Here is a 228,205-nt window from a genome sequence, read left to right as displayed (position 1 = left end):
ATTTCAAGAATTCCCATTTCGGCAGGATTTCGCCGACGAAACCGGTCATCGGCGGCACCACGAAAATAGAGATGGCAATGGCCGGCAGCGCCATCAGGACGATGACCAGCTTCAAAAAGATTGTTTCCCGTTTCATCAAAAACACCTCACTCGTTTGTTATTACATTGAATTTAGCATATTATTTATCGTAAATCAATAAATAAATGTCGTTTAGCGTAATTTGTTAGCCGAAATTTTAGTTTCTCTCTCCATCCCTGCCCGCTTGATCCCGCGAATGGAAACCTTTACGCGAAGGAAGCGGTCTAGATTAGCAAGAAGAACGTGAAGAATCGGGGTGCGAGATGAAACGATTGGCAATTTGCCTGATGCTGCTCATTTGTTTGGCCGGCTGCATCGGAGAGAACTACGATTTTACGCCGCCAGGCATCACTCTTTCTAGCAGTGCGCCTGTCGAATGGGATAAACTCGCGGAAGCGAACATCGATTGGCTGGGGCCGGAAAATAAACGGATCGATAAAGAAGTGGAGGACTTCTCGGCGTTTGCCGCTAAGCAGCCGGAAATGCGCTTTGCGGCGGGCGAAACGGTGGATCTGCTCTTTGATCACGGCGATTTTGATTTTCAAAGTTTAAGTGTCCGTTTGTGGCATGGCGGCGAAGAAACAGCGGTTGAAGTCGAAGATCTGGCATTTACTTTGCCTGATACAACGGGCGATTACTTAATCGAAGTGAACCTCCGGACCGACCGCGGAAGCGCGCAGTATGCCGGGAAACTGTCGATTTATGACTAACATCCAAAAAGAAACGCCTGACAGCAATGTGTCAGGCGTTTTCATACAAATTTTATTTTCACTCGAATCACTCTTCCGGGAAATCCAAAATCTTAATCGTCTTGAATCCCAGTATAATTTTAAAGTTAAGGCCCCAGTTGGCGGTGATGATTTCCAGGTCGGCATCTGTGACAGCAAACTGGAGGACGATGTCGTTCTCGTAGTCAATGACGACATAGGCATTGGCGTTTGAAAAAATCTTATAGGATTTGTGTGCAATGAATGTCCAGCCGTGCTTTAAACCATGGCTCTTGTTTCCCATCCCGTCACCCCTTTTCGTTTGTTATGGAATATGGAAACATTTTTGTCCAGCTAAAAAATCAAATTGAAATCGCAGCTGTTTTATATGCATCATCAATCAATGCAAAGATATAGGCAGAATTCATGGATTTTGCAGCTACTTCTTTGCTGATTCCTTTTGCTCCATTTTTTCGGATTTCATAATAATCGAAGATCGATTCAAAATCACCGAAAGTAATACGTCTTTCATTCTTCAGACTTACACTCGGCGTATTTGTTTTGGCATTAGCGACTATAATGTAATCAGCATTTCTTGATACAGAAAACCATTTAGGTATTCGTTTATTTTGCGGCGTTGTAGGGATTTCAAATGACCTGCTGTTTGCCTTCGTTAAAATGTACTGCCAAGTCTCACTCGGATTCATCTATGAAACCCCTCCTATGTTTCAGAATAATCTTATTATAATTGAAAACATTAGAAGATGTAAGAGCGCTTTCATTTGTCCAGATTCAAAAACAGACAGCATGGATACACTGTCTGTTGTCAAAGATTCTATTTCTTACGGCAAGATTGCAAACGAACGCACCGGAAAGCCGGAAGCTTTGTCTGCTTTCGGGACGATATTGAAAATTACGGCCCCTTTCGCCGGCAGCTGGTCGAGATTCGCGAGCAGCTCGACTTGATACGTGTCTTGGTCAAGTACATAATATTCTCCGAGTAAAGCACCGTTTTTGCGATAGTCGATGGCGGAGTCAGTGTCGAAGGTTTCATGGCCGACTGCCCGTACGCCCCGTTGTTCAAAAAGGAATTTCAATGCGTCAACGGACCAGCCGGGTGCATGGCTATTGCCTTCTTCGTCTTTATTGTCGAAGGCTTCCTTGTCCGGCCAGCGTTTGCTCCAATCCGTGCGCAGCGCGACGAACGTGTCGGCTTCGATTTTGCCGTGTTCGGCTTCGAACGCTTCAATGCCATCAACCCCTAACGTATAGTCAGGGTCTGCTTCTGCTTCTTTCGATTTGTCGATGACGACGAGTGGAAGAACGAGTTCCTTCAGCCCCAGTTCGTGAAGATAGCGGGCATCGCGGACAAAATGGATTGGTGCATCAAGATGCGTTCCGTATTGCCCGGGAAATGTAAAGCGCTGGGCAAAGAAGCCGTCGTCGTGATTGAAAAGCGTATCGAATTTTGCATCTTCAAATGCTGAGAAATGTGGCGAGTCGGGTCCGAACGCGTGAGTCAAGTCGACCCAGGTCTTCTGTTTCAGCAAATTGATGGCTTCGATCGTTTCGAGTGTTTTGATGGGCATGGTAGATTCCTCCTTGGGGTTTGTGGATAGAGGGCAACTAAAAACCCTCTTCCTGGATTAAGAAGAGGGTTTGGCAGATGAAGGTCAAAGTTCTCTTCTTATCTTCAAGCTTGAACGCTTTTGGAATTAGCACAGTACTTTGCAGTCTGTTGCTGAGGCTTCATAGGGCCAAATCCCTCCACCTCTCTTGATAAGAAAGTATATTCAATTAGTTATCCATAATCCTACAATCGGCCAAGTGAAAAGTCAATCTATTTCGAATTCTTTTTAAGCGCGAATCCATTTCCAGATTTCGCCCGGTGTTGCGTTCTTGCCGTACATGAGAATTCCGGTCTTGAAAACTTTTCCGGCAAGCTTCATGAAGACCCAGACACTGATGGCAAGAATGGCGACAGCGATGCCGATTTCCACCCATGGCCATTCTTCAAGGAGCGATAGGCGCAAGATCAAGACTCCCGGTGATGTGAACGGGATGTAGCTTCCGAGCTGTGCCCAGAATCCGCTCGGGTCGCTGAATACCGGACCGATGAACAGGAACGGACTGAACGGCAGCATCATGACAAGGCCCTGGAAGTTTCCGGCGGTCGAGATGTCGGCCATGGTGGCGCCGATGCCGACAAACAGTGCAGCATACAAGAGATAGCCGAGCACTGCAATCAACAGCAAGACGGCCAGTTCCGGCACGAGCAAGTATTCCATGATTGGCATATCAATTTTCCACAGCAGCACCGGCAGGATGATCGTGATATAGACGATCAGCTGGATAATGCCGAGGACGAAATAGCCAATGATCTTGCCTTGCATCAAATCAGCCGGCGTCAAAGACGACAAGATGATTTCGGCGATTTTGTCTTTCTTCTCCTGAGACGCGCTTTGGAAAATCGCCATACCCGTGAAGACGATCGACAGCATGACGACAGCGGCGAAAGCGCCTGGAATGATTCGTTCGAGCATCCCTTCGCTGAACAGTCCGCCTTCTTCCGCTTCAACGGAAGCGTCTTCAAAGACGATGCCCTGCGCGACCATTCCCGCTTCTTCCGGCGTCAATCCAAGCTGTTCGATCTGCATCATCTGCAGCGGACCGCTCAGCACTTGGACTTCCTCCATGAAACCGGAATCGGTCTCTTCGTTTGTATAGACCGTGACTTTGCCGTTTTCAACCGACTGTTCGTTGATAAAGACGTATGCGGCATCTTCTTCTTCTGCTTCAAGCGCCGCTTCCGCTTCCGATTCGGCGATTTGCGTTTCTTCCAGCTGCCATTCGGTTGAAGCTGCAGCGGCTTCCAATTGTTCGTAGACTCCAAGCTCGTCGTTGACGTAGACTTTCGTTGCGGCCGGTTCGTCGTCTGAACGGAACAGGTCCGGCAGCAAGAAGAAGGCCAGGAAAATGATTGGTGTCAGAAACAAGCCGATGATGAACGATTTGCTTTTCATATTGCGTTTGATTTCCCATTTGGCGACTTTCATCGTGTTACGCATGTGCTTCACCCGCTTCCTTCAAAAGATTCTTGTCAGTGGCGATGTCGATGAAGATTTCGTGCAGCGAGATGCGGTCGATCGACAGTTCTTGGATGTCTAGTTCCGCCGGCAGATTCTTCAGCCAGACGGCCGGCTGTACATTCCGTGACAGATACAGCACCGCGATTTCCCCGTTCTGTTCGACCCGCTCCACTTCCGGCAAGCCTTCGAGCAGGCTCCGGCTGTTCACGCCGTTGATCGTGCATTTGAAATTGGCGTATTCCCTTTTCACTTCGCTGAGCGTCCCGTAGATTACTTTCGTTCCACGATGGATTAAAAACAGACGGTCAGCCATTTCTTCGACCAGATTCATCTGGTGCGAAGACAAGAGAATTGCTGTGCCTCCTTCAGCGAGCGAGCGAATCTCTTCCTTGAACAGCTCCTGGCTGACCGGGTCAAGCCCTGAAAACGGCTCATCGAGGATCAGAAGCTCCGGTTCATGGAGAATCGATGCGATAAACTGCACTTTCTGGCCCATCCCTTTTGACAGTTCTTCCACGGCGACTTTGTCTTTTCCTTCAAGCCCGAACTTTTTTAAATACTCGAGTGCGCGTTCTTTTGCGCGGTTTTTCGGATAGTCTTTCAACTCTGCGAGATACAGGAGGATGTCCATGACGTTGACGTTTTTATAAAGACCGCGCTCTTCCGGCAAATAGCCGATTTTATTGCGCGGGATTTCTTTATTTTTGCTGTTGTGGAATGTGATTGACCCCGCGTCCGGGTACATGATGCCCATGATGTTGCGGATCGTCGTCGATTTGCCGGCCCCGTTCGGTCCGAGCAGCGCCATGATTTCCCCTTTTTTCACTTCAAATGAGATGTTTCGGATGATCTGTTTGTCTTTGAATGATTTGCCTAAACCTTCTACGGCGAGCATCGTCTCCATGTTCTTCATCCTTTCGGGATTGTTATTTCAGCAGCAGGCTGATGATGTCTTCCAATTCCAGTGCTTGGTCATCGAGGACCTGTATGTTTTGCGCCACGATAAACTGTTCTGTTGCGTCAGGGTTCTCGCTGATCAGCTGGCGCCCATCACGGGAAAGTTCTCCCGGCACCGCTCCATCCGGCATTTCCGTGAGCCAGTAGCGGCGGTAGCTCGCAACCAGTCGGTCTTTTTCATACAGGCCGACGCCTTGTCCGTCTTGCATGAGAAACAGGTAATCTGCGAGTTTCCGCAAATCGTCCGCCTGATGCGTCGTCAAGACGACGGCACGGTCTTCCGGCTCCATCCAATCGACCAGCAAATCCATGAACTGCTTTTTTGACGGGATGTCGAGCGATGCGGTCGGCTCGTCTAAGATCAAAATATCCGTTTTGCGCGGCAAAGCGAGTGCTAAGCTGAGCTTCTGCTGCATGCCGGGCGATAATTTGCCGAAGCGCTTATCGAGCGGGATATCAAAGAGCCGGATGATGTGTTCAAAAAGCTTGTCGTCCCATTTCAAATACAGCGGTGCAATCAGGTTTTTCAATTCATTTCCGGTATAGGCGTTCCAGCCGACCTGTTTTTGCGGCTGAAACGTGATGTGCCGTTTCCAGCTTTCGTCTCCGCCGTCAACCGGTTTGCCGAGGATGCGAATTGCTCCTCCGTCCATGCTGGCGAGGTTCATTAGCAGCTTCAGCAATGTGCTTTTGCCGGAGCCGTTGTTCCCGACGAGTGCTGTGATGGTGCCCGCTTCGATTTCAAGGTTTACCGGACCCAGCTGAAAATCGTCCACTTTCTTTCTGGCGTCTTTTATTTCGATCCATGCTGGCATCTGTCATTCCCCTTTTCCGAGTTTTTCCAGAATCTCTTCAAAAACCGCTTTGATTTCACCGGCCGTGTAATCGTAGTCCATGGCATTTTGGATGGCCCGCTCGAATTCCGCCCGGACCGAAGCCGTCATCGTTTCTTCTTTCACGGTTCCTTGGATTTCTTTTACGAACGTCCCTTTGCCGTGGGCTGTTTCGATAAAGCCCTGCGCTTCCAAGTCCTGATAGGCGCGGCGTATCGTGATGACGCTGATTTCCAGGTCTTTCGACAGCGCCCGGATCGAAGGAAGCGGCGTTCCGGCAGCGAGATGGCCGCCTGCAATCAAGGCTTTCAGCTGCTTTTCAATTTGATGGTAAATGGGTTCACGAGAATCTTTGGATAAACGTATCGGCAGCAAACTCCAGTCCCCCTCTCACAGGTAATCCGTTTTCTTGATCATTTTCCGCATATCCGCCTGCCAGTATTTCCAGCCGGCGACACTCAAGGCAATCGCTGCAATTACGGATAGCCATGTCCAGTCCGTTGCCAGTGTCATGGTCCAGCTCACAAAGCCGTTGCCCGCGAACCAGTAAATCAGTCCGTAGACAGCTGAGATGCCGGCAATCATGTAAATGAACGACTTTACGATTGCGCGTGTTTTAAAATTGCCGCCTGCTTCACTTGCGGCCATGATGAAGCCGACCGCAATCGACAGCGCGAACCAGATCAGCACGAAAGCGATATAAGTGACCGGTGTCATCAGGTTCCTGAAATTCTCCGACATCAGCGGCAAACTGATCAGCAAAAGCAGCTGAAACGGAAACGAACAAACGGCATGGACGACAAATCGGCTTTTGATGATGACATCTTTTGGGATGGGAAGCTGCTGCAGCATGACGATCGACGGCGCTGTCCATAAATCCCCGTCCAGCTTCTGCATCTGGAATTCCTTGCTCTTCATCCAAGCTGGGAACAGGAAGAAAATCACCAAGAACAAGAGATCAAAAAACTGAAACTCACCATCTAGGTAAAGGTCAAACGTTGCCATGACGATCAGCGCCATGGCGATATAGAAAACAAAAATCGTGATCAAACTTTTCATCGAGGCTTTCAGTTCAAAAGCTGCCAGCCGAGAAGCCTGTTTCCATTCACTCATTTATAAACACTCCTTTTTAACTGTTATACTGTTTATACTCATATACACAGTAACAAATCTTTTTGGGAACTGTCAACAGATTGTATAAAATAGTTTGAAAACTTATTAGGTACCATAAAACCCTCCAGAAATGAGACTTTTTCCTGGAGGCTTCGTTTATTCAACTATGGAAAGCTGCGATATTGTTTGTAAAATATCCACCCGCCTCCAAAAAGAAGTTTCGTATGCATACTTACTCTTCTTGTATAATTTGCTAATATGCTAAAAGAATAAAATAAATTTCCAAAAACACGACTTTTGATTTTTGATTGCGTCTAACAAGTAGAAAGATAAATTAGGGGGCGAGATTCCTTGGCCAACGAAAGAAAAGTCGAAATCACTGAGTGGTATCAACAGCACGCTGACTCGGTCTTCAGGTATATCTTACTGATGGTCCGCGATCATCAACAAGCGGAAGATTTAACACAAGAAACGTTTATCAAAGCATTCCGGTCTTATGACAGCTTTGAACGAAAAGCAAAACCGAAAACCTGGCTTTTTCGGATTGCACATAATGTCACTATTGATTTTATTCGAAAGCAAAAGCCTTTGGAGCTCTTAAAAGAGCTCGTGCTGCTCGGGAAAAACGCGAACTCGGCACCTGAAGGCATCGTAGAGATCAAGGAGAATTCCACCGAACTTTATGATGCCTTAGGCCAGCTGAAAGCCCCGTACCGGGAAGTCATTGTCTTGAGGAAAATAAGGGAGTTCAATATCCAGGAGACTGGCGAAATTTTAAATTGGTCAGAGAGCAAAGTAAAAAACACGCTTTCCCGTGCCCTTTCCGCATTGGAAAAACAGTTGAACAAGGAGGGAATCATCCATGAAAAAAACTGATGGGACTCAAACTGCATTAGACAATCAGTTGAAACAATTGGATCAGGATATCATTTGGAGCCAGAACCAAAAAACAAGACTGCACTCCCAAATTTTATCGAACCTGGATAAGCAGGAATCTAGAATCCGATTATTCAATGGCTTGAAATTCACCTCCAGTCTCGTACTGTGCTCGATTCTTTTAGTAGCCGGAATTCTTTTCCTTTCGCAAAGCATTCTTCAAGAAGATAGCGGAGGCACGACGGGAAATAATGCGGAGGAAGAACCAGCCTTATCAGGAAGTGAAGCGGTAGACGCCGAAACGAGCAAAGAAACCATTCAAGCCGTTATTGAAAAAGAATTCAGCGGGCCAGACGAGGCATACATTGCCTTATCAGAAGCTGCTATGGAAGCTCAAAGTAATGCCACAACTCAAGAAGAGTTCGATGCGCTCCAGGAAACACCGGTATGGAAAAATTATATGGACTATATGACGGAGACGTATGCCTCTTATTTCACAGAAAATGGCTTTGATAAATTTTTAAATGCCACGCCTGCTTTTATGTACAGTGGTTTTGATGGCAACTACGACCTAACAGCTTCGGAGATTAAAATCAGCCAGAACGAACACAATCTGAAAATGTATCAATTCACTTTCCAAGTGGACTACAAAAACGCCAATGGCGAAGTGCAACCGTATTCGTTCGAGGGTGAAGCCCTCGCCTCTGAAGAAGGAAAAATTGAAAAGCTGCAATTTCTAGATAGGGATGGCTTGCTTACAGCCATAAACGAAGATATTTATTGAATGAACATCCTCTTTATGTTCACAAAAAATGCACAAAGGGAAAAATTGCCCTTTGTGCATTTTCGTGATATAACTTTAACGTAACTTTTAAAGAGGTGACGAAATGGCAGAAAGCAGTTTGCGCGATAAAAAGAAAATAGCGACGCGGAAAGCATTGGCTGAAGCAGCCTTTACCCTCGCAATCGAGCGCGGAGTCGATGGTTTTGTAGTGGAAGACATTGTTTCGAAGGCCGGCTATTCCCGCCGGACATTCGCCAATTACTTTTCCTGCAAAGAAGAAGCGATTGCGAATTCCTTGAGCCTGGATGATTACTTTCAGCCGGAAGGCCCGTTCGAATTTTCTCCGAAGGACCATACGCCCTTGGGCACCATTGAGATTTTCATCCGGCGCAGTTTCACGATCAACAAACTGAAGCGGTTGAATCAGCTGATTTCCCTGTCACAGACCCATCCGGCGCTCCGGCTCTATGTGACCGGCGCATTAAAGGAAATGCAGGATTTTGCCGTCAGCGGCATCAGCGAGGAATACGGCAGCGATTACCCGGAGGAATATTACCCCATCCTGATAGGCGCTGTGTTTGGCGCACTCTTGCCCGTTCTCGATGAGAGATTCGATGTAAATCTGCCGGATGGCGAAGAACAAAGCGAAACCAGCAATGAGTTCAATGACTACATGGATACCGTCTTTACTCATTTGCGAAAAGGATTCAATTGAACTAACCAAACCAAGAAAGAACGGAGTTGCACACGTGTCGAGATTTTTTTACAGCATCGGAAAAACAGCTTACAGCAAGCCTTGGCTTTTCATTGCTGGCTGGCTGCTCATTTTAGGAATCATCATCACCGCCATCGTAACGAATGGCGTGAGCACAAGCAGTGAAACTAGAATTGACGGGACCGCCGCACAGGACGTGCTGGACGAGCTCGCAGAAGAATACCCGGCAGCCTCAGGCGGCCAGGGCAGCTACCTTTTTGAAGTGCCTGAAGGACAGGCCATCGACGACCCTGCAAACGCACAGGCGCTGGCCATGGCGGTCAACGAAATTTACGGATTGGACCATGTCGTGAATCCGATGGAGATGCTTCAGGACCCGGAAGCCATGGCGCAGATGCAGGAATTGCAGGGCATGTTGAGTCAGCTGCAGACGCCTGAAGCCGCTCACCGTCCCCTCGTCATCCAGGATATGCCGGTTCCCGGTGTCCAGATTTCCGAGGACGGAACCATTGCGTTATTCCAGTTCCAACTGACGAAAACCGTGGAAGATTTAAGCGAAGCGGAACGCGAAGAGCTGGGTGATGCAGCGGATATCGCTGAAGAAGGCTCTTCCATCACGGTCATCCCGACCGGAACGCTGCAAGGGGTCGATATTCCGATCGGCGGCACGCACGAAATCATCGGCTTGGCAATCGCCGGCATCATTCTTGTTGTCACACTCGGCTCATTGATCGCTGCCGGTTTGCCGCTCGTCGTCGCTTTGATCGGGGTCGGCGTCGGTGTCGGCGGCACGTTCGCATTGTCGAATCTGTTCGAGATCAACAGTTTGACTCCGGTACTGGCCCTTATGATCGGGTTAGCCGTCGGAATCGACTATGCCTTGTTCATCGTTAACCGCCAGCGCAATCTGATCATGTCGAAGAACCTAACCGCAAAAGAAGCAGCGGCACGGGCAACCGGTACAGCAGGCAGCGCAGTCTTCTTTGCCGGCCTGACGGTCATCATCGCGCTCAGCGGATTATTGGTCATCGGAATCGGCTTCCTAAGCAGCATGGCGCTTGTCGCTGCACTGACCGTTTTGATCGACGTACTTGTCGCTTTGACGCTCCTTCCGGCATTGCTCGGATTGATCGGCGAACGAATCGTTTCGAAGAAAACAAGAAACAAACAACAGACAGCAGCCTCTTCCAAACCAAGCTTTGCGCAAGGATGGATCACCGGCCTTCTGAAAGCTAAATGGGTAGCGGTTTTGCTGGTCATTGCAGTTCTTGGAACGCTCGCGGTTCCGGTTGCACAGATGAACCTGGGCATGCCGTCCGGCGCCAGCTCCAACAAAGATACGCCGGCGAGACAAAGCTATGACATTATTTCAGACAGCTTCGGAGAAGGCTTTAACGGACCGCTCCTCGTCGTTGCCAAAGATAAAGACGCAAATCCGGTGGATCCGCAGGAATATTTCCAGCTGCTGTCCAACATTTCACAGCAGGAAGCCATAGCGGAAGTCTCCCCGGGCGGATTTAGCGAAGACGGCACCATTGCCATCATCTCCATCATTCCGAAAAACGGTCCGACGGATGAAGCAACCAAAGAATTGGTTGAAGACCTGCGGACAGATGCAGCGACTACTGAAAACACGAACACGGAAATCGGCGTGACCGGATTGACGGCCATCAATATCGACATTTCCGAGAAACTGGCCGAAGTGTTCCCGATCTATATTGCGATCATCGTCGTCTTGTCCCTCGTGATCTTGCTTGTCGTCTTCCGCTCGATCCTTATCCCGATCAAAGCGACAGCAGGCTTCCTGCTCAGCATCATGGCGACATTCGGTGCAACGACTGCCGTGTTCCAGTGGGGCTGGCTCGGTTCCATATTCGGAATCGATACGGGCGGCCCGCTCTTGAGCTTTATCCCGATTATGGTGACAGGCATTCTGTACGGCCTCGCCATGGACTATCAAGTATTCCTTGTCTCTTCCATGCGTGAAGCTTATATCCATGGCGAAAAAGGCAACCACGCCATCGTCAACGGCTACAAGACCGCAAGCAAAGTGGTCGTGGCTGCGGCCTTGATCATGGTTTCGGTGTTCTCCGGCTTCATTTTCACGGACGACATCATGATCAAACAGATCGGCTTCGCCTTGGCCTTCGGCATTCTGGTCGATGCCTTCCTGATTCGGATGATTTTCGTGCCGGCTGTCATGTCGATGTTCGGCGACAAAATCTGGTGGCTGCCGAAATGGCTTGATAAGATTTTGCCGGACCTGGATATTGAAGGAGAAAAACTGCTCCAGGAACTGGAACAGGAAGAAAAAGCGAAAACGAATACCGTTCAAGAAAATCTCCTATAAAGAACTTTCAAGCTGCCGGAAAATTTCCCGGCAGTTTTTTTGGCAGCGGCCGTCCGTTTAACTTTTTGGGGAGGGTGGTATGGTTAAAAATGTAATACATATTCTAAAAATGGAAAAAATATGACGGAATAAGGGGTGCACGAATGAAAAAGTTTAAAGGGGCAATCGGGCTGCTGGCCTTAACGCTGTTCTTAGCTGCATGCGGCGGAGAAGAGGCATCGACCCGGACATTTGAAATGGAGAATAACGGCATCGTAACGACGATGGTCTACACCACAGAAGGCGACAAAGTGACAAAGCAATCGACGGAAAACCTGATTCAGTATGATTTAGCCGGAATCGAATCGAAAGATCAGGCACGGGAGCTGTTTGATCCGTTGATCGGGGAATTCCAAGGCATCGAAGGCATCACGCATCAAATGGAATATGAGGAAGATCAGGCAGTGGAAACAATGGAAATCGATTATGAAACAGTCGATTTTGACGAAATCGAAAATTTGCCGGGGATGTCTTTCAGCGATGACCCGAAAGACAACGGCGTCAGCATGGAAAAATCCCTTGAAATCCTGGAAAGCCAAGGCTTTAAAGAAGTGGAATAACAAACTGGACTCGGCAAACAAAATAGGAAGAGCAAAAGCAGTGTTTGGGCTTTTTCTCTTCCTATTTTTCAGTTCTGCTAAATCGGTCTCCCGAACCAGCCTGATCCTACTTTTCCCAAATCAAGTCAGCGCGCTTTAGAACGGACTCCCATGAATCTTCGCCTTCTGTTATATCTTCTATGTCGTAATGAGCGTAATAAACTGCATCAACTTTTTCGCTTTCGACAATGTTAAAAGTGTATCCATTTTCGTTAGACGTTTTCTCGGTGTTGATCAAGTTGCGGCTTGGTCCGTCCACCATGGTTTTCGTATAGTAGATAAAGCTGACATTTTTGCTTTCCCCGTCCACTTCAAGGAGCATTGGGTGGGTTTCATAAACTGTCGCATAGCTCTTGCCGTAGTAACGGGCAACCAATTCGCCGCCTTCGCCTTCGATTTGAACGAGATCCCCCGAATACGGAATGACGCTTTCATAATACAACGCGTATGAAAATACCCCTGCTAAGAGAATGGCGGTAGTTAACACGGAAGCCAGGGAAATCATCCATTTTTTATTGCGCCATTTTCTGTGGATGGTTTGGAGCGGTGCAGCATTGTTTTCCGCTGGCAGGATCAGGTCGCGCTTCATCGACTCAAGTTCCTGTTGGCAGCTTAGGCAATGCTGCAAATGGTCTTCCACCATTTCTTTTGTATCCGGGCCGATTACCTCGTCGACATAGAGAGGCAGTATATCTTGGATGATTGTGCATTTAACTTCTTTCACGGTCCATCTCCTCCATGTATTTTCTAATTTGTTTTCGGGCTCTGTGAAAAGTCACGCGCGCCCAGCCTGCACTTTTCCCAAATAGAATTCCGATTTTCTCAAATGGCAGTTCGCCGAACGTCCGCAAGGAAAACACTTCTTTGTACGGCTCTTCCATCGTGTGAAGAAATTGATGGACGATAAACGCATCGTCCTTATCCATTAAGTGCTTCACTATGTGAATTCCTGTGCTTGGTTCTTCGATTCCTTCTAAGTCGGTTTGCCTTTTCTGGTTTTTGTAATGCGAAAAGTATGTATTTTTAGCAATAGCAAAAAGCCATGCCCGAATATCCTGGGATCCATCAAACCGTTCAATAGTCTTTAAGGTCTTAAAAAAAGTCTCTTGCGTCATTTCTTCCGCCACTTTTTCATTGCGGCTGAATGATCGGATGTACAAAAAAACTTCTTTAAAATAGCGGCGATAGATTTCCTCAAAGTCCATCCCCTTTTCACCTCCTCGTTTATACAACTCCCGAATCCGGATTTTGTTACAACTTTTTTATCTTTTTTTGAATCGCTTCATTTCGGTGGAATAAAAGAATCCGCAAAAAAAAGAGTCGGCCCTTATGAGCGACTCCTTTCTTCTTTGCGTTTTTTCCTATGTACATACCGCCAACTGTAATAGATCACCCAACCAAGCAAAACAATGAATGCGCCAAAATATTGGTATCGGTAGTCCATATACCAGACGACCAAAAGAGCTGCAATTATGCACGGCAGCATGATATAGCACCATGCCCGAAATTCGATGTTCCGGAAACTCATTTCAAATCGTTCACCCATCTTGTTCACCCCGCTTTGATGAAAAACGCCTAACCATCGAAACAGTTAGGCGTTTGTTTATTTATCCTGATTTGCTTCTTCGGTGTCCCGGACGTTCTTCTGCACCGTGACGACTGCGAATAAACTCAAGACGAACGAAATGCCGTAAAAGCCTTTTTCGCTCAAAATGATGCTTCCCGCATTGAACAGGCCGATTGCCATGAGGGCAATTGCGGCAATCAGCGCAAACCAGCTGATGCCATAATACAGGTTCGTGACCCGGATGCCTTCATCACGGTCCCGGACCGCCTTCTGGAGCGATACGGCCGAATAGAGCCCGAGGATCAATAACGCAATGTAATAGCCTTTTTCGTTCAGCTCCATCGAGGCATTGTATAAGCCAATCAAATACGAGGACGCACCGATCAGCAAAGCCCCCCACGCAGCCCCTTTAAAAGCGCCTGTCGGTTCGCCGAGGCGGCGCGGCTCTCTTGGCTTTTCTCTTACTAACTCTTCTTCTTTATCCCCTAGCATGTCCAGAACCCCTTTCGTTTGCAGCAGATTGGTTGTGATATTGGAAAAATCCAGCAATCTATTTTCTCTTCTACCATTTTCTCCCCTGTGAATAGCTCCATTTTATCACAGTTAGACAATTCAAATAACTATCCATTCAAGAATATTTTCGTCAGCGTCTGCTCATTCGCTCTTCCGGTTTTCCGTGCGCAAATCCTGTTGCAGCAGCTTCAAAAGCACAAGTGCAGATACCGGGATCAAGAAATCCCGGCTGCTTGCAGAACTCGGAAACCAGTAATGGTCGAACACAATAGTGCCGGTTAACATCAGGAGAAAGAGCACACTGACGGTCGTGAACGCAGGCTTGCTAATCGATATGTGCTTCTTCCGCAACTCGGCAATGAGGTACACAACCATGAAAGCGACCATCAGCAAACGTGTGGCTATTAGAAAATCATAGCCCCAGTAGAACGTAGCGAGCAAAAACACAAGAACCGCGACATTCAATAAAATCGAAAAAGCGTTTTGTATCATGGAACTCCCCTTTTCTCGCTTCTCTTTCTTTTATTATAGAGTATTTTACAGAATTCTCCTTTTTATTTCTTACAAAAAAAAGAAGGAAAGCCAAGCTTTCCTCCTCGCATCCAAATCGATTGAATTTACGTCGTCTTATCCAATTCTTTCGCTTTTTTGTGGTATTTCGAATATACCAGGATAAACGCGATGCCCCAACCTAGCAGCAGCCAGGGCATGCCGAATCTCATCAAGGCAAAAGGCGTTTCGAAAAGAAAAGCGGACAGAAATTCGCTTCCTTCCTTCTCCCATAGCCCCGGAGTCAAATAGGCGCCTTTTAAACTCTTCGAATAGGAGCCATTGTTCAAAACCGAAAAGGCGATGACCAAGAGAACGAAGCCAATCGAACCGTAATACTCGAGCAGCCGGCGCAGATATGCTTTTTGCGATGTGTGGTCTGAAAACAGTTCGTCTCTTCCATCAGCCGGTTTGAGCCAGTAGTGCAGCCAGTTGCCGCCGAGGTGCTGCCAGCCGTAGTCTTCATACAACTCGATGTAGCGTTTTTTAGCATCGCTTGTCCGAAACGTCGGGTAGTCAATGCGGATGACTTGTTCTGCAGAAGCCGTTTTTTCGAAATCGTAGATTCCCCAGGCGCTGACGTGCTTGCACAACCATCCTTTTTTCACCATGCCGTTCAACCAATCTTCTTCTTTTTGAATATCCATGAATAATTTAAACTTTTTCATGATGCGGTCTCCCTTCATAAAGAGAAAGAATATGCTGCAGCCGTGCTTGTTCAATCGCCAAAATCTCCATGCCTTCATCCGTAATCCGGTAGACTTTTCGTCTCGAGTCTTCCCCAGGCAAAAGTTCGATCAATTGGTATTTCAACAGATTTTCAATTGCCCCGTACAACGTGCCAGCCGCAATTCGGACCTGCCCATTGCTCATCTCTTCCACTTCTTGCATAATGGCATATCCGTGAAGGGGTTCTCTGACGGCCAATAAAATATAATGCATCGTTTCCGTTAACGGAAGCAGTTTATGCCTTTTCATTTTCCCATCTCCTATACAGTTTAACTATATAGTTTCATTATATACAGTTAAACTATATAGGTCAACTGTATATAAAAAAGACCCTCAAAAAGAGGGCCTTCTGCAAGTGAAAATCTTTTATTTTTCCCGCGGCAAACTGAAAAATCCATGCATTTCACTGTATTGATGCGCAATGCGGCCGAGCGGCTTCAATTTGTCGAGGTCGACTTTGTAATTGCCGAGGTAGTATTCGTCCTTGATGTGATAGTGGACAACTTTCCCGAGGATGAGATGGTCGCTGCCGAGTTCGATGATGCGGTCGAGTTCCAGCTCGAACGAAATCGGCGCTTCCCCGACACGCGGAACGGAAACCGACGTGCTCGCAACCGGCGTCACGCCAGCCGCTGCAAACTCATCCACATCCTTCGGAAAGTTTTTGGCGCTTTCGTGCATTTCATTGGCGAGGTCCATATTGACGAGGTTGATGACGTATTGCTTTTGCTGCCGGATATTCTCAAGCGTATCTTTGACCGTGCCCAGGCGTTCGCCAACTCCCGGCCCGATGGAGATGCACAGCATCGGCGGATTTCTTGAGGCCACGGTAAAGAAGCTGAACGGTGCGAGGTTCAGCTCCCCTTCTGCATCCATACTGGAAACCCAGGCAATCGGCCGCGGAACGACCGAACCTGACATCAGTTTATAGGCTTGCTGCGTATCAATTTTTCGTAAGTCGACATCCATTTGAATTCCTCCCAGACCAATCTTTCGTTGCAATCAATTATCTAGCCGCATTTCTTTTTTAACAATGGACATGGCGGTTATTAATAACGCTACCACTACTGCCAGCATTCCTGCAAGAAACAGCCAGCCGAATGTAAAAGTCCCTGTTTTATCAACGATATAGCCAAATAGTGGCGGTCCGACGATGACGCCCCATGAGCCGAGTGTCAGACTGAAGCCGCTCGCAATTCCCGCGCGCTCGATCGGCACCAGTTCTGTCGCCGCGTTCATCCAGATGCCATTAAAGCCGGAAATGCAGAAACCGAACAGAATTGTAATCGGCACCATCACCCAAAACGGGGTGCCGACTGGAAGCTGGCTGATTGCGATGGACAGGAGTATCGATATAGCGGCGATAATGACCAAGACGATGATTCGCTTCCCTTTAAAAAGATTATCACTGATCATTCCCCAAGCAACCCGGCCAAACGACCCGCTGACTTCTGAAATGACCAGCAGCATTCCCGCAAGGACCAGCGAAATTCCGATATGTTCATAAGCGAACAAGACAATATATGTGTTTAAAATGAGCTGGCTGCCGCTTAATCCCATTGCTGCAATGCTGACGAGCAGAAGCGGCTTCTCTTTGAACATTTGAAGGATTGAAGCAAATAGCCTTGCCGGCTTCTCACTAGTTACCCCATTTTTTTCAGGAGGATCGTGATAGAAACGGTAGGCAAGCAGTCCAGTGAAGATCAATAATCCACAGGCCATGAGTAAAACTGGCCGCCAGCCCCAAGCAACCGCTGCTGGCAACATCAGTAGCGCTGCAAGTGCCGAGCCAAGGGTGACGCCCATCTGTTTAATCCCCATCGCTGTTCCCCGCTTTTCTGAAAACCAGTGAAGAATGCCTTTATTCGATGTCGGATGCATCGTTCCATAGCCCATTCCGCCGAGCACCACCATGAACAGTACAATCGCATACAGTGAAGTAACTGTCATCAGGATAAAAGATAAGCCGAGGCACAGAGACAAAAGAAAGAGCAGCTTTTTTGAACCGATCCGGTCGACGATAAAGCCGGCCGGAATCGATACGAAAGACTGCCCTAAAAATAATGCTGCCGGAAGCATGCCAATCTGCGCTTTTGTTAAACTCAGGTCTTCTCCGATCAGCACTCCGAGCGGCGCAAGGCTTCTGCCGACGAAAGCCACCATGATTTGGGCAATCAGCAGCCAGGTCAGCATGCGCCACGGGTTGATATTCACTATTGAGTTATTTTGTAAAATGGTTTTATCCATGTAAGTTCATCTCTTTTACTGACATAAAGCAAGGGGCTGCCCTGTTTTATGCCAAGTCGATTTTCTTCAGTTCTTCTTTTTCCTCTTCTGTCGCTTCAACTGTCACTAGGTACGAACCAGCGACTGCAATCAAGAAGTTCGCAGCAAGCCCGATGACGCCGCCATGGATGCCAAATACCGTTTTATGTCCGGTCCAAGTCAGGACGCCCGCAATCACTGCCCCTGCAAGCATTCCCCAGAACACCGGCTGCGCAGCCATGCGTTTCCAGTAAAGCCCTAAGACAAATGCCGGGAATACTTGAACGAGCAATTCGAATTTCAGGACAAAAATTTCATACAGGGTCGCCGGCGGATACCAGGCAATCCATAAAAGCACACCGACAGCAAGGACGCCGGTCACTTTTCCGACCATCACTTTTTTGCGCTCCGGGGCGTTCGGATTGATGAAGCGGCTGTAGATATCATTGGAAACAATCGATGAAAAGCTCAGCAGCACAGAATCGGCTGTTGATACAATAGCGGCAACAATTGCCCCGAAGAAGATGATCATCACCCAATAGAAGAAGCCGTTGATGCCGGCAATTTCATTGGCCATCAGCCCGACTAATTGTTCCGATCCCGCTTCGTTCAAATTCGGAATCAGTGCAATCCCTAAAATCCCGATGACAAATACCAAGCCTGTCGTAATCGGCGGCATCCAAGCCATGCGTGAGAATGAACGCTTCAATGTACGCTCACTTTCTGCCGCGAAGATCCGCTGGACTGCATGCGGATAAATGGCAGCGCCAAATCCGACCAGGAGAATCATACTTAGCCAGTTGACGGAAGTCATCATTTCCGGCACGCCGAGCTTCGCCGGTTCCGTATTCGCTATAAATTCCGTGGCGGAAGTGAAGTTCCCTCCGACAAGGTAGAGCGCACCCCCGAGGAACACCACAATCCCGACCATCAGCACCAAACCTTGCATGACATCTGTGAAAGCAACCGCTTTCATGCCGCCGAGCCATTCATAGATCAGCATGACAAGGACGAAAGCAATAACAGCCACTTGATAAGGAATCGTGCCTCCAGTTAAACTTGAAGCCGCTTGGCCAATGGCCACCAGCTGTTCAAGCAAGTAGTTGCCAAGCCCCCATAGCATCAGCAGAACTGCCAGAATCGTTACCGCTTTCGATTTGAAACGGTAAGTGATCCAGTCAGCCGGTGTAATGAAGTTGAGTTTTTTCGATACGACATAAAGCCGCGGTGCAAACAATAAATAAACACCGATAATAATCGTCATAAACGTAATGGACTGCAGCCAGGCAAAACCGGTGCGATAAGCCGTTGGCGCATAGCCGATAATTGTATTTCCGCTATATTGCGTCGCATACAAAGTGAAGAACAATGCAACAAACCCAAGATTTTTCCCAGCCAGGTAATAATTGCTCATGCTGTCATGAAGCGTCTTATCGCCTCGGCCGGAGAAATACCCGATGACCAGCATAATGACGGCATAGGCAGATAAAATCAAAACTCCATCTATGCCCGCAAAGGTTAAATCAGTCATTCAGCTTCCCCCCTTTTCTCTGCCTCTTCGGCGTCTTCCACAATATTCCACTGCTTCAGTGTCGCCCAGCTCAAGTAGCCGCATAAAAGCAGTGAAAATCCAATAATGATCCATGCCCAGTACGGAATCCCCAAAATCAGGGGTTCATACGATCCAGCCGGCATATACCAAGGGACATTGCCCAGCACGATCAAGACCAATACAATCCAGATCCATTTTTTGCGGATCGGCTCTTTGATTGATTTATTGTCCATATAAAAGCTCCTTTTTGTAAATGCTGTTATTTTTGCTGCTCAGTAGACCGGCCGCTTGTCACCTTGAATAATAAATTTTATGAGTGCGTTCAAAATCAGCGATTTGGGTTTCAAATTGGATAGTCGCTGAGATTTCGTCCAAACCTTTCAGTAGCATTTCACGCCTGTATTCATCCACTTCGAATTCTCTCTCATAGCCTTGGCTGTCCATGATCCGCTGCTGCTCCAGATTTATGGTCAGCTGATAGCCTGGATCTTCAGCCGTCTTGCTGAAAAGCTCTTCTACCTCTTCTGCTGGCAGCTGCAGCGGAAGAATCCCATTCTTAAAGCAATTGTTATAGAAGATATCTGCAAATGACGGCGCAATGATCACCCGAAAACCAAAATCCTCGATCGCCCACGGAGCATGTTCACGGGAAGAACCGCAGCCGAAATTTTCACGCGTCAAGAGAACACTCGCGTTACGATAGGGTTCCTGGTTCAATAGAAACTCCGGATTTTCCTGTTCTTCACTCGTGTAGCGCCAGTCATAAAACAGGAACTCTCCATAGCCGCTCCTTTCAATGCGCTTCAGGAATTGCTTCGGAATGATGGCATCGGTGTCAATATTGGCACGGTCAAGCGGAGCCACTATGCCTTGATGGGTTTTAAAAGCTTCCATAGGTTACACACCCTCCCCGATTTTGATCGGCCATTGCCGGACGTCCACAAAACGGCCTTCGATGGCCGCAGCTGCCGCCATGGACGGACTGACCAAATGCGATTTTGAATCTCTTCCCTGCCGCCCTTCGAAATTACGGTTCGATGTCGACGCGATGCGGTCGCCGGGCTTTGCAATATCCGGATTCATCCCAAGGCACATGCTGCACCCTGCTTCGCGCCATTCAAATCCAGCATCGGTAAAGATTTTCGCGAGCCCTTCCGATTCCGCCTGCTGCTTCACAGACTGGGAACCCGGAACCACCAGCGCTCGAACCCCGTCTGCCACTTGATAGCCGTTCACGACTTTCGCCGCTTCTCTGAGATCCTGGATTCGGCCATTCGTACAGGAGCCGATAAAGACCGTATTGATTTCGATGTCTTTGATCGCCGTTCCTGGAGCCAGGTCCATATAAGCAAGGGCGCTTTCCACCATTCGGCGCTTTTCTTCCGGCACTTCCTCCGGCCCTGGAACCGCGGCGTTCACGCTTGCTACTAGCCCTGGATTGGTTCCCCAAGTGACTTGCGGCTCAATCACCGAACAATCAAAGTCGACGATCCGGTCAAACTGAGCATCTTTATCGCTCTTAAGTTCTCTCCAGTCTTCCAGTGCCTCCTGCCATTCTTCGCCTCTAGGCGCGTATTCTTTCCCTTCCAAATACTTGAAAGTCGTTTCGTCCGGTGCTATCAGCCCGGCTCTGGCCCCAATTTCAATGGACATATTGCAGACCGTCATCCGTTCTTCCATCGTTAAGTTGCGAATCGCTTCTCCCCGATATTCCAGCACATAGCCCGTAGCAAAATCATGTCCGTACTGTCCAATTAATGCGAGGATCAAATCTTTCGCTGTCACCCCGATCGGCAGTTCTCCGTTAAAATTGACCGCCATTGTCTTCGATTTGTATTGCTTCAACGTCTGGGTCGCAAGCACATGCTCGACTTCGCTCGTGCCGATGCCAAAAGCAAGCGTTCCGAAAGCCCCGTGGGTCGCCGTATGGCTGTCTCCGCAGACTATGGTCTGGCCCGGCTGCGTCAAGCCCAACTCCGGTGCGATGATATGGACAATCCCTTGTTTTGTGCTAAAGAGATCGAAAAGTTCGATGCCGAAAACCTGGCAGTTTTTCCGCAAGGCTTCCACTTGCTTTGCGGCAATTTCATCTTCAAACGGAAGGCTGCGGTCTGTTGTTGGAATTGCATGGTCCATTGTTGCCAGCGTCCGGTCGGGCCGGCGCACTTGGCGGTTTGCGAGCCGCAAGCCATCAAAGGCCTGCGGCGATGTCACTTCATGAATCAGGTGAAGATCGATGTAAATGATGTCCGGCTGATCTTCCTGCTCCACTACAATATGGCGGTCCCAAATTTTCTCATAAAGCGTTTTGCCCATAACGGCTCCCTTCTTTCACTTAAATGATTTGGTTATCCCTTAATTCTTTCAATTTATCTTCATCGAAATTCAGGAGTTTTCCGTAAACGGCTGCATTGTCTTTGCCAATGGTTTCTGCCCCGACATGCTGGACTTTCCCCGGCGTCCGGCTGAGCTTCGGAACGACGCCCGGCATTGGGAATTCACCGAGAACCGGGTGCTCTGTTTTGATGATCATGTCCCGTGCTGCATAATGCGGATCTTCGACGATGTCTTTAGCCGAATAAATGCGGCCAGATGGCACACCTTTTTCACTAAGCAGTTCAAGCACCTCTGCGGTATCCTGCGTCTTCGTCCAATCTTCGATCAATTGATCCAATTCCGTCATGTGTTCGCTTCGCGCGTGATGCGTGCGGTAGCGCGGGTCTTCGAATAGCTCCGGACGCCCCATCGCTTCACATAGACGTTTGAAGACGCCGTCTGCATTGGCCCCGATGACGATATACGTTCCTTCTTTCGTCAAATAAATATTCGAAGGGGCAACGCCTGGCAAGATATTGCCCATGCGTTCACGCACATAGCCGGCTAAAAGATAATCCGGCACCGTACTTTCCATAACCGAGAAAACCGATTCGTAAATGGCTGTGTCAACCATTTGCCCTTTTCCGGAGAAATGGCGCTCATTCAATGCGGTCAGCGTTCCGATCGTCGCAAACAGCGCAGCAAGTGTATCACCGATTGATACACCGATTCGCGAAGGCGCACGGTCTGGGAAGCCCGTCACGTGGCGTATGCCGCCCATCGCTTCCCCGACGCTCCCGAATCCTGCCCGTTTGCGGTATGGACCCGTTTGGCCATAGCCGGAAGTTCTGGTCATAATAATTTTCGGATTGATTTCGGATAGTGTTTCATAGGAAAGATTCCACTTTTCCATCGTTCCTGGCCGGAAATTTTCGATGATGATATCTGCTTCCTTGACCAATTCCTTAAAAATCTCCTGCCCTTCTTCTGTCCGGAGATTCAACGTCACAGATTTCTTGTTGCGGGATTGAATCGGCCACCATAGCCCTTCCCCATCTTTTTGCTGGCCCCATTGCCTCATTGGGTCCGCTTTGTCCGGTGCTTCAATCTTAATAATTTCAGCACCGAAATCGCCGAGCATCCGGCCGGTGAAAGGTCCGGCCAGCAGCGTCCCTAGCTCAAGGACGCGAATCCCTTCTAATGGTGTTCTTTCCTGCTTTTCATCCAAAGTGGCGGTTCCCAGATTCGCATTTTCATACACGGCTTCTTCGTTTTCAATTTTCATTTATTGCACCTCCAGGTTTAGTTCAATAAGTGGAAACGCTTTCTCAATTATTTAGAAAGCAGAACATTTTTTTAATTGCCTGTCTCTTCTATAAATCGAAGACCCTTGAAATTTAATTTTTCAAACAATTAGCAATTGATAAAAAAATATCACACTGTATACAATGAGTCAACACGTTTTCTAATATTTATTAAGAATTCCTCTAATTCCATTGAATTTATAACCAATTTTTAAAATTTAAAATAATTCATTTGATTTAAAATATCCTATTGTATACAATAAATTCGAGGTGAAGGAATTATGAATCCATATAACGCCATCAAAAATGCCATTATTATTGGCGAATATGAGCCTGGAACACGCTTGACGGAAGAAGCTTTAGCCGAATCGCTTCAAGTAAGCCGCACCCCGATCCGTGATGCCATCAAACAATTGGAATCCGACGGCCTGATCATCCCCTATAAACGAAGAGGCTATATCGTCAAGGAATTTTCTATTAAGGATATTCGTCAAATCTATAATCTCCGCGCATTGCTCGAAAGCCACGGGGCCAGCGAAGCTGCACTGAACCGCACCGATGAGGAACTTGAACGGATGCGCGAAAAAAATACAGCTTATGAACAAGCCATCACCAAACTTGAGCGATCCGATATTGAAACCATTAAGAATATCCAGCAAGCGAATCAGGATTTCCATGAAGAAATCTTCAAAGCTGCCAAAAATGAACACTTGAGAGCCCATATTGCCAAGCTTGTCGTGGTGCCTATTATTTTCCGTTCATTTTATTGGTATAACGAACGGCAATTACTGCGTTCACTGGAAGTCCATAAAACGATTCTAAAAGCCATTGAAAACCAGGAGCCGGAACGGGCAAAAATCGCGATGCAGGAACATATTTACCAGGGACGCGATGACGTTCTCATCCAATTGAACAAACCGCAAATCCATCTATGGAAAGGGGAAGCAATAAATGATTGAAATCTGTGAAGTCGGGCCCCGTGATGGCCTGCAAAATGAAAAAAAGCCGATCAGCACCGACCAGAAAGTGGAAATGATTACGCGCCTCATTGATGCGGGCATCAAGAAAATCGAAGCCGTATCTTTTGTAAATCCGAAAGTCGTCCCGCAAATGGCCGATGCGGAGGAAGTGATGAAACGGGTTCCTCGTGTAGATGGCGTGAAGTATGCAGGCTTGATCCTCAATTATTCCGGTATGGAACGGGCAATGAAAACCGATGTAGACATCTTTCATATCGTCACCACTACGAGCGACGCGTTCAATTTGAAGAACGCCCGAAAAACCGTCGATCAAAATGTCGCCGAGCATATTACAGTGATCCAGGAAGCAGTCGCTGCGAAAAAGCCTGTCACCGGTGTTCTCGGAACAGCATTTGGCTGCCCCTATTCAGGAGAAGTGCCAGTCGACCGTGTACTCGAAATTTCTGAAGCCTTCGTGAAAGCTGGCGCTTCCGAAATTGTTCTGGCGGATACGACAGGGCTTGCCAATCCCGTTCAGGTCGCAGAAGTCGTCAATCGCTTCCAACGCCATTACGGAGACGACATCAAACTCGGCCTCCATTTCCATAACACAAGAGGGCTCGGGCTCGCAAATGTCCTAGCAGGCTACCAGGCTGGAATCCGCCGCTTCGACTCCTCTATCGCGGGGCTCGGTGGCTGTCCTTTCGCTCCGAAAGCGGTCGGGAACGTTTGTACGGAAGACATGGTCAATATGTTTGCCGGCATGGGTGTTGAAACCGGTACAGACCTTCAAAAATTGGTTGAAACCGCACTTTGGATGGAAGAACAGATGGAAAAACGATTGGATGGCATGGTGATGAAAGTCTAGCCATTATTTACATGCATTAAAAAAGCCAGCTGCAAGAGGATTTGATCCCTGCAGCTGGCTTTTCACTTTAATTTTAAGTCTTCAACTCTTTCATCACATTCTCCGGAACTTCTCCTGTTACACCCGCTACTAAATTCTCTGCCGCTTTCATGACCATCGCTTCACGGGTTTTAGCTGTCGCTGAGCCGATATGTGGAAGTGCAGTGACTTGTTTCATTTTCAGTAATGGGTTATCCAGATCGACCGGTTCTTTTTCAAAGACATCGAGCGCTGCTCCTGCAATCTCACCGGACTTCAACGCTTCGATCAAAGCGGACTCATCGACCACTGCCCCTCTTGCCGCATTGATCAAGTAAGCGGAAGATTTCATGCGCCGGAATTGGTCCCGGCTTAGCATGTGGCGGGTCGAATCGGTGAGCGGAACGATCAAGACGACAAAATCGGATTTCGAAAGCAGTTCGTCTAGCCCACTGTATCGCATGCCATATTTTTCGTCGAGGTCAGGCTTTGGCGTTGTCGCGTGGTAAAGGACGTTCATCTCAAAGCCGAAGACTGCTCGCCGTGCGATCTTTTCGCCAATGCGCCCCATCCCGACAATACCCAGCGTTGCATGGTGCACATCCGTGCCGAAAAGCTCCTCCGCTTTTGTGTCTTTATTCCACTGCCCTTGTTTTACGTAGTTATTCAACTCCGGCACTCTTCTCGCGGCAGACAAGATCAGCGCGAAAACCAAATCAGCCACGGTTTCATCCAAAACAAATGGCGTATGGGTGCCGATGACGCCAAATTCTTTCATGGCATCCAGATCAAATGAGTCGTAGCCGACCGCCGTGTTGCTGATAACTTTCAAATTTGGCAGCTGCGAAAGAAAGTCCCGCGTCACAGCGGCGTTCTGCACAAGCATTCCGTCTACCTTCTTTGCTTCCTCGAGCAGAATATGGTTCGGAATCTTCTCAGGATTCTTCCAGATTTTATAGTCGCAATGCTTCGCTATGTAAGCTTCCACTTCCGGCGGAACAGGTCTCGCAATAAAAACTTTCGGCTTCATTCGGCTTCCTCCTCTCTAAATCCCAGTGCAAGACTCACCATAACGGCTCGTCTTTGCTGGTCAACTCCATCTTAAATGGGTAAAACACCAGCGTTGCCGCAAATAGAACAGCTGCCAGCATGATATACACCGGAATGCTTAAATCAAAAAACAAATTGCTGAAAATCAGGATCAGTAAAGGCGGGATGCTGTATGCGCTCGATTGCTTCCGGCTCTTGGACGTCACATACTGGATTTCGCCGCAATGAGGACATTCCATTCCTTTATTGAGTTTGATGTATTTCTGGAAGGCGTTCTTCCAACTCCATTGCTGTCCGCAATTTTGGCATGTCGGCACGGTCTTCCCCTCCTCTGTTCTGAAATTCTTCTTCATTTTATATACGGTTCACCCAAAAAGAAGTTTCTAGTTTTTAAAACGGAATGTCGTGTTCGCCTCAAACGCCTCGCCCGCATCTAGCAAAATCGCTTCCGGATTCCCCGGTGCAATTTGCGTTTCCAGGCAAATGCCGAGATGCCGTTCGGACTTGCGTTCTTTCAGTTGGATGCCGCCGTCCAGATTATTGCCCGAGAAGAAAATCACTGCCGGCCGGTCGGTTTCCACTTCCATGATCCGCCCGCTTTCGGGATCTTCGAGTTTCATTTTCGACAGGCCTGCCCCGTTCAATAAAAACGGATGATCGTAGCCCCCGCCGACCATTTCGATTTGCGGATGCGTCGACGAAATGCCCTCAGCTATCGTCCGTCCTGTCCGAAAATCAAATACTGAATCCTCTACATTAAGCGCATTCCCTGTAGGAATAAGGGAAGAATCCAGTTCAGCAAATTGCTCACTCTTCATCGTCAGCACATGATCTAAAGCATTCCGCTTCAATCCGCCGCTTAAATTAAAATACGAATGGTTCGTTAAATTGACCGCTGTCTTTTTGTCAGACACTGCCCGGTAGCGGATCGCCAATTCGCTGTTTTCGTTCACGGCATAGATCACTTCGGCTTCAAGCCGGCCCGGAAAGCCCTGTTCGCCGTCTTCACTGGTATAGGTAAAAATAACACGCGCTTCGCTGTCGTCGACTTCTGCCCGGCCTTCCCAAACCTTCCGGTGAAATCCTTCGGGGCCTCCGTGAAGCGTATTGCCTCCGTCATTTTCCGGCAGTTTAAAGGATTCGCCGTCGATTAGAAGCTCCGCATGCTGGATGCGTCCCGCTACCCGCCCCACGATAACGCCAAGAAAAGCCGGGTCATTTATGTATTCTTCCAGCGTTTCGTAGCCCAATACCACATTTTCTATAGTGCCGAACTGATCCGGCACCCGGATTTCCTGAATTGCGCAGCCCCATTCGAGGAACGTCGCTTCCATGCCCTTTGAATTGCTGACAGTAAATGACTTCACCGTTTTTCCGCCGACCGTGCCAATTGCTTTCTCTTCCACTTTCATTTTCCATTCCCCCTGGATGTCTATTTCTTTCATTCTTTCATTTTCTTCCTTGGGTTACAACCGCGGGCAGGATTCTTTTGCCTGAAAGTTGAAAATAATAGGGAGATTCGATACGATGTAAAGAAATGGGAGGTCCTTCCGATGAATTTTGATCAACGTTCTGTCTTTATCGATGCCGATTTGGATACCGTCTGGAAAGCCTTGACGATTGATGGAAGCTTTTCCACTTGGTACGCACCCGGTTCTGAATGGACAATTCCACGCTTAGAAGCCGGGGAAAAAGCCGTTTTCACCTTAATGCCGAATGAACACAACCAATTGGAGGAAGGCGAACACGTCGAAATGATCTTCACGATTGAAGAAGTCATTCCGAACAGCCGCTTCTCCTATTCTTCTGACATGGACGGGCTGAAATTCGTCTTTGATCTTTCGCCCGAAGAAGACGGGACGCGCGTCCACATCAATATGGACGGATTCGAACTGAGCCTCGCGAACCTTAAAGCGTTTGCGGAAGGCCGGGAATTGCCGAACCGTTAATAAACAGAGTTGTCTCAAAAGCAGTTTGGGACAACTCTTTTTGTTTTGTTGGCTAAATGGGCTCGGTTGAAATTTCATTCCATTAACTGATTATTGAAACTTTTTTCCAATTCATCCGTATACTAACTATTAACTGAACTGAACAAACGTTAAATACATGAAGGAGGAGATGAATATGCATTGGATGATGTGGTTATTTTGGGGATCTCTAGCGGCAATCTTCTTAGTGGCTTTTCTCGTGGATAAAGTGACACGCGGGAAATACACTCCGTATAAATCGGAGAATACACTAAACCAGAATTCGGCAGAGGCTGAGGCACGACGGCATGCTGGACGAGGCGACAATCAAGGCCCGTTTTAACCGAAAAATGAGCTTGGAAACTTTCCCCCAAGCTCATTTTGATGTCCGTTTTTATTTAATCGCCATTACTTCTTTATAAAAGAACCCGTTTCAGCCGGCAGGAATTCACGGTCCCACGGATACCACAACCATTGCTTGCCTTCTTTATAAATATGAAACTTTCTCGCGATATCCTCGCCATTATGTAAAACAGCTGCATAAATTTCAGGATCTGGCGGATTTCTGATCAGCTCCGGATCTTGCGGGGCGTGTTCACCTTTAAGTATCTTCAAAAACTCTTGTACATCTTGCTCGTCTTCCAGCATGTTGAGCAGCTCCGGCGAACTGAAATTATCATAGAGAAACAGATCGTAAATCTCGATTTTTGCTATTTCCTCCAGTTTGAGGTCTTTGAAATGCTGCGGGTAGCCCCCGCTTTTTGCCTCATTCACGTAGAGGCTGTACCCATTGATTTCTGCAGGGTCTTTCGCTGCTAACAAATCCGGCAGCCCTTCCACGTAATAGAGTTCAGTGCCCGGCTCCCAGAAAGCTGCATCTCCATTTTTCAGTTTATATGAAGTGGAATTGATATTGTCACTGACGTTGAATGCTACTTCACCTGCTTTTTCGCCAATCTTTTCCGGATCAGCCAGAACAGCAGAGTCTAACGCTATGTAATAGTTCCCGTCCCATTGGATGAAATCAACCCAATCCAAGATCGCTTCCGGTCCTTCTTCCTGAATTTGCGGCTTGGCATTTACAGCATCCTCTTGCATCTCTTCTGAAGAAGCAACTGGGGATTCGTTAGCGCCGCATGCCGCAAGACATACGACCAGTATAATCAGTAAAATGATCTTTTTCATACTTCCCCCTCACATTCCGCTGTTCTTATTAGACGCACCAACAACAAGCCGGTTACAGTTAACCCGATTCTTTCTTCCTGGGCGCCTGCACGAGCAAAATGACGCCAACTCCGAATAAAGCAAACAAGACGCGCCAATACCCATTCGAAAAATCGATCTCCAATAAGAATGTCAAGGCGAAATACAGAAAAAAAATCATAGTGTACCGGTAAATCATCTTTCATCCTCCTTGCTGCCGAGCAATTTCGCTATTTGAAAAAGTATCCAATGAGGCGCGGAATGAATTGGAAAAAACCAGCCAAGGAAAAAGCGGTTTCCGCCTTATCGAAAGTGTCGAATTCCTGTTTGTTCTTTTCGAATACAGCAGGATGGACCGTATCTCCTTGAATCGGTTCAATCCCACCTTTGAAGCGGATATTCAGCGAGCTGCTCTGTTCCATTTCTGGTGAATCCATCACTTGAAAGTGGATATGCGCTTCCGACGAATTCCCGGAATTGCCGCATAGCCCAAGCAGTTGGCCTTGTTCTACGGAATCCCCACTCTTCACTCGAATCGTTTCTTTCTTAAAATGCGCCAGCAAACTGTATTCGCCCTGTCCATGCTCCAGAACGATAAAATTGCCTGCAGGATCTGACTCATTCATTTCGCCAAGTGGATTGTCCCGAATTCCATCAACCACTTCGATGACTTTCCCACCCGCAGGGGCCACTACTTTTTTGCTGAAAGCGTAATAGTCTTCATTGCGCAACCCTTGGTTTCGGTAGGTCTGTCCAGCTTTCATAACGACCAAATCATAAGCGTAGCGCTGCTGCTCGTACGCGTAATGGTAATTGATGAACTCGTTTTTTCCGCCCCAAAACACAAACCAGTCATCCGCAATCGGCATGATGAATTCTGTCTTGGTAACTTGGTTGTCGCTTTTCGGATACGTTACGTAAGGCTTTATGTACATTCCTTGAATCTCGTTGCCGTCAAAAGAAACATTGATCGCTTTTTCTTTTCGGTCATCCAGCCAGATATACTGCTTAAATCCGGGCATGGTGGTCTCAAAGGCCAAATGATAGCCTTTCACGCCTCTATTGAATGACTTCGCCAATTCGATAAAATCCCGAAGGGCAATCGTCTCCCTAAACTCCTTGATGCACTGGCGGTAAATCGCAGTAAAATCTTCCGCTAAAAAATGTTCTCCAAATTCTTCGGGTTTGAATCCGTTCTTTCTGCCCCTGCCCATAAACACCATCCGCTCCTTTCACCGAATAACTGAACTTAAACTGACTGTTCTTTTATATACGGTTAAAGCTGCCAAAAAGTTTCCATCAATTGTAAATAAACACAAAAAAACGATTTAATTTGAATGGAACTTCTTCTATCCAATAAAGTCTAAGGAATAATCAACTTTTTACGAAAGGAGCATCCCATTGAATCTTTTATTAATCGTCTTTTCTTTTATGAGTTCAATGTTCGTGTCGGGGCTGATGATCCGCAAGCAGCAGCGAAAAATAAGAATCATCGTTTCAGCGCTTCTCATCAATACAGTCATTATCGGCGGAACTGTTTCACTCATTTATAGCTTGGACCATGAAATGCAGTCTTTCGGCGTCGGCCTCGAAAAAGCCTTTATGCCATTGATAGCGATCCCTGTCCTGACATGGCTGAATGCTGTCTTACTTCCATTTGTCCCAATTAAAATTTCACCTGAAAATCGCTGAAATGATAAAACCCGCAAGCATTCCAAAAGCGAAGATGATGAGTAATTTTGTTTTTTTATTCATGTTCTTCTCCTTTCACCAATGCTTTTCTTTTATTTCGATTCGGCTTCTTCAATAACTGACGTATCGCTTTGCCGAGATTCTCCATGGCCAGGTCCAAATAAATTTAAAATCACCACTCCCGCGAGAATTAGCAGAATGCCGGCTATACTCGCCCCGTTAATCTTTTCTTTCCAGATCAATACGGAGATAATCGTGGTGGCGACCATGCCGAGACCCGACCAGATGGCGTAAGCCGCATTCAAGGGAATGACTTTCAATGCCAACGATAAAAAGAAAAATGAAGCGGCGAAAGCAAACAGCAAGCCGATGGTCGGAAAAATTTTGGTAAAGCCTTCCGACGCCTTCAACAAGGACGACCCAATCAACTCCCCGACAATCGCAAGCCCAAGAAACAGATAATGCATTTCTTCCCCTCCCTTCAGGCCGTCGTTTTCAGTTTCCGGTTCTTTTTGCTGTTGATGAGAATTAAAATGAAGCATAATATGGCTGCCATTACAGTTAAGAAAGAGCCTTTTTGATAGATATCATAAATAAATACCGTTAAAAATAAGGCTGAAATCCATAGATGGTAAAAATAATACTTGCTCATTTCTTCCACTCCCTTGGCAGATTAATAAAAGGCTGCTTTTGAACAAACCTCTGCTATCAATTCCTCAATCGTTCCAATGACTTTAAAAACTTCCGGCAAATGATAGAACGTGCTGGTGAGCGCCAAGTCATTCACCGTTTCGTCAGGTGAATACAGAAAAACTTGCTTGCCCGTCCCTAAAGCGATGCCCATCTCCACATGGCTTCCTTTTCCGGCTGGCAGCATGATAATCACTACATCCGATTCCATCACTGCTTGTTTTTCACTCTCGCCAATCGTTTCAAGTTCCGCAATGGATGTGGCAGCGCCATGGGTCCAATCATAGGTAAGGACGAATCCATTGCTTATCAGCCGCTCAGCTGCCATTCTTACAGTCTCGATATTCCGAAAGCTCGACGCGATATAGAATTTCATACGACGCTGCTCTTTTTTATTTCCCAGGAAATCATTTCACCTGTTTTCTTTGTTTGGCGCATGCCCGCTTTTTCCAGCACTCGGATGGAACCGATGCTATCCTTTTCTGTTTCGGCGAGTACTTTCTCTACTTTTCCGGTTTCAAAAGCCCACTCGATAAGACCTTTCACCGTTTCGGTCGCGTAGCCTTTATTCCAATAGCGTTCAAGCAGACCGTAGCCGATTTCAATTTCCTGATTGGCATTCGGCTTTCCTTTGAAGCCGGCATCGCCGATCACCTGCCCCGTCATTTTATCGATAACGAGCCAATGGCCCCAAGCCAAAAGCTCAGGATCTTCTTCCAATGCTTTCAAATAGACCATGATTTCAGGACCGTTTTCATAATATTGTTCTTCCAGCATTTGAAGGTGTTCCTTTTTGCATGGAATAATGTCCAGTCGCTGTGTTTCGATTTTCATTCTTTTAGCCCCTTCTTGTTGAAAAATCAGCAGTAGCCTAAATTTCTCTTTCCTTTCTTTTATTCTAACTTGAATATGTGGAAATAAATAGAATGTTTAGATATAGTTATGGAAAAGCTATGCGAAACTCTTCAAAGAGTGAATTTGTGAAGGAGAAAAAATTGATAATAAGCCTACTCGAATTTTCTCGAATAGGCTTTTTCAATATCAATTCACATCTTCTATCGTCAGTTCTTGTTCTGGCGAAATACTCACGTATTCGTATATGTCTTCTCCGTCCACCACATTGCGATAACCTACTTCAGCTGTGTGGTAATTGATGGACTCGCCGTTTAGCTCTTGTTGGATTGTTTTGCTTTGCTGCAGCATTTGATCTTTCGTCAATTCGCCTTTATCAATTTCCAGCATGATCAGCATCGGCTTTGGCGTTTCGAGCTCCGGTGTCCATTTGTCGGCTCCGTCGTGATAAACTTCTACATCTGTAGATACACTTTCAACTTCTGGAACTTTTTTCTGGAGAAGCGTCAGAATGTGCTCCTCTGCCTGTGCATTTAACTTGCTTGATGCCTCTTTATCGATCTTGGAAAAATGGATGGTATCTCCCAGGATTTCGTACGGCTCCATAGCGGAAACATAGATTTTATAAGTGGTTTCAACCGCGGCGGAATCCTGCTCGACTACTGTAAAGCGGAACGTAGCATCGCTCCAGCCATAGTCTGCCGACTGCCTGATCTTATAGTCCATATCCGGATAGTTTTCTTCCAAATACGCTTCCAAGCTTTCCTTCGCCTTGTTTTTTTCGATGGGATTTCCGCTCATCTGAATGTAAGCAAAAATCACGGCGCCAATCAATAAAACCGCAATTCCACCGTATAGTAGTTTCTTTTTCATAATCAATGCTCCTCTCTTATTTTAAGGATGCAAAAGCCGATGGCGATTCCGATAAACGTAAACACGAGATGGACAGCTAAAGAAAACAGCGATAATTGCAGAGCTTCCGAAAAGCTCTCCGCATAAAATTCGCCGAACCAGTCCGTCATGTAAAGCAAGCAATTCCAAATGAAATTCGGGACGCCTGCAAGCAAAACGGCAACAAGCACCGAACGATAAAATAGGTAAGTCACCGCTCCTAAAATGGCATAAGTCAGGATAAAAGTTTTGTTGTCATTTATGATGGTCGTGCTCATCGCAAGTATAAAGGCGATGGCCACGAAGAAAATTTGGATCGTTGTTAAACGCACGGTTATTTTACGGATCATTTTCTTTGAAGAAGCCCCCGGTTTTACGTGTGCAGGCAACGGAATTTGCGACTGCTCCGCAATTCGGCGGCATTCTTCACAGCTTTGCAAATGCTCTTCCACAAATTTTTTCGTTTCCTCTTGAAGCAATTCCTCTTCGTATAAAGGCAGCAAATCCTGTACGATTGCACAATCTTTGTTCATAAAGTCACCTCCATCATTTTTTGAATCCTCAATTTCAACCGGTGAAAAGTAACGCGTGCGTAGTTTTCGGATTTGCCGATCAGCACGCCAATTTCTGCAAAGCTCAATTCTCCGTATATCCGCAGAAGTAAAATTTCCCTCGCCGCATCATCGAGTTTCGAGATATGATGCAGCAGCATTTTTGCATCTTCATTGATTTCCGTTAACTCTTCGACCGAGTGGATGTCTGCTTCCGGAATCGCTGCTAGCTTTTCCATCAAATTTTGCTGATATTTGTTTTTGCGGTAAAACTTTTTCAAGAGGTTGTTCGCAATGGCGAACATCCATGTCGACAAAGTGGACTCGCCATTGAATGACGCAATATTTTTGCACGCCTCGTAAAACGTATCGTGGCAGAGATCCTGTGAGGTTGCCCGATTGCCTGTTTTGGCGTAAAAGAATGCATAGATTTTCGGTTGGATTTCTTCATACTCCTTTTCAAGCTGGTTCATGGCGGTCCTCACTTTCCCTGTTCTTAGTATTAATACCTTGGCCTTCTACTTCGTTACAATTATTTTAAAATTAATTTTCCTTCTATCATTTCAACGATTTCTCTAGAATAAAGTTTTAAAAATGTTTTGTATACCCTAGCCCAAAAAGAAAAGGAGTAATCCCAAATCACTCTTGGGATTACTCCTTTTCTCTAATTCCTTTGATGGTCCAGATCTTACATTTCTAAATCTAAGAAAGCATATGGCAATAACTCTTTTAGCTTTAATTCCAATATTTCTTTCTTCTCATTCGTTAAATAAACCGGCATTTCAGGCGAGAAGAACTCCGCCATAACCTGTCTGCAGATGCTGCAAGGCGGAAGGTAGTCTTCCGTGTTCCCCGCTACTGCAATCGCTTCGAAATCACCTTTTTTGTATCCTTGGGCTACAGCTGTGAAGATGGCCGTCCGTTCCGCACAGTTCGTGGCGCCTAGTGAAACATTTTCTACGTTTACCCCGTTGATTACCGTGCCGTCTTTCATCAACAAAGCAGCGCCTACCGGGAATTTCGAGTAGGGAATATATGCTCTTTCTTTCATGCTGCGTGCGCTTTCCATCAATTGTTCTTTATTCATGGTCTCCATCCTTTTCACTAGAAGAATGAACTTTTCACAGTTCCCTTGATGCCAGCATTTAGCTGGCAGGACTATTGATTTTACAGTCTATTGGGAAAATAGTCAATTGCGTATTCAGGCACTCTAAGTGCTATTTTGCACCTAGTTCAAGTCTTACTTGGCATAAAAGCTATCTTTCCTTTTTTAAGGAAGATAGCTTTTATGTTTATTTAATACCGATAACTAAATTGTCGTGATCAGCTTCAACCACTTCTAATGTAGTCTAACTAAGTTGATCGATTTCTCGGATTCTTACAATGTTCTTCTGAAGAGCCAGTTAAAGGAAGTGGTACATTCTGCATAAGCAGCAACCTTTCCGATTTACTGTTTTTCCAAACAACGATAAATGGTGGCTCGGGAAACATTCCATTTTTCAGCCACATCTTTGATTGGTGTTTTTTTGCTTGAGATTTTCAAACAAGCAGAGATTTTCCAAGAGGATTTCAAATCATTCGAAATCCCGAAACGCGTCAAGCATGATTGGGACATTTTCCTCCAGGAGGAATGCCTTGATATGTGGAATCAGCTAATCAATCCCCCTTAGTTGATGCTTACACTTTACAGCGCCATCCTACATTGATGGTGCTTTTCCTTTTGGAAATATCAATATCAGTTTCTCACAGAGCGTTATAAAGTACATAAAAGAAAAGGCCTTATTTGTCTATTTTTTTATTCATAAACACGGTTTAAATAAAATAATCCTCTATTATTAATAAAAAAAGGGCTTGTAACATGACTGAACCGCACCCCAAATGGTAGACACTTAAAAAAGTGACCCATTTGGGGTGCGGTTCATTTATCCCTTCCCCCTTCTCCTTCATTCTTTAAATCACTAGAGTATTGTATAAAGAACTGTATTTGCTAAAGTAATCATCGTTAATAGAATTGTATTCAGAAATGCCCCAACATAGACATTTCCAGTTTTTCTGAAAAAGCAACGATTGTAAACTGCTGCTACCAAAAGGATCGGCACAAGACCGATTACAATAATCGATGATAATGACTCTGCAGGATAGCCGCCCGTCCCTGTAATGAACAACAAGCCATAATGATAGATCAAATATAGGATCAATCCACCGATAAAGTGGAGAATGGATATGCCATAACCTTTCCATCCATCATAAAAACTGCTGGCTGTATTGACATTGACTGATATTCCGATGATGAAATAGTAGATGAAGAATAATGGCGCATAGCGTAAAAGAGCCCATACATGCTGTTCTTCAAATGTTTTTACTGCTACGGTCCATAGACGGAAATCGACTTGGAAAATTGCATCCACTAAATAGAGGACAGCATATCCGATAATGACAGCAAGTATAGCGGTAACAAAAGTTGAGATGATCGTTTTGATGTTAGCACGTAATCCATAATTCGCGAAACGTGCTCCTTCTGCTTTTTTCGAAACAAAGTGATAACCAACCAAAATCATCAGCGTCACTATCGCAACATTGATAGCCCAGAAGAGAATTGGATTGACAGTAGCTCCGCCAAACCATTCGGTAGTCGCAAAAAATCGTTCCTGCTGACGGAGGAAAATATATTGTACGATGCTTAAGCCAAGAATTAACCCCGAGCCCATTTTTACTGACTTGGCGGAATTTTTTACAAAGCTGAACAATAATATCAGCCCAGATAATCCAATGGCGGTCATGCTGATTTGACGCAGCAAGGTCATCCCTGTTTCATTAGCGCTGTATAATGCCGTAAAGAAAAGGGCCGGATAAAGCGCTCCCACAATAAGCAGTATATAACCAGCAAGTTTCGCACCATCTGATTTTGGTGCAGAAAGCGCCGCCGGACGCTCTGTGTAAACCCAATTGAAGAATGGAAGTTTCGTCAACAAGCTGATAACTGGAATGAAAAGGAGGAAGAAACCTATCAAAGCTATAAATGAAAACCATTCTTTCCACATCCATGTTTGTCCATCTTCACCGATTTCCACTAAATTACCGTAATCCGAAAAAGCTGTGTCATAGAAGTCGATTGCATATTCAGTAGACTGCTGTGAAAAATGGTTCCATGGATGTGTTTCGTTAGGCTGGTAAATAATCCGTTGACCGCCATCCACTTCATAAAATTCACCCGCTTGCGCTGATTCCAATCCGCCTAAAAACCCAAGGCCTTCGGCTGTACTGACGTAGTCTTTCTTAACGACAGGCTGACCCGCCGCAGCCGCTTCTGCATTAAAGAAAAATTCATCGTAAACTCCAGCAATTTTCCCTGAAGGACGCGGCCCATAGGAAGCGTTGATTTGTTCGTCTGTATAGCCAAGTGTTTTCAACCACTGATAATCAGAACCCATCGTCAAGGAACTTTGAATTTTACGGATACCTGATTCCTGGAAATCAACCTCATCCAACATCACTGCGTGCGTTGAAGAGAAGCCACCCATGGAGTGCCCGGAAACAGCGATAATCCCATTTCCTTCGCCATCTTTCAATACATAATCCTGTTCATACATGTATTGGACCGCATCATACATAGCTTGCGGCCAGAAGGAGAAGAACGGAATCGGTTTCTCCATCGTTCCAGTAGAATGTCCATGATCATACATATCCAGCGCCAGGACTACATAACCCCGCTTAGATATTTCGATGGCTTGGGCATCCTGCATTTCACCAGAGTTCAAATACCCGTGCGTGGCGATGATTGTCGGCCTTGCCTCTTCGTCTGCTCCTTCTGGCTTATAAAGCAAACCCGACAGCTCTCCCCGCTCAGTGTCAAAATAAATACGGGACACATCTACATCCCCGCCGGCACTGTTAAAGCTAGCAGCAACTGCACTGCCGATACCAATAAGTAATAGTGCGACAATCAATAAAATTAATGGTCTTTTTACATTTTTCATGATGATCCCCCTTGTTTCACAAAGTTATTACTTGTAACTCAATGTAATTTTGATATCTGAACTCTCCCTCGACTCCTCCTATTCTCATACTCATCACACACAAAAAGACACATCAAATACCTTCGGGGCTTGCCCAAAGTACTCAATGTGTCTCTTAATCTCGTCACGAGCTGTTAACTTATACCTAGTATAATAGTTTATGAAAACGCTGTCAATTCAATCGCATTAATTTTTCTAATTAATATAAATTCGTTTCTTATTCCTAACGGTCTTTTCATAATTTTACATTAGATGCAATTACAGCATAAGCCCCGGATTTGATAGCCATATGCCCTTTTGTTCGGTCAAGCCTCCGGTTATTACTGGTATCCCAGTGGCATTTTGAATCTCTTTAATAATACTTGGAATTATGCCTGGAAGTATTTCAGTAAATTCCGGTTGGATTTCCCGATATATCCATATTATGGGCGAGTGCATGACAATCCAGAGCAAACCATCTGTGACTCCCTATAATGCTTCATTTTTTTGCAGATGCAATGACATTTGCCCGCGTGGAAATAACTCCGTCGACTTTTACATTATTAAGCAAGTACCCTAAACCAAACTCATCGATTTTAAGACCTTGTAATAAAATCGACATGCATTAGCGTTTCTTTGCCATGCTTCTTAGCAAATGTAACTGTACTTTCCACTTGGGAGAGGCGCGTCTCTAAAAAGATAATTCTTTCATGATCAGTTTTTAATACCTTCACCACATCCTTCAGATTCCGGATTGCCGGGACGCCTTGGCTGCACATATTTCTCCTCCGCTCTGTTCACTCACATTTACTTTTCTATATAAGTTGAACAAATGTTTATTGGACTCGCACAACTTAAAACACTATAAGGAGCAAGAAATGAAAAACAGTAAAAATTGGTATAAGACTTTAACAGCCTCTATGATCGCAGTCGAGAAGGTGGTGCGCCCCAAAATCAGATTAGAACTCTAACTTTCGGGGTGCACTACCGGTCTCCTTTTTTCTATTTCATATTCTTAGATCTTCTTCGTCCCAGGGGAAAAATGGCGATAAGAATTTATCCAATCCGGGATATTCCAAGCAGTAAACAAGCGATTCAAAGCCAAAAATGGCAATCACCCTACTTTCTGGATGCGTCTAACCCCAATGACTTGAATACAGAAAAAATAAACGATTTCTATTCTTGCAATCCTTATTCTTTTCCTTCAATTGAGTGTTCGCTAAACCAAGTAATGAAGTAATCCAAACAACTTAGGACATCATCTCTGTTGAGGGGCTTCTGGAAAAGAAACACCGCTTCAATTTCCCGGAAATACGCTTCATTCGGAAAATAATGCTGAAGAATTTGGAGATTTTCACGGATATCGGTGGACCAGCTTTCATCTCTCACCGCTACATAGCAATAAGCCCCTCGGACAATCCGTTTTAAAATGGACTGCAGCTTATACGCATCGGCCTCTTTCGTCAAAATCGCCTTTCGATAGCCGGCCAGTGTCTCCATTAGATCTTGGTTCATGGCCTGACAGATTCGAATATCGGGTTTCATTCGGGGCCATTTCACGGATAGATCCTCTCCATAAATGCAGCTGCAGACGTGCTTCAACCAAAATCCCCAATAAAATTGGTTCTCTTGTTTTAGGACTTCGGCTACGACTCCCATATCATAATCTACTTTTGGTACAAGCGGATTCAAGTGAACAAGCGCCGCTGTCTCACGATCTAAAAGGGCCTTTTCTTGCGGGAGCAGCGGGGATGTCAATAGGACTGATAAATCAATATCTGAAGTTCCTTGAACCGCCTCTCCTCTTCCTACACTGCCGTAGATATAGACGCTATGTACCTTAGCTCCTGCGCATCTTTTTAACATCTCAAGAATCTGATTCAGCAGTTCCCGATATACCGGATGGATTTTCTGTGTTGATGTTTGATTTAAGATATATCCAGCCGGATCAACGCCTATTCGTGTTGGAAATTGCATACTACCTCTTCCTTCCTATCCATAAAAATTGAAACTATTCTTTCCCCATGTCTGGCCCAACCTATTAAAGAATACTAAGTAGATGGGAAAATCCGATTAGCTTTCTCAAAAATACTCAATCCATATCAATACATATTTGTGAGCGTACGGTACTTTAGTGGCGGCTTGATACTTCAAACGAATTTCTATTTGTTTTGCAGTCAGGTACCTGTCCTGTCCCAAAAACCAATAGCCCCTTTTGGACAGCTTATAATAATACTTCCGGTTGTAATGATCTACTTCAATTTTGGTTCTTTTTACAAGGTCTGCTTCCCACCACTCCGAGAACCTTTTACTAATTGAACTTGCGGTGCGCTGGTGTGAATAAAAGACTTCAAAAAACAAATGCATATTTCCTGCTGAAAGAATCGTTACTGCTGTAATTCCCGAAAAGAGGCTTCATCAAAATTGCGGAAGGATCATTTTATTACCGGCAGTGACAAAGCGTACTAATTTGATAGCACCTAAAATGTATTCTGAAAATAATTAGCAATAATAGCTTATCTTTTTACCTCTTCATTTAATGGACCTATCCGGTTTCTTTTCGAATACATTTTTCCCTTCGGCAAATCCTTCTGGACACCAATTTTCTTCATCGATTTCCTCTTTTTCAAATTCTTTATGAAGAAAGGCAATTGCTTCTTCCCATCGATTCAAAATTTTAAAAGGGTATGGGGGCTGTCCTTCATCATTCCAAACTGCCCATCGTCGATCCGGAAGTTCAGTTGCTGACCACCAGCCATCGTCTCCACAAGAAAAAATCGCGAATGTGGCCGCTTCCGCTTCTTTCCAATCCGCATAGCCAAGCTTTTTGGCAAATCGGTCATAATCTTTCCAAAAAAAATCGCGAAGTTGTTTTCTAATCATCAAATCCCCCCTCATTCCCGATTAGACCTCCAAATTCCGAAAAAAAGTTTTATTCTAACTTTTTAACCAAAAAAGGGAATTTTTGATATAATGGATTTCGATCAACTGAAGCGGAGGCTGCCTATGGAATTTACCAACTCAATCGACCCATTTCTCTTTCAACTTGTCCTTCTTCCCATTGTCTTGATTGGCATCGGCATCGCCGTGTCTCTTATCACCGGAAAGATTTTTATTGGCCCATTGGTGACACTGCTATTGAATCTGGCCTATGAAACCTGGTATTTCAGCAGCTATGGCTTTGGTGGAGGCATCTACTATTCCCCTTGGAATCTGATACTGCCTGCAGTCTCGCTGGTTTTTTGCTGGATTGTGGTGTCTGCCAGAAAACAAATTATAAACGTAAGACAGGCGGATGTATAACAGCCGCCTGTTTTTTATGCTAAAAAAGCCACCCTCCGGCAGTTTCTCATTTATTTTCTTTCTTTCATCACGCATACTAGGAAAGAAATGAATAGTTAAAGGGGAAAATTAATGAATTCGACCATCCATTTACTTGCACCAAGCACATTGGCGCTGGATCATTATTATAAAGTTTATCCAACCAAATCTTCTCTTGTTTTCGCAAAAGTCGGCGGCCAGTTTTATGATAAAGCAAGCGACGATAATCTGCCGCTCGTTGTGGGCCTCGCCTTTATGGCTTTTCGAAAGCACATTTTAACCAAACGCATCGAGAAACGGGAAGCTGCCGTCGATCGCCAAATGAGCGAGAATCCGCAAAGCCTGCTTGCGAAAAAAAACAATTTCGAATTCCATTCTACAGCCATCCGTAAAGCAGAAATGAAAACCAAATCCACTTTCCATACGGCCGGAACGGCTACCGGAACCCTTCGCTTCTATTTGAACGACGGCAGCGAAAAAAAGTTCACGATCCCTTCTTTTGTCCCGACTGAAAAGATTGTCGAATTTTTTGAAGAGCAGCAGATTCAGCTCGATCTGATCACCCAATAAAAAAAGAAATCGGCTTTAAGCTGATTTCTTTTTTTATTTTTGCTTTGGATGCTTCAACAAAAAACGCGGCGGCGGTCCAAAACCTTGTTCAGCTTCGAAATAAGCCAACTCCCCGGGAATGCAGGAAATAATGGATGGCATGCCAAAACCGACAGCCTGTTCTATGGCTTCGAGAAGTGGCATCTCTTTTCCGTCAATTTTTTCATTATAGGAGAGGGAATAGACGGCCTTTTCGGCTCCTTCAGCTTTTAGCAGCCTATAAATGGATTCCGGATCTGAATTAGGAGGCGGTATTTCAATCATATACTTCCTCTTTAACATCCGCTCATATTGATGGCAAAGACGATTTAAAGCCTGGTCCCGCTTCTTCGGAGAAAATAATTCATGCAGCACCCTTTCTTGCACATCTTTTTCGAAAAATGCTTTGACGATTTCTTCTTCCCGCTCTTTTCTCACCTGCTCACCTCATTTATTTTTCTCCAAATCCTTCATATGGTTCACTTACGACCACTTTTCCATTTTCCGGGTTCACCAGTAAATAAATTTGTTCGCCGGCTGGCGATTGCCCCGTGAAAAAGTAGGCACTATCCGCCTCAAAAGGATTCCAGGAGTTAGCCAGAAGAGTAGGCACAGTCGTCGCCTCTACTTGCCCCAGTTGATAGCGCCCTGCCGCCTTATGCTGAGCCTCCTGTTGCGTGAGTGCTGGAAGCGCCAAGTAAATGGCCAGAACCAGTATGAGCAGGAAAGCAGAATACGCCACATATCGTTTTTGGGGTATCAGGTACTTAAAAATGAGAATGTGCAAGACAATCAGCGTAACTGGCAGACTCAGATTCATGACGTTACTGTAGAGTTGGTCGTTTAGAAGGATTAACACTATGAGAAGCCCCCCTGATAAGAGTGCGCCTCCTTTATAGCTTCCTAACCCTTTCTTTGCTTCGTCCTTTTTCCTATCCATCTTTTCACTCCTGCTTTGCGGACTTCTTTTTAAATAAGAGATATGCCGAATTCTTCAATTAAATCTTTAAACGCGGGGCGAGAGTTTCCATCGCGTCCAACGACCGCTTCTGCAGTCACAAGTGAGTTCAAGACGGCTTCTTCCACCGCTTCGCCTACTGCCCGAAAAGCGATGTCCATTTCTTCTTCGTGGATTTGTTTGACATCTAAAAGCTGTGCAGGCTTGTCATGCGGAATCTTGGCCGCTGTAGAAAAGCCGAGAGCGATTTCGCCGCTGCCGTTCGTAATGATCGAACCGGTTCTCGATAAGCCGGCCACTGAGCGCTTGAGAATCCGGTTTAATTGCCGCTCGGATACCGGAAGATCCGTTGCCACAATAATCATGACCGAGCCTTTGTCTTCTTCTTTATGGGAATCCGACATCGCTTGTTTCAATTCTTCGCCGACCGCTTTGCCTTTGACCAGCAAGTCGCTTAACATGCCGAAATTCGACAGCACTAAAACACCGATTGTATATTCTCCGCTCTCCATTTCCATGATGCGGGAAGCCGTACCAATGCCGCCTTTGAGCGAGTAGCAAAGCATTCCTCTTCCTGCTCCAACCGCGCCTTCTTCAAATTCGATGCTTGCATTTTCCAGTGCTTCGCGCACATGTTCCGGTTTTACGTGCTTCGCCCGGATGTCATTTAAGAACATGTCGTTGCATTCCCCGATGACCGGATTGACCGTGCCCGTTGTCCGGCCAATTTCCGGATTTTGCTCCATCATGTAATCGATCAGTGTATCTGCTGCCGTCCCGATGCCCAGTGTATTCGTCAACAAAATCGGCGTTTCCAAAGTTCCAAGTTCCGCCATCTGGATTGTCCCCATCGTTTTCCCGAACCCGTTGATAACATGGCTTGAAGCAACTAATTTTTCTTTAAAGAGATTTCCTGGATGCGGCAATATCGCGGTCACCCCTGTCTGCATATTGCCGCCGCTGAGTGTCACATGTCCTACAGACACGCCTTCGACATCGGTAATTGCATTGCGCGCTCCGGTCTTCAGCCGGCCAACTTCCACACCGTAATCACGTATTCTTTTTTGATTAAACATCGCTTCTCCCCCTGCACATTTATTTCATTTTTCTTATAGAAGCCTTCCATAGTACCCGATAAAATTCCTGCTATGTTACACAAAACAATGGGCTTTCATCAATTCTACCATTTCCACCTTGTTGAATAGACAAAATAAAAGCAGGCCTATTCCGAAGAACAGGCCCACTCGTAGCTAACTAATAATCTAGTTATTACTCAAAAAGTCAAGAAGCGCTCGATTGAATTCTTCCGCATGCGTTGCGTTGAACCCGTGCGGTGCGCCTTCCACAATTACGAGATGGCTGTTTGCGATGCGTTCATGCGCTTTTTGTCCGCTTACTTCGAGCGGCACGATGGCATCCGAATCGCCGTGAAGAATTAAGGTCGGTACATCAAATTTCTCGAGATCTTGCCGGAAGTCGGTTTTGCTGAACGCAGCGATGCAGTCCAGTGTACCTTTCGGTGAAGCAAAAGCGGCGATGTCGCGGTTGTAGATCCGGAATTCTTCGCTGACTAAATCGCTTTTTTCTCCTGCAGTAAAGAAGTTCTTTGAAAAGTCATTAAGGAAAGCGAGCCGGTCGGCCTTGACTCCGTCCTCCAAGCCTTTAATCGCTTCATCGTCAAAGCCGCCGTCCGGGTTTTCATCTGTTTTATAAAGATACGGCGGCACTGCCCCTGCCAATACAGCGCCTGAAATGCGTCCCGTTCCATATGTGCCAATATAGCGCGCCACTTCCCCGCCGCCCATCGAAAATCCAACCAAGGTTGCATCTTCGAGGTCCAAATGCTCCAAAACTTCATTCAAGTCGGCTGCAAATGTATCATAGTCATAGCCGCTCCAAGGCTGTGAAGATTGCCCGAACCCGCGCCGATCGTATGTAATAACCCGGTAGCCTGCTTCCACTAATGCCGGCACTTGCTTCTCCCACGATCTACCGCTAAGCGGCCAGCCATGAATCAGGACGACTGGTTTTCCTGAACCTACATCTTCCACATGAAGTTCAATTGGCGCACCGTTTTCTGTTCCTACTGTCACCTTGCTCATTTGCCATTCCTCCAATTCATGAAATGCTTTCAGCGTGTATCTCCTATTCCCTTTTTGCAGTTATCTACTCCTCTTTCCTTGCTCTGCGAAAAATTTCTTGCTGTCCAACAAAGACGCTTTCCCGGTTTTATAAAGCGCCTCATTTTATTGGCCAGCGACACAATTTTTAAGCATGGCTGTTTTTCACCCTTAAATAAGCGGCGTAGAAATAACCGCCGTAGATGGATCGCCACCAGCAGCGAGCCTATCAGGATGCTTTGGAGATCGATGCTCAATAATTCCTTAAGCCCCATGATTCCCACGATGGAATGGACAATGGCTAAGCTCATTGGGAGCATAAGGTAAACAAAGGTTTGCTTCCAGATGGCGCCGTCGATCATTTCTTTTGTAACGCCGATTTTCTTTAAAGACTTATACCGTTCCAGGCTGTCGCTGGCGTCCGATAACTGCTGCAGACGACTAAAATTAAATAAAACAACAAAAATGGCATTTTATCGCTGATGTATTCTTTTAGGCTCATGGCAGGATGTATCCGAGTCAGCGTCTTGTTTCAATGTTCTTTTGTAAGCCCAGTTTTTCCGGAGTCCTGTGACATTCAGGGATAAATTATTATCGTCAATAAACGCATTCGAGTTCCACATAAAATCTATAAGGTCATTTATCGATACGATTTTGCCTTTGTTTTTATACAGATAGGAAAGAATCTTCAATTCGTTTTTCGTCAGTTCAGCCGTTTCTCCATCATAGTAATTATTCCATTAGCTAAATTGAGTTTTCGGTGCTTGTAAACAAGAATATCCCTGGCTGCTGTTCCTTGGATTCTTTTAGAATGTTTTCAATTCTCACGAGCAATATTTGCATGTTATTGACTTGGCCACGAAATCATCGGCGCCTAAATTCATGCTCATCAATTCATACATCTCGCTGTCGCGGCTTGTCACCACGATAATCGGAACAGCGAATTGTTTCCGTGTCTTCGATGATTACTATTTTCGCCCTGGGTTCACTTCTTTGTTCTAACTCTTTTAACACTTGTAGTATGTCCATAATTTTATAACAAACGGCCTTTTCCAATAAAAGAATTTTATGAGTGGAAAAGAAATCTCTATTGTAGACGAAAAACTTATCGGATGGAAAACAAAGAGTCGAAAACAAAAAAGGAAAGTGAATCGCTGACTTATACACATATGCGAACTATTGGACGTGTGTGTCCAGAATCGGGATTGTCAAAAGCTTATTATCGAGACGAATTTCATCAGATCATAGATTTTGACTCGCAGAGAGATTTCGTTGTCTGGATTTGGGAGAACAATTTTACGAAGATGAACCCGTATGAGATTCTAGCCTTATTATGGACAGGACAAAATGCAGATATCAGTGCGAATTTAAAATACGGGGAAATTTTAAGGAGTATTAAAAAACATTCGGATTTTGCATGTGTAATCACAGTCTCCATAGGATTATTTTGTACAGCTGAAGACAATCGATAAGTGGCTAATCTTAGGCCAAAGGCTATGTTCAAACCGATGCAGTCGGTCTGGGGCCAACCGAATCGACAATTAGTTGGATAAATTATTATGAAAGAATAAATAAAAGCTAATTTCATTACTTGTCCTCGTTTTTTCGGTTTAGAGCCTTGAGATATTGTAAACTGAACACTTCAGAAACTTGCTGAAAGCGTTCCTTTGAACGCAGCCTCATCTATAATTACCGTAATATTCGCATGCTTTTTTAAGATAGATGCCGGTAAATCTTCAGAAACTTCTTCCTCCAATAATTTTGCTACTGCGTCTGCTTTTGCCTCACCTGAGATGAGTAAAAGGATTTCCTTACTATCCATTATTGTTTGGATTCCCATGGAAATTGCTTGTTTCGGCACTTCATCAACGGATTTGAAAAAGCGTGAATTCGCTTGAATAGTGGAATCGGCTAAATCAACTACATGGGTCCTACTGGAGAAAGATGCCCCCGGTTCGTTGAAACCGATATGCCCATTTTCTCCAATTCCCAAAACTTGAATATCAATGCCTCCCGCTCGTTCAATTGCCCTTTCATACTTCAGGCATTCGCTTTTCAGATCTACAGCAGTACCGCTTGGAATATGGACACGTTCCATTGCGATATCAATATGGCGAAGCAGCTTTTCATTCATAAAATAGCAATAGCTATTTGGATCATCTTTTTTCAATCCCGTGTATTCATCCAAATTAAATGTAGTCACATTTTTAAATGAAACCTTGCCTTTATTATACTCTTGGATAAAACCTTGATAAATCCCTTCAGGTGTGGAACCAGTTGCCAAGCCAAGAACGGGGTTTTCCTGCATATTCATTCGATCCATGATAAGCTCCAGGGCCTTTGCATTCATCTCATCATAGTTTTTTAACTTTAATAAATTTCATTATGCCTTCTCCTACTAACAAATCGGCTAAATCAGTCGGATTTTTATTTTATCTATTTTTATTTACTTCGCCAAATTCATTTGTGCCAAAGCTTCGTTTTAAAAGCTTGCCTCCAAATTTTTTTACTGGCTACTGACATTTATTATTCCGGTCATTTCTTCATCAGGGCAGCGTTCTCGAAGCGATGGCTCCATATAATCCTGCTTTGTTCCCCAAACTGGATTTCACGATCTTGACATCTGAAAAGCTTTCGATTATTAATCCATGTACTTTATCTGAGACTTTCCTGACAGCTAAATCTTGTTCCATGATTCCTCCGCCAATAATGACAGCTTCAGGATTGAAAATATGGATTAGATTGACAATCCCTAATGCCACCTCTTTTGTCCATGAATCGAATACTTCTATTAGGCGCTGATTTTTATTGTGAATTTTTTCAAATAAAATTCTCCCATCGGAACATTCAGGATCAACTTTTTCAGCTTCTTTTATTAATGCCGTTGTTGAGGCATAACATTCATAACAGCCTGCATTGCCGCACTTGCACGAAATGCCGTCAGGATGGATGATCATATGCCCAAATTCACCTGCTATGCCGTTGGTTCCACGATTTAACTTTGCGTCATAAACAATTCCGCCGCCGATGCCTGTTCCAAAAGTCAGGAAAATAAAATTGCTGTAAATCGTTCCACTGCCAAAGTAACTTTCGCCTAATGCAGCAGCATTCACGTCATTTTCTACAGTCACTGGAACATGGAATTTCCCTTCCAAAATGTCTTTGATCCTTGTACCTGTATAGTTGGGGATATTATCATTCGCATAAATAATACAGCCTGTTTCACTATCCACTTGACCAGCGGTACTAATACAAATTGCATCGATGCCGGAATACATAGCTATCACGTCTTCTACTTTCTTGAGAATCGCTTGCCCTCCATTTTGACTTTCAGAATCCATCTCTTGGAATGTTTCGAAATGACCTAGTTCATCTGAAATACAATATTTGATTTTAGTACCGCCAATATCTGCCGCAAATATTTTCATAATGCCTCCTAAGGGCTTTCGTAAATTAGAAAATTATTCATCAAGTGCGTTTATTAAAGTACTCAAGAAAGCCTCTTCTGTTTTTGAGCGGAAAAGTTCTTCTAATATTTCTTCATCACTTAAAATACTGGCCAATTCAGACATTACCAAAAGATGCGCCTTAGAATCGGTTGCAGAAAAGGTGATGATTAATTTAATCGGATCGAAGTTTTCTGAACCAAACTCAATAGGCGGATTAAGCGTTGTAAAGCTCATTCCCAATTTAGTGGCTCCGTTTTCAGGTCTTGTATGAGCCAGGGCAATGTGATTTCCCAGCACAAAGTAAGGTCCTGTTTCTTTCACAACATCTATCATAGACTCGACATACCGCTGTTCAATCGCACCTTTTTCCAACAGCCTTCTTGAGGACTTTCGAATAGCATCCTCCCAGTCGTTTGTTTGGAGTCCAAGTTCTATATCTTCTGTATTTACAAGTTCTTCTAACATGCTGCCCTCTCCTTTGTCTTTTTTACTTAAAGTCAGATGCAAGTTTTGCGATATTTACTTCGGACAAAGAATTCACTTTATCCTCATAATTTTCATGCTTGCTGTGTTTTGTGACATCATTCGGCACAACGATCACTTTGACTCCTGCTCTATTGGCAGCCAATACGCCATTTTGAGAATCTTCGATTATGATCGCTTCTTCTTTTTCTATTTCCAAATTTTCTATGGCCTTTAAAAATAAATCTGGATACGGCTTTATTCTTTCTACATCATCAGCCGTCACGATAAAATCAAAATAATCAATCAAGCCGAATCTGGTTAAATGCTTAACCGGCTTTGCTCTCACAGCAGATGTTGCCAATGATAATTTCAATCCTGCGTCCTTTACCGATTTGATGAAATCAACCACACCCTCTTTTGGAGGGAGCTGGTCGCTTAGGTCGATGAACTTCTGAGTAGTATCCACCAAAAATTTCTCTCTATCTATAATAAAGTTGTTTTTTTGTTCTAATGCTTGAAACAATTTTTCATAATTGGCTCCCACACAAAGAAGGAACTCTTCCATGACTAAGTTGTAGTTTAAGTTTTTTTCCAGCCAATCGACATAGATATCGAACCAAACCAGCTCCGAATCTATAACGACCCCATCAAAATCCAAAATAACAGCTTTTAGCATATAGTTTCTCCTTCTTTTCTATACGTGATTTCATACAATTGAAGAATAGGCAAAGAATGAAATCAGACTTGCTTCATTCTTTGCCATGATAAGTTCCTCACTGTTTAAGAAATTGTCGCTCCTTCACGGGCTTCTTTCACTTCATTGACCAATTTATTATATTGCGGCGCATTGAGATAATCTTCAATGGCGATATGATGAACATCCGGCTGTTTTTCTTTTACGCGATCCATGAGCGATTGATGTGTAATAATGACATCGCACTCTGTCGGCAAGTTACTGACCGAAATATGGGAAACATCGACATCTTCCAGTCCTGCTTTCTTCATCTTCTTCTGTAGAATACTGGCTCCCATAACGCTCGATCCTAAACCGGCATCACATGCATAAGCGATTTTACGGACATTTGCAAAATTGAATGCTGTTGGATTTGCGGCAGGTTCATTTGCATTTTCGCTGCTACCGAAGACTGAAGAAACACGGCTTTTCTTGCCTTTATATTGCTCCATTTTAGTAGCAGCGTTACTTAGATCTTCTTCACCGGCCTCCACTTTTCTGACGAAGGGAATGGCTGTAACAAAAGTGACTAGACATGCTGCCAGAATCCCTCCGTAAATTGCAATATGATCCCCCAACGAGGCCATAATGGAAATCGCAATGATACTGCCAGGCGAGGCAATGCCTACTAATCCGACATCAAATAGCGTGAATACAAATGTGCCTGTCATACCGCCCAAGATTAATGGGAGAATTAATATAGGTTTCATTAAAACAAAAGGGAAATAGATTTCGTGGATTCCTCCAAAGAAGTGAATAACACTGGCACCGTAGGCGGTTCCCTTTGTATTGCCTCTTCCAAAAAACATATAAGCGAGTAAAATACCCAAACCTGGTCCTGGATTGGACTCTAATAGAAACAGTATAGATTTGCCAAGATCAGAAACTTGGGAAATTCCTAGAGGGGTTAAGATACCCTGTCCAATTGCATTATTAAGGAATAGTATTTTTGCTGGTTCTATGAATATAGCTGTTAATGGCAATAGGCTATACTCCATCAAAAAGCTAACACCACTTGCTAGAACAGTTGTTAAAGATTCGATTGCAGGTACTAAAGCTAAATATCCGACAAGCGCTAATCCAGCTCCTAAAATACCTGAAGAAAAGTTATTGATCAACAGCTCAAATCCAGTCGGTATTTTATGTTCAATCAACTCATCGAATTTTTTCAAGATCCATGCAGCTAACGGAGCTAGAATCATCGCGCCGAGAAACATGGTAACGTCACTGCCAATAATTAAACCGATTGTAGCCACTGAGGCTATTACGGAACCTCTGTACCCGTATACCATATTACCGCCAGCAAATGCTATCAACAGCGGCAAAAGATAAGTTAACATAGGACCGATAAAGCTCATTAGCAATTCATTTCCAAAAGCTACACCTAATGCGGTAATAATACCCCAAGCCATAAAAGCTCCTAAGTTTGGAAGAACCATATTACTTAATTTAGCACCGAAACTTTGAGACTTTGCTCTAAATGACATTGCCAACCCCCCTTTGTTTTTCGCCAGTTTTTACATCCCTACTTCTTTTCCTTCAGCAAGTGAACGTTCGATTGCATCTACTACACGCAGCGAATCAAGAGATTCTTTAGGCGTGATAATCGATTTTGTGCCATGGATGATGTTGTTAATGAAAGCCATCAACTCTTCCGCTAAATCGCCGGCAACTTCGCCATTTGTATAATACCAGTGTCTTGTATCTGGATATTGAATTCTTTTATCCGATATAAAACGGACTCCGTTATCGCTAGACTCTACGTAAGCAACGCCTTTTGTTCCAACAAGCTCTAACTTGTCATCAATACTTGTCGGCGAATTTTCTGGTAAAACCCAGCATGCTTCTAAACAAGCTATTGCACCATTTTCATAGGTCACAATTGCATAAATAACATCCTGCATTCCATGTTCTTTTAATAGAACACTTCTGCCTTTGGCAAAGACTTTTACAGGGTTGCAGCCCATATACCAGTTAATATAATCAATATCATGAATCATCACGTGCATACTCAAATCAGAAGCGCCAATATATCGCTTTGGACCTGTAATCGGACTATTTCTTCTGCAATACAAATGGATGATGTCGCCTAATTCACCGGAATCAAGTGCCTGTTTGACCATGTTGTATCTCGGATCAAAGCGCAGCAAAAAGCCCGTTGTAAAAACCTTTTCATAGTCCTTCGTTATTTCATACATAGCTTGGCCATCTTCCAGAGTTTTAGCCAATGGTTTTTCCAATAAAATATGCTTATTGTTTGCAACTGCGACCTCTACAGCTTCTCTGTGGATATTATCAGGCAGCACGATGCTTACCGCATCGATGTCAGGATTTGCAAGCATTTCTTTATAATCTTTATAAGCGACAACATCGAATTGCTGCTCGGCTTCTTTTCTTCGGTCATCGTTGTATTCACAAACAGCTACTAATTCTACCAACGGTAATTTTTTATAAATTTCGGCATGGTGAGTTCCCATTTGCCCCATTCCAATTACTCCTACTCGAATCGTCATCGTCATCATCCTTTTCTTTTTTGTGTACTGATTTCAGCTTGTATCTACGAATCAATTATTTATATAATCAGTAAATCTCTTAGTTATAATTTGCGGCCGGGTGATAGCGCTTCCAACGACGACTGAGTGAGCACCCAAATCCAAACACCTTTTGGCTTTTTCCGAAGTATCTACATTTCCTTCTGCTATCACAGGTATTTTTAAAGCTTCTACTATTTCTTTCAGAATTTGGTAATCCTCTTGATCGATTTTCTGACCATCCGTTTGCTCTGTATAGCCTATGAGTGTTGTAGAAACGCAGTCAAATCCTAATTTCTCTGCTTGCACCGCTTCCTCAAATGTTGCCACGTCCGCCATTAAAAGCTTGGTTGGGACTTTCCTTCTGACTTTTTCAACAAACTCTTCTAAAGTTTCATTGTTCGGCCTTTTTCGGCTAGTGGCATCTATAGCAATCATTTCACAATCTGTTGTTGCTAATTCTTCAATTTCTTTCATTGTGGCTGTTATAAAAATGGAAGAATCAGCATAATCTTTCTTGACAATTCCTATCACTGGCAGATTTGTATTTTTTCTAATTTCATTTATATCAGCCGCACTGTTTGCCCTGATTCCAATAGCTCCGCCTTCCATTGCAGCTCTGGCCATCCGTCCCATTATAAAAGAGCTATGCAGCGGTTCATCTTCAAGGGCTTGACACGAAACAACGAGTCCGCCTTGAATTTTCTCTAATATCAATTCCTTGACCTCCTTTTTCGGCAACTATGCTTATAGCTTATTAAAATCAAAATGGAGTTTAACTTCAATAAATTAATAAATATATGGAGATATGCTCCACAATCATATATTAGCATTTATTTTTGAAAATTCAACAAATTATTTAAAAAAGTTTCTTATTTTATTTGCCCTGAATGATAAAAAGCAATGAAGAATTACTCCATTGCTTTGTTTAAAATAGATTTTGCTATTTTTTGTTTTAATTCTATCGATAATTCTTCGTTTTTCAAGGCATATCCTGTGGTCAATATATCGATAATCAGCAATTGGGAAATTTTTGCTGACAGTGAGCCTCCTTCTATTAAGGACTCCTTGACTGCTGTGCTGAGAACGATATCAGATAATTGAGCGATAGGAGATAGCACATAGTTTGTAATAGCTATAATAGCAGCCCCGCTCTCTTTCGCTATTGACATCGATTCATGCATATCCCGAGTTCTTCCAGAAAGGCTCAGTGCAATTAAGACATCTTTATTTGTCAACGTGGAAGACTCCATGTTTTGGAAATGGGGATCAATAACCGCCTTAGCGCTTTTACCGACCCTTAAAAAGCTTGCTTGGGCTTCTTGAGCTGCCAGTCCGCTGGCTCCGACGCCATAAATTAAAACTTTATTCGCTTGTTCGATTACCTTAATCGCTTGATCCAATGATTCTTCTTCAATTAAAGAAATCGTCTTTTCTACAGCTTGGTTAAAGTTATTTTTAATGCTATCGATGTAAGAACCCGAAGTAGAAGACTGAATCGTTAAGTCCTCCGTAGCAATTTGCAGCTTCAAATCCTGAAAACCATCAAACCCGATTTTTTTACAGAAACGAATAACTGTGGCATCGCCAACTTTCACTTCCTGCGTTACTTCTTGAAGCGACTGATAAATGATTTCTTTTCCCACTTTTTTAATGTAATCTGCAATGTTTTTCTCTGATTTCGTTAAGTCTGAGTAACACGATTCAATGATGTTTAAATATTTCATTTTTAGCCTCCAAAAATAGCATGTTTCTTAAAATATTTATTAATTTATATTTTGTAAATACAATGGGCAGTTTCAGAATAAGCGGATCTTTTATTTTTCTTCTTTATGATACTGCATTATAAATGACTTACTATAAAAAAACGAACAGTTATTTTATCAGATAAATGAAACCGTTCGTAAAATGGCCATCTCTCGAAATAAAAAAAGAGCATGATTTCTCAATTTTCTTCTCTCATCCATTACTGAATCACTTTATACCAAATCTCCACTTGCTCACGGGTTTCGATGGCCCGGATTTTTTCTAATTGGATTTCCAGTTCTTCCAGCTCCTCGAATAGACGGAGCCCTTTCCCAAGAAGAATCGGGGCAATCGCCATCTGCAGCTCTTCCACGAGCCCGGCTCTTAATGCTTGCCGGAAAACATCCGCTCCGAGAATCAGCACGTCTTTTTCTCCCGCCGCTTCTTTTGCCTGCTGGACTGCGCTTTCAACGCCGTCGGTGACAAACGTGATGGTCAACCGGTCGTTTTCATTCGGATGCGTTTCCGGCGGGTGATGGGTCACCACAAATAGCGGGACTTGGAATTCGTAATCCACTGCGTAGGAATCGGCGTCTGCCAAGTCAAATGTGCGGCGGCCGAGGATTACGGCACCGGTTCTTGCCATCATGTTATTGATCTCCTCGTTCGGCTCAAAACTCGCATACAGCTTGCCCATCTCCCCGTCTCGGTCGTTCACAAACCCATCGAGCGACATGATCATGCCAAAACAGACTTTCGCCATCTTCTTTCCTCCTATTCTCTTTTAAATTTTCTGCCATCCAGATAGCAGCCATGATTTTTGTCTTGCTGTTACATTCATTGTGAATCAGGAATTATCCTCCTAGTTCCTCTTGTTAAATAAATTCCGTGAGAATTTTCTTTCTTTTCTTTTTTATTCCGTTACAATAGAGATTTTATAAGGCAGATTAGGATGAATCACTTAAATGGAGTTGAGGGCGATGAAAGTCATTAAAGGCAAATACAGCGATGCAAAAGTTTTCACAAATAATATTGATGAAGTCACGGTTGCTCAAATAGAAGGATTTTTAAACGAAGAACTTACGCATGAAGCAAATGTACGCATTATGCCAGATTGCCATGCAGGAAAAGGCGCGGTTATCGGCACTACCATGAAAGTGACTGACCGTGTCGTTCCTAATTTGGTGGGCGTGGACATTGGGTGTGGAATGCTGTGTGTGGAAGTTAAAAAGACCGATGTGGATTTTGCGAAACTGGATGCAGCGGTGCAGACGCTTGTCCCTTCCGGCCAATCGATTCGCCAAACCGCTCATGAATATATCCGCCACATCGACCTTGATCAAGTACTGGCGAATTTTTCAAAAGAAACAGCCGCTCTTTCGCTCGGTACGCTTGGCGGAGGCAATCATTTCGTTGAAATGAACCAAACGGAAGACGGCCGCCTGTTTATGGTCATTCATAGCGGAAGCCGCCACTTAGGCGTGCGAGTTGCGAATTATCATCAGAAAAAGGCGATTGAAAGCTTAATCAGTGATAAAGAAGGGCTCAATGAAATGATCGCCCAACTGAAAGCCGAGGGGCGCGAGCGGGAAATCCAAGCGGCGATGAAATCCTATAAATCAGCGAAGCCGGCCATTCCGAATGATCTTGCTTACTTGCAAGATTCCCTGATGGAAGATTACTTCAACGATTTAAAAATTGCGCAGAATTACGCAAAATGGAACCGCGCTGCGATGATGCAGGTATTGATGGAAGCGATGAACTTTGACGAAGTCGGCCGCATCGACACGGTCCATAATTACATTGACCTGGACCATATGATTTTGCGAAAAGGCGCCATTTCCGCAAGAAAGGATGAACTTGTGCTGATTCCGATCAATATGCGCGACGGCTCCCTTCTGGCAAAAGGCAAAGGCAACGACGACTGGAACCAATCCGGCCCGCACGGTGCAGGACGCATCCTATCCCGCACTAAAGCGAAAGCCCTTCTGAATTTGGACGATTTCACGGATACGATGAAAAGTGTCTATACGACGAGTGTGAACCAGGACACTATCGATGAGTCGCCATTTGCTTATAAACCGATGGATGAAATTATCCAAAACACGAAAGAAACCATTGAAATCCAGTCCATTCTAAAACCGCTCTATAATTTTAAGGCTGCGGAATTCCAAGGCTGGCGACGAAAATGAAAAAAGAACGGCTGAAAGGAGGGATCCTTTTAGCCGTTCTTTTTAGGGAATGCGTTTATTTTTGTAAATACCGGGCTTCATTGATAAGGACTCACTGTGACGCCCAAAGCTGATGCCCGCACTATCGGCATGTCTTCTAAAGTCTGCAAGTTCTCTTTCGTTCCCGTTACGACTGCACCGATAACCTTTACATCTGTTGATGTTAAACGTTCATCGTCTCCTTTCAATAAGTCATGGATTCGCTTGTATTCGCTAAAGTATTTGCCATTTTCCAGCGTCATCCCGTCGTGAATCCTATTCACGAACCCTTCTTCGCTTGTCAGCTGTTCTTCTTCGGCGAAGATTTCTTCATCAAATTGAAATTCTTCGATACCGTACACATGATTCGAGAGTTCAGGAAAATTAACGAATTCTCCTTCGAATTTTTGATTCATCCGCTCCAGGTCATCCGGAGAATACGTGTCGATCCAATACCATTTCAATGTGACTTCTTCCGGCAAACTTTCCCGGATTTGTTCGGGCGTATAGGCTTGGTCAAAAGACAAAGCGAGTTCAGCTATCGTTTCTTCCGGGAAATTTCCGAATTCGCCTAGCCCATCTGCGAGTCCGGCGTATTCCACTTCCGGATGATAAAAACCGAGCACGCGCTGCTTCGTTTTCCGGTCGTAAAACTTCATTTGATCAGTTGCTTCATCGACAATTTGAATATAGGAATGGTCGCCGGAAAACCCGCTAACGCCGCCAAAAAGGCTGTAGGTTATCGTCTCCTCGCTCCAATCTACCGGAATCCCTTCGATCACTTTATAGCGTTCAAACCTTAAAAAGCTTTCAAACAAACCATTACTCTGCTGCTGCGGACCCATTTCCTCGATATTCGGATCGGTAATCTGGCTAAACAATTCAATGTCCCGCAATGCTTTTGCTTCCTGCCAGCGCATAATTGACAGCCAACCAATTCCAGCAGCGATAGTGAATAATCCGAGAACAAAAACTGAAATGACGGCATTCCGAAAAATTGTTTTTCTTTTGGCTTTGTTAATGATCTTTCCAAATGAGTCATCAGTTGAATGCTGATTGAAAAGCTGATCCAGTTCTTTTTCTTTATGAGAATCTTTCATGCCTTGCCATCTCCTTTTCGTATTGTTCTTTGAATGCTCTTCTCGCTCGGAACAGGTAAGTTTTGAGCGTTCCTACATTCAAGTCCAGCATTTCAGAAATCTCAGCATAGCTTAAGTCCATTTCATATTTCATTAGCAGTAATTGCTTCTGGAGAGGAGGCAATTGATCAAGCACCTGCTCAATTTCACTTCTCATCTCTCCTTGCCGGACAAAATCTTCCGGCAAAAACGAGTCATCGACAAATTCAAGGTTATCAAAAGTTGTATGTATTTCTTTTTTCTGTTTCCGGCACAAATCGTAGTAATGATTGACGGCTACCCGGAACAGCCAGCTATAGGCTTTTGCCTCATCAACTGAATCGATGTACAGCATCAGCCGGTACACCGCTTCCTGCACAGTGTCTTCCGCATCGCTTTTGCTCGCGCCGATCTTCATCAAATACTTAAAGATGATGTCTGTTTTTCCATGCAATGCCGCCATCAACTCTTCCCGAGGATTCAATTGCTCCCCTCCTTCCGCTTATAAGACCCTTTCATTTGTAAAAAGTTAACAGCGTTTCTGAAATTATTTTTTCTATCCATTTGAAGGCATAGAAAAAGGAGAAGCGAAGCTGCGAGACTTCGGCTCTCCCTATCGGTTTTACTTTTGGAATAAAAGATAACAGGAAATTGTAGAGTCTTTTCTACTTTACCATTCGATTTATAATGGTTCATCTGCCTTTTTTTAGAAAAACTGAAACTTTATTGGCAATTAATATGTATAATAAAGAAGGAAGGAGATGAGCGGTTATGAACAGCCTTGCAGAAGCTAACATCAATTACGGAGATTGGCTTTTTACTTTCTTCGTCTTATTCGGAATCATCGGGTTGATTCGGCTGATTCTATTAGTGGTCAAATCTCGAAAAAAATCGACGCGATAGCTTTTGCGCCTACTTTTTCCGTGGCTTATCTTCTATTCTTCTACAACCACTTCCAAAGCCAGGATATACGGGAATTCAGTAGTGGTGTCCACAGGCACGACCTTGAGCTGGTCGCCTTCTTCCAGTTCTTCGTACGAACTGATTTTTCCGCTGAACTCAGTAATATCGGTAAGATGGACCTCCACTTTTTCCGATTTCTCTTCATCTGTCGTCACGGTGAAACTTGTATCTCCTTTTCCCGCCACAATTCCCTCATAGTTTCCACAAGCTGCAAGTCCCAAAGCTAAAAAAGCCACAACTGCGATACTGGCTACCTTCTTCGTCCTCTTCATGATCTCCCGCCTCTCTTTTTCGGCTTTTCTTAAACACCTCTCTCACATTTTCCTTCTTTTATCCAGCTCCAAATTTTACCACCGACTATAAGAAGAATTCCATCCAATTTCATAAAGGAAATCTTCGAATGGCGGGAGCTTTTTCTTTACTTGCCGGTACGGCATAAGAATGTCTTTCCTAAATTGCTGAAATAGGGTCGGGTCCATCTCCGGGAAATCTTGTTCCAATCCAAGTTTGCTTCTTCCATCAATGGCACTAAGAGCAGCCACAGCATAAACCGTCATGACCGGAAATTCCTGCTCGAGAGCAGTGTAATTTGAATAAAAAGCAGCGATATAGCCATTGAGTTCGAAATAGGGCTTATCCGGACGAAATCCTCCGGTGTATTTCCGCTCGTGCTGCGGCATAAAAGAAGTGGCACTTCCGGTCTCCCAAATGCCAGCCATCATGGAGAATGCCGCAAATGCTGCACGCCGGGTTTGATCATCCGAATCGGCAAAATGCAGATCATAGCGATGAAATTCGAATGTCCAAGCTCCATGGAAATACGTGGGTTCAAAAACCTTCAGAACACCCTCCACTTTTTCTATAAGTGATTTCTCCTTTTCTGAAGCTTTGATTTCGTCACCAAAAGGTCCCTTAAGGCTTCCCATAATATCCTGTGTATCCAAATTGCTGCCAAGATAACTGATTGCCCGTTGATTCAAGAGAATTTCCGGTTTCCTCGTTGAGCTTAGGAGCGCCTCGACCATCCAACGCATCGCTTCTTCTGAGTCCCCAAAATCATATTGAGTGAATGCATAGTGAATTTTAAGAAGGCTGTCATCTTGTACTTTAGACATGCCCGACATTAAAATGTGTTCGGCTTCTTCAAGACACCCTTGTAACCGGTAAAGAGAACCGACCTGTCCATATGCATTCACCGCTTGGGGTTCTGGCAGTCCGAGTTTTAGCGCTAGTTTATAGGAAGAAATCGCTTCATCGTCTTTCGCCAGGATGTCGCAGCTCCAGGCATACTCATAGCGCAGCAATACATTTTCCGGATCCACGGATATCATTTCTTCAAGAATGTGGTGGGATTCGAACAGCTTGCCCTCTCTTCGCAAATTTAAAGCGTGATTCAGAGAATTTTCCATTTCGCTCATTCCCTCTTTTGGTTTTCTTTCTTATAAGCATTGAAAAGGCAAGCGTTTCATTATTCTGGAAATAAATCCAGAATAGTCAAACTTCTTATAGTATTTCCCTCTCGTTGCGATAGAATTAGCTTAGGAGGTGGCGGATGAAGAAATTTTTGCTTTCTGTTTTAGGCGGGCTCTTAATAGGCGGCGTGCTGTCTTTCTTTTTGTGGGATTACAGCGCCCCAACGTTTGAAGTGATTAATGACAATGGAGAAAACTATTCCATCACAGAAATGGATTTTGATTTTGTGTTTAATGCGTCTTTACTGATTCTCGCTTTTTCAGTTCTTCTTTACGTGATCTGGATCCTTGTCGATAAAAAGAAAGACGAGAAATTTTTAGCGGAGTATGAGCGGGATAAAAAATCCGGTCATTAGATGCATAAGGAGGGATTTTGATGGAGCTTTTGGTTTTAGCCGTCTATATCGCTTTGTTGAGCTTTGCAGTAAAACTATTTGCTGGGAACAAATCGCATAGGTGGATTCATGCTGGCTATCTCACGGCATTTTTACTGCCGATTCCTGTCTGGTTCCTTTTTATGAACATTGCGGCAAGCGTGACGGGCGGCGGGATTAGTGCAAGCATAGGCGGTTTCGTGCATGCCGCAGCTACGGTAATTACAGGCTTTGTCTTTTTGTATATTGGCTATACTTCTAAAAAAGTTCAACACACATGACATGAACTATGCAGCCTCATTTTTGAAGTTCTTCCATAAATAACAGAAGTATAAAGCCTCCTACTGTTACAAATCCGAAAATCAGCCAGATCAGCAGGAGTCCGGATACACCCAGAAATATTTTTTCAAACCATTTGCTATTTAACCCTTTCATCTTCCCACCTCGCTTCACCGGAATTCTTATTCATTAATGAAACGAAGAAAACCGATAAAAGTTACAGCCAAAACAAAAAGCCGCCATAGGCAGCTTTTATTTTTTATTGAGTTTATTCAATTCGTCTTCAAGCCCGTTCAAGTCCGTAAATTCGATGATGCTGATCTTTCCGCGCTGCGGCAAACTCGCTTTTCCTCGGTAATTGAAGACGGAAGATTGTTTGTTCGGATTTGTGTAAGTCACTTGGAAAGTGAAGTTATACGATTTGGTTCTTTTCATATTCTGTTTGATTTTGATATTAGACACTTTTAAACTGAAATCGCCTGGATACATGCTTGCCATGAACGCATCTCCTGTATAAGTGAACACATCATAGCCTTTTTGAGTGAAATGCGGCGCGTACGTTTTTTCCGTATAAGCCAATAAATTCAAGTTGGTTGGTGATTTCAGATATTCCTGGTACTGCTCTTCCGTCAACTCTTTCGAAAGTTCTTTCATCGCTGCATTCCACAGTTCGCGGTACTTTTTGTCCGGTCCGTTGAATTCTTTTTCGATGACCGTTTGAATGGCTGTCCGGTTATCGAGCTTCACTTCCGCCGCTTCCACATTTTCTGTAAACCCCTTCGGCAAGCCTCCCAACATCAATAGGCATGCCGCCACCAGCAGCATCACGTTTCTTGCTTTTTTCAAAAACCCCTTTTTCTTTCTCTCCATCTTTCTTCCTCCTCATTCACTCTTTTCTTTCAAAAGAGCTGTTACCCGAATAGACGGATGACTTGGAAAAAAGAATCGTTTTTTTAAACCTTTTTATTTTATTTCAAGAAACGGTCGAGGAATGCGAAAACGGCATCCAGGTTGTCGTCCGATTGGAACGGTTCGCCGCCATGGACGGCATCTTCAAACAGGTTGAACTCCACTTTGTCTTCCCCTATCGTCTTCGTCAGTTCTTCTGCAAAATCAATGGATTGCTGGACAGGCACGTTCGGATCCGCTGAACCGTGCTGAATCAGGAAAGCCGGATCGTTTTCTGTAATGTATGTTTCGGGATTCGCTTTTTCAGCCGCTTCCGCTTTGTCAGCAAGGCTGCCGCCTAAAAATTTGCTTTCAGGCGAATCTGCGGCGCTGCGATCGCCGATTTTCGGTGCAATTCCCGATTCTTCGAACTGCTCATCAATCTTGAGGAAGTCGATTTGCCCGTACCAATCCACCACAGCCTGCACGTCCGAAGAGTAGCTGGCGTTTGCTGTGTTTTTGCTTTCCAATGTATCGTCATCGCCGCTGGTTCCGGCAAGCGCTGCTAAATGGCCGCCCGCACTGCTGCCCCATACCGCAATTTTGTCAGGATTTAAATTATATTCTTCCGCATTTGCTTTTACATAACGGATCGCTGCTTTTACGTCGCTGATGGCTGCCGGGAATAAGGCTTCGCCTGATAAGCGGTAATTGACTGCTGCCACCGCATACCCGCGATCCACGCCCTCCAGCATCGGTTCCATGTCTTTTCCGGTTTTATCGCCTTCCATGAATCCGCCGCCGTGAATGGCTACGATTACTGGGAACGGCCCTTCCCCTTCATTTGGCAAATAAAGATCGAGCTTCTGCGTTTCCCATGGGCCGCCGTAGGCTACATCCAAATGGGTATTTTCAACGAACGAAGCATCAAGGGCTTCATTGGAAGTTTCACTGGCTTCTACTGCCACATCGTCCACCGGATCCGGCGAACATCCGGCAAGAAGCGCAGCGAGAGAAAGGGACAATAAGGCTGTGGCTGATATTTTCACGAATAAAACACTCCTTTTGTTTTGTCAGTTCTTCTATGAACCGAGCATAACAAAACAATGTGGCACAAAAATGGCAGAAAAACGATACAAAACGCACGTTTTTCTGCCGATTGCTTTTATGCTCTTTTTAACGTGATCGTAAAAGTGGTGCCGGAACCGGGCTTGCTGTCCACTTTGATTTTTTCGCCCAGCTGTTCCATGATTTCTTGTGCGATGGCAAGGCCAAGGCCGCTGCCGACGCTTGTATGGGACAAATCTTCTTTATTGAAGCGCCCAAAAATTTGCGGAAGGATCTCTTTTGAGATGCCAGGCCCGTTATCCGATACGATAATCTCCGCTTTTCTCCCGGTTGTTTTCGCATCGATGGTCACTTGGCCATGGGCCGGCGTGAATTTGAACGCATTGTCCAATAGAATCATCAGCACCTGGACAATCCGGTCTTTATTGGAATACACAGCGGGCAGGTTTTGGGCTGCTTCGGTAATCCGGAACCGCAGTTCCATATCGTCTGCTAATATTTCAAAAGGTTCGGCAGCTTCCTGGAGCACTTCGTTGGCATCTACCACCGATTTTGTGAAAGCCGCCCGTTTATGCTGGAGCCTCGAAAGTTCCAGTAAATCCGCGATGAGCTTTTCGAGGCGCGCGCTTTCCCTCAAAATGATGCTGTAGTACTGGTCCACTTTCTGCGGGTCCGTCACGACATGATCGGCTAACGTTTCCGTCAGCGCTTTGATGGAAGCAAGCGGCGTTTTCAGCTCATGGCTGATGTTCGCTACATAGTCTTTGCGCATTTGCTCCAATTCGTTTTTCTGCCGGATGAATGTCCAAAGGAAGGCCAGAATGATGATTGTCCCAACTGCCAAGGTTACGAAGAAAACCAAATAGAACCCGTTTAGCGCCGCCTGGTAGGCACGGGCTTCCTTCAACAGATAAATGCCTCCGGTTACTTCACCGCCTTCGGCAAGCGGCTGCCCAATGATGATCGCTTGTGAAGAAAAGCCCGGCACTTCCCGAATCTCCGTTTCCGTTTTCCCGCTGATGACTTTTGGCAAATGTGAAATGAGTTTGTCGTTCACTTGTTCGTCTTCAGCTGCCGGCGGAACCGATCCATCCTTGTAAACATCGATTTCCTTGCCGTAAACGTCATAGGCTTTGATAAGAAAATCATCGGTCCTGCTGATTTTTTCGCCTTTCACTACTTCTTCCCCGACCAGGGAAAGCGACGGCTGAAGTTCTTTAAATTTGGATTCGATGAAATAATGCTTGATCGCGAAAGCACCGAGCAATTGGCCCGAGATGAAAATGGCTAAGATGACAAAGGCGATCCACAGGTTACTGGAAAATAATCGTTTCATAAATTCGCCTCGAATTTATAGCCGACCCCGTAAATCGATTTAATGGAAAAGTCCGGGGAAACGGCCGCAACTTTTTGGCGGATGCGCTTGATCATCGTATCGACGGTGCGGGTATCGCCCAAGTAATCATAGCCCCATACTTTATACAACAGCTCTTCCCGGTTCACGACCGTTCCGGCATTTCGGAGCAGAAACGCCAATAATTCTGTTTCTTTGGCGGTCAATTCCACTAGCTTCCCATTCACGCGCACCTCGTAGCCTTCCACATCGATTGAAAGATTGCCGCCCGTTAAACGCTGCGAACTTTCTTTTTTCGGCTGCACCCGCTTTAGAATGGTTTTGATGCGCACCACCACTTCCCGAGGCGAAAAAGGTTTGGTGATGTAATCATCAGCCCCGATTTCCAGCCCAATAATCCGGTCGATTTCCTCACTTCGCGCACTCAGCATCAGAATCGGAATGTCGCTCGTCTTACGGATTTCCTTGCATACCTCCGTACCGAAAATTCCCGGCATCATAATGTCCAGCACCACTAAGTCAAACGGATTTTCCGCTAAGAGCTGAAGTGCCTGTTCCCCGTCATATGCAGAAACACTGTCCATTCCTTCGGCCTGCAGATAAGCATTGAGGCTCTCATGGACAGCAATATTATCATCACAAACCAATACCGTTATGCGTCGATCCATCCGGATACCTCCTTCATTCACTAACCTTGCTTTCCTAAAAATAAATTTAAACTGTTAGCTTCTATGTTTCCATATAATCAACTATAAATCAATCTTGTCACTTTTTTGTGATTATTGGCGTTTGGAGCAAAGAAAAAAGGAACTTCGAGGGGAAGTTCCTTTCCTATTGCAGTTGAAGCCCGATACCTCCTATTCTTCAATCCATATACCGATGTTCCCGTAGACTGTTCAAGCTCTCAATTTGCTGGAGCAGCCCTTTGCCGATATTGGTTTCCCGAACCACTTTACGTTCCAGTTCCTCATCGACCAGCCGTTTGACGGACAGGACGTCTGTTTCGTTGGATAGCACTTCTTCTTTTGAATTGAATAATTGATGGGCGACGAGCTGCATGCCGTAGGAATTATAGAGCAGCGTATAGCCTGCAATCCCCGTCGTGGACTGGTAGGCTTTCGAAAATCCGCCGTCGATGACCAGCATCTTGCCGTTCGCTTTGACCGGATTTTCTCCGTCCCGCTCTTTTACCGGGGTATGGCCGTTGATGATGCGCCCCTGATCCGGATTCAGATCAAATTCCTCCAGCATGCGGCGGCACACGTCTTCGTCTTCACGCAGGTAGTAATACGGATTCTTCCGTTCTTTATGCGTCTCTTTGTCTTTGATGAAATACCGTTCGAACGTCGTCATTTCACGTTTTCCAAACAGCGAAGAATTTTCGCCTGTCCACAAATACCAAATCATGTCGGTCGCAAAATCATCCGTTTCCTCCGGGTGGGCAAATGCTTGGCGCATATAGCGTTCAAATACGTCCAATAGCTCACGCCCCGCATAGGTCTTGCCTTCGATTTCCATCGCTTTCATGCTGCCGTCTTCATCCAGCGGAATGCATCCGTGGATCAGCAGGTTGCCGTTGTATTTCAAATACAGGCTGCCTTTTTTCATGAGGAATTTCATGTGCCGGGCCAATTTTTCCGACTGTTGGATCGAAAACAGCAGCTTGTCGATTACTTGCTGCTCTTCTTCCAGCAATTCATCCGGTTTGTCCGGATTGATGGTGGCAAAGCACGTATTTTCAAGCGGATAGGTTTTGCCGTGGATCGTCGCTTCGTTTTTCTCATAGTCCACTTTTTCCAATAGCAGGCGGTCTTCCATGTGGAAGCACGGGCGGCGCTTGATGATCGGCCCTTCCAATTTAAACTGGATGATGGAAATTGCTTGGTGGATTTTCGTAATCTGCAGCTGTTCCTGCTCGGTCAAATTCTCGCCAGCAATGCGCTTCGGCCGGAAGACGGGATTGTCCTCATAGTATTTCTCTGCCAAATTCAAAAGCGGCCGCAAATTGATGCCGTAAACGTCTTCAATGATGTCCAAGTTGTTGTAGCGTGCACAGATGCGGATGATATTCGCCAGGCAGACTTTCGATCCGGCAAAAGCGCCGATCCATAATGCATCGTGATTTCCCCACTGAATGTCCACCGAATGGTAGTCGATGAGCGTATCCATGATTTTATGCGGATCCGGCCCCCGGTCATAGATGTCACCGACCACATGAAGGTGATCCACTACGAGCCGCTGGGTCGTATAGGCAAGGCCGATAATGAGTTTATCCGCCTGGCCGAGTGTGATGATGCGCTCTAAAATCTTATCGTAGTAATCTTTTTTATTTTTGAATTCATCGGTTTTATATAATAGTTCTTCAATAATGTAAACAAATTGCTTCGGCAAGGCTTTGCGGATTTTGGAACGGGTATACTTCGAGGAGGCATAGGAAATAAGTTTTAGCATCCGTTCAATGACTTCAATGTACCAGTCCTGCAATTCCTGTTTGCTGCTGAAGCCGCTCTTGATCAATTGCAGCTTCTCTTCCGGATAATAGACCAAAGTCGCAAACTCATTCAGCTCTTTTTCCTGCATTTCGTTTTTGAAAAGGTCGCGGATTTTTACTTTCACGTTGCCGGAACCATTGCGCAATACGTGCTGAAATGCCTGGTATTCGCCGTGCAAGTCGCTGACGAAATGTTCCGTTCCTTTTGGCAAATCAAGTATGGCTTCAAGATTGATGATTTCGGTGACGACTTTTTCTTCCGTGTCGTATTTTTGCGCCAGCAAATCCAAATACTTTAAATTTAACATCAGGACTCCCCCTTCAATTTTCGTTCTGGTAAAGCTTAGCCGATCAGCAGAAATTTTTTCTGTACCTCTATTTTAGCAGATATGGAACTATCTTTAGTATAAGTGATTGGTTAAATGGAAAGTATTGTTTTTATTGTGTGTACAATTAAAAATATTTTGGTTCGCTGTTTCAATACTATCTTCTTTTTCGGCTATCCAGTAGAATAGTCACAATGGGAATTATATCCTTTTTATTTCAAATAATTAGAAAAGAATCGGTGCAGTTTTTGGGCCGGTCATGTAAAATAAAGAAAGTTTAGAGATTACAAATTTTCGGCTATAAACATCCATGTTAGAGCGAGCGAACCAGGAAGTTCTTTAATGAAGGGAGGGAGGGTTAATGCATATGAAGGATTTATCAATGAAATTGGGGCAGGACATTTTGGCTTCCACCGCACTTTTTGACGTCGTTAAAGACCCGGTATTCTTAATGGAAGAAGACAACGGTTCTTTTCGCTACCTCTATGTCAATCCCTCCGCTTTAGCCATTATGCCAACTCAGGACCTCATTGGAAAACGTCTTGAAGACGTTTTGGATGCAGAGCTATGCCAAATGATCATCAGCCATCACTATGAAGCCATTGCTGCCCGTGAATCTGTGGAGTTTCTCGAAAAAGCGGATACAAAAAAAGGCGTATTTTTCGGTGAAACCGTGCTGAATCCCATCTTTTCTGAAGATGGCCAGTGCCGCCACATCATCTCCATCATTCGGAACGTTACAGAACGCGAGTATAAAAAACAGGACCTTCAAGCGACTCAAAAGCAGATTGAAATCGAACGGAAAAGGCTCGATTCCATCGTTGAAAATAATGCGAATGCCGTCTTCGAATTTGATGAGCAGAAAAAGTTCCTGCGCATCAATAAGAAAGTCACCGAAGTGACTGGACTGACAGAAGAAGAGCTGATCGGTCAATCCGTTGTTTCCATGGTGGTGGAATCCTGCCTGGAAGATACGCTCCGCCACTTTGATGCCGCTCTTCAAGGGCATGCCTTTGACTTCGAAACAGCCATTTACAACAAAGGCGGGGACATCGTTAATTTTTACGTGAATACAATCCCGATTGTAGTCGACGAGGAAGTGATCGGGGTCTATATCATCGCCAAAGATGTGACGGAACAAAAGAAAGTGGTTAACTTGCTGCAGGAAAGTGAGCAGCGCTACAAATCTTTGTACGCCAATCATCCGCACGGCATTTTTACTTTTGACCGCCACGGTTTGATTGAAAGCATAAATGCCGGCGCTGAAACGATTACCGGCTATTCGATTGATGAGTTGAAAGCCGGCTGCTTTGAAACCGCTCTCCTGCCTAAAGAAATGGATAAAGTCAAACGATTTTTCTATAAAACCGTTAAGACAAATAAACCCCAGCGCTATGAACTGAGTTTCCTCCATAAAGATGGACAGATTATTGATTTACAGGCCATGAACATTCCGATCATCGTAGACGGAAAATTGGTGGGAATCCACGGAATTGCAACGGATATCACAGAAGTCAAACATGCTTATAACGCATTGAATGAAACAAAAGAAAATCTTGAAGTCTTCTGGAACAATTCAGCAGACCCTATTTTCTTTATTGACACGAAAGGCGATATTGTCAGGGTCAATCCGGCCTTTGAAAAAACATTCGGCTTTACCGAGGAAGAAATGCTGAGCGGAAAAGCCACCATCATTCCTCCCCATATGCTCGAAGACCAGCTGGCCATTGTCGAAAGGATTTCTCAAGGGGAAACGGTGAATTCCCACGATACCATCCGCATCACAAAATCGGGGAAATCATTGAATATCATTTCTTCGTATTCACCTGTCCGCAATGCAGAAAAGGAAATTGTGGGTGCTACCATTATTTATAAAAATGTAACCGAACTGAAAAAAGCAGAGATTGAACTTCAAAAAAGCCAGAAAAAATACAAACTGATTACGGAAAGCACGTTCGATATCATCACGCTGGTCGACCTTTCAGGGCAGATCGAATATGTATCGCCTGCCTACGAGCGGGTATCCGGCTTTGATAACGATTCGTTTATCGGCAAATCCTTTACAACAAATGTACATCCGGACGACCAGTCACTGCTGCTCAGTACGGTGAACTCCGTCATTAAAGGCGGCAAACCGGCAACAATCGAAGTCCGGTTCCTCAATCAGGAAGGCCATTACATCTGGATGGAGGTTTCGCCCACCCCTGTCATTGAAGACGGCAAAGTGAAGAAATTCTTCACGATTGCCCGTGACATTACAGAGCGCCGGAAACTTCAGGATAAAATTGCGAAAATGGCGTTTTACGACCATTTGACCGCGATCCCGAACCGGAGAACATTCGACGACCAGTTGGAAAAAGCGCTTCTGGAAGCCAAGCAATCCGGCAAAAAAGCGGCCATTATGTTGCTGGATGGGCGCAAGTTCAAAGAAATCAATGACCGCTATGGACACGATGCCGGAGACGCCGTCATTATCGAAATGGCCATGCGCCTGCAAAATGCGATGGGTCCCGGCCAGACAGCTGCACGGCTCGGCGGAGATGAAATGGGCGTCATCCTTCCGGCGATCGATTCAGAGAAGACCGCTGAAGAAATGGCCCAACGGATTCTCCAATCTTTTGAAGCTCCACTCAGCTATAATGGCGTTGATATTCAAATTGGCGCGGGGATTGGCATCGCCATCTACCCAGACAACGCTGTGACTGAAAAACAGCTGATCAAGCGCGCTGACATGGCTTTGTATGAAGCAAAGAAATCAGATCGCAACGAGCACCGTTTCTATCAGTAATGGCACTCTCCTCCATAAATAAAGAAGCCCGTGAAAACAGAATTTTCACGGGCTTTTCGCCGGCTGTCAATAGCAAGGAAAATTTCTTTCTCTATCTGCTTTTAGCAATGCAATATCATTTGAATTTTCACTGGCCTTGAAAATAAGCAGGCTGGGCAAGGCACTCCCTCTTCTTTTTCAAAATTAAAACGAAAGTTAGAGATAAATACAATTGTGTCATTGCTGTATCATTTTCGGTTTTCACCGGCCTAAAGAAAAAAAAGGTGTTATACTTAACGCAATAGCAATAACTTTGGATTCTTCAGACTTTTCTTAGTCACTTTCCGATGTGAAAGGAGAATGGCTAATGAAAAAAGAAAGCATCCGCTCTCTTTTGGAAACGATTTGCGAATATAATAATGTGCGCATCATCCAAACGTTTACAAAAGAAAACGTCGACCAAATTCTTGTAAAATGCGTACCGAATACGCAAGTACTGGAACTGACTTACTTGCATACTGGAACCGTTGAGCAATATCAATCGGTGACAGAAGCAGCAGAAGTGATCCATCAAGCGCTTTACTCTCATGCAACGGCTTAATCAATCGTTTAGACGATCTCATAGAACCGGAAAACCCGTGCCGAAAGCCAGCACGGGTTTTTATTTGGATAAAACCAAACGATTCGGTCTTTGAAAATAATTGGCCTTCATGATTACTATCCAAACGAAAAGGGAAAACGATAAAAGAAGGCAGATACATAGAGAGGATTTGAATACGATGCCTACACGAGATGAAAATCATGAAATGAAACTGAGCCAGGCAATTGATGCCCTTGAACCGGATCAGGCGCAAGATGTACGCACTAAAATCATTGATACAAGCCTGTATTCGGTTTTTCTGTTGTCATCGAGCGATTCGATGAATGAGGCCTGCCAAGTGCTCCTGGTTGAACATGTTCCGGCAAAAGAACCGAAAGCTTTTGTCCTGCCTTTGGAGATCAAAACCTCCGCTACAAAAACCGAAATCCTGAAAAAAGCTGCTGCCGTAGTGGAACTGCATTTTACAGAACCCCACCATGCGGTCTAGCCTCTTTTAGCATATGCAAAAGCCGAAAGCATTTTAGGTGCTTTCGGCTTTTTTCGCAAAGAATTTAGTTTTTGCCCAATCTCACCCGCTGCAGGCGCAGTGAGTTCAGGACGACGGATACGGAGCTGAAAGCCATGGCGGCGCCCGCTACCCAAGGAGCCAGCAAGCCGATCGCAGCAATCGGAATTCCGACCGTATTGTAGGCAAATGCCCAAAATAGGTTCTGTTTAATATTGCGCATCGTCTTCCGGCTCATCAGAACCGCTTCAGCAATGCTGTTCAAATCGCCGCGGATCAAGGTGATATCGGCTGCTTCCATTGCTACGTCCGTGCCGGTGCCGATGGCCATCCCGATATCGGCTGTCGCAAGTGCCGGCGCATCATTGATGCCATCGCCGACCATTGCCACTTTCTTGCCTTGGAGCTGCAGTTTTTTCACTTCATCTGCTTTCCCTTCCGGCAGCACTTCTGCAATCACCGCATCCACACCGACTTGTTTGCCGATTGCCTGCGCCGTCCGTTCGTTGTCGCCAGTCATCATGATGACGTGGATGCCCATTTCCTGAAGGCGCTTGATGGCCCCTTCGGATGTGTCTTTAATGGTGTCGGCTACCGCAACCACCCCTGCATACTCGCCGTTAATGGCTGCAAGCATGGCAGTCTTGCCGCCGCTTTCCAAACTTTCCATTTGCGGCATTACCGCTGATACGTCTATGCCGTATTGCTCCATCAATTTCCGGGTGCCGACGAGAACGCCTTGGCCCGAAACCGTTGCTTGGATCCCGTAGCCTGGCACCGCTTCAAAATATTGCACATGGCCAAGTTCAATGCCTTTTTCCTGGATTCCTTGAACAATGGCTTGTGCCAGCGGATGCTCGGATTGTTTTTCTGCTGCCCCAATGAGTGAAAGGAATTTTTCTTCTTTCTGCCCATCAGCAAGCAAAACATCCGTCAATTCCGGTTTCCCGTGCGTGACTGTGCCGGTTTTATCGACGACGACCGTATCAATGCTTTGTGTCTGTTCCAAATGTTCGCCGCCTTTGAAAAGGATGCCCATTTCCGCTGACCGGCCAGATCCTGCCATAATCGAAGTCGGCGTTGCAAGGCCGAGTGCACATGGACAAGCGATTACGAGCACCGCAATCAACACTTCAAGCGCCGGCGTAAAATTGCCAGGCTCTACCCAGACAAACCAGACAAGGAAAGTCAGAACCGCAATGCCGACGACGATCGGCACGAAGATGCCGGAAATTTTATCCGCCAACCGCTGGATCGGCGCTTTCGTTCCTTGTGCATCTTCCACCACTTTAATGATCTGCGCGAGCGCTGTATCGCGTCCGACTTTCGTCGCTTTCATCTTAATGGATCCGTTGCTGTTGATCGTGGAACCGTATAAAGCGTCGCCTGCCGCTTTATCGACCGGCAGGCTTTCCCCTGTCAGCATGGATTCATCCACTGCAGTCGACCCTTCCAGCACTTCTCCGTCCACCGGAATTTTCTCGCCCGGCTTGACGAAAATCGTATCGCCGATGATGACTTCCTCCAACAAAACTTCCCGCTCTTCTCCGTCCCGCAGAACAATCGCCGTTTTTGCCTGAAGCCCCATCAGTTTCTTGATGGCTTCAGACGAGCGGCCTTTCGCTTTTGCTTCGAAGAGTTTCCCAAGGATAATCAATGTAATCAAAACCGCACTGGTCTCAAAATACAATTGCGGACCATGATGCGTTCCAGACATGGCAATTGCCTGATACACTGAATAGAAATAGGCAGCTGACGTCCCGAGCACGACCAATACGTCCATATTGGCACTGCCATTGCGCAAAGCTTTGTAGGCTCCCACGTAAAACTGTTTCCCGATAATAAACTGCACCGGCGTCGCCAGCATCATTTGCACCCACGGGTCCATGAGAATTTCCGGAACATAAAGAAACGAGGTAAATGAAAAATGTCCGACCATTGTCCACAACAGCGGCAACGATAAAAGCGCCGAGATGATAAATTTCCGCTTCTGGTCCTGGATGGCTTTCTCGCGGTAGTCAATTTGTTCTTCGTCTTCCTGTTTTTGATGTGCGCCGTATCCTAATTTCTCTACTTTTTTGATGATGTCGCCAATTGCCAGCTCCGACGGATTGAATTCAATCGTCGCTCTTTCAAGCGCTAAGTTGACGTTGGCTGACGCCACGCCATCGAGTCGGCTGATGCCCTTTTCGATGCGGGTGGCACACGCCGCACACGTCATGCCAGTAATGTCAAATTCCGCTTTTTGTTTCACAACGCCATAGCCGAGCGCATCAATTTTCTTTTCGAAATCCGCTTCACTGAGCTTGGATGGATCGTATTGGATGGACGATTTTTCAAGCGCCAAATTGACATTGGCTTTTTCAACGCCATCCATTCGGCTAATGCCTTTTTCGATGCGGGTGGCGCAAGCCGCACACGTCATGCCGGTGATTTGAAAATTCGCTTGCTTTAATTCTGCAGCCATTGCTATTCCTCCTCCCTTTATACTGCCTGGGGGTATATTTTATTTAAAAACAAAGAGTGCTGAAAAGCACTCTTATACGACGTCATATCCTTGGTCTTCGATTGTTTCCTGGATTTTATCCAATGAAGTTTGGCTGTTGTCAAATGCCACGGCCACTTCCCCTTTTTCAAGATCCACTTTGACAGATGAGACGCCTTGCAGCTCTCCTACACTTGATTCCACTGCATTCACACAATGTGCACAAGACATGCCTTCAACTTTTAATGTTTCATTCATTCGAGATTCCTCCTAGTGGTTGATTTCCTTTAACTTATCATACCCCTAAAGGGTATACAATAATTTTGCTTTGATTATTTCGTCATCGTCTTCATAACATCCATCAATTCATTGATCGCTTCTTCGCCTTTGTTTTCTTTGATGGCTTTCGAGACGCAATGGTGCGTATGGTCTTCGAGCAGCGCAAGCGACACTTTATTCATCGCAGACTGAATGGCGCTTACTTGGTGAAGAATGTCTACGCAGTAGCGGTCGTTTTCCACCATTTGATGGACGCCCCGTACTTGCCCTTCGATCCGCTTCAGCCGGTTCAAGAGCTGCTGCTTGTTTGGCTGGACTGTCGATTTGATTGTTTCTTCCATATCATGGACCTCCCGATTCTTAATACCCTATACCCGTATTATATCGCGAACTCATAAAAATGTCCAAAGAGCGGATTGTTGCCTTCAATACGCCGATGCGCACTGCCTTTCGCTGGTTCATGGCATCACGTTACGGAAGAGTTCGCTTTCCTTTGCCATTCTTTTCTGCCTCTCATTAAGGCATTCAGCCTTTCTGCTCCCAAAAACATTGCCCCGATCAAGAGTGTCACGAACATCGGGAAAATGCCAAGAGTCGTATAAGCTGCGAGTGCCCCGAGCAATGGCGGGATAAACGTGCTGCCCGTATAAGCGAAAGCCAGTTGATACCCCATAATCGACTGGGCATGTTCTTTGCCGAAACGGGCAGGCGTTTCATGCAGCATGCACGGAAAGATCGGCGCGAGTCCTAAACCGACCAGGATGAATCCGGCAAGCGAAATTCCAATCGGCAAAGGCAGTACGAGCAGAACCGCACCGGTTAGCGCGAGTAGTTGGCCCGTGCGGATTAACATCCGGTTATTGATTCGGAACGTCACAAATCCGGTGATGAATCGCCCGATCGTGATTCCGCCAAAGTAAAACGAAACCCAGCGTGCTGCTGTGTCGACTTCAAGCCCTTTCATCTCTACAAGGAAACTGCCGCCCCATAATCCCATCGTAGCTTCAGCACCGCAATAAAATAAAAAGACCGCCAAAGCGAATTTCACACCTTTGATCCGGAGCGGTTTCGTCTCTCTAAGCTGCTTATTCTCTTCAGGCAAGAGGCTTTCTTTCGGCTGTTCCTGCAGAACCGGCTTGGATTTTTCATTTTTCTTCCACAAAGGAAGGGCAAAAAAGAGCACTGCCACTAGGGCAAATTGAATGCAGGCAATGATCAAATACCCGTTTCGCCATGAACGTTCGCTTGCTAATGAAAAAGCGAGGATAACCGGTCCTAGCGTAGCGCCGACTCCCCAGAAACTGTGAAGCCAGCTCATGTGGTGCGCTTTGTAGTTTTCCGCTACGTAATGGTTCAATCCGGCATCAATCGATCCGGCTCCTAAGCCAAGCGGAATGGCAAAAAGGAATAGCCAGAAAAGCGACGGCGAAAAAGAAAAGCCGAGCAGTGCAGCGGCTGTCATCAAACAGCTGGCGAATGCCACTTTTCCAGTGCCGAAGCGTTTCAGCAGCTTCCCGCTCAGTAAGCTTGAAAGAATGGTGCCCCCAGCAATGACCATAAACAAAAAGCCGGCAGTTTCAAGCGGTGCGCCCAATGCAGGCTGCATAGCGGGCCACGCCGCTCCAAGAAGCGAATCCGGCAGGCCCAGACTGATAAATGCTAAATAGATGATGATCAGAAATAATACAGCCACAGGCAGTCCCTCCATTTATAAATCGTTTAGTGTTAGTTGAGCATTAAGCGAAGCCCGAGACTTTCCAGTCCGTGCAAATAATCCTGTTTCCAGTCACTGCTTACAAGCACCGGCAAATGTTCGGGAGGGATAAACTGCGAACTGGCTTGGGCCACTTCTTTTAATTCGCCTTGTTCGATGTCCTCTTTGCTGAAAATTACTTGATGGGGATTCAGGATAGCCGAAAGCGAAGCCACTATGCGTCCCAGTGCATCCTTCCGGCTCTTTTGCTGTAAAGCCTGCCAGAAGTTCGCCTGGTCATATTGCGGAATCAGCGAAATTTCTCCTGAAAAAGATGTACTCCCTCTTATCACATCGCCATTCACTATTATTCCGGCGCCCGGTCCATTCTGCCCCAAATAAATGTAAACAAGCGATTGCGCGGCGCTCATCTTTTCGCGGTGGTGATAGCCAAGCACAGCAGCATTCATGTCATTTTCTATTGCTGCCGGCATGGAAAAGCGCGCTTCAAGATGCGTTTTCAAATCGATATTCTGCAGCTGGCCGTAATCTGGTATGTAAATGATCCGCCCATTATTGACCGCTCCCGGGACGCCTATCGAAAGAGCGCAGATTTTCGGGTGTTTTTCTAAACAAGCGCCGATCACCGCTTCCAATAATTCCAGGTTGTCCCCCGCAAGCACACTCGCTTCGGTTCCCTGCTCTTTCACGTCCCCGGCACAATTAAATACGGCGTAGTGTGTCGCGGACTTTTCCAAGAAAACGGCAAGCCCCAGACTGTATTCCGGATTGTAAGCATAGCGTTTTGCTCTTCTCCCGCCGCTTGAATCATCCAAGCCCACTTCAACTACTTCGCCGTCTTTTTCCATATGCCCGATGAATTTACTGATGGTTGGAAAACTGATATCCAATGTTTCGCTCAGCTCTGCCTTCGTAGCGCTGCCAAGTCCCAGCAGAACCGAACGAATGCTGCGGGAAATCGCCTGCTTCATGGATTTAGGCGTCGTTCTCATGTTTTCCACTTGATTCACCTCTATTCCAATTACTTATTAAACTTCTTTAATAAGTTTTTCATTACTTTATCATGGGGTTGAAAAGAAAACAATGGCTTTCTGGTCCGTTCTACATTCATTTCACTGGAAATTTTCTTCGAATAAATGAAAGTTATACGACAAAAAGCGAAAAGGATGGAAATTCAGCATCGGCTAGGTTAAAGTAATCTTCGGAGCTATAAGAGGAGATATTGTAAATAATGAAAAAGCAATCACAGAAAAATTTATGGGCGCAAGTCGTGAAAACCGGAATCATCAAATCGAATCTGATTCCTATGGTGGCAGGACTGATGCTCGCTTTATACACATACGAGTACCGCTTTATCGATCATATCGGCGACATTGTTCTGGCTTTCATCGGAACGGCCCTTATCATCGGTGCCTCTGGTTCATTCAATAATATATACGACCGGGATATCGACGCTGTGATGGCCCGCACAAAAGGGCGTCCGACCGTAACCGGATCCATTTCCATTAAGAAAGTTGCCATCGTCGCCAGCCTGTTGCTTGCAATCGGTTTGACGCTATTGTCTTTCACTTCTCCATTAGCCGCATTTCTAGGCTTTTTAGGGGTGTTTTTCTATGTCGTCCCTTATACGATGTGGACTAAGCGCCATACGATCTGGAATACAGAAGTAGGAAGCATTTCCGGAGCCATGCCCCCTTTGATCGGCTGGGCAGCTGTCGCACCGGACATTTGGCACCCGGCTTGCTGGGCCTTATTTTTGATCATGGTTATCTGGCAAATGCCGCATTTCTATGCGATCGCCATCCGTAAGCATGATGACTACGCGGCGGCAAAAATTCCTATGCTGCCTGTGGCAAAAGGGGCAAAACGCACTTTCCTTCAGAGCAATATCTATTTGGTGCTGTTGGTGCTGTCGAGCTTCCTGTTCCTGCCGCTAAGCCTGGGACTGACCTTGGTTTCCTTGCTGCTGGGCTTAATCTGGCTGGGCCTCAGCCTGTTCGGCTCACGAAAAATGAAAGTGAAGGATTGGGCAAACAAGATGTTCCTGTTCTCCCTCATCCATATGATGGTCATTTTCTCTACCGTCATCATCTACGCTTCCATCGGGCTGGTTCTGGCTTCTCTTTCTTAATTAAACCAATTCAATCATTGTAAAAGCAGGGATTCCAGGGAAAGCTGGATCTCTGCTTTTTTTGCAGCAAGCGATTCTTCTATTCTTTGTGAAAGGGGTCTGGCATTTGGGGAGGCATTGGAGGCTCGGCCATTTTTCAGCCGTCGGATGCTGTTTTGTTTTTGGCAAAACTGCTTTCGTTGCCAAGCAATAGTTTCCGATTTCCAGCATTCATCCGGGCACTGGCTAAAATAACCCTGTTCCGCTAAGCTTCAGCCATGTCTCGACAATGTAGCGATGGGCGGATTCGCTGTCTTTGAATTTCTTTTCATCGTAGATATGGCCCCGCTCCCTGAAGAACGTCACCCATTCCCCGTCTTCTTCATAGAAATGAAACCCTTCATTTCGATCCTCTTTGCCCGTCCCTTCATTGTGCGGAAGGCCATGGACCGCTGTATAAGCCAATACCTCCTCTTTACTGACGGTAAAAACTTCAGAATAGCTGTGGTCGTACATATTTTTCACCCCGAGCGTCTCACAGGCAAAGTGGAATGCATTTCCGTAAAGCAAAATTTTGATTTGTGTTTTTTTATCAACCAATCGATTTCAACTCCCACTCATTTATTTCTCCATCTTCCGTAACTTCCGCACTTTCCCCTGAAAAATGCTTCATTCAGAGATAGCCCTCCAATTCCTTTTGCTGGCGCAGATGATGCCGGGAATGCATTTCCACTAAGGCGTACCATTCCTTCGCATTCAGCCAGCCAAATCCGCCATGCGCCACTTTGAGGTTCGGATGAATGGAGTTCACTTTCGGTTCCCAACTTGCCAATCTTTCTGCCAACGCGTCCAGCCTGCTTTCCAGTTCGCCCTTCGTATCAGTATTATTGGGCGGAGCATTCATTTCATCCGGCAGCCTGATTTTTACCGGGGGAAATCCGCCTGCTATAAAAAGCCGTTCTCCTGCTGCTGTTTTTCCGAGCGGCTGTTCTTCCTTTAAACCGGCACACACTTCTACATTATCCAAATATTCATGCGCCACTAAAATGATATGATCGTACATCTGGCCGAGAGACCATACCCCCTCTCTCGGAATGTATTTCAGCTGTTCCGATGAATACTTGGAAAGATCTTTTTGAAAGTCCTGGATTAATTTTATTCCGCTCATATTCTTCCTCCCCTTCACGTTTCCGCTCATAAACTTTTAGCAACTCTTTAGAGAAAATATTACCGGCAAGAAAACTGCATTTTATTCTCATAATAACGAAATTTTCTATTTTATTCTTAAAATATAGCACGTTAAATTCATCTGAAAATGAGGAATGAAAAATGCCAATGCTCAATCATGTCATCTGCGAAAAAAGGACGTATCAAAAAGATTTGATTTCCCACCAGCACGAGTATGGACAATTTCTTTTCCCTTTGCACGGGTCTGTGGAAATTAAAGTGAAGGAGCAGGAAATAAAGGTGGATTCCACCCAGATTCTTTACCTCCCGCCTAAACTGGAACACCATTACCGTTCTAAGGAAAGAAATGAATTTTTGATTTTGGATGTCCCGCTCCAATATTTGCCTGAGCTCGGCAGCAAAGTGGACATCGCCTTCGATTCCCAATGGTCTGCCATCCGGCATCTATTGCTGGAGGAACTCCATTCTCCCTTCTCCAGCTCCTCTTTAATGGAGTTGACCCGGTACATCATCAGTAAACTGCCAAAGCCCATCCCGCCTTCCATCGATTACATCCATCAACACTTTAAGGAACCGATCGGACTGGAAACGTTGGCAGCTATTGAGCATTATCATCCTGTCTATTACTCGGCCTGGTTTAAAAAACAAACCGGGAAAAGCTTAACCCGCTATATTTCCGATCTGCGTTTAACGGAAGCCTAAAATCTTCTCGCGGTTTCCGTTTGGCCGATTACGAAAATTAGCGAAGAATTGGGATTTGAGAATTCCTCCTCTTTTACCAGGTGGTTCGGAAACCATGAAGGAATTTCGCCTCTTCATTACAGAATCCTTCAAAAAAGATAAGAAAAGCTTAAATTCGGCAAAGAAAACTTCAAGTAAGTTTTCTAGAATGGGTTTACGCATTCTTTTTGATGTTTTTACAACGGCGAAAAGGGATGTGCACGAAAATAGGCGAAAGGTTGTTTTATATGATGCACATTGAAGACTTTCTTAGGTTGGATATACAGGTAGGCACGGTCATTGCAGCCAACCCTTTTCCAGAAGCGCGAAAACCTGCCGTCAAATTGGAAATCGATTTTGGCGAAGAACTCGGCATTAAGCATTCTTCCGCACAAATCACCCGTCGCTATACAGCAGAAGGTCTTCTCGGACGGCAGGTTGTCGGCGTCGTGAATTTGCCGCCAAGGCGAATAGCGGGTTTTAAATCTGAAGTTTTGGTAATCGGCGGCGTTCCTGAAGAAGGAGATGTAGTTCTTTTGAAGCCGGACGAATGGGTGCCAAACGGTTCGCGCATTTTCTAACAAAACCTCTTGCTGCAACGCTCCATTTTTGCATGAAAAAAGCGCAAGCCAAGGATGGCTTTGCGCTTTTTTGATTTGCCTTCTTACTGAAGTTTTTGAAATCCATTAACGATTTCCAGCATCTCGCTGGAATCGATTGTCCGGAAATCCAAACAGACCTTTTCGTCTTCAATCCGGGCAATGATGGGCGGATGGCAGTTCCGCAGTTTCTTGGAAAGCTGCTGGGCGGAGTAGTGTTCATGCGATATTGCCGCAATGCAAGTCGGCAATTCCACGCCCGGCATCGTGCCTCCGCCTATTTGCGAAGCACTTTCTTTGATGTCGATTTGGAAGGTATCTGCCTGGAGCGCCATTTCAGCCGCAAAATCTTCGGTTTGCTTCTGGATTTCCTCGTAAGGTTTCATGATGTCCCGTACGGTCGGAAGCTCCAAGGTCTTTCCTTCTCCGGAAAGATAGGATTTTAATGTTTCTTCCAAAGCGGCAAAAGACATTTTATCCACTCTTAATACGCGAGCCAACTGGTGTTTTTTGAGTCGATCGATCAATTCCTTTTTCCCGGCAATGATGCCTGCCTGCGGGCCTCCAAGCAGTTTGTCTCCGCTGAAGGACACGAGGTCTACCCCCGTTTCGATCACTTCTTTGACAAGCGGCTCGTCGCCGATGCCATGCTTTTTAAAGTCGTACAAAGCGCCGCTTCCCAGGTCTTCATAGAACACTAACCCTTCGTTGTTGTTTTTTAGTTCAACGAGGTTCTGTGTGTCTACGCTTTCCGTAAAACCGATCATTTTGAAATTGCTTGTGTGGACTTTCATGATCATGGCGGTTTCTTCTGATAAGGCGGTTTCGTAATCGGCAAGATGGGTTTTATTCGTCGTGCCGACTTCTACCAGATGCGCGCCGCTTTCTTCCATAATGGCAGATACACGGAAAGAACCGCCGATTTCGACCAATTGCCCCCGGGACACAATCACTTCACGGTTTTTCGCCAGCGCAGACAACACCAAGAACACTGCCGCAGCGTTATTGTTCACGACCATTGCTGCTTCTGCTCCGGTCACTTCCTTTATCAATTCTTCAATCAGTTCGTGGCGGGACCCGCGCTTGCCGTCTGCGACCCGGTATTCCAAATTCGAATAATGCCTGGCCGTTCTTGCCACATGCTCCACTGCCCGTTCACTCAATTTCGAACGCCCCAAGTTGGTATGGAGGACTGTGCCGGTGCCGTTAATGACGCGCATGAGCCGGTCTTCATTCCACTTGGCCGCCTTTTTCTGGGCGTTCGCAAAAATCATTTCCGGAAAATCCGGATTTTCCGGCTCATACGGCAATTTTCCGTACAGAAGCCGTTCACGAAGTGCATGGATTTCCTGTTGGATGAATTTTGTCGCCTGCCCTGCAGTCAATTGCTGTTCGTCCACCAGTGCTATGAACCGTGCGTCTTTCTGCAATTCATGGACGGGCGGAATTTCGCGAAGATAATCTCTCATCCTATTTCCCCATTTCCCATTACTTTTTTAGATTTCAGTCCATTTTCTCTCTTCGTCTGTTCGGACTGTTAGCTTCAATCGGTCCAGCAATTCCAAGAATGGAATCAAATATTTTCTTGAAACCCCAAGGACATCTTTCGCTTCTTTTAACGTAAAGGCTTGGCCTGTTGCTGCTTTCAGTTCAGCTGCCGATTGATCCAAAGCTGTATGGTGGATCAAAACATCTTCGGTCAGCCGATGAGCTTGCCCTGTCTCTAAAAGGTAGAATGTCAGATCCAGCAACTCTTGTTTTGGTATCGGAGTGCCCGTAGTGTAGCTGTCCCATTTGCCTGTCTGAAGCCCGTCTTTTTGAAGGGCTGCAACGATTTGTTCCATCCGCGCCTTCCATTGTTTTGGCAGGTGCGGCTCAAAAGAACCGAGCGCGATAAATTGATCCGCTTTTTTCAGCCCGCCATCTTTCGCTGCTTGATCCAATGTGTATTCGATGAACGGCTTTGGATAAACAGCGCTGAATCCCTGAATCAGCTCGGCTTTCCCTGGGCCTGGCCTCATCGGAAATGCTTCATGGAATGCAGTCAGCCGCTCTTTTAATTCATCGGTTAGTTTGCTGAAAGAGTTAAGCAAGCTATAGCGTTGACCGGCAATTTCAAGGAGGATCCCTTTGCTTAATGCTTCTCCTATCGCCTCTTTTAAAGCCGCCTCATCCAACGAAGTGTGTTGGATCAGCTCTTTGAAATCAAGAACGATGTATTTTTGAAGTATATCCGCCAACAGGTCTACCGGTGTGCCTTCTTTTATCTTCTCCAGCTTGGCGACGGTTTCTGCACCAAAGCGGTATTTCCCGCCTTTTGGCTGGATCACCCAGCCGCCGCCAAGCGTTTCCACAGGTGTCGGCCTGCGGAGAATCAACCGGTCGCCCCGGCGCACGACAATTTCTTCATCGAGCCGGATTTGGCACAGCACTTCCTTTTTGCTCGCTGCTAACTCGTTGCGGTCAAAAAACACGATCCTGCCCATTACTTCCGATGTGCCGGTGTGGATTTTGACCGGAGCCCGCTGCTTCAAAGGAATGAAGGGACGATCGACAAGTTTCAAGGCAATATCTATCGTATCCGTCACAAGAAAATGATCGGACGTTACAAGGACATCTCCCCGGGAGATTTCTTCCCTTTCAATCCCCCCCAGATTGATGGCAGTCCGCTGGCCAGCCCGAGCCGCTTCCTGTTCTTCATTATGAACTTGAATTTGCCGCGCTTTCACGCTCAGGCCTTTCGGCAAGACCGTCAATTGGCTTCCTTTTTGGACGGCCCCTTCGTAAATTGTCCCCCTCACTACCGTTCCTTGGCCCTGAACCGAAAAAACCTGATCAACGGGCAAGCGAAAAGATCCATAGGCGTCGCGAAGCGCCACTTGTTTGAGCTGCTGGGAAATGGCGGTTTTCAATTCTTCAATGCCTTTCCCGGACAAGCTGTCCACCAAAATATACGGCGCTTCTTCAAAGATGGTGCCCACCAATCGGTCCCGGATGTCCTCTTCGACAAGTTCGAGCATCTCTCCATCGACCCGGTCGATTTTCGAAATCGCTACGATGCAGCGCTTGATGCCGAGGAATTGAAGAATTTCAAGATGCTCTTCCGTTTGCGGCATTACGCCTTCATCGGCTGCCACAACGAGAACGACCAAGTCGATGCCTGCGACACCTGCAATCATTTGACGGATGAATTTTTCATGCCCCGGCACATCGACTATCGAAACATGGGTGCCGTCTTCTGTTTTTAATGGTGCATATCCAGGCTCAATGGAAATGCCTCGCTCTTTTTCTTCTTTCAGCCGGTCCGTGTCGATGTTCGTCAAAGCTTTCGTCAAAGCCGTCTTCCCGTGGTCGATATGTCCGGCCATTCCAATCGTATAATACGTTTCCGCCATTGCCTTCACACACTTTCTTTGAGTGATTCGTATCTTTACTTTAAGCTTTGGCGGGTGCGTATTCAAGAAAAGGAATTTTTCCAGAAAACAGCTTTGTTGCACTCCTTATTTTTTCGGTATAAACTGAAACAGGTTCATCTATGGGGTTGGATGGGTGACTGGTGTCTTCCTGGGTCTTCAAAACCCTGAGGGGCCTGCGTGCCAGGCTCGGTGGGTTCGATTCCCACACAATCCCGCCATACATAATTGAGGAAAATCGCCGTTTGGCGGTTTTTTATTTTTGTACTGAATTTGCCTGGGCCTCTTCAAACTTTTCCTTTTCAGTGCAGTAAAGCATTAAAAGTGACAAATTAGCATGAATTCATGATAATTGATAGAGGAATTTCTATTCTGTATTTCCTCAACCATACTCAAAATCGAGTAGATGAAGGACTGAAAAGCATGAAAATTATTTTGGCTGCACCTAATTTTCCTCAGCCCCGCGGAAATACGGTAACCGTACAGCGAATTTCCGATAACCTGCAAAAGCTGGGGGTTGAAACCACGATCCTCTCGACAACCGGCGATGCTGCTGCAAAGCCGTTGCCGGAAGCTGATCTAGTGCACGGCTTCCATGCCTACCAGTTTTATCAGTTTATGAAGAAACTGGCTGTCCCGCCTGAAAAGTATGTGGTCACATTGACCGGAACTGACCTAAACCTCGACTTATTCGACAAGGACAAACGGAAGGATGTCCTCTCTTCTTTAAGAGGCGCATCAGCTGTCCATGTTTTTGATGAGCAGGCGAAGGGCATACTAGTAGAAGAATTGCCGGAAATCGCCGGGAAGATTTCGGTCATCGCACAAGGCAACAGCGTTTTTTCTGAAATGGATGCTCCTGCATTGAAAGAACCGGATACGTTCCTTTTCATTCTGCCGGCAGGCATCCGCAAAGTGAAAAATGTGCCGGAAGCGATTGAAATGCTGGCCGGACTCCACAAAGTGAAACCGGAGCTTCGGCTGTGGATTGTGGGCCCGGTCCTGGAAGAAAGCGAAGGCGAAATGGTGTTGCGGCTGGTGCAAAAATACAGGGACTGGGTTTCTTATCTTGGCCAGCTCCCTCACTCTTCCATGGGGTCTCTTTACGGCCAGGCAGATGTCCTGCTCAACACTTCCCTTGCCGAAGGCCAACCTGCCGCAATTCTGGAAGCGATGGGATATGGATGTGCTGTATTGGTTTCCGATGTCCAAGGCAATAATGGCATTGTGTCTCATATGGAAACGGGTTTGCTTTACAAGAGCCCATCGGAATTTATGGACTATGCGGAGCTCTTGATGGAAAATAGCGGACTGAGGCGGAAAGTCGGGATGAATGCCAAAAAGCGGATTGCGGAAAAGCATTCTGGCCAGAACGAGGCAGAAAAGTTCCTCGAAATCTACAACAATCTTTTAAACTGACTTATCAAAGGAGAGAAAACAAATGGCTGAAAAAGAAAACGTGCGTTTAACGACTTTATCAACTAAAGGCGGCTGAGGCTGCAAAATTGGTCCTGAGGACCTGGCGCAGGTTCTGCGCCATTTACCGAGAAATGTGCAAGACCCGAATCTGCTTGTCGGCTTGGATACAGCTGATGATGCAGGTGTCTACAAAATCAATGACGAAGTCGCACTTGTGCAGACTTTGGACTTTTTCACACCGATTGTCGACGATCCTTACATGTTCGGGCAAATCGGTGCCGCAAACTCCTTGAGCGACGTTTATGCCATGGGAGGCAAACCGCTGACGGTCATGAATATCGTGGCTTTCCCGATCAATACATTGGATAAAAGCATCTTGGCGGATATTTTAGCCGGGGCTTCCGATAAAGTGAAAGAATCCGGCGCGACCTTGGTCGGCGGGCATTCCATTGACGATAAGGAACCGAAGTTCGGCCTTTCCGTCACCGGGACCATCCATCCGGACCGCATCCGTTCGAATGCGGGCGCCAAACCGGGCGACCGGCTGATTTTGACGAAACCGATCGGCGTCGGCATCTTAACGACCGCCATTAAACAGGACATTCTGGAAAAAGAAGACCTGGACGAAGTCATGAACGTTATGGCCATGTTGAACAAAGACGCCGCAGAAGCGATGGAAAACTACGACGTCAACGCTTGTACGGACATCACCGGCTTCGGCCTCCTTGGGCATACGATGGAAATCGCAAAAGGCGGAAACGTCGGCGTCACCATTTCCAATAAGGATGTTCCCGTGCTTTCCAAAGCAAGAGAGCTTGCTGAGAAGCATGTGATTCCGGGCGGCACTTACAAGAACCATAGCTGGTTGGCAGAAGACATCGACTACAGCAGTGAAATCAGCAAACTCGATCAGTTGATCCTGTGCGACGCTGTAACATCCGGCGGACTTCTGATTTCTGTCCCTGCCGACCAAGCGGATGCGCTGCAGCGCGACTTGCTGGCACGCAATGTCCAATCTTCGATTGTCGGGGAAGTGACAAGCGAGAATGCCGGACGGATCCGCGTCATTTGATCTTTGAAATTGAATCGGCAACCGAACAGTTAAACCGCAAGGGCTCTCGATGAGCCCTTGTTTTCCAATTTAATGGAACCATACTAAAAACGAGGTGTGCAAGTTGAAAAAGTGGAATTTATTGGCATTCGCATTGGTCTTGGCATTGATTTTGTCAGCCTGCGGCAATGCTTCAGAAGAAGAAAACTCAGATTCAGGCAGCAAAGAAGAAGCGAAAGACGCCTTCACGATCGGCGTTATTCCGGTTCAAACAGAAGGTGAAATGGATACGGCGATGAAAAAGCTTCAAAAGCTCCTCAGCGAAGAGCTTGACCGCGAAGTTTCCGTTGAAGTCTACCCAGACTATAACGGCGTAGTAGAAGCCATGAATTACGATCAGATCGATATGGCTTATTTAGGGCCTTTAACTTACGTCATTGCGGAAGCGAACAGCAACGCCAAAGCGATCATTACCCAGTTGATCGACGGCGTCCCTTATTACCATTCTTATATCGTGACCCATAAAGACAGCCCGTTGACTTCCATGGAAGATTTGGTGGCAAGTGCCGGGGAAACGAATTTTGCATTCGGTGACCCGAACTCTACATCAGGCGCTTTGATCCCGATGATTGAATTGCAGGAGCAAGGCATCTACAAATCAGAAGATGACAATAAATTTGCATCGGTCCGCTTTACAGGTTCACACGATGCGACGGCTTTAGCGGTCCAGAACAAACAAGTGGATGCAGCAGCGATTGACAGCGCCATTTACGATCAGCTGGTGGAATCCGGCAAAGTGGACGGCGAACAGTTTAAAACCATCTGGCAGTCGGAAGAATTGTTCCAATACCCTTGGGCAGTCCTTGAAAGCACAGACGATGAAACGATCAAAACTTTACAGGAAACGTTCTTAGCGATCGAAGATCCTGAAATTTTAGGGGCTTTCGGAGCGAGCGGATTTACTGAAGCATCAAACGAAGATTATGAAAGCATTAAACAAGCAGCAATCCAGCAAGGAATCATTAAAGAATAGAGTTGATCCGGGTGTGGTTTAAAAAAAGCAATTTCCTTACATTAGCTATACTGATCTTACTGGTTTTCTTCAGCATGCGGCTGACGGAATTCGATCTGTCGAAATTCAAGGATTTCCGCAATATGATCGATTTCCTGTCGCAATGGTTCCCGATGGACTTCTCGCTGCTGCCGAATATGGTGCAGGATACGCTTGAAACTTTGGCGATGGCGTTTCTCGGGAGCGTCTTCGGCTTGATCATTGCCTTGCCGATCAGCTTCTTGGCTGCGCGCAATACATCGCCTTCGCCGATTCTTTTCCAATTTTCGCGGATTGCGCTGAGCTTTGTGCGCTCGATTCCGGAAATTGTATTCGGATTGATCTTGCTGACCACTTTAGGCCTTGGACCCTTCCCTGCCGTAATCGCGATTATGTTCCACAACATCGGCGTGTTTGGCAAACTGATTTCGGAATTGATCGAAGCGGCAGATCCCGGTCCGCAAGAAGCGATGAAAGCCGTCGGATCGAAAACTTGGGTAGCCAACCTTTTCAGCATTTTGCCGCAGATTTGGCCGAATGTGCTGTCTCAATTTTTCTATCGCTTCGAAGTGGCCATCCGCACTTCCCTGATTCTCGGGTTTATTGGCGGCGGCGGAATCGGGCAGCGGCTGTTCAATGATTTCAAGACCTTCCAATACTCTTCCGTCTCACTCGATGTATTGATCATCATGATCATGGTCATCATCATTGACTTTTTGGCCAGCTACATTCGGAAGCGGATCATATGAAGGAGGCAGGATCATGATTGAAATAAGGAATTTATCGGTGCTTTATGCCGGGAATACAGAAGAGTCGCTTTCGGACGTGAATCTTTCGCTTCAAAAAGGAGATTTTATCTGTGTTCTCGGAAAAAGCGGCGCGGGAAAATCGACTTTTATCCGCTGCATTAATGGCTTGCAAAAGCCTACCGGAGGAGAAATCCTTCTGGATGGAAAAACCATCACTCATGCCAAAGAAGAAGAACTGCGGAAAATACGCCGGGAAATGGGCATGATTTTTCAGCATTTCAATTTGATTCCCCGTTTGAGCGTGCTGCAAAATGTCATGACGGGGACATTCGGCTACCGCAATTCTTTTAAAAATCTTTTCGGCATGTTTACGGCAGAGGAACTGAAGCAGGCCAACAGCGTCATCGCCGAAGTTGGACTGGCTGAAATGGCCAATCGCCGGATTGAGAATTTAAGCGGCGGCCAAAAACAGCGTGTCGGCATTGCGCGGGCACTTGTCCAGCAGCCGCGTGTTTTGCTCGGCGACGAACCGGTCGCAAGCTTGGACCCTGGCACGTCTGACCGCATCTTTACGCTCTTGAAAGAAATGCACGAACGCCTTGGGCTGCTGACCATTATCAACGTCCATGACATCGAACTGGCGAAGCGCTATGCGACGCGTATTGTGGCATTAAAGGACGGAAAAGTGATTTTTGACGGGCTTCCGAAAGACTTCAAGGAATCCGAGTATCAGGAAACGTACGAATCCCAATCAGCCGATGCATACTTTGGCGCTGAAATCTGACATCAAAAGGAGTTTTTTCGATGATTAAAAGCCCTTGAGCAGTAGATTACACCAGAGTCGTGTACGGCTCTTCCAACCCTGAAATTGTGACCAGCCTAAAGCCTGATCCAGCTGTAAAATCGGTCGCCCTTACGTTTGATGACGGCCCAAGCCGGGTGCTGCCCGAAATTCTGGATATCCTGAAACAGGAGGATGTGCCCGCTTCGTTCTTTTGGCAGACGCGCCTCCTCCACCCGGAACGCCCTTGGAAAAGAGTTTTGGATGAAGGCCATTTAATTGGAACCCATACGGTTAAACATAAAAACCTGACGGCTCTTTCCTACGAGGAACAGTATCGGGATATCCAAAACAGCACGTTAAAGATCCGCGAAATCACCGGGGCAGAACCTGTTTATTTCCGTCCTCCTTTTGGCCAATTCAATGACGGCACCTTGAAGGCTGCACGGGAATTGAATTTAAAAACCGTCATGTGGCGGGTGGCCTCTATGGACTGGGAGCTTCAAAAGAACCCGGAAGATCTTGTGCCGACCGTTGTCGACAATTTAGAGGACGGCGCAATCATTTTGCTCCATGAACTTCAGCACACCGCTAAGATGCTGCCGGAGTTAATCCGGGCGATACGCGAGCAAGGCTATACGTTCAAATTGCTGGATGCCTAATAGATTTATCCAACCAAAAAAGGCCTGGAACTTTGTCATTTTTCAAAGTTCCAGGCCCTTTTATTTCTCCATTTCCAAAATAGCCGCTACAATCGCGTCCACATGAATATCCGTCGTGTTCAACTGATGCATATTTGTATCTTCCGGCTTGATGATCATCGGCAATTCGGTGCAGCCGAGAATAATCCCTTCGATTCCATCGCGCTCCTCCATCTTGGCAACAATGTCCAGGAACCGTTCTTTTGTATCCGGCTCAACGATGCCTTTCTCCAATTCCTTAACGATTTTCTCATGGATGTATTGCTGCTCTTCTTCATTCGGCATCTGCAATTGGATGCTGCTCTCTTCAAATGGCCGGACGAAAAAATTATTTTCCATCGTGAACTTCGTTCCAAGCAGCCCGACATTTTTAATATTGAGCTGGCGCGTTTTTTCTGCCGTTTCTTCCACAATGCTGATCAGCGGAATCTTCACTTTCGATTGCACTTGATCAAACACAATATGCGGCGTATTGGCTGCAAGAACCGCAAAGTCTGCACCCGCTCTTTCTACTTGATGGATGGCAGCCGCTAAGTAATCGGTCAATTCTTCCGTCCTGCCATTTTCCAGCAGCTCGAAAATCTTATACATATTAATGCTGTTAATCAGAAATTCCGGGAGATTTTCCGAATCACCGGATTTCTCCTGGAATTTCGAAATAATCGCCTGATAATATTCAACAGTTGACTCGGGGCCAGTGCCGCCGATCAATCCTAATGTCTTCATCCAATTCACTCCTTCTCTCGTCTAAAACCCACTCTCTTGGTGTATACCCTTTTGCCGGCATAAAAATAGGGGAAGAATAGTAAAATTCTCCCCCTCCTTCTTATTTTGCTTCTTTAAATCCTTCTTCGTCGGTTTCCTGCGCAAACGGCAATTGGTCCGTACAGGCCTCGAGAATAAGGGCAAGATGCTGTTGGCAATCTGCTTTCAAATGGGTTATTCCAGACTTTCGGCTGTTCCGCTCTGCCTGAATCAAAGCCCTTGCGGCTGCAGGGAGACTCCCTTTTCTCAGCTCGAAGCCTTCGTGGTGCCTGTCATCAAGGTGAAGATGCAGCAGGCATTCACTTTGCTGTTCTTCCCACGAAACTTGATAATGTTTGGATAAAAAGAGAAGGCGGATTGATTTATCGAAAAAAAGATTCTGCGAAGATAAGACCCGTGCCATCTCTAAAAGGATGGCATTCGTTCCAGCATTTTCTGCAGAATCGATCGTGCTGCTGGCTTGGATAAAATCCGCGGAAACCGGATTTCTGATTTCAGCTGTCAGCGTCGGAACTTCCCTCCAGCCTGTTTCAACTTCGGTCATCAGCCAACAGCAAGGCTCTCCTGCCGCTTGGGACCAGCTATTCTTCAGCTTGTCCCCTTCGTTTTCATTCATCAATAAAACCGGGATGCTTGAAAAATAATGAGGGGCACTATTGGCATTGTCTTCTGCGCCATCTACAGACAGCGCTTTCCGAACCGTTTCGCTTTCAATGAAAATTACCGCTTTGGCTCCTGCTTTTTCAGCCATTCGGACTGCTCCCGGGGAAACTGTCCCTTCTGTCAAAACGATTTCTTTGGAAGCCGCTGTATTTTCATCCAGCCGTTTTACATAGCGAAGCTTTCCATTCAACCCGATTTCTCCAGTAGAAGTGGACATCGCATGTGTTGAACACTGGAATTCTTCACCTTGCAAGGACAAACGGGCATGGATCGGCAAACTGACAAAGCTGTCATGAAAACTCAACTTTGTTTCTACTCCTAGAATCTCCAGCACTTCCTTGGCATATTGGAAGCTCCGAAGCTCCTCTTTCGCGACAGGAAAACCCGTTTCTTTGATAAACTGGCTCTTAAACGATTGCAGTTGGCGTTCAGAAACCGCTTCCAATACTTCCTTTTTTATCCGCTCCATGTCCATTCCCCTTTCCCATGAAATCGTTGTAAACATAAAACAGTACGCTTTATTGTAAATATTTTGAAATGCTTTTTCTGGATGGAATATTTTTAAGTATAAATGGAATTTTACTAAAATACAATAAAATTTAGAATATTTAGATTATAGTTGTTGTAGCGATCATCAAAAAGACAGATAGCGCTGCCTGCCATCCGCCTTTTGGTTTTATTTATGTGAACGGTTTGATCCATTATGTGCAAATTCACTGCTGCAGCCTTTCCATTCGTTTACTCCCAGCGTACACAACACAATTGCCACGCTGAATTTTCTTCATAGCGAAGCAGCGTTTGGCGCAAAGTTTTCAAGTTTTTCTCCTGCGGCATGAACGACAATAATCCCATGGCGATTTTTTCACATGATTACTTGTACTTATCCAGCATTTGATCATCCTGGATTCATCGATTTTATCTGCCGTCAATTCATATAGATTTGCCCGTCCAACTGCTCGATAATTTCCAAAGCTGCCGCCAGCCGCTCCGCGAAAAATTCAGGCGGCTCTTTTGATTTCATATAAACGCAGACAATGTTCGGATTGGCCACCAATCGCTGCCGGTAATTTGTCGGCAACGCAATCGGATAGTTTCTTAATCGGTTCAAAAAAGCAGGATATTCTTCCGGCAAAAGATAGATTTCCGCTTTATTGTCAGCGGAGCCGTCTGCATCCAAATGATCAAATGAGATATCAAGATCCAAGGTGCAATAGAAACGGGAATCGTTTGAGCGTATTTCCAATGTCCGCTGCTTCTTGATGATGCATTCCCCACCCATCCATTCGATTTCTGCATCCATCACCATTCCAACTTTTTCGCCTACTTGCTCCAACCGGTCCATGTAGATCATCTCCTAAGGGTTTTTTCAAAGCCTTTTTCCATGGCCACTGCCTGCTGATCGAATAAAAGACACAAAAAAACGCCGTAAAGAATCCTCGAGAATTCTTCGCGGCGTTGTTTACAGCTCTATTGTCTGTTACATCCTGCCTTATTATTAAACTGTTTTATAAAAAAGAGGGTATTCGTTTTATTCCCATTATTCGTTTTCTGTAAACACTTTTTAATCGACCATTCGCTTTTTATAAACGACGGCCGTCAAAACGGCTGCTGCTGCTGTCCAGACCAAAATGATGCCAAATTGCGCTGCCGTCTCACTGAAGCCTGCACCATTTTCCACTTTCGTTGCAATTTCAATCAACTGCACACTCGGCAAATATTCCACCACGCCCAAGACAGGGTACTTCTCTGCCAAAGGCAATAAAAAGGAACCGAACGAGAAAATTCCGAGAACCGGCAAGATGATGACTGAGGCTTCCATCACGGATTTTGCCCATAAGCCAAGCAGTGTGCCTAGCGCGATGTAGAAAAACGATGACAAGACAATCGCAAGCGACACAATCAGCAGGTTCTCCGGCTGATATTCGGAAAATAAGGCGCCCACTGCTATAACCAAGATCGTCAGGACAAACGTCAGCAAGCTTTTGCCGCTGAGGATTTCTGCCGTGCTTGCCGGCGACAGCATTAAGCCGCGAAGCGTATTCTGTTCTTTTTCCTCGGCGATCAGGCAGCACTGGACAAAAGTTGCGACCATGGCAAACGTCAAGTTAATGATCATATAATGCGCATCAAGCGTATCGATGCCCATGCGCCCATAAAGTGCCGCTACAAATAATGGCATAAAGAGGACGACCGAAACCGCTAGATTCCGAGAAAAATCTTTAAAATCCTTTTGGAAAATTGCATTTACCCGTTTGATTGATTGGTTCATGCTAATACCCTCCCTGTCGCTTTTACAAAAATATCGCCGAGTGTCGGTTCGTTGGAATGGATGGTGGCGACTTTGCCGTTTTTCATGTATTCATACAAAACCTTCGCATCTTCCGTACCTGTAGACAGCACCACTTTTTCTTCATTTTTCAATTCGACTGTCATCGTGCCGTCCGCATAGCGCTTCTTCAGCTGATCCGGTGTATCCATCAACTGGATTTTCCCTTTGTTCAGGAAAGCCACCCGGTCGCATAAAGTATCCGCTTCTTCCATATCATGCGTAGTCAGGAAAATCGTCGTCCCTTTTTCATTCAGGGCCCGGAGCCCTTTGTAGATATGGCGGGTATTGACCGGGTCAAGCGCTGAAGTCGGTTCGTCCAAAAACAGCAGCTCCGGTGCATGGAGCAGTGTACGAGCCAAAAGCACACGCTGCGTCATCCCTTTCGATAAAGCGGAAACTTTTTTCTTCCGGTCTTCCTGCAGGTTGACCGATTCCAGCACCTCATCGATCTTGCTGAGGGGCATGCCGTACAGTTCACAGTATAATTTCAAGTTTTCGTATACCGTCATTCTTTTATACAAGCCGCTGTTGTCGGTAAGGACACCGAAGCGCTGGCGATATTCCGGCTTCTTCAATTTGGAGATGGATTCTCCAAAGACTGTCGCGCTCCCTGCAGTCGGCTCCAACTGGCCGGTAAGGATTTTGATCGTTGTGGTCTTCCCGGATCCGCTTGGTCCGAGGAAACCGAAGATCTCTCCCCGTTTTACCGCAAAACTCAAATCCTCAATTGCCGGCTGGTTGGCAAAGATTTTGGCCATCGTGTTCACTTCAATGATATTTTCCATTCGTCATTCCTCCTGAATCGGTTTCGGCTTCTGCCTGTTGCTGATTTCAGATTAAAGGGAAAAGACAGATGGCACATCATATTTAGGGTGAAAGGAGTGATTTTCGGGGTGAATGGAGCCTATTTCATGCCCAATATTCCCTTTAACTCGGTCATTTTGCTTTTTGACAAAGGAATCGATGACTTTTTTGCATCTTCTAAAACAAGGCTATAGCTGTTTCGCGTCCAAGTAATCACTTCCCGCACCTTTTGAAGATTCACAATATAGGAACGATGGCAGCGGAAAAACCCATATGGCAATAAACGCTGTTCAAGTTCGCTCAATGTAAAATAGCTGGGGAATGCTTCCCCTTTAACGTATAAAAAGGACTGCCCTTCGGAACTTTCGATGTAATCGATTTCGGGCGGATCAAACAAAACAATCTTTTCATTCACTTTGGTCGGGATCTTTTCAAAACGAATTGGCTGCATGCTCTCTATTGCCGCCGATTCTTCCGCTTCTTCTGCAGCTTCCGGCTCTTCCTCTAAGGTTTGGATTTGATAAAGGCCATTTTCATCAAGCCGATATACGCGATCTGCTGCAGTTACAGCGTTTTCCAGGTTTCCCGATAAGATAAAAACAGACTTCCCCGCTGCCCGAAGTTCATTTAACAGCGAAAGGAAAATCCGCTTTGATTCCATATCCAGGTTTTGGTCCGGCTCTTCCATCACCCAAACGTCAGGGTTCTGGAAATACAGCGCGGCCAATTGAATGCGCCGCTGCTCAGAAGGGGTCAATTTTTCAAGTTTTGTTTTTTTCTTCGGCTCCAGCTGGACTTTCCGAAGGACCTCGTCCACTTTATCCGAGGAACTATGAAGGTTTTTATAAAAGCGCAAGGCTTCTAACACCGTCAGTCTTTTGTATACGCCATCGTTTAAGAATAGAAATCCCATTTTCACGGATTTTCGGCCTAACGCCTGTCCTGCCAACTCAATTTTCCCTTGGGAGAGCGAACTCCTCTCTAAAAGCAATTCCATCAGCTGGGATCGAATGTTCACATTCGAATATATTGCCAAAACTTCCCCTGCAGCTAAGGACAAATTGAATGCAGGAAATACCAATGCATCGTTTTTATGCTTCGCCGCCTCAATAAATGCCAGTGCCATGTGATGACCTCTTCTCTTGCTTGTATTTTCTCAATAATAAAATTATAGCAAAATTTTTCCTGTTGAAGAATCGGCTATTCGATTCACCGCAACAATAAAAAAGCTGCAGAATTTCGCTTCTGCAGCTTTTTTCGATCAATTATTGAATGATTTTCGTTTTAAGCCATCCGCGCACACTATTGATAAACCAGATGGCATCACATTCTGCCAGGTCGTTTTTATGAATCTCTTTTTCTTCGATTTTGCCGGTGTCGAGAAGAAATTGCCGATACGTGCCCACCAACAAACCATTTTCAACCGGCGGCGTATACAGGCGGCCATTCATCTCCACGACAAGATTGCCAATGGCAAACTCCGTCAGCTGTCCCTGTTCATTCCATAAAAGGACGGTAAAGACGCCCTCTACCTCGGATTCGTGCTGTTCATAAATTTCCCGGTGCGTTGTTTTATGAAAAAGGAAAGGGTTTTGGCTATTTACCGGTTCGAGGGCCAATTGACAGAGAACCGGCTCCTTTATCGGCGTGATTTTCTGCGCCTCTACTGCTATTTCCCCCGTCTTGCTTAGCAGCAGCCTTACTTTATAGACACCTTTCGGATGCGCTTTGGCGCATTCTTTCAACTGCTTGCGAAGCTTTTTTTCATTTCCCGGGAAATAAAAATACGCGGCAGAATTCTTCATCCGTTCCATATGGTAGTCGATCAAAGGGTATTTTCCATCTTCCAGCCTCAACGATTCGAGCAGTTGAAACTCTGGGCGCCTGGCTGTCAGCACTTCTGCTTTCGCGTACAATTCCTGATATTCGCCTTCCGACGTCGAATCCCAGGTAATTCCGCCTCCGACACCGTAGCGCGCCGTCTCTTTCTCCGCATCGATGACGACCGTGCGGATCGGCACATTGAAGATCGCCTCTTTTTCAGGCGTGATGAATCCGATGGCTCCGCAGTACACATCCCGGGCAGTTTGTTCAAGCGCTGCAATGTATTCCATCGTACTGACTTTTGGCGCCCCGGTGATCGATCCGCAAGGAAACAAAGCGGTAAACCAATCAAAGACGGCCAGGGAATCCTGCAGCTCTGCTTTAACGGTCGAAGTTAACTGGTGCACCGTCGGGTATGTCTCCACTTTATAAAGATCCGATACGTGGACCGTTCCTTTTTTCGCCAACCGGCTCATATCATTTCGCAGCAAATCAACGATCATTAAATTTTCCGCCTGCTCTTTTTCGGAAGCCAGCAATTCATCCGCTTTTGCCTTATCCTCCGCTAGGGTGCGCCCTCTTTTCGCAGTGCCTTTCATCGGTTTTGCCTCGATGGTCCCGTCTTTTATACGGAAAAACAATTCGGGCGATGCCGACAGGATCCGATGCTTCCCTAAATCCAGATAAGCGGCGTAATCTGCCTGCTGATTGCGGGCCAATTGGCGGTAAAAAGAACGGTCGCTCCCCGTAAAATCGGCATGCAGCCGTTCGGTGTAATTGACTTGATACGTATGCCCTTCTTCAATGGCCGTTTTAATCCGGCTGATGCCTTCTTTATAAAGGCTTTTCGAGCTGGCCATTTTCCAATCGGATACGCTGTATTCTTCTTCCTGAAATTCGGCCTGCTGCGCATGGACTTGATCAAAGATCCCAAACCAGGCCAGAGGCATTTCAGCCGACTTATTCACTTTCATTGCCGAGTTGAATGCAGGTGCTGCTTCATAAGACAAATAGCCTGCCGCGTAAAATCCTTTTTGGAGGGCAGTCTCAATCTTCTCCATCATCAAAGGAATTTCTTCCAAACGTTCTGTCTGTAAAATTTCGACCGGATCCGTAAAAACCTTCGGTTCAATCTTTCCTTCGCTGTTGCGAAATTCAAAAAGCAAATATGGATTCATCCGCTGACTCTCCCTGCCGGTCTTTTTTCCAAGCGACTCCCTGTTCATAACAGTTCTTCAGCATCTGAAAGCCTTCCAAGGTTTTCACGGATTCCGGGTGGAACTGGATGCCGGTAATTGGCAGCGAACGGTGGCGTATACCCATCACGACCCCATCTTCTGTCTTAGCTGTCACTTCCAGGCATTCCGGCAAACTCGCCGCATCTGCCACAAGCGAGTGGTAGCGCGCCACACTTGTCGGCGAAGCAACCCCTGCAAACACTCCTGTTTCGTTATGGTTTATAAGGGAGACCTTTCCGTGCATCGGCTGCTGCCCTTTTACGACCGTCCCTCCAAAATATTCAATGATGGTTTGATGGCCCAGGCAGACGCCAAGAATGGGAACTTCCATGCTTAGCTCGGAGAGGACTTCCCCTGTTGCGCCCGTCTGTTTTGGACGCCCCGGCCCTGGAGAAAGCACAATTAGATCAGGCGCCAGTTTTATTATTTCAGCTGCTGTTATTTGTTCGTTTTGAAATACCAAAAGCGCGGCATCGAATTGTTCCAGATAATGGACTAAGTTGTACGTAAAGGAGTCATGGTTATCGATGACAATGATCATGGCTTACCTCTTTCTAAGAATCGTTGATAGCTTCATTATACGGGCAGTTTGAGAAGGAGAGCGAGTTTTAAAGCTTGCCCGTTTTAACGATGGAAAACGGAATAATTTTTTCTCAACCGGATATAATACGCCCACATCCGGTAAATGAAGCTAAGGAATAAGACAAAGGCAATGGCCGGGAGCAGCCCGAACAAAGAAAGCGCGGCGCCTTCGTTGATGAACTCCTGAAATTCCCGATTGGCGTTCACTGCATAGATGAACAGCAGCGGCAAAAACAGCACCGTGTAAAGGCCGGCCATTCGGCGCGCCCGTTTTAAATGGCTGCTTCCTTCCGAATAAATCCGGGGTTTTTCTTCGCCTTCTTTATATTCGCGGCACCAAATCACCCATTTTTCCATTGCCGACCAGGATTCAAAAATTTTCAGCCATCCGGCGTCTTCATAAATCGAGAAATAACTGCTTTCAACCGTGCTCATGTATTCAGCGTGATAGCTCATGCGCCGGGGTTCACCTTTTACAAAATAAAACACGGTCCCAATCGTCCCGACGTGATGCAGCTGATAGCCTTGCTGCTCCATCTTTTCGAGCCAGCTTTCCAAGCGGTCAGGAGCATACATCCAGCCAAGCTTGACCTTTTTCACAAAGCGGCCAGAGGATTCCGGGATTTCCAGAGTTGGCTGGCTGCTCTTCCATTTTGCAGCAGCTATCCCGGATTCTTTTTGCAGCATCGCCTGATTGGATTTTTTAATTTTAACAATCGAGTAGATGGCCAGGCCGATGGCTCCAAGTGTCAGCGCCAGAAACAGATAGGTAATCGCCCATAGCGGACTTGGTTCCACTGCGACAGTTCCGTCTTGCAGCCAGGAGGAAACAAGCGACGACAAGTTCGCCAGCAGCACACCCAGCAAATAAAAAAGAAGGCCAAAGAAAACAAAGGAAACATTCCGGTTATGGGTGATGACGCCTTGGCGGACTGGCACTGCTTTGATTTCATTTGCCGAATTGCTGTTTTGAAGGATCTGCCATTTGCCGCTTGCCGCGGCAATCGTCCAGCCGTTTTCTATGAAACGGGAAGCAAGGACCGGCCCCTGATTTCGATCAAAGCTGATCTGGTATGAAAGGTTCTGCGGTGCGGCCTGCTCAAAATAGAAAGTCCGTGATGCTCTGTTTAATTTTTTCAGAATGTATCCTTGCTCAGCCATTTCTTGCAGCCAATCCTCTGTTTGTTCAACGTCATAGCTCCAAAACGGTTTTATTATTTTTTTCATAAAAAGTCCCCCTCGTATTTCACGGCATTCTGATGAAGTTCCTTCAGCCTGCCGATTTCTGCAAGGATTAATTGTTTGCCAAGATCCGTCATTTCATAAAGTGTTTTTCGTTCTTCGTCGGCAAATACCGTAATGACACCGTCTTTCTGCATCTTCGTCAATGTGCCGTAGACAGTTCCTGAACCTAGATGCAGCCGGGTGCCTGAAATCTCTTCGACATGCTTGACGATGCCGTAGCCATGCCGCGGCTCTGTCAGCGACAACAGGATGTAAAACGCCGTTTCTGTCATCGGGATGTATTTTTTCATAACTTTATCCGCATTCATTAAAATTCCTTCTTTCCAGACTATGTCACACCATGACTATATCACGTCGTGACATATTAGACAATAAAACTTCAAATAAAAAAGCCGACTGCTCTTGGCAATCGGCTTATTCCATCAAACTGGACAGTCCCTTTTCTTTTTTCATGACGAGAAATCCGCTCCAGGCAAAAACAGCGGAAGCAATATAAAAAATGCTCGAGATGGTGAAAAAGTCTACCAGATAGCCTGTTCCGATCACAGCCGCTGCCGCAGCAATGGAGGTCCAGATATGGTATTTGCCAATTTCTTTCCCTGCGGTCTCTTTACTGACACGCCTTGCGAGCACCGTTTTCTCGGAATTTCGTTGCACGGCTCCAAAGATGCCCATCATTACTTGAAGAATATAGACATGCCAGATTTCATTGGCCAGCGGGAAAAACAACAGCGTCAGCGCCATCCCCCACGAATAAACGCCAAGCAGCCACTTATCGCCCACTTTGTCTGCCAGTTTACCGATAAACGGATAACAAATCGCAGCCGTCAATGCAAACAGCCCATACGCCCAGCCAAACTGTGAATACGAATTTCCGACGTTGTTGATCATTAAAATATAAAAAGGGAAAATCATGGTCGAAGCCATGCCAATTGCGCCTTGGTAGACGATAAATCGTTGGTAGTTCATTGCTTGTACTCCTCATAGAAAAGGTTCATAAACCGCTCTTCCGGATCGTATTTTCTTTTCAGCTCAAAAAATTCTTTCGTTCTTGGATAAGCTTCCGCCATCTGTTCTTTCGTTGGATAACCATAATACGGCAAGTAGTAGCTTCCTTCATGATCGAGTGTGACATCAATCATGTTGCGGATGACTCTCCCAGTATCTTCAATGCTTTCGCTGTCGGTTCCCTGATTGATTAACAGGACAAGAGAAAACATATCTTGTTTCGCATAGGACAGCACAGCTTTCTCATTTTCCTCGACGTAGCGGATCGTGATGTTCAATAAATTAAACGATTCTTCCTTGGCTAAAGTTTTTCTTAGATCGTCGATATAGGCTTCAAAATTGTCCACCGGGACAAAATATTCTTGCAGCACTTCCGTATTTTTCGGATGGCTGTACTCCATAAATTCGGAATCGGAGCGCATGACATTATTCCGTGAAATCTTTTTCCCGTTCACTGATTTAGCATAGGTTTTCTGTGTTTTCCAGAATGCTTCTTTCCCTTCATCATTCAATCGGGCAAGCCCTAAAAAGAATTTCGGCACGGCAATCAATGTCTCTTCTTTCAGTTTCTCAGGCTCTCGCAAAAGGTCCTGCTCTGCCGCTTCGCTGTAATTCATCACATACATTTCTTCCAGGAACGATTCCGGCGAAATGGAAATGCGCGCCAAGTGCATTTTCACGTTTTCATCTTTAATTTTTTCTTTGAAGTACTCGCTGTACTCCTTGTAAGAAAGCTGTTCTGATTCGATTTGATAAAGCGCATCGTCCGTCAGCTTTAACGTTACGTCCAATATGACCCCCATCAAGCCGTAGCCGCCGACTGCCGCTTTGAACATCTCCGCATTTTGGTCTTCACTGATTTCCAGGATATCGCCATTTGCATCGAGGAGGCGCATGGATTCGATCGTATCAATCAGCCCATGATTTCGTATATCAAGGCCATGGGCATTCACGCTGATGGAGCCGCCAACCGTGAAAATATTTTGCGATTGGCTGACTTTCAAGGCTAAACCGTATGGATGGATCCGTTCCTGAATATCCGCCCAGGTAGCCCCGCTTTGGACCGTGATGGTTTTCTGTTCTTCGTCGAAATCCAATATTTGATTATACGGTTTCATATCCAAAAGGATGCCGTCAGGATATTCTGTATGTCCGCCCTGGCTATGCTGCATGCCGGCAATCGAGATCGCGTCGCCGGCAGCGTCCGCATCCCATACAATTTGCTGGATGGCAGAAAAGCTGTCTCCCGCTTTTATGGCTTTCATTTTTACAGGCAACAGCCGGCTGCGGTCTTCTACAACCGGACCAGCCGATTGTTCCGTAAAATAATAGAGCGATGCTGCGAAAAGAAGAACGTATGCAATAAGCATCAAATAGCGTTTCATAAAGTTTTACATCGACTCCTTCATAAATCCTTATCCTTTATTTTACACGAACCGGCTTGAATGGATGGCGAATATTGGATATTTCCCCTAAATAAAACCACCAAGAAAAATTCCTTGGTGGTTTCGGCTACATCGGTTTTAGTTCACTTTTACTTTTTCGCTCAGGCTATCCCAGATTCCCCATAAATACATGATGCCAAGCGCACGGTCGTATAGCCCGTAGCCCGGACGGCATACTTCGTCCCAAATGTGGCGGCCATGGTCAGGCCGTGTATAGCCGGTAAATCCAATTTCATGGAAGGCTTTGACAATGCCCACAATGTCTACGGATCCATCGCTCGCTTTATGGGAGGATTCGATAAAATCTCCGTTGCTGAAATGCTTTAGGTTCCGGATGTGCGCAAAAGGAATTCGTTCGCCGAATTCTTTAACGATGCTGATCAAATCGTTTTCCGGATTGGCACCGAGTGAGCCGCTGCAAAACGTCAAGCCGTTTGACGGACTGTCCACCAGATTCAGGAACCGTCTAATATTGTCCTGATTTGTGATGATTCTCGGCAAGCCGAAAATCGGCCAAGGCGGATCATCCGGATGAATGGCCATTTTGATGCCATTCTCTTCGGCTACCGGAATGACCTGCTCCAGGAAATAGTGAAGATTGTCCCATAGCTTTTCTTCTGAAACGTTCTGATAGGCTTCAAACAACTCCGCCAATTGCCCAAGGCGTTCCGGTTCCCAACCGGGCAATGAAAATTCATCATTGGAAAGAAAATTTGCCACCAGCTCTTCCGGCTTCATGGCATCGATTTTGGCTTTCTCGTAGAACAAAGCCGTTGAACCGTCTCCGACTTCTCCGAATAGATCCGTGCGGATCCAGTCAAAAACCGGCATGAAGTTATAGCAAATAACCTTTACGCCGACAGAAGCCAAATCTTTAATTGTCGCCTTGTAATTTTCAATATACTGCTCCCGCGAAGGCAGCCCAAGCTTAATATCTTCATGGATATTGACGCTTTCCACTACATCTATATTGAATCCGTAATTGTCAGCTTCAGTTTTCACCGCCTGAATCTTATCCAGCGGCCACTTGTCGCCCGGCGCCTGGTCATGCAGTGCCCAGACGATGCCTGTCACACCCGGTATCTGTTTAATATTCGAAAGCGGAATGTGATCGTCGTTTTCTCCAAACCATCTAAATACCATTTGCATGTCTATCACCCAATCATCCTAGGACTCTATTGCTAAATACGCTTCGATATTGCCGTAGCAAATATCTTTTATAATGATCTCCAAAATGTCGAAATCCGCAGGATATTCCCCGTTTTCAACCCATTTCCCAACGATGTTGCAAAGAATTCTTCTGAAATACTCATGTCTTGTGTAGGACAAGAAGCTTCGCGAATCCGTCAGCATGCCCACGAAGCGGGCAAGCAAGCCATGATTCGCCAAAATTTTGATCTGTTCTTCCATGCCGTCGCGCTGGTCATTGAACCACCAAGCCGTACCGAATTGAATTTTGCCCGGAATCTCTTCCTGGAAATTGCCGATCATGGAAGCGATCATATGGTTATCCCGCGGATTGAGATTGTAAATAACCGTCTTCGGCAATACCCCTTCATAATCCAATGCATCCAGCAAATTCGATAAATCTTCCGCATAAGTAAAATCATGAATCGAATCAAAGCCGGTATTCGGCCCGACGGCCTCTAATTTCTTCCGGTTATTGCTTCTAAGCGCCCCGATATGCAATTGCATCGCCCAGCTGTGCTGCGCATACATTTTGCCTAGGGCTTTCATAACGGCTGTTTTGTATTTGACGATTTCCTCATTTTCCAAAGGGGAGCCCGCCAAAGCTTTTGCAAAAATGCGTTCCACTTCTGCTTCGCTTGCTTCCAGATAAAAGTTCGAGTCCAATCCATGGTCGGACAGGCGGCAGCCTGCCTCATGAAAATACCGGACCCGTGCTTCCAATCCTTCGACTAAGCCTGCGAAGGTTTTTGCTTCTGAGCCTGTAATCTTTTCCAGGTTGGAAATCCATTCCTTGAATGCAGGGCTTTCGATTGTCAAGGCGCCGTCCGGCCGGAATGTCGGCAACACATGGACATCAAACGATGCGTCTTCTTTGATTTGCTTATGGTAAGCCAAGTCGTCCAAAGGGTCGTCTGTCGTACACAAGCCTTTTACATTCGACCGCTTGATCAATTGCTGCGCGGTAAACGCTTCTGTCTGAAGCAGCGCGTTGCCTTCTTCCCAGATTTCATCAGCCGTCTTCGGGCTGAGCGGTTTGTGAATGCCGAAATATCGCTTCAACTCTAAATGCGTCCAGTGATAAAGCGGGTTTCCCAATGTGAAAGGAACGGTTTCCGCCCATTTCTGGAATTTCTCCCGGTCATCAGCTTCCCCGGTCACCCATTCTTCCGGTACGCCGTTGCTGCGCAAAGCGCGCCATTTGTAATGGTCGCCGTCCAGCCAAATTTCCGCTAGATTGGCGAAAGTTTTATTTTCTGCGATTTCCTTGGCAGTCAAATGGCAATGATAGTCAAAAATCGGCATGTCTTTTGCAAAATCATGATACAAAGTTTTTGCCGTTTCGGTTTCCAATAGAAAATCCTCGTCCATAAATGCTTTCATACAAACCCTCCTCCAGCGGACAACGGATCAGTCTGTCAATAATCCGCCGTTCACTTCGATGATTTCCCCGGTTATATAGCCTGCGATGTCAGAAGCCAGGTAAACGGCTGTGCCAGCGATTTCTTCCGGCGTGCCTTCTCTTCCAAGCGGCACTTGGTTCGCCATCGCCGTTCTCATTTCCACCGTGGAATAGCGGTCGTGGAACGGCGTCGTAATGATTCCCGGCGCTATTCCGTTCACCCGGATACGGTCTCCAGCCAGTTCTTTTGCAAGCCCTCTTGTAAATGTGCTGACCGCTCCTTTAGCAGCAGCATAAGCCACTGCGCCTCCACCGCCGCCGTTTCGTGCAGCAATTGACGTCATGTTAATGATATTGCCTTGCCCGCTCTTCTTCATAAGCGGCAAGACCGCTTGCGTCACATGGAATACGGAAGTGAAATTAATGTTAATGATTTTTTCCAATGCTTCGATTTCCAGGTCTTCAATTTTGGCACGCTTGACCATCGTGCCGGCGTTATTGACGAGGATGTCGATTCGGCCGAATTTGGTTTTGATGTCTTCAACCATTTCATCCACTTGTTTGCGGTCCGTCACGTCGCCGATAACCAAATGAGCTTTCGCGCCTTTATCCTGGACATTTTTCAATGTGATTTCAGCTTCTGCCGCGTTGGAATTTCCGTGAACGACGACAGCTGCTCCGCATTCTGCAAACTTCTCAGCAATCGCTCTTCCGATTCCCGTACTGCTGCCGGTAACCCAAACCACTTTTCCTTCAAAAGAAAACATAAAGCTCGACCTCCAGTTGTTTTAATTGCCTCACATTAATAAATCAGGAATGAATGTCACAATTTCCGGTACGAATACCAGGATCAGAACCAATACGACTACGCCTCCAATAAACGGAAGAGCTTCTTTGATGTATTCTTCAATCGGCACTTTCATAATGGAAGTTGTCGTATACATCGTGACCCCGACCGGCGGCGTCATGCCCCCGAATGTAACGATTGTCATCATCAAAATACCAAAGTGGACTGGGTCTACCCCTACTTGAGTGACAATCGGCAGGAAAATCGGTGTTAATAGTAAAACCAATACGGTAGATTCAATGAACATCCCTGCGATGACCAGGAACAGCAAGATCAACAGCAGCATCAATGTGCCATTGCTCGTAATGCCGATCAGGAAGTCTGCGGCATTTTGCGGCAGACGGTCATATGTAATCAAGAAACCTAAAATAGATGATGTGGAAATGATCAAAAGAATGGATGCATTATCGGTAACCGACTGCTCAATGGATTCGATAAAGTTCTTCCAGTTCAATTCTTTATAAACGAAGAAGCCGATTACAAGGGCATAGACCACTGCAAAAGCTCCTGCTTCTGAAGCGGTGAATATGCCGAAACGAATTCCCACGACTAAAATGACCGGGAATAATAATGCCCAAATACTGTCTTTGAACGAAACAGCTACTTCTTTGAATGTAGCTCGTTTGATATTTTCATCTTGATCATATCCGCGTTTTTTCGCGACAAGGTATGAAACCAGCATCAATACGATCATCATGAGAATACCGGGAATGATTCCCGCTAAAAAGAGCTTGCCGATAGACACTTGGCCAACGTATCCGTATAGGATCAAACCGATACTCGGCGGGATTGTTGCTGTGATCAATGAGCTGATGGCAATAACGGCAGCCGAATAACCGCCTGAATAGCCTCTTGCTACCATTTGATGGCCCAGAATCCGGCTTTGCATCGCGGCATCCGCGTTGGCCGATCCTGAAACACCGCCCATGATCGTACTAAGGACGATGGAAACGTGCGCCAGGCTTCCGACTAAATGTCCAGTTAACGCATTGGAAAAGCGAATCAGCCGTTTTGTGATTCCAGAAGAGTTCATCAAGTTTCCGGCTAAAATGAAGAAAGGCACCGCCAGCAATGGAAATGACTGCGTCCCCGCTACCATTCGCTGTGTTGTAATTTCAACCGGCAAATTCGGTTCCAAGATAAAGAATGACAAACTTGCAATACCGATGGCAAAAGCCACAGGCATATTCAAAAAGAGCAAAACGAAAAATATAACAGCGACAAGTAACATGGTTTCCACCTCTTATTCTGAATGACTGTAAAAATTGAACGAAAGAAATCGCTCTTTGCTTTAGGCTTTTCCCGAAGAAAAGCCATCGGCCGAATTGAATTCGGCCAATAACTTCAAAGCAGTTTAGCGGACTATCCGTAACGTTTATTCAATTTATACAGATGTTGTTTTTAAAACGTTGATTTTCTGTGCCACTTTAAAAATCAGGGTGATCAACATTAAGATGCTTCCAATCGGCACAGCCATTGTGATAAACGAATAACTTAGTGGAAGGTTACTGATTAAGCGCACTGAGTTTTCGATGCTTAACTGGATTCCAAAATTGATCAGGAAAACCAGGAAGGCCATAATCAATACGTTAATAATGATTTCTAGCACAGCCTTTGTTTTCGGCTTCAGTTTTTTCACGAAAAAATCCACTCCAATGTGGCGGTCTTCCCGGAGACAGCGATTGGCACCTAAAAAAATGACCCAAACAAATAAGAATTGAGCAAACTCCACAGACCATGAGAGGGGGAATCCCACCCATCTCATGATTGAGGCGATAAAGACAAACGCTACAACACCGATCATCAATAAATTAGTAATAAAATTCTCGAATTTTGCATAGCCGCCAGCTACTTTTTTTATCATTTTCATCACTCACTTATTTTCCTAGGATTTTATTGATTTCTTCACGAAGTTCTGTGTATCCGTCGAATTTTTCATAAACTGTGTTGGTTGCTTCCTTAAATGGCTCGATGTCCACTTCATTGACTTCTACGCCTGCGTCAATCATCTTCTGCTCGAATTCATCAAGCATGCCGATCGTATTTTCTGAAGCTTCTTCTCCCGCTTTGAACGATTCTTCAATGACGATGTCCTGATATTCTTCCGGCAGGCCATTCATCCAGTCAGCTCCAGCTACAATGCCCGTCAACAATTGGAAGTGGCTCGTTTTCGTGATGTATTTAACGACTTCTTGAAGATTCGCCCCATAAGTGGCCGGATGCTGCGCTTCCGCTCCATCAATAACTCCTTGTTGGATCCCCGGATAAACTTCTGAGAAGGCCATGCCTGAAGGGCTTGCTCCCATTGCAGAAATGGTTTCTGTCCAGATTTCCGCTCCCGGTGTACGCAATTTCAAGCCTTTAAGATCTGCCGGCTTTTCAATTTTCTTATTCGTCAACAGGTGGCGGTCGCCTTGGTACCAGTTGAACGAAAGCACTTTCAGGTTATGGTTTTGTGCAAGTTCTTCTTCCCAGCCTTTGAATAGATCCGATTGGACAATTTTGCTCGCTTCATCGTAGCTGTCCGCTACGTAAGGAGCAGCCAAAATACCCATTTCAGGCTCCATTTCAGCAAGACGCCCAGCATCTACGATAACTGCCACGTTCGTGCCCACTTTTGCTTGTTCCAGGATATCTTTGTCATCTCCAAGCGAACCGTTGCCGAAAATTTCGATATTCACTTTATCGTCCGTCTTCTCAGCTACGCTATCTTTCCACTCCACCAATCCTTCATAAATCGGATCTGTTTCAGCTAAAGCGGTTCCGACTTTCAGTGTATAGACTTTGTCGTCCCCTTCGGCAGCGCTTTCACCGCCGCAAGCCCCTAGTAATAAAGCTGAAGAAATCATTAATGCTGACATAATACTGCGTTTTTTCATCCGTAAATCCCCCTTGGTTTTATTGGATAGCAAAATTTTTAAATCCATCCATTTAAAGCGCTTACATTTGGTCCCAAAAGCTTATTGCTTAAAATATTGCTGGTATTCGCTTTTCAGTTTTTCCTGCTCGAAAAGAAGCTTTTTCAAATGTTCCTCCATGGCTTTTTCTCCCAGGTCGGCATTTTTCTCTTTAATGGCAGTAAAGATCTTTTCATGCTGCGATAGAATCAATTCCCAATTATAGTTGGCTGCCAGGCTCAACATCCGAATCCGGTTCAAGTGGGCGTTCATCTGTTGGATCAAGGCCCAAATCCGCTCTTTTCCGCTTCCTTCGGCAATGATTTTATGAAATTCTTCATCCAGTTCAAAAAGCCGGGTAAAGTTTTTTTCAGCCACGCATTTCTTTTGCAATTGCAGGTTGGCTTCCAAGTCCTTCAACTTTTCTTCCGGGAAATCTTCACAGGCCACTCGTACAGTAGCTCTTTCCAAATGTTCTCTAATAAAGCGTGCTTCTTCGACATGATATAAATCGATTAAGGCGATTTTCGTGCCGCGCTGCGGGAAAACTTCCAATAATTCTTCCTGCGCTAATTTAACAAATGCTTCCCGAACTGGCGTCCTGCTAACTTGCAGCAAATCCGAAATTTCTTTTTCCGAAATTTGTTGGCCAGGTTCGATAGCCAGTGAAATGATATTTTCTCTCAATATTTCATAAACGTAGTCTTTAGTAGAAAAACTTTTGATTTTCTTAGTTGAATCGATATTCAGCACTTAATCCCTCCTTTGCTTGAAACCCATATTACCACATTAGCATACTTGTATGGTAGTATTTTTTTAAATTATTTTTCAATTCTGTCTCAATGACTTTTCCGATAATTTCACTTGGATTAACTAAAAACAGACCCCTTAAATGTAAGGGGTCTGTTTTCATACTACATTCTCATGTATTACCTGTTTTTAATTCTATGTGCTTTTTTAATGCACTTTCAATGAATTTTTCACAGCGGATTTTATCTATTTTTTGGGGCTGCAATTCGATTTTTAAAGTAGCTGCTAACGTGGTGTGGACAAACAGCATGTCCCGAAACCGGTTTACTGCTCCGCAGAATTCCGCAAAAAAACTGTCGCCGGTTCCGAACACTGCGGTTACGAGATTCTTTCGCTCCTGGTTTTCAAGAGCGTCGAACAAGCTGTAAAGCTCTTTTGGAACCTCGCCGTTTCCCCATGTATAGGTGCCTACCAGAACGATGTCAAAACGTGAAAGTTCCGTTAAGACGAAATCTTTTGCTGGCCACAACTCGAGTTCGAGTTCTTTGGCTTGAAAGACTTCCCCGATCATCTCTGCAACAGCTTTCGTATTGCCCGTCACTGATGCATAGACGACGGCGATTTTCGGCTTATAATTCGTCGAATCCATTGGACTGGGACACTTTCGAATAGGTCCGGGATTTCTGTTCGAAAAAGTCGGATTTCGTATCATTCATCATGTCGTCGCCAAATACTTGTATCCACGGCATCGGATTGCTGCGTTCTTCGTAAAGATTGTCGAGCCCTAGCTGTCGCAGGCGCTTGTTCGCCAAATATTCCACATAGCCCTCAAACTCCTGAAGGTCGAGCCCTTCAATGCCTTCCAAAATATAGTGAGCCCATTCCTTTTCCAGCTGAACCGCTTTGTCGATTGCTTCATAGACATAAGCAATATTTTCATCTGTGTTCAATTCCGGATTTTCCGTCAATAGGATGCGAATGAATTGGGCGATGAAATATGCGTGCTGCATTTCATCGCGCTGGATGTAGCTGATCATCGTACTGGTCTTCAGCATTTTCTGCTGGCGCGCCAAATGATAGAAGAAAGCAAAGCCGGCGTAGAAATAGATCCCTTCCAAGTTGATGGAGTTGACGCTTAGCTTGAAGAGGTTCTGGGCAGTCGGATTTTGCCGGAATTCCTCGTAAGCATCTAAGATCAGCTCGTTGCGCTTACGGACAATCGGATCGCTTTTGGCTTGATCGAAGCGTCCATTTTGTTCGCTCACTGCCACCAATGAGCTGAGGATATAGGAATATGATTCCGTATGGACTGCTTCCTGTTGGGCAATAACAGCGAATATCGCTTTAAAGCTCGAGTCGGTCACATAGTCCATCACTTGGCTCATCGTTGGCGTCTGCAGGCTGTCGAGCGATGCTAATTGGGTATTCAACCGCAAGAATACATCCTGTTCGGTTGCAGTTAAGCTATCCCATTGTTTGATGTCATCCTGCATATTGATTTCCTGGGCTTTCCAGAAATTCGACAACAGCGTCTGGTAAAGATCATACATTTGCGGGTAGGCAATGTCGTTCCAATTCAATAAACCGGAAGATTGGCCGTTCAGGATGCCTGTCGATTTATTCGGATGTTCCGGATTAAGCAGCTTAATTTTGGATAAAGGTGCATGTATGGACATATTCGTTCCTCCTTAGCTTTGGCAAGCTTCACATTCTTCAATTTCCGCCTGTGATGTGCTGCGTACATAATAAGTCGTTTTTAACCCCTGTGCCCAAGCTTCGACATGCATTTCCAGCAAATCTTTTGCTTTGATCGTATGCGGAACATACAAATTGAAACTGATGCCTTGGTCGATATGGCGCTGGCGTGCCGCGTTCTGGCGGATGCTCCATTTCTGGTCCAGGACATGGCGGGCACGGCGGTAGTAATCGTACGTATTGTGGTTCAAGTCAGGTGCTGTCACTTTGAATTTGAAGTTTTTCTTTTCCTCTGCATACTCGACTGCGTACAATGGATCGATGCCGTCCGTTGAACCGCCGATTTTTGCTGTTGACGAGTTCGGCGCGACTGCCATCATCCAGCCGTTGCGAACGCCGTTCTCAGTGATTTCTTTTTGCAGACCGGTCCAGCGGCCGCTTGTGTATTGTTTGCGTTTAAAATACTCCCCTGTCTGCCATTCCGAGCCGCTGAACTCGCGGTAAGCCCCTTTTTCCTTGGCAAGTTCCATAGAAGAGCGGATCGTATGGTAGGCAATTTCTTCATATAACTTATCAGCGAACTTTACAGCTTCTTCTGATTCCCAGTGGATGCCTTCAAGTGCGAGCAAATGGTGCCATCCGAAAGTTCCTAATCCAACAGCCCGGAATTTTTTATTCGTCGCATCCGCCTGCCCGACAGAAATCGTATTCAAGTCGATGACATTATCGAGCATGCGCATCTGAATCGGAATGAGACGCTCCAGCACTTCCGCTTTCACGGCGCGCGGCAAGTTGATCGACGACAAGTTGCAGACCACGAAATCGCCTGGCTTGCGGATCATGACCAGGTTGCCGTCTTCGTCGGTATACTCTTTCGTAATGGTGGTTGCCGACATGTTTTGCGCAATTTCTGTACATAAATTGCTGCAGTAAATCGATGTGCGCCCTTTTCCGCGCAAATGCTTATTCGGATTTTGCCGGTTCACTTCGTCGCGGTAGAACATATACGGTGTGCCGGTTTCGAGCTGCGATACCATAATGCGCGCCATGATATCCATCGCCCGGTAAGTTTTTCGCGGCAATAGCGGATTCGCTGCCGCTTCCTCGTATTTTTCCGTAAAATGCTTTACATCGATTTCATCATAGAAATCCTCAAGTCCAAGTGCCGTCCCGTGTTCATCTTTCCAGCCCATAACGCTTTTAACTTGATGCGGACAGAAGGTATGCCATTCGCCAATGCTCCGGCCGTTGTCATCTTTTTCATTCAACTTTTCCATAAATAGATCCGGTATCGAAACTCCCGTGAAAATGTCATGCGCTTTTCGGCGCTCATCCCCGTTGTTCGTTTTCAAATCCAAAAAGCCGTTCATAATATCTTTATGGAAAACATCGAGATACACTGCGACTGCTCCTTGGCGCTGGCCAAGCTGGTCCACGCTGACCGCCGTGTCATTGAGCAGGCGGATCCACGGAATGACCCCGGATGAATTGCCTTTGAATTTTTTGATGTCAGAGCCAAGCGCACGGACTTTGCCGTAGTAAATGCCGATGCCGCCCCCGTCTTTGCTCAGGCGGGCAATATCCCAGTTATTTAAGTAAATGCCATCGAGCGAATCGTCCACCGTGTCGATAAAGCAGGAAGACAGCTGCCCGAAGCTCTTGCCGGCATTGGACAAGGTCGGTGTTGCCACTGTCATATAAAGGTTGCTCATCGCCCAATAAGCTTCTTTTACCAGATCTAGCCGTTTTTCCTGCGGTTCATTTTGCATCAAAGTCATCGCGATGACCAAGAAGCGCTCCTGCGGCAATTCGTGGATATTTCCTTCATAATCCTTCGCCACATAGCGGTCTGCCAATAAAAACAGGCCGATATAATTGAACAGCAAGTCCCGCTCAGCATCGATTTCCTTGCCCAGCTCCTTGATTTCTTCCTCGGAATAACTTTCCATCAAGTCGCTCGAATAGATGCCGACTTCACTTAAATTCTTCACCAACTTATAAAAGTCGCCGTATTTATCTTGTGCCGGATAGTTCCGGTTCTTTGCAGCTTTTTCATACAATTCTTCTAAATACAGTTCAGCCGCTACAAATGTCCAATCCGGTTCTGCCATGGAAATCCGGTTGAGTGCATATATAAGCGATTGTTCGGCTTTCGCTTCATGTCCAAGTGTTTCCAGTTTCGCGAGAAGAGGTGCAACATCCAAGTTATAAATTTTTTCCGCCCGGCGGATGGCTTTTTCAACTGTGTCTTTTTCCGAATAAACGATGGGATTCATCTCAAACCAGCTCCTTTGCAAATTCATTGATTTTCATGCGCTGCTGCTTCCGATCTTGTGCGCTTTTGAATAATTGTTTTTCTTTTTCGCTCTCCGGCACCACTGCCGGCACCGGCGTCGGTTTGCCTTTCTCATCGACAGCCACCATCGTCAAAATCGCAGTTGTCGTCAAGGTTTTTTCAGTTGTTTCAATGTTTTGGCATTCCGCTTTTACGTAAACTTCCATAGATGTGCGGCCCGTGGAAATCACCACGCCTTCCAAATGCAGCACATTTCCGACTGTAGCGGAGGATAAAAAGTTCACTGTATCGATCGAAGCGGTCACTACTGCTCTCCCGCTATGTTTCATAGCGGTAATTGCCGCAATTTCATCAATATAGGCAAGTACCGTTCCGCCGAATATCGTCCCCATATGGTTCGTGTCGGGCGGCAGCACGAGCCTTGTTTGCACTGTCCGTGAAATGCTTGCTGAAATTCGTTTCTCCATTGCAGCTCAATCCTCCATTACTTATTTGGAATACAAAAAAACCGCCTTCTCTGAGAGAAGACGGGTATATGAACGCAAATAATCCAACGGAAACAGCAGAAATCCACTGTTTTTTGCAGAGTACCTTCGTTATACCTCCCAGCTCCCGGAGAAGATCTAAACTTATAACGAGGCAGGTCTCCTGGCTTGTGCTTCTTCCTACACTATGGCCTTCCCATCCATTGGACAGTGGTGTTCCATAGTTCGTCAGCACTTACAGTTGCGGGTACAGCTCCGGTTTTCACGGATTCCCTATTGAGCCTTTTCAGGCACCATCGTTATCGGCGACACTATATATAGTGTTTCTACATATTATAAAACACTAATTATTGTATTTAATTACTATAATCCAGCTTCATGGATTTTACAAGCACTTACAGGTAAATAACGAAAATCAAGGCCGCAAGTACGATTCGGTAAATTGCAAATGGCACCAATTTGATTTTATCAATCAATTTCAAGAAGAATTTAACAACCACTAAAGCGACCACAAAAGCACTGATAAATCCGACCACAAAGAACGGAAGCGCGTCTACGGTAATGTACTGCCAGTTTTTCAGCAATGACAAGCCGCTTGCCCCGAGCATGATCGGCACTGCCATGATAAAAGTAAAATCAGCTGCTGATTTGTGGCTCATTTTCAACAGAACCCCGCCGGCAATGGTTGAACCGGAGCGGGAGAATCCTGGCCATAAACCAAGACACTGGAAAAGCCCCATGCCAAGCGCTTGCTTGTAAGTCATTTGGTCAACCGTATCAATATGCGGTTTCTTTTTCGTGAAATAATCCGCAATCAGCATTAGCACCGCGCCGAGCACTAAGCCGATAATAACGGTCTCAACCGAAAACAGATATTCGTCGATATAGTCTTCGAAAGCCAAACCGAATACGCCTGCCGGGATTAACCCGACAATTACTTTGGTCAGGCTCAAACGCTGTTTTTTCTCAGCTGTCTTGCTTCTGTCTAAACCGAGCAAGTCTTTGAAGCGGTCTCTAAAGATGATCACGACTGCCAAAATCGAACCTAACTGAATGACGACTTTAAACGTATTCGCTACCGGTTCACTGAACAGCTCTTTCGAATTCAACCAGATGTCGTCGACGATAATCATATGGCCCGTCGAAGAAACCGGCGCAAACTCTGTTAATCCTTCTACTATCCCTAATACAATTGCTACAAAAAATTCCCATAAACCCATTCTTTTCTTTCTCCTTAATAACCGGCAATAAAATCCGATTTCCTATATTTTATGTACAGTTCTTCCAAGTCATCGGCAACTAAAAAAATCAGTCTTATTCATTTAACTCGACTCCGGCCTCCAAAGTCAAGCGGCTCGGAATTCCTTCATCATTCGTTTCATGACCTCCCCGGCGGAAGATGCAGAAACTCTATTTATCATACACCTTTTTCCTTTTTTTGTTGCGTTTATTCCTTGAAATCCTTTTAGAAGCTTAAAGAATCTGCTTTCATATATTTTTTCTACATAATTAATTTCAGAATCCTTTTTCTTTTTTCTTTATAGACAAAAGACTTTTATTAATAAAGAAAGGTGGTATGATAATTAATTGTGATTTCAATATATTAATAGCTCTCGAAGAGCAGTTACTTATCAAAATATGGAGATGTAAGATGAAACAAATTACAGGCTATTCTTTTCATTACGGCTGGGTGATTATCGCGCTTGCTGCGCTGTCCCAGTTTTTTTCAGGACCCGGACAAACTTATTCCAATTCAATTTTCATTGATTATTATATAGATGAATTCGGCTGGAGCCGTTCAACGGTATCCGGCATCTATTCAGCGGCCACGTTGGCTTCCGGATTTCTGCTGTTCTTTATCGGCCGCTTGATCGACCGCAACGGCTCCCGCAAAATGGCCGTCATTGTGTCTTTGGTACTGGCTGTTGCCTGTATGTTCAATAGTTTTGTCAGCAGCCTTGTGATGCTGTTTATCGGTTTCTTTTTTATCCGGCTACTAGGACAAGGTTCAATGGCGCTGATTTCCAGTTCCCTGATCCCCCAATGGTTTGTGAAAAAAAGAGGACGGGCGATCAGCATCGCAGCAATCGGCGGTTTGGTCAGTTCGGCTGCCTTTCCGCTGCTGAACGTTTGGCTGATTGGTTCTTTCGGCTGGCGCGCTTCATGGCTGATTCTCGGCGCCATTATCATCATTTGCTTTACCCCGCTTGCCTTTTTCCTGATTCAGAACAAACCGGAAGATATGGGTTTACTGCCCGACAATGGAGACGCTAAAAACCAGAAAAAGATGCAGAACACGACAGAAGAAATCAGCTGGACCGTGAAAGAAGCGGCCAAAACAAAAGCATTTTGGCTGCTGCTATTTTGTGCAGCCATTCCGGGCATCGTTAATACCGGCCTTACTTTTCATTTAGTTTCGATTTTCCGGGAAAAAGCGCTATCCCTTGAAACAGCGGCCAGCGTTTTGAGCATCACGGCCTTAATCGGTTTGCCTGTGACGTTTGTGACGGGCATGCTGCTTGAGAAAGTGAAAGTGCAGTACATGCTCGCCCTGCTGTTTTTCGGAGAAATCGTTTCTCTGCTCCTCCTTCAAAATGCCGGCACTTTAGCAATGGCCATTGTATTTGGACTTGTTTGGGGTATCAGCATGGGCGTTGAACGCATCGTCATGGCAGTTGTCTGGCCAAATTATTTTGGGCGGAAACACATCGGCAGCATCAGCGGCATTTCGATGGCCATGATTGTAGCCGGTTCAGCACTTGGGCCATTGCCCCTCGGCATCGCATATGACCTGTTCGGCGGCTATACGGAAATCCTTTGGGGCGTCCTTTTGTTCCCGCTGCTCGGCATGTCCGCCGCCTTTATGGCGAGCCCGCCGCGCAAACAAGGGGCAATAATAGAAGAGCCGGTCAAAGAAGAATTTCTGCATAAACAAACAGAGCCTTTACTCCATGAGTAAGGGCTCTTTGTCTGCAGAGATCAGTTCTCCTTATTTCTTGGCCATTATCAGGAATCGCTTTGAATTCGTCCGGATTCCTTTGCCGGTTTGATTTTGCCCGATGAATTCCTGAAGGCGATCAAAATCTCCTTCCTGCTCGCCGAAGTTCGGGATAATGGGCGTATGCAGGAGAAGAAAGAGCAGATCTTCCGGCCGTTCCAGGTATTCCGCTGCATCGTATTCACGAATTTCCATCTCTGAAAACCCTGCGGCAACAAGCTCTCTTTTGTAGGCATCCCGCAATGCGCCGTCGCGTTGGCCAAATGACTGGCCGCGCCCGAATGCTTCCTTCAGATTCGCTTTATCCGCCTCACTGACTTGCTGCGTGTAGAACGTCCCGCCTTTTTTCAATACTCGCCATACTTCCTTGGGATTGAACGGGGCGTGCCGGCTTGACAAATAATCAAATGAACTCTCTCGAAACGGCAGTGTTTCAGACGAGGCTTCCAGAAAACACACATGAGAAAAATCCGTTTTCGCCAAATTTGCCTTAGCCGTTTCTATCATGGCTTTCGACCGGTCGATTCCAGTTACTGCTGAAAAAGAGGCGGCAATTTCGAGCACTTTCTCCCCGCCTCCTGTTCCAATGTCCAATAATGCAGCCGAACTTTGGGCATTTTCCGCCACCAGCTGATAGAAATCCCATAATTCCCCCTCGGTCCGGCTCCGAAGACGGCTGAAGTCCCAGCCATTCGTCTTTCCGACCGCTTCATAAAATCGCTCTTCGTTCATTTCCCTTTCTCGATTCGAGATGGGCGCGAGATAAACTCATGCATCAATTCAGCCGTCGTCACCACATGCGCGAACTCTCCGTGCAAGGTTGCCAGCGAAACCGAATGGATGGTTTCCGGATCGATCCTTTTTCCATTCGGATCATGCAGTTCATAGGCAGCCGTTGCGTCTGATACCACATAAGTTGAAAAACCGAGGTTTCCGCTCATCCTTGCGGTAGTGGAGATGCAGTGAGGTGTAGTCAATCCCACAATCACTACGGTCGTAACGCCATTCATGCGCAAAATTTCTTCCAGATTGGTGCCGATAAAGGCGCTGTTCACTTTCTTCGTTATAATCGTTTCCTTGCCGGCTGGCTGCAGCTCCTCTTTGATTTCAAAGCTTTCTTTATGCGGGTAGAACAGCGATTCCGGATTGTCAGAGCGATGTTGAACGTGGAGAACCAGCCCCTCATTGTTCCTCCATGCTGCCAGAATTTCCGCCATTTTCGTTTCCGCTTCCGGATTATTTCGCTCTCCCCACGATTCATCGTCAAAAGCTTGCTGCACATCGACCAAAAGCAATGCCGTTTTTTCTTTATCCATCCGAATCTCCCTTTCTCGAAAACACTTATCTGTATGTATTTCTGTGTTCAAAGAGAAAATTCCTTTGAAAATAAAAAAAGCCTAAAAGGCTGCATCAGCTTTTCAGGCAAGGAAGGTTGATTATTTCCCCAACACTTTTTTTATGTCTTCTTCAAATGCTTCCGGTTTTTCCTTCGGCGAGTAGCGCGCAATGATATTTCCATCTGCATCTATTAGAAACTTGGTGAAATTCCATTTGATGCTTTTTGATAAGAAGCCTTTTGTATTCGAAGTCAGGTATTTAAACAGCGGGTGCGCTTCTTTGCCGTTGACTTTTACAATGTCGTGCATCGGAAAAGTGACGCCATAGCTCATGCGGCACGCCTGTTCCGCTTCTTCTGCGCTACCGAGCTCCTGTTTGAATTGGTCTGAAGGAAAACCAAGAACCACTAGGCCGTCTTCTTTATAAGTTGAATACAGTTTTTCAAGGCTGTCGAATTGATCGCTCAACCCGCATTTTGTCGCCGTATTGACGATCAGCATGGGCTTGCCTTTGTATTCGCTGAGGGAATAGGCATCCCCGTCTGCTTTTGGAACCGTCAAATCATAAATGCTCATTTCACATCACTCCCGTTCTTCGCTTCGCTTTTATAAATCCAATTCACTGAAGAAAGCATTCAATTCTTTTAAATTCTTCATCAGTGCAATGGCATTTACATCCATGAAATTGCAGCTGACCAGCTTCTCGGCCACTGCCTGTTCAATCGGTTCGTGTTCTGCTTTCGCTTTTTCGGTCAGTGAAATAATGTAGGCACGCTTATCTTCTTTTGACTGTTCCTTGTTGAGCCGGCCATGTGCAATCATTCGGCTGATGATCGGATTCAACGTTCCGGTTCCAAGGCCGAGCCGCTCACCGATATCTTTTGCGAGCAGCCGGTCTTCTTCCCAGAGGACAAGCAAAACCAGATACTGCGTGAATGTCAGATTGAACGGTTCGAGGACCCTCGCATACATTTTCGTGAAATTGCTTGAAGCTTTGTAGACTTCAAAGCATAATTGCTGATCCAGTTTCGTCATTCTTTCCATTTCCATCACACCTATCCCATATTTCACCGGCATCCCAGAGCGTTTTACAGGACCACGATCTCCACGTCAATGGAGTCTTTGATCGCTTTTGAATACGGGCAATATTCATGCGCTTTTGCCACGTATTCCTGTTTTTTCTCATCATCGATGCCGGTAATGTCAACTTCTAATTTGGCAGCCAACTTCACGCCGCCTTTTTCTTTATCGCCAATCAAGTAAATTGTCGCTTTGACTTCGCTTTTTTCGACTTCCACTTTATCTTTTTCTAGTACTAATTCTAAGGCACTGTTAAAGCAAGCGCTATAGCCTGCAGCAAATAATTGTTCAGGATTCGTAGCAGTTGTCGCTTCTCCTCCAAGTGCTTTCGGTTTCGCTACATCCATGAAGAAGATATTGTCTTCCGAATAAACTTCCCCTTGTCTTCCGCCAGTGTTGATGATCGTTGTTTCATAAAGTGCTTTCATCATTCATCCCTCCAATATTTTATATCTTACACGATCTACTTTAAACTGCATCGCAGGCGATGTAAATTTATTTGCTCATGCTTTCGTTTCTTTTCCATAAAAAAAGCCACCCATCATCGGGCAGCTTCAGTATGTCGGATTTAGCCGTCGATCCATTCAGGCGGCTCATTGTTAGCCGATTGGCCAGATTTTGATCCATCGGTTTTCTTATTGGCTTTGCTGGTATACGGCTTAAAGCTTTTCGCTTTGTTGGCGCCGGTTTTCCAGCGGTTCCAGCCTTTTTTCCCGGTCCCTTGGCCTATGCCGCTTTTGGCTTTCGCTTTTTTAGTCATTTTATCACTCCGTTACTTTCTGTGAATCCTCTTATCATAACAGGTTTTGGCCATTTTCACATCTTTCTCAGAAATATGGGCAGGTTCCTTTTTATAATAAAGTCTTTTCCCAAGCCTCCTGCATCTTCTTCAATTCCTCCAAAAGAACGGGCTTACTGAAATAGAAGCCTTGCAAATAAGAACCGTTTTTCGCAGAAACAAAATCACGCTGTTCTTCTGTTTCGATGCCTTCTGTTACCAGCTGGATGTTCAAATCATACAAGGTGCTGTAAATTCCTTTCAGCAGAGCTGTATCTTTTTCACTGGCAGGCACTTGGCGCAGGAAGCTGCGGTCGATTTTCACAATATCCACGTCCAATTCCAGGAGATGGTACAGCGAAGAAGTCCCGACACCGAAATCATCCAACGCCACTTGGATATTGCGGCGTTTCAATTCGTTGATAAAGTCCACAATCTCTTCGTGCTCCGCTGCGGTATCGCTTTCCGTAATTTCAATTTGAAGCTGATGCGCCGGAAACTCCTGTTCTTCCAGCACTTCGTCAATCAATTCGATCAGCTCTTTCTTGAACCTCAGCTGGGCTTTAGAAACGTTGATGGCCAAAGACAGCGACTGGCCATTTTCCTGGTTCCACTTTTGAAGATCCTTTACCGCATTGCGGATGACCCAATCGCCGATGTCTTTCATCATGCCCGTCTCCTCGGCTAATGGAATAAAACGCAGCGGTGCTATCAGCCCTTCTTTTGGATGATTCCAGCGAATGAGCGCTTCTACCGCTTGAATGCGCTCGCCTTTATTGTCCATGATCGGCTGGTACTCAAGAAAGAATTCGTTATTGGCAATCGCGTCGGCCAAATCGTTTTTCAAATTCAATAAGTATTTGTAGAGATGCTTGTCTGTAATGTCTTCATAGAAAACAAAATGGTTCTTGCCGTTCTTTTTCGCTGCGTACATCGCCACATCCGCATATTGCAGCAAATCGTCCAAAGTCCTGGCATTCGCCGGATAAAAGCTGACTCCGATGCTAGCCGAAATGCTGGTGGTCACTTTGCCTAGATTGAATACTTTTTGGATTGCTGCCATTACTTCTGCGATTTCCTCGCTCAATTTCGTCCTTTCGGTGGTATTTGAAATCAAAATAAATTCATCGCCGCCGATCCGGTACAAGCGGCTTCCTTTTCGCAACGATTTACCATTCAGGCGCCGGCCAATCTGCTTCAATACTTCATCACCGCTATTGTGGCCATATAAATCATTGATCCGCTTGAAGCCGTCCAAGTCAAAAAACAGAATGGCAAAAGAAGTGTCATTTTTTTCGATGCGCTTCAGAAAATCTTTGTACAAGCTGAAACGGTTTGGCAATCCAGTCAATTGGTCAAAAAAGGCCAATTTTGATACATCCGTATGCGCCTTTTCCAAACTGATCAGCATATTTTGAATTGAATTTTCAAGATCGGTGATTTCATCTTCAACATTTCTGGAATTTTCGACTTCCAAAGAATGTGCTTTATCGAAATCCACATCTTTCAATTGGACAGAAAGGTGAGAAATCCTCGATAAGACAAGCATATCTATTAAATAATAGACAAGAACAACCAAAATAACGGTAGCGATAGCCAACGCCAGAAAAAGGCCATTCATGCTGCTCGACTTCTGCTGGTAATACTTCCGGTCTTTCTTCAATTCAAGCGTCAAGCCGTCACTAACCGCAATCAAACTGCTCAATGTCTTTTCATCCAGTTCCTGAATTTTCAGATCTCCCGCTTCTTTATTGACTACTTGCACATCCAGCGCCAATGTATTGCGCATCGTATTAAAAAAAGATTCGTCCAGGAAAATACCCGAAGCCAGCCGGCCTGTCGATGGGCCTTGGCCTTCGCTTCCCAGAATTTCATCCACTGCAACCATCACCGATCCAAAACTGGAATCTTCAATGATCACTAGCCCGTTTCCATTTTCAGCTTCTTCGATGATTTCCGGAACCTGCTGCAAGCTGCTAGCCAAATCCAACTCCGTGCCATCTGTTAAGTCGTAGCCATTCGCATAGATGACCTCGCCTTTTGTATTGATGAAAACCATTAAATTAATGGCACTGTTTTCAAATGTTTCTTGAATTAGATTGGAACGAATATATGCTTCGCTGCGATTTTGCATAAAAGTGTAGGAATCGTCCCATACCGCCCAATCGCGGTTAAAACGCTGCAAATCCATCTTTTCCGACTCGATGTAGCTTTCCACACGTTCCTGGTCGGTTTCCAAGGATTCCTCATCCATCAACTTGGCGTCGTTCAATATGACGGGCCGCATGAAAAGGAAGATTAAAATGATAAATGCTGCCATTGTAATGCCGATAAGTCCCGCAGTCTTCATCTTCAGTGTCATATCGTCTCTCCCAAATCTTCATGATGTGTTGAAGCCATTTTTGTGAAAACGGCTTTTCTTTTACTATCGGCAGTTTTTTGATTTTCTTAATGGAAATGAATGATTATTGATTTGAACTTTTTTCATCGTCTTGTCTCTCTGCATTCCGGTTCCAGATGATGTAAATCAAGGAATATTTCAATTTCCGTTGGAGAAGGCGGCTTTCGTCTTCTATGAAACCTCGAACCGGTCTAACGGTCTAGTCCATTCTCCGGCAGCCCCTTTTTTGAAATAGCCGAACTTCCTTCCAAGTCTTTTGTAATTTTATTTCAGTAATTCATTATAGGCATGAAGCCTCATTGCTGAATAGTCTGTATTTTCATTTAACCAAAAAAACTGCCTCTCCGATAGGCGGAAAGGCAGTTTTCTTTCTATTCTTCGTCTGTTATGCCTGTTTCAATCAGCATGGCCGTGAAGACGATGAAAATAATCATTAAGGATAATGCGGTGATCAACATTGCGCTCAACTCCTACCAAGTTTTAAATCCTTCCGATCCAGGTGGTGCATGATGAATCATATGGCTTAACGGGATCGCATAAGCGGCGACAATCAGGAAGACCGCAATGCCGATCCAAATCCACCAGTTCTCCAGCCACTTCGGTGTGCTCTCTTTGTCGCTTTCGGCCATCGGAAATTCAACAATCTCTTCCGGCTTCACAGCTTTTGGCGACAAGAACATTGTCATGACCACAATGTAAATCAGGATCATGGCAGAAAGGAACAGGATGCTTCCGCCGACAGCCATTGTCACGTGGTTGGTTAAAATGCCGTCGAACCATTCTAATGCAGATTCGTGTCCGTTATAGCCGGAGTATGCAGTTCGTCTCGGCGCTCCTAGAAGTCCTAGGACGTGCTGGGCTGTCGACATCAAGAGCATGCCGATCGACCAGGTGATGATTTGGACGAATCCGAGAATTTGCATCGACTTCGTAAATTTGCGGCCGGTCAAATACGGAATGAGCCAGAACGTCATCCCCATGAACGTCATCGCGACCGGCGTGCCGACTGTGATGTGGAAATGCCCGACAATCCATAAGGTGTTATGGACGACTTCGTTCAATTGGAAACTGGCATTGATGATTCCGCCGGCGCCGCCAGGAATGAAGAACGCCATCGCAATAAAGATCGATGTGAAGCGGACATCCTTCCACGGAAGTTTTTTGAACCAGCCGAATAATCCCGTGCCGCCTTTTTTGCGTCCCGAAATTTCAAACGTAGCGAACATCGAGAAGGCCGTCATCAACGACGGAATGATGACCATGAACGTCAAGACAACCTGCAGGAATTTCCAGAAGTTCGAAATCCCCGGTTCTGTCAATTGATGGTGGAATCCAACCGGGATGGAAAACAGAATGAATAAGACAAACGATAAGCGGGCTAAAGAATCACTGAACACTTTCACGCCCAATAATTTCGGTACAATTACGTACCAGGCCATATACGCCGGCAGGAGCCAGAAGTAGACCAGCGGATGCCCGAAATACCAGAACAGCGAACGGCTGAGTTCGACATTGATGGTATCTGTCCATCCGAATGCCCACGGGATGTATTGAAACAATACGGTGGCGACGACTCCTAGACAAGCAATGATCCAAAGGATGATTGTCGTGATCGTCATAAATGCAAATAACGGACTTAATTCGCCTTTATGCGTTTTGCGCCAAACGATGTAATGGCCCACGAGTGCAAAACTGCTGATCCACGTGCCGACAATGACCAAAGCCAAGCCGACATAAAACCAGCCGCTGCCTTTTAGCGGTGCATAAAATGTGTAAAGAACGGAAGCTTCTCCGGAAACAATCATTACGGTCGCCATGACGGTGCCAAGCAGCGTCACCCAGAAGCCGATCCAGGAAAACAGGCGGACTTTCGGGCCGAATGCCCCTAAACTTTTGCTCATGCCGGTAATGAAAAAACCGAAAATAAAAAAGGTCGTAAAAATAAGTGCGAGCAGCACGCCATGTGCTGTTAAAATTTGATAATAATCCAGCCAAGACGGCAATTGCAGCGCATCATTCCGGATGAATACTTGAAGCAGCCCGCATAAGGTCCCGATCAAGAACGCCGTATACGCAACGCCGATATTCCATAAAGCGATTTTTCGATCTTGTGCAGCAATCATCTTTAATACACCTCTATTTCATTGAACATCATGTGATGCCCTGTACCGCAATATTCGTTGCAGAGAATCAAGTATTTTCCGGGTTTGTCGAATGTGTAAGACTTTGTGGTGATGCGCCCCGGCACGACCATCATATTCACTTTGGTGTTATCGATCGTAAAACTGTGGACCACATCGGTGCTGGTCACTTTGAAGATGATTTCTTTTCCGGCCGGCACTTTAAGATCCGGTGCATTGTAGCCGAATGCCATTGCGACGATTGCCACTTGGTACGTGTCGTCATCCAATTGCGTCACGCCCGGTTTATCGAATGGTGCAGTCTCATTCACTTTTTTCGGGTCGATCGTGTCCATTCCCCCTGCCGGCGTATGGTCCTGCGAAAAGGCACTCACGCCGACGACGCCCAGAAAGACGGCTAATGCGACAATCCCGAAAGTCAGCCAAATTTTTTCGAATTTATGAAGATGCATGTTCCTCTACTCCTTTTCCTTCATCCTTTTTCACCTTGCGACATACATCGAATAGACGATGACCCACATGGCGACAATCACAACGCCTACAAAAAACACACTGATCAAAGTTCCGCGGAGGTCTACGTTCGCGTGATCATCTTTTTTGCTCATTTTCTTTCACCTCTTCTGTCGATCTCTTACTCCTAACGTAAGCCTTTCTGCCTTCAAACATTGTGATATTTCTCACATACTCGCCTCTTTTTGCAGCAGCTGTCGAATTTTAGACAAAAAAGAAGCGATCCCGGATTGCTCCAGGACCGCTTCTTGCTCTTGCATTTAGTTTTTAATCGATTTTGCAAAATGAAATCGGGCAATTTTCGCAATTGATTTCGGTTTTTAAATAGGAAAGATCGTGAATCAGCATTTTGCCGTTCACCATCGAAATGACTTGTTCTTTTTTTAGCTCACTGAGCATCCGGTTGACCACTTCACGGGTCATGCCGCAGAAATTGGCGAGTTCCTGATTGGTCAACGCCAGATCAATCAAAATGCCTTCCGGCTGTTGAACGCCATAGCTATTGCTCAACCGGATAAACGTGGAATAGAGCGCCCCTTTTTTGCCATGAAGGAGCAGGTCGCGAAATTTCGTCTGGGTCTTTTGCTGATCGATGCCCATCCATTTCATGAACGCCGCTGACAATTTCGGATTTTTCAGAAGCCCTTCCTCCAAATCCTCTATCGCAATTTTTGTGCACACGACGGGTTCGATCGCCCGTGCGTCCAGCATGTATTTGGCGGCTTCTGAAAAGACCGTGATTTCTCCGACAATCTGATCCGGCCCGCAAATTTTCAACGTGAGTTCCCGGCCATCCGGCGTCACTTTCCCGATTTGCACTTTTCCGGACTGGATGATGTAAATCCCTTTGACGTCGTCGCCTTCCCGGAAAAGATAACTGTTTTTTGGATAAGACTTCACTATTTTCTTAATGTCCGCATGCAGGTCCATTTCCATTGTGAATTTTTGGGTTGCCGCTGTCCGTTCCAAATTGAGCCCTCATTCCTCAAGAGATTGTGTCGTATAATTCAAGATTATCATATTTTAGGCTTGGAAAAATGCATTTTCCCAATAAAAAACTGCCAAAACGCGGCAGTTTTTTCACTTTATTAATAAATAAATGGCACTAGCCTTGCCCTCTTTTTCATCCACTCGGCATACGCCGGACCGAATTTTTCAATCAGCAGCTCCTCTTCGTAGCGGATGCGTTTCAGCAATGTCCAGGTGACAAGAGCTCCTCCTAAAATTGCCGCGATCAGGCTTGTGCAAAACAAGGCCATGCCGATGCCAATTAATAGCAGCGCCGTATAGAGCGGATGCCGCAACATCCGGTATGGGCCGGAACTGACGATTTCATCGCCTTCCCGGACTGTAACATGCCGGGTAAATTGGCTTTTCAAATGAAGGATTCCCCAAAACCTTAGGAATACACCCATAGCAAACAGCACTAAACCAGTCCAGCGCATGAATTGGCCTATTTCTGTGCCGGTTCCGATTTCCTGCAGCAGCAGAGCCGCAGCAATTGTAGCTCCAAGTGCAGCTAGAATATAGTAAAAAGATTTCTTTTCATACGGATCGCCTTCTCCGACGCCCCGATTTCGGAAGAAAATGAATTCTCCGATCCATATCACGCTAATTCCAATGAACATCCACTCTGCCACTGCCATCCGCTTCACCCAAACCTTCAGTTTCTCTTATAGTCACTATATAGAACATCCCCATTCAAGACAAATTTCCGACCTTTTGCTTAGAGCCAAACAACTTTTCACTTTATTGACATACTTTACTGTAAGAATAATGAAATAAAAAAGGAATTTACAGTAGAGATGTGGAAAAAGAACAATATAGACAGGAGGAATTTAAATGCCCATAGAATATCAAAATATCTTAGTGGCGGTAGACGGTTCGAATGAAGCCGACCTTGCCTTCAAAAAATCGATCGGGATTGCTGCCCGCAATAACTCCGCTTTGTATCTTGTCCATATTATCGACAACCAATCTTTTGGCTCCGTTGAAGCATACAGCCAGGCAATTGCAAAAGATGCAATGGCCAGTTCCGAGAAACTAATGGCCAGCTACAAGGAAGCGGCCATTTCCGCTGGCGCTGAAAACGTCCACGTCGTGATTGAGTACGGTTCGCCTAAAAAGCTGATTCCCGTTGACCTGGTCAAGAAATACCACATCGACTTGATTATTTGCGGGGCTACCGGCTTGAATGCAGCAGAACGCATCTTCCTCGGAAGCGTATCCGAACGGATCATCCGTTCTGCCCATTGTGATGTGCTTGTCGTTCGCACTGAGGAACCTGAAAGCATCGAAGCATAACATACTGAATCAGAAAGATGTTAAACCTCTTCCTTTATTGTTTTTAAAGGAAGGGGTTTTCCTCTTTTCCGCGCCTTAAGACTCTGCCAATGAAATATAGCGATATAATTTTGATACAAAACTGTAATAAAAAACAGTTTTTACTCATGTTACAATAGGTGCGCTGCTGTTTTTCAGCAATTTTTATGAACTGAATTTATTGATAAAGCACCAACCTATAGAGAGAAACACTTATCCAGGAGGGAAATGAACACATGAAGCAACTATCCAAATGGGCGGGGACTGCTATTGCTGCCGTCTTGTCTTTAACGCTTATTATGCCGTCAGCGAATGCCGATACGTTAAGCGATTTAGAGAAAAAGCAGCAGCAAGCCGACCAAAAGAAAAACGAATTGAATTCCGGAATCCAGCAAAAAGCGAATGAGATTTCAGAAAATCAAACGAAACTGGAAAAGATCATCAGCCAAATTGAAAAGCTGGACCAGCAAATTCAGGAAACTGAAGCGAAAATTGACGGGGTCCAAGCTCAAATCGATCAAACAAAAATTGAAATTGATGAATTGAGAAAATCGATTGAAGAGTTGGAACGGAAAATTGCGGAACGCGACGAATTGTTGAAAGACCGGGCGCGCGCCATTCAATTGAGCGGCGGTTCTGTAGACTACATAGATGTTTTGCTTGGAGCGAACAGCTTCATCGATTTTATTGACCGTTTTTCAGCCGTAAATACTCTAATTGAAGCGGACCGCCAAATCATGAAAGAACAAGCGGACGATAAAAAACTGTTGGCGGAACAAAAAGCCGAAGTTGAGAATAAATTAGCGGAACAGGAAAACAAAAAAGCCGAATTGGTCGGATTGAAAAACTCGCTTGATGCGAAAAAGCAAGAACAGGCCGGCCTTGAGCAAGAATTGAAAGCTGAACAAAACCGTTTGGCTAAAGAAAAATCCAATTTAGAGAAGCAACGTGATGAAGCCCTTAACTTAAGCGCCAACTTGGAAAAGAAAATCGCGAAAGAACAAGCCCGCTTAGCTGAAATTGCACGCAAAGCGGAAGCGGAACGCAAGAAAAAAGAAGCAGCGGAACGCAAAGCCGCAGCAGCTAAGGCTGCAGCTGCGAGTGCAAGCTCCGGCTCGAGCTCATCGTACGTGGCGCCGGCTGTAGGCAGCGCGAACTTTATCCAACCGGCTCCAGGAAGATTCACTTCCGGCTTCGGTGGACGCGATATCGGCGCAGGCGCTGAATCGCATCTTGGAATGGACATCGCCAACGTTACCGGAACACCGATTGTAGCGGCAGCGAGCGGCTACGTTACTTACGCCGGCTATATGAACGGCTACGGCAATGTGGTCATCATGACGCATTCCATTAACGGACGGCAATACGCAACGGTATACGGACACATGAGTGCAATCGGCACATCAGTTGGCCAATCCGTTTCGCAAGGACAAAAAGTCGGTGAAGTCGGCAGTACAGGACGCTCGACTGGCCCTCACCTTCACTTTGAAATCCATATCGGCTCTTGGAACGGCGCCCGCTCAAATGCGGTAAACCCGGCTCCATATATCCGATAATAAAACGAAAGCCCCGCTTGAAATTCAAGCGGGGCTTTTTGTTATTCTTTTCCTCCATATAATTGCTGGAGCTCTTCTTCTTTCATGGTGAAGCGGTGTTCTTCGGCCGGGAAGGCCCCAGATTTCACTTCTTCTACATAAGCCGTCAAACCGTTTTTCATGATTTCCCCGGTTTCTGCATAGGAACGGACGAATTTCGGCAAATGGTGCGAGCCGTATTTCAACGTATCATGGTAAACGAGCACTTGGCCATCCGTATCGGCACCGGCACCAATGCCGATCACCGGAATCGTGACCGCTGCCGTGACTTCACGCGCCAATTGGTACGGGATGCACTCCAATACGATCATGCAAGCGCCAGCTGCTTCGCACGCTTTGGCATCTTCGATCAATTTCTGTGCCGCGTCCGCTGTCTTCCCTTGTACTTTATAGCCTCCCAAAACGCCCGCGGTCTGCGGCAGAAGCCCAAGATGGCCGACGACCGGGATTCCGGTGCGCGTCAATGAGCGGATGACGTCGATCACTTCATCAGCGCCTTCCAGTTTCAGAGCTTCTGCTCCTGTCTCCTGAAAAATTCGGATTGCGTTTTCAAGCGTGCGGTCCAAACTGCCATGGAAGGATCCGAACGGCATGTCGACGACAAGAAAGGTATCCGGTGCGCCTCGGCGCGCAGCTTTGCCGTGGTGGATCATGTCATCGACAGTCACTTTCACCGTCGAATCATAGCCAAGCACGACCATGCCGAGCGAATCCCCTACTAAGATGACATCAACGCCGGCTTCTTCTGCCAGTTTTGCAGACGGATAATCATACGCCGTCAGCATGGCGATTTTCTCGTTTTCTTTTTTCATTTTGCTGAATGATGCTGTGTTTTTCATTTTTCTCTCCTTCCGGGAGGAAAACCCGACAAAAAAGCCCGTCTAATCCAGAAATGGACAGACGGACAGAAATTTACGCGACTTGGTTTTCTCCGTCCCTGTCATTTTAAGATCAAGGCAGAACTATTCATTTGTTGAAAATGGGTGTTGCAGGTGCAGTTCAACAATGATACCGCCCTTACTCGTACTATAGCAGAAATGGCAATCATCTGACAAACAGCTGTTTCTGGCGATATTTTTTTATTTTCTCCATGAACTTTTTAGTTGGTGTAGAGTCTAATAGTAAAGATGCCTAAAGGAGGCGGGTTGATGGACAGCCTTGAGATGAGCCAGCTAGCCATCGCAGGAGACGAAGAAGCGTTTCTTGCATTGATGCAGCTGCATAAAGAAGCATTGCTCCGCACGGCATTCGCTTTTTTAAAAGACGAGCATAGTGCGCTTGAAGCGCTTCAAGAAACGACTTACCGGGCATATATGAAAATCCACACCGTGAAGAACCCGGCCTATTTGAAAACCTGGCTGATCCGCATCATGATGAATTATTGCCAGGATCAATTGAAAACGAACAAACGGCTCGTCATGGACGGACGAGCGAACGAAGCGGGCACCACCAGCAATTTCGAACAATTGGAATTGGCGGAAGCCCTCGCTTCCTTGAACGAAAAAGAGCAGCAATTGATTTACCTGAAGTATTTCCAGGATATTAAAATCAAAGACATCGCGGCGTTGGAAAAGGTCCCGGAAGGCACGATTAAATCGCGCCTGCATAAAACCCTCCGGACACTGCGCCGCCATTTCGAAGGCAAAGGAGAGATGGATCATGTATGACAGAGAAGAAAAAAAGCTTGCATCTCTCAGACAGCGATTGGATACAGAAACCCTCCCTTTGGAACAGGCGGACGCCGCAATCCTTCAAGGAATGGAACGTGCAAAACGCGAGAAGCGCATGACTCGAGTCCGGAAGAAACGCACCCTTTGGACTCTCGCTGCAGCGGCTGTCCTGATCCTCGCTTTTGCTACGAGCATTCGGGTATCGCCCGCTTTTGCGAACGCGGTTGCTGTTATTCCCGGCCTGGAGAAATTCGTGGAGTTGATCGAACAGGACAAAGGGCTCAGCGGCATTTTCAAAAACGATTATTACCAAGCAATTGGCGCGTCCGAACAGCAAGGCAACCATACGTTGACAATCGACGGCGTCATTCTTGATGGATCGGGCATGAACGTTTATTACACGATTGAGTCTTCTGAATCGCTTGAAGACATTCAAGTGAAGAATGCGCGATTAAAAAATACAAAAGAGATTCCGCCTTACAGCATGTCTCTTGGCGGCCCCCATGACGGAAAATCGCCAAATCGGTATACCGACCATATCGAATTTTATTTTGAAGAGCCGATGGTGTTTGATGATTTGGCCTTCGGTTTCGAGTTATCTGCAACTGTTTCCGGCGAAGAAGTACTCTTCAGTGTGCCTTTCACCGTCCCTGAAGATATCAAACCGAGTCTCGTGTTCGCTTTAGATGAAGTGGCGGAAATTGAAGGGCAGAAAATCATTATCGAAGAAGTTATCATCCACCCACTTCGTGCAGAGATTAATATTTCATTGGATCCAACGAACTCAATGAAGATCCTGCAGTTCGAAGACATGCGGCTGGAGGATGAAAACGGAAATGTATGGGGATCGATGTTGAACGGCTTCACCTCTACAGGAAACCTCTCAGAAGGAACCGTTTCTTATCTTCTCCAAAGCAATTATTTTGAGCAGCCAGGCGAACTCTATTTGCGATTTAATACCGTCCAGGCATTGCCGGTCGAAGAAGCATTTTTAGTCATTGATACAGAAAAAGGGGAATTGATTAGTGGTCCGAAAGATGCGCGATTTTCAATGGAAAAGGCCGATCAAAAGGAAGCCATCTTCGCACTTTCCGGAATTGAGGATGAAGCGCATCGATACGGATTAACGACGGGGATTGAAGACGCCGAAGGGAAAAGATTCTATCCATCCTCCGAATCGATGTCGACGCCGGACAATGAAATCCAGTGGACGGTCGAATTCGGGACGACCGATTACACCAATCCGTTGCGTCTCGAGCTATTTGCCTACCCAAACCGCATCAAAGGCGATGTGAAGGTGGAATTGAAGAATCCGCGGGAATAGGACATGGGGCCCTGGAATGTGTTTTATTCCAGGGCTTCTTTTTTAAGGATAGAATGGAAGACATAAAATGGAAAAATTTTCTTTTATTTTATTTCTTGCATCCAGCATTTTCATTTACTTGCCTTAAAACGCCACATACTGTCCGTTCACCTCAAAATACTGTCCATTCGCGCACAAATACTATCCTTCCGACCCAATTTACTTTCCACGCTCCAGAAACCTAAAGAAAAAAGCTGATTCATCTAAGAATCAGCCTCTCTTTTATGCGAATCATTCTACTATATCAATCAATTTCGGATAAATGTCTACAAAATACACTTCCATCTTGTTTTCCAATTGCTTTCCAAGGGCTTGATAAGCTCGATCTGCCTGTTGGACCGCTTTTAGAAAAGCGTCTTCTTTTCGTTCGTCTTGCTCCAGCTCTTTATAAAGCTGCCAGATGTCCTTCAAGTAGCGCTGCTCGATTGCTGCGTATTCGCCCGCTCCAATTTTCTCCAAGATTAAGGTGAGTTTCTCAAGATAAGCATCAATGCCCTTCTCTTCAATCAACTCACTGCACCAATTCAGCAAAATTTCATGCCCGCCGCTTTCATTCTCGGAATAATACTGAAAAAGGATGGAAAGTTCATCGGCGGTCGGATCTCCGGAAGGAAAGTCCATGTTACTGATAGCTGAGATTACGGCATTCCAGATGTCCTCTTTGTTTTGCAATTCGCTTCTCTTCATTACCGGCTTCATCGTGTTCCCTCCATTGAAAACTTGATCGATTTTCAGGCGGTCGTAATCCAATATCCAGCTGTTGAACATTTCATACATCGGCCGGATGGCTTCTACAGACGCGGCGATTAAGTCGCACCCTCTGTCGTCATATACATGAAAAATAGTTTTCCGCGTTTTATTGACGATAAAGACCTCTTGGCAAACCGTTTTTTTAAATCCCATGTCTTCGTTGCAGCATTCCTTCAATAAACCCGGGTAATCCACCTCGTTTCGCCGGCATGGCAAAACGAAAAGGTGGCTTTTCCAGTGTCCTTCTTCGTTGTCTTCAGGAATCACGTACGGTATTTCTCGGTGCATCAAGCGGTAACGCAAAGATTTCTTATTCATATAGCGCGTCATCACCAGCTTTTTGCGGTTTCGCTTCAAGTCGCCAAAATCCGGGAGATGCGTGACGATGTACAATTCATCCTGTTCGGCGTGGGCCGCTTCAAATAAACGAATGGCCCGGCTATAAACGTTTTCAAGATAAGGACTGCCTTCATACCCTAAACCTTTGTTCCAGTGAGTGCCCAGTTCAAAACGAATACCGATTGGCCACGAATAAAACAAGGCAGGCAACAAGATCAAATCCGGAAAATAGCGGTCCATGAAGGACGTGAAGCCGTCCATTCGCGTTTTATTCATCAGTATCCCTTTTCTCTTTTTCCAGAAGCCACGGCACTTCCAGTTCAAATTCCCACTGAAGGACCGGTTCCGGAAATCCTTCCGGCACCAAATCCGTTTGCTCTGAAAAATGGAATCTCAACCCACTTTCTTCGGCTACTGCCTGTTTTGGCCCTTCGACCAGTTCGCCGACCGCGTGGTAAAACCCCATATAAAGAAGCATATCCTTCCCGTCATCGTCTCCTACAAAAACTTCGCCTTCTTTTTGCGGATCGATGCCGAGCCGGTCAAAATGCATCCGCACGTGTTCCGGGAAAGAAGCCGCAGCCAAACTGTAATTCTCACAGTAGCGGCAGCGGCAATCTTCGGTAATCGGATGGTGGGTTTTATAGAATTCCCGCGTTTTTTCCGGATCGATGTTCACTGTCCATAGCCCAATTTCGACTGTCTTCATCTGTTCGCCTCTGGATCCAGCACGATCACGCCGCCGCAATGCGAAAGCGGATAAAATTCACACTGGAAAAGGTTTTCCAAACTGTTTTTTATTTCCTCGTAGACGAAGTAATGCTCTGATTCATCCCAGTAGCCCTCGCTGTCTTTTCGGCATTTCTCCAAGTCCGCACGGGTTTGGAACGCAATGTCCCCGATGTAGATTTTGCCTTCTGCCGAAAGCAGCGGCAGCAAGTTCTTGAGGAAATCGACTTTCTGTTCATCCGAGAGGTGATGCAAAGCGTAAGTGCTGACAATCGCATCGTATTTCCGGCCTGCGAGCTCGCTCGGCAAACCTTTTGTGATGTCCCATTCCAGCAAGTTGGCGAACGGCATTTTCGCTTTCGCAATGGCAATCATTTCTGATGAAAAATCGATGCCGTCGATCCGGTGGCCGTTTTCATATAACCGGCTCGCCAATATCCCCGTTCCGAAACCGATATCCAGCACCTCTGCATTTTCCCGTTCTCTGATTTCGTTATAAATGGTATTTAAAATTTCCTTGTATCCGGCAAACGGGTACTGGTTATTTTCCTCACTTAGCTGAACCGTTTCGTCATACTGTCCTGCCCATAAATCAAAACCTTGTTTATTCAACATTGAATACTCCTCCTGTTAGCTGGACCAAACCGAGAGTATTCCCCACTCTTCAGTTGGTGCGCTGTTGTCCTCGTTTTAATTGTCCTTTACTTAATCTTGCCTGTTTCATTCCAATCTCCACCTTTCATTGTTAATCAAATATTAGCATAATTTTACAGAAAAATATCCTTAAACTTTCAACGCATAGACCCATACTTCTTTTTCATTCATGACAATTTTCTTCTCCAACGCCATGCCGATCGATTCAGCTACTTTTTGCGAAGCGATATTCCCGGGTTGGATGAGGGAAATGAAGCGTTTTTTCGCCAGGTAATGCGTGCCGTAATAGCGGAGGCCATTCGCTGCTTCTTTTGCATAGCCTTGCCCCCAGAATTCCTTGGCGATCCAGTACCCGATTTCCAGTTCCGGCTGCCCTTCGACTGTCTGTCTGACAAGCCCCGCATGTCCAATCGGCTTCCCGTCGCTTTTCCGGATAAGCACGCGCAACCCGAAATCCGGATCTTCCCGGTACGAGCGGTAAATCCAGTACAAAAACTCCACTGCGCCTTCACGGGTCCGTGTATTGCCGTTGCCGATATAGCGGACGACGTCAGGATCCGACAGCATGGAATAAAGAAATTCGAAATCTTCATCCCGATAGAGCCGGAAATCCAATCTTTCTGTCTGTATTTTCATGGTGATAGTCCTTTCGCTAACTGTTTTGGTTCACCTGATAAATCGTTAATCTTGGCCATTTTAAAAGCCAGTTCTTCGTCTTCAGGCGATTTTCGTAAACCGTTCCCAGTTCTTTATTTTCAATGAAATGCGGTGTCGGCCTTACGATTAAATTCAATGCATCACTTATTCCGCAAGGAGCTGCTAAAATCAATTGTCCCCGTTCATCCAGTTTAACTGCAAGTGCCGTTGCGGTTTCCGGAAATTTTGAGATGGCATCGATAGAAGAAGCGTATGGCGGAAGATCATTGATGCGTTGCATCCTCGCCTCATTCTTCACCGACCAAGGCAAATCAGGCATCAGCTGATGAAGCTTTTCTTCATAGCGCTTTTCCTCCGCTTCATCCACCGCTTCCGGATTAAAGTAAACCACATCAATATCCCCAAGCGGCGTCCGTTCGTTAAAGCCGTGCAACGCATCCCAGAGTTTGGTGCGGACAAAGCCTGCGCAAATCCACCAATCCGGCAGATCCAATCGCTTTGCCGCTTCCAATACAGCCATCATCCACGCGTCAGCTTCGATCGCTTGCAAAATATCCTGTTCGTTTTTCATTTATTCTCAGCCTTTCTGATCCCCCAGATACACGACAGGCAATTCGACTTCCTGCAAAGCCTCTTTATAAGAAACTTCATACGCTTTGGCAGCCTGCCGGGAACTGACAATCCGATGGAGTTCTGTGCCGATATAATGCAAGGCGGCTCCATCATCTGCAGCAATTCCGCCTTTTATCTCCTGCGTGGCAATTGAGCGCTGGTAAACCGGCCGCCGGTTTTCTTCTCCGTCGTAATGCGGACAATTGCTTCCGGCCAAAAAACCGAGGCAGTGAATCGGCTCCAAGTGGTCTCCGTAGGAATCCGTAATGCCATCTTCAAACCAGCAAAGGGACCCGGCACTGATGCCCGCAAGCACCGTCCCTTTCTCCCAAGCTTTTCGAATGATGGCGTCCAATCCCCAGTCTTTCCATAGAGCCAAAAGATTTTTGGTATTACCGCCGCCAACGTAGAGAATATCCTGAGCGAGGACAAATTCTTCAAGATCTCCGGCAGGCGGTTTGAATAGTGAAAGGTGCGTCGGCGAACAGTCCTGCTGCTCAAAAAAATCATAGAAACGCTGCGTGTACGTTTCCGAATCCCCGCTCGCTGTCGGGATAAAACAAATTTTAGGCTTTGTTTTTCCTGATTGCCGAAGAATGTATTGATCCAATAATGGGTTTTCCGGCTCCATCGAAAAGCCGCCTCCCCCAAGCGCAATAATCTGTTTCATTCTCTTTTCTCCCATTCCGGCTTCAATAGAGAAAAAATCAAGGCATCATGCGACTCGCCTCTTTGATAGATGTAGCCGCGCAGCCGTCCTTCTTCGCTGAATCCAAGTTTTTTCAAGAGCCCGCTTGATGGTTTATTCTCCGGGAAAGTCACGGCGCCTATCCGGTAAAATCCGCGTTCTTCAAAGCAATACCTCAAGATTTCACTGACCGCCTCTTTCGTAATTCCTCGTCCCCAGTAATCCGGATGCAGTTCGTAGCCGACTTCCGCTTTCTTCGAGCGGTCATTTAAATTATTCAACCCTATTGTTCCAAGAAATTGCCCGTTCTCTTTCCAGATGATTCCCCAGCGCATGCCCCGGCCGCTTTCGTAGCCGAATTGGAAGGCATCAATGAGACGGGCAGCTTCTTCCGGATCGGTCAGACTTTCGCTCCCGTAATATTTCGTTACTTCATCCCGTGACATGATATCAAAAAACTCGTCTTTGTAGCGCTGTGTAATATGTACTAAATTTAATTGTTCCGTTTCGAATACCGGAAATGCCATGTGGTCGCCTCCTTAAGAAATCCATCTACCTGTCTTCGCCACGAGGAGCGATTTCCCCTTTTTACGCCCAAGTTTAGTTGAAATACGCCCAACTCCGCCGATTGGCCGCGCTCCAATAAAAAACCTGAACTGCCGGCCGGCAGTTCAGGTTTTGTTTTCAGATGAATTTTGCTACGTCTTCCAACGGCAGACGCGTTGTGCCGAATGCTGGAGCTGCTGCTTTTCCGACAGCGATCAACACAATCGGGAAAAGATGTTCCGGCAGTTCGAATCTCTCTGCGAATTTCGCTTTGTCGAAGCCGCCCATCGGAATTGTGTCATAGCCGCGCTCTTTTGCGACCAGCATCAACTGCATGGAGACAAGGCCCGCATCAAATGCCGCAATGTTCATGCGCGCTTCTACAGGAGCGTTCGGGTACATTGCATACGTATTAGCGACGGTCCGTTCTTTGATGGACTCGTCCATATGCCCGGCTTCCACATTTTGCGTGTAGATTTTCTCAACATTCTTGTATGCGTCGATATTGCCGAGCACAGCGATGACCGCTGATGATTGCTCGACTTGCGCTTGGTTGTTCGCAATCGCGCGCAATTCTTTTTTCACTTCCTGGTCTTGGATCACGATGAAGTTCCAAGCTTGAAGGTTGCTGGAAGATGGTGCACTTGTTGCAAGCGTCAGCATTTCTTCCAATTCTTCTTTTTCAATCTTAAAGTTCGGATCGTAGACACGTACCGACTTTCTTTCTTTCATTACTTTATATAAGGGTGATTCTACGTTTACTGACATGGAAATGCCTCCTCTGTTTACACTTACTTTTAGTAAGTCGCAAAGAGTAATTTATCACGCAGCCTTTAGCCTGTCAAAGAAGTTGACCTGCACGCCTTTCGTTAATCGTTCGGATTGATGATGGCAAGCATTTGATGGTCTTCCCAGACACCATTGATCTGAACGTTTTTCTGGCTGATGCCTTCTTTATGGAAGCCTGCTTTCTCCAACACCCGGATGGAGGCGATATGATCCGGTTTCACCCCTGCTTCGATGCGGTGCAGCAATAATTCTTCAAACGCATAGCCGACGAGCAGTTTCACTGCGTCCGTGGCATAGCCTTTGCCGTTATGGTCCTGGTCCACCGTATAGCCCATAATGGCGCTTTGCACAGGCCCACGGACCACTTGGACCAAATTGATGCTGCCGATCAAGGTGCCGTCTTTTAAGAAAATCCCGAAATTGTATTCTTTGTCTTTTTGGCGGTTTTCTTCTTGCCTTTGAAGCCTTGCTGCCTGGCCTTCCAGCGTGTAGTAATCCGGGCTTCGCGTCACCGAAAATTGTTCAAAGAGTTCCTTGTTCTTGATCTCCACTGCTAAAATGTCTGCCAAATCTGCTTCTGTTAATTTCCGCAGCATAATCTTTTCGCTTTCCATACTTTTCCCCATTTCTACTGGAATCATCTTATCCTTCAACTTTATCACATTTTTAAAAATTCCATGGCGGCCTGAACCTTCCATTTCAAATAAATAAAAGCCGGCCCTTTTATGGACCGGCTTGAAAGATTCTTTTTACTGCAGCCCACTCGAAAGTTCGCCTGCGGATTTATTCCATTGTTTGATTTTATGGATTTCGACCGGCTTCGCGTAGTAATAGCCTTGGACTTCCTGGCAGATCAGCTGGCGGAGGAAGGTGCTTTCTTCTTCCCGTTCAATGCCTTCGGCGAGACAAGTCAGTTCAAAACGCTCAGCCATAGAAGTGATCGTTTCCACAATGCGCTGGCTGTTTTGGTTGCTGTCGACGCGATCGATGAACTCGCGCGGCACTTTGATTTTATCCACTTTGACTTTTGCCAGGATGCCGAAAGAAGAGTAGCCCGTTCCAAAGTCGTCGATGGCAATTCGAATGCCGTGGGACCTTAGTTCTTCAATTTTTTGCAAGTCTTCCATCCGGTTTTCAAACAGCGACCGCTCCGTCAATTCAATTTCCAGGCGTTCCGGCGGGAATCCGGTCTTTTGCAGGATGGCCAAAGTTTCTTCGACGAACTGCTCTTGCTGGATTTGAATGAAGGATACGTTCACCGCCAAATTCAACGGCTCTTCCGAAAGCTCCGTCAGCTCTTGCACTTGCCGGCAGGCACGTTCTAAAATCCAATTGCCGAGCGGCACGATAAAGCCGTTCTTCTCAGCGATTTCGATAAAGATTCCAGGAGAGATGATGCCCAGCTCCGGATGCTGCCAGCGCACGAGCGCTTCGACGCCCACCATCCGGTTTGTCTCCAATTGAACTTGGGGCTGATAAACGACACAGAATTCCTTTTCTAAATCCGCTTGGTATAAAGCTTCGGAAATGGTGACTTGGTTCATGCTGTCGCGTTTGATTTCTTCTGAACAATATACCCAGCGGTTGATGCCCGAATCCTGTGCTACGTCGAGCGCGAATTGCGCATGCCGCATCAATTCATCGCTGGTCTGGCCGTCTGTTTTGGAACAGCTCGTCCCGATGCTGAAGGTCAGCATGTAACGGTGGTTTTTCAGTTCGTAAGGGGCGGACAGAACCTGCAGGATGTCTACAAAATAGGACGCGACTTCTCTCTGTCCCAAACTATTTTCTACGGCAATCAAAAATCTGCTGCCTTCCGCTTTTGCCAAGTATGAATCACCCGTCAATTTCCCTTCCAAACGCTGCTTCACCAATTTCAAAAGCTCATCACTCTGTTGATGCCCAAGCACATCATAAACCGATTGGAAATGGTTGATTTCAACTTTGCCGATGATGAACTGCTTTTCTTTTAGCATGTAATCTATGTATAGGTTAAAATCCATCCGGTTCGGGATTTTCAGCAAAGGATCCTGATACGCCATCTCTTCCGCCTGGTCCATATAATGAACCAGCATCTTCTCCCGCTTGTTCATCGATTTCAGTCCCCAGTAAGCGAACCCGGCAGCCAAAATCATTAATGACAGGCGGAAAATATGATGGTCTGTGCCAATGGCGACGATCTGCTCTTTCGGCATGAGGACGGCCAAGCTCACCAATACGGCAAGTGAAACCGCCAGCACATAGGAAACCAGCAAAAAGCTTTGCAGGATCAATGCCACCATCAAATACAAAAAGACGACTGCCCAAATGGAAACCGCCACTTCATCGATAAAATAAAACAGGATGAGCGGGATCGAGACGTAATTGATCGCATATAGATGCTCTTTAACCATTCCCTGAATGGTCGTCTTCCCGAGCCATAGCGAAAAGCCGCCTAAAATAAGCATGGCGAGAGGCACCGGATATTCGCTGAGCGTTGCGCCTTGTTCATTGGCGACCACAAACCACCCAAACGCCAGGCCCCCTATAATATTCCCCCAACCGATGACATACCCGATCAAACTGTAGAAACGGGCCTTCAAGCGGTCCGCTTCACTTATGTAACTTCCATTGACGCGATGAACGTTCATCTATTCAAACTCCATTCAAACAAACTTTTGCTGCTCCATTATAACGCTTTTTTTCGGTTCGCCTTCCGGGCTTTCATTCGCCAAAGTTCTTCTGCTGCTCCTGAGCCAAAAAGCACGCCGAACATGATGACGATAAATCCGACCACATGCAGTCCCGTAATCGTTTCCCCAAGGAAAACGGCTGAACCGAGCAAAGCGAACAATGTATTTAAATTTATGAAGACCGCAGCTTTGGGCGGTCCCACTTGGCCCAATGAATAATTGTACAGCATATGCCCAAGTGCTGTCGCGATTACCCCGGAGGCAATCATCAACAGCCAAAACGCCGCATTCATTTCAGCAAACATCCGCCATTCTCCCGGCTCTTGGATCAAACTGATGATAAACAGGCCGACCGAACCCATCAAAAACATATAACCGGTCTGCAGCCTTGGATCCAAGGTTTTAGAAGCTTTGCTGATGACTAAAAAACTCAATACCTGGCCAAGAACGGCGAGGACAACGTATATATCCCCGAGAGAAATCCGGCTCGTTTCGCTGTTTCCGGATAAGACCGTCGCTGACACGCCAATAAACCCGAGCACCAGGCCGATCCATTGCAGTTTGGACGGGCGCAAGCGAAGAAGCGACAAACTGAAAATAGCGGTTAAAATGGGGCTGGCTCCGAGGATCAATCCTGCATTTGTACCGGAAGTCAGCGACAGCCCCACCGAAATAAAGTAATGGTGGATGACGACATTGAGCAGCGACCCAATCCCTACGTACCGCCATTCCCTTGCCGTAAGCTTTCGGACCAGGCCAAAGGAAAAAAGGACCCCAAAGACCATAAGCGCCGCTAAAAAAATACGGAGGGACGTCATGGTCACCGGCCCCATTTGCGCCGTTAAATATTTTACCGCCGGAAGATTGACGCCCCAGACGAACATAATGGCGATCAATAATAAATAAATTTTAAACCGATTCATGTGCATCCCTCTTTTTATCGGCTGCCGTTCCCTTTTTCTTAACCTTACGCTTTCAAAAAGGGTCTTTTCACCATGTAATGTCTTAGATTTCCCTTTATCCCGATTCCTATAAACGCATTTTTGGTCGTTTTAATAGAAAAGTATCAAAAAAGCCGTTCCGCTGAAGCCGGAACGGCTATTCTTTCCATGTTTTCCGGAAACCGTAGAATGGTCGGAATTGCTGTTTTTCATAGAAGGCCTTTGAATTTGCACTTGCAAGCAGCTCCATCCGCGTTTTCGGATAAAGCGCATGCACATGTGCCAGAAGCGCTTGGCCGATGCCGCTGCCGCGTTCTTTTTCAGCGACGAGCAGCTCGCATATATACAGACTGATACATCCGTCCGTCAGCCCTCTGAGGCAGCCAATCACGCTTCCGTCCCGCTCGGCGACAAAAGCGATTTGAGAGTGGCGCCAGGCGGATCTTGTTTCGCCTTGTTTAGCTGCCAGGTTTGTCCACCCTTCTTTTTCGTTTAATTGGTGGATGGCCGGGAAATCTTTTTCTTCGTAAAGGCGTATTGAATAATTGGATGTTTTGATTGTCATGGTTGGGATTCCTCTATTCTAAACTGGATAATATTTCTTGCAGGAACAATAATATATTAAGCACTCAGCAATTCCCCTACAACATCCGGAAATGCTGCATAAGCCATCGTAATAATCACGAGGATCGCCAGCGGGAACTGGATCAAAGTGAAAAGGTAATCATTCGGATTTTTCGCATGCTTTTTCTCCATGACAGCCCGGACGGTTTCCTGGATCGCACCAAATATGATAAAGATGAAAAACATGTAAATTTGAATTGAGTAGAAGGCAAAAATGGCAGCGACGACAATCGCAAAGACCGCCGCCATCCGAATGGTCCAATCGATTCTTTGATGCTTTTCATTTACATAATTATTAGAAAACCTTTTTCTTCGCTCGACGCCTAACATTTTTCGCAACAGCATATTCAAAAGGAAAATCACCACTGCGCTTCCTATTAAGAAAAACGCCATGCTCCACCAGAATTCCGAAGTATGTTCAGGCGGCAATCCGCTCGGATAAGTGTTCAAGCCCATCTTCTCCTTTCTGCTTTTGTGTTTATTTTGGTCGATGCGCTATCGCACGGCCTGCCACTCTTCCTGAAAACAGGCAGCCGCCAAGGAACGTCCCTTCAAGCGAGCGGTAGCCATGGACACCGCCGCCGCCAAAACCGCATACTTCTCCCGCAGCATAAAGTCCCGGAATCGGCTGGCCGGTTTCATCAAGAACGCGGGCGGACAAGTCCGTCTGCAAACCGCCGAGCGTTTTGCGGCTGACGATATTCAAGCGAACCGCAATGAGCGGACCTTTCTTGGGATCGAGTATTTTATGCGGCGCCGCTACCCGAATCAGCCGGTCGCCCCGGTAATTTCTCGCGCCCCGCAATGCTGTGATCTGAAGGTCTTTCGTAAACGTGTTATCCATCTGCCGGTCTCTGGCCATGATTTGGCGCTCAACTTCTTTATAATCCACTAAATTTTCGCCGGTCAGCCGGTTCATGCCAGCGACCAGCTCTTGTAATGTATCCGCGACGATAAAATCTTCCCCTTATCCATGAAGGCCTGAACTGGTGCCGTCGCTCCTTTTCGCACGCGCGACAGCACTTGCGGAATGCTTTTGCCAGTCAAATCAAGATTCTGCTCCGAACCGGACAGGGCGAATTCCTTCTCAATCATCGCCTGCGTTAAAATAAACCATGAATAATCGAAGCCGCTCTTTTGAATGGTTTCAAGTGTGCCTAAAGTATCGAATCCAGGAAAGTTGGGTGCCGGAAAACGGTTGCCGGTGGCATCAAACCACATGGATGACGGCCCCGGCAAAATCCGGATGCCGTGTTTGTGCCAGACCGGATTCCAGTTTTTGATGCCTTCCGTATAATGCCACATCCGGTCGCGGTTCACGAGCCGGCCGCCTGCTTTTTCGGTGATGGCGAGCATGCGCCCGTCCACGTGTGCCGGAACACCCGACAGCATATTTTCTGGAGCTCGCTTCTCCTCTTACTGCCTCGCTTGGTTCAAGTACCGAACCAAACACTCCTGTAACGTTATGGCCGTCTTTGACCAATCCGTCTACTTGATGGCGCGGCTTATAGCCGATCAATCAGCTTTCATATGCGCGCGAACACGGCGTTCAAAAGGTGCTACAATTCCCGGGCCGGTTCCCCAGACAATATGGAAACGCGACACGGAATTGCCATGCCCTTCCGCCAAATAGCCGCCGCGTTCTGCCCAGCCGACGACAGGAAAAAACCTGATGCCCATACTTGCCAGCCATGCCCGCTTTTCGCCCGCTGCAAAATCCACGTAGGCTTCCGCCCATTTTTTCCCCCAATAATCTTCGTCTTGTTCCCGGTCAAAACCGGCTGCCCCAAGCCAGTCCTGCCAAGCCAGTTCTTTTGAATCCTTGATGCCCATCCGTTTCTGTTCAGGTGAATCCACCAGAAACAATCCGCCAAATGACCACCATGCCTGCCCGCCGATTGAAGCTTCAGGTTCTTGGTCCAATAATAAAACCGTTTTTCCCGCATCGGCAATTTCCGCTGCCGCTACTAGCCCCGCTAAACCGGCTCCCACTACAATCGCTTCGTATTCCACGCCGCCATCCCCTTTGCAGTCCGCTATTCTTTCTTCTCTCATCGTAGCAGAAACGATTGGTAAATTATAGGTATTTTCTGTCAACTTGTCGGATTGGGTATAGAATCAGCAAGTATAGAGAATTTATTTTGCTTTAGATTTGGTTGATATTGGAATATTTTCTTGTCGTTTAAAAAAATTTTAAAGAAAAGCGGTCGAAATTGCGGCGAACGCGCGCAAATCACTTTGAACGCGCGCATTTCTGTTTGAACGCACGCAAATTTCAGTGAACGAGCGCATTTTCATTTGAACGCGCGTAAATGCACGGCCATGGAGAAAACGCAGCTTTCAAATAAAATAAAAGAAAATATTTCCACACACAATTTCCGGAGCAATAAAAAAAGCCGAAACCCTTATCCGGTTTCGGCTTTCTCCTATCCTTCCAAATGCTTTCGCTGGAATTCAGAGATGCTTTCGTATTCCTCCGTCAATAAACGCGATAAACGGATGTAGATCGGCAGCAATTCCCGGTAGATTTCACTCGTCGCAGCTTCCGGATGATGGGTATGGGTTTCGCCGATCATTTCCGAAACGATGGAAAAGTCATGGATTTCACCAAGCGCATACATGCCAAGCACGACGGCGCCAAGGCAGGAACTTTCGAAGCTTTCCGGTACGATGACCGGCTTATCGAACACATCCGCCATCAGCTGGCGCCACATTTCCGAACGCGCAAAGCCGCCGGACGCTTGAATCCGTTTCGGTTCGCCGGTTAATTCCTCCACTGCCAGAAGGACGGTGTATAAATTGTAGACGATGCCTTCCAGAACGGAGCGGATCATGTGCTGTTTCTGATGGTGGATGCTGAGTCCGAAGAATGAGCCCCGGGCATTGGCATCCCATAGCGGCGCCCGTTCCCCGGTCATATACGGATGGAACAGGAGTCCGTCCGATCCCGGGTTGACTGTAGAAGCAATTTTGGTCAATACGTCATAAGGGTCGATGCCAAGGCGTTTCGCCGTTTCCACTTCGGAGGAAGCGAACTCGTCCCGCAGCCAGCGCAAAACGATGCCGCCGTTATTGACCGGCCCGCCGACGATCCAATGGTCTTCCGTCAACGCATAGCAGAATGTCCGCCCTTTTGGATCCGTTTTCGGAACAGGTGAAACGGTGCGGATAGCGCCGCTTGTGCCGATGGTGACGGCGATGACGCCCGGTTCGATGGCGTTCACGCCTAGATTCGCCAAGACGCCGTCGCTCGCCCCCACGACAAACGGCAGCTGTTCAGGAATTCCCATGAATGCGGCGTATTCCGGAGCCACGCCTTTCATTTGATGGGTCGTCGGCACAGGCCGCGACAATTTGTCTGGTGAAATGCCGGCCAGTTCGAGTGCTCCCTGGTCCCAATCCAATTGCTCCAAATTAAACAAGCCGGTCGCAGAAGCGATGGAATGGTCCACTGCATATTCACCGAACAGCTTATAGAAGACATATTCTTTAATACCGATAAATTTAGCGGCTTTTTCACAAACTTCCGGTTTTTCGTCTTTCAGCCAAACCAATTTCGCAAGCGGCGACATCGCGTGGATCGGCGTTCCGGTGCGCAAATAAATGGCATGTCCATCATGCTGTTCCTTGATTTTTTTCGCATGCCTTGAGCTTCTCGTATCCGCCCACGTGATGCTTTTCGTCAGCAAGTTTCCTTCGCTGTCTACCGCAATCAGGCTGTGCATCGCCGAACTGAATGATACCAATTTCAATTGATCCGGACCGATTCCGCTTTTTCGGATTGTTTCCCGTACGGTTCCCAGCACTGCGCGGAAAATTTCTTCCGGATCCTGCTCCGCGACGATCGGGCTCGGTGTATCCAGCGGATAAAGAATCGTATCGCTGGCGATAACGCTTCCTTTTTTATTGAATAAAACCGATTTTGTTGATGTCGTGCCAATATCGACTCCTAAGTAATATGCTTGTTCAGGCATAATGGCCCTCCTTTTGAATACAAGAAAAAGAAAAAGGCACTCTCCCTTTTTCTTTTTCAAAATTGTTTAAATGAAGAAACTGATGACGAGCACCACGACGAATCCGGTTAGCCCGATAATTGTTTCCATGACCGTCCATGATTTCAGTGTATCTTTCACATCAAGCCCGAAATACCGGTTCACCAGCCAGAATCCGGAGTCGTTGACGTGTGACAGGACGGTCGCACCAGAAGCGATGGCAATAACGACAAGGCCCAGTGCCGGACCGGTCATATTCACCATTTCCAAAAGCGGCGTGATCAAGCCGGCTGCAGTTACCATCGCAACGGTTGCCGACCCTTGTGCCACACGTACAGCGGCAGCGATCAAGAATGCCAAAACGATTGGCGGAAGCGGCGAACCCGCCATCATATCTCCAAGCACTTCTCCAACGCCTGAATCGATTAAAACTTGTTTGAACACACCGCCGGCTCCAGTGACCAGAATGATGATTCCGGCTGGCTCCAGCGATTTCGTTGCAATGTCTTGGACTTCCTGGCGTGTATAGCCGCGTTTCGTTCCAAGAATGTAGAAAGTTAACAAAGTAGCGATTGTCAAAGCCACAAACGGGTGGCCAAGGAAGGTTAAAATATCCCGTACTGTATTTCCCTCTTCCAACATAACCCCTGAAACCGTATTCATCAAAATTAAAATAAGCGGAATGAGAATCAGGAACGTGATCAAGCCGAAACTTGGCAATTCCTTATCGTACTCTTTCTGTTCCAATTCCATATATTCCGGAATGGCCACATGAATTTTCTTTCCTATGTACCGGCCGAATAGGGGTCCGGCTAAAATCATTGCAGGAACCCCCGCAATCGCACCGAATAAAATGACCCAGCCCATGTCCGCATTGACCAATTGCGCTACCGCGATCGGTCCTGGAGTTGGCGGGATAAAACTATGTGTAACGGCAAGACCCGCTAACAGCGGAATGCCGTAATGGAGTAGCGACTTTCCTGTTTTTCTCGCCAAGCCATAAACGATCGGCACCAAAATGATAAAACCGACATCGAAGAAAACCGGAATCGCGACGATAAATCCGGTAAGTCCAAGAGCCCATGGCGCTTTTTCCTCTCCGAATTTACTGATCAAAGTACCAGCTAAACGCTCAGCACCGCCCGAGACTTCGAGCATTTTCCCGAACATCGCACCAAGCCCAACGACGACTGCGACGAATCCGAGTGTTCCGCCCATTCCGCTTTGAACCGATTCGACGACTTCACCGAGCGGCATGCCCGCTGCGATGCCGACCAATAAGCTGACAAGCAATAAAGCGACAAACGCATGCAATTTCGTGCGCATGACTAAAAACAATAAAAGAAAAATACCTGCTACTGCTACCAAAATTAATGTTGAACCTGACATTTTCGTCCCTCCTCTTTCTCTAAACCGCTGTGTGCCTTATTTTTTTTCTACTGCATGGCCGCCGAATTCATTGCGCAGCGCTGCTACGACTTTGCCTGTGAACGTATCGTCTTCCAACGAGCGGTAGCGCATCATCAGCGACAACGTAATGACCGGGGCCGGAACATTCAAATCCAATGCCGTTTCCACTGTCCACTTGCCTTCGCCTGATGAATTCATGACGCCGCGGATGCCATCCAGTTTTTCGTCTTTTGAAAAGGCATTTTGCGTTAAGCCCATCAAATACGAACGGATGATGGAACCGTTGTTCCAAACACCTGCCACTTTTTCGTAGTCGAAATCGAAATCGCTTTTATTGAGGATTTCAAAGCCTTCTGCGATGGACTGCATCATGCCGTACTCAATGCCGTTATGCACCATTTTCAAGAAATGGCCGCTGCCGGCTTCCCCTGTATACAAATAGCCGTCTTCGACCGAAATGTCCTGGAAGAGCGGTTCGATTTCCTTGAACTTCTCAGCATCTCCGCCGATCATCGAACAAATTCCTTTGCGCGCCCCTTCTGTGCCGCCGCTTGTTCCGCAGTCAAAGAAATAAAGCCCTTGTGCTTTCAATTGCTCAGCACGGCGCACCGTGTCTTTATAATTGGAATTTCCGCCGTCAATGATCGAATCGCCTTTGGCTAATAGCGGCGTCAATTCGGAAATGACCGACTCCGTGATTTCACCTGCCGGCACCATTAGCCACACTGTGCGAGGCGTTTCCAATTTCTCGACAAGCTCTGCAATCGAAGCCGTTTTTTTGAAACCGTTTTCTTCAATTACCGCATGGCTGTCATAGCCAATCACTTTATGTCCGTGGTCCACCAAGTTAAGAGCCAAATTCAAGCCCATTTTGCCTAAACCGATTACACCGATTTGCATAATAAAACCTCCTGTATATGAAAGAATATTTTTCCGCATTAAAAATATTATATCAAATATTTTTCCATACACAACATGTTATTCTATAATTAAAGGAAACTCCCCAAAGAAATGAGGCGCGAATTGATGAAAGAACAGCCCTTTGCGCTGGCTGCCATTCGAGGCAGTTACCGCCACTTCAGCGAAAAAGAAAAAAAGATCGCCGACTATGTCTTGAACGATCCGAAAAATATTATCCATTTGACCATCAACCAAATTTCCGATGAACTCGGCTTAGCGGAGTCCACCATCTTCCGTTTCTGCCAGCGAATCGGCTTTAAAGGTTTTCAGGCATTCAAAATTTCATTAGCCGCTGAAGTAGTAGCGCCGCTGAAAGACATCCATGAAAAAATCGAAGAAGGCGACAGCGTCGAGCGCGTTACGGAAAAAGTTTTCCGCTCCAATATCAAGACATTGGAGGATACGCTCCAGATTGCGGACGCAGAGGCAATGGAACAAGCGGTCGATGCAGTCATGGACGCGCGCCGAATCGAGTTTTTTGGAAACGGAGGCTCGGCTGTCATCGCCATGGACGGCTGCCATAAATTTATCCGGCTCGGCCTGCAGGTATCGATCAATCTCGATGCCCATATGCAGCTGATGGCCGCTTCACAGCTTCAGCAAGGAGACGTGGCCATTGTCATTTCCCATTCCGGCTCCACCAACGATGTTTTAGATGTACTGCGCATCCTGAAAGAAAAAGGCGTCACCATCGTTTGCGTCACCAATTTTGGCAAGTCTCCGCTGTCTAAAGACGCGGATATCGCCTTATACACCTCGTCCGAAGAAACGGATTTCCGTTCCGAAGCGCTTTCTTCCCGCATTGCCCAGCTCAGCCTGATCGATGCCCTTTATACGAACTTGATGATCGCCCGCGGAGAAGAAGGCAAAAAAGCCCTCCAAAGCATGCGTGAAGCCATGTCCCAAAAACGCCTGTAAACTAAAAAAGATCCGGCAGCCTATCGACAGGCTGCCGGATCTTTTTCTTAGAAAGAAAATAAATGATTTTATTCGATTAAATTAAACTGGTAGCCCCGCCATACGCCAGGGCCAGCACAATGACGAATGCCGGATGAATTTTTCTGATTTCAAGCATCCAGTAGCTGACGACGATCAGCACGACCGTTTGAATTCCGCCAAAGGATTCCGTTGAAGTCATAAAAAATTGGAGCGTCATCGCGCCAAGCAATACGGCAATAAGCGGACGGATTAACTTGGTGATGTTTTTTACTTGCGGCGAATCCTTGTACTTCATTAAGGTTGCCATTAGGAGGAGCATCAAAAACAGCGAAGGCGCCACAGAAGCGAACAGACCGACAATAGACCCCAAGACGCCGCCTTCCATATACCCGATATAGCCGGCCATTTTCGTCGCAATCGGGCCCGGAAGCGCATTTCCAAAAGCCAATACTTCGCCAAATTCCTGCGTGCTCATCCATCCGTACCGATCCACCACTTCTTTTTCAACCAGCGGAATGGACGCCGGCCCTCCACCGTAGCCTAAAATTCCAGGAATAAAAAACGCCAGAAAAATGGACCAGTAGATCACTTTGCTCCCCCCTTCCTTTTTCGGGGCATTAACACAATCACTAAAATGCCAACAATCAAAAACGCCGGATGAATGTTCAGCACTTCCATCAATACGGCAAACACGACTGTTAACCCGACTGCCCGCTGCCAGCCAAGAGATTCTCCGGACTTTTTAAAGAAATCCCAGGTCATGACGGCCAACATCACGCCGACAACCGGAACCACAGCAGCGGACATGCCATTCACCCATTCGACGTCTTTAAATTGCTGCAGCATGCCCAGCAATAAAACCATCAGCAGCACTGTCGGAACGACCGAAGAAACTAATGCCACTAAACAGCCCATGAGGCCGTTCACCCGGTAGCCGATATAGCCGGCCATTTTCGTCGCAATCGGTCCAGGCATGGTGTTCGCCAACGCAAGGGTATCCCCGAATTCATCTTCGGTCATCCACTTGTACTTTTTCACCGCTTCCCGGTGAAAAAGCGGAATCGCAGACGGGCCGCCTCCGAACCCCAACATGCCGACACGGAAAAAGGCGGCAAAAATGTCGGCATTTGTTTGCAGGCCGGAAACGCTGCTTTTTTGCCCTTGTGTTTTATCTTCGCTTACCAAACAGCTATAGCTCCGTCTGTCCGCGCTTCTGTGCCGCCTGATAAAACGCCTGTTTCCGGATTGCGCCAAATAATCTGTCCTCGGCCGAACGCCCCGCCATCAGTGGAAGCTTGGATTTGATGGCCTTTTCGCGTTAAGGCCTGAGCTAAGTAATTCGGGAATTCCGGTTCAACCAAGACCGTTTTCCCTTCGATCCACTGCCACCTTGGCACATCAAGAGCCGCTTGCGGATTCAGTAAATAATCAATGGTGTTCGTGACGACTTGAAAATGCCCTTGCGGCTGCATATAGCCTCCCATCACCCCGAACGGGCCGACAGCTTTTCCGTTTTTCGTCAAAAATCCTGGAATGATGGTATGGTAAGTCCGTTTGCCGCCTTTTAAGACATTCGGATGCTCTTCTTCAAGAGAGAAATCAGCGCCTCGATTTTGAAGGCTGATGCCGGTGTCCGGAACAACAATTCCAGAGCCGAAGCCCATGTAATTGCTTTGGATATAGGAAATCATATTGCCTTCTTCATCCGCGGCCGATAAATAGACCGTGCCGCCTTTAGGCAATTCATAAGGAAACGGCAAAGAAGCATTTTCTCCAATGGTTTCAGCCCGTTTTGCGGCATATTCCTCCGACAGCAAATGCTCCACACTTACAGGCATTTCTTCCGGTTCGGTGATAAATTCCTTGCCGTCTGTAAAGGCCAGCTTCATCGCTTCAATTTGTTTGTGGTACGTCTTTGCATCTTGCCATTTCGGCTCCCCCAGTTTTTTGAAAATATTGAGGGCCATCAAGGCAACCATCCCCTGCCCATTCGGCGGGATCTCCCACACATCATACCCGCGGTAATTAACCGATACCGGATCTACCCATTCCGGTTTGAATGCCGCCAGATCTTCCGCCGCTAAAAAGCCTTTATGCTGCTGGACGTAATCGGTTATCTTTTTTGCAAGCGGCCCTTCATAAAATGAGCGGGCATCGGTTTCGCCGATTTCCCTCAACGTAGCTGCATGCCCGGGCGAAGTCCATACTTCCCCGATTTCGGGAGCTTTTCCGTTCGGCGCGAACGTATCAAACCATGCCTGGTATTCTTCGGTGGTAAAAGAAGCTTTAAATTTATCGTACGATAATTTCCAATATTTACCTAAAATCGGCGTTAATGGATATCCTTCTTCCGCATAGCGGATGGCCGGTTTTAATACCTCGGATAATGGGAGTTTTCCAAACTTGCGGGATAACTCTGCCCAGGCTGCCGGAGCGCCGGGAACCGTGATCGGCACTACGCCGTGCACTGGCATTTTGGTAAAACCGAGCGCTTTGACCGCTTCGGGTGAAATGTTTTTGGGTGATGGCCCTGAACTGTTTAATCCGTGCAGTTTGTCTTTTACCCAAACGAGCGCAAAGGCATCTCCGCCAATTCCATTCGAGGTCGGTTCTACGACTGTTAACGCAGCGGCAGCGGCAATCGCTGCATCGATCGCGTTTCCGCCATTGTGCATGATTTCAATTCCTGCTTGCGCAGCAAGCGGCTGGGACGTCGCCACCATTCCCTTTTTCGCAAATACCGTGTTCCGTTTTGAGCCGAACGGGTGCAATAAATAATCCATTGAAATACCTCCAGTATCAGAATAAAAGCCAGCTGCAGGGAAACATTCCCCGCACCCGGCTCACAGTTCTTCGCCAGCAAAATGGCATGCCGCGAAATGGTCTTTTTCTTGTTCGATAAAAGCGGGTTTCTCTACCTTGCAAATATCTTGCGCCATCGGGCAGCGTGTATGGAATACACAGCCGCTTGGAGGATTTGCCGGATTCGGCATATCGCCTACTAAGCGGATGCGTTCTCTTTTCGTGTTCATCTTCGGCCTTGGAATTGCAGACAGAAGCGCTCGAGTATAAGGGTGAAGCGGATGGCTGAAAATTTTCGACACATCGGCCATTTCCACCGTGTTGCCTAAATACATGACCAGCACGCGATCACAGAAATACCGTACAACTCCTAAATCGTGAGAAATGAATAAATAAGACAAGTTGTACTTTTCCTGCAAATTCTTCAACAATTTCAGCACCTGCGCCTGAACCGATACATCCAAAGCCGAAACCGCCTCATCGCAAATGATGAATTGCGGGTTTAAAGCGATGGCCCGTGCGATGCCGATCCGCTGCCGCTGTCCGCCGCTGAACTCATGGGGATAGCGGTCATAATGCTCCGCTTTTAGGCCGACTTCTCTCAGCAAATCGACCACGGCATCTTTTCTCTCCTGGGCCGGCATGTTGGTATGCATTTTAAACACTTCATCTAATGCATGGCCGACGCGCTGCCTTGGGTTCAAAGAAGCGTACGGATCTTGGAAAATCATTTGCATTTCTTTTACGAATTTCTTTTTTTCTTTCCTTTTTAAGTCCTGGATTTCCTCTTCATTGAAACTGATTTTGCCTTCAGTCAATTCCTCAAGGCCGAGAATGGTGCGGCCAAGAGTGGATTTTCCGCAGCCGGATTCGCCTACTACGCCAAGGCTTTCGCCTTTGTACAATTTTAAGGAGACAGATTCAACAGCCTTCACATTTCCTTGAACGCGTTTCAATACGCCGCCTCTAATGGGAAAATATTTTTTTACGCCTTCTAATTCTAACAAAACTTCACGCTCGGACGGCCACTTTGTTACGGTGTTCATGCAATTCGCCCTCCTTTTCAGCCAGCCAGCAATTCGTGCAATGCCCATCGGACACGGTAAATTCCGGCGGCGCCTCCACCTTACATTTATCCATAGCGAATTTGCAGCGCGGATGGAAGCGGCATCCTGAAATTTGTTCATTCAGCCCCGGCATGTTGCCTGGGATGGGTTCCAGTTCGAAATCGGGATCATCGACATTCGGCACTGAATTCAGCAAGCCGACGGTATATGGATGCTGCGGATTGTTGAAGATTTCTTCTACCGGCCCTTCTTCAATCTTCTTGCCCGCGTACATGACCATTACCCGGTTGGCAACTTCCGCCACGACGCCCATGTCGTGGGTGATCATCAACACACCCATATTGAGCTTTTCTTTTAAGTCGTTTATTAAGTCAAGAATCTGCGCTTGAATGGTGACATCCAGCGCCGTCGTCGGCTCGTCTGCAATCAGCAGGCTTGGATGGCAAGCCAGGGCCATCGCGATCATGACCCGCTGGCGCATGCCCCCACTCAATTCGTGCGGATATTGGTTCAAGCGTTTTTCCGGATTGGGAATTCCCACTTGGCGAAGCAATTCAATTCCTTGTTTGGATGCTTCCGCTTTTGAGATTTTGTGGTGCAAAAGCAAAGGCTCTCTCAACTGGTAGCCGATTGTCAGCACCGGATTCAATGCCGTCATCGGCTCCTGGAAAATCATCGATATTTTATTGCCCCGCAGCTTCCGCATCTGTTCATCTGAAAGCTTTTGGAGAGGTTCGTTGTCCAACAGGACCTCTCCGCTTTCAATGACTCCATTAGATGCCAGCAGGCGCATGATGGATAGCGACGTAATGCTTTTTCCGCATCCGGATTCTCCGACAATGCAAAGCGTTTCTCCTTTATCGACATGAAAAGAGACATCTTTAACCGCTTGCAATGAACCCTCAGATGTACGAAACGACGTCACTAAATTTTTCACTTCAAGTAATGCCTCTCTCATACTTTCCCCTACTCTCTTGTTACGTTATACAAGCTCCATTGCCCGTTTGGATCCATTTGCAATCCTTTGATCGATTGATCCGTAGCAGAAGTTACTACGCCGTGGTACATGACAACCGCCACGTCTTCTTTCAACAGGATTCCGTTCGCCTGGTTCAAGTATTTCTCACGTTCGGCCTGGTCTACAGTAGTGCGGGACTGCTCCACCAACTGATCAAATTCCGGGTTGCTGTACTGCGACATATTGGAAACGCCGACGTTGTCCGAATGGAAGTTCGGGTAAAGCATTTCGGAACCGTCGCCCGTTACGTTCGACCAGCTTAGGAAAGTAAGGTCGTAATTGCCCGCACGTGCAGTATCAAGGAAGGTTGCCCATTCCATTGTTTCAATTTCCACTTTAAATCCAGCTTCTGTTAACTGGGACTGGACGATTTCAGCCATTTGTACGAAAGTCCCGCGATTTGCGGCAAGCAATTTGACCGGCTCATCGCCAAATCCGTTTTCTTCCACTAGTTTTTTCGCAGCTTCAGGATCATAAGCCGTTGCGCCTGAGCTTGCCGCTTCACTGTATCCAAACAGTTTTGGCCCGATAATGCTGTCGTTTCTTACTGCCAACCCGTTCATCTGTTCAACGATGGCATCCCGATCTACGGCAGCGGCAATCGCTTTACGGAATTCCGGATTTTGCCCGCGTTCCGTGCTGTGGTTTGGAGACAGCCAATAAACCGGCGTTCCTTCTTGTTTCGTCACTTCTACATTTTTAATCGCCTCAATGCGCGACAATTGTTCTCCTGGCAACGCGTCAAGGAAATTAATTTCTCCTGTTTGCAGCATCGAAATAGCTGTTGAAACTTCCGGCACGACTTTGAAAGTCACTTTGCTCAAAGATGGTGCCCCGCCCCAATAATCTTCGTTCTTTTCAAGCACAATTTGGTCGCCGGTTGACCAGCTGACAAATTTGAATGGCCCTGTTCCTACGGGTTCTTTCATCAAGTCTTGTTTTTCATCAGCCGCTGGGGAAATAATAGAAGCATTTGAGTGAGACAATGCCGCTACCATTGAACCGTACGGGTATTTGGTTTTAATTTCGACCGTTGTTTCATCTACTGCGGTAATCTCTTCTACCGGCTCGAGCAGCGAAGCACGCGGTGCTGCAGTCGCTGGGTCACGCAATTTATCGAATGTGTATTTAACGGCTTCCGCATTGAACGGCGTTCCGTCTTGGAAAGTGATGCCTTCTTTTAATTTGATGGTCCAAGTCAATTCATCTGGATTCTCAAAAGATTCGGCGAGTTTTGGCACAAGTTCCAGTGTTTCCGGATCGCGTTCAAACAATGTTTCATAAACTTGTGAAATGACGCTCGATGAAGCGGAATCGTTTGTCAAAGTTGGCGAAAGTCCGACAGCGTCTGTCGTCGAACCGTAAATGACTTCTTGCCCTTCGGCCGGTGCAGTCGAACCTGATGAACCACTATTCGTGTTTTCCGCGCCTTCAGGAATCGTACTTTCTGAACATGCGCTCAATAAAATTATGCCAAGAACCGTTAAAAAAATGATCCAATACTTCTTCATCAATATTCCCCCATATGTTTTATTCTTGTAAATCCATGTTCGGATCAAGCGCATCCCGCAAGCCATCTCCGAGGACGTTAAATGCAAACACCGTCAGCATGATGGCAATGCCGGGAACAATCGTTAAATGCGGCGATGACCACATGAATGCCTGCCCCTGGGAAATCATGGCCCCCCATTCAGGCGTCGGCGGCTGAGCCCCAAGGCCTAAGTAGCTGAGTGAAGCGGTGGAAAGAATCGCGGTAGCCATCCGCATAGTCGCAAATACGATGATGGGAGCGGACGCATTCGGCAAGATGTGCCGAACCATGATCCGCAAATCGGAGGCCCCCATCGAACGCATTGCCATGATGTATTCCTTCTCTTTAATAGAAAGAACCGATCCGCGCACAATCCGTGCACACGTTGGAATTGACCAGATGCTGATGGCTATTGCCACATTCACAAGACTCGTGCCCAGAACGGCAATGATCAACATCGCAAGCAAGATTCCGGGAAAAGAAAACAACAGATCAACAAATCGCATAATGATTGCATCTAATTTCCGGTAATAGCCTGCCAGCAACCCAAGAACGATGCCGCCAACCAGGCCCAGCGCAACCGCTATACTTCCGACGACTAACGAAATGCGGGCGCCGAATACGATCCGGCTCCAGACGTCCCGGCCATAATTGTCGGTGCCGAGCCAGTGCTCGGGACTGAACATCGGCAATTCACTGGCAGCTAAGTTTTGCTTGATAGGGTCATGCGACGTAATCATTGGCGCAAACACTGCCATCGCTATTTGCAGCACAACAATGATCAAACCCAAAATGGCCAGTTTGTTTTTAAACAGCCGCTTCGCGGTAGTCACAATATATTTTTCACGTTTCTTTTCTTTCAGTTTGACTGTTTCAACCGTTGTCATAGCACTCCCCCCTTTTTATTCATATTTAATCCGCGGATCAATGTACGTATACACGATATCGACAATTAAATTGACGAGAACGAACAGTGTAGCGACGAGTAGGACCGAACCTTGCACCATTGGAAAGTCACGGGCTGCGATAGCATCAATCATCAAACGCCCAACGCCGTTGATGGCAAATACTTTTTCAGTGATGATCGTCCCGCCAAGCAGGAAACCGAAATTCAGTCCGATCACTGTGATAATTGGGATCATGGCATTTTTCAATGTATGGATCCAAATCACGCTTCTTTCTTTGACGCCTTTAGCACGTGCCGTCCGCACATAATCGGCCCGTATCACTTCAAGCATCGAACTTCTCGCCATTCGGGCAATCATGGCAGCGGAACCGGTGCCGAGCGTAATGGCCGGCAAAATCAATTCGCGAATGCCGTCGATCGTATAAAACGGATGCGCCATCCCCCCGACCGGCAGCCATTGCAGATTGACTGCGAAGACGAGAATCAGCAAAGCGCCCAGACAAAAGTTTGGAATGGAAATTCCGGCCAGTGCAAAAGTTGTCGCTGAGACGTCCAACCATGAATTTTGCTTCAATGCAGAAACCAGGCCCGTCAAAATGCCGATGATCACCGCTACGATCATACTGGCCACGGCCAGCTTCAGGGTATTCGGAAAACGGACGGCAATGGCATCCGCTACAGGTTGAGTCGTTTGGTAGGAGTACCCGAAATCTCCTTGGACAGCGTTGCCGAGATAGCGTGCATACTGAGCGAGGAACGGATCGTCCAATCCTAAATTTGCCCGTATTGCTGCGATATCTGTTTCTGTTGCTGTCGGTCCTCCGATAATAGCTGCCGGATCCCCTGGCGCTATGTACATGGATGAAAATACCAAAAAAGATATTCCTAAAAGCAAGAAGACTAACTGCAGTGTTCGACGAATAATTAGAGAAACCAAAATCTCACCCCCAAAAACATTTGTAAATCACTTATTTAATTTTGCTTAACAAAAGTAAATAATTTAATAAATCCGATTATAAGTTAAAAGAATATAAAAATCTATAAGAATTTTCGAAAAAGTAGTATTTCCCTATCCTTATGCAACATATTGAAGATAAATTTTGAAAATTTCTTACTTATTGTTCGCAAAGCCAGTGGTCTAATAATTATTTGTTAACCCTTTACGAAAGCGCTTCCAAAACATTTCGATTGGCAAAGAAAAAACCTCAAGCGACGGTGAATCGCTTCAGGTTCAACTATTTTTATGCAATTTCGTAGCCCATCCAAGAGAGGCAGGCCGCTTTTATAGTTTGAGTCCATTGCGGCTTTTGAAACGCCGCAAAAGAATATGGCTTTCTACACGCGTGATGCCTTCTAATGCATAGAGCTCTTCATTAATGAATTTTTCTAAATCGATAAAATCATCCACCAGCACATGCATGTGCAAAGTAGAAGGGCCGGTCATCTGATAGCAACTGGCTACACTCGGGTTGTCCGCCAATGCCTGAGCTACTTTAACGAGCGAGGCCGGCTCACAATCCACTTCAAAAAATCCCGAGACTTTCTTGCCCACTTTTTCGCTATTGATCACAACTGTAAACTTTTCTATAACGCCTTCTTCGGATAAATTATGGACGCGCTCCCGAACAGCAACTCTCGAAAGATTTAGTTCCTTGCCAATATCCACATAGGAGCAGCGTCCATTCACTGTCAGAAGTTCTAGTATTTTTTTATCGATCTCATCGAGTTTCATAAAACACCTCTATACTTATGTCTTGATTTGATTATAAGAGTTCCTCTTCCGTTTTGAAAGGCAAAATTTACTTTATTGCCCAATTCGGAACTGAGCAGGCAATTTCTATTGATCCAAATTTTTTTAGGGAAATGGGTTTCACCGCTTCCATGTGCCACTTTGGCGTCTTTTTCTTTTGTAAAATTATAAGAAGGAGAAAATGCTTTCTTTCCAGCGTCTTCTCCTTCTTTTTGTTTAAGCTTCTTCTAATAAAATATCATATGTTAACTAGTCGTATATCCGTAAATAACTTTTTTATAGAATTACCGCCTACTTACACCTTATAGATTTTCGTCCAATGGGATGAAGTAATGATCTTTCCGATAAGACGTTGCTTCCATCGTCGCCAACAGAGTTTCGCCATGAAAAATTTCCACGCGGTAAAATCCGATTCGGAAGTTCCGTTTGACCTCAGTCGCGCGAGCTGTCAGTTTATCGCCCGGCTTTGCAGATTCTATGAATTGAATGTTTGTTGACAGTCCGAAAGATGTTCTCCCATAGGCGTTGCAGGCGACGGAAAAAGCGTGATCCGCCAGCGTGTACATGACAGCTCCATGAACCGTGCCATAGGCATTGACCATATGACTCTGCACTTCCAGTACCGCCTCCGCAAAACCTGCTTCGAATCTTGTCAGTTCAATTCCCAATGACTGTGCGAATGGATCATTCTTCACTCGATTTAAAATCTCTTCATAATGCTTTGTATGGATTTCGTTTTCATCGATTCGTTTTTTCATGAGTTCTTTCTCCTTTGTCCATTCGATTTGTTCCGGCCATGTTCTTTATTAATATACCAATTGGGTCAATAACATATAAATCATCGTCCCGCCTGCGATCGACAGCAGCATCCTCCTTTTCCAATAATGGAGTGCAACGACGACCGCGACCGCGAAGAATTCAGGAAAACCACGATTCCCTGAACCCAGATCGATATCTTTCAGGCAATAAACGACCAGAAGGCCAATGACCGCTGCCGGCAGGACCCTGCCAAGATATTGTACATACACAGGGGTCGGCTTATGGGCCGGAAATACAAGGAACGGAAGAAAACGGGTCAGAACCGTCCCCAATACCACCATACCGACCGTCATGATTTGCTGTGTCAAGGTCATGGTCATACTGCTTCAACCTCCGTTTTCTCCAGTGGTTTCCGCAGGATTGTCAGAATGCCCAGGATGGCAATCATAGCTGGAATGATGAAGTTATCGCTTCCAAAAATAAATAGACTAACCACCGACAACCCTATCCCAATCACTGCACTTTGGCGCTGCGTTCCCTGCATCCACATTTCCAGGAAAATGACGACAAATAATGCGGTCATGACAAACTCCAGCCCTTCAGTATTAAAGGTGATATACGAACCGAACAAGCCGCCGATGGCCGAACCGATCACCCAATAGGCATGATTGAGCAGTGTTACAAAGAACATGAACCAGCCTTTATCCACTTCTTCCGGAATTTTTGAAGTGGAATTGATAGAAAACGATTCATCACACATTCCAAAGATCAAGTATGCCTTTTTCTTTCCCGTTCCTTTATACACATCCAACATGGACAGTCCATAAAATAAATGCCGGGCATTAACCATCAGCGTCAGCAATAAGGCACTGACCGGATTGAAAGAAAGCAACAGAAACGTTGCGGCAACGAATTCCATCGAGCCGGCAAAAATCAGGAAACTCATGAGAATCGGGTACAGGGCATTAAACCCCAACGAATGCATGTAGATTCCATAAGCGATCCCCAGAAACAAGAAGCCTGCCATAATCGGCAACGTCTTCGGATAAGCGAAACGGAACGCTGCTTTTATTTCGGTACGCTGTTTCAAGTGGTTCACATCCTTGTCCAGAAGGTTTATATTAGTTGTAACACAATGAATCCATACAATAAATAAAATAATTGTATGGATTACAATAAACTCCATGGAAGACGGGAAGATTACGATGCCAATTAATTCATTTGAACATTACACGCTGACGTGGAAACCAGATAAGAAAAAACTGGCGCGGCCTTATTATCAGTCCATTGCCTCGTTGCTTGAACAGGACATTGTCGCTGGCTTTTTAATGCCGGGGACCAAATTGCCGCCACAGCGCGAACTCGCAGATTTCCTTGACTTAAACTTCACCACGATTACAAGGGCGTATAAATTGTGTGAAATGAGAGGGCTGATTTATGCGATTACCGGAAACGGAACATTCGTGGCTCCGAACGCGGCTCAGTCCATCACCATTTCAACGGATCGGACAAAAAACTCCATTGATTTGGGCTTTGTAGCTTCCTTTGAACAAACCAACAGTGAACTGACAGAGACGATTCAAAAAGTTGCGAGCAAGAATTACCTGCCTGAACTGCTGAATTACAACGATCCGACCGGGCTTCCTCATCAAAAGGCGGTTGCCCTGAACTGGATGTCCGCTTTTGGCATTCAGGCAACCCCCGAACAGTTGGCCATCGTTTCCGGTGCGCAAAATGCCTTAGCTATTGCCCTGACCGCTTTGTTTGAGCCTGGAAACCGGATTGCCACCGACTTATATACCTATTCGAATTTCATTGAGCTGGCCAAACTTCTGCACATCCAGCTGGTGCCGGTTGCAGGCGACCAAGCGGGCATGTTGCCGGCTGCACTGGAAAAACAGTGCAGCCAGATTCAGGTTCACGGTATTTTCCTGATGCCTTCCTGTTCCAATCCAACAACTGTCATGATGACGGATACGAGAAAACAGGAACTGGCCAGCGTCATCCGAAGAAATAACCTGATCTTGATTGAAGATGATATGCACGCTTTTTTGACTGCGGGCATCTTGCCTGACTATCGGCAGCCGCTCTCAAATTTGGTCCCGGAAACAAGCGTCTATATTTGTGGCACTTCCAAGTCCATCTGTTCGGGCCTGCGCGTCGCCTATATTGTATTCGGCCAGCACATGCGGGAAATGATCCTCCGAACCATTTTCAATATCAATGTCAAAACATCTGCATTGGATGCTGAAATCGTCACCGAGCTGATTTTATCCGGAAAAGCTCAGCAAATCGCTTCTCAAAAGAAAGAGCTGGCGCAAATAGCGAATGAGTTATATTATGAATTTTTCCCTTCTGAAAAAAATAGCGGTCATCCCTTGAGCTTCTATCGTTGGCTCCCTATTCCACAGCAGGAAGATCCTTTGCAATTGGTTTCGGAGTTAACCAAAAACGGTATTCGGGTTTTTCATTCAAATCGTTTTCTGAGCGGACAACCGAATTCGGAACACTACCTGCGGATTGCGCTGTCGACGGCTTCTTCCATGGATGAGCTGGCGATAGGGTTAACGATATTGAAAGAACACCTGTTATAATGAAAGTATTCATAAAACAAATTATAAAAAATACAAAGGAAGAGAAAATGCTGATTAAATCGCATCTTCTCTTCCTTTTTTTGAACAGCTTCCGATAAAACCTATGATATGTAAACCTGTTTCCTGCTCAAACTTCGAACTAAAGATTAAATAATTGGAGCACACTAAAGCTAAAATTCAAATTACTGGAAAGTTCACTAGACAACCTGTTAAGACACGGCTTTGAGTCCGACCACTCCAACCATAATGATTATAAGACTTATTATTCTTCCCCTGCTTTTCGATTCGTGAAAGAATATCATGTTGATCAATACAGCAGAAGCGGTACCAATGCCGGTCCATACAGCATATGCAATGCTTACCTGTAAGTAAGTAAATGAAGCATACAGGAAGATAAAGGCACTGCCAAACCCACCAAAAAACAGGAGAGTATTAGCCACAGACTTTTTCTCACTGAATTTTTTCAAACCAATGACACCAATTAATTCTAATAATGCCGCTACGATTACAAAAGTCCATCCCATTTCAGTTTGTCCCCTTTCCTGACAAAGTGTTCGAATCGTTATCAGCCAATTTTAGTGAAATTACCCCTACAATTATGACTGTGATAAAGAATCCCTTTAATAAGCTAAAGCTTCCTCCAAACAAAAATATATCCATTAGTGCCGTGCCAATAGTCCCGGCAGCGGCAAAGATGGCATACACAGTACCCGTCGGCAACGTTTCGCATGCTTTGGACAAAAATAAAAAGTCCAGTAAAATTATTGGAATAATTATCGCCCAGTGCCACTAGGAAGTGGCTACATTAAAACCAAAAATCCAAAACAATTCAAATATGCTAGTTAATATTACATATAACCATGCTTTTTCCATCTACAATGACTCCTTAAAGTTCCTATTTTTACTTACCGCAAATGAATGAATGTCATTCATTTTTGGGGATAAAAGCGCTATAAGGGAAGACTTAAAGCGCGAAAAATCATTTTTTGCAGTTCCTCTCGAAATTCTTTGATTTTTGCCGGATCTTGTTCGTTGAAAAGGTAATTTTGTTCCGCAGCTGCTTCAATCATACCGATTAAAATCCGAGCCATGTACTCAATTTTTATACCCGAAGGGATTGCGTTTGATTCCTGAGCGATGGTTAAAAGATTTTCTACCCACTGGTAAACTGGAAGATAGATCAACTCCCAATCTTTTAAATGGCTAGTTTGCGTGAGTCCGGAGTACATCAAGATAGTGAGATCTTTGTTTTCTGCTGTAAACTCAAATAATGCGTTTATGATTTCGGTTAACTGTTGGGCAATATCTTTAGAATGTACATTCCGTTTAAGTGAATCTTCCATTTTACCCACTAATATTTCAGCAATTGCCGGCATTAATGCCATTTTGGAAGGGAAATATAAATAAAATGTCCCTTGGGCAATACCCGCTTCTTTCACAATATCTGAAATGGTGGTTTTCTCAATTCCCTTTTGTCTAAACACCGAAATCGCAGCCGAAATAATCTTATCTTTTTTGTTCATATAACCCTCCATTATGAATGACTGTCATTCATTTTTTATTTATTTTACACTTTTTATTATAAAAATCAAATATAAAAATAACCAAGGCGTCTGTGAATCACCTTACAATCAGTAAAAACCAGGTACTAGAGTGCCAAATTGAGAATGGTTTAGCGCGAATCAAACGATAAAAAATGAGAATCTCTAAACGAGTTAGGAAAGAAAGAAGCTGCGTTATTGCTTCTTTCCATCCAATTAGGGGTGGTATGTACACTAAAAATATGTTCCATGTATCATGTTCTTTGAATGAATATGGTATTCTCTTAAGTAACTGGAAGAACCACTATAATTCCATGACTAATACTTTTAAGCTGAGGGAGAATAATGGGAAATTTAAATCATCTAATATGTGAAAAGAGATCTTATCAAAAAGAGTTTGCGTCTCACCATCATGAATTTGGCCAATTCCTTTTCCCCTTGGAAGGATCATTGGACATTAAAACGAAGTGGCAGGAGATTAAGCTTAATTCCGAATACTGTTTCTATCTCCCGCCTAAATTGGAACATGACTACCGCTCCATGGATCGCAATGAATTTTTAATCTTAGACATTCCATTGCCCTATTTGCCCGAGCATACAGAACATATGCATGTTCAATTGGATAATCAGTGGTCGGCTATTCGGTATTTGTTATTGGAAGAGGCAACGGGCCAGGATAACCCATCAGCTCTGGCAAATTTGGTTCACTATGTGGTCAGCAAACTCCAAACCGCTAATCCCGCCTCCATTGACTACATCCACAACCATTTCAAAGAACCGATCACATTGGACACCTTAGCGAAACTGGAGCATTACCATCCTGTCTACTACTCGTCCTGGTTCAAGAAACGGACGGGAAAAAGCGTGAAAAACTATATAACTGAACTGCGCTTGAACGAGTCCAAAAGCCTCTTGGTATCGACAAGTTGGTCCATGTCGAGAATCAGTGAAGAAGTCGGATTTGAGAATTCCTCTTCGTTTACTCGATGGTTTAGAAATAGCGAAGGCGTAGCTCCACAGAAGTATCGAATTCTTAATAATGGATAAAAGGGACATTAAACTCGGTAAAGAAAATTTCTCGTGAATTTTCTAAAATGGGTCTAATGTCTTTTTTCTTTTTTATTGAATTAAATAAAAGAAAGATGCCGTTGTACTGGCAACAAGCATATTAGACTTGAGGTGAAACGACATGCATCGAAGTTCTTTATTTGAAAACGACGTACCAGCAGCCCTCACTCCTACTTACTTGATGGGGAGATAGCTGCATCCATCTCTCCATCAGGGCATCTAAAGCCTGAATAAAAATGGAGGGTACAAGAATGAAACAGACACTTATCGGTTCTTTCTATTTAATATTAGCATCAAGCATCTGGGGAGGCATGTACGTTGTCGTGAAAGTAGTAGTGGCCGTCATCCCGCCATTGGAACTTGTATGGATGCGCTATTTGATTGCATTGGCTGCTCTGGTCATTATTGGATTAGTGACGCGGCAGAATTGGCGAATCAGCAGACGACACGTCGGCATCATTATTGTCATTTCCATTGTAGGATATGTCATTTCGATTGTGACACAGGAAACAGGCACGATGCTTTCTACTGCCCAGATGGGTGCAATCATAACGGCGACAACACCTGCATTTATGGTATTGTTCGCCAGTTTGATCCTCAAAGAACGCCTGACCATGAAAAAGGCGATTTCCGTCAGTTTGGCCACAATTGGTGTGCTTGCCATTGTTGGCATTGATAATCTCGACATGTCCAGCATGCTTGGCGGCATTTCCTTAGTGATTGCCGCTTTAACTTGGGCGTTGATGTCTGTACTCGTCAAAAAGATACCGAATGACTATTCGCAGATTATAGTGACAACCTATGCGACGGCAATTGCCGTAGTGGTTCTGACGCCTTTTGTGATTCCCCGATTGCCGCAAATGGAGGTAACGGATTTAAGTGACCCCACCATATGGGGTGGATTGCTTTATTTAGGAATCATTTCGACATCCCTTGCCTTTCTATTATGGAACCGAGGCCTGCAGATGCTGAATGCCTCCAGCGGCGGAGTTTTCTTTTTCTTCCAGCCCGTTGTCGGAACCTTGCTGGGCTGGCTAGTCCTTGGTGAAACCATCAGTATGATGTTTTGGGTCGGTGCTGTTTTAATCTTTTTAGGGGTGCTGCTTGTCATTACCGATAAGCAAGAAGAACAACAGCTATTGAGCCCTGCTTTATCTCAAAAAACAACGTAAGACGAAGAACTTTTAGGAGGCAATAAAATGGCAACGTTCGATGATTTTGAACAGATTGATATACGGGTTGGTGAAATCACCCGAGCAGAAGAATTCCCGAAAGCCAGAAAGCCCGCCTATAAACTGTGGGTGGACTTTGGGGAAGAGATCGGAGTTAAACAAAGCAGTGCCCAAATAACCGACTGTTACCGGTTGGATGAATTGGTCGGTAAGCAAGTGTTGGGCGTCGTGAACTTTCCTCCAATGAAAGTAGCCGGTTTCAGTTCCGAAGCGTTGGTAATGGGTGTCTATTCCGAACAAGGAGTTGTTCTGATTGAACCCCAACAAAAAGTAAAAAAAGGTGACCGATTGGGTTAAGCTTTTACTCTTAATAATACAAAGAAAGATACAAATGGAATTACACTTCCATTTGTATCTTTTCGTTTAGTTAAAAGTTGTTAGAAAGTGTTCGTAAAAGTAGACTCATCTAAACAAAAAAAGGGAAATAACTTATTAGTTACTTCCCTTTCGATAAGTTTTGATATGTAAACTTCGTTTTAGCTTTTTTAATCATAGATTAAGAAAAAACGACTTATGAATAAACCCTTTTTCCCCTCAATCCAACTTAAGAGTTTGATTGAACGACTTTGAAAACTGCCTGTTCCGCTGATTGAAGGGCGCCTTCCAGATGCCCGCTAAACTGAGCGTTCGTCTCTGTACCGGCAAAGACCACTTTCTCGTCCCAGCTGCCTGCTGCCGGTGGTTGCCCATAGCTGCTGTAGTTCTTGAAAGGGCTGGAGTCTTCCTCAACTGCTGTTTCTGAATCGCTCGCCCAATCTTTATATAAAATCGCCAGTGGATTTTCGGCTTCCTTTCCGAAGAGCTTGACCAACTGGCTTTCAACCAATCTTATGACTTTTTCTTGTCCCATCTGTTCACGTACTTCCGCAGGTATACCAAAGAAACCAAACAGCGCACCTGCACCATCTGCAGGGGAAGCATCATAAATTTCCTGCATCGGACCAGCAGAACTCAACACAAGTCCGGAAAGACCCGATTTTCTCCAGAAAGGTGTGTCGTAAACGGCAACGGCCTTAGCCTGTGACCCCATCCACGTAGGTTTTTCTGCAATATCCGCGAGCAGATCCGATGGAAGGGATGGAGCAAATTCAATGTGCCGCGCCACTAGACGAGGCGGCAAGGCTAATATGACTGCTGCCGCAGGGAGGTGTTCCACTGCCCCATTCGCTTGTTCAGCTTCGACCGTCACATTCCCGTCTTCATCCATGCGAATCTTTTTGGCCCGTATTTGCAGCTTAATCGTTTCTGGCGGAAGTGACTCTGCCAACGCATCGATAAGCGATTGAATGCCTCCCGTTAACCGGACACCCCTTTCATCCATATTCTCCTGCAGTACACAGCGCTCTGGCGGTTTGATCTGGAATCGCTCCACCAGCATGTCTCCGTCATTATGCTGGGTAAACGTCTCTAAGTCCAATTCTTTAACAAGTGCCGCCATTTGCGGTTCGTACTGGGGCCAGAACCATGTGGGGCCAAGGTCGAATCGGCCCAGGTCCGGTCTGTTCGGAACAGAAGCACTCAAAGCCCTCCCGCCAATTCGGTCTCTTGCCTCTAAAACTCGGCAATCAATGCCTTTTTCAGTTAATAATGATGCAGTGCGCAGGCCACTTAAACCTGCACCGATGATGACTACTGGATTGTTCATGCATTTTCCCCCTCCTGACACGATGTGAGTAAAGTAACTTAAGGAGTATCATAACATTTTAAGAAAAACAGGCAACATCAATATGCAGAATTTTAAAGCACTTCTAAAGAGGAAATTATAAAGCGGGAATAAACAAAAAACGGCTACTTTCTCCCTTCCCTCCTATAGTACTTTCGTCAAAATAAACTTATCCAGATATAAGAAGAGAAAATGTGGTGCTGATTTTCCATAGATCAGAATGAGGCGCCTAAAAGGAGCACGTAGCCTACATGATTCTCGAGACTCCTTAAAAGTATAAGTTCATGGAAATATTTTTACATGCTAGTTTTTCTTTTCTACACTTTCTAGAAATAAATCCTGAAGTTCTCCTTTAGCATCCATAGAGCTCAGGAGTATTTTAAGGTCTAAGGAATCGCCATTGTCTATAAGGTATTGTTAAATCAATAATTGCTTGTATTAGTGAAATCTCCCTAGTCATTACTTGCTCTCTTTTGCTATCTTAATATGTTAATGTTTAGTATAGACGCTACAGTGATAAAAGTTGGGGGAAGAAGCAATGAATGAGCGTGACTGGCTTATTTTAAAGACACTTTATGAAAAAAAAAACATCACCAAAACGGCTGAAAGTTTGTATGTATCTCAGCCTTCTATCACTAAAAGAATCCAGCAAATCGAACAGGAATACGGGCGTACCCTTGTCGTACGCGGTACAAAAGGTGTTCAGTTCACTCCTGAAGGCGAATATTTAGCCAAATGCGCAGACGAAATGCTTGAGCGCCTCTATCATATTAAAGACCAGGTCCTGAATATCGGCCTAGAAGTCAGCGGAACTTTACGGCTAGGCGTTTCAAATTATATTACGAGGCATAAACTGCCTCTCCTTTTGAAACTTTTCGGGGAACGATTCCCAAAAGTGAATTACAAAGTGAGCACCGGATGGAGCCGGGACGTTTTTAATCTTGCTTATAATCAGGAAGTTCATGTTGGAATTGTACGCGGTGACTATAATTGGTCTGGACCAAAACATCTCTTATTCGAAGAAAAGCTTTGTGTTGTATCCAAGGAGTATGTTGGGCTGCACGAATTGCCTTTCATGCCAAGAATCGAATACGAAACAGATAATCTGTTAAAAACTACGATTGATAATTGGTGGACCGGCACATTCTCTCAGCCTCCCTTACTCGGAATGGAAGTGGACAAAGCGGATACCTGCAAAGAAATGGTGCTGAATGGCCTTGGATACGGTATCCTCCCCAGTGTCCTTATTGAAAATCATGACGACCTTTATCTAATCAACTTAGAAGATGAATCCGGAAATCCATTAGTCAGAAGAACCTGGTTGCTCTATCGTGAAGAAACTCTCCAATCGAAAGCCGCAAATGAATTTGTACAATTTGTCCGCACAATCGATTTTAAAAATTCGCTTTAAAAGAGCGTGGATTCGTCCCACGCTCTTTTTTTGCTGGAAATTCTTCTCTTCTGGTCTCTGCCATTTCTTTTTCTTATGGCTGGCCATCCACAATCAGTATTTTTATCGACTCCCTTATCCTCTTATGATTATTGAGTAGACTGATATAAATCAGGCAAAAAGACAAAAGTTTTATTGCTTTTTTCAGAATGGAGAGAATTTATATATGGAAGTTTTATTGCTTATCATACTGAATGTCATCGTGCCGGTCTTTTTGCTGATCGGTGCAGGGATCATTCTTCATATCAGGTATCCATTAGACATGAATACACTCGCAAAATTGAATACTTATCTTTTAATGCCGGCTCTATGCTTTGTCAATATTTATCAAAATGACATGAAGGCGGATACCCTTTTTCAGGTCCTCAGCTTTTTAATCCTACAAAGCCTTTGTTTAATGGCTTTGAGTGCAGGGATAACGAAAATAGCGAAATTCGACAGAAGCCTTTCTGCAAATTTCAAAAACAGTGTAGTGCTCGTTAACTCAGGGAATTTCGGTTTGCCGGTCAGCCAGCTTGTTTTCCAGCACAATCCTTTAGGGTTATCCATCCAGATAATCGTTCTGATTTTCCAGAACCTGCTCACCTATACATATGGCTTGTACAATTCCGTATCTGTCAATAACAGAGGAATACAGGCAATGAAGGTTTTCCAGAAAAACCCGGTCATTTACGCTTTTTTAGCAGGGCTCCTGTGCCACGTTTTGTCCGTCCAAATCCCGGGCTTTATTTGGACCCCCATCAAAAATACGTCTGATGCTTTTTTAGCCATAGCCTTGATCACTCTCGGGGCCCAAAGCGCATCTCTTAAATTGATCCGCTTTTCTTTGCCTTTGGTTCTCAGCATTGTCGGTCGCCTGATTCTTTCTCCTGTAATCGCCATTTTTGTGATTGTCGTTTTGGGTCTGGAAGGAACTATAGCCCAAGCTCTATTTATCGCAAGCTCTTTTCCAACTTCCAGAAACAGCTCTCTTTTCGCCTTGGAATATGGCGACCGTCCTGAATACGCTGCGCAGGCCGTATTAATATCTACTGTATTTAGTATGGCGACCGTCACCATAGTCGTTTATACAGCAAAACTGTTGTTTCCTTAAGCGGTAAACCTGAAAAACTCGATAATTCGGTTTATTTTAACGATGGAAGATTAAGCAAATAACTATCGTGACATTCTGAATCGAATGACCCCATTAATATGAATCCTGAAAATTGGACAACAAACGATTCCAAGGTGTTTCAGAAAACATTCATTTTATGAGTTCATCTATTTGTACGTAAATATTCTATGTGCACTTAATTAACCTTTCGTAAAAGTACACTTTCACAAACGAAAAAGACAAACATTTCATTAACGGATTTCTTGTCTTCCACTTGATCACAGTCAGTAATCGGATTAATGTCAACTACATTTCCAATGATGCAGCTACTCATAGAAATAGTTCTCCTACGGTTATTTTTTCTTCAAACAACATGAAAAAGTGTCTCCTCCCTGTAAAAGCGGATGAAACACTTTTTTAATTAGGCTGTGAAATTGCCGTCGTAACTTAGCATGACCGCTGACTTAACTCCAGCCATTTCGGAAATGCGAGAGATGAAATTCATATCGGTATCTTTGACGCGCACTTCATAAGTCACTTCATAATCGCAGCCTTGTGCGACAGATTTTGACTTGATCAGGTGCTTCCGGACGCTTGATGAAATCAGGTGCTCCAATGATTTTTCGATTTCATTGTCCTCATATTTAACAATTAATAAGTAGGGATTTTCAATTTTAATTTTATTAATAAAAACAATTAAAACCAATCCAATAAGCACAGAGCCCAGAATGGCAAGTAATACAAAGCCAGCACCGCAAAGGATACCTGAAACGATGGTCCAAAATAGATAAACGAGGTCCATCGGATCTTTAATCGGTGTTCTGAATCGAACAATCGACAGAGCACCAACCATGCCAAGTGATAATAGGACATTAGTGGAAATTCCCATAATGATTAACGCGGTTGCCATAGACATGACAATCAAAGAAATATTGAAACTATGCGAGTAAATGACTCCCGAGAACGTTTTCTTATAAATCATATAAATAAACAACCCGATGGCAAAAGCTGCCGCTAGTCCGAGCAGCGAATCGATGAGCGAGAAGCTGCTGGTATTCTCCAGGAAACTGGATTTGAAAATATCACTGAAATTTACGTTTTCCATTAGTAATTCCTCCAATAAGTAAATAGTTTAAACATTTAATGTGAATAGCTTATCCATACATTCGACTGATTTGGTATTTTGAATAGGCACCGGCCCGCAAATCGCTGACTTGCAACAATTGTTTAATGATGGTTGGCAGAAATTCATCGTATTTAACTTCTAACAGAACTACCTCCGGTTCCGTATCCACCATCGGAATGTTCATGTTAAGGACGTCGTTGTTCCGAAGGCTCGTGCGAATCGAACTGTCGAAAGTTACCCGGACATTGCCATACTTATAGATGAACACTTCCCGCTCATAATCGACAACGGTGATGGGCTTCAGCTGAAGCATTTTCATCTGCCGATAAAGGTCTTGCACAAGTAGCCGTGAATCGTTCTCCATCCAGGAAATGTCATCGAAACGGATTTTTTCATATTCTTCTGCCGTAATGGAGCATTTTTGTTTATATGTGAGGTTATTTCGTTTGCTCTTTTTTTCCAAATTCAGAAGATCCGTGTTGCCATCATAAAGACGGACCCGGAATTTATCGCGTTCGAATAATCCTTCTTTTTTCTGGATCATCACTTTATTGTCAAAGTTGTCGAAATAGACGCTGCGAATTGAATATGTGCCTTTTTCTTTAGCATGAGGATCTATTTCCATATAATGTTTCAGTTTATTCCGCAATAAATAACATTCCATTTTCGTCATTTCATGCTTTAATTCTCTCCTGCCCTGAACTCCGTTCAAGCATAGTGCCTTCATGATATATCGCTCCTTCTTCTGCTTTAACAGGTATTCTTTCGAATGCTGTTTAGCTCTTGAAACCAATTATTGAGGATTAACCTTAAACCAACCTTAAAACTAAAAAGAAAATAAAAAAAGAGATCACAGGATGTGATCTCTTACTTTGGCAACTTCACTTTAAACGTCGTTCCTTGCTGGTTGTTTGATGCTGCACTGATGATGCCGGAATGGCTTTCGACGATCCATTGGGCGATGGAGAGGCCTAAACCCATGCCTCCGGTTTCGCGCGAACGTGCTTTGTCTTCCCGGTAGAAGCGGTCAAAGATATGGGAAATGCTTTCATCTGAGATGCCGACACCCGTATCGCTGACTTCAATGACAACTTTCTGATCTTCCATATAGGTTTTCACGCCAATGCTGTCTTTTTCTTCCGTATACTTTAAGGCGTTGTCGAGCAGGATGACCAAAAGCTGGTGAATGCGGCTTTCATCTGCTTCCATATTTGCCTGAGTATTCAAATCAAGCCAAAGGTGCTTTTCTTGTGACTCCGCTATTTCCTTATAAGGAGTAGCCGTTTTTTGGACAAAAGAATCAACTTCGATAGATTGCTTGACGAGCTGGACATCAGCGGAGTCGGCTCTGGCCAGTGTCAGTAAATCAGAAGTCAGTTTTGATAACCTTCTCGTTTCCGACAGGCTGAGCGCAATATTTTCAAATTTATTCATGATTTTCGCCTGCGGTTCCGTAAGTAGCAATTCGAGCTTATTTTGGATAATAGACAATGGCGTTCGCAATTCATGGGAAGCATTTTCGACAAATTCTGCTTGCCTGTCCCATGACTGGATGATGGGTTTGACCATCTTCTTTGAAAGGAAGTAGCTAGCTGTTATTGACAGCATGATAAAAATCAGTGAACAGATGATCAACAGCCTTCCAAAATTGTCGATTATGGTCTGTTCGGGATCAATATTGACCAATAGCTGGGTATAAGCAATTTCGTCGTCGGGATTTTCGTCTTCATAAAGCAAGTATCGGAATGTATAGGATTCGTCGAAAGTTATATTAGTGAAGGAATCCAGATTTTCTGCATCCAATGTAAAATCTTCAAAATAATTTTCATACAATAGCGTTCCAATTTGGACTTCATTGATGATATTCCCTTCATCGTTCCAGTGGAGCAGGATAATTCGCGGATTCGGATTATTTCGCTCTGGATTGGATGCAACCGGCTCTCGTGGCCCTTCATTCAGAGGTGGAATTCTATCGCTGGATAACAGATTTTCTTCGAGCATTTCTTTAAAATTCAAAATTTCTTCATCGGTTTTGGAAAATAAGGTCGCTTGTACTTGATTGAAGATGATGATTCCAAAAATCGTAAAAATCACGGTGAACGCCAAGAGATTCAAAATCATAAAGCGAAGCTGCTGTTTTCTGAAAATGGATTTCCTATTCATCCGTTCCACCGTGTTCTGACAGCATATACCCGAGGCCACGAAAAGTTTTGATGTAGGGGTCATAATGGAAAGCCTTTAAACTCTTTCGTAAATTGCTGGCATATACCTCGACAACCGTAGTCGAAGTATCGGATTCAAATCCCCAGATCCGGTCGAAGATCTGTTCTTTCGTTAGAATGATGTTTTTATTGTTCAGCAGGTATTCAAGAAGGTCGAATTGCTTGCCGTTCAATTTGACCGGTTCATCTCTGATGAAAGCCGTTTTGTTTTTGATGTTCAATTTTAATTCTTTGAAAGTCAGCACGTTCTCCCTCAGTTCACCTCCGGAGCGTCGGATGATGGCTTCGAGCCGCAGCAATAATTCCTCCCGATGGAACGGTTTCACCAGATAGTCGTCAGCACCCGCTTTAAATCCTTGGATTTTATCGCTGATGCCGTCTTTTGCTGTTAGCATGATGACCGGTGTGGAATTGTCTTGAGCTCTCAATTCTTTCAATACTTCGTAACCGTTCATGCCAGGCATCATGATATCCAGAATGATGCAGTCAAAGATGTTCTGTTCCGCCAAAAATAAGCCTTCATCTCCATCAAAAGCCTGCTGCGTCTCGAACAATTCCTGCGTAGTTTCCTTGATTGTATTCGACAGATGCCGGTCATCTTCTATAATTAGCAGTTTCATTTTAGTGTCTCCTTTATACGAATAACTGAAAAGGCAATAATAGATTTGATTATAGGTTGAATTGAAATAAATGCAAATGGTTTTTCATTTTAAGGTTTGCTTAAGGTTGTAGCTTCACAATAGGGCCAAGAACGAAATTTGACCTTAAAGGAGCACTCGATATGATTAATAAACGAATGTTTAAAATGGCGTCAGTGGCGCTTTCTGCGAGTCTTTTATTTGCTTGCAGCAATGAATCCGGGCAGGAAAGCAGTACCGAAAAGACAATAGCTTATGAAGAAACCAAAACACAGATCGATTCGATGGTCAATTATCAAGATGATGACCTGTACAGTGAAGTGGAAAATGCAGAAAAGATTCAATTGAATGGGACAGAAGCGGGATTTGACTCTTCGGCAGCTGTCATTTTTGAGGAAAACACATTGACAATTAAAGCTGGAGGGACGTATATGATCAGCGGAAATTTGGATGATGGCCAAATCAGCATCGATTCCGAAGATAAGAAGACGGTAAGGCTGGTACTCGATGGAGTGGACATCAATTCTTCGGATACGGCGGCCATTAATGTCGTCAACGCGGAGAAGACCGTAATCTCACTTGAAGAAGGAACTGAGAACATCATCTCAGACGGCGAGCAATACGTCTATGAAGATTCTGATACGGATGAACCCAATGCAGCGATTTTCAGTAAAGACGATTTGACTATTAACGGAAGCGGCAGCCTGATTGTTGATGGCAACTATAATAATGGAATTACCAGCAAAGACGAATTGAAAATCACAGGAGGCGATATCCAAATCACAGCTGTGGATGATGGATTGATGGGCCGAGATTTGGTGGCCGTAACAGCAGGAACAATTGCCATTGAAGCTGGAGGAGATGGCATTAAAACGTCTAATGACAAAGATGCAGCCAAAGGCAATATTGCATTGGAAGATGGTGAATTTTCGATTGTCTCCGGCAATGATGGCATCCAATCAATCGCGTCCCTCTATATAACGGATGGTACCTTTACAATTGCTGCAGGCGGCGGAAGCCCTGAAACAGTTGAGACTTCTGAGAACATGATGCGGGCGCCTCAGGAAGAGACTGAAACTACTGAGGAAACGGCAAAAGAAACTACAAGTGACAGCAAAAAAGGCATCAAAGCAACAATGGCTATTGCCATCAGCGGCGGAACTTTTGATATCGATTCGCTGGATGATGCTGTGCATAGTGATGGCGATGTGACGATCGGCGGCGGAGAATGGGAAATCGCAACAGGAGATGACGGCATCCATGCAAACAATGTCGCGTTGATTCAAGGCGGCAGCATCGAAGTGGCGAAAAGCAACGAAGCATTGGAAGCAGACAATATCACGATAAACGATGGCACGTTAATCCTGACAGCAGCGGACGACGGTATCAATGTCAGCGGCGGATCAACGATGATGCCGGGTGGAGCGATGCCTGAAACTGCAGCGGGTGGAAATACTGCTGCGGAAGAAACATCGGCTGATGCCGAAGCAGAAGCAACAGACGAAACAGAGGAAACCGAAGCTGCGGAAGAAGAACTGGAAACCAAGCTGTCCATCAACGGCGGATTTGTATCCGTGAATGCAGCGGGGGATGGCTTGGATTCAAACGGTTCAATTGAAATGAACGGCGGGACGGTACTTGTCAACGGGCCGACTGAAAATATGAATGGTTCGCTTGACTATGACGGGACCTTACTGATAGAAGGCGGTTTATTGATAGCTGCAGGAAGTTCGGGCATGCTTCAGGCAGCGTCTGAAGAATCTGCACAATCTTCAATCGTCATGACCTTCCCGGAAACCCAGGCCGCTGGAACACTTGTCCATGTGGAGGACAGTAAAGGAACGGTTATTGCTACATTCGCACCAGTGAAAGAATTCCAAGCCATTTTCATCAGTTCGCCTGACTTGAAAGTAGATTCCTCTTATAGCTTATCGACAGGCGGCACTTCTTCTGGAGAGGCGGAAAACGGGCTTTATACGGAAGGAGAATATCAGGGCGGCACAAAAATGGTCGACTTCACGCTTACTGAAACGGTAACTTGGTTAGATGAAAACGGCGTAACCGAAGCGGCAGCTGGCGGCATGGGACCAGGCGGCGGATTCGGCGGTGGTACACCTCCGGCAAGCGGGAACTTCACTCCGCCAACTGAAAACGGAGAAATGCCTTCAGGAGAAGGCGGTGGTCGGCCAGAAGGCAACATGGGTGGAGTATTTGAGAATCTAGACGAAGCCACGAGAGCCAAAGCACAAGAAATTATGCAACAAATGATGAATGGCACCCTAACTCAAGATGAGGCTGCAACAAAGATGAAAGAAATCGGCATAGAAATGCCAAGCAAAGAAAAGCCTGAAGCAGAAGCTGCACAGTAAAAGTGATAGTAATTTTTTAGAAAGGGAAACGATTTTAACTAGAGAAATCTCCTTTTGAAATGAGAAATTCTTATTAAATTATTCGGCTGATTCGAACCTGATATTCCATCAGGCTTGGGTCAGGCGAATATTTATTATTACAACGACAATAGGAAATGTTTTTTCGGTGCCAATTACCTCGGCTACATTTTCCCCTGTTTTTTCTATCTCCATTCATTTCTGATTTATCGACAGTCGGTTCGGTACTATATACTGCTATTAAAACCAGTAATCCTATCACCCATGTGATCTCTTCATCATATTCTTCCTTTTATATTATTGGAGGTTTTTTTACCTAAATGGTTACAATAAATGGCAGCTCCTCTTAAATTTTAATGCTACTAGAACTCTGTTTTTTCGAAAAAAAAAGAAGAAGCACTTTTATAAACCTCTTCCCTTCCGATAACCTGATGATATGTAAACTTCCACATCAGAACCGGTTTTTTTCAAAAAAACCTTGCAGGTTCCCTTACGTCACCACGTATGCTGGTCTCAGTAAGTTAAATACCTGGAGGGATAAAATTGATAAAAGAATCTATTGAACGGAATGAAATGTGGAAATGGCGGGATTTAATCTATATGCTGGTTCTTGTACTGGTACTGGTTCCGATTTTCATTGAAACTGTACTATTTAATTATCTGTTGGACTTTTTTCAAAATGAGTTACATGCCGGTACATTGAATGGCTTCATCATGGCTATCATTTTCACAACGGCGCTTTATTTCATCGTTTTAAAACCCAAGGAACAGTCCTGGAAAACTGTCGGATTAACACCATTCCCTTTAAGAGACTGGAAGCTGATAGCTTTTTGGACCATCATCCTAATTGTCGTGAGCATCGTGTTGGTAATCGGGATGTCATTTATAGGAGTTGGAACGGAAAACAGTAAAACGGAAAGCCTCCAGTCACAGATGACCTTGTTGAACTTTACAATAGGATTTGTATCGGCCGCGATCATCTCTCCTATCTACGAAGAAATTTTTTATCGCGGCTTCCTTTACCGATTTTTCAGCAGCCGATATGGTGTGTTAAGCGGGATGCTGATCAGTTCCCTTATTTTTACGGTTGTCCATATTCCTACATACAATACCTTACCGGTTAATTTTGTATCCGGCCTTATTTTTTCATGGGTCTATCATAAAACCGGTTCCATCATTCCCAGTATCCTGATTCATGGAATATTCAACGGGATTGCCGTGATCCTGACTGCCATAGCGTGATTATTTTCTCTCCAGACTGACGTGCTCCGGCTGTCAGTTGGGAGAGACTTCTTTTTTAGCGGCCATCTCTAGAAAATCAATAATAGCTGATGAAATTGGATAGAGACCCAACTCAGCGGAAGCTTCGGGAGATTTGCGGACTTCCCAAAAAGCCTCGACCAGTTCTGAATCGTCGCCAAACGTTTCTTCTGATAATATGTCAACATCTTCGAGAATGAGTTGACCTTCCATCGAGGCAGGGGAAACCCCATTCTCAAGACAAAGCTCAATCCTTTTAATGATATTGATCCACTTTTTTGTGGTCCTATCTCCACTTTCAAGTTTAGGCAACTGACTTTTAAGATGGGATTGCTGTTCCACAGAGAAATATTGATTCCAATCTTTGTCTTTCACTTCATTCGCCACCAAGGAAATTAAATCTTCCCAGTGAAGGGTTGCTTTTAAGTCCAGCAAATTCAAGAGCGATTGGGTATGCTTCAACGAATTCGTCAGGTGTTCCACCTCTTCACTCAACAAAGACTGATGGGCAAGCAAGATAGCGGACATCGACTGCTCGGCCAGGATATTCCGACTGTCTTCGAGCGACAAATTCAACGATTTGAGCAGAATAATCTTTTGCAACTTCACAATATCCTCTTTGGAATAGTATCGTTTACCACCGGCAGCCTTCTTTGAAGGGTTCACTATCCCGATTTGATTATAATAACGAATCGTCCTCACCGAGATATTCAGTATCTTTGATAATTCGCCAGTTGATAAGTAACTTGCACTTTCTTTGTTTTCCACTTCTTATATTCACTCCTAAAATTTCAACTTCTGATAAGCGCTGATATGTAAACTATAATTCAAACATTTCAAGACTCAAGACTTGATAAATTTATTTTTAAAAAAATATTTCATTCACTTTAATGGCTGCACGTGCTGCTAGTTATTCCAACTCACTGATTTCTTTCACACTCAAGTTAAACTGTACTCTTCAAGATTTAACAATAATTGAATTAATCTACTAAAAAGATTCCGCTGCACGGGATTTTTCCAATCCTCTTTCCCCTCTGACATCAACCACATCACATCATCGAGAAAAACATGTTCTAACGCTTGAGTCCAGTAGTGTATTTCATTCTCCGTCAAGGTTACGTTTTCCTTATAGCCCTCTAAAAATATTTCCCATTGTTTTTTTGTAAAAGGCTGATCTGGAGCTGTAGCCAATTCGTTGTGAAAAAGAAATAAAACCAGTGCCAAATCAAAGATTCGGGGAATCCAGCCGGCATTGTCTGGGTCAATTAGATAGGGGTTAGGAACGTAAATAAGATTATTCGCTTTAAAGTCATGCGGTGTTGCAACGGAAGGCAATCCGACTTTCTCTAGCACTTTCTGCTGACGAACTGCTCGCAGAAGTCTCATTTCGAGTTCTGGGTCAATGACAGAATTGTTTAATGTCGCATTTTCTACAATCTTTATAAAGCTTTCTTTCACTTCATCCTCAGTGAAATCAAATACATCGTACACATCCAGTTGAAATTCATTCTCCGCAGAAGATAAAGAATGAATTCTTCCAAGCAGTTTTCCTGCTTCTTTGATTTCAATATCCTGGCCTTTATAGGATTCTCCTTTGATAAAAGGATAAACTACGTAAGTTGTGTCGTCGATGACTAACGGGTTTCCTGTTGAAATCTTTTCAGGAATAACTACATTGATCCCCTGGTTGTATAACGTATTGGTAAACGCCATCAGTCTATGCGCTTTCTGAATTGGGCTTCGCGTTTTTTTAACAATGAATTCTCCATCGGAGCTTTCTAATCGATAGACTGGTGAAAACGGATAAATACTAATCGGTTCTTCTTCTACCTCAAACCCGAAATTTTTCACAATATTTTTAGCGTTCAACTACTTTCCCTACTTTCATTTTAAAATAACGGGATTATTTTCTACTTACAATTATACCAATAATTACAAATATTAAAAGTTTTCTTGAATCTATGACCATCTTATAAAGCGTTCGTAAAAGTACACTTTATCGTACAGCTTAAGCTTCTTCTGATAAGTTGGAATGAAAACTCTAACCTTAAGGGTTAGTCTCCAACTAGCGGAGCCCGTTTATTCAATGGATAAGAAGATGTCAGTTCTTTAAAAATCATTGCTTGCCTGAAGACTCGGAGAGAACCAATCAAAGAAATTAAATTCTTCATTATAGAAATTAAAAAACTCAATTTATTTTTACTATGTTAAAGTTAATATAGAACATTTAAAACTTTCGAAAAGGAGAGTATAAATTGAAAAAATCTCAAAAAATAGCTATTTACATATCAATTCTAGCCATTGTTTTCTTCTTTGCTCTATCAGCAATGACTCGAAATTGGGGCTTCTTTTTATGGAGTTTGTTTCCTGTTTTTCTGATTTTAATGACTACTATTTTCATTAAGCCAAACAAAAGAAAAGGAGTGGAATGAAAAATCGTTTTAAAAATTCCTAAATGGTTTCTTTATTCAGAAAAATTACTAGAATTTTTTCACATGGATAAATGGTAAAAATCGGATTGTTTTCGCCCATTATGGATAGAATAAAACTCCTCAATTGTTCTACCTATCCAGTAGGACAATCGGATAAATTCCCTCCTTTTTCTTCAGATGATAGCTGACAACTTAGATATTAAAAGCTATACCATACAAGGGGTTGTGCTGATCGAACCTCAGCAAAAAGTGAAAAAAGAGAACCGATTAGGCTAGAAGTTCGCTGAATATAAAGAGTAAAGCGCAAGTGGAATCAATTCTTTCACTTGCATTTTTGCGTTTTGGGAAAAGTCGTCAGAAACCGTTCGTAAAAGTACACTTTTACGAACAAAAAGGGAGGAAAGAAGCCAAAATTATCGCTTCTTTTCTCCCTATACTTACTCATGTTTATTTTGTAAGCAAAAAAACGCCCGACCACTGAAGGCAGGACGTTTTCTTACATTGGTTGATATGGAATAATCTCTTCAGCCATTAAAATCTGAATTGCGAAATAGTCAGGACCCAAGTGTTGTGTAATTGGATCATTAACGTTAATTTCATCAATATACGCAGACATTAATTCTTGCGCGCGCACTTTATTAACTGCATAATTTTCATGCATGTAATCTACTGCGCTGTCAGAGAATACTTTCCGATTATCCGTTCTTTCTTTGATAGCCAATTCACTCAACCCCTTTCAAAGCTCATACATGTTAATTTCTTTCATTATAGCACTAATCCCGCTGTTATGTATTGAAAGTTGATCATCGTCTGCAAATTTTTTATTTACTATCTTCTTTAAATAAGCTGCATCCGAAAGCCTATTTTCCCTATATAAATTAGTTGCCTGCACTAACTCAGTACCATCAGCCACCTTGCCAAACACAAAATCGTGGCTATGTCTTAAACCCGGGGCCTTTCTATTCTCAGCCACGAAGTCAGCAAAGTCTTTGTCAAAATCGAGAAAGTAGGCGCCTTTGAAATCAGAAAGTAATTTCTCCATATCAATTTCATAGACAATTACACAAGGAGTTCTCTTTTTACTAAGAAGAGAAACATTCTGTTTTCCCAAGATAAATCTTTCTGCTTGCTGCTGCCGAGATGTAAGATAAAAACCAGGGCCAAAATCAAGTTTCCGTTTTAAAGCGATACCCAAGCCTACATCTATTCCGTTAGCTTTAATGTGTTCGTACGAATCTTTGAAAGTACCATGGTACCATGTTGTATTTAATCGGAATTGCATTTCCTTAAGTGCACGTAAATCTCTTAACATCATAATACCCTACTTCTCAAGTTTATAACTTAATGATAGCGGAAATATCCCTTATTGTACATAAACTCATTGATTCTAAGCCACTAGTGTTTACTGTTACTTCTGATAATCCCTCATATGTAAACTGTTTACTGAATATAAAAAAGTTGAGAGTTATTGCTTCTAGGATTCGATATAGTTAGTGAAAAAGCTTTTTCAATAAAAGAAGGAGAATACCTATGAAAAGTAATGCCACAAATTTTATTAAGCGATTAAAGAAACAAAAAGAAGATGCACTCGAATATATCGTTGAACATTATTCTCCATTAATTAATGCAATCAGTTTTAAAATTCTATCGGGTATTAGTAAAGATGCTGTCAACGAATGTGTGAATGATGTGTTTTTGACCGTTTGGCAACACGCCAAAGAGTTCGATGGGGAACCTGAAGACTTTAAAAAATGGATTGGAACTATCACAAAATACAAAGCCATTGATCGGTTCCGTCAGCTCGAAAAACAACGGGCGCGTGAAACATCTGATGAATACTTACTTAAAGAGCCAGCTAATGAAGACGTTCAAAGGCAGCTACTGAAAAAAGAAGAAAAGAATACGCTCTTGCTTGCAATGAGCACTTTGCCGGACCTTGACCGGGATATTTTCATAATGAAATATTTTCAGTCCTTATCCAATCCCGAAATAGCTGCTGCACTCAATCTCACAATACCAGCTATAGAAAACCGATTGTATCGGGGAAAGAAAAAACTATCGACTAACTCGCATTTAAAGGAGCGATTAATATGAAGGAACAATACAAAAACTGGTTTGATTTGGATATCGACAATATTGATCTGAAGCCTTTATCCGCCCACCAGAAGAATGATATCAAAACCTATGTATTAAACACCAATCAGTACAAAAAGAAACAATTTAATATGCGCCTTCTTGCTGCAGCTGCAATACTAGGATTGAGCGTTGTCACAGCAAGTTATTTTGCCTTGCCGACGGTTGCAGGACAAATCCCCTTCATGCAAAATGTATTAACCTATTTCGAAGACGAGGAACTTCCAGGTACCTATTCAGATTTAGCGACGGTCGTGAACCAAGTCCAGACGAGTAATGGAATCGATGTCATGATTGAAAATGCAGTTTATGACGGAACCAATGTCATGATCACTTATGCAATTCAAACAGAACTGGCACTCGGAGATGATCCAATAGCGGAAGGATGGTTGGATATTATAGAATCATCTGGATTTGGCGGCACAGGATCAATTGAAAAAATTAATGATACAACTTATGTAGGCCTGGAGAAAGTAACCCCTTATTTTAAAAAAGAGAATCCGGAAGAAATACATGTTAAATGGATACCCCAAGCCTTTACCAATAATCAAACGAGTGAACAAATTGAAGGAGACTGGCAATTTGAATTTAAGTTGACTCAGCTGGCAACAAACCTTCTGCCGTTAGGTAAAACGATACAAGCAGAAGGAATTAAATTAACGATGGTGTCAATTGAACGTTCTGAAATGGCTGCCGTTCTACAATACGAATTTGACGTAGAAGAGTCCATTTTGCAGAAATGGCCAGGTGTTTCCATCGAAATGAGCGAAGTTAAAGATAATCTGGGCAACGTCTATGAGGTAAACGGAAATGGCGGAGTCAGTTATGATAACGGTGCTTCAAATGAAACGAAAGCGACCATCTATTCGCTGGATGAACGCGCCACTTCTTTGACAATTACACCTGAAATTTATTACTCCAAAGAAATGGGAGAAGGGCTTGAGACAGTCCCTATGGACCCGATTAAAATTGACTTAGATTAGCGACATCTCACAAACAATTAACGCTATTATAAATAAAACCTCGAACAAGGACACTTTCTAAAAAGTGAAGTTGTTTGGGGTTCTCTTTATAATTACACAAAAACCTATATTTATACTTCCGATAACGTCATGTTATGCAAAGTAACGAAGCTTTCAACTAAGTTTCTAGATAATCTCCTTCAAAATCTTACTTTAAAAGTTATAAACAGTACTTTAAAACCTATAATTTTAGAGTCATAAAGACGTTAAAATCGCTTTTTTTATAATTTGCGAATGGTTCACAGTATTCAAATCCGAATTTTTTATATAAGTTAATTGCTGGTCCGAAAATTTCCATCGGTCCGGTTTCTAAGCTTATTCTTTTATACCCACGCGTTTTTGCTTCCGTAATTATATGATCAACCATTTTAGCAGCTACCCCCTTTTTTAAATGAGCCGGTGAAGTTTTTAAGGATTTAAGCTCGCCATGTTGAGAGTCGATTTCGTGAAGAGCCCCGAATCCTAAAAGTTCATGATTTTCCCAGGCACTCCAAAAAGTAATATCCGGTTTTTTTAACCCTTCAAGATCAAGTGCATATTTACTTTCAGGAGGGCTCTGCTGACTCATACTTTTTAAATGTTCTCCAAGCAATTGGATGACTGAGGAATTTGTCAGATTGTCTACTTTAATTTCCATTTACATCCCTTCTTTCATTTTCTATAGATTATATTATACTCTTCTATTAAGCTCGGTAAATAGAATTAATAAAAAGCTGATCATTACAAGTATATTCGTTCGTAAAAGTACACGTTTACGAACGGTTAAAAATCAGCTGAACGATGCTTAAAAGAGCGTTCGTAAATGTATCCAATCACTTTACGAACGTTCACTGATTGTCATATACATTTACGAACGGTTCACCGTCCATTTAGAAGAGAAAGCTTTCGCGTTGCTAAGATTCCTTCAAGAAGGCTTTAGCATTCGACTGGTGCTCTTCATTGTTTGGAAAATCGAGCCACCAAAGAATCAGTCCAATAGCGAATATCCCAAAAGAACCGATCACCACAGCTATCCGGATCGAAAAGAAATAAGAAACTGCACCAAATCCTAGAGTCAATGCTATGATGCCCATGGCTTCTAAAAGACCATAGATGCTGGAAACCCTCCCCAAGATATCTGCAGGAATCTGCTCCTGATAAAACGTCTGAAAGCCCGTGTTGGCAAATGCGAGTGCAAATGCCAATACGAAGAAACCGGCAGCAGCCCCGTAGAAAGAGGATGAAAATGCATAAATTAAATATCCTGCCGCCGTTCCTATAGCACCGATTTGCATAAGAAACGCTACTGAAAGCTTCTTTACAAAAATCGTTGTAAGAATGGAACCCGCGATGATTCCCGCTCCCGCCACGCTGACCAAAAGGCCGTATTCCTCTTCTCTCAACTGCAAAACTTCAATGGAAAACGCGGCTTCCATCGAATCTAAGGCGGTGGCAGCTACCATCAATCCGCTGAACACTAAATACACTCTCGCAACGTTAGAGTTAGACTTGCTGAAAGCAAGGACCATCGCAAGATCTTGCTTTAATAAAGTCCATGAGATTGATTCAGCTTTTTCTCCCTTCACTTTCTTTCCTTCCAAATTCGGCAATAGCGTTACAAGCAGGCCAGACCCCAGCAATGCTGCAGCGTTTATCGCAATCGCCACTTCCACTGAGCTTATGACGAGCAAAACTCCTGCTATTGCCGGACCTAGCAAAAATGCTCCTGAATCTACCAGACTCCGAAAAGAATTGAAGCGTTTCCGCTGTTCCGGTGCCAGCAGCATGCTCACATATACCATAGATGCCGGAACAAAGAGCGCATTTAATATACCTAGTAAGAAAACCAATAAGTAAATTATTTCAAGCGAATGGATGAATGGTAGGAGCCCAATTAGTATTGCCCGGGAAATATCCAAACTGATGATCAGCTGTTTTTTATTGAAGCGATCCACAATACTGCCGCCCCATCCATTCGTCACGAGCATAGCAGCCGGGGCAATCGCATATAAGGCTGCGACTGCAAAAGCAGACCTATCTGCCCTTTGCAAGACACTCAAATTCAACGCGATTAAATAAATCCAGGCACCGACATTCGCAATGCCGATGCTTATCAACAAAATGACCGGATTTCTCCAGTTTGCTTCAGCCATGTAGACCCACCCTTTCGATTTTCATAAAACGCAAAAAAGCCCACCTCCAAGACCTGATTGTCTTGGAGGCGGGATTCGAAAATCGCGGTGCCACTCCAGTTCCTTTAATATGTCGCCATATTAAGCTCATTAAGTACGGCAGTTCTCACTGCTTATACTCTTGCCCGATAACAGGAGCTCCTGTCGCATCACCTCCGAAAAACGGTTCCGATGCGCTGCTCAGAGATTTGGTTCAGTGACTAGTTCTTGCCCTTTTTCAGCACACCGGGCTCTCTTTGAAGAATTTCCTCACTTACTCTTCTCTTCATCGCATTTGATTTTGCTAATAATAGCATTTGATAGAATGGAAAGTAAACAAAAAATTAAAAATTCATGTTAAAGTTAAAAGAAATCGAGTGGAAGCGAGGGCATCTCATGACTAAAGATTATGCAGGATTCTGGATTCGTTTCATCGCGAACTTGATCGACGGCATTATTCTCGGCATTCCTATTTTTATAGTCGATCAAGTTATTTTTAAACAAGTAACCGGGATGACCGAAGAACAATATTATGCTTTAAATGAACTTTCGACAGCTGGTGCCCCGCCTTCCTATCTATGGTACAGTTTCCTTTTCACTACCTTAGCCGGTATCCTATACTACGGAATTCTGACCTCGTCTAAAAAACAAGCGACGTTCGGCAAAATGGCGATGGGCATTAAAGTTGTAGATGCAAATGGCCAGCGTATGGGCTTTCTTCGTTCCGCGATCCGATATCTAGGCTATATCCCGTCCGGCTTTTTGCTGTTTTTCGGCTATATCATGATTGCCTTCACCGAAAAGAAGCGCGGACTTCACGATTACATTGCAAATTCATATGTGGTCTATAAATAATTGAATGGCAAAAGCGGCTTGGAGAAACTCCAGCCGCTTTTCTTTTCTTATTTTTTCAACGGAATCCAAATTTCGGAGTAATAGTCATCTCGATAAGCATCGCCAGCCGGATAAACTTCCAACTCAGGAGACGGTGCATGTTCATACTGGTTTGACGGAAACCATTCCGAGAAAATTTGCTTCCATACAATAGGCATGGCTTCCGGCATGGCGCCGTGCACTTCGAATACCGCCCATTTTGCAGCGGGTATTTCAATGGCCGCCAGATTAGCCGGTGCTTTTTCAGTCGACTCTGCACCAATCCAATAGTCCATTTTTTGGCCATCCGCATTGCCATCGCAAATCCCGAGCAGCCCTTTGATTTCTCCATTGTTCAAGCCCGCTAACAAATCACTTGTCCCGTCGGCATTGGCTCTTTCCCACATTTTCGGGATGCCTTGCATATTTTCTCCGTCTACCAGCGAAAACTCTTCCTTGATGCCCACTGCCTGAAAACTTTCCCTTTCCACAATACGGTACTTCATCGGACTTGCCCCTTTCAGATTCACCTGGATTCCCAGGCGATTATAGGATTTCAGCTCTCCTACATGCTTTCGCGCATCGCTCGGCGTGACGCCGTGCTGTCGCCGAAAAGCTTTCGTGAAAGCCTCGGGGGTGTCATAGCCATATTTGGAGGCGATATCGATGATTTTATGGTCTGTACTAGCCAATTCATGTGCAGCTAAAGTCAAGCGCCTGCCCCGCAAATACTCGCCTACTGACATATCGGTCAAAATCGAGAATGTCCGTTGAAAGTGAAACACCGAACTATTCGCTTCGCGTGCAATATCTTCCATGCTGATTGATTCCGTTATATTCGCTTCCATGTAATCGATTGCCTGCTGCAAAGATTCTGCCCACCCCATATTGCTCACCCCTTGCTTCCATCTTATCGGCATCTTTTGCGTTTTTCCTGTCCGTTTGTGCTTTCTTCAGACCATTTCAAAATTCCTCTTTTAAAATCGAATACTGCGCTAAGTCGACGAGTTGCCCTTTTATCCGAAAATGCTGCCTCGCTACGCCTTCAAATTTCATTCCCGCTTTTTCAAGGACACGCTGCGATTGGAAATTATCCGGTACAATCGGTGCTTCAATTTTATTCAGCTGCATTTCTGTAAAACCGAATTCAAGCAGTGCTTTTACAGCTTCTGCTGTAAAGCCTTTTCCCCAATACCGGTGCGATAGCGTATAGGCGATTTCCGCCCGTGAATGTTTCGGCAGCCATTTTACAAAATCGATGGTGCCAATCATTTTCTCATCCGTTTTCAATTCAATTGCCCATGTCAGTTTATTTTTTTGCTTGTAGGCGTTTAATACAAAGGCGATGAATTCTTTGGAATCTTCAATGGTTCTATGGGCTTCCCAAGGCATAAAACGTGAAACTTTTGCTTCTGAAGCATAGTCAAACAAATCCTCTGCATCCTCTTCTCTTAAACTCCTCAATATCAGTCTTTCCGTTTCAATAATTGGCATTTCTCCGTAAAACTTTTCAGCGTCCATCCGCTCTCCTCCTATTGATCACTCGGCATCGCAGCTGTTTCTTCCCTCTTAATGGTCCAGGATACAATCGTCGTGCTGTCTCTGACGCCATGCTCCTGTATCGTTTTCAATAATTTTTCAACGCCTTGCTCGTTTGTTGCCCCTTCAAAGCTTTTGGCAATCGCTTTTGGGTCAGCAAAAGGAAGTCCAGGGCATTCAACCAAACCATCTGTGGTAAGGAATACATGATTTTCCCCTTGCCGCAATTCACGTGTGCCGCTGGAGTAGCAAGGAACGGCCTTTCCGAAAGTATTGACTTCTCCGATCCACTCAAAAAACTGGCGTTGATTTACCGCATATTGGCCAAGCTTCATCAATTCGGGGTGGAATAAATACAACAGGCAATCACCGACAGAAAACCACCAGAGGTATTTTTCTTTTCGAACCGCGATCAAACAAGCGGTCTCTCCTTGAACGCTGCGGCAAGCTTCTAAAAACCGCTCTTCTTCAAAAAGGGAGACGAAATAGTTTTCCAACTCCTTAAAATAGGCGCTATGGATGTTATGGTTCAATAGTTTATGCAACTCTGTTTCGCCCTGCTGGACCCAATTTGCAACAAGTTCTGCACTCTCTGCTGTTTTATGGGCATCCAGAAGCAGAACGAATTCCCATTGCTTGTCGTCATCTGCCCATATTAGGCAGCCGTCTTCGTTCTTATACTGCCCTGCCGCCGAGTTGCCGCCAAAACGCCCAAGAACCAGATCCTTAAACTCCGTGACATCCGGCTCATCAACGAAAGAATATTCATTGCCTGTCCACTTGATACGTTCTTCAACTTTTCTCATATTTGCAGCTCCCCCTGACAATATTCTTACAATTATACGGCACGTACCGGTTATTGGTATATGGCCTCATGCAAATAATAGATTCCTATTTATCACTTCGCTATAATAGAAACGAATAGAAAAACGAACACAAATCATATTAAAGGAGATCTGCCCCATGTATATCGTAACGAACCGCATTAAAATGAAACCTGGCTTTGCCGAAAGAATGGCGCCGAACTTCACTCGCCCAGGAGCTTTGCAGCAAATGAAAGGTTTTGTAAAAGTCGAAGTGACGATTACACAAAACTTGACTGAATACGATGAGCTGAATGTGAACATGTACTGGGAAGACCTTGAAAGTTTCGACGCTTGGAAAAGCAGCGACGCTTTCAAAGAATCCCATAAACGCCCAGAAGCCGATTCCAGCGAAGCGCCAAAAGAGTCCCCGATGCTTGGCAGCGAACTGGTCATCACAAAAGTGGCTTCATCAATTGAAGCAGCACCAGCTGAATAAGACGAAAAAAACGATCCGCCTCTTGCTTTTGTAAGAGGCGGATCGTTTTTTTATTGGTCTTGTCTATTGGACAACTTTATTTTAATTTGTTATCCTTATTTAGTTACCTAAGCTAACCATTAGCTAAACTAACTAAAGGAGTGAGTCCGATCAAAACGTTTCAGGAATTTTTTCAGCAATACATGTTAATGTACCGCCCATTCGAAAGCCAGCTGAACCAGGAGCTTGGCAAACATGGTTTACATAGAGCCCAATGGACCATTCTTTATTACTTGGTCAATGAAGGCCCATCCACCCTTGTTGAACTTGCCCATTATCAACGCGTCGAGAAACCGACCATGACGCGCACAGTCAGCCGTTTGGAAGAATTGGGCTACGTCGATCACCTCCCGGGCAAAGACCGCCGGGAAAAACGCATGCAGCTGACAGCTGAAGGCACCAAAGTCTATCAGAAAGTACGGGTTACCATCGATAAGTTCGAACAGGAAATTCTTGAAGGAATTCCTGAAGACACTCAACAGCTAATCATCGAATCGATGAAAGCGATCCGTATGAATTTAATCAATAAGGAGTCAACGAAATGAACGAAAACAAACCTAAATTATGGACAAAAAACTTTATCGCCGCTTCCGGAATCAATTTCTTCCTCATTCTTATCTTCTACCTATTGATGGTCACCATTGCTACGTTTGCGGTTAAGGAATACGGAGCGACGACAAGCGAAGCCGGCCTCGTAACCGGGATCTTCATCATCGGCACCTTGATCGGGCGCTTGGTAATCGGACGCTATATCGATAAGATCGGGCGTAAACGGACATTGATCATTGGACTCATCCTTTTCACAGCAACCAGTCTTTTATACTTCGTGCATTTCGGTACCGCATTCCTGATTATTACCCGGCTGCTGCATGGCATGACACTCGGTTTAGCGAGCACCGCTGCCGGAACAATCGTGGCGCAAATCATTCCCATGTCACGAAAAGGGGAAGGGATTGGCTATTTCAGTATGAGCGCTACCATGGCTACTGCCATCGGACCGTTTATCGGGCTGTTCATGAGCCAGCGCACCACTTTTGAAACCATCTTTGCCCTTTGCCTTGTTTTAGGCGTCATCAGTTTCTTGATTTCGTTATTAGTGAAAGTTCCGCCGTTGGAAGAAGCACCAAAAACAGACGATTCGAAAGGCTTTAAGCTTTCAAACTTCCTTGAACCGAAAGCGATTCCGATTGCCGTCATTACGTTAGCGGTCGGCCTTTGCTATTCAAGCGTCCTCTCGTTCATCAATTTCTATGCCATTGAAATTGACCTGGTCGACACAGCGAGCCTGTTTTTTGTGGTCTATGCGTTAGCGGTGCTTGTCTCCCGTCCGTTCACTGGACGTTTAATGGATATTAAAGGCGCCAATTACGTCATGTATCCGGCGTTCATTCTTTTCGCTGCAGGCTTGTTCCTGCTCAGCACCGCGGGCAATAGCGTAACGTTATTGTTATCCGGTGTTTTGATCGGACTGGGCTTCGGGAACATGCAGTCCACGACGCAGGCTGTGGCAGTTAAGTTGACGCCTTCGCACCGGATTGGGCTTGCCACTTCGACGTTCTTCATCTTTATGGATGCGGGACTCGGTTTCGGGCCTTACGTATTGGGCTTCATCATCCCATTGATCGGCTATAGCTCCACCTATTTCATTTTGGCTTTCGCGGCGCTCGGTTTTGCTGTGCTCTATTATTTTCTGCACGGCATCAAAGAACACAAAGCCAACCGCGCCACTCTTGCCCAATAAATGAAAAAAGAGGCTCCTCAATACGAGGAGCCTCTTCACAGCTTATTGCGAAATAGCATCTACTTCTGGAATCTACACTACAGCGCTATAAAAACTCTCTAAAGATATGGAGTAAAATAGCGGAGACTCCTGCGGCTTAGCGAGTCGACCGATACACCGCAGGGAGCGCAGCGGACGAGGAGGATTGGGCGCGAGCCCGCTGGAAAGCGCAGCTGTTTTGCGGAATATCAGGTACCCGAATAAATCTTATTTTGGTTTCTATTTTTACTCTCTAAAAGAGGCTCCTCATTAAGAGGAGCCTCTTCTTTATTAAGACATCAATTGCTTGACGAGTTCTTTATTGCGTTTTTTGAAGACATCGTTGTGCGAGGAAACCATCGCGATGCCGTTTGCATCCGGCTCGATGTATTTCTTCGCTTTATTGACCGCATTCGCTGCATCTTGGAAAGTGCCGGCAATGAGGTTCAGTTTCCCGGGGTGCTGCAGAATATCGCCTGCTGCGTAAAGCCCTGGAACCGATGATTCGCTGTTGGCGTTGCCTGAGATGTAATAGCCGTCAGCAATTTCAATATCCAGATCGCTTTCTTCCAATAAGGTGGCATCCCGTTCATAGCCATGGTTGATGATCACTTCGTCAATCGGCAATAAGGAAACCTCGCCGTTTTCCTGGTTTGTCAGTTCCACCAACTCAATCGCATCCCGTCCGTCCGAAGCGATCAATTTTGTGATGGTGGTATTCAGGAGGCAATGGGCTGAGCTGTTCATCAATTGTTTAACTTGCGCTTCGTGGCCAGCCAACTCACCTTTTCGATAAGTGACGAAAACTTTTTCAGCAATCGGCTCCAATTCGTTTGCCCAATCCACAGCGGAATTGCCGCCGCCGGAAATTAAGACAACCTTATCTTTAAACCGTTCCAGGGATTTTACTGTATAATTCAAGTTTGAGACCTCGAAACGTTCTGCACCTTTGATCTCGAGTTTCTGAGGGTTCAAGATTCCGCCGCCGACTGCAACGATTACGGTTTTTGAGAGATGGATTTCACCTGAAGAGCCTGTCAATTCGAACAGCCCTTTTTCATTGCGTGAAATCATTTCCACTTTTTCATTCAGCACGACTTCGGGATTGAAAGTCAGTCCTTGGGCAACCAGTTGGTCAATGAGCTTCGCTCCCTGAATCGGCATTTGGCCGCCAACATCCCAAATCATTTTTTCAGGATAGACATGAATCTTTCCGCCTAATTGCGGTTGATATTCAATCAGTTTCGCTTTCATCTCTCTCAACCCGCTATAGAAAGCTGAATACAATCCAGCCGGACCCCCACCAATAATCGTTACGTCGAAAACCTCTTGCTCCCTCACGTGATCACTCCCGTTTCACATATTTTCAATTGACATTGAAAAAATTTCATCTTATAGTATGTATTGTACCGAAAATGATAATCATTATCAATTGATTTGTTAATAAATTTTTGAGAAATGGAGGGCCTTCATTATGGTTCGTCTCTTTACAGAGGATTTGAATGTAAGTTATGGTGAGCGATTAATCGTAAAAGACTTAAGCATTGAAATTCCGGATAAAAAAATCACAACAATTATCGGCTCGAATGGCTGCGGGAAATCGACGCTTCTGAAAACGATTACGCGCATTATTTCCCATCAATCAGGTTCTGTTGTACTGGATGGCGGCAATATTGCCAAGGAAGGCACCAAAGCATTGGCGAAAAAGATGGCGATTCTTCCCCAGACGCCGGAAAGCGCCAATGGATTGACTGTCGGAGAGCTGGTCTCCTACGGACGCTTCCCTTACCAAAAAGGATTCGGCCGCCTTTCGAAAAAAGATTATGAAATCATCAATTGGGCACTCGATGTCACCGGCACACAATTCTTTAAATACCATCCGGTAGATGCTTTATCGGGCGGGCAGCGCCAGCGGGTCTGGATTGCGATGGCTTTGGCTCAAGAAACGGAAATGATTTTCCTCGATGAACCGACCACTTACCTGGACATGGCCCATCAGCTTGAAATCCTTGAACTCCTTGAAAAGTTGAATCGTGAACAGCACCGCACCATTGTAATGGTACTCCATGATTTAAACCAGGCTGCCCGTTTCGCCGACCACATTATCGCCATGAAAGATGGCCAAGTGGTCAAAGCCGGAAATTGCCATGAAATCATTACACAACCTGTTTTAAAAGAAGTGTTCCGAATCGACGCTGAAATCGGCCTGGATCCGAGAACGCAAAAACCGATGTGCATTACGTATAATTTAATAAAAGGGGCTTAAATCATGTTAAAGAAATTAATCCTTCCATTCTTATTGATTGTGGTCATGCTGCTGGCAGCATGCGGAAATGATGAAGCAAAAGATGAAAATACAGCAGATGCACCGAAAGAGGGATCCGGCACAATCACGTATGAATCTGAAAACGGACCAGTCGAAGTACCGGCAGACCCGCAGCGGGTTCTTGTATTGTCTACATACGCAGGTGACGTGATGGCGCTTGATGTGCCTTTAGTCGGCGTCGATTCCTGGTCAAAAATGAACCCTCGTTTTGAAAAAGATTTAGAGGGCGTGGAAGAAGTTACAGATCAGAACTTGGAAAAAATCATCGAATTGGATCCGGATTTGATCATCGGCTTGTCTACGATCAACAATATCGATAAACTGAAAGAGATCGCGCCAACCGTGACCTTCACTTACGGCAAACTCAGCTACCTTGACCAGCATTTGGAGATCGGGAAGCTTTTGAACAAAGAAGAAGAAGCGAAAACCTGGATTGAAGATTTCCAAAAACGCGCACAGGAAGCTGGCGAAGAAATCCGTGCTGAAATCGGTGAAGATGCAACCGTTTCTGTCATTGAAAACTTTGACAAGCAACTATATGTATTCGGCGATAACTGGGGCCGCGGCACCGAAATCCTTTATCAGGAAATGAAATTGAAAATGCCTGAAAAAGTTACTGAAATGGCATTAGCTGACGGATTCTATGCTTTGTCTCAGGAAGTCCTTCCTGAATACATGGGAGATTACGTGATCTTCAGCAAAGACAGTGAACAGGACAACTCATTCCAAGAAACCGAGTTGTTCAAGAATACGCCAGCTGTGAAAAACGGCCGAGTATTTGAAGCCAATGCAAAAGAATTTTACTTTAATGACCCTATTTCATTGGAGTATCAGCTTGAGTTCTTCTTGGAGAATTTTTTAGGCAAGTAATTTAGAATCTGGACCATACCAAAAAGAGGGATTCTGCTTATGAGAATCTCTCTTTTCACTCTATAACAGAAATGATGGTTGACTATGCCCGGGAAAATGTCTTTTTCTATCAAAATTATATTGAGCCTCGCTGTGTTCGTCCTCATGTTTGTGGCTTCCATCGTCTTTGGAGCAGCAGATATCAGCTTGAAAGATGTGGGGCTTGCCCTCTTCTCGAATGCCTCGAATGACAGCATCGCCATCATCCAGGAAATCCGGCTGCCGCGTGAGCTGGCAGCGATTGTTGTCGGTGCCGCTCTTGCCGTTTCCGGCGCCATGATGCAGGGGATGACCCGGAATCCTTTAGCGGATCCCGGACTGCTTGGGCTTACTGCAGGAGCCAATGCCGCTCTGGCGTTGACGCTGGCGTTCATTTCATCTGCGAATTATTTCTGGATTACGGTTGCCTGCTTTATCGGAGCCGCTGCCGGCGCCGGCATCGTCTTCGGACTTGGCGCATCCAAGCGCGGCGGCTTTTCGCCTTTCCGCATTGTTCTCGCTGGAGCCGCCGTGTCCGCATTCCTTGCCGCTGTTGCGGAAGGAATCGGCCTTTACTTTAAAATTTCAAAAGACGTTTCTATGTGGACTGCAGGCGGATTGATCGGTACCTCGTGGGGCCAGTTGCAGATTGTCGTGCCATTTATTGCCGTTGGGCTGATCATCGCTTTGGTCCTCGCCAGACAGTTGACGATTTTAAGTTTAAGCGAAGAAACGGCGATTGGCCTTGGCCAAAAAACCGGCTTTATCAAAGCCGTGCTGTTTTTCGGCATTACCATTTTAGCCGGGGCTGCAGTGGCCCTTGCCGGAAATATGGCTTTTATCGGGTTGATGATCCCGCATATCGTCCGTGCGATTGTCGGAACCGATTACCGCTTCATCATCCCGATGTCCGCCATTGCCGGGGCCATTTTTATGCTGTTCGCTGATTTGCTTGGACGCACGATCAATGCGCCTTTTGAAACGCCGGTGGCTGCCATCGTTTCGATTTTCGGCTTGCCGTTCTTCTTATTCATTGTCCGTAAAGGAGGGCGAGCTTTCTCATGATGCAGCCTGCTTTATTGCGAAAACAACGCATATTGATGATTATTCTTTTAGCCATGATCCTTATTACAATTGTTCTGGGATTAAGCCTGGGCTATTCCTCCATTCCGATTGACCGATTGCTGCCCGCTTTTCTTGGAAACGGAACGTTCAAAGAAGATTTCATTTTGTTCTCCATCCGCTTGCCGCGCATTCTCATTACCTTGCTTGCAGGCATGGCGCTGGCACTCTCCGGTGCCATCCTTCAAGGCGTGACGCGAAATGATTTGGCGGACCCCGGCATCATCGGCATCAACTCCGGTGCCGGCGTTGCCATTGCGGTTTTCTTTTTGTTCATTCCAGTAGAAGCCGGTTCTTTCGTTTACTTAATGCCGGCTGTCGCTTTCTGCGGCGCATTGCTTACCGCTGTGCTGATTTACGTGTTTTCCTATAGCCGCCAGTCGGGCTTGCAGCCGGTGCGCCTTGTATTGACAGGAATCGGCTTTTCCTTAGCTTTGTCAGGCGTCATGATTGTCTTGATCTCCTCGACGGAGCGGGAAAAAGTGGATTTCATTGCAAGCTGGCTTGCCGGCAATATTTGGGGGGCGGATTGGCCGTTCATCTGGGCATTGCTGCCTTGGCTGCTCATTTTGATCCCTTTCACTTTGTATAAAGCGAATAAGCTGAACATGCTCAGCTTGAGTGAACCGGTCGCCATCGGCCTTGGCCTTTCCATCGAAAAAGAACGCATCGTGCTGCTGCTTGCGGCTGTCGCTCTAGCAGCCTCTGCCGTATCGGTGACCGGCGGAATCGCCTTTATCGGCCTGATGGCCCCGCATATTGCCAAATCGCTGATCGGTCCGCGGAATCAGCTGGCCCTGCCGCTCGCTATTTTAATCGGCGGCTGGCTGCTGCTTCTGGCAGATACGATCGGCCGGAATGTATTGGAGCCTTCAGGCATTCCAGCAGGGATTGTCGCCGCTTTGATCGGCGCCCCTTACTTTATGTATTTATTGCTTAAAAAATAAAACTCTTGGGAAGCATTTGCTTTCCAAGAGTTTTTTCGATTTTATGCGTATACAAGTTCAGTTCTCGGTTCCGCTTCGGGTTTGCCGAAATAATAGCCTTGGAATAATTCATAGCCTTTTTCTTTCAGCCAATTGAAATCTTCCTCGGTCTCCACTCCTTCAGCAAGCGGCACAGAACCCACAGCAATCGCTTTTTCCAAGAAGGACAAAGCGACTTTCTGTTTGCCTGCTTCCTCTGCGACCCCTTGCACATATTGCATATCGAGCTTCATGTATTGGGGTTTCAGCTCTGCCAATACTTCAGCTGTGCTGAATCCTTCGCCCACATCATCCAAGGCATAATTAAAGCCTCTTTCCTTGTAATAGGTAAGAATTCTCTTTAAATGATCCAAATCGTCGACTTGTTCGGTTTCAACCACTTCAAACACAAGCTGCTTCGGATCCACATTTAATTGGTTGGCCAAAAGCGTCGTCGAACGCAGGCAGAATTCCGGAGAATAAATCGATGTCGGGATGAAATTGATGAAAGCTTTTTTATCTTCAAGTTTCGCTGCGTATTTCACAGCGGTCATGCGGCATACCCGGTCAAGGGCGTATAAGCGGCCGCGGCTTTTAGCAGCCGGAAAAATTTCATTCGGATAAATCATTGAGCCGTCTTCGTTTTGGAAACGCGACAGCATTTCATATGCGAAGATGGTTCCATCGCCGTTGATGATCGGCTGATAATGGCAAGTGATCAGTTCTTTTTTGATGACATTGTCGATCCACTGCATATCCATGACGGTTTCAATTTGAGAAAAAGGCTTCCATTCTTCTTTGTTGATGCGGAATTCCACTCGATCCGTCGCCATGAAATGCTCACAAAAATCCATGAACTCTTTCGCGCCTGATTCCGGAATGATGAGGCCTTGCTCTTTTTCTTTTACCTCTATATTTCTTCTCGTTAGATGCTCAATGACTTGCGGCAAAATCGACTGATTCAATTCGCCTTCAACTTTAATTTCAAACTTCAGTTCGTTAACGGAACAGTTATTGCATTCCAAATCAGGAAGCCTCCCTTTTCTTGTATAACTTGAGTCTACTTCAAAATACCTAAACAAAGAAAGTATTTTGTACCCAATGTGCTGGAATTTTTTTAAATGGCAAAATATATTACCAAGGGACAGAAAAACAAGCTTCTTTTATTTATTCCGAGTAAACAACCTGGTATACTAATCGAAAAAGGAGGTCTTTCTTTGACTATCCCAAAACCCCTCGTGCAAACCAATCAAGCTTTTATCGTTTTGTCCGTCATATTAGCACTCGTTTTCCATAAAGCCCTTTTGCTCCTGCCTTTTGCGGTTGGAGTTTATACGCTGGCCACAAAATCCAATCCGGTTATCCGTTTCAGTAAACGATTCTTGAAACGTCCGCCCATGTCTTATATTCAGGAAGACCGGGACCAACAGTTGTTCAACCAATGGATCGCTACGATTTGCCTTGGTTTGTCGCTTGTGTTTTTTGCTTTCGGTTTTACGGCAATGGGCTATGCTTTTAGCATCATGGTCGTTTTGGCCGCAGGGGTGGCCCTTCTCGGCTATTGCATCGGCTGCACCATTCGCTACCGTTATATGATGTGGAAGCACAATCGCGCGAAAGCGGCAAATTGAAAAAGGAGCTGTCCCAAAAGCATGTGGGACAACTCCTTTTTCATTTATTTGGTTTGGCCATTTCCTTTAATCAAGTATTTTGTGGATGTTAACGCCGGCAGCCCCATCGGCCCCCTTGCATGCAGCTTTTGGGTGCTGATGCCGATTTCTGCACCGAAGCCGAATTCAAAGCCATCAGTAAACCGCGTCGAGGCATTATGATAGACCGCCGCTGCGTCCACTTCCATAAAGAATTGTTGAACATTTTCCGGCGTTTCTGAGATAATGGCTTCCGAATGTTTCGTTCCGTATGAATTGATGTGCCGAATCGCTTCGTCCACCGCATCCACCACCTTCACCGAAGCTTCAAGGCCGAGGTATTCGGTTCCCCAATCCTCTTCGGTTGCCGGAATGACGTTTTCCCATTGCTGGACAAAAGAATCGCCATGAATCACAACGGCTTTTTCCTGCAAAGCTTCCACCAATTTCCCGAGATGGGCGGCTGCCCAATTTTTCTCCACTAAAATCGTTTCACAGGCATTGCAGACAGAGGGACGCTGCGTTTTCGCATTAAGTGCTATGGCAATGGCCATTTCCACATTCGCCGTTTCATCAATATAGACATGGCAATTGCCTGCCCCTGTTTCAAGAACGGGAACGGTAGAGTTTTCCACCACGGTCTTGATCAGTTTCGCGCCGCCTCTTGGGATCAGCACATCCAAATGGGAATTCAGCTTGAACATATGGGATGCGGTTTCCCTGCTCGTATCTTCGATCAATTGAACGGCATCCACCGGCAGCTCGCTTTTCGCCAGCGCACGGTGAATCGCGGCTACTAAAGCTTTGTTGGAATGGATGGCGGTCGAACTGCCGCGAAGCACCACAGCGTTTCCGGTTTTCAGGCAGAGGCTGGATGCGTCAACTGTTACGTTAGGGCGCGCTTCGTAAATCATGCCAATGACGCCAAGCGGCACACGGATTTTGGCCATTTCAAGTCCATTCGGCTGCTCCCAGGATTCCAGCACTTCTCCGACCGGGTCTTCCAATTGGGTTAATAAAACCAGCGCATCCGCCATGCCTTTTAAACGGCTTGCATCCAATTGGAGCCGGTCAATCAGCGAATCGCTCATTCCCGCATGCCGGCCGGCAGCGATATCTTTTTCATTTTCAGTCAGCAGGAAATCCTGTTCCTGCAGCAATTGGTCTGCCATCAGCCGCAAGGCCTTATTTTTAGCTTCCGTGGATTGTTTCGCCATTTCAGCAGCCGCCTTTTTGGCAAGAGCTGCTTTTTCTAAAAGATCACTGGTTTTTTGAAGAACTTCACTCATTCACATCTGCTCCTTTCGGGTAGCGCTGAACCATTGGTCTCGATGGATAACGACTTGCCTTTTCCCTGTTTTGGTTATGACACGGGCTTCTTCGCTGCACAATCCTTTAATTTCCGCTAAATCCTCCGAGGAGAAGTTCACTTGCCCTTTGCCGATCACTTCACCGGCCGGATTTAAGACTTCGACGACATCATCCGCTTTGAAGCGCCCGCCAATTTTTGTAATGCCCACCGGCAGCAAGCTTCTTCCTTGCGCTGAAATCGCTAATGCGGCTCCGTCGTCCACTTCGATTTTTCCCGTCGGCATCGAATGGAGCGCCAGCCATTGTTTTGAATTCTTGACTGTAGCCTGCGGATCGTCGCCGATGTATGTGCCGTCTCCTTTGCCTTCCCAAATATCCACCAACTTGCCGCTTCCTGAGCCGGTGCCGATAAAGACTTGGGAGCCGAGTGCCAAAGCCGTTTGGGCTGCTTCCACTTTTGACTTCATCCCGCCGGTCCCGACAGAAGATCCTTCACTCGAAGTCGCTTTGATCAGCTCGTTTGGAATTTCCGCCAAAAAATCATATCTTGCGGCTTCCGGATTGACGCGTGGATTATCCCGGTAAATGCCGTTTACATCCGTTAAAATGATGAGCATTTGCGCTTGGACCAACCCGCTGACAAGTGCAGACAACATATCATTGTCTCCGAATGTAAGGCCGTCTACGGACACTGAATCGTTTTCATTGATGATAGGCAGCACATTGCGTTTCAGCAATTCCGTTAAAGTGGCTGTGGCATTTTGGTAAAGGTCTTTTGCGAGCAGGTTCTGCTTCGTCAACAATAATTGGGCGGACACAATGTCGTGCTTTTTGAATTCCTGCGAGTAGGCGTGCAGCAATTGCCCTTGGCCGACAGCAGCGGCTGCCTGTTTTCCGACAATGCTGGCGGGACGCGACGTGTAGCCAAGATCGGTGAAACCGGCTGCAACCGCCCCGGATGAAATTAAAATGACGTCATGCCCCAACGCTTTTAACCGGGCAAGCGCCTGAACATGTTCCTGCAATTTTTCCAGGCATAGCCCGCCGTTTTTGTTCGTCAGCGAGCTGCTGCCGATTTTCACTACGATTCTTTTCTTTTTCACGCACCGACACCACCTGTTTGTATTCCGAGACTTTTCTGAAAAAGAATAATAGCATTATTATGCGTTATATTGAATTTTTAGTCAACACTATATTAGAAATCATTTCGGATTATTTCTTTTACTTTCTGGCTTTTCGACAATTTCAATTTACCTGTTATGTATATTTATTCTTTTTCAATGCATAATGAAAGCCCGAGAATGACTTTCTCAGGCTTTCGTAGAAATGGAATTGTTGAATTCGCAGCAAAACACCTTCAATGATGGTGTCCCCGAACTTCCTGCTGAGTTGGCACACCTTGCTTCAAGCTCTCCATCTCCTGTTCGGACAATTCACCAACGATGAATTGCCGGACCGGACTGATCAGCGAACCTTCGTTTCCGGCATGCACTTCTAGGTAATACAGGCCCTCTTCTTTAAACCGGACATCCATCTGGTAGACGCCGTTTTCGGCTTCTTCCGCTTCTTCCATCGGGTAATGGACTGAATGATCTTGTTTCCAAATTTCAAAATGGACAAACCGGGCATCTTCCACCGGTTTTCCGTCTTGTTTTAAGATAGCCTTCACTGTCTGTTTGGTTTCTGCCGACAGCGACTCTGGCATATCGACTTCCACTTGAAGCGGCTTTTCTTTTTTATATAAGTCTGCCGCATCCTCGCTTGCAGAACAAGCGGAGAGAATGCACAAACTGCTAAAGAGCAAAAGCAGCAAACGAATTGATTTCATCTGAATCTCCCTCTTTCACTAAGCATTCAACCATCGCTTAACTGCAGGCACGCGTTGGATGATTGCCCAATCCACAAGCCAAACAATCAGAATCGACAATCCGACCAATGGGAACAAAATCCCCAATACAATCATTAGCGCCAAGAATGGTTTTGTTTTGAAGATGGCCGGTGCTTTCGGAGCGCCTGACCCCTTGTTCGGTTTGCGTTTCCACCAAAGATAAATGCCGGTGAAAACGGTGAAAATCACCCCTAGGCAGATGGCTAAACTGATTAACTGGTTAACCAATCCAAACTGCGATCCCTTATGAAGCGTAATTCCCCATGCCACTATTTTTCCGATGATTCCGTAATTGTCATACCGGTAATCGGCCAAAACAGCACCTGAGTATTGATCGATGTGCATCGTCGCTTCATCCTGTGCTTTCGGCGGGAAGACTGATAAGGTATAAACCCCGTCTTGCTCTTGCGGAATGAAAATCGAGTATCCCGGATAGATTCCTTGCTGATCTGCAATTCCCACCACTTTATCTATTGGCATAGGAATCAGTCCCTGCACAGAAGAAAGCGGGACATCCAATGTTTCTGCTGCCCATGGAACTTCTGCAATTTCCTGGGTCTCGATGTCTGAAGACGGGGCATCCCCGATCCAAACGGACGGCGGATAGCCTTCACCGGAATTTGTGATGATGGCTTGGAAATTGGTTCCCCAAAAGCCCGACCACGGCAAGCCGGTCATTACTAGAAACAGCAGACCGCCCGTTAACCAAAAAGCCGGGACGGCGTGTAAATCGCGCCGAAGGATTTTGCTGCCTTTTCCAAAGCGGGGAAATAATACGCCGCCGAAGCCTTTCCGCTTTTTCGGAAACCACAGGAAAAAGCCTGTAGCCATGAGCACAATCGTCCAACAGGCAGCTAACTCTACAATGCGGTCGCCAATCTTACCGGCCATCAGCTCCCCATGGATCTCCTCGATTTTATCCATGATCCGGTCGTCGTCTTTTAATTCACCAACCGATTTGCCCGTATAAGGATCCATGAATACTGTAAGCGATTCTCCATTTGAACTGACCGTCACTTCGTTGGATCGCGCTTCATCTTCTCCGGGACGATATTTGGTGACAATTGCCCCTGGATACAAAGCCTGCACTTCCTCTAGCTGCATGGAAACGGATACTTGCTCGCCCTGCGGCTCCACTTGGTAATAATCCGCATACAGTACATTTTCAATCTCCGCCTTGAATAGATATACGGATCCTGTCACGGCCAATAGTACGAGAATCGGTGCAAAGATAATGCCCGCATAAAAATGCCAACGCCAAATGGTTTTATGGAGCTGATTATTCTTTGAACTTTTTTGTGCACCAGCAATACCTTTTTGTTCTTTGTTTTCTTCCATTTGGTTTTCCTCATTTCAGAAACTTACAGATTTCCGGTGAATTCCTGCAGTTTGATTTTTTACTTTATCTAACGGAAGAAATCCCGTTTTAGATCTCTTTTTTGATGCAGCAATGTCCGCCGCCCATCTCTTTGGCTAAGCGTTCCACCGCTTCTTCAAATGGATAACTCTCACCGCTGAACCCAAGCTGGAAGCGGTCTGCCTGGCTGCTGTTTGCAAACGCGATCAATTGTGGTTCACAGCAATTGAGTTTAAGTTCCGCGTTCATTAAAAAAGTCCCCATTTTCGCATTGAAGGTTGTATCCGTTAAATAATCTTTGCCGATGATGTAGGCCACTTCATCAGCGATGTCGCGATAACGCAGCAGCCCGCAATGAGCACAGCAAGCCTGTTCTACCTGATGATTCGTTTTGATCAGTTGAAATGCTAATCGCGTACCCGCTTTTTTAAAACAATAGGAACACGTATCTGCCGTAGCGGAAACCGCTGCTTTTAGCGCTACTCCGTTCGACGTCTTTTCCACTTTCTGCTCTTCAATGAGTGATTGTATATCGCGGTAGACGGTCATTTCTGAGATGCCCAAGCGACTGCTGATGGCGGAAACTTTTAATGCCCCTTCTTTTTCTAACCAATCTAATATTTGTTGCTGCCGTTCAATAGGAAGCATGGCTTTGTTCCCCTTCTCATTTATAATTTTTGCTCTTAAGTTTCATCTTAAAAGAAAGCTTAGGAAAGAACTAGCACTTCTTGTTAATAAATGTGAATTTATGATGAATATTCACAACCTATTGTTTCTGGTTTGCCGAAACCACTCACATTCTGTAGAATTCAATTTATCTATAAAATTGAAATACTTGAAAACAGTATGAGAATCCACAATAGACTGGAGAAACCTTCATGAAAAATTTAAGCCCCGCCACACAAATCGCCATTTTTGAAGCAATGCTGAATGGCAGTCGAGTAGCAACTGTTGTGACAGACCCGCAACAGCAAGATAACCCGATCATTTATACGAATAAGACTTTTGAAAAACTGACCGGCTACTCCCGTGAAGACTCGATCGGACACAATTGCCGCTTCTTGCAAGGGCCCGAAACGGATCAAGCAGCGATTCAGCAATTAAGAGATGCCATTGCCAAAAAAGAGCAAACTACTGTGACCGTAAAGAACTTCCGGAAAGACGGTTCAGCTTTCTGGAACCGTTTGAACATTGAGCCTGTCACTGTTGAGGACCATTTGTACTTCATCGGAACCCAGACGGATGTTTCAACTGAAGAATACCAACGCCTTTTGCTCGCAGAAAAAGAGGACGAAATCAATCGTCTGCTGCTGCCGATTTTACCCATCCACGAAAATTTAGGTGCTGTCTCGCTAGTCGGCAAGATGAATGAAGAGCGCTTTACTGTTCTGACCGAAAAATTGAGTGAATACGTCCAAAAGAATGCGACCCGCCATATCATTATTGATATTTCCGGCGTCATCTGGGAAGAAAGTTTCTTATTTGTCCGCCTCTTGATGATCCAGGATGTCCTTCGCCTAATGGGCGGAACTTTGTATATTACCGGCATCACACCGAAGACTGCTATCGAAATCTCCAGCATGCAAGCGCCTGAGCACTCCCTTCGGACATTCTCGACCGTGCAGCAAGCGATTGAAACCGTGATGGGAGCTAACGGAAAACTGAACAACTAAAACAACTGGATAAATTAGAAGCCTTAATCCTTTCGCAACCAACGAAAGATTAAGGCTTATTTTTAAGGAGGCTGTTTATGTTTTCAAACGACGACTTGCAACAATTGATCGCCGGAAAAATCATCAGCAATCAATTCCCATACGATACTCGGGATGAAAAGGAAGTCAACGCCCATATTAACCGCTTGTTCCACCGGATCTGCAGGATTCCACATGTGATGTGCGAAGCCGAATGGAATCATTTCGGCAGCGGCTATGCTTCTTTTGTGGAGTTTTTCTGTTATCGAAATGAGGATGTTTCTGTTATTCAAGAAAATCCAACTATCCGGGAGGAAAAAAGGGAAGGCTTGATTATTGATGTATGCCGATTGGCACCTGCAACGATTTTGGGTGGAGATATCCGCTATCGAACCACCGACAGAAGGACAAGCGAAGAAATCAGCGGAGCGTACGGCTCACTTCTGGACGGACCAGAACGATTAAACGTGCCGGAGAAATTAAAGCCTCTTGCCTCTCAATTGTCACAAGCATTGAGAGAATTTGGCTACGAAGAAATGGAAGCGGAAAAGCTTGGCGAACTTCTCCCATTTAAGAGCCGGATTCCTACCCTTTATCGCATGCCGAAGGATTACTTGATACTTGATGCTTTCTTTTATTGGGAAGACTGACTGGATTTTTTGCTTGATTATTAATTCATAAAAAATACGATTACGATTGCAATTGATCTTAAAATGAATTAAATTGAAGCTAACGTATTTTTTGTTGCATTTGCAATAAAAAAGAAAGGTGGCAGCCATGAAAGAAATTCTTCGGGAAATTGGCATGATCGCCAGAGCATTGGATTCCATCAGCAATATCGAATTCAAGGAATTGAATCTGACAAAAGGGCAATACCTCTATCTTGTCCGGATCTGTGAACATCCCGGAATCATTCAGGAGCAATTGCTGGAACTGATTAAAGTCGATCGTTCGACAGCCGCACGGGCCGTTCAAAAGTTAGAGGCTAATGGATTTATCGAGAAACACGAAGATCCGCAGAACAAAAAAACGAAAAAACTGTTTCCCACGGAAAAAGGGAACGCGGCTTATCCCTTCATAAAAAAAGAAAATACCCATTCAGACCTTGTAGCCATGGATGGATTTTCAGAAGAAGAGAAGGAAATGGCATTTTCCTTACTCCAACGTATCCGAAAAAATGTTGAAAAAGACTGGGAATTCGTAAAAAAAGGACATAAACGAATTTATTAATCCGGAAAAGGAGTGGCGGCCCGATGACAGCAATTATACAAAAATGCACCGTAGAAGATTTGCAGGAGCTTCAGAAAATCAGTATTGAAACCTTCACGGATACATTCCAGGAGCAGAATTCGCCCGAACATTTGCAGGCTTACCTGGAAAAAGCCTATTATTTAGAGAAATTAGAGGAAGAATTGGCCAATCCGCTTTCGCACTTCTTTTTCATTTACAGCGGCCAGGAACTTGCCGGCTACCTGAAAATCAACACAGGATCAGCCCAAACAGAAGAAATGGACGAAGATACTCTCGAAATCGAGCGGATTTACGTCAGAACAAAATTCCATAAACACGGGCTCGGCAGACAATTGATGCAAAAAGCAATCGACTTTGCGCTGCAATCAGGGAAACAGAAAATATGGCTCGGGGTATGGGAAGAAAATGAAAATGCCATCGGCTTCTATCAGAAAAAAGGGTTTGTCCAGATAGGCACGCATTCGTTCTTTATGGGCGATGACGAGCAAGTGGATTTGATCATGGCCAAAAACCTTTCGTGAAAGGCGGAACGATATGTATATTCCAAAACAGTTTAAAGTCACTGATTTTGATGAAGTCCGGGAATTCCTCCAGCAGCACGCGTTTGGAACACTTGTCACCACGAGAAAAGGACGGCCTATTGCCACTCACCTCCCGTTCCAGTTTGCAAAAGAACAGGAAGGCGATTATCTAACCGGGCATATGGCTTATGGAAATCCCCAATGGCGGACGTTCGAAACCACGGAAGAAGTGCTCGCGATGTTCCAAGGGCCGCATGCCTATATCTCCTCTTCCTGGTATGAACAGGAGAATGTCCCGACCTGGAACTATCAGTCTGTCCATGTCTACGGAACGCCTCAGCTTCTATCCGGACAAGAATTGCAGCAGGATCTGGCGGCGCTTCTGGACCAATACGAGAAGCACCGCAAACACGCTGTACTTTGGGAGACCCTGTCTCCTGAACTGCTGGAAAAAGAGCTGAAAGGCATCGTCGGCTTCAAGATTCGAATCACTGAAATCCAGGCGGCCAATAAACTCAGCCAAAATCGCAGCGAAGCGGATTACCGCAATATCGTTCAAAATTTGCAGGCAGAAGAATCAGCTGCTTCTGTAGAAATGGCGCACGTAATGAAGAAAAAGCGCGTGTACTGATTTTCCCGAACCCCTTTCGTTTGAAACAACGCACGAATTCAAGTAGACTTTGGAGTAACCGCATATCAGAAATGTTTTCTAGGGTTCCGCAGCCTGTGTGCTGGCCTGGTCCGAGAGAAAACTCATAGCTTTTCGCTATGCCACGGAAGGACAAAAGCCTGGGAGAAACTGTTTTTACAGTTCTCCCAGGCTTTTTTATTTCCACTAATAAAAGGAGGTAGCAATCATGAATTTAAATTGGCTAAAAGTCATAATGGCGTCTGTTTTTGAAGTGGTTTGGGTCATCGGGTTAAAGCATGCGGATAGTTTTTTGGAATGGACGGTTACGGTCGTTGCGATCATCATCAGCTTTGCCGTGATGATTATGGCTGGCCGCAAGCTGCCCGTCGGAACTGTTTATGCGGTATTTGTCGGGCTCGGCACCGCCGGGACGGTTCTCTCAGATATTCTATTATTCAATGAACCGCTGAAAATCGAAAAATTAATTTTGGTCGGCATTTTGCTGGCAGGCGTCATAGGGCTGAAGCTCGTCACCCCTGATGCAAAACCGGAAGGAGGCGATGCGTAATGGCTTGGGCAGCACTTATACTAGCTGGCATCTGTGAAATGGTCGGCGTCGCAATGATCAATAAATTGCATCAGGACCGCAACTGGCAATCTGCCGTTTTACTCATTTTAGGGTTCGGTGCAAGCTTTGTCTTTTTGGCCTACGCGATGGAAACTTTGCCGATGGGAACCGCTTATGCCATCTGGACCGGCATCGGGGCATCCGGCGGAGCTATTCTCGGAATGCTTTTTTACAACGAATCAAAAGACTGGAAACGAATCTTTTTCATTGCACTGGTATTGGGGGCAGCTGTGGGGCTGAAATTGGTTTCTTAAACGCAAAAGAAGGCAAAGTCTGCGGTAGACTTCGCCTTCTTTTTTCTTATTTCTCCTCAGTCTGCTTTTTCTTTTTCACACTGATCAATGCGCCGACTGCGACAATTCCGAGCAGGACTCCCCAGAAAATCAGTTTCCATTGCGCAGAATGCACAAATTCATATGGCAAGATCCCAAGTTTTTCATGCCCTAATGTAAGCACCGTCAATTTAACTCCAACCCAGCCGACAATCACAAAAGCAGTCGTCTCCAATTGCGGATAATTCGCCAATAACTTAACGAATTTATGAGCAGCAAATCGCATAATGATTAGTCCGACCAATCCACCTGCCAACATCACTGCGAATTGCCCGGAGTTGATGCCTCCGATTTCACCGATGCCGAATAAATCCAAATGCGGCAAGGTAATGGCCAGAGCCACGGCAGCCAGCATCGAATCGATTGCAAACGCGATATCCGCCAATTCGACTTTCAATACCGTCATCCAGAACCCGGAACCTTTTGTCGCTTCAGGTTCTATCGTATGGTCTTTCCCTTTTCGCTGATCGTAAATATGCTTAAAGGCGATAAACAGCAAGTAAGCTGCCCCCAAAGCCTGAATCTGCCAAACGTCCACCAACAATGTAATCATAAATAGCGCAGCAAAGCGGAATACGAACGCGCCCAGAAGACCGTAGAACAATGCTTTTTTCTGCTGATCTTTCGGCAAATGCTTCACCATAACCGCCATGACCACCGCATTGTCGGCCGCCAGCAACCCTTCCAGCGCTACCAATACAAGCAGCACCCATAAATACTCCAATAAAATTGCTTCCATCTTTCTTCCTCCTCCTGATTTTTGCCAACAAAAAAGACCCTTGCCTAATAAAAGGCAAAGGTCTCGCTAAGCAAAATTGATTGCTATCACAACCGATGGCTCCGAACCATGTAATGACGACTGTGAAATAGGTTTCCCTATAGCTACTCCCCCTTGACATAAAGTCAAAGTCTATTGAGTTGTAAGGTCAGTATAGCATCTCTTTCAACACTGTGAATCCCCATATTTGTCTAAATTATGGCACAGCAGCCATTTAAAGCCGGAAGCTCGCATCGGCCAACCGTTTCCTTAAATGCTTCTTTTTGCTTCTTGGATGCGCGCTTTTTGAAACCCTTGGACAATATCCACCAAAGCAAACACAATCACTAGCACGAGGACACTGCCGACGGCCCAGTTCATATTCAGATCCGCATCGAATATCGTGTTGACTTCCGCTAAGAAACGGTTGTTGAACAAGGTGGCGTCGGTGAAAATAATGACGAACACGATCGTCGAAATAGCCTGGACAGCAGCATTCAAGACGGCCAACTTAACTGTCCATTGCCCCTCGCGCCATTTGAAAACCGATAAAGCAATTTCCAATACGATGACCAGCGCGACGAGAAGCCAATAAGATACGAGAACTTCCTGATTGAATGTCGGCATGATCAGTTCGCCGTTCCGGTAAACGCCTACCCAGCTGTCTGCATTGAAATAAAACACGGACCAAATCGCCGTCCAAATCAAACTTCCCGCAATTTGATATTTGGTAATCCTTTTTTCTTTTGGAATATGGATGGTTTCTTTTAAATCATCCGGCGTCCATTCCTGATACTTCGACATTAAAGGCGTTTGGGCCGTTGAATGGTCGGCTCTTTCGATGATCGCGAATACAACGGTCAGCCAGAAAAGCACTTGGATGGCTGCATTGACACTTGCTGAAATCGCATTCCCGACAATTGCTGTGATGGTTTCCGCAAGCACACCCCCTCCATCTGCAGTGAAAATCGAAGTGATGAGGACGGCAATTAAGGAAACAAGGACGGCAATCGGCAAGATCAGCTTCAATAAATCGATGTAAAGATCATAGAACCGCGGTCCGATCAAATGCATCGGCCGTTCTTTATAGCCGCTGGCAAGAATTGCAGGATTTCCGAGCTTTGCCAGCACCTCTTTTACATCGTGCACTGTGTAGTCGTCAGGCAGCATATCTTCAATGGTCGAACGCAATTCCAAGGCAATGTCTTCTCTGCTCTTCTCGGGCAGCCTGCGCGTCACTTCTCCAATGTACAGCTCAATCAGATTCATCAGTCTCCGCTCCTTTGAGTAAAGTGTAGAGCTCCCGCGACGTCTTTTCCCATTCTTCTTTCAGCTTCTCAAAAATTTCTGCTCCATAATCGCTCAGCACATAATATTTCCGCGGACGGTTTTCGGTCGTATCCCAACTGCTTGTGACAAGTTCCTGTTTTTCCAGCCTGCGAAGCAGCGGGTACAACGTGCTTTGCTCTATCGATATCCCGCTGCTTTCCAATAATTGAACAAGCGAATAGCCATATTGAGGCGTCTGCAGCTGACTTAAAACGGCTAAGGTCAAAGTCCCTCTCCGCAGTTCAGTGGATAAGCTATTCAATAAGGAATTGTCCATTTTTACACCTCCCGATCTATACTGTACGACGTACACCTTTATACTGTGTATCATACACTAATATGAAATGGAAAACAATAATAATCTGATAATTTGAACCGGTTTTTGAGCACAAAAAAATTGGCCCTCCAAAGAGCCAATTTCGAACAGTCTGCAAATCCAGTTGGGTTATGCTTTACACAGCCTTCCGTTCCGTTTTCTTCACTAAAAACAAATAGGCCACCAAAGCAATCAGGCACATGGAAAAAATGGTCAAGCCCATCGGTACGGCGGTTTCTTCTCCGGCAATCCCGACAAGCGGTGCGCTTAATGCACCCAAGACAAATGGCAGTAGACCGAGCAAAGCGGAAGCACTTCCCGCCGCTTTGCTTTGGGATTCCATAGCCAGTGTAAAAGAAGCCGTGCCGACAATTCCGATCGATGTCACGAAAAAGAAAATCGGCACTACGACTGCCCATAATGGCCCCTGCAAAATCACGACGGCAAGCAAAACAGCTCCGGCAAGCGTCGCCCCGTAAAGAGCGGTTTCAAGAAATCTCTTTTCTGAAAAGACATGGCTGAACCTTCCGACGGCATAACTGCCGATGATCAAGCCAATGCCGTTCATGCCGAAAAGCAAACTGAAGACTTGCGGAGACACGCCGTAAATATTTTGATAAATGAACGGCGTTCCGGAAACATAGGCAAAGACCCCGCCGATCAAAAAACCTTGGGCCAGTGCGTATCCTGTAAATTTTTTATCTTTTAGGATGGCCGCAAAGTTAGAGAATGTAGCCCTTAAATTGCTTGGAACCCGCTGTTCCAGCGGCAAACTTTCTGGCAGGCGAAAACCGGTGATCAGGAGGAGGACCACGCCTAAAATCGTTAAAGCCAGGAAAATCCCTTTCCAGTCAGCAAACAATAGCACCCCGCTGCCTACTGAAGGGGCCAATAGCGGCACAAGATTATTTACCACCATCAATAATGCAAACAGCCGGGTTAGTTCTGCCCCGCTGCTGACATCTCGGACAATTGCCCGGGAAATAACTAGGCCGGCAGAAGCCGCAAATCCTTGCAGAAAACGAAGCAACACAAAAACATAAATGTTCGGCGCAAATACACATGCGGCAGAAGCGGCTGCGTAGATAAACAGCGAAATCACCAAAGGCCTGCGCCGTCCATGCACATCACTCAATGCACCGGCGACAAGCTGCCCTACCGAAAGCCCAAGCAAACACGCCGTCAAACTTAATTGGATAGAAGAAGCATTCGTTTCAAATACTTCTGCCAGGACAGGAAAAGACGGCAAATACATATCAATGGTAAAAGGGATCAAGGACGTAAGAGCCCCTAATAAAAGAATAAAGCGGACACGTTTAAAGCCAACCAATGTTTCCATTCCAGCAACAACCTTTCTATATAAAAAACAGCCGATCACGCTTTTTATTTCGGAGCTTGAAATACATCTTCATACAGTAGCACAAAACTTTGCCTGTATGAATTTATTTGACTTTTCATTATTTCGTTTTGTGGTTCCTGCAACGCTTTTTAATCCATATAAAAACCTTCATTCTCAGAATGAAGGCAGATAAATCGCTTATTTTTCCTGTTGAACTAAAAATTCACGGATTTTTTTCATGTAGGCTTCGGGTTCTTCTACGCTTGGCATATGGGAGCTGTTTTCAAATACATGGAATTGGGCTTCCGGCACCAGGCTTGCATAATAGGCAGTGGCTTGCGGCGTGGCCTCGTCATAGCGGCCGCAAGTGAAAAGAGCCGGCATCTTCAATTCCTGAAGCCACTCTGACGCATCGTAATCTTTCAGGATTCCCGTCACCGTAAATTCAGAAGCGCCCCACATGAAATTGTAGATTTGCGGGTTCATGTTCTCCAATTCCTCGCTTACTTCAGGCGGCCATGGATCGAGCCGGCAAAGGTGGCGGTGGTAGAAGCTGTACATAGCCGCCTGATATTCAGGAGAATCGGTGGTATGCAGGCGTTCATTTTTTTCTACGGCTTCCTGCTGTTCCAAAGGAAGTTTCTTCAGGTGATTTCGCTGATCCTGTTCCCATCTTCGCGCTTGCAGTGCCGGCCCTGAAAAAATGGCGCTTTTTACGCCTTGCGGCTGTTTGGAAAGGTAGGCTGCCAAAAGCATCGTTCCCCATGAATGGCCAAGAATATGGACTTCTTCCAGCTCGAGCGCATTTCGGACCTGTTCCAGTTCTTCTACGTAGCGCTCCACCGTCCATAACTCCGTATTTCTCGGACGGCCTGAGTTGCCGCAGCCCAATTGATCGTATTGGATAATCGGACGCTCGTTGCCAAGTGCGCGAAGCGGATCCCGACTATTGCTTTTTCCGCCTGGCCCCCCGTGCAGCAGCAGGAGCGGTGTTCCCGGGCCCTTCCCCGTTATGCGGAACCAAACATTTCCGCCGTTAACGCGAATAAACCCTTCCGTTACGTCATCCATTTCTTCCCCTCCCTCTTTCAAGGTCACTTGTTTACTGATTCTCCAAGTGAGGGATAATTCCTTTATTTCGGTGTGCTTCAGAGAAGATGGCCTCATAGAAAAAAAGGCGCGCATCCATTGCAGGTGCGCACCTTTTCCCTATTTTACTTCCACGGTCCAGCCAAGCGGATCTTCTACTTTTCCTGTCTGGATGCCTGTGATCGTGTCGTATAATTTTTGGGACAATTCACCGATTTGGTGATTGTTGACGACCATTTTCTTCCCTTGCCAGTTCAGCTCGCCGACCGGCGAAATAACGGCTGCTGTTCCGGTGCCAAACACTTCTTCCAGCTGCCCCGCCTCATACGCTTCGTAAATTTCATTGACCGATACTTTCCGCTGCGCAACGGATATCCCCCAGGAACCCAGCAATTCGATGATCGATGTCCGGGTGATGCCGTTCAAGATGCTGCCATTGAGTGCGGGCGTAACGATTTCCCCGTTGATTTTGAAGAAAATGTTCATGCTGCCGACTTCCTCGATGTATTTCTTCTCAATTCCATCAAGCCATAGCACATCGGCGTTTCCGGCTTTTTTCGCATTTGCCTGGGCCTGATAGCCCGATGAGTAGTTCCCGGCTGTTTTGGCCATCCCTGTGCCGCCTTTTACCGCTCTCGTAAACTGATCTTCCACGTGGATGATGACTGGCGTCAGCCCTCCTGTAAAATACGATCCCACCGGTGAAAGGATGATCATCAGCTTGTAAGCTTTGGCGGGAGCTACGGCCAGATTTGCTTCTGTTGAAATGATGAACGGGCGGATGTATAACGAAGTGCCTTGTGTGGCAGGCACCCAATTCTTTTCAAGCTTGATCAGTTCTGTCAAATATTCAAGCATCGCTTTTTCGTCTACCGGCGGAATGCTTAAACGTTCACTTGATAAATTCAAGCGTTCAAAGTTCTTTTCCGGACGGAACAATAAGACGCGTCCATCTTCGGTGCGATAGGCTTTCATGCCTTCAAAAACGGTCTGGCCGTAATGGAAGATCATTGCTGCCGGATCCAAAGTGATCGGGCCATAAGGAACAATTTTCGGTTCATGCCACCCTTTTCCTTCCTCGTATTCCAGTGTGAACATGTGGTCCGTGAAGATGGTGCCAAACGGCACTTGGTCATGCAACGGCTTGTCTTTCTTATTTGTGCTTTCTACAACTTCCAATTGATATGTATTCACCATTGTGCGGCACTCCTCTCGCTTAAGCAATATAATTACAGGTATTTGAATAATTATACATTCTCTTCGTCGAATTTCAAGCTTCTTTTATTCAATTAGTGAAAATTAAGAAAAAAGACCCGAGCTGTTTTTCCATAAAAAAAGACCATTCAGCGAATGATCTCTACAAAATGCGCCAATATACGGGCCGTGAGCCCCCAAATCACCTTGTCTTCGTATAAATAGAAATACTCCTCCATCTGCCTTGGCTGAAAGCTGTAATCTTGCCCGCCTTCAATCAAATCGTAAGGGAAATTTTCTTCTGGCTGTATATTAAAATTCATGTAATAGATTTCCGGCGGGGTTTCTAAGAAAAAAGACAGCGGCACACTAAAGAGGCTATCGACTTCAGAAGGATTGGGTTTAAATTTCGCTTCTGGATCAATGGTGCCCGCAAAAGCATAGAGGATCATGCCGAATGGCGAAACCATATAATCAAGCGGATACACAGCGGAAATTTCTTCCGAACGGATACCTAATTCTTCCCGTGTTTCCCGAAGGGCCGCAGCTTGCGGGTTTGCATCTGCCGCATCGATCCGGCCGCCCGGGAAACAGATTTCCCCTGGCTGCCTCCGCAATGTATGGGCACGGACTTCAAAAACAATGTGGATTTCCCCATCCCGCTCCAACAGCGGCAACAGGATCGCGTATTTTGAGAAATCCTTGCTGCCGAGCACTGTGGGTTTATGCGCTTTTATTTTTTCAAGTATTTTTTCCGGTTCCATACCTTCACCTCATTCAATCATCAAGATTTCCCGGATGTCTTCTTCGGTCAACGCCGTCAGCGCTTCGCTGCCAGGTTGGATGACTTCATCAATCAGGCTCTTCTTTTTCTCTTGAAGTTCGTTGATTTTATCTTCAATTGTTCCTTTGGCCACCATGCGAATCACCTGCACCGTATTTTGCTGCCCCATTCGGTGGGCGCGGTCTGTCGCTTGCTGCTCCACCGCAGGGTTCCACCAAAGATCATACAAAATCACCGTATCGGCCCCTGTCAGATTCAACCCCGTACCTCCTGCTTTCAATGAAATCAAGAAAAGATCGCCTTCTCCTTCATTAAAGCGGTCGCAAAGCGCTACGCGTTCTGCTGCAGGCGTCTGTCCATCCAAATAGAAGTACGGTTGGCCTTGGCGTGCAAGCTGCCGGCCAATGAGCCCCAGCATTTGGGTGAACTGCGAGAAAATGAGCACCCTGCGGCCCGATAACCGGCTTTCTTCAAGGATTTCAAGCAACTGCTCGAATTTCGCAGAACTTCCCGTGTACCCTTCTACAAACAGCGCAGGATGGCAGCAGATTTGGCGAAGCCTTGTGAGCCCGGCCAGAATCCGGATTTTGTTTTTCTTCAGGCTGCCTTTCGCAAGATGCTTCAACGCGTCGTGCTTCAGTTCAGCCAAATAAGCCGCATAGATTTTTTTCTGTTCCTTTTGAAGATCGGAATACTGCATCGTTTCTATTTTCTCCGGCAGCTCGGTCAATACCTCTTTTTTCAAGCGGCGGAGGATGAATGGGCGTACCCTTTTCGCAATGTCATCGCGCCTGAGCTCACTGAACGCCCTTCTGCCCGGAAGCAGCTCCGGAAAGACGACATGGAAAATCGACCACAATTCATCGATGGAGTTTTCTATTGGTGTTCCCGTTAATGCGAATTTATAATCCGCTTGGATCGACTTCAGCGACCGGGCAGTTTTCGTGAGTGGATTTTTGAACGCCTGGGCTTCATCCAGGAACAGGCTATGAAAAATTTTCCCGCTGTAAAAAGCGGCGTCCGAACGGAGCGACGGGTACGACGTGATGAAGACATCCACCTCTCCCGAACTTTCGAGCCGGGCTTTTCGTTTGGCTTTTGGCCCGTCGATGATGCGGACGTTCAGCTGCGGTGCGAACTTTTTCATTTCGTTTAGCCAATTGTAGATGAGCGATGCCGGTGAAACGACGAGCACCGGCCGTTTATGGGCACGGATTTCCGGCAGCACCGACACGATATATGCAATACTCTGCAAAGTTTTTCCGAGCCCCATGTCATCTGCCAAAATTCCGCCGAACTGATATTTCGCCAGCAGCTTCAGCCATCTGTAGCCAGCTTTCTGATAGTCCCGCATCGTACTTTCCAAACTTTCCGGAATCTCTGCTGCATGTTCAAGCGGTTGGTTCAAGTTCTTCAGGAGCCTTGCAAAATTTTCTCCCGGCTCAATCACTTGGCCGTCTTCCACCACGTCCAGCATTTTCATCGCCTGCAGCAGCGGAATCCGGAATTCCTGCTCATCCAACTGCTGCGCCGTCAGTTCAAGTTCATTCATAAAATCGTTGAAGGCTATAAAATCCGGTGTTTCCAGCGACAGCAGCTGGCCATTCGGAATCCGGTAATATTTCCGTTTATGCTCAAGCGCTTTTAGGAGCTTTTGGATTTCTTTTTCGGGAATTCCCTGCAAATCGAAACGGAATTCAAGCCAGTCCGTCCGTTCTCCGAAGTCCATTTTGATTTTCGGTCCGATATACCCGGTATGGAGGCGCATCTTTACCGAAGTGGTGGCATAGACCTCCACAACTTCCTCGAATTTCGGGATCCAATGATAAAGGAAATCGTATTCTGCCTCTTCGTTATGGATATAAAACCCGCCGTCTGTCTGGTTGAACAGGCTATCATGCATCATCTGCAGGATGCGCTGCTCTTCTGCGATGTGCCGGCGAAGCCCTGGATAGTGTTGGAGCCCCGCTTCTTCTTCTTCACATGGATTGATGACCAGTTGGCCATAATGAAATTCAAGCCCCGCGAGAAGCCGGTTGCTGACACGGTCCAGGAATAATTTTGCCCGAAGCGGCACTTCGCCTAAACTTATGGCTACGCCGTCATCCATTTTCACATGTCCAAGCTTCAGCAGCCCTGGGATGGCCGTTTTCATGAAATGCTCCATCTGGCTTGCCGGAATCGTCAGGCGCGGTTCCCCCGCCAGTTCCAGCAGATTCTTCAATTCTACCAGCTGCTTGCAGCTTTCTTCAGGCAGCGGCACAAGCTCTCCATCTGCAAATGCATAGCCGTAAGCACTTAATACTGAGACGCCATTCAGGCCTTTTGCCTCCAAAATATAGCTGCCCGACGGCCCTTCTTCCACTTCAAACCGGACAGGGAGCCGGTCTGCCAACCGCAGCCCCTTATAGAATTGATTTCCTTGTTGGATGCTGGCATGTGGCGCTTGCTGCAATAGCGGAAGAAGCTGCTGCCAGTCCGACACAGAAACTAAAAGCATGCTTTCCTGGTCCATCCGCAGGCTCGGGATGCGGGCGCTCTTAATAAGGAGCTGAAGGACGGCATCGGTTTCACGGTTGAAATTATGCCGTTCCGGATTATAGGTAAAATCGCTGGCGATTTCCGCCGGTTCTTTCCGTTCGATATTCTTCAAAAAAGCTAAAATATTTGAGACAGGATGCCGTTCGCTGATTCCTGCTTCCAGGCGAAGACCCATTCCATATTCCGAGTTTTCCAGCAAAAAAGGAAAACAGATAAATTCCACGGCCACTGTCTGGCGCGTATCAAAATGAAGCTGTTTGCCCGCAGGACGGCCGGCAGGACTGCTGAACAAGCTCAGCATTTGGTCAGAGAGCGGACTGTCCGCCGCCTGAACAGCTTTTGCCGCAAGCAGGGCCGCTGCAATATGCTGGCAATGGGTTTTGATAAAACCAAGCGGCGGGCAGCTGCATTCCGCCATAAGCTGGCTGCCTTCTCCGTGGCGAATCAAGACAGTGAAATCTTCCCCTGCTTTTACCGTAGCACGAATTGCGGCTTCTTCTTTTGGAGCCGCATGCAGCAGCACTTTATTCGCTTCATAATAGGCTTTTCCTTTTTTATAAGCGGCGATTCCGCACAGTTCTTTAATCATCTGTTCACTTAATGCGAATTTCATTCAGCCATCCTTTCCTAGCTTTCAGCCAAGCTATCGTTCTTGTCTTTTCACCCTACCACCCGCTCCCCGAAGGGTCAAAATTTCCGGCGGCAGCTAAAGAAAACAAAACCAGCTCGAGTGTGAAGAGCTGGCTTTGGGAGAATTATGATTTTATTGGGCTGGACAGTTTGCCTTCAGGTTCAGGCAATTGCCCTTTGACCGCTTGAATGGCTTCTTCAAGATTTTTGACGTCCAAATGCAGTTTTTGGGAATCCGGATATTGCAGGCCGGTGTGCTTGTACCGGGAATCGTAGTAATACTCCAGCAGCAGCCGAATCGCAGACTCAAAATTCCCTGTTTGGAGATCTTCTTCAATTTTTTTCGCAACCGGCACGTGGATGCGCGACTGGATGCGGTGGAAAGCTTCCAGGCATTCCGCTTGGTATTTCGAAGGATTGTAATCTTCCATGATTTCTTTGATGCGCTCTTCCATCGGCAAATCGATGATCAAATGAAGGCTGTCGTTTTTCAGTTCGCTGAGAAACGGCGGAATGACGACTCGGCCAATCCGCGTGCTTTCCGCTTCAAAAATAATATAGGGTGAACTTTTAAGTTCCATCAACCGTTCATTCAATAACGCATCAAACGTTTTCTGATTGTGCGGCTCCAGGCCGATCTGGCCGAAGATTGAGCCTTTATGATTGGCCATCCCTTCGAAATCGATCACCGGATAGCCTTCTTTTTCAAGGGCTTTCAAAATCCGGGTTTTGCCCGTTCCGGTCAACCCGTTTAGCACAATCGCTTTTTGGGGAGCTTCTATGTGCTCCAACTGATCGATTGTCCATTTTCGGTAAGCTCGAATGCCTTCTTCCAGCCGGCTGACGTGGACATCCATCAAACTGAGAAGCGTAGCTGTCGTCTTGCTGCGCATGCCTCCGCGCCAGCAAAAGACTGTTTTATCGCCTTCCACTTCTTTGAACTGGCGGACAAAATTCGGCAATTTGGCAGAAATGATTTCAAGGCCCCGCTCTTTCGCCGCTTGGACGCTTACTTGTTTATAAAGTGTACCGATTTCTGCCCGTTCCGCATCATCGAAAAAGGGAATATTGATGCTTCCCGGAATCGTGAAACTTTTATATTCAGACGGCGACCTCACATCGATCAGCGTCATTTCATTTTTTCGATTGCCGGACATTAACTCTTCTACTCGGATATTGCTGAACATTTTTTCCTCCAAAAGCATTGCTGCGAGCTTTCGCTTGCTTAGCGCTTTATAGTACCGGGGAGTTCCCCTGATTTTACTGGCTTAAGGTTCTTTAATTTGGACTTTCCTTTATTAAGTATACACCCATTTTGGAACAATTTGGACTGAGAGGCATCAAGTTTCCATGATTGGCAGCACCGTTGAATATTTGACTTCTCTAAGCGCAAGGCTGGTTTGAATCTTGGTGATCCCCAGTTTATTCAGCTTGCGGATGAAATCCTGCAGGTCTTTCCGATTTTTATTGGCCACTTTCAGCAAGTAATCATACTCCCCCGTCAGGCACTGGCATTCCAGCACTTCCGGCATCTCCACTAATGCCCGTTCCAGCCGGTTCAGTTCTTCCGCCTGATGGATATCCGTACTGATGAAAATGTAGCACAGCAAATCGAAGCCGAGCTTTTCCTGGTTGAGGATGGCCACTTGCCGAATGATGTAGCCTTCCGATTCCAGGCGCTTGATGCGGGAATGGACAGCGGGCGGCGACAAATTCACTTGTTTGGCAATTTCCGTATTGCTGAGCTGTGCTTCTTTCTGCAAAATATCCAAAATGTGCACATCGGTTTGGTCGAGCACTTTGTTGACAATCGATTCCATCGTTTTCGCCCCTTTTCATTTATTCCATCGAGCCAGCCATTTCTGCACTCTCACAGAATAAAATAAATAATTTAATTGAAATAATTTATTTTATTTTAAATATATCAAAATTTGCAGAATAATATACGGAAAAATCTTTAAGAATGATAAAATTATTCATTATCGATTCGAAAGAAGGGCTGAAGATGCGCAATTTGTATTTCCTCTTACTGTTGTTGACGAGCTTTTTATGGGCCGGCAATTTTATCGTCGGAAAATGGCTTGTTGGCCATGCTTCTCCTATGACATTAACCAGCCTTCGCTGGATGATTGCAGTCCTCTGCCTTCTGCCTTTAGTGTGGGTGACAGAGAAAAAGATCAAACCTTCGCGGAAAGCGATCGTTCCATTGGCTTTAATGGGGATTACAGGCGTAGCTTTTTTTAACATTCTCCAATTCCTTGCTTTGGAGCAGACTTCCGCTTCTAACGTAGGGTTGATTTCCACTTTGAATATGCTTTCCATCGCCTTGTTTTCAGTGATCTTTTTGAAGGAGCGCCTTAACCCCTTTCAGATGGCGGCAATGGCTTTCTCCTTTTTCGGCGTTCTTCTTGTCCTGACCAAAGGCCAGCTGAACTTGCTTCTGTCGCTGCAGTTCAATAAAGGCGATTTGTATATGCTCGCTGCTGTCGGCATTTGGGGCATCTATTCGGTTCTCAGCAAATGGGCCATGGCCTATACTTCTGCTGCCATGGCCACTTTGTATTCCGGAATTTTCGGGCTCGCTTTTCTTTTGCCGTTCAATGCTGCAGATTTTGCCATTACAAATATCAATGCTTCTTTTGTCTATTCCATTCTTTACACCGGCGTCATTTCAACTGTTCTTTGTTTTGTGTTATGGAATTTAGGCGTCCAAAAACTCGGTGCGACCACATCCGGCCTTTTCTTGAATTTCAATCCGGTCTTTACAGCCATTCTGGCCTTTTTCGTACTCGGTGAAAAGATGACAGGGATTCAAATTCTCGGAAGCTTGATCGTCATTAGCGGCTGTTATTTCTTCAGCTATTTCAAAACCCGAAAACTCATTGCTCAGAAGGTCATCCCGGCAAACTTGCAAAGCTCGAAGGTCTAACTACACAGAACCGAAGATTTCCGCTATATTGGAAGCGGGTGATGAAGATGAAAAAGAAAATGTATGGAAATAATGAAGCGTTTCTTGTTGGAATGACGTTTAAAGATCCAACAGAAGCGGAGCAGCATAATATGGCACTGCATGCTTGCGAGAATCCTTCGGTTATTGTGGAAAACCGCAAAATATTGGCGGCCGGCCTCGGCTATTCTTTAGAAGATTTTGTGGCGGCCGAACAGACGCATAGCGCAAATTTCCACCGGGTTGAAATGGCCGATAAAGGACGCGGCGCTGACACAATGGCTACTGCCATCAAAGATACCGATGCGCTGTATACGTTTGAACCGGACATCGTCTTAAGCTGTTTTGCCGCTGACTGCGTGCCGGTCCTTTTCTATGATGAAATCTCAGGCGTTGCCGGTGCTGTCCATTCCGGCTGGCAAGGCACAACGAAGGAAATTTCCCTCAAACTTTTCGAACATTTGAAGCTAAACGAAAAATGCAATCCGGTTAATTTCCATGTGCAAATCGGCGCTGCCCTCAGCCAGGAGAAATTTGAAGTCGACGAAGATGTTTTCTTGAAATTCAAAGACTTGGGCTACGCCGAAGAGTTTATTAGCTATAACGCTGAAACGCGCAAATACCATATCGACAATCAATTAGTGGTTAAAAAACAATGTGAACTGGCCGGTATTCCGGCGAGCCAAATCACCATTGACCGGACTTGTACATTTCAGGATCCCGCCGGCTTCTCGTACCGCGAAAACAAAAAAAGCGGCCGCCATATGGGCTTTATTGTGAAAAAATAAATGCATGAAAAGCAGTACAAAGGAAGCGGCTCGGCTGATTGGGGCTTCTGCTTCTTTCTCCCCCCTATCGATTTATTTCATCTGCATGCTAAAAGAGGTGTCCCAAGAGCGTTTCGGGACACCTCTTTTTTATTTTTCACTTACTCCAATTATAAACTAATATTTCTAAATATTTAGTCTTATATTTTGTTTCTTTATCAGGTATAGTTAACATAAAATTACAGATTAAAAGGGGAAATTACATGAAAAGAAAATTGCTGGTGGTGTTAATTGCATTTTTCATGCTGTTAACGCCGTTTCACGTTGCCTTGGCCGCTCCTGTTTTCAAAGACGTTCCGGACCCCTACAAATTTAAAGCGGAGTTTGATTATTTAGTGAAACAAGGAATTTTGACCGCAGATCCGGCGGTAGAATTTGGTGTGGATCAAGAAATTACCCGCATTGAAGCGGTTAGCATCTTGATCCAGGCTTTAAAGCTCGACACCAACAACCGGCCGGCTCCCGTCTTCACCGATGTGAAAGCAGCCGACCCGAATTTCCCGCTCATTGCCACCATCGTTGACGAGAAAATTATGGTTGGAAATGGCAAAGGCCAATTCAACCCTTATGAAAAACTGACACGCGCCCAAATGGCCACCGTTCTGGTAAAAGCCTTTAAACTATCCGGCAAAACCACCACCGTGTTCAAAGACGTTTCCCCTAGTTCAGCGGCTTACGGCGCGATTCAAATCTTGATGGCCAATAAAATCACAGCGGGCTACAACGATTACACGTTCAAGCCTTATACGTATTTAACCAAATCGCATTTTGCCGTATTCATTGCACGAATCCTGAATCCGGCATTCCGGGCAGATCCAAAGCCGCCTGCTCCAGCGCCAGCCCCGCCGGCTTCCTGTGAAAAGCCGAGCAAAACTGCCAGCTATAAAGTGAATGTGGCTGTCACAAATATGTGGAAGAACCCGAACAAAACCCGCGCCGTCGACAAGCCTTCCCTGTCAAAGCCGGTTGACATGAAAAAATGGATCAATGGCATGACGTTGAACGAAAAGAAATGGCTCGTCGAAAAAACCGATACCCAAGCGGTGTTCGGCGAAGACGTCAGTTTGCTCACAACCGGCAGCAACTGGGTTGAAATTGCAGCGAACGATCAGTACGTCCCTTACCAGAAAGAAGGCTATCCGGGCTGGGTGCCGAAATCCCATATCGCAAAAGTGACAAAAGACTATTCGGACTGCGCAATTGCCATCGTTACGGCAAAACTTGCACCGCTGTACAATACAAGCGACCAAAAACAGTTCATGGAAATCAGCTATTCGACCATCTTGCCGGTCATTAAATCGGACAGCAAATGGTACCATGTACAAACACCGGCTAATGGCATCAAACTTCTGCGGAAAGCGGATGCCAAATCATATAAGAATGATAAAGCCGTTCCAAAACCGTCTCAGGCCAACATCGTTAATGAAGCGAAAAGGTTCCTGGACCTCCCCTATTTATGGGCTGGCACTTCCGCGTACGGCTTTGATTGTTCCGGAATCATCTATGCGGTATACAAAAACTTCGGAATCACGATTCCGCGCGATTCGTTCTACCAGGCAACGAAAGGAACAGCCGTAGCGAAAAAAGATCTGCAGCCTGGCGATTTGGTGTTCTTCGCCTATAACGGCGGAAGAGGAAAAGTCTATCATGTGGGGCTCTACATCGGTTCAGGCAAAATGCTCCATGCGCCGAATGCATCTTCCAAAGTGCGAATCGAGGCATTAAATTCCGGGGTTTATTTGAAAAACTATTCAGGAGCCCGAAGATATTTGAAATAAAAATAAACCCCCACGCCAAAGGCATGGGGGTTTTCGATAGTTTGCGGCGTATCAAGCCACGCTCCACAACGTGCTCCATAAGGAATGCTTGTCCGTCTTACGCAAACGAGCTCATCGCGTCTTTAACAATAGAGCATCGCGGAAAGGGTGTCAATGCTTTTAGCTTCTCATTTGTCTTGTTTATTGATGAACTTGGTTAAAGGATAGACCCCAACGCTTTGAATCACAAGCGACAAAAGAATGACGGCAAAAGCCAGCGACACCAATAAATCATCTTTTCCTCCCACTTCATTTTCTAGCCACAGCAACAATGCAACCGACATGGCTCCTTTAATGCCCGACCAGGTAATCAATGAAGTCGTGGAAAAATCGTTTGCAAATTCCTTTCTCCAAGCAGGAACGCCGTAAACGAACCCGCCAAGAACAAGGAACCTGGCCAAAATAGACAAAACAAAAATCCCAAGAGCCAGCCCCCATTCCGAAAATGCCAAGTATTCAGCACCTTGGATTCCGATCAAGAGAAACAGCAATCCTAAAAGTGTCGGGTTGAGAATATCCCAAAAACCGTCCAGCGACTGCTGAATATGATTCTCTTTAATATTTTTGCCGAATTCAAACGCAAGCATGATTCCGGCTGCTACGGTTGCGAGGACTCCGGAAACCCCAAGCGCTTCCGCCATGTAAAAACCGCCATAAGCAATAATCACTGTAAGCATGACATGATAATGCCGATTTTTTGTATAATGGATAATTTTGCTCATGAGCCAGCCAAGAAAACAGCCGATAGCAATGCCGCCTATCGAGACCAGCAAAAATTCGGAAATAAATTTCCCTGCAGAAAAGCCGCTATCTGTCTGGAACATGGCAAGGAAAATTGTAAAAATGACGACGCTTGTTCCATCATTGACCATCGATTCCCCTTCCACTATATCCGCAATTTTTTCTTCTCCTTTGCTTTGCTTCAAGATGGAAGTAATCGAAACCGGATCTGTCGGGACCAGAATCGCAGCCAAGAGAAATGCTGCCGTCATTGAAACGGAAGTGGACCATGCACTGATCCAATAAATGCCGAGCCCAAGCAGCACAGCTGTTGCCATCAGACCCAATGTACTGAGTACCGCAATGATGCCTGCATTTTGCTTCAGCTGCTTTAAAGGAAATTGATATGCCGATGTGAACAAGATAGCAGGCAAAAAAACTGTAAAAATAATATCTTTCGTAATATGGAGATTTGTAAAAAAAGGGACAAACGACAAGCCAATTCCAATCAGCACCAGAACTACCGGAACTGGAAAGTAATTCTTTTTGATGTCGATCGTATAAATAATATACCCAATCAATAAGAGCAATAAGATTTGATGAGCCAGCAAACCATCCACCCCTTTCAAATTTTCTATACCGCCTTACTTTCCTTCATTCCTTTCTTTATCGAAGTTAAACTTCAACCCTTTAAGGGTCCTATCTGCATCTATTTTTCACTCGTTCAATCCTTGTATTTTTAATCACAAAAAAGCTTCGGACAATGGACACTTTTACAGTGCCCAGCCCGAAGCTTTTTCAATCGCTAAATTTTTCCTTGCTTGATGCGTTCAATCGTTTCTTCGATCCAATGCGCGGTATGCTCCGCTTTGCTGTCAAAATAGTCGCTCATAAAATTGACAAAATTCATTCTGGATTCGTCCACGTCGATCATTTCCCGGAACGCGGCCATGTGATTCCAGCGTTCTTTATGTTTTTGCAGTTTTTCTTCTAAAATCAAAACGACTTTATCCCGATCCACATAATCCAAAGTGGCCAAACCGATAATCATTTCACTTACGGCTTTTGACTTTTCAAATAAGCTATAGATTTTCTTTGGCAATTCTTTCCGGCCTTTTTCAGTGATTGCAAAGACTTGTTTATCCGGACGGTGCTCTTCTCTAATCACTTCAACCACTTCAATCAAGCCTTGTTTCGTGAGGGCTTCAAAGTGATAGTAAAGTTTACTTTCCGTTAAACCCGCAAATTCATCAAATGGAATCGGTTCAGAAAGCTGGCGCTTTAATTCGTATGGGTAATTATTGCCTTCGATCAGTTTGCTCAATATATAAATTTGGATTGCCATCTTTTAGACTCCTTTGGCAAGAACTGACTTCATTGTAGCAAACTTATGCTGTGATTTCAGCAGCATTCGTGAGTTTTGCTTCTTGTGCTTCCGGCGCTTCAATCGGAACCGGTTTATGAAGGAAGGCGACGATCAAAATATTGATCAGCAATGCTGCTCCTCCAATAGCAGCCATCATCCATTGATTAGGGGCTGCACTGACGCTGCCGTATAAAGTGGCAAAATAAGCTTGGACGGAATAATACATCGGTGAAATATAACTCATCCATTCGTAAGGCAAATACATCATTTCGCGAGGCATCGTTGCCCCGTTCGCAAGCGTTTGGATCAGCAGAATCGGCAAGTTTAGCACCATGCCGCCTTCGCCTACCAAGAAAATCAAAATGGCCGTGAAGTTAAAGCAGACCATATAGTTCAAGATTTGCTGCGCAGTCAGCCCCAGCAATAACTCAGTGCCATAGCCGTTGACGAAATAGGAAATCGCCACGCCCAGAACCGAAGACACCACAGCAATCAGCAAGGCAGTCAATTGAAGATAGATGAACAAACGTATTTTGCTTGCTTTGCCGCGGCTCGCTCTAAAGGCTGACACCAACTGCATTGCTCCGATCATGGCTCCGGTATATCCAGCCATCGTCAAGAACATCGGCAGCATATTGTTATTCATGCCCGCCGGCACTTCATTGATCGTCACCATATTTCCGGTATAAGACGTTTCAATCATTTGAGCCATTTCAGCGGCTTGTTCTTCCGGTATATTCAAGTTCATCAATACACCTTGGGCCGTTTGTGTAGAGAACTGTGTGCTCAATTGAGCATTGATTTGGTTCACGATGGAAGTCATCGTGGAAGATACGACAGTTGAACTTGCTCCGTTCGTCGTAAAGTCGATGCTCGATGCTGCTTCACCGTTTTGCATATCCGCAGAAAACGTTTCCGGAATGTGGATGATTAAAGCTAAATCATTCTTTTCCAATTGCTTCATCGCTTGTTTATTAGATAGATCCGTTTCAATTTTTTCAAATGGCAATTTTTCCGATAATTGCTCGGAAATCATCTTGCCGTACTCTCCTGCATCGTCATTTACCATGGCGATCGGCATTTGGTCGACATTATTCGGAATGGCTGAATAACCTGGAATGAAAATTCCCAGCATGGCAATCGCATAGAAAATCCCCATAAAAATAGCGGCAATGGCTCCTTTGTTCTTCAAAAACTGTGTAAACTTCATCAATTGTTTCCTTCTTCCCCTTGTGATTTCACTTTTTAAATAGTACTTTGAACAAAGTACTATTTTTAAACTATTTAACATCTTACTCTCTTCTTTTCTGAAATTCAACAAGTTCATCCGATTTTTTATGGTTAAGAAACTATATATGAATAAATTCAAAAGGAAAAATTTGGTTCCAGTCATTACTTTTAAAATGTTTCATGTGAAACATTTTAAATCGGGAAGAACTTTATATGTAACTTATCAAAACTTCTTCATAGAAAGAGAGACAGGAATTTTCTTAGGCAGTCAGCCAAAAGTTGCCCAGAAACAAAAAAGAAGAGCCTCGATTTTTTTCGAGACCCTTCCCTTTAAGATTAAATAAAAAAGGCCTGCAGAAGTTAAGTACTACTTAACGGCTGCCGGCCATTTTCTTTAAGAGGAAAAATTATTCGTGATCATTTCTGTTCTTCACTCTGGGAAGAAATTGAATGTATAAGTAATGCCACGGAATTCATCGTTGTATGGAAGGTTAAATGTAATGTCTACCGTATTTTTGCTTGCCAATGATACCATAATGGCTTGTTTTGCATTTTGTGCACCAGCTGCAACATTGCCATTGCCATCAGAAATTTCATACGAAGCGTTATTGACTAGAACGGTTTCAATTCCTTGGTCAGCCAACGATTGGAAGAATCCTGTACCTGATTCAGGTGCTGGAAGATCTCCAGATCCTTCGATGTTGAATGTATTCACGCGGGATTCATCCACTACCACATCGTAGCCGTATTCTGCTCCAAGGGAAGCAAATCCGTTCATGGCATCACGGAAATCTTCGCTCAACTCTTCAACTTCAAGCATTTCTGCTCTGTAAATGAAGATAGCGAAATCTCCGCGTTTAATGGAATTGTCCGGAGCGAATTTTGTAGCCGAAACGCCTTGCGTGATGCCATTTGCCATCAAGCCCGCTACTGCTTGGCTATAACGGCTGTTTACATCCGTGAATGTCATGTTCGACACATCGCCTTTAAAGTTATAAGCGTTGGCATTGCTCATCATCAACGCGACTTCTCCACGAGTGATCGTGTCGTTAAAGCCAAACGTTTTTGATGTTTTTCCTTTAATGATTCCCGCTGCTTTCAATGAATTGATCGCAAGGGTACCACGCGTTGGCACATCGTTGAATCCGGATGCCGGAGCTTTCGGATCCTTCAAGTTCAATGCCTGAGCCAAAATGATGGCTGCATCGCCGCGTTTGATCGTTTCGTTGACGCCAAATGAAGTCTTAGTCAATCCATTTGATAGGTTGTTTGTCACCAAATACGTAATTGGCATAGCATAACGCTCGGAAACATCAGTGAAAGCTGCAGTTTTTACTTCGTCAGCTGCAACCGCCGGTACTACTGCAGTGGCCACTAAAGCTGCCGAAGCTCCTGCTACTGCAAAATACTTGAATTTTTTCGAATCGATTCTCATCCACTAATTCCTCCTCTTAAATGGGTGCATTCTCGCCTTTATTTCCCAACCATTAAAACATTTTAGTAATATTTGTAATAAAGGCCTTCTCCTATTTATACCAATGCCCCATCGATATTAATAGAATAGAAATACCCAATTTTGAAAATTCGTACTAATTATCTATTGACGTTTATAGGAAATAAAAATTAGTTTTTTCAGTTTCTTTATAACTGACCCCTATATTTTCTTCTAAATTGATACTTTTCACTAGGTCACCCCTTTGATAATGTATGGTAACAGTCCATTACAGCCGATCAATGGACTGAAACAACTAGATAAGGATGGATTCTTATGCAAAAAACGACTACTTACCCGAATACACGCACTTTCGATTTGATTTTGACTTCCATGGCCATTGCTCTTGTATTTGTAGCTACTCTTTTGTTGAATATCCGTCTTCCGATTGCGGCCAATGGCGGATTGGTCCACTTAGGAACCGCTATGCTGTTCATCATTTCCACTCTTTTCGGCCCTAAAAAAGGCGCAATCGCAGGCGGTGTCGGTATGGGATTATTCGATTTGTTCTCCGGCTGGACGCTTTGGGCTCCCTTCAGCCTTGTGACACGCGGCCTCCAAGGTTACATTGTCGGCAAAATTTCCTGGGCAAACGGGCGGAATGGCGGAAGCATCGGCTTTAATATTCTGGCGGCTCTTGTCTCACTTCCGTTTATGCTGGCCGGCTATTATATTTGCGAAGCGGTTCTATTCAGCAGCTGGATCATTCCGATGGCTTCGATTCCCGGCAACCTTGTTCAAAATATTGTCGGCCTTGCGGTGGCGATTCCAGTTGTTGCAGCCTTAAAGAAAACCCCATTTTTTAAATAACTGCTAAAAAAGAGGATGCAAAATAGCTGCATCCCCTTTTTCATTTCAATCAATTGATGACTCTAGAAACGGTTATTCCATCTCCAACCGGAATTAACAAAGATTCCAGGCGCGGATGATTGGCAACCAGCTCATTGTATTTTTTCATGACTTCGGTATACCGTTTGGGTTCGGCCTGCCCATCAGCGACACTCCCCCCTGCCAATACATTATCTGAAAGAATCAACGCCCCTGGTTCTGCGAGCTGCAGACAAGCCTTCAGGTAATTTTCGTAGTTTTCTTTATCGGCATCAATGAAGAAAAAATCGTAGCTTTGCTTGTCAGCAATCAGTTTTTCCAGACTTTCCAGTGCCGGGCCTGTCATGTAGCTGCTTTGTTCTCCGTAACCCGCTTTTGCCAGATTGTGCCGAGCCAGTTCGGCATAACGCGCTTCCAGTTCCAAGGAAGTTAGCTTTCCTTCGCTGCCGAATCCGCGCGCCAGGCAAATGCCGCTGTATCCTCCAAGCGCCCCTATTTCCAGGACATTCTTCGCTCCTGAAATCGCCACCAGCATGGTCAGCAATTTTCCCGAAGACGGCGAAACGGAGATGGATGGCATGCCATTTTCTTCGATGGAAGCCACAACTTCCTCCAATAAAGCATCTTGGGTATGAAATACGGCATCAATATAGGCGTTCGTCTTTTTCATTACACAATTCCCCTTTCCATTAATGGATGCTGCCTCTATTATAACTTCCCGATCAAAAAAAGAACCATTCTTCCCGCAGCCGGGAGGAATGGTTCTTTTGGAATTACTTCGTCAACACTGCTGCTTTTGTTTCTTTTTCTTCAACTAAGCCCAATATTTTGGCTGTTGAAGTGTGGACTTCTTTTAGAAGTTCCGGATGTTCGTTTAATGATTTGCCGTAAGACGGCACCATTTCTTTGATCTTCGGCTCCCATTCTTTAATTTGGTCCGGGAAGCATTTCGCAAAGATTTCAAGCATGGCGTGAACCGCTGTCGATGCCCCTGGAGAAGCTCCCAGCAATGCTGCGATCGAACCGTCAGCCGCTGTTACGATTTCCGTACCGAACTGAAGCGTCCCTTTGCCTTTGTCGGTATCTTTGATCACTTGAACGCGCTGGCCTGCGACCACGACATCCCAGTCTTCCAGTTTTGCCGTCGGGATGAACTCACGCAATTCTTCGATGCGCTGTTCGTTTGAAAGCATCAATTGCTGGACAAGGTACTTCGTCAACGAAAGCTCTTTTGCACCCGCTGCAAGCATGGTGAAAACGTTATTCGGTTTAACAGATCCAATTAGGTCCATATTTGAACCGGTTTTCAGGAATTTCGGCGAGAAGCCGGCAAATGGACCGAACAGCAATGACTTTTTGTTGTCGATAAAGCGTGTGTCCAGATGCGGAACCGACATCGGAGGAGCTCCGACTTTGGCTTTTCCGTATACTTTTGCATGGTGCTGTTCAACGATTTCCGGTTTGTTGCAGACAAGGAACAAGCCGCTTACCGGGAATCCGCCGATGTGCTTGGATTCCGGAATGCCTGTTTTCTGCAGCAATGGAAGGCTTCCGCCTCCGCCTCCGATGAATACGAAGCTTGCTGTATGATACTCGATTTTGTCGCTTTCAAGATCATGCACTTTCACTTCCCATTTGCCTTCGCTGTTGCGTTTGATGTCTTTTACGCTATGTTTGTAGTTGATGTCGACATTTTGCTCTTTCAAATGTTCAAAGAGCATTTTTGTCAACGCACCGAAGTTTACATCTGTCCCCGTATCGATTTTTGTGGCTGCCAACGGCTCAGTTGAAGTCCGGCCTTCCATGATAAGTGGAATCCACTTTTTCAACGTCTCCGCATCTTCTGCGTACTCCATCCCTTTG

249 protein-coding genes, 1 tRNA gene, 4 pseudogenes, 3 riboswitches and 1 other annotated feature (2 of these 258 cut by a window edge) are annotated in these 228,205 nt (G+C 45.5%); of the genes and pseudogenes, 69 read left to right on the top strand and 185 right to left on the bottom strand.

The window, feature by feature from the left end; genetic code table 11:
- Positions 1-139, bottom strand: partial view of a DUF2975 domain-containing protein gene (locus tag BN1080_RS01855; protein ID WP_052649996.1) — the start only. 344 nt of this gene lie to the left of the window's left edge; the window shows 139 of its 483 coding nt (coding positions 1-139); the start codon lies at positions 137-139; its stop codon lies off the left edge, out of view.
- Positions 140-342: 203 nt separating this feature from the next.
- On the opposite strand from BN1080_RS01855, the gene BN1080_RS01850 reads away from it, so the two are divergent.
- On the top strand, positions 343-789 hold the full coding sequence (locus BN1080_RS01850; RefSeq protein ID WP_052649994.1) for a hypothetical protein: 447 nt from the start codon (positions 343-345) through the stop codon (positions 787-789).
- 67 nt (positions 790-856) lie between these two features.
- Here the strand turns inward: BN1080_RS01850 and BN1080_RS01845 are convergent, their stop codons facing one another.
- The 8 genes from BN1080_RS01845 to BN1080_RS01810 all read right to left on the bottom strand — a co-directional run bounded on the left by BN1080_RS01845 (position 857) and on the right by BN1080_RS01810 (position 6,778).
- The gene (locus tag BN1080_RS01845) at positions 857-1,090 is read right to left on the bottom strand and encodes a hypothetical protein (protein WP_052649992.1); all 234 of its coding nucleotides are present in this window, start codon (positions 1,088-1,090) and stop codon (positions 857-859) included.
- A 58-nt stretch (positions 1,091-1,148) separates the two neighbouring features.
- Positions 1,149-1,493 carry a hypothetical protein gene (locus BN1080_RS01840; RefSeq protein WP_052649990.1) on the bottom strand — a complete coding sequence of 115 codons (345 nt, stop codon included), beginning with the start codon at positions 1,491-1,493 and terminating at the stop codon, positions 1,149-1,151.
- A gap of 135 nt (positions 1,494-1,628) precedes the next feature.
- Complete coding sequence (locus tag BN1080_RS01835) at positions 1,629-2,375, bottom strand: cyclase family protein (protein WP_052649988.1); 747 nt, start codon at positions 2,373-2,375, stop codon at positions 1,629-1,631.
- Positions 2,376-2,470: 95 nt separating this feature from the next.
- Positions 2,471-2,572, bottom strand: a riboswitch (SAM riboswitch).
- A 70-nt stretch (positions 2,573-2,642) separates the two neighbouring features.
- Positions 2,643-3,854 (bottom strand): ABC transporter permease, encoded by a 1,212-nt coding sequence (locus BN1080_RS01830; RefSeq protein WP_052649986.1) that lies wholly within the window; start codon positions 3,852-3,854, stop codon positions 2,643-2,645.
- Positions 3,847-4,779: an ABC transporter ATP-binding protein gene (locus BN1080_RS01825; RefSeq protein ID WP_052649984.1), complete on the bottom strand. Its 933-nt coding sequence runs from the start codon at positions 4,777-4,779 to the stop codon at positions 3,847-3,849. The genes BN1080_RS01830 and BN1080_RS01825 overlap by 8 nt, the downstream gene beginning before the upstream one ends.
- Positions 4,780-4,801: 22 nt before the next feature.
- Positions 4,802-5,647, bottom strand: coding sequence for an ABC transporter ATP-binding protein (locus BN1080_RS01820; RefSeq protein ID WP_052649982.1), 846 nt, complete (start codon positions 5,645-5,647; stop codon positions 4,802-4,804).
- 3 nt (positions 5,648-5,650) lie between these two features.
- Entirely contained in the window at positions 5,651-6,040 is a 390-nt protein-coding gene (locus tag BN1080_RS01815; RefSeq protein ID WP_052649980.1) for a GntR family transcriptional regulator, read from the bottom strand.
- Positions 6,041-6,055: 15 nt separating this feature from the next.
- Positions 6,056-6,778 carry a hypothetical protein gene (locus tag BN1080_RS01810; RefSeq protein ID WP_052649978.1) on the bottom strand — a complete coding sequence of 241 codons (723 nt, stop codon included), beginning with the start codon at positions 6,776-6,778 and terminating at the stop codon, positions 6,056-6,058.
- A 351-nt stretch (positions 6,779-7,129) separates the two neighbouring features.
- On the opposite strand from BN1080_RS01810, the gene BN1080_RS01805 reads away from it, so the two are divergent.
- The 5 genes from BN1080_RS01805 (at position 7,130) to BN1080_RS01785 (ending at position 12,102) form a co-directional block, all read left to right on the top strand.
- Positions 7,130-7,654 (top strand): RNA polymerase sigma factor, encoded by a 525-nt coding sequence (locus BN1080_RS01805; protein ID WP_052649976.1) that lies wholly within the window; start codon positions 7,130-7,132, stop codon positions 7,652-7,654.
- The gene (locus tag BN1080_RS01800; RefSeq protein WP_052649974.1) at positions 7,641-8,438 is read left to right on the top strand and encodes a hypothetical protein; all 798 of its coding nucleotides are present in this window, start codon (positions 7,641-7,643) and stop codon (positions 8,436-8,438) included. Before BN1080_RS01805 ends, BN1080_RS01800 begins: the two co-directional genes overlap by 14 nt.
- Before the next feature lie 103 nt (positions 8,439-8,541).
- Positions 8,542-9,153: a TetR/AcrR family transcriptional regulator gene (locus BN1080_RS01795; RefSeq protein WP_052649972.1), complete on the top strand. Its 612-nt coding sequence runs from the start codon at positions 8,542-8,544 to the stop codon at positions 9,151-9,153.
- Between the two features lie 34 nt (positions 9,154-9,187).
- Positions 9,188-11,503 (top strand): MMPL family transporter, encoded by a 2,316-nt coding sequence (locus BN1080_RS01790; RefSeq protein ID WP_052649970.1) that lies wholly within the window; start codon positions 9,188-9,190, stop codon positions 11,501-11,503.
- A gap of 143 nt (positions 11,504-11,646) precedes the next feature.
- The gene (locus tag BN1080_RS01785) at positions 11,647-12,102 is read left to right on the top strand and encodes a YehR family lipoprotein (protein WP_052649968.1); all 456 of its coding nucleotides are present in this window, start codon (positions 11,647-11,649) and stop codon (positions 12,100-12,102) included.
- A 106-nt stretch (positions 12,103-12,208) separates the two neighbouring features.
- Here BN1080_RS01785 and BN1080_RS01780 read toward each other — a convergent pair whose 3' ends face one another.
- The 14 genes from BN1080_RS01780 to BN1080_RS01720 all read right to left on the bottom strand — a co-directional run bounded on the left by BN1080_RS01780 (position 12,209) and on the right by BN1080_RS01720 (position 22,860).
- The gene (locus BN1080_RS01780) at positions 12,209-12,865 is read right to left on the bottom strand and encodes a zf-HC2 domain-containing protein (RefSeq protein ID WP_052649966.1); all 657 of its coding nucleotides are present in this window, start codon (positions 12,863-12,865) and stop codon (positions 12,209-12,211) included.
- Positions 12,852-13,346 carry an RNA polymerase sigma factor gene (locus BN1080_RS01775; RefSeq protein ID WP_052649964.1) on the bottom strand — a complete coding sequence of 165 codons (495 nt, stop codon included), beginning with the start codon at positions 13,344-13,346 and terminating at the stop codon, positions 12,852-12,854. The genes BN1080_RS01780 and BN1080_RS01775 overlap by 14 nt, the downstream gene beginning before the upstream one ends.
- 122 nt (positions 13,347-13,468) lie before the next feature.
- Positions 13,469-13,687 (bottom strand): hypothetical protein, encoded by a 219-nt coding sequence (locus BN1080_RS17130; protein ID WP_199876574.1) that lies wholly within the window; start codon positions 13,685-13,687, stop codon positions 13,469-13,471.
- A gap of 57 nt (positions 13,688-13,744) precedes the next feature.
- Complete coding sequence (yiaA, locus tag BN1080_RS01770; protein ID WP_052654320.1) at positions 13,745-14,200, bottom strand: inner membrane protein YiaA; 456 nt, start codon at positions 14,198-14,200, stop codon at positions 13,745-13,747.
- A 162-nt stretch (positions 14,201-14,362) separates the two neighbouring features.
- On the bottom strand, positions 14,363-14,713 hold the full coding sequence (locus tag BN1080_RS01765; protein WP_052649962.1) for a hypothetical protein: 351 nt from the start codon (positions 14,711-14,713) through the stop codon (positions 14,363-14,365).
- 125 nt (positions 14,714-14,838) lie between these two features.
- Positions 14,839-15,438 carry a DUF2812 domain-containing protein gene (locus BN1080_RS01760; protein ID WP_052649960.1) on the bottom strand — a complete coding sequence of 200 codons (600 nt, stop codon included), beginning with the start codon at positions 15,436-15,438 and terminating at the stop codon, positions 14,839-14,841.
- On the bottom strand, positions 15,425-15,748 hold the full coding sequence (locus BN1080_RS01755) for a PadR family transcriptional regulator (RefSeq protein ID WP_052649958.1): 324 nt from the start codon (positions 15,746-15,748) through the stop codon (positions 15,425-15,427). Before BN1080_RS01755 ends, BN1080_RS01760 begins: the two co-directional genes overlap by 14 nt.
- 117 nt (positions 15,749-15,865) lie before the next feature.
- A complete protein-coding gene (locus BN1080_RS01750; protein WP_052649956.1) occupies positions 15,866-16,468 on the bottom strand; it encodes a flavin reductase family protein in 603 nt (200 codons plus the stop codon).
- Between the two features lie 33 nt (positions 16,469-16,501).
- On the bottom strand, positions 16,502-17,746 hold the full coding sequence (locus tag BN1080_RS01745; protein ID WP_052649954.1) for an MFS transporter: 1,245 nt from the start codon (positions 17,744-17,746) through the stop codon (positions 16,502-16,504).
- A gap of 46 nt (positions 17,747-17,792) precedes the next feature.
- Positions 17,793-19,295, bottom strand: coding sequence for a sodium:solute symporter family protein (locus tag BN1080_RS01740; protein ID WP_052649953.1), 1,503 nt, complete (start codon positions 19,293-19,295; stop codon positions 17,793-17,795).
- Positions 19,292-19,549, bottom strand: a complete 258-nt coding sequence (locus BN1080_RS01735) for a hypothetical protein (protein ID WP_052649951.1) — start codon at positions 19,547-19,549, stop codon at positions 19,292-19,294. Before BN1080_RS01735 ends, BN1080_RS01740 begins: the two co-directional genes overlap by 4 nt.
- A 58-nt stretch (positions 19,550-19,607) precedes the next feature.
- Positions 19,608-20,210, bottom strand: a complete 603-nt coding sequence (gene leuD, locus BN1080_RS01730) for a 3-isopropylmalate dehydratase small subunit (RefSeq protein WP_052649949.1) — start codon at positions 20,208-20,210, stop codon at positions 19,608-19,610.
- Between the two features lie 3 nt (positions 20,211-20,213).
- On the bottom strand, positions 20,214-21,632 hold the full coding sequence (leuC, locus tag BN1080_RS01725) for a 3-isopropylmalate dehydratase large subunit (protein ID WP_052649947.1): 1,419 nt from the start codon (positions 21,630-21,632) through the stop codon (positions 20,214-20,216).
- A 19-nt stretch (positions 21,633-21,651) separates the two neighbouring features.
- The gene (locus tag BN1080_RS01720; RefSeq protein ID WP_052654318.1) at positions 21,652-22,860 is read right to left on the bottom strand and encodes a CaiB/BaiF CoA transferase family protein; all 1,209 of its coding nucleotides are present in this window, start codon (positions 22,858-22,860) and stop codon (positions 21,652-21,654) included.
- 357 nt (positions 22,861-23,217) lie between these two features.
- Between BN1080_RS01720 and BN1080_RS01715 the strand changes: the two genes are divergently transcribed.
- Together BN1080_RS01715 and BN1080_RS01710 are read left to right on the top strand one after the other, a co-directional pair.
- Entirely contained in the window at positions 23,218-23,895 is a 678-nt protein-coding gene (locus BN1080_RS01715; protein WP_052649945.1) for a GntR family transcriptional regulator, read from the top strand.
- Complete coding sequence (locus BN1080_RS01710) at positions 23,888-24,763, top strand: hydroxymethylglutaryl-CoA lyase (protein ID WP_052649943.1); 876 nt, start codon at positions 23,888-23,890, stop codon at positions 24,761-24,763. The genes BN1080_RS01715 and BN1080_RS01710 overlap by 8 nt, the downstream gene beginning before the upstream one ends.
- A gap of 73 nt (positions 24,764-24,836) precedes the next feature.
- Here BN1080_RS01710 and BN1080_RS01705 read toward each other — a convergent pair whose 3' ends face one another.
- The 3 genes from BN1080_RS01705 to BN1080_RS01695 form a co-directional block, all read right to left on the bottom strand.
- The gene (locus tag BN1080_RS01705; RefSeq protein ID WP_052649941.1) at positions 24,837-25,811 is read right to left on the bottom strand and encodes a 2-hydroxyacid dehydrogenase; all 975 of its coding nucleotides are present in this window, start codon (positions 25,809-25,811) and stop codon (positions 24,837-24,839) included.
- Positions 25,812-25,845: 34 nt separating this feature from the next.
- The gene (locus BN1080_RS01700; RefSeq protein WP_052649939.1) at positions 25,846-26,148 is read right to left on the bottom strand and encodes a TIGR04104 family putative zinc finger protein; all 303 of its coding nucleotides are present in this window, start codon (positions 26,146-26,148) and stop codon (positions 25,846-25,848) included.
- 66 nt (positions 26,149-26,214) lie between these two features.
- Entirely contained in the window at positions 26,215-27,243 is a 1,029-nt protein-coding gene (locus BN1080_RS01695; protein ID WP_110925683.1) for an aldose epimerase family protein, read from the bottom strand.
- A 141-nt stretch (positions 27,244-27,384) separates the two neighbouring features.
- Between BN1080_RS01695 and BN1080_RS01690 the strand changes: the two genes are divergently transcribed.
- Both BN1080_RS01690 and BN1080_RS01685 read left to right on the top strand, forming a co-directional pair.
- Positions 27,385-27,780, top strand: coding sequence for an SRPBCC family protein (locus BN1080_RS01690; protein WP_052649935.1), 396 nt, complete (start codon positions 27,385-27,387; stop codon positions 27,778-27,780).
- Positions 27,781-27,955: 175 nt separating this feature from the next.
- Entirely contained in the window at positions 27,956-28,141 is a 186-nt protein-coding gene (locus BN1080_RS01685) for a hypothetical protein (protein ID WP_052649934.1), read from the top strand.
- Between the two features lie 65 nt (positions 28,142-28,206).
- Here BN1080_RS01685 and BN1080_RS01680 read toward each other — a convergent pair whose 3' ends face one another.
- The 3 genes from BN1080_RS01680 to BN1080_RS01675 are packed head-to-tail and all read right to left on the bottom strand — an operon-like array spanning position 28,207 to position 30,215.
- Positions 28,207-28,983 carry a hypothetical protein gene (locus BN1080_RS01680; protein WP_052649932.1) on the bottom strand — a complete coding sequence of 259 codons (777 nt, stop codon included), beginning with the start codon at positions 28,981-28,983 and terminating at the stop codon, positions 28,207-28,209.
- 58 nt (positions 28,984-29,041) lie between these two features.
- Positions 29,042-29,200, bottom strand: coding sequence for a hypothetical protein (locus BN1080_RS17125; RefSeq protein WP_199876572.1), 159 nt, complete (start codon positions 29,198-29,200; stop codon positions 29,042-29,044).
- Between the two features lie 31 nt (positions 29,201-29,231).
- Positions 29,232-30,215 (bottom strand): M23 family metallopeptidase, encoded by a 984-nt coding sequence (locus tag BN1080_RS01675; protein WP_110925544.1) that lies wholly within the window; start codon positions 30,213-30,215, stop codon positions 29,232-29,234.
- Positions 30,216-30,402: 187 nt separating this feature from the next.
- On the opposite strand from BN1080_RS01675, the gene BN1080_RS01670 reads away from it, so the two are divergent.
- Complete coding sequence (locus BN1080_RS01670; protein ID WP_052649930.1) at positions 30,403-30,693, top strand: hypothetical protein; 291 nt, start codon at positions 30,403-30,405, stop codon at positions 30,691-30,693.
- 92 nt (positions 30,694-30,785) lie between these two features.
- Here the strand turns inward: BN1080_RS01670 and BN1080_RS01665 are convergent, their stop codons facing one another.
- The 13 genes from BN1080_RS01665 to BN1080_RS17425 all read right to left on the bottom strand — a co-directional run bounded on the left by BN1080_RS01665 (position 30,786) and on the right by BN1080_RS17425 (position 38,451).
- Entirely contained in the window at positions 30,786-31,160 is a 375-nt protein-coding gene (locus tag BN1080_RS01665) for a DMT family transporter (protein WP_052649928.1), read from the bottom strand.
- A gap of 14 nt (positions 31,161-31,174) precedes the next feature.
- Positions 31,175-31,345, bottom strand: coding sequence for a hypothetical protein (locus BN1080_RS17120; RefSeq protein ID WP_199876571.1), 171 nt, complete (start codon positions 31,343-31,345; stop codon positions 31,175-31,177).
- Positions 31,346-31,366: 21 nt separating this feature from the next.
- Positions 31,367-31,759, bottom strand: coding sequence for a nucleoside 2-deoxyribosyltransferase (locus BN1080_RS01660; protein WP_052649927.1), 393 nt, complete (start codon positions 31,757-31,759; stop codon positions 31,367-31,369).
- Positions 31,756-32,217 (bottom strand): GNAT family N-acetyltransferase, encoded by a 462-nt coding sequence (locus BN1080_RS01655; protein ID WP_052649925.1) that lies wholly within the window; start codon positions 32,215-32,217, stop codon positions 31,756-31,758. Before BN1080_RS01655 ends, BN1080_RS01660 begins: the two co-directional genes overlap by 4 nt.
- Positions 32,218-32,424: 207 nt before the next feature.
- A complete protein-coding gene (locus tag BN1080_RS01650) occupies positions 32,425-33,108 on the bottom strand; it encodes a YfjL-like protein (protein ID WP_052649923.1) in 684 nt (227 codons plus the stop codon).
- Between the two features lie 2 nt (positions 33,109-33,110).
- Positions 33,111-33,659 carry a zf-HC2 domain-containing protein gene (locus tag BN1080_RS01645; protein WP_052649921.1) on the bottom strand — a complete coding sequence of 183 codons (549 nt, stop codon included), beginning with the start codon at positions 33,657-33,659 and terminating at the stop codon, positions 33,111-33,113.
- Entirely contained in the window at positions 33,656-34,150 is a 495-nt protein-coding gene (locus tag BN1080_RS01640; protein WP_052649919.1) for an RNA polymerase sigma factor, read from the bottom strand. Before BN1080_RS01640 ends, BN1080_RS01645 begins: the two co-directional genes overlap by 4 nt.
- 215 nt (positions 34,151-34,365) lie before the next feature.
- The gene (locus BN1080_RS01635) at positions 34,366-34,764 is read right to left on the bottom strand and encodes a cytidine deaminase (RefSeq protein ID WP_052649917.1); all 399 of its coding nucleotides are present in this window, start codon (positions 34,762-34,764) and stop codon (positions 34,366-34,368) included.
- Positions 34,765-35,124: 360 nt separating this feature from the next.
- Entirely contained in the window at positions 35,125-35,292 is a 168-nt protein-coding gene (locus BN1080_RS17315) for a helix-turn-helix domain-containing protein (protein ID WP_234398909.1), read from the bottom strand.
- A 343-nt stretch (positions 35,293-35,635) separates the two neighbouring features.
- Positions 35,636-37,654 carry an alpha/beta fold hydrolase gene (locus BN1080_RS01630; RefSeq protein ID WP_052649915.1) on the bottom strand — a complete coding sequence of 673 codons (2,019 nt, stop codon included), beginning with the start codon at positions 37,652-37,654 and terminating at the stop codon, positions 35,636-35,638.
- Between the two features lie 297 nt (positions 37,655-37,951).
- Entirely contained in the window at positions 37,952-38,131 is a 180-nt protein-coding gene (locus BN1080_RS17435; protein ID WP_267882922.1) for a glycerol-3-phosphate responsive antiterminator, read from the bottom strand.
- Between the two features lie 40 nt (positions 38,132-38,171).
- Positions 38,172-38,294 (bottom strand): glycerol-3-phosphate responsive antiterminator, encoded by a 123-nt coding sequence (locus BN1080_RS17430; RefSeq protein WP_267882894.1) that lies wholly within the window; start codon positions 38,292-38,294, stop codon positions 38,172-38,174.
- On the bottom strand, positions 38,269-38,451 hold the full coding sequence (locus BN1080_RS17425) for a glycerol-3-phosphate responsive antiterminator (protein ID WP_267882893.1): 183 nt from the start codon (positions 38,449-38,451) through the stop codon (positions 38,269-38,271). Before BN1080_RS17425 ends, BN1080_RS17430 begins: the two co-directional genes overlap by 26 nt.
- A 263-nt stretch (positions 38,452-38,714) precedes the next feature.
- Between BN1080_RS17425 and BN1080_RS17420 the strand changes: the two genes are divergently transcribed.
- A complete protein-coding gene (locus tag BN1080_RS17420) occupies positions 38,715-38,912 on the top strand; it encodes a MepB family protein (RefSeq protein ID WP_110925543.1) in 198 nt (65 codons plus the stop codon).
- Here BN1080_RS17420 and BN1080_RS01620 read toward each other — a convergent pair.
- Both BN1080_RS01620 and BN1080_RS01610 read right to left on the bottom strand, forming a co-directional pair.
- Entirely contained in the window at positions 38,864-39,649 is a 786-nt protein-coding gene (locus BN1080_RS01620) for a nucleotidyltransferase domain-containing protein (RefSeq protein WP_052649913.1), read from the bottom strand. The genes BN1080_RS17420 and BN1080_RS01620 overlap by 49 nt on opposite strands.
- A gap of 555 nt (positions 39,650-40,204) precedes the next feature.
- Positions 40,205-40,555 (bottom strand): hypothetical protein, encoded by a 351-nt coding sequence (locus BN1080_RS01610; protein ID WP_234398908.1) that lies wholly within the window; start codon positions 40,553-40,555, stop codon positions 40,205-40,207.
- 123 nt (positions 40,556-40,678) lie between these two features.
- Between BN1080_RS01610 and BN1080_RS01605 the strand changes: the two genes are divergently transcribed.
- Positions 40,679-40,975: a hypothetical protein gene (locus BN1080_RS01605; protein ID WP_052649907.1), complete on the top strand. Its 297-nt coding sequence runs from the start codon at positions 40,679-40,681 to the stop codon at positions 40,973-40,975.
- A gap of 111 nt (positions 40,976-41,086) precedes the next feature.
- Positions 41,087-41,563 carry a hypothetical protein gene (locus BN1080_RS01600; RefSeq protein ID WP_052649905.1) on the top strand — a complete coding sequence of 159 codons (477 nt, stop codon included), beginning with the start codon at positions 41,087-41,089 and terminating at the stop codon, positions 41,561-41,563.
- Between the two features lie 33 nt (positions 41,564-41,596).
- Here BN1080_RS01600 and BN1080_RS01595 read toward each other — a convergent pair whose 3' ends face one another.
- The 15 genes and pseudogenes from BN1080_RS01595 to BN1080_RS01525 form a co-directional block, all read right to left on the bottom strand.
- Positions 41,597-42,019: a hypothetical protein gene (locus BN1080_RS01595; RefSeq protein WP_052649903.1), complete on the bottom strand. Its 423-nt coding sequence runs from the start codon at positions 42,017-42,019 to the stop codon at positions 41,597-41,599.
- 13 nt (positions 42,020-42,032) lie between these two features.
- Positions 42,033-42,521, bottom strand: a complete 489-nt coding sequence (locus tag BN1080_RS01590) for a hypothetical protein (RefSeq protein WP_052649901.1) — start codon at positions 42,519-42,521, stop codon at positions 42,033-42,035.
- Positions 42,522-42,550: 29 nt separating this feature from the next.
- Positions 42,551-43,615, bottom strand: coding sequence for a DmpA family aminopeptidase (locus BN1080_RS01585; protein ID WP_052649900.1), 1,065 nt, complete (start codon positions 43,613-43,615; stop codon positions 42,551-42,553).
- Between the two features lie 186 nt (positions 43,616-43,801).
- Entirely contained in the window at positions 43,802-44,641 is an 840-nt protein-coding gene (locus BN1080_RS01580) for an alpha/beta fold hydrolase (RefSeq protein ID WP_052649898.1), read from the bottom strand.
- Between the two features lie 29 nt (positions 44,642-44,670).
- A complete protein-coding gene (locus BN1080_RS01575; RefSeq protein ID WP_052649896.1) occupies positions 44,671-45,021 on the bottom strand; it encodes a hypothetical protein in 351 nt (116 codons plus the stop codon).
- 111 nt (positions 45,022-45,132) lie between these two features.
- Entirely contained in the window at positions 45,133-45,351 is a 219-nt protein-coding gene (locus BN1080_RS17310; RefSeq protein ID WP_234398907.1) for a winged helix-turn-helix domain-containing protein, read from the bottom strand.
- A gap of 950 nt (positions 45,352-46,301) precedes the next feature.
- Positions 46,302-47,036, bottom strand: a pseudogene (gene nagB, locus BN1080_RS01565) (glucosamine-6-phosphate deaminase); the annotation flags it as partial.
- A gap of 169 nt (positions 47,037-47,205) precedes the next feature.
- Positions 47,206-48,087 carry an ROK family protein gene (locus BN1080_RS01560; RefSeq protein WP_052649890.1) on the bottom strand — a complete coding sequence of 294 codons (882 nt, stop codon included), beginning with the start codon at positions 48,085-48,087 and terminating at the stop codon, positions 47,206-47,208.
- Positions 48,088-48,120: 33 nt separating this feature from the next.
- Positions 48,121-48,573: a PTS sugar transporter subunit IIA gene (locus BN1080_RS01555; protein WP_052649888.1), complete on the bottom strand. Its 453-nt coding sequence runs from the start codon at positions 48,571-48,573 to the stop codon at positions 48,121-48,123.
- A 22-nt stretch (positions 48,574-48,595) separates the two neighbouring features.
- Positions 48,596-49,249 carry an HAD family hydrolase gene (locus BN1080_RS01550; RefSeq protein ID WP_052649886.1) on the bottom strand — a complete coding sequence of 218 codons (654 nt, stop codon included), beginning with the start codon at positions 49,247-49,249 and terminating at the stop codon, positions 48,596-48,598.
- A 104-nt stretch (positions 49,250-49,353) separates the two neighbouring features.
- On the bottom strand, positions 49,354-50,793 hold the full coding sequence (locus BN1080_RS01545; RefSeq protein WP_052649884.1) for a PTS mannitol transporter subunit IIBC: 1,440 nt from the start codon (positions 50,791-50,793) through the stop codon (positions 49,354-49,356).
- 30 nt (positions 50,794-50,823) lie between these two features.
- The gene (locus tag BN1080_RS01540) at positions 50,824-51,825 is read right to left on the bottom strand and encodes a Gfo/Idh/MocA family protein (protein ID WP_052649882.1); all 1,002 of its coding nucleotides are present in this window, start codon (positions 51,823-51,825) and stop codon (positions 50,824-50,826) included.
- Between the two features lie 45 nt (positions 51,826-51,870).
- A complete protein-coding gene (locus tag BN1080_RS01535) occupies positions 51,871-52,551 on the bottom strand; it encodes an N-acetylmannosamine-6-phosphate 2-epimerase (protein ID WP_052654316.1) in 681 nt (226 codons plus the stop codon).
- A gap of 197 nt (positions 52,552-52,748) precedes the next feature.
- Entirely contained in the window at positions 52,749-53,564 is an 816-nt protein-coding gene (locus BN1080_RS01530; RefSeq protein WP_052649880.1) for a MurR/RpiR family transcriptional regulator, read from the bottom strand.
- A 239-nt stretch (positions 53,565-53,803) separates the two neighbouring features.
- A complete protein-coding gene (locus BN1080_RS01525) occupies positions 53,804-54,346 on the bottom strand; it encodes a dihydrofolate reductase family protein (protein WP_052649878.1) in 543 nt (180 codons plus the stop codon).
- 217 nt (positions 54,347-54,563) lie between these two features.
- On the opposite strand from BN1080_RS01525, the gene BN1080_RS01520 reads away from it, so the two are divergent.
- Entirely contained in the window at positions 54,564-55,775 is a 1,212-nt protein-coding gene (locus BN1080_RS01520; protein WP_052649876.1) for an RNA-splicing ligase RtcB, read from the top strand.
- A gap of 77 nt (positions 55,776-55,852) precedes the next feature.
- Here BN1080_RS01520 and BN1080_RS01515 read toward each other — a convergent pair whose 3' ends face one another.
- Both BN1080_RS01515 and BN1080_RS01510 read right to left on the bottom strand, forming a co-directional pair.
- Positions 55,853-56,893: an anti sigma factor C-terminal domain-containing protein gene (locus BN1080_RS01515; RefSeq protein WP_052649874.1), complete on the bottom strand. Its 1,041-nt coding sequence runs from the start codon at positions 56,891-56,893 to the stop codon at positions 55,853-55,855.
- Entirely contained in the window at positions 56,877-57,395 is a 519-nt protein-coding gene (locus tag BN1080_RS01510) for an RNA polymerase sigma factor (protein ID WP_234398906.1), read from the bottom strand. Before BN1080_RS01510 ends, BN1080_RS01515 begins: the two co-directional genes overlap by 17 nt.
- Before the next feature lie 287 nt (positions 57,396-57,682).
- Here BN1080_RS01510 and BN1080_RS17415 point away from each other — a divergent pair, with 287 nt between their 5' ends.
- Positions 57,683-57,814 (top strand): hypothetical protein, encoded by a 132-nt coding sequence (locus tag BN1080_RS17415; RefSeq protein ID WP_267882892.1) that lies wholly within the window; start codon positions 57,683-57,685, stop codon positions 57,812-57,814.
- Positions 57,815-57,846: 32 nt separating this feature from the next.
- Here the strand turns inward: BN1080_RS17415 and BN1080_RS01500 are convergent, their stop codons facing one another.
- Together BN1080_RS01500 and BN1080_RS01495 are read right to left on the bottom strand one after the other, a co-directional pair.
- Positions 57,847-58,146: a hypothetical protein gene (locus BN1080_RS01500; protein WP_052649870.1), complete on the bottom strand. Its 300-nt coding sequence runs from the start codon at positions 58,144-58,146 to the stop codon at positions 57,847-57,849.
- A 75-nt stretch (positions 58,147-58,221) separates the two neighbouring features.
- Complete coding sequence (locus tag BN1080_RS01495) at positions 58,222-59,283, bottom strand: tetratricopeptide repeat protein (protein WP_052649868.1); 1,062 nt, start codon at positions 59,281-59,283, stop codon at positions 58,222-58,224.
- Positions 59,284-59,426: 143 nt separating this feature from the next.
- On the opposite strand from BN1080_RS01495, the gene BN1080_RS01490 reads away from it, so the two are divergent.
- On the top strand, positions 59,427-59,702 hold the full coding sequence (locus tag BN1080_RS01490; RefSeq protein ID WP_052649866.1) for a hypothetical protein: 276 nt from the start codon (positions 59,427-59,429) through the stop codon (positions 59,700-59,702).
- Positions 59,703-59,722: 20 nt separating this feature from the next.
- Positions 59,723-60,001 (top strand): hypothetical protein, encoded by a 279-nt coding sequence (locus tag BN1080_RS01485; protein ID WP_052649864.1) that lies wholly within the window; start codon positions 59,723-59,725, stop codon positions 59,999-60,001.
- Positions 60,002-60,017: 16 nt separating this feature from the next.
- Here the strand turns inward: BN1080_RS01485 and BN1080_RS17110 are convergent, their stop codons facing one another.
- The 6 genes from BN1080_RS17110 to BN1080_RS01460 all read right to left on the bottom strand — a co-directional run bounded on the left by BN1080_RS17110 (position 60,018) and on the right by BN1080_RS01460 (position 66,108).
- A complete protein-coding gene (locus BN1080_RS17110; RefSeq protein WP_199876570.1) occupies positions 60,018-60,155 on the bottom strand; it encodes a hypothetical protein in 138 nt (45 codons plus the stop codon).
- A 96-nt stretch (positions 60,156-60,251) separates the two neighbouring features.
- Entirely contained in the window at positions 60,252-60,869 is a 618-nt protein-coding gene (locus tag BN1080_RS01480) for a hypothetical protein (RefSeq protein ID WP_052649862.1), read from the bottom strand.
- Positions 60,870-60,967: 98 nt separating this feature from the next.
- Complete coding sequence (locus tag BN1080_RS01475; RefSeq protein WP_234398905.1) at positions 60,968-61,936, bottom strand: alpha/beta hydrolase; 969 nt, start codon at positions 61,934-61,936, stop codon at positions 60,968-60,970.
- Between the two features lie 116 nt (positions 61,937-62,052).
- On the bottom strand, positions 62,053-63,291 hold the full coding sequence (locus BN1080_RS01470) for a sensor histidine kinase (RefSeq protein ID WP_052649861.1): 1,239 nt from the start codon (positions 63,289-63,291) through the stop codon (positions 62,053-62,055).
- Positions 63,288-63,977: a response regulator transcription factor gene (locus tag BN1080_RS01465; protein WP_052649859.1), complete on the bottom strand. Its 690-nt coding sequence runs from the start codon at positions 63,975-63,977 to the stop codon at positions 63,288-63,290. The genes BN1080_RS01470 and BN1080_RS01465 overlap by 4 nt, the downstream gene beginning before the upstream one ends.
- A gap of 196 nt (positions 63,978-64,173) precedes the next feature.
- The gene (locus BN1080_RS01460) at positions 64,174-66,108 is read right to left on the bottom strand and encodes a fructose-bisphosphatase class III (RefSeq protein WP_052649858.1); all 1,935 of its coding nucleotides are present in this window, start codon (positions 66,106-66,108) and stop codon (positions 64,174-64,176) included.
- A gap of 385 nt (positions 66,109-66,493) precedes the next feature.
- Between BN1080_RS01460 and BN1080_RS01455 the strand changes: the two genes are divergently transcribed.
- The 3 genes from BN1080_RS01455 (at position 66,494) to BN1080_RS01445 (ending at position 69,981) form a co-directional block, all read left to right on the top strand.
- The gene (locus tag BN1080_RS01455; RefSeq protein ID WP_052654310.1) at positions 66,494-68,914 is read left to right on the top strand and encodes a PAS domain S-box protein; all 2,421 of its coding nucleotides are present in this window, start codon (positions 66,494-66,496) and stop codon (positions 68,912-68,914) included.
- Between the two features lie 346 nt (positions 68,915-69,260).
- Positions 69,261-69,494, top strand: coding sequence for a hypothetical protein (locus tag BN1080_RS01450; protein WP_052649856.1), 234 nt, complete (start codon positions 69,261-69,263; stop codon positions 69,492-69,494).
- A 178-nt stretch (positions 69,495-69,672) separates the two neighbouring features.
- Complete coding sequence (locus BN1080_RS01445) at positions 69,673-69,981, top strand: hypothetical protein (protein WP_052649854.1); 309 nt, start codon at positions 69,673-69,675, stop codon at positions 69,979-69,981.
- 64 nt (positions 69,982-70,045) lie between these two features.
- Here the strand turns inward: BN1080_RS01445 and BN1080_RS01440 are convergent, their stop codons facing one another.
- The 5 genes from BN1080_RS01440 to BN1080_RS01420 all read right to left on the bottom strand — a co-directional run bounded on the left by BN1080_RS01440 (position 70,046) and on the right by BN1080_RS01420 (position 75,469).
- A complete protein-coding gene (locus BN1080_RS01440) occupies positions 70,046-72,466 on the bottom strand; it encodes a heavy metal translocating P-type ATPase (RefSeq protein ID WP_052649853.1) in 2,421 nt (806 codons plus the stop codon).
- A gap of 72 nt (positions 72,467-72,538) precedes the next feature.
- Positions 72,539-72,742, bottom strand: a complete 204-nt coding sequence (gene copZ, locus BN1080_RS01435) for a copper chaperone CopZ (protein WP_052649851.1) — start codon at positions 72,740-72,742, stop codon at positions 72,539-72,541.
- Positions 72,743-72,816: 74 nt separating this feature from the next.
- A complete protein-coding gene (locus BN1080_RS01430; protein ID WP_052649850.1) occupies positions 72,817-73,104 on the bottom strand; it encodes a metal-sensitive transcriptional regulator in 288 nt (95 codons plus the stop codon).
- 125 nt (positions 73,105-73,229) lie between these two features.
- Positions 73,230-74,456: an MFS transporter gene (locus BN1080_RS01425; protein ID WP_052649849.1), complete on the bottom strand. Its 1,227-nt coding sequence runs from the start codon at positions 74,454-74,456 to the stop codon at positions 73,230-73,232.
- A gap of 32 nt (positions 74,457-74,488) precedes the next feature.
- On the bottom strand, positions 74,489-75,469 hold the full coding sequence (locus BN1080_RS01420) for an ROK family transcriptional regulator (protein WP_052654308.1): 981 nt from the start codon (positions 75,467-75,469) through the stop codon (positions 74,489-74,491).
- Between the two features lie 239 nt (positions 75,470-75,708).
- Between BN1080_RS01420 and cyoE the strand changes: the two genes are divergently transcribed.
- Positions 75,709-76,608 carry a heme o synthase gene (gene cyoE / locus BN1080_RS01415; protein ID WP_052649847.1) on the top strand — a complete coding sequence of 300 codons (900 nt, stop codon included), beginning with the start codon at positions 75,709-75,711 and terminating at the stop codon, positions 76,606-76,608.
- Positions 76,609-76,833: 225 nt separating this feature from the next.
- Here the strand turns inward: cyoE and BN1080_RS01405 are convergent, their stop codons facing one another.
- The gene (locus tag BN1080_RS01405) at positions 76,834-77,187 is read right to left on the bottom strand and encodes a hypothetical protein (protein ID WP_052649843.1); all 354 of its coding nucleotides are present in this window, start codon (positions 77,185-77,187) and stop codon (positions 76,834-76,836) included.
- A 73-nt stretch (positions 77,188-77,260) separates the two neighbouring features.
- Positions 77,261-77,755: a DinB family protein gene (locus BN1080_RS01400; RefSeq protein ID WP_052649841.1), complete on the bottom strand. Its 495-nt coding sequence runs from the start codon at positions 77,753-77,755 to the stop codon at positions 77,261-77,263.
- Between the two features lie 161 nt (positions 77,756-77,916).
- On the opposite strand from BN1080_RS01400, the gene BN1080_RS01395 reads away from it, so the two are divergent.
- The 3 genes from BN1080_RS01395 to csaA all read left to right on the top strand — a co-directional run bounded on the left by BN1080_RS01395 (position 77,917) and on the right by csaA (position 79,076).
- Positions 77,917-78,477, top strand: coding sequence for an AraC family transcriptional regulator (locus tag BN1080_RS01395; protein ID WP_234398904.1), 561 nt, complete (start codon positions 77,917-77,919; stop codon positions 78,475-78,477).
- A gap of 27 nt (positions 78,478-78,504) precedes the next feature.
- Positions 78,505-78,618 (top strand): helix-turn-helix domain-containing protein, encoded by a 114-nt coding sequence (locus BN1080_RS17545; RefSeq protein WP_407674796.1) that lies wholly within the window; start codon positions 78,505-78,507, stop codon positions 78,616-78,618.
- Positions 78,619-78,743: 125 nt separating this feature from the next.
- Positions 78,744-79,076, top strand: a complete 333-nt coding sequence (csaA, locus tag BN1080_RS01390) for a chaperone CsaA (RefSeq protein WP_052649839.1) — start codon at positions 78,744-78,746, stop codon at positions 79,074-79,076.
- An 83-nt stretch (positions 79,077-79,159) separates the two neighbouring features.
- Here csaA and selA read toward each other — a convergent pair whose 3' ends face one another.
- Both selA and selB read right to left on the bottom strand, forming a co-directional pair.
- Positions 79,160-80,563 (bottom strand): L-seryl-tRNA(Sec) selenium transferase, encoded by a 1,404-nt coding sequence (gene selA, locus BN1080_RS01385; protein WP_052649838.1) that lies wholly within the window; start codon positions 80,561-80,563, stop codon positions 79,160-79,162.
- Between the two features lie 27 nt (positions 80,564-80,590).
- Entirely contained in the window at positions 80,591-82,489 is a 1,899-nt protein-coding gene (selB, locus tag BN1080_RS01380; protein ID WP_052649836.1) for a selenocysteine-specific translation elongation factor, read from the bottom strand.
- 142 nt (positions 82,490-82,631) lie between these two features.
- On the opposite strand from selB, the gene BN1080_RS17105 reads away from it, so the two are divergent.
- The 7 genes from BN1080_RS17105 (at position 82,632) to BN1080_RS01350 (ending at position 88,220) form a co-directional block, all read left to right on the top strand.
- Positions 82,632-82,728 (top strand) — tRNA-Sec (locus tag BN1080_RS17105).
- Positions 82,729-82,930: 202 nt separating this feature from the next.
- Entirely contained in the window at positions 82,931-83,926 is a 996-nt protein-coding gene (locus tag BN1080_RS01375) for a glycosyltransferase family 4 protein (protein WP_052649835.1), read from the top strand.
- A 22-nt stretch (positions 83,927-83,948) separates the two neighbouring features.
- Positions 83,949-84,998 carry a selenide, water dikinase SelD gene (selD, locus tag BN1080_RS01370; RefSeq protein WP_110925539.1) on the top strand — a complete coding sequence of 350 codons (1,050 nt, stop codon included), beginning with the start codon at positions 83,949-83,951 and terminating at the stop codon, positions 84,996-84,998.
- 103 nt (positions 84,999-85,101) lie between these two features.
- On the top strand, positions 85,102-86,010 hold the full coding sequence (phnD, locus tag BN1080_RS01365) for a phosphate/phosphite/phosphonate ABC transporter substrate-binding protein (RefSeq protein WP_052649831.1): 909 nt from the start codon (positions 85,102-85,104) through the stop codon (positions 86,008-86,010).
- Between the two features lie 11 nt (positions 86,011-86,021).
- Positions 86,022-86,777, top strand: a complete 756-nt coding sequence (gene phnE, locus BN1080_RS01360; RefSeq protein WP_052649829.1) for a phosphonate ABC transporter, permease protein PhnE — start codon at positions 86,022-86,024, stop codon at positions 86,775-86,777.
- A gap of 13 nt (positions 86,778-86,790) precedes the next feature.
- Complete coding sequence (gene phnC, locus BN1080_RS01355; RefSeq protein WP_052649828.1) at positions 86,791-87,561, top strand: phosphonate ABC transporter ATP-binding protein; 771 nt, start codon at positions 86,791-86,793, stop codon at positions 87,559-87,561.
- Between the two features lie 59 nt (positions 87,562-87,620).
- Complete coding sequence (locus BN1080_RS01350; protein WP_234398903.1) at positions 87,621-88,220, top strand: polysaccharide deacetylase family protein; 600 nt, start codon at positions 87,621-87,623, stop codon at positions 88,218-88,220.
- A gap of 60 nt (positions 88,221-88,280) precedes the next feature.
- Here BN1080_RS01350 and BN1080_RS01345 read toward each other — a convergent pair whose 3' ends face one another.
- From BN1080_RS01345 to BN1080_RS01230, 25 genes and pseudogenes are all read right to left on the bottom strand, one after another.
- Complete coding sequence (locus BN1080_RS01345; RefSeq protein ID WP_052649826.1) at positions 88,281-88,985, bottom strand: aspartate/glutamate racemase family protein; 705 nt, start codon at positions 88,983-88,985, stop codon at positions 88,281-88,283.
- Between the two features lie 100 nt (positions 88,986-89,085).
- On the bottom strand, positions 89,086-90,156 hold the full coding sequence (locus BN1080_RS01340) for a protease-associated domain-containing protein (protein WP_052649825.1): 1,071 nt from the start codon (positions 90,154-90,156) through the stop codon (positions 89,086-89,088).
- Between the two features lie 290 nt (positions 90,157-90,446).
- A pseudogene (locus BN1080_RS17305) lies at positions 90,447-90,539 on the bottom strand (N-acetyltransferase); the annotation flags it as partial.
- 73 nt (positions 90,540-90,612) lie between these two features.
- Entirely contained in the window at positions 90,613-91,029 is a 417-nt protein-coding gene (locus BN1080_RS01335) for a hypothetical protein (protein ID WP_199876569.1), read from the bottom strand.
- 219 nt (positions 91,030-91,248) lie between these two features.
- Positions 91,249-91,956, bottom strand: coding sequence for an ABC transporter permease (locus BN1080_RS01330; RefSeq protein WP_052649821.1), 708 nt, complete (start codon positions 91,954-91,956; stop codon positions 91,249-91,251).
- Entirely contained in the window at positions 91,953-92,801 is an 849-nt protein-coding gene (locus tag BN1080_RS01325) for an ABC transporter ATP-binding protein (RefSeq protein ID WP_052649819.1), read from the bottom strand. Before BN1080_RS01325 ends, BN1080_RS01330 begins: the two co-directional genes overlap by 4 nt.
- 119 nt (positions 92,802-92,920) lie before the next feature.
- A complete protein-coding gene (locus BN1080_RS01320) occupies positions 92,921-93,946 on the bottom strand; it encodes a LytTR family transcriptional regulator DNA-binding domain-containing protein (protein ID WP_052649817.1) in 1,026 nt (341 codons plus the stop codon).
- A gap of 139 nt (positions 93,947-94,085) precedes the next feature.
- Entirely contained in the window at positions 94,086-95,822 is a 1,737-nt protein-coding gene (pabB, locus tag BN1080_RS01315) for an aminodeoxychorismate synthase component I (protein WP_052649815.1), read from the bottom strand.
- Positions 95,800-96,423 (bottom strand): anthranilate synthase component II, encoded by a 624-nt coding sequence (locus BN1080_RS01310; RefSeq protein WP_052649814.1) that lies wholly within the window; start codon positions 96,421-96,423, stop codon positions 95,800-95,802. Before BN1080_RS01310 ends, pabB begins: the two co-directional genes overlap by 23 nt.
- 83 nt (positions 96,424-96,506) lie before the next feature.
- Complete coding sequence (locus BN1080_RS01305) at positions 96,507-97,691, bottom strand: DUF2812 domain-containing protein (protein ID WP_052649812.1); 1,185 nt, start codon at positions 97,689-97,691, stop codon at positions 96,507-96,509.
- The gene (locus BN1080_RS01300; RefSeq protein ID WP_052649810.1) at positions 97,688-98,017 is read right to left on the bottom strand and encodes a PadR family transcriptional regulator; all 330 of its coding nucleotides are present in this window, start codon (positions 98,015-98,017) and stop codon (positions 97,688-97,690) included. The genes BN1080_RS01305 and BN1080_RS01300 overlap by 4 nt, the downstream gene beginning before the upstream one ends.
- Before the next feature lie 106 nt (positions 98,018-98,123).
- Positions 98,124-98,678: an MFS transporter gene (locus BN1080_RS01295; protein WP_052649808.1), complete on the bottom strand. Its 555-nt coding sequence runs from the start codon at positions 98,676-98,678 to the stop codon at positions 98,124-98,126.
- Positions 98,675-100,102, bottom strand: a complete 1,428-nt coding sequence (locus BN1080_RS01290) for an FAD-binding oxidoreductase (protein WP_052649806.1) — start codon at positions 100,100-100,102, stop codon at positions 98,675-98,677. The genes BN1080_RS01295 and BN1080_RS01290 overlap by 4 nt, the downstream gene beginning before the upstream one ends.
- Before the next feature lie 138 nt (positions 100,103-100,240).
- Positions 100,241-101,311: a mannonate dehydratase gene (uxuA, locus tag BN1080_RS01285; protein WP_052649805.1), complete on the bottom strand. Its 1,071-nt coding sequence runs from the start codon at positions 101,309-101,311 to the stop codon at positions 100,241-100,243.
- 18 nt (positions 101,312-101,329) lie between these two features.
- Entirely contained in the window at positions 101,330-102,733 is a 1,404-nt protein-coding gene (gene uxaC / locus BN1080_RS01280; RefSeq protein WP_052649803.1) for a glucuronate isomerase, read from the bottom strand.
- A gap of 27 nt (positions 102,734-102,760) precedes the next feature.
- Positions 102,761-103,519, bottom strand: coding sequence for an SDR family NAD(P)-dependent oxidoreductase (locus BN1080_RS01275; protein ID WP_052649802.1), 759 nt, complete (start codon positions 103,517-103,519; stop codon positions 102,761-102,763).
- Positions 103,520-103,549: 30 nt separating this feature from the next.
- Positions 103,550-104,830, bottom strand: coding sequence for a TRAP transporter large permease (locus BN1080_RS01270; RefSeq protein WP_052649800.1), 1,281 nt, complete (start codon positions 104,828-104,830; stop codon positions 103,550-103,552).
- A 153-nt stretch (positions 104,831-104,983) separates the two neighbouring features.
- Positions 104,984-105,463: a TRAP transporter small permease gene (locus BN1080_RS01265; protein WP_199876568.1), complete on the bottom strand. Its 480-nt coding sequence runs from the start codon at positions 105,461-105,463 to the stop codon at positions 104,984-104,986.
- A gap of 13 nt (positions 105,464-105,476) precedes the next feature.
- Positions 105,477-106,478 carry a C4-dicarboxylate TRAP transporter substrate-binding protein gene (gene dctP, locus BN1080_RS01260; RefSeq protein WP_052649796.1) on the bottom strand — a complete coding sequence of 334 codons (1,002 nt, stop codon included), beginning with the start codon at positions 106,476-106,478 and terminating at the stop codon, positions 105,477-105,479.
- A gap of 81 nt (positions 106,479-106,559) precedes the next feature.
- On the bottom strand, positions 106,560-107,249 hold the full coding sequence (locus BN1080_RS01255) for a GntR family transcriptional regulator (RefSeq protein WP_309296769.1): 690 nt from the start codon (positions 107,247-107,249) through the stop codon (positions 106,560-106,562).
- Positions 107,250-107,418: 169 nt separating this feature from the next.
- A complete protein-coding gene (locus tag BN1080_RS01250; protein WP_052649794.1) occupies positions 107,419-107,895 on the bottom strand; it encodes a flavodoxin domain-containing protein in 477 nt (158 codons plus the stop codon).
- Positions 107,876-108,922: a ribonucleotide-diphosphate reductase subunit beta gene (locus BN1080_RS01245; protein WP_052649792.1), complete on the bottom strand. Its 1,047-nt coding sequence runs from the start codon at positions 108,920-108,922 to the stop codon at positions 107,876-107,878. Before BN1080_RS01245 ends, BN1080_RS01250 begins: the two co-directional genes overlap by 20 nt.
- Before the next feature lie 12 nt (positions 108,923-108,934).
- Positions 108,935-111,217: a ribonucleoside-diphosphate reductase subunit alpha gene (locus BN1080_RS01240; protein WP_052649790.1), complete on the bottom strand. Its 2,283-nt coding sequence runs from the start codon at positions 111,215-111,217 to the stop codon at positions 108,935-108,937.
- A 1-nt stretch (position 111,218) separates the two neighbouring features.
- Positions 111,219-111,704: an acyl-CoA thioesterase gene (locus BN1080_RS01235; protein ID WP_052649788.1), complete on the bottom strand. Its 486-nt coding sequence runs from the start codon at positions 111,702-111,704 to the stop codon at positions 111,219-111,221.
- 154 nt (positions 111,705-111,858) lie between these two features.
- Positions 111,859-112,036: riboswitch (cobalamin riboswitch) on the bottom strand.
- Between the two features lie 81 nt (positions 112,037-112,117).
- Positions 112,118-112,942 carry an undecaprenyl-diphosphate phosphatase gene (locus BN1080_RS01230; RefSeq protein ID WP_052649786.1) on the bottom strand — a complete coding sequence of 275 codons (825 nt, stop codon included), beginning with the start codon at positions 112,940-112,942 and terminating at the stop codon, positions 112,118-112,120.
- A gap of 431 nt (positions 112,943-113,373) precedes the next feature.
- Here BN1080_RS01230 and BN1080_RS01225 point away from each other — a divergent pair, with 431 nt between their 5' ends.
- Positions 113,374-114,681 carry an MFS transporter gene (locus tag BN1080_RS01225; protein ID WP_052649784.1) on the top strand — a complete coding sequence of 436 codons (1,308 nt, stop codon included), beginning with the start codon at positions 113,374-113,376 and terminating at the stop codon, positions 114,679-114,681.
- A gap of 30 nt (positions 114,682-114,711) precedes the next feature.
- Here the strand turns inward: BN1080_RS01225 and BN1080_RS01220 are convergent, their stop codons facing one another.
- The 12 genes from BN1080_RS01220 to BN1080_RS01165 form a co-directional block, all read right to left on the bottom strand.
- The gene (locus BN1080_RS01220; protein ID WP_052649783.1) at positions 114,712-115,452 is read right to left on the bottom strand and encodes a class I SAM-dependent methyltransferase; all 741 of its coding nucleotides are present in this window, start codon (positions 115,450-115,452) and stop codon (positions 114,712-114,714) included.
- Positions 115,449-116,036, bottom strand: a complete 588-nt coding sequence (locus BN1080_RS01215; RefSeq protein ID WP_052649781.1) for a cysteine hydrolase family protein — start codon at positions 116,034-116,036, stop codon at positions 115,449-115,451. Before BN1080_RS01215 ends, BN1080_RS01220 begins: the two co-directional genes overlap by 4 nt.
- 120 nt (positions 116,037-116,156) lie before the next feature.
- Positions 116,157-116,633, bottom strand: coding sequence for a glutathione peroxidase (locus BN1080_RS01210; RefSeq protein ID WP_052649779.1), 477 nt, complete (start codon positions 116,631-116,633; stop codon positions 116,157-116,159).
- A gap of 30 nt (positions 116,634-116,663) precedes the next feature.
- Positions 116,664-117,101 carry a MarR family winged helix-turn-helix transcriptional regulator gene (locus BN1080_RS01205; RefSeq protein ID WP_052654302.1) on the bottom strand — a complete coding sequence of 146 codons (438 nt, stop codon included), beginning with the start codon at positions 117,099-117,101 and terminating at the stop codon, positions 116,664-116,666.
- Positions 117,102-117,145: 44 nt separating this feature from the next.
- Positions 117,146-117,565 carry an organic hydroperoxide resistance protein gene (locus tag BN1080_RS01200; protein WP_052649778.1) on the bottom strand — a complete coding sequence of 140 codons (420 nt, stop codon included), beginning with the start codon at positions 117,563-117,565 and terminating at the stop codon, positions 117,146-117,148.
- Positions 117,566-117,705: 140 nt separating this feature from the next.
- Positions 117,706-117,897 (bottom strand): DUF3934 domain-containing protein, encoded by a 192-nt coding sequence (locus BN1080_RS01195; protein ID WP_052649776.1) that lies wholly within the window; start codon positions 117,895-117,897, stop codon positions 117,706-117,708.
- Between the two features lie 91 nt (positions 117,898-117,988).
- Complete coding sequence (locus tag BN1080_RS01190) at positions 117,989-120,277, bottom strand: bifunctional diguanylate cyclase/phosphodiesterase (RefSeq protein WP_052649774.1); 2,289 nt, start codon at positions 120,275-120,277, stop codon at positions 117,989-117,991.
- Positions 120,278-120,786: 509 nt separating this feature from the next.
- A complete protein-coding gene (locus BN1080_RS01185; protein WP_052649773.1) occupies positions 120,787-122,439 on the bottom strand; it encodes a b(o/a)3-type cytochrome-c oxidase subunit 1 in 1,653 nt (550 codons plus the stop codon).
- 2 nt (positions 122,440-122,441) lie between these two features.
- Positions 122,442-122,909: a cytochrome c oxidase subunit II gene (locus BN1080_RS01180; protein WP_052649771.1), complete on the bottom strand. Its 468-nt coding sequence runs from the start codon at positions 122,907-122,909 to the stop codon at positions 122,442-122,444.
- A gap of 30 nt (positions 122,910-122,939) precedes the next feature.
- A complete protein-coding gene (locus BN1080_RS01175; RefSeq protein ID WP_052649770.1) occupies positions 122,940-123,062 on the bottom strand; it encodes a hypothetical protein in 123 nt (40 codons plus the stop codon).
- Between the two features lie 172 nt (positions 123,063-123,234).
- Positions 123,235-123,903: a Crp/Fnr family transcriptional regulator gene (locus BN1080_RS01170; RefSeq protein WP_052654300.1), complete on the bottom strand. Its 669-nt coding sequence runs from the start codon at positions 123,901-123,903 to the stop codon at positions 123,235-123,237.
- 152 nt (positions 123,904-124,055) lie between these two features.
- Positions 124,056-124,613, bottom strand: coding sequence for a methyltransferase family protein (locus BN1080_RS01165; protein WP_052649768.1), 558 nt, complete (start codon positions 124,611-124,613; stop codon positions 124,056-124,058).
- A gap of 196 nt (positions 124,614-124,809) precedes the next feature.
- On the opposite strand from BN1080_RS01165, the gene BN1080_RS01160 reads away from it, so the two are divergent.
- Both BN1080_RS01160 and BN1080_RS01155 read left to right on the top strand, forming a co-directional pair.
- Positions 124,810-125,271 carry a universal stress protein gene (locus BN1080_RS01160; protein WP_052649766.1) on the top strand — a complete coding sequence of 154 codons (462 nt, stop codon included), beginning with the start codon at positions 124,810-124,812 and terminating at the stop codon, positions 125,269-125,271.
- Positions 125,272-125,525: 254 nt separating this feature from the next.
- Positions 125,526-126,845 carry a murein hydrolase activator EnvC family protein gene (locus BN1080_RS01155; RefSeq protein ID WP_052649764.1) on the top strand — a complete coding sequence of 440 codons (1,320 nt, stop codon included), beginning with the start codon at positions 125,526-125,528 and terminating at the stop codon, positions 126,843-126,845.
- A 41-nt stretch (positions 126,846-126,886) separates the two neighbouring features.
- Here BN1080_RS01155 and panB read toward each other — a convergent pair whose 3' ends face one another.
- Complete coding sequence (gene panB / locus BN1080_RS01150; protein WP_052649763.1) at positions 126,887-127,723, bottom strand: 3-methyl-2-oxobutanoate hydroxymethyltransferase; 837 nt, start codon at positions 127,721-127,723, stop codon at positions 126,887-126,889.
- Between the two features lie 309 nt (positions 127,724-128,032).
- Here panB and BN1080_RS01145 point away from each other — a divergent pair, with 309 nt between their 5' ends.
- Positions 128,033-128,551: an RNA polymerase sigma factor gene (locus BN1080_RS01145; RefSeq protein ID WP_052649761.1), complete on the top strand. Its 519-nt coding sequence runs from the start codon at positions 128,033-128,035 to the stop codon at positions 128,549-128,551.
- The gene (locus tag BN1080_RS01140) at positions 128,544-129,878 is read left to right on the top strand and encodes a DUF4179 domain-containing protein (RefSeq protein ID WP_052649759.1); all 1,335 of its coding nucleotides are present in this window, start codon (positions 128,544-128,546) and stop codon (positions 129,876-129,878) included. The genes BN1080_RS01145 and BN1080_RS01140 overlap by 8 nt, the downstream gene beginning before the upstream one ends.
- Before the next feature lie 270 nt (positions 129,879-130,148).
- Here the strand turns inward: BN1080_RS01140 and BN1080_RS01135 are convergent, their stop codons facing one another.
- The 17 genes and pseudogenes from BN1080_RS01135 to gnd all read right to left on the bottom strand — a co-directional run bounded on the left by BN1080_RS01135 (position 130,149) and on the right by gnd (position 146,220).
- A complete protein-coding gene (locus BN1080_RS01135) occupies positions 130,149-131,282 on the bottom strand; it encodes a DUF3885 domain-containing protein (RefSeq protein ID WP_052649758.1) in 1,134 nt (377 codons plus the stop codon).
- Positions 131,275-131,715 (bottom strand): hypothetical protein, encoded by a 441-nt coding sequence (locus BN1080_RS01130; RefSeq protein WP_052649756.1) that lies wholly within the window; start codon positions 131,713-131,715, stop codon positions 131,275-131,277. Before BN1080_RS01130 ends, BN1080_RS01135 begins: the two co-directional genes overlap by 8 nt.
- Entirely contained in the window at positions 131,712-132,350 is a 639-nt protein-coding gene (locus tag BN1080_RS01125) for a class I SAM-dependent methyltransferase (protein ID WP_052649754.1), read from the bottom strand. The genes BN1080_RS01130 and BN1080_RS01125 overlap by 4 nt, the downstream gene beginning before the upstream one ends.
- Positions 132,351-132,518: 168 nt before the next feature.
- Positions 132,519-133,025, bottom strand: a complete 507-nt coding sequence (locus tag BN1080_RS01120) for a GNAT family N-acetyltransferase (protein WP_052649752.1) — start codon at positions 133,023-133,025, stop codon at positions 132,519-132,521.
- A gap of 16 nt (positions 133,026-133,041) precedes the next feature.
- The gene (locus tag BN1080_RS01115) at positions 133,042-133,617 is read right to left on the bottom strand and encodes a nucleotidyltransferase family protein (RefSeq protein ID WP_052649749.1); all 576 of its coding nucleotides are present in this window, start codon (positions 133,615-133,617) and stop codon (positions 133,042-133,044) included.
- Between the two features lie 6 nt (positions 133,618-133,623).
- The gene (locus BN1080_RS01110) at positions 133,624-134,328 is read right to left on the bottom strand and encodes a Type 1 glutamine amidotransferase-like domain-containing protein (RefSeq protein ID WP_052649747.1); all 705 of its coding nucleotides are present in this window, start codon (positions 134,326-134,328) and stop codon (positions 133,624-133,626) included.
- A complete protein-coding gene (locus tag BN1080_RS01105; RefSeq protein WP_052649745.1) occupies positions 134,325-134,873 on the bottom strand; it encodes a GNAT family N-acetyltransferase in 549 nt (182 codons plus the stop codon). Before BN1080_RS01105 ends, BN1080_RS01110 begins: the two co-directional genes overlap by 4 nt.
- 157 nt (positions 134,874-135,030) lie before the next feature.
- A complete protein-coding gene (locus BN1080_RS01100) occupies positions 135,031-135,660 on the bottom strand; it encodes a nitroreductase family protein (protein WP_052649744.1) in 630 nt (209 codons plus the stop codon).
- A 101-nt stretch (positions 135,661-135,761) separates the two neighbouring features.
- Entirely contained in the window at positions 135,762-136,322 is a 561-nt protein-coding gene (locus BN1080_RS01095) for a GNAT family N-acetyltransferase (protein ID WP_407674771.1), read from the bottom strand.
- A gap of 108 nt (positions 136,323-136,430) precedes the next feature.
- On the bottom strand, positions 136,431-138,311 hold the full coding sequence (locus BN1080_RS01090) for an EAL domain-containing protein (RefSeq protein ID WP_052649742.1): 1,881 nt from the start codon (positions 138,309-138,311) through the stop codon (positions 136,431-136,433).
- A 38-nt stretch (positions 138,312-138,349) separates the two neighbouring features.
- On the bottom strand, positions 138,350-139,276 hold the full coding sequence (locus tag BN1080_RS01085; RefSeq protein ID WP_052649741.1) for a DMT family transporter: 927 nt from the start codon (positions 139,274-139,276) through the stop codon (positions 138,350-138,352).
- Positions 139,277-139,451: 175 nt separating this feature from the next.
- Positions 139,452-139,859 (bottom strand): GNAT family N-acetyltransferase, encoded by a 408-nt coding sequence (locus BN1080_RS01080; RefSeq protein ID WP_052649739.1) that lies wholly within the window; start codon positions 139,857-139,859, stop codon positions 139,452-139,454.
- 56 nt (positions 139,860-139,915) lie between these two features.
- Complete coding sequence (locus BN1080_RS01075; RefSeq protein ID WP_199876567.1) at positions 139,916-140,368, bottom strand: DUF4181 domain-containing protein; 453 nt, start codon at positions 140,366-140,368, stop codon at positions 139,916-139,918.
- A 28-nt stretch (positions 140,369-140,396) separates the two neighbouring features.
- Positions 140,397-141,931: pseudogene (locus tag BN1080_RS01070) on the bottom strand (FAD-binding dehydrogenase).
- Positions 141,932-142,344: 413 nt separating this feature from the next.
- Positions 142,345-143,892 (bottom strand): gluconokinase, encoded by a 1,548-nt coding sequence (gene gntK, locus BN1080_RS01065; RefSeq protein ID WP_052649735.1) that lies wholly within the window; start codon positions 143,890-143,892, stop codon positions 142,345-142,347.
- 66 nt (positions 143,893-143,958) lie between these two features.
- Positions 143,959-145,299 (bottom strand): GntT/GntP/DsdX family permease, encoded by a 1,341-nt coding sequence (locus tag BN1080_RS01060; RefSeq protein ID WP_052649733.1) that lies wholly within the window; start codon positions 145,297-145,299, stop codon positions 143,959-143,961.
- Between the two features lie 36 nt (positions 145,300-145,335).
- Positions 145,336-146,220 carry a phosphogluconate dehydrogenase (NAD(+)-dependent, decarboxylating) gene (gene gnd, locus BN1080_RS01055; RefSeq protein ID WP_052649731.1) on the bottom strand — a complete coding sequence of 295 codons (885 nt, stop codon included), beginning with the start codon at positions 146,218-146,220 and terminating at the stop codon, positions 145,336-145,338.
- A 126-nt stretch (positions 146,221-146,346) separates the two neighbouring features.
- Here gnd and BN1080_RS01050 point away from each other — a divergent pair, with 126 nt between their 5' ends.
- On the top strand, positions 146,347-147,198 hold the full coding sequence (locus tag BN1080_RS01050; protein ID WP_052649729.1) for a MurR/RpiR family transcriptional regulator: 852 nt from the start codon (positions 146,347-146,349) through the stop codon (positions 147,196-147,198).
- 76 nt (positions 147,199-147,274) lie between these two features.
- On the opposite strand, the gene BN1080_RS01045 is transcribed toward BN1080_RS01050, so the two are convergent.
- The 12 genes from BN1080_RS01045 to azlC form a co-directional block, all read right to left on the bottom strand.
- Positions 147,275-147,808, bottom strand: a complete 534-nt coding sequence (locus BN1080_RS01045) for a chromate transporter (RefSeq protein WP_052649727.1) — start codon at positions 147,806-147,808, stop codon at positions 147,275-147,277.
- Positions 147,805-148,311 carry a chromate transporter gene (locus BN1080_RS01040; protein ID WP_052654296.1) on the bottom strand — a complete coding sequence of 169 codons (507 nt, stop codon included), beginning with the start codon at positions 148,309-148,311 and terminating at the stop codon, positions 147,805-147,807. Before BN1080_RS01040 ends, BN1080_RS01045 begins: the two co-directional genes overlap by 4 nt.
- 86 nt (positions 148,312-148,397) lie before the next feature.
- Positions 148,398-150,002 carry a gamma-glutamyltransferase family protein gene (locus BN1080_RS01035; RefSeq protein WP_052649725.1) on the bottom strand — a complete coding sequence of 535 codons (1,605 nt, stop codon included), beginning with the start codon at positions 150,000-150,002 and terminating at the stop codon, positions 148,398-148,400.
- 60 nt (positions 150,003-150,062) lie between these two features.
- Positions 150,063-151,067: an ABC transporter ATP-binding protein gene (locus BN1080_RS01030; RefSeq protein ID WP_052649723.1), complete on the bottom strand. Its 1,005-nt coding sequence runs from the start codon at positions 151,065-151,067 to the stop codon at positions 150,063-150,065.
- Positions 151,033-152,046 carry an ABC transporter ATP-binding protein gene (locus BN1080_RS01025; RefSeq protein ID WP_052649721.1) on the bottom strand — a complete coding sequence of 338 codons (1,014 nt, stop codon included), beginning with the start codon at positions 152,044-152,046 and terminating at the stop codon, positions 151,033-151,035. The genes BN1080_RS01030 and BN1080_RS01025 overlap by 35 nt, the downstream gene beginning before the upstream one ends.
- An 8-nt stretch (positions 152,047-152,054) precedes the next feature.
- A complete protein-coding gene (locus BN1080_RS01020; RefSeq protein WP_199876566.1) occupies positions 152,055-153,617 on the bottom strand; it encodes an ABC transporter substrate-binding protein in 1,563 nt (520 codons plus the stop codon).
- A gap of 19 nt (positions 153,618-153,636) precedes the next feature.
- Positions 153,637-154,524, bottom strand: coding sequence for an ABC transporter permease (locus BN1080_RS01015; protein WP_052649719.1), 888 nt, complete (start codon positions 154,522-154,524; stop codon positions 153,637-153,639).
- Between the two features lie 15 nt (positions 154,525-154,539).
- Positions 154,540-155,481 (bottom strand): ABC transporter permease, encoded by a 942-nt coding sequence (locus BN1080_RS01010; RefSeq protein WP_052649718.1) that lies wholly within the window; start codon positions 155,479-155,481, stop codon positions 154,540-154,542.
- Between the two features lie 345 nt (positions 155,482-155,826).
- Positions 155,827-156,276 (bottom strand): Lrp/AsnC family transcriptional regulator, encoded by a 450-nt coding sequence (locus BN1080_RS01005; RefSeq protein ID WP_052649716.1) that lies wholly within the window; start codon positions 156,274-156,276, stop codon positions 155,827-155,829.
- Positions 156,277-156,596: 320 nt separating this feature from the next.
- Entirely contained in the window at positions 156,597-157,052 is a 456-nt protein-coding gene (locus BN1080_RS01000) for a PaaI family thioesterase (protein ID WP_052649714.1), read from the bottom strand.
- 48 nt (positions 157,053-157,100) lie between these two features.
- Positions 157,101-157,433, bottom strand: coding sequence for a branched-chain amino acid transporter permease (locus BN1080_RS00995; protein WP_052649712.1), 333 nt, complete (start codon positions 157,431-157,433; stop codon positions 157,101-157,103).
- Complete coding sequence (gene azlC / locus BN1080_RS00990; RefSeq protein ID WP_407674795.1) at positions 157,430-158,173, bottom strand: azaleucine resistance protein AzlC; 744 nt, start codon at positions 158,171-158,173, stop codon at positions 157,430-157,432. Before azlC ends, BN1080_RS00995 begins: the two co-directional genes overlap by 4 nt.
- An 85-nt stretch (positions 158,174-158,258) precedes the next feature.
- Between azlC and BN1080_RS00985 the strand changes: the two genes are divergently transcribed.
- The gene (locus BN1080_RS00985) at positions 158,259-159,647 is read left to right on the top strand and encodes an aminotransferase-like domain-containing protein (RefSeq protein WP_052649708.1); all 1,389 of its coding nucleotides are present in this window, start codon (positions 158,259-158,261) and stop codon (positions 159,645-159,647) included.
- A 209-nt stretch (positions 159,648-159,856) separates the two neighbouring features.
- On the opposite strand, the gene BN1080_RS00980 is transcribed toward BN1080_RS00985, so the two are convergent.
- The 3 genes and pseudogenes from BN1080_RS00980 to BN1080_RS00975 form a co-directional block, all read right to left on the bottom strand.
- On the bottom strand, positions 159,857-160,171 hold the full coding sequence (locus BN1080_RS00980; protein WP_052649706.1) for a DMT family transporter: 315 nt from the start codon (positions 160,169-160,171) through the stop codon (positions 159,857-159,859).
- Between the two features lies 1 nt (position 160,172).
- Positions 160,173-160,520, bottom strand: a pseudogene (locus BN1080_RS16910) (DMT family transporter).
- A 77-nt stretch (positions 160,521-160,597) separates the two neighbouring features.
- Positions 160,598-161,170, bottom strand: coding sequence for a TetR/AcrR family transcriptional regulator (locus BN1080_RS00975; protein WP_052649704.1), 573 nt, complete (start codon positions 161,168-161,170; stop codon positions 160,598-160,600).
- A gap of 558 nt (positions 161,171-161,728) precedes the next feature.
- On the opposite strand from BN1080_RS00975, the gene BN1080_RS00970 reads away from it, so the two are divergent.
- The 3 genes from BN1080_RS00970 (at position 161,729) to BN1080_RS00960 (ending at position 163,785) form a co-directional block, all read left to right on the top strand.
- On the top strand, positions 161,729-162,235 hold the full coding sequence (locus BN1080_RS00970; protein ID WP_234398902.1) for a helix-turn-helix transcriptional regulator: 507 nt from the start codon (positions 161,729-161,731) through the stop codon (positions 162,233-162,235).
- Positions 162,236-162,507: 272 nt separating this feature from the next.
- Complete coding sequence (locus BN1080_RS00965; RefSeq protein ID WP_052649700.1) at positions 162,508-163,428, top strand: DMT family transporter; 921 nt, start codon at positions 162,508-162,510, stop codon at positions 163,426-163,428.
- Positions 163,429-163,455: 27 nt separating this feature from the next.
- On the top strand, positions 163,456-163,785 hold the full coding sequence (locus BN1080_RS00960; RefSeq protein WP_052649699.1) for a tRNA-binding protein: 330 nt from the start codon (positions 163,456-163,458) through the stop codon (positions 163,783-163,785).
- Between the two features lie 247 nt (positions 163,786-164,032).
- Here the strand turns inward: BN1080_RS00960 and BN1080_RS00955 are convergent, their stop codons facing one another.
- Positions 164,033-165,133: a flavin monoamine oxidase family protein gene (locus BN1080_RS00955; protein WP_052649697.1), complete on the bottom strand. Its 1,101-nt coding sequence runs from the start codon at positions 165,131-165,133 to the stop codon at positions 164,033-164,035.
- A 556-nt stretch (positions 165,134-165,689) separates the two neighbouring features.
- On the opposite strand from BN1080_RS00955, the gene BN1080_RS00950 reads away from it, so the two are divergent.
- Both BN1080_RS00950 and BN1080_RS00945 read left to right on the top strand, forming a co-directional pair.
- Positions 165,690-166,562 (top strand): LysR family transcriptional regulator, encoded by an 873-nt coding sequence (locus BN1080_RS00950; protein ID WP_052649696.1) that lies wholly within the window; start codon positions 165,690-165,692, stop codon positions 166,560-166,562.
- Between the two features lie 205 nt (positions 166,563-166,767).
- Positions 166,768-167,694, top strand: a complete 927-nt coding sequence (locus BN1080_RS00945) for an AEC family transporter (RefSeq protein WP_052649694.1) — start codon at positions 166,768-166,770, stop codon at positions 167,692-167,694.
- 421 nt (positions 167,695-168,115) lie between these two features.
- On the opposite strand, the gene BN1080_RS00940 is transcribed toward BN1080_RS00945, so the two are convergent.
- The 4 genes from BN1080_RS00940 to BN1080_RS00925 form a co-directional block, all read right to left on the bottom strand.
- Positions 168,116-168,799 carry a DUF4956 domain-containing protein gene (locus BN1080_RS00940; protein ID WP_052649692.1) on the bottom strand — a complete coding sequence of 228 codons (684 nt, stop codon included), beginning with the start codon at positions 168,797-168,799 and terminating at the stop codon, positions 168,116-168,118.
- A 49-nt stretch (positions 168,800-168,848) separates the two neighbouring features.
- On the bottom strand, positions 168,849-169,547 hold the full coding sequence (locus BN1080_RS00935) for a polyphosphate polymerase domain-containing protein (RefSeq protein WP_052649691.1): 699 nt from the start codon (positions 169,545-169,547) through the stop codon (positions 168,849-168,851).
- Between the two features lie 140 nt (positions 169,548-169,687).
- Complete coding sequence (locus tag BN1080_RS00930; RefSeq protein WP_324607140.1) at positions 169,688-170,941, bottom strand: sensor histidine kinase; 1,254 nt, start codon at positions 170,939-170,941, stop codon at positions 169,688-169,690.
- 34 nt (positions 170,942-170,975) lie between these two features.
- Positions 170,976-171,662, bottom strand: a complete 687-nt coding sequence (locus BN1080_RS00925) for a response regulator transcription factor (RefSeq protein ID WP_052649688.1) — start codon at positions 171,660-171,662, stop codon at positions 170,976-170,978.
- A gap of 161 nt (positions 171,663-171,823) precedes the next feature.
- Here BN1080_RS00925 and BN1080_RS00920 point away from each other — a divergent pair, with 161 nt between their 5' ends.
- On the top strand, positions 171,824-174,049 hold the full coding sequence (locus BN1080_RS00920; RefSeq protein ID WP_052649686.1) for a carbohydrate-binding domain-containing protein: 2,226 nt from the start codon (positions 171,824-171,826) through the stop codon (positions 174,047-174,049).
- Between the two features lie 561 nt (positions 174,050-174,610).
- Positions 174,611-175,309: a CPBP family intramembrane glutamic endopeptidase gene (locus tag BN1080_RS00915; protein ID WP_110925536.1), complete on the top strand. Its 699-nt coding sequence runs from the start codon at positions 174,611-174,613 to the stop codon at positions 175,307-175,309.
- Positions 175,310-175,342: 33 nt separating this feature from the next.
- On the opposite strand, the gene BN1080_RS00910 is transcribed toward BN1080_RS00915, so the two are convergent.
- Both BN1080_RS00910 and BN1080_RS00905 read right to left on the bottom strand, forming a co-directional pair.
- Positions 175,343-176,095, bottom strand: a complete 753-nt coding sequence (locus BN1080_RS00910; RefSeq protein ID WP_052649684.1) for a MerR family transcriptional regulator — start codon at positions 176,093-176,095, stop codon at positions 175,343-175,345.
- Positions 176,096-176,266: 171 nt separating this feature from the next.
- Positions 176,267-177,196 carry a phosphotransferase enzyme family protein gene (locus tag BN1080_RS00905; RefSeq protein WP_052649682.1) on the bottom strand — a complete coding sequence of 310 codons (930 nt, stop codon included), beginning with the start codon at positions 177,194-177,196 and terminating at the stop codon, positions 176,267-176,269.
- Between the two features lie 386 nt (positions 177,197-177,582).
- Here BN1080_RS00905 and BN1080_RS17100 point away from each other — a divergent pair, with 386 nt between their 5' ends.
- Positions 177,583-177,759 carry a hypothetical protein gene (locus tag BN1080_RS17100; protein WP_199876672.1) on the top strand — a complete coding sequence of 59 codons (177 nt, stop codon included), beginning with the start codon at positions 177,583-177,585 and terminating at the stop codon, positions 177,757-177,759.
- 496 nt (positions 177,760-178,255) lie between these two features.
- Here the strand turns inward: BN1080_RS17100 and BN1080_RS00900 are convergent, their stop codons facing one another.
- Positions 178,256-178,480: a hypothetical protein gene (locus BN1080_RS00900; RefSeq protein ID WP_052649680.1), complete on the bottom strand. Its 225-nt coding sequence runs from the start codon at positions 178,478-178,480 to the stop codon at positions 178,256-178,258.
- A 15-nt stretch (positions 178,481-178,495) separates the two neighbouring features.
- On the bottom strand, positions 178,496-179,074 hold the full coding sequence (locus BN1080_RS00895) for a DUF3990 domain-containing protein (RefSeq protein ID WP_052649679.1): 579 nt from the start codon (positions 179,072-179,074) through the stop codon (positions 178,496-178,498).
- 215 nt (positions 179,075-179,289) lie between these two features.
- Here BN1080_RS00895 and BN1080_RS00890 point away from each other — a divergent pair, with 215 nt between their 5' ends.
- On the top strand, positions 179,290-179,853 hold the full coding sequence (locus tag BN1080_RS00890; RefSeq protein WP_052649677.1) for a sigma-70 family RNA polymerase sigma factor: 564 nt from the start codon (positions 179,290-179,292) through the stop codon (positions 179,851-179,853).
- Complete coding sequence (locus tag BN1080_RS00885) at positions 179,850-180,875, top strand: DUF4179 domain-containing protein (RefSeq protein WP_052649675.1); 1,026 nt, start codon at positions 179,850-179,852, stop codon at positions 180,873-180,875. The genes BN1080_RS00890 and BN1080_RS00885 overlap by 4 nt, the downstream gene beginning before the upstream one ends.
- Positions 180,876-181,095: 220 nt before the next feature.
- On the opposite strand, the gene BN1080_RS00880 is transcribed toward BN1080_RS00885, so the two are convergent.
- A complete protein-coding gene (locus BN1080_RS00880; protein WP_052649672.1) occupies positions 181,096-181,551 on the bottom strand; it encodes a GNAT family N-acetyltransferase in 456 nt (151 codons plus the stop codon).
- Positions 181,552-181,807: 256 nt separating this feature from the next.
- Entirely contained in the window at positions 181,808-183,046 is a 1,239-nt protein-coding gene (locus BN1080_RS00875) for an MFS transporter (protein ID WP_052649669.1), read from the bottom strand.
- Positions 183,047-183,107: 61 nt separating this feature from the next.
- Positions 183,108-183,363: a binding site (T-box leader), on the bottom strand.
- Between the two features lie 97 nt (positions 183,364-183,460).
- Here BN1080_RS00875 and BN1080_RS00870 point away from each other — a divergent pair.
- On the top strand, positions 183,461-183,919 hold the full coding sequence (locus tag BN1080_RS00870; RefSeq protein WP_052649667.1) for an RDD family protein: 459 nt from the start codon (positions 183,461-183,463) through the stop codon (positions 183,917-183,919).
- A 47-nt stretch (positions 183,920-183,966) separates the two neighbouring features.
- On the opposite strand, the gene BN1080_RS00865 is transcribed toward BN1080_RS00870, so the two are convergent.
- The 3 genes from BN1080_RS00865 to BN1080_RS00855 form a co-directional block, all read right to left on the bottom strand.
- The gene (locus tag BN1080_RS00865) at positions 183,967-184,824 is read right to left on the bottom strand and encodes an AraC family transcriptional regulator (protein ID WP_052649665.1); all 858 of its coding nucleotides are present in this window, start codon (positions 184,822-184,824) and stop codon (positions 183,967-183,969) included.
- A 76-nt stretch (positions 184,825-184,900) separates the two neighbouring features.
- A complete protein-coding gene (locus BN1080_RS00860; protein WP_052649663.1) occupies positions 184,901-185,458 on the bottom strand; it encodes a GNAT family N-acetyltransferase in 558 nt (185 codons plus the stop codon).
- An 11-nt stretch (positions 185,459-185,469) separates the two neighbouring features.
- Positions 185,470-186,282 carry a PP2C family serine/threonine-protein phosphatase gene (locus tag BN1080_RS00855; RefSeq protein WP_052649661.1) on the bottom strand — a complete coding sequence of 271 codons (813 nt, stop codon included), beginning with the start codon at positions 186,280-186,282 and terminating at the stop codon, positions 185,470-185,472.
- 157 nt (positions 186,283-186,439) lie between these two features.
- Between BN1080_RS00855 and BN1080_RS00850 the strand changes: the two genes are divergently transcribed.
- The 3 genes from BN1080_RS00850 to BN1080_RS00840 all read left to right on the top strand — a co-directional run bounded on the left by BN1080_RS00850 (position 186,440) and on the right by BN1080_RS00840 (position 188,558).
- Positions 186,440-186,778 carry a heme oxygenase gene (locus BN1080_RS00850; protein WP_052649659.1) on the top strand — a complete coding sequence of 113 codons (339 nt, stop codon included), beginning with the start codon at positions 186,440-186,442 and terminating at the stop codon, positions 186,776-186,778.
- A 140-nt stretch (positions 186,779-186,918) separates the two neighbouring features.
- Entirely contained in the window at positions 186,919-187,362 is a 444-nt protein-coding gene (locus BN1080_RS00845; protein WP_324607139.1) for a MarR family winged helix-turn-helix transcriptional regulator, read from the top strand.
- Complete coding sequence (locus BN1080_RS00840; RefSeq protein WP_052649655.1) at positions 187,359-188,558, top strand: MFS transporter; 1,200 nt, start codon at positions 187,359-187,361, stop codon at positions 188,556-188,558. Before BN1080_RS00845 ends, BN1080_RS00840 begins: the two co-directional genes overlap by 4 nt.
- Before the next feature lie 309 nt (positions 188,559-188,867).
- Here the strand turns inward: BN1080_RS00840 and BN1080_RS00835 are convergent, their stop codons facing one another.
- A complete protein-coding gene (locus BN1080_RS00835) occupies positions 188,868-189,917 on the bottom strand; it encodes an NAD(P)/FAD-dependent oxidoreductase (protein WP_052649653.1) in 1,050 nt (349 codons plus the stop codon).
- Between the two features lie 133 nt (positions 189,918-190,050).
- Between BN1080_RS00835 and BN1080_RS00830 the strand changes: the two genes are divergently transcribed.
- The 4 genes from BN1080_RS00830 to BN1080_RS00815 all read left to right on the top strand — a co-directional run bounded on the left by BN1080_RS00830 (position 190,051) and on the right by BN1080_RS00815 (position 193,859).
- Complete coding sequence (locus BN1080_RS00830; RefSeq protein ID WP_052649651.1) at positions 190,051-190,842, top strand: ABC transporter ATP-binding protein; 792 nt, start codon at positions 190,051-190,053, stop codon at positions 190,840-190,842.
- A 3-nt stretch (positions 190,843-190,845) separates the two neighbouring features.
- Positions 190,846-191,772 carry an iron-hydroxamate ABC transporter substrate-binding protein gene (locus BN1080_RS00825; protein ID WP_052649649.1) on the top strand — a complete coding sequence of 309 codons (927 nt, stop codon included), beginning with the start codon at positions 190,846-190,848 and terminating at the stop codon, positions 191,770-191,772.
- An 84-nt stretch (positions 191,773-191,856) separates the two neighbouring features.
- On the top strand, positions 191,857-192,855 hold the full coding sequence (locus tag BN1080_RS00820) for a FecCD family ABC transporter permease (protein ID WP_052649647.1): 999 nt from the start codon (positions 191,857-191,859) through the stop codon (positions 192,853-192,855).
- Positions 192,852-193,859 carry a FecCD family ABC transporter permease gene (locus BN1080_RS00815; RefSeq protein ID WP_052649645.1) on the top strand — a complete coding sequence of 336 codons (1,008 nt, stop codon included), beginning with the start codon at positions 192,852-192,854 and terminating at the stop codon, positions 193,857-193,859. Before BN1080_RS00820 ends, BN1080_RS00815 begins: the two co-directional genes overlap by 4 nt.
- Before the next feature lie 41 nt (positions 193,860-193,900).
- On the opposite strand, the gene BN1080_RS00810 is transcribed toward BN1080_RS00815, so the two are convergent.
- Positions 193,901-194,902: an EAL domain-containing protein gene (locus tag BN1080_RS00810; RefSeq protein ID WP_052649643.1), complete on the bottom strand. Its 1,002-nt coding sequence runs from the start codon at positions 194,900-194,902 to the stop codon at positions 193,901-193,903.
- A gap of 192 nt (positions 194,903-195,094) precedes the next feature.
- Between BN1080_RS00810 and BN1080_RS00805 the strand changes: the two genes are divergently transcribed.
- A complete protein-coding gene (locus BN1080_RS00805; RefSeq protein ID WP_052649641.1) occupies positions 195,095-195,508 on the top strand; it encodes a DUF4395 domain-containing protein in 414 nt (137 codons plus the stop codon).
- 44 nt (positions 195,509-195,552) lie between these two features.
- On the opposite strand, the gene BN1080_RS00800 is transcribed toward BN1080_RS00805, so the two are convergent.
- From BN1080_RS00800 to BN1080_RS00780, 5 genes are all read right to left on the bottom strand, one after another.
- Positions 195,553-196,815, bottom strand: a complete 1,263-nt coding sequence (locus BN1080_RS00800; protein WP_052649639.1) for a glutamate-5-semialdehyde dehydrogenase — start codon at positions 196,813-196,815, stop codon at positions 195,553-195,555.
- Positions 196,816-197,940, bottom strand: coding sequence for a glutamate 5-kinase (gene proB / locus BN1080_RS00795; RefSeq protein ID WP_052649637.1), 1,125 nt, complete (start codon positions 197,938-197,940; stop codon positions 196,816-196,818).
- Positions 197,941-198,194: 254 nt separating this feature from the next.
- On the bottom strand, positions 198,195-198,665 hold the full coding sequence (locus BN1080_RS00790) for a FixH family protein (protein WP_052649635.1): 471 nt from the start codon (positions 198,663-198,665) through the stop codon (positions 198,195-198,197).
- An 18-nt stretch (positions 198,666-198,683) separates the two neighbouring features.
- On the bottom strand, positions 198,684-200,063 hold the full coding sequence (locus BN1080_RS00785; protein ID WP_052649634.1) for a PepSY-associated TM helix domain-containing protein: 1,380 nt from the start codon (positions 200,061-200,063) through the stop codon (positions 198,684-198,686).
- 88 nt (positions 200,064-200,151) lie between these two features.
- Positions 200,152-200,730, bottom strand: coding sequence for a DeoR family transcriptional regulator (locus BN1080_RS00780; protein ID WP_052649632.1), 579 nt, complete (start codon positions 200,728-200,730; stop codon positions 200,152-200,154).
- Positions 200,731-200,960: 230 nt separating this feature from the next.
- On the opposite strand from BN1080_RS00780, the gene BN1080_RS00770 reads away from it, so the two are divergent.
- From BN1080_RS00770 to BN1080_RS00740, 7 genes are all read left to right on the top strand, one after another.
- Positions 200,961-201,755 carry a YtvA family blue-light photoreceptor gene (locus tag BN1080_RS00770; protein ID WP_052649629.1) on the top strand — a complete coding sequence of 265 codons (795 nt, stop codon included), beginning with the start codon at positions 200,961-200,963 and terminating at the stop codon, positions 201,753-201,755.
- Between the two features lie 77 nt (positions 201,756-201,832).
- Entirely contained in the window at positions 201,833-202,423 is a 591-nt protein-coding gene (locus BN1080_RS00765) for a hypothetical protein (protein WP_052649627.1), read from the top strand.
- A 127-nt stretch (positions 202,424-202,550) separates the two neighbouring features.
- Positions 202,551-203,003 (top strand): MarR family winged helix-turn-helix transcriptional regulator, encoded by a 453-nt coding sequence (locus tag BN1080_RS00760; RefSeq protein ID WP_052649625.1) that lies wholly within the window; start codon positions 202,551-202,553, stop codon positions 203,001-203,003.
- Between the two features lie 23 nt (positions 203,004-203,026).
- Positions 203,027-203,545, top strand: a complete 519-nt coding sequence (locus tag BN1080_RS00755) for a spermidine/spermine N(1)-acetyltransferase (RefSeq protein WP_052649623.1) — start codon at positions 203,027-203,029, stop codon at positions 203,543-203,545.
- Positions 203,546-203,558: 13 nt separating this feature from the next.
- Positions 203,559-204,176: an FMN-binding negative transcriptional regulator gene (locus BN1080_RS00750; RefSeq protein ID WP_052649621.1), complete on the top strand. Its 618-nt coding sequence runs from the start codon at positions 203,559-203,561 to the stop codon at positions 204,174-204,176.
- Positions 204,177-204,243: 67 nt separating this feature from the next.
- A riboswitch (guanidine-I (ykkC/yxkD leader) is annotated at positions 204,244-204,343 on the top strand.
- Between the two features lie 59 nt (positions 204,344-204,402).
- Complete coding sequence (locus BN1080_RS00745; RefSeq protein WP_052649619.1) at positions 204,403-204,744, top strand: DMT family transporter; 342 nt, start codon at positions 204,403-204,405, stop codon at positions 204,742-204,744.
- Positions 204,744-205,058 carry a DMT family transporter gene (locus BN1080_RS00740; protein ID WP_052649616.1) on the top strand — a complete coding sequence of 105 codons (315 nt, stop codon included), beginning with the start codon at positions 204,744-204,746 and terminating at the stop codon, positions 205,056-205,058. Before BN1080_RS00745 ends, BN1080_RS00740 begins: the two co-directional genes overlap by 1 nt.
- Before the next feature lie 46 nt (positions 205,059-205,104).
- Here the strand turns inward: BN1080_RS00740 and BN1080_RS00735 are convergent, their stop codons facing one another.
- The 10 genes from BN1080_RS00735 to BN1080_RS00690 all read right to left on the bottom strand — a co-directional run bounded on the left by BN1080_RS00735 (position 205,105) and on the right by BN1080_RS00690 (position 216,935).
- A complete protein-coding gene (locus tag BN1080_RS00735; protein ID WP_052649614.1) occupies positions 205,105-205,875 on the bottom strand; it encodes a TerC family protein in 771 nt (256 codons plus the stop codon).
- A gap of 288 nt (positions 205,876-206,163) precedes the next feature.
- A complete protein-coding gene (locus tag BN1080_RS00730) occupies positions 206,164-207,162 on the bottom strand; it encodes an HAAS signaling domain-containing protein (RefSeq protein ID WP_052649612.1) in 999 nt (332 codons plus the stop codon).
- On the bottom strand, positions 207,149-207,499 hold the full coding sequence (locus BN1080_RS00725; RefSeq protein ID WP_052649611.1) for a PadR family transcriptional regulator: 351 nt from the start codon (positions 207,497-207,499) through the stop codon (positions 207,149-207,151). Before BN1080_RS00725 ends, BN1080_RS00730 begins: the two co-directional genes overlap by 14 nt.
- Before the next feature lie 175 nt (positions 207,500-207,674).
- Positions 207,675-208,877, bottom strand: a complete 1,203-nt coding sequence (locus tag BN1080_RS00720; RefSeq protein WP_052649610.1) for a multidrug effflux MFS transporter — start codon at positions 208,875-208,877, stop codon at positions 207,675-207,677.
- Between the two features lie 198 nt (positions 208,878-209,075).
- Positions 209,076-209,948: a proline iminopeptidase-family hydrolase gene (locus BN1080_RS00715; protein WP_052649609.1), complete on the bottom strand. Its 873-nt coding sequence runs from the start codon at positions 209,946-209,948 to the stop codon at positions 209,076-209,078.
- Between the two features lie 138 nt (positions 209,949-210,086).
- Positions 210,087-211,160 carry a branched-chain amino acid aminotransferase gene (locus BN1080_RS00710; protein ID WP_052654285.1) on the bottom strand — a complete coding sequence of 358 codons (1,074 nt, stop codon included), beginning with the start codon at positions 211,158-211,160 and terminating at the stop codon, positions 210,087-210,089.
- Positions 211,161-211,309: 149 nt separating this feature from the next.
- A complete protein-coding gene (locus tag BN1080_RS00705; RefSeq protein ID WP_052649608.1) occupies positions 211,310-211,924 on the bottom strand; it encodes an NUDIX hydrolase in 615 nt (204 codons plus the stop codon).
- A gap of 9 nt (positions 211,925-211,933) precedes the next feature.
- Positions 211,934-215,098, bottom strand: a complete 3,165-nt coding sequence (locus tag BN1080_RS00700; protein ID WP_052649607.1) for a DEAD/DEAH box helicase — start codon at positions 215,096-215,098, stop codon at positions 211,934-211,936.
- A 142-nt stretch (positions 215,099-215,240) separates the two neighbouring features.
- The gene (gene mnmH / locus BN1080_RS00695; protein ID WP_052649606.1) at positions 215,241-216,302 is read right to left on the bottom strand and encodes a tRNA 2-selenouridine(34) synthase MnmH; all 1,062 of its coding nucleotides are present in this window, start codon (positions 216,300-216,302) and stop codon (positions 215,241-215,243) included.
- Positions 216,303-216,455: 153 nt separating this feature from the next.
- Entirely contained in the window at positions 216,456-216,935 is a 480-nt protein-coding gene (locus BN1080_RS00690) for an Lrp/AsnC family transcriptional regulator (protein WP_052649605.1), read from the bottom strand.
- Positions 216,936-217,078: 143 nt separating this feature from the next.
- Here BN1080_RS00690 and BN1080_RS00685 point away from each other — a divergent pair, with 143 nt between their 5' ends.
- From BN1080_RS00685 to BN1080_RS00675, 3 genes are all read left to right on the top strand, one after another.
- Positions 217,079-218,044: a DMT family transporter gene (locus BN1080_RS00685; protein ID WP_110925535.1), complete on the top strand. Its 966-nt coding sequence runs from the start codon at positions 217,079-217,081 to the stop codon at positions 218,042-218,044.
- Between the two features lie 47 nt (positions 218,045-218,091).
- Positions 218,092-218,850 carry a purine nucleoside phosphorylase YfiH/LACC1 family protein gene (locus BN1080_RS00680; protein WP_052654282.1) on the top strand — a complete coding sequence of 253 codons (759 nt, stop codon included), beginning with the start codon at positions 218,092-218,094 and terminating at the stop codon, positions 218,848-218,850.
- Positions 218,851-219,092: 242 nt separating this feature from the next.
- On the top strand, positions 219,093-220,667 hold the full coding sequence (locus BN1080_RS00675) for an NlpC/P60 family protein (protein ID WP_052649603.1): 1,575 nt from the start codon (positions 219,093-219,095) through the stop codon (positions 220,665-220,667).
- A 167-nt stretch (positions 220,668-220,834) separates the two neighbouring features.
- Here the strand turns inward: BN1080_RS00675 and BN1080_RS00670 are convergent, their stop codons facing one another.
- The 4 genes from BN1080_RS00670 to BN1080_RS00650 all read right to left on the bottom strand — a co-directional run bounded on the left by BN1080_RS00670 (position 220,835) and on the right by BN1080_RS00650 (position 225,457).
- Positions 220,835-222,046: a cation:proton antiporter gene (locus BN1080_RS00670; RefSeq protein WP_324607167.1), complete on the bottom strand. Its 1,212-nt coding sequence runs from the start codon at positions 222,044-222,046 to the stop codon at positions 220,835-220,837.
- A 185-nt stretch (positions 222,047-222,231) separates the two neighbouring features.
- The gene (locus BN1080_RS00665) at positions 222,232-222,771 is read right to left on the bottom strand and encodes a PadR family transcriptional regulator (RefSeq protein WP_052649602.1); all 540 of its coding nucleotides are present in this window, start codon (positions 222,769-222,771) and stop codon (positions 222,232-222,234) included.
- Between the two features lie 43 nt (positions 222,772-222,814).
- On the bottom strand, positions 222,815-224,002 hold the full coding sequence (locus BN1080_RS00660) for a YhgE/Pip domain-containing protein (RefSeq protein WP_052649601.1): 1,188 nt from the start codon (positions 224,000-224,002) through the stop codon (positions 222,815-222,817).
- 450 nt (positions 224,003-224,452) lie between these two features.
- Positions 224,453-225,457, bottom strand: coding sequence for an S-layer homology domain-containing protein (locus BN1080_RS00650; RefSeq protein ID WP_052649599.1), 1,005 nt, complete (start codon positions 225,455-225,457; stop codon positions 224,453-224,455).
- Between the two features lie 333 nt (positions 225,458-225,790).
- Here BN1080_RS00650 and BN1080_RS00645 point away from each other — a divergent pair, with 333 nt between their 5' ends.
- Positions 225,791-226,324 carry an ECF transporter S component gene (locus tag BN1080_RS00645; protein WP_052649598.1) on the top strand — a complete coding sequence of 178 codons (534 nt, stop codon included), beginning with the start codon at positions 225,791-225,793 and terminating at the stop codon, positions 226,322-226,324.
- Between the two features lie 49 nt (positions 226,325-226,373).
- Here the strand turns inward: BN1080_RS00645 and BN1080_RS00640 are convergent, their stop codons facing one another.
- Both BN1080_RS00640 and BN1080_RS00635 read right to left on the bottom strand, forming a co-directional pair.
- Positions 226,374-227,012, bottom strand: a complete 639-nt coding sequence (locus tag BN1080_RS00640; RefSeq protein ID WP_052649597.1) for an O-methyltransferase — start codon at positions 227,010-227,012, stop codon at positions 226,374-226,376.
- A 103-nt stretch (positions 227,013-227,115) separates the two neighbouring features.
- A protein-coding gene (locus tag BN1080_RS00635; protein WP_052649596.1) for a malate:quinone oxidoreductase crosses the window boundary here: on the bottom strand, positions 227,116-228,205 show its 3' portion. Its footprint extends 425 nt past the window's final position; only the last 1,090 of its 1,515 coding nucleotides appear in the window; the start codon falls outside the window, past its right edge — the gene reads right to left on this strand; it ends in the stop codon at positions 227,116-227,118.

Origin of the sequence: Planococcus massiliensis (genome assembly GCF_000821325.1) — a bacterium.
Taxonomy (GTDB): domain Bacteria; phylum Bacillota; class Bacilli; order Bacillales_A; family Planococcaceae; genus Planococcus; species Planococcus ruber.
Note: the sequence above shows the minus strand (reverse complement) of the source record. Positions and strands in the feature narration are given on the sequence as shown.

Coding starts and splice junctions, on each gene's coding strand:
- BN1080_RS01850 (WP_052649994.1), top strand. CDS start 343: ATGAAACGATTGGCAATTTGCCTGATGCTGCTCATTTGTTTGGCCGGC.
- BN1080_RS01845 (WP_052649992.1), bottom strand. CDS start 1,090: ATGGGAAACAAGAGCCATGGTTTAAAGCACGGCTGGACATTCATTGCA.
- BN1080_RS01840 (WP_052649990.1), bottom strand. CDS start 1,493: ATGAATCCGAGTGAGACTTGGCAGTACATTTTAACGAAGGCAAACAGC.
- BN1080_RS01835 (WP_052649988.1), bottom strand. CDS start 2,375: ATGCCCATCAAAACACTCGAAACGATCGAAGCCATCAATTTGCTGAAA.
- BN1080_RS01830 (WP_052649986.1), bottom strand. CDS start 3,854: ATGCGTAACACGATGAAAGTCGCCAAATGGGAAATCAAACGCAATATG.
- BN1080_RS01825 (WP_052649984.1), bottom strand. CDS start 4,779: ATGGAGACGATGCTCGCCGTAGAAGGTTTAGGCAAATCATTCAAAGAC.
- BN1080_RS01820 (WP_052649982.1), bottom strand. CDS start 5,647: ATGCCAGCATGGATCGAAATAAAAGACGCCAGAAAGAAAGTGGACGAT.
- BN1080_RS01810 (WP_052649978.1), bottom strand. CDS start 6,778: ATGAGTGAATGGAAACAGGCTTCTCGGCTGGCAGCTTTTGAACTGAAA.
- BN1080_RS01800 (WP_052649974.1), top strand. CDS start 7,641: ATGAAAAAAACTGATGGGACTCAAACTGCATTAGACAATCAGTTGAAA.
- BN1080_RS01795 (WP_052649972.1), top strand. CDS start 8,542: ATGGCAGAAAGCAGTTTGCGCGATAAAAAGAAAATAGCGACGCGGAAA.
- BN1080_RS01785 (WP_052649968.1), top strand. CDS start 11,647: ATGAAAAAGTTTAAAGGGGCAATCGGGCTGCTGGCCTTAACGCTGTTC.
- BN1080_RS01775 (WP_052649964.1), bottom strand. CDS start 13,346: ATGGACTTTGAGGAAATCTATCGCCGCTATTTTAAAGAAGTTTTTTTG.
- BN1080_RS17130 (WP_199876574.1), bottom strand. CDS start 13,687: ATGGGTGAACGATTTGAAATGAGTTTCCGGAACATCGAATTTCGGGCA.
- yiaA (WP_052654320.1), bottom strand. CDS start 14,200: ATGCTAGGGGATAAAGAAGAAGAGTTAGTAAGAGAAAAGCCAAGAGAG.
- BN1080_RS01765 (WP_052649962.1), bottom strand. CDS start 14,713: ATGATACAAAACGCTTTTTCGATTTTATTGAATGTCGCGGTTCTTGTG.
- BN1080_RS01760 (WP_052649960.1), bottom strand. CDS start 15,438: ATGAAAAAGTTTAAATTATTCATGGATATTCAAAAAGAAGAAGATTGG.
- BN1080_RS01755 (WP_052649958.1), bottom strand. CDS start 15,748: ATGAAAAGGCATAAACTGCTTCCGTTAACGGAAACGATGCATTATATT.
- BN1080_RS01750 (WP_052649956.1), bottom strand. CDS start 16,468: ATGGATGTCGACTTACGAAAAATTGATACGCAGCAAGCCTATAAACTG.
- BN1080_RS01745 (WP_052649954.1), bottom strand. CDS start 17,746: ATGGATAAAACCATTTTACAAAATAACTCAATAGTGAATATCAACCCG.
- BN1080_RS01740 (WP_052649953.1), bottom strand. CDS start 19,295: ATGACTGATTTAACCTTTGCGGGCATAGATGGAGTTTTGATTTTATCT.
- BN1080_RS01735 (WP_052649951.1), bottom strand. CDS start 19,549: ATGGACAATAAATCAATCAAAGAGCCGATCCGCAAAAAATGGATCTGG.
- leuD (WP_052649949.1), bottom strand. CDS start 20,210: ATGGAAGCTTTTAAAACCCATCAAGGCATAGTGGCTCCGCTTGACCGT.
- leuC (WP_052649947.1), bottom strand. CDS start 21,632: ATGGGCAAAACGCTTTATGAGAAAATTTGGGACCGCCATATTGTAGTG.
- BN1080_RS01715 (WP_052649945.1), top strand. CDS start 23,218: ATGAATCCATATAACGCCATCAAAAATGCCATTATTATTGGCGAATAT.
- BN1080_RS01710 (WP_052649943.1), top strand. CDS start 23,888: ATGATTGAAATCTGTGAAGTCGGGCCCCGTGATGGCCTGCAAAATGAA.
- BN1080_RS01705 (WP_052649941.1), bottom strand. CDS start 25,811: ATGAAGCCGAAAGTTTTTATTGCGAGACCTGTTCCGCCGGAAGTGGAA.
- BN1080_RS01695 (WP_110925683.1), bottom strand. CDS start 27,243: ATGAAAGTGGAAGAGAAAGCAATTGGCACGGTCGGCGGAAAAACGGTG.
- BN1080_RS01690 (WP_052649935.1), top strand. CDS start 27,385: ATGAATTTTGATCAACGTTCTGTCTTTATCGATGCCGATTTGGATACC.
- BN1080_RS01685 (WP_052649934.1), top strand. CDS start 27,956: ATGCATTGGATGATGTGGTTATTTTGGGGATCTCTAGCGGCAATCTTC.
- BN1080_RS01680 (WP_052649932.1), bottom strand. CDS start 28,983: ATGAAAAAGATCATTTTACTGATTATACTGGTCGTATGTCTTGCGGCA.
- BN1080_RS17125 (WP_199876572.1), bottom strand. CDS start 29,200: ATGATTTACCGGTACACTATGATTTTTTTTCTGTATTTCGCCTTGACA.
- BN1080_RS01675 (WP_110925544.1), bottom strand. CDS start 30,215: ATGGGCAGGGGCAGAAAGAACGGATTCAAACCCGAAGAATTTGGAGAA.
- BN1080_RS01665 (WP_052649928.1), bottom strand. CDS start 31,160: ATGCATTATCTGTTTCTTGGGCTTGCGATTGTCGGGGAGTTGATTGGG.
- BN1080_RS17120 (WP_199876571.1), bottom strand. CDS start 31,345: ATGAGCAAGTATTATTTTTACCATCTATGGATTTCAGCCTTATTTTTA.
- BN1080_RS01660 (WP_052649927.1), bottom strand. CDS start 31,759: ATGAAATTCTATATCGCGTCGAGCTTTCGGAATATCGAGACTGTAAGA.
- BN1080_RS01655 (WP_052649925.1), bottom strand. CDS start 32,217: ATGAAAATCGAAACACAGCGACTGGACATTATTCCATGCAAAAAGGAA.
- BN1080_RS01650 (WP_052649923.1), bottom strand. CDS start 33,108: ATGAAAAAGAAACTACTATACGGTGGAATTGCGGTTTTATTGATTGGC.
- BN1080_RS01645 (WP_052649921.1), bottom strand. CDS start 33,659: ATGAACAAAGATTGTGCAATCGTACAGGATTTGCTGCCTTTATACGAA.
- BN1080_RS01640 (WP_052649919.1), bottom strand. CDS start 34,150: ATGAACCAGCTTGAAAAGGAGTATGAAGAAATCCAACCGAAAATCTAT.
- BN1080_RS01635 (WP_052649917.1), bottom strand. CDS start 34,764: ATGAATAAAGAACAATTGATGGAAAGCGCACGCAGCATGAAAGAAAGA.
- BN1080_RS17315 (WP_234398909.1), bottom strand. CDS start 35,292: ATGTCCCAATCATGCTTGACGCGTTTCGGGATTTCGAATGATTTGAAA.
- BN1080_RS01630 (WP_052649915.1), bottom strand. CDS start 37,654: ATGAAAAATGTAAAAAGACCATTAATTTTATTGATTGTCGCACTATTA.
- BN1080_RS17435 (WP_267882922.1), bottom strand. CDS start 38,131: ATGCACTCGCCCATAATATGGATATATCGGGAAATCCAACCGGAATTT.
- BN1080_RS17430 (WP_267882894.1), bottom strand. CDS start 38,294: ATGTCGATTTTATTACAAGGTCTTAAAATCGATGAGTTTGGTTTAGGG.
- BN1080_RS17425 (WP_267882893.1), bottom strand. CDS start 38,451: ATGTGCAGCCAAGGCGTCCCGGCAATCCGGAATCTGAAGGATGTGGTG.
- BN1080_RS17420 (WP_110925543.1), top strand. CDS start 38,715: ATGGCGATAAGAATTTATCCAATCCGGGATATTCCAAGCAGTAAACAA.
- BN1080_RS01620 (WP_052649913.1), bottom strand. CDS start 39,649: ATGCAATTTCCAACACGAATAGGCGTTGATCCGGCTGGATATATCTTA.
- BN1080_RS01610 (WP_234398908.1), bottom strand. CDS start 40,555: ATGATTAGAAAACAACTTCGCGATTTTTTTTGGAAAGATTATGACCGA.
- BN1080_RS01605 (WP_052649907.1), top strand. CDS start 40,679: ATGGAATTTACCAACTCAATCGACCCATTTCTCTTTCAACTTGTCCTT.
- BN1080_RS01600 (WP_052649905.1), top strand. CDS start 41,087: ATGAATTCGACCATCCATTTACTTGCACCAAGCACATTGGCGCTGGAT.
- BN1080_RS01590 (WP_052649901.1), bottom strand. CDS start 42,521: ATGGATAGGAAAAAGGACGAAGCAAAGAAAGGGTTAGGAAGCTATAAA.
- BN1080_RS01585 (WP_052649900.1), bottom strand. CDS start 43,615: ATGTTTAATCAAAAAAGAATACGTGATTACGGTGTGGAAGTTGGCCGG.
- BN1080_RS01580 (WP_052649898.1), bottom strand. CDS start 44,641: ATGAGCAAGGTGACAGTAGGAACAGAAAACGGTGCGCCAATTGAACTT.
- BN1080_RS01575 (WP_052649896.1), bottom strand. CDS start 45,021: ATGATCGACGGCGCCATCTGGAAGCAAACCTTTGTTTACCTTATGCTC.
- BN1080_RS01560 (WP_052649890.1), bottom strand. CDS start 48,087: ATGAAAATATTTGCGGCAGATATTGGCGGTACTAAAATCAAATATTGT.
- BN1080_RS01555 (WP_052649888.1), bottom strand. CDS start 48,573: ATGTTAGAAGAACTTGTAAATACAGAAGATATAGAACTTGGACTCCAA.
- BN1080_RS01550 (WP_052649886.1), bottom strand. CDS start 49,249: ATGCTAAAAGCTGTTATTTTGGATTTTGATGGGGTCGTTATAGATTCG.
- BN1080_RS01545 (WP_052649884.1), bottom strand. CDS start 50,793: ATGTCATTTAGAGCAAAGTCTCAAAGTTTCGGTGCTAAATTAAGTAAT.
- BN1080_RS01540 (WP_052649882.1), bottom strand. CDS start 51,825: ATGACGATGACGATTCGAGTAGGAGTAATTGGAATGGGGCAAATGGGA.
- BN1080_RS01530 (WP_052649880.1), bottom strand. CDS start 53,564: ATGAAATATTTAAACATCATTGAATCGTGTTACTCAGACTTAACGAAA.
- BN1080_RS01525 (WP_052649878.1), bottom strand. CDS start 54,346: ATGGCGAAAGTCTGTTTTGGCATGATCATGTCGCTCGATGGGTTTGTG.
- BN1080_RS01520 (WP_052649876.1), top strand. CDS start 54,564: ATGAAAGTCATTAAAGGCAAATACAGCGATGCAAAAGTTTTCACAAAT.
- BN1080_RS01515 (WP_052649874.1), bottom strand. CDS start 56,893: ATGAAAGATTCTCATAAAGAAAAAGAACTGGATCAGCTTTTCAATCAG.
- BN1080_RS17415 (WP_267882892.1), top strand. CDS start 57,683: ATGAACAGCCTTGCAGAAGCTAACATCAATTACGGAGATTGGCTTTTT.
- BN1080_RS01500 (WP_052649870.1), bottom strand. CDS start 58,146: ATGAAGAGGACGAAGAAGGTAGCCAGTATCGCAGTTGTGGCTTTTTTA.
- BN1080_RS01495 (WP_052649868.1), bottom strand. CDS start 59,283: ATGGAAAATTCTCTGAATCACGCTTTAAATTTGCGAAGAGAGGGCAAG.
- BN1080_RS01490 (WP_052649866.1), top strand. CDS start 59,427: ATGAAGAAATTTTTGCTTTCTGTTTTAGGCGGGCTCTTAATAGGCGGC.
- BN1080_RS01485 (WP_052649864.1), top strand. CDS start 59,723: ATGGAGCTTTTGGTTTTAGCCGTCTATATCGCTTTGTTGAGCTTTGCA.
- BN1080_RS17110 (WP_199876570.1), bottom strand. CDS start 60,155: ATGAAAGGGTTAAATAGCAAATGGTTTGAAAAAATATTTCTGGGTGTA.
- BN1080_RS01480 (WP_052649862.1), bottom strand. CDS start 60,869: ATGGAGAGAAAGAAAAAGGGGTTTTTGAAAAAAGCAAGAAACGTGATG.
- BN1080_RS01470 (WP_052649861.1), bottom strand. CDS start 63,291: ATGAAACGATTATTTTCCAGTAACCTGTGGATCGCCTTTGTCATCTTA.
- BN1080_RS01465 (WP_052649859.1), bottom strand. CDS start 63,977: ATGGATCGACGCATAACGGTATTGGTTTGTGATGATAATATTGCTGTC.
- BN1080_RS01460 (WP_052649858.1), bottom strand. CDS start 66,108: ATGTTAAATTTAAAGTATTTGGATTTGCTGGCGCAAAAATACGACACG.
- BN1080_RS01455 (WP_052654310.1), top strand. CDS start 66,494: ATGAAGGATTTATCAATGAAATTGGGGCAGGACATTTTGGCTTCCACC.
- BN1080_RS01450 (WP_052649856.1), top strand. CDS start 69,261: ATGAAAAAAGAAAGCATCCGCTCTCTTTTGGAAACGATTTGCGAATAT.
- BN1080_RS01445 (WP_052649854.1), top strand. CDS start 69,673: ATGCCTACACGAGATGAAAATCATGAAATGAAACTGAGCCAGGCAATT.
- BN1080_RS01440 (WP_052649853.1), bottom strand. CDS start 72,466: ATGGCTGCAGAATTAAAGCAAGCGAATTTTCAAATCACCGGCATGACG.
- copZ (WP_052649851.1), bottom strand. CDS start 72,742: ATGAATGAAACATTAAAAGTTGAAGGCATGTCTTGTGCACATTGTGTG.
- BN1080_RS01430 (WP_052649850.1), bottom strand. CDS start 73,104: ATGGAAGAAACAATCAAATCGACAGTCCAGCCAAACAAGCAGCAGCTC.
- BN1080_RS01420 (WP_052654308.1), bottom strand. CDS start 75,469: ATGAGAACGACGCCTAAATCCATGAAGCAGGCGATTTCCCGCAGCATT.
- cyoE (WP_052649847.1), top strand. CDS start 75,709: ATGAAAAAGCAATCACAGAAAAATTTATGGGCGCAAGTCGTGAAAACC.
- BN1080_RS01400 (WP_052649841.1), bottom strand. CDS start 77,755: ATGAGCGGAATAAAATTAATCCAGGACTTTCAAAAAGATCTTTCCAAG.
- BN1080_RS01395 (WP_234398904.1), top strand. CDS start 77,917: ATGCCAATGCTCAATCATGTCATCTGCGAAAAAAGGACGTATCAAAAA.
- csaA (WP_052649839.1), top strand. CDS start 78,744: ATGATGCACATTGAAGACTTTCTTAGGTTGGATATACAGGTAGGCACG.
- selA (WP_052649838.1), bottom strand. CDS start 80,563: ATGAGAGATTATCTTCGCGAAATTCCGCCCGTCCATGAATTGCAGAAA.
- selB (WP_052649836.1), bottom strand. CDS start 82,489: ATGGCGGAAACGTATTATACGATTGGAATGGCCGGACATATCGACCAC.
- BN1080_RS01375 (WP_052649835.1), top strand. CDS start 82,931: ATGAAAATTATTTTGGCTGCACCTAATTTTCCTCAGCCCCGCGGAAAT.
- phnC (WP_052649828.1), top strand. CDS start 86,791: ATGATTGAAATAAGGAATTTATCGGTGCTTTATGCCGGGAATACAGAA.
- BN1080_RS01345 (WP_052649826.1), bottom strand. CDS start 88,985: ATGAAGACATTAGGATTGATCGGCGGCACTGGCCCCGAGTCAACTGTT.
- BN1080_RS01340 (WP_052649825.1), bottom strand. CDS start 90,156: ATGGAGCGGATAAAAAAGGAAGTATTGGAAGCGGTTTCTGAACGCCAA.
- BN1080_RS01335 (WP_199876569.1), bottom strand. CDS start 91,029: ATGGACCGGTTGGAGCAAGTAGGCGAAAAAGTTGGAATGGTGATGGAT.
- BN1080_RS01330 (WP_052649821.1), bottom strand. CDS start 91,956: ATGAACCAATCAATCAAACGGGTAAATGCAATTTTCCAAAAGGATTTT.
- BN1080_RS01325 (WP_052649819.1), bottom strand. CDS start 92,801: ATGGAAAATATCATTGAAGTGAACACGATGGCCAAAATCTTTGCCAAC.
- BN1080_RS01320 (WP_052649817.1), bottom strand. CDS start 93,946: ATGGCACTGGCATTTATTGAGGCGGCGAAGCATAAAAACGATGCATTG.
- pabB (WP_052649815.1), bottom strand. CDS start 95,822: ATGAATCCATATTTGCTTTTTGAATTTCGCAACAGCGAAGGAAAGATT.
- BN1080_RS01310 (WP_052649814.1), bottom strand. CDS start 96,423: ATGATCATTGTCATCGATAACCATGACTCCTTTACGTACAACTTAGTC.
- BN1080_RS01305 (WP_052649812.1), bottom strand. CDS start 97,691: ATGAAAAAAATAATAAAACCGTTTTGGAGCTATGACGTTGAACAAACA.
- BN1080_RS01300 (WP_052649810.1), bottom strand. CDS start 98,017: ATGAATGCGGATAAAGTTATGAAAAAATACATCCCGATGACAGAAACG.
- BN1080_RS01295 (WP_052649808.1), bottom strand. CDS start 98,678: ATGAACTACCAACGATTTATCGTCTACCAAGGCGCAATTGGCATGGCT.
- BN1080_RS01290 (WP_052649806.1), bottom strand. CDS start 100,102: ATGAAACGCTATTTGATGCTTATTGCATACGTTCTTCTTTTCGCAGCA.
- uxuA (WP_052649805.1), bottom strand. CDS start 101,311: ATGCAAATGGTATTTAGATGGTTTGGAGAAAACGACGATCACATTCCG.
- uxaC (WP_052649803.1), bottom strand. CDS start 102,733: ATGAAAGCATTTATGGACGAGGATTTTCTATTGGAAACCGAAACGGCA.
- BN1080_RS01275 (WP_052649802.1), bottom strand. CDS start 103,519: ATGTTTTCTTTTGAAGGAAAAGTGGTTTGGGTTACCGGCAGCAGTACG.
- BN1080_RS01270 (WP_052649800.1), bottom strand. CDS start 104,830: ATGTTACTTGTCGCTGTTATATTTTTCGTTTTGCTCTTTTTGAATATG.
- BN1080_RS01265 (WP_199876568.1), bottom strand. CDS start 105,463: ATGATAAAAAAAGTAGCTGGCGGCTATGCAAAATTCGAGAATTTTATT.
- dctP (WP_052649796.1), bottom strand. CDS start 106,478: ATGAAAAAACGCAGTATTATGTCAGCATTAATGATTTCTTCAGCTTTA.
- BN1080_RS01250 (WP_052649794.1), bottom strand. CDS start 107,895: ATGGATTCGACGAATTATAAGCCGAAAATCGCCGTCGTCTATGCATCA.
- BN1080_RS01245 (WP_052649792.1), bottom strand. CDS start 108,922: ATGTCCATACATGCACCTTTATCCAAAATTAAGCTGCTTAATCCGGAA.
- BN1080_RS01240 (WP_052649790.1), bottom strand. CDS start 111,217: ATGAATCCCATCGTTTATTCGGAAAAAGACACAGTTGAAAAAGCCATC.
- BN1080_RS01235 (WP_052649788.1), bottom strand. CDS start 111,704: ATGGAGAAACGAATTTCAGCAAGCATTTCACGGACAGTGCAAACAAGG.
- BN1080_RS01230 (WP_052649786.1), bottom strand. CDS start 112,942: ATGGGTTTATGGGAATTTTTTGTAGCAATTGTATTAGGGATAGTAGAA.
- BN1080_RS01225 (WP_052649784.1), top strand. CDS start 113,374: ATGAAACAAATTACAGGCTATTCTTTTCATTACGGCTGGGTGATTATC.
- BN1080_RS01220 (WP_052649783.1), bottom strand. CDS start 115,452: ATGAACGAAGAGCGATTTTATGAAGCGGTCGGAAAGACGAATGGCTGG.
- BN1080_RS01215 (WP_052649781.1), bottom strand. CDS start 116,036: ATGGATAAAGAAAAAACGGCATTGCTTTTGGTCGATGTGCAGCAAGCT.
- BN1080_RS01210 (WP_052649779.1), bottom strand. CDS start 116,633: ATGAGCATTTATGATTTGACGGTTCCAAAAGCAGACGGGGATGCCTAT.
- BN1080_RS01205 (WP_052654302.1), bottom strand. CDS start 117,101: ATGGAAAGAATGACGAAACTGGATCAGCAATTATGCTTTGAAGTCTAC.
- BN1080_RS01200 (WP_052649778.1), bottom strand. CDS start 117,565: ATGAAAGCACTTTATGAAACAACGATCATCAACACTGGCGGAAGACAA.
- BN1080_RS01195 (WP_052649776.1), bottom strand. CDS start 117,897: ATGACTAAAAAAGCGAAAGCCAAAAGCGGCATAGGCCAAGGGACCGGG.
- BN1080_RS01190 (WP_052649774.1), bottom strand. CDS start 120,277: ATGACACTGAAGATGAAGACTGCGGGACTTATCGGCATTACAATGGCA.
- BN1080_RS01185 (WP_052649773.1), bottom strand. CDS start 122,439: ATGATTGCTGCACAAGATCGAAAAATCGCTTTATGGAATATCGGCGTT.
- BN1080_RS01180 (WP_052649771.1), bottom strand. CDS start 122,909: ATGCATCTTCATAAATTCGAAAAAATTTGGCTGACTTTCGGGATTGTC.
- BN1080_RS01175 (WP_052649770.1), bottom strand. CDS start 123,062: ATGAGCAAAAAAGATGATCACGCGAACGTAGACCTCCGCGGAACTTTG.
- BN1080_RS01170 (WP_052654300.1), bottom strand. CDS start 123,903: ATGGAAATGGACCTGCATGCGGACATTAAGAAAATAGTGAAGTCTTAT.
- BN1080_RS01165 (WP_052649768.1), bottom strand. CDS start 124,613: ATGGCAGTGGCAGAGTGGATGTTCATTGGAATTAGCGTGATATGGATC.
- BN1080_RS01160 (WP_052649766.1), top strand. CDS start 124,810: ATGCCCATAGAATATCAAAATATCTTAGTGGCGGTAGACGGTTCGAAT.
- BN1080_RS01155 (WP_052649764.1), top strand. CDS start 125,526: ATGAAGCAACTATCCAAATGGGCGGGGACTGCTATTGCTGCCGTCTTG.
- panB (WP_052649763.1), bottom strand. CDS start 127,723: ATGAAAAACACAGCATCATTCAGCAAAATGAAAAAAGAAAACGAGAAA.
- BN1080_RS01145 (WP_052649761.1), top strand. CDS start 128,033: ATGGACAGCCTTGAGATGAGCCAGCTAGCCATCGCAGGAGACGAAGAA.
- BN1080_RS01140 (WP_052649759.1), top strand. CDS start 128,544: ATGTATGACAGAGAAGAAAAAAAGCTTGCATCTCTCAGACAGCGATTG.
- BN1080_RS01135 (WP_052649758.1), bottom strand. CDS start 131,282: ATGAATAAAACGCGAATGGACGGCTTCACGTCCTTCATGGACCGCTAT.
- BN1080_RS01130 (WP_052649756.1), bottom strand. CDS start 131,715: ATGAAGACAGTCGAAATTGGGCTATGGACAGTGAACATCGATCCGGAA.
- BN1080_RS01125 (WP_052649754.1), bottom strand. CDS start 132,350: ATGTTGAATAAACAAGGTTTTGATTTATGGGCAGGACAGTATGACGAA.
- BN1080_RS01120 (WP_052649752.1), bottom strand. CDS start 133,025: ATGAAAATACAGACAGAAAGATTGGATTTCCGGCTCTATCGGGATGAA.
- BN1080_RS01115 (WP_052649749.1), bottom strand. CDS start 133,617: ATGAAAAACGAACAGGATATTTTGCAAGCGATCGAAGCTGACGCGTGG.
- BN1080_RS01110 (WP_052649747.1), bottom strand. CDS start 134,328: ATGAAACAGATTATTGCGCTTGGGGGAGGCGGCTTTTCGATGGAGCCG.
- BN1080_RS01105 (WP_052649745.1), bottom strand. CDS start 134,873: ATGGCATTTCCGGTATTCGAAACGGAACAATTAAATTTAGTACATATT.
- BN1080_RS01100 (WP_052649744.1), bottom strand. CDS start 135,660: ATGTCAGTAAACGTAGAATCACCCTTATATAAAGTAATGAAAGAAAGA.
- BN1080_RS01095 (WP_407674771.1), bottom strand. CDS start 136,322: ATGATTCCAGTAGAAATGGGGAAAAGTATGGAAAGCGAAAAGATTATG.
- BN1080_RS01090 (WP_052649742.1), bottom strand. CDS start 138,311: ATGAACGTTCATCGCGTCAATGGAAGTTACATAAGTGAAGCGGACCGC.
- BN1080_RS01085 (WP_052649741.1), bottom strand. CDS start 139,276: ATGAATCGGTTTAAAATTTATTTATTATTGATCGCCATTATGTTCGTC.
- BN1080_RS01080 (WP_052649739.1), bottom strand. CDS start 139,859: ATGACAATCAAAACATCCAATTATTCAATACGCCTTTACGAAGAAAAA.
- gntK (WP_052649735.1), bottom strand. CDS start 143,892: ATGCCTGAACAAGCATATTACTTAGGAGTCGATATTGGCACGACATCA.
- BN1080_RS01060 (WP_052649733.1), bottom strand. CDS start 145,299: ATGTCAGGTTCAACATTAATTTTGGTAGCAGTAGCAGGTATTTTTCTT.
- gnd (WP_052649731.1), bottom strand. CDS start 146,220: ATGCAAATCGGTGTAATCGGTTTAGGCAAAATGGGCTTGAATTTGGCT.
- BN1080_RS01050 (WP_052649729.1), top strand. CDS start 146,347: ATGAAAGAACAGCCCTTTGCGCTGGCTGCCATTCGAGGCAGTTACCGC.
- BN1080_RS01040 (WP_052654296.1), bottom strand. CDS start 148,311: ATGTTGGGGTTCGGAGGCGGCCCGTCTGCGATTCCGCTTTTTCACCGG.
- BN1080_RS01035 (WP_052649725.1), bottom strand. CDS start 150,002: ATGGATTATTTATTGCACCCGTTCGGCTCAAAACGGAACACGGTATTT.
- BN1080_RS01030 (WP_052649723.1), bottom strand. CDS start 151,067: ATGAACACCGTAACAAAGTGGCCGTCCGAGCGTGAAGTTTTGTTAGAA.
- BN1080_RS01025 (WP_052649721.1), bottom strand. CDS start 152,046: ATGAGAGAGGCATTACTTGAAGTGAAAAATTTAGTGACGTCGTTTCGT.
- BN1080_RS01020 (WP_199876566.1), bottom strand. CDS start 153,617: ATGAAGAAGTATTGGATCATTTTTTTAACGGTTCTTGGCATAATTTTA.
- BN1080_RS01015 (WP_052649719.1), bottom strand. CDS start 154,524: ATGACAACGGTTGAAACAGTCAAACTGAAAGAAAAGAAACGTGAAAAA.
- BN1080_RS01005 (WP_052649716.1), bottom strand. CDS start 156,276: ATGAAACTCGATGAGATCGATAAAAAAATACTAGAACTTCTGACAGTG.
- BN1080_RS01000 (WP_052649714.1), bottom strand. CDS start 157,052: ATGAAAAAACGAATCGATGAAAACGAAATCCATACAAAGCATTATGAA.
- BN1080_RS00995 (WP_052649712.1), bottom strand. CDS start 157,433: ATGACCATGACCTTGACACAGCAAATCATGACGGTCGGTATGGTGGTA.
- BN1080_RS00985 (WP_052649708.1), top strand. CDS start 158,259: ATGCCAATTAATTCATTTGAACATTACACGCTGACGTGGAAACCAGAT.
- BN1080_RS00980 (WP_052649706.1), bottom strand. CDS start 160,171: ATGGGATGGACTTTTGTAATCGTAGCGGCATTATTAGAATTAATTGGT.
- BN1080_RS00975 (WP_052649704.1), bottom strand. CDS start 161,170: ATGAACAAAAAAGATAAGATTATTTCGGCTGCGATTTCGGTGTTTAGA.
- BN1080_RS00970 (WP_234398902.1), top strand. CDS start 161,729: ATGGATCGCAATGAATTTTTAATCTTAGACATTCCATTGCCCTATTTG.
- BN1080_RS00965 (WP_052649700.1), top strand. CDS start 162,508: ATGAAACAGACACTTATCGGTTCTTTCTATTTAATATTAGCATCAAGC.
- BN1080_RS00960 (WP_052649699.1), top strand. CDS start 163,456: ATGGCAACGTTCGATGATTTTGAACAGATTGATATACGGGTTGGTGAA.
- BN1080_RS00955 (WP_052649697.1), bottom strand. CDS start 165,133: ATGAACAATCCAGTAGTCATCATCGGTGCAGGTTTAAGTGGCCTGCGC.
- BN1080_RS00950 (WP_052649696.1), top strand. CDS start 165,690: ATGAATGAGCGTGACTGGCTTATTTTAAAGACACTTTATGAAAAAAAA.
- BN1080_RS00945 (WP_052649694.1), top strand. CDS start 166,768: ATGGAAGTTTTATTGCTTATCATACTGAATGTCATCGTGCCGGTCTTT.
- BN1080_RS00940 (WP_052649692.1), bottom strand. CDS start 168,799: ATGGAAAACGTAAATTTCAGTGATATTTTCAAATCCAGTTTCCTGGAG.
- BN1080_RS00935 (WP_052649691.1), bottom strand. CDS start 169,547: ATGAAGGCACTATGCTTGAACGGAGTTCAGGGCAGGAGAGAATTAAAG.
- BN1080_RS00930 (WP_324607140.1), bottom strand. CDS start 170,941: ATGATTTTGAATCTCTTGGCGTTCACCGTGATTTTTACGATTTTTGGA.
- BN1080_RS00925 (WP_052649688.1), bottom strand. CDS start 171,662: ATGAAACTGCTAATTATAGAAGATGACCGGCATCTGTCGAATACAATC.
- BN1080_RS00920 (WP_052649686.1), top strand. CDS start 171,824: ATGATTAATAAACGAATGTTTAAAATGGCGTCAGTGGCGCTTTCTGCG.
- BN1080_RS00895 (WP_052649679.1), bottom strand. CDS start 179,074: ATGATGTTAAGAGATTTACGTGCACTTAAGGAAATGCAATTCCGATTA.
- BN1080_RS00890 (WP_052649677.1), top strand. CDS start 179,290: ATGAAAAGTAATGCCACAAATTTTATTAAGCGATTAAAGAAACAAAAA.
- BN1080_RS00885 (WP_052649675.1), top strand. CDS start 179,850: ATGAAGGAACAATACAAAAACTGGTTTGATTTGGATATCGACAATATT.
- BN1080_RS00880 (WP_052649672.1), bottom strand. CDS start 181,551: ATGGAAATTAAAGTAGACAATCTGACAAATTCCTCAGTCATCCAATTG.
- BN1080_RS00875 (WP_052649669.1), bottom strand. CDS start 183,046: ATGGCTGAAGCAAACTGGAGAAATCCGGTCATTTTGTTGATAAGCATC.
- BN1080_RS00870 (WP_052649667.1), top strand. CDS start 183,461: ATGACTAAAGATTATGCAGGATTCTGGATTCGTTTCATCGCGAACTTG.
- BN1080_RS00865 (WP_052649665.1), bottom strand. CDS start 184,824: ATGGGGTGGGCAGAATCTTTGCAGCAGGCAATCGATTACATGGAAGCG.
- BN1080_RS00860 (WP_052649663.1), bottom strand. CDS start 185,458: ATGGACGCTGAAAAGTTTTACGGAGAAATGCCAATTATTGAAACGGAA.
- BN1080_RS00855 (WP_052649661.1), bottom strand. CDS start 186,282: ATGAGAAAAGTTGAAGAACGTATCAAGTGGACAGGCAATGAATATTCT.
- BN1080_RS00850 (WP_052649659.1), top strand. CDS start 186,440: ATGTATATCGTAACGAACCGCATTAAAATGAAACCTGGCTTTGCCGAA.
- BN1080_RS00840 (WP_052649655.1), top strand. CDS start 187,359: ATGAACGAAAACAAACCTAAATTATGGACAAAAAACTTTATCGCCGCT.
- BN1080_RS00830 (WP_052649651.1), top strand. CDS start 190,051: ATGGTTCGTCTCTTTACAGAGGATTTGAATGTAAGTTATGGTGAGCGA.
- BN1080_RS00825 (WP_052649649.1), top strand. CDS start 190,846: ATGTTAAAGAAATTAATCCTTCCATTCTTATTGATTGTGGTCATGCTG.
- BN1080_RS00820 (WP_052649647.1), top strand. CDS start 191,857: ATGCCCGGGAAAATGTCTTTTTCTATCAAAATTATATTGAGCCTCGCT.
- BN1080_RS00815 (WP_052649645.1), top strand. CDS start 192,852: ATGATGCAGCCTGCTTTATTGCGAAAACAACGCATATTGATGATTATT.
- BN1080_RS00800 (WP_052649639.1), bottom strand. CDS start 196,815: ATGAGTGAAGTTCTTCAAAAAACCAGTGATCTTTTAGAAAAAGCAGCT.
- BN1080_RS00790 (WP_052649635.1), bottom strand. CDS start 198,665: ATGAAATCAATTCGTTTGCTGCTTTTGCTCTTTAGCAGTTTGTGCATT.
- BN1080_RS00785 (WP_052649634.1), bottom strand. CDS start 200,063: ATGGAAGAAAACAAAGAACAAAAAGGTATTGCTGGTGCACAAAAAAGT.
- BN1080_RS00780 (WP_052649632.1), bottom strand. CDS start 200,730: ATGCTTCCTATTGAACGGCAGCAACAAATATTAGATTGGTTAGAAAAA.
- BN1080_RS00770 (WP_052649629.1), top strand. CDS start 200,961: ATGAAAAATTTAAGCCCCGCCACACAAATCGCCATTTTTGAAGCAATG.
- BN1080_RS00765 (WP_052649627.1), top strand. CDS start 201,833: ATGTTTTCAAACGACGACTTGCAACAATTGATCGCCGGAAAAATCATC.
- BN1080_RS00760 (WP_052649625.1), top strand. CDS start 202,551: ATGAAAGAAATTCTTCGGGAAATTGGCATGATCGCCAGAGCATTGGAT.
- BN1080_RS00755 (WP_052649623.1), top strand. CDS start 203,027: ATGACAGCAATTATACAAAAATGCACCGTAGAAGATTTGCAGGAGCTT.
- BN1080_RS00750 (WP_052649621.1), top strand. CDS start 203,559: ATGTATATTCCAAAACAGTTTAAAGTCACTGATTTTGATGAAGTCCGG.
- BN1080_RS00745 (WP_052649619.1), top strand. CDS start 204,403: ATGAATTTAAATTGGCTAAAAGTCATAATGGCGTCTGTTTTTGAAGTG.
- BN1080_RS00740 (WP_052649616.1), top strand. CDS start 204,744: ATGGCTTGGGCAGCACTTATACTAGCTGGCATCTGTGAAATGGTCGGC.
- BN1080_RS00735 (WP_052649614.1), bottom strand. CDS start 205,875: ATGGAAGCAATTTTATTGGAGTATTTATGGGTGCTGCTTGTATTGGTA.
- BN1080_RS00730 (WP_052649612.1), bottom strand. CDS start 207,162: ATGAATCTGATTGAGCTGTACATTGGAGAAGTGACGCGCAGGCTGCCC.
- BN1080_RS00725 (WP_052649611.1), bottom strand. CDS start 207,499: ATGGACAATTCCTTATTGAATAGCTTATCCACTGAACTGCGGAGAGGG.
- BN1080_RS00720 (WP_052649610.1), bottom strand. CDS start 208,877: ATGGAAACATTGGTTGGCTTTAAACGTGTCCGCTTTATTCTTTTATTA.
- BN1080_RS00715 (WP_052649609.1), bottom strand. CDS start 209,948: ATGGATGACGTAACGGAAGGGTTTATTCGCGTTAACGGCGGAAATGTT.
- BN1080_RS00705 (WP_052649608.1), bottom strand. CDS start 211,924: ATGGAACCGGAAAAAATACTTGAAAAAATAAAAGCGCATAAACCCACA.
- BN1080_RS00700 (WP_052649607.1), bottom strand. CDS start 215,098: ATGAAATTCGCATTAAGTGAACAGATGATTAAAGAACTGTGCGGAATC.
- mnmH (WP_052649606.1), bottom strand. CDS start 216,302: ATGTTCAGCAATATCCGAGTAGAAGAGTTAATGTCCGGCAATCGAAAA.
- BN1080_RS00690 (WP_052649605.1), bottom strand. CDS start 216,935: ATGGAATCGATTGTCAACAAAGTGCTCGACCAAACCGATGTGCACATT.
- BN1080_RS00685 (WP_110925535.1), top strand. CDS start 217,079: ATGATAAAATTATTCATTATCGATTCGAAAGAAGGGCTGAAGATGCGC.
- BN1080_RS00680 (WP_052654282.1), top strand. CDS start 218,092: ATGAAAAAGAAAATGTATGGAAATAATGAAGCGTTTCTTGTTGGAATG.
- BN1080_RS00675 (WP_052649603.1), top strand. CDS start 219,093: ATGAAAAGAAAATTGCTGGTGGTGTTAATTGCATTTTTCATGCTGTTA.
- BN1080_RS00665 (WP_052649602.1), bottom strand. CDS start 222,771: ATGGCAATCCAAATTTATATATTGAGCAAACTGATCGAAGGCAATAAT.
- BN1080_RS00660 (WP_052649601.1), bottom strand. CDS start 224,002: ATGAAGTTTACACAGTTTTTGAAGAACAAAGGAGCCATTGCCGCTATT.
- BN1080_RS00650 (WP_052649599.1), bottom strand. CDS start 225,457: ATGAGAATCGATTCGAAAAAATTCAAGTATTTTGCAGTAGCAGGAGCT.
- BN1080_RS00645 (WP_052649598.1), top strand. CDS start 225,791: ATGCAAAAAACGACTACTTACCCGAATACACGCACTTTCGATTTGATT.
- BN1080_RS00640 (WP_052649597.1), bottom strand. CDS start 227,012: ATGAAAAAGACGAACGCCTATATTGATGCCGTATTTCATACCCAAGAT.